215 protein-coding genes, 2 tRNA genes and 3 pseudogenes (2 of these 220 only partly in view) are annotated in these 229,808 nt (G+C 50.4%); 110 read left to right on the top strand and 110 right to left on the bottom strand.

The window, feature by feature from the left end; genetic code table 11:
• On the top strand, positions 1-626 hold the end of the coding sequence (locus HJG54_RS15195; RefSeq protein ID WP_316429671.1) for a GAF domain-containing protein. The gene continues 3,520 nt to the left of window position 1, outside the view; the window shows 626 of its 4,146 coding nt (coding positions 3,521-4,146); its start codon lies off the left edge, out of view; its stop codon occupies positions 624-626.
• Positions 623-1,813 (top strand): hybrid sensor histidine kinase/response regulator, encoded by a 1,191-nt coding sequence (locus HJG54_RS15200; protein ID WP_316429672.1) that lies wholly within the window; start codon positions 623-625, stop codon positions 1,811-1,813. Before HJG54_RS15195 ends, HJG54_RS15200 begins: the two co-directional genes overlap by 4 nt.
• Before the next feature lie 19 nt (positions 1,814-1,832).
• Here HJG54_RS15200 and HJG54_RS15205 read toward each other — a convergent pair whose 3' ends face one another.
• The 6 genes from HJG54_RS15205 to HJG54_RS15230 all read right to left on the bottom strand — a co-directional run bounded on the left by HJG54_RS15205 (position 1,833) and on the right by HJG54_RS15230 (position 8,504).
• Entirely contained in the window at positions 1,833-3,041 is a 1,209-nt protein-coding gene (locus HJG54_RS15205; protein ID WP_316429673.1) for an NAD(P)/FAD-dependent oxidoreductase, read from the bottom strand.
• Positions 3,042-3,086: 45 nt separating this feature from the next.
• Positions 3,087-4,595 carry a glutamine synthetase family protein gene (locus HJG54_RS15210; RefSeq protein WP_316429674.1) on the bottom strand — a complete coding sequence of 503 codons (1,509 nt, stop codon included), beginning with the start codon at positions 4,593-4,595 and terminating at the stop codon, positions 3,087-3,089.
• Between the two features lie 41 nt (positions 4,596-4,636).
• Complete coding sequence (locus tag HJG54_RS15215) at positions 4,637-5,362, bottom strand: substrate-binding periplasmic protein (protein ID WP_316429675.1); 726 nt, start codon at positions 5,360-5,362, stop codon at positions 4,637-4,639.
• 42 nt (positions 5,363-5,404) lie between these two features.
• Positions 5,405-6,316, bottom strand: a complete 912-nt coding sequence (locus HJG54_RS15220; RefSeq protein ID WP_316429676.1) for a phytanoyl-CoA dioxygenase family protein — start codon at positions 6,314-6,316, stop codon at positions 5,405-5,407.
• Positions 6,317-6,681: 365 nt separating this feature from the next.
• On the bottom strand, positions 6,682-7,086 hold the full coding sequence (locus HJG54_RS15225) for a hypothetical protein (RefSeq protein WP_316429677.1): 405 nt from the start codon (positions 7,084-7,086) through the stop codon (positions 6,682-6,684).
• Positions 7,087-7,097: 11 nt separating this feature from the next.
• Entirely contained in the window at positions 7,098-8,504 is a 1,407-nt protein-coding gene (locus tag HJG54_RS15230; protein WP_316429678.1) for an ammonium transporter, read from the bottom strand.
• A gap of 752 nt (positions 8,505-9,256) precedes the next feature.
• Between HJG54_RS15230 and HJG54_RS15235 the strand changes: the two genes are divergently transcribed.
• The 7 genes from HJG54_RS15235 to HJG54_RS15265 all read left to right on the top strand — a co-directional run bounded on the left by HJG54_RS15235 (position 9,257) and on the right by HJG54_RS15265 (position 17,133).
• On the top strand, positions 9,257-10,684 hold the full coding sequence (locus HJG54_RS15235) for an acyl-CoA dehydrogenase family protein (RefSeq protein ID WP_316429679.1): 1,428 nt from the start codon (positions 9,257-9,259) through the stop codon (positions 10,682-10,684).
• A 36-nt stretch (positions 10,685-10,720) separates the two neighbouring features.
• The gene (locus HJG54_RS15240) at positions 10,721-12,580 is read left to right on the top strand and encodes a DUF1989 domain-containing protein (RefSeq protein ID WP_316429681.1); all 1,860 of its coding nucleotides are present in this window, start codon (positions 10,721-10,723) and stop codon (positions 12,578-12,580) included.
• 24 nt (positions 12,581-12,604) lie between these two features.
• Positions 12,605-13,111, top strand: coding sequence for a hypothetical protein (locus HJG54_RS15245; RefSeq protein WP_316429682.1), 507 nt, complete (start codon positions 12,605-12,607; stop codon positions 13,109-13,111).
• Between the two features lie 139 nt (positions 13,112-13,250).
• The gene (locus HJG54_RS15250) at positions 13,251-13,997 is read left to right on the top strand and encodes a GntR family transcriptional regulator (RefSeq protein ID WP_316429683.1); all 747 of its coding nucleotides are present in this window, start codon (positions 13,251-13,253) and stop codon (positions 13,995-13,997) included.
• Between the two features lie 89 nt (positions 13,998-14,086).
• Positions 14,087-15,052: a hypothetical protein gene (locus HJG54_RS15255; RefSeq protein ID WP_316429685.1), complete on the top strand. Its 966-nt coding sequence runs from the start codon at positions 14,087-14,089 to the stop codon at positions 15,050-15,052.
• Positions 15,053-15,099: 47 nt separating this feature from the next.
• Positions 15,100-15,816 (top strand): hypothetical protein, encoded by a 717-nt coding sequence (locus HJG54_RS15260; RefSeq protein ID WP_316429686.1) that lies wholly within the window; start codon positions 15,100-15,102, stop codon positions 15,814-15,816.
• A gap of 9 nt (positions 15,817-15,825) precedes the next feature.
• Positions 15,826-17,133, top strand: coding sequence for an FMN-binding glutamate synthase family protein (locus HJG54_RS15265; RefSeq protein WP_316429688.1), 1,308 nt, complete (start codon positions 15,826-15,828; stop codon positions 17,131-17,133).
• On the opposite strand, the gene pta is transcribed toward HJG54_RS15265, so the two are convergent.
• From pta to HJG54_RS15285, 4 genes are all read right to left on the bottom strand, one after another.
• Complete coding sequence (gene pta / locus HJG54_RS15270; protein WP_316429689.1) at positions 17,120-19,225, bottom strand: phosphate acetyltransferase; 2,106 nt, start codon at positions 19,223-19,225, stop codon at positions 17,120-17,122. The genes HJG54_RS15265 and pta overlap by 14 nt on opposite strands.
• A 120-nt stretch (positions 19,226-19,345) precedes the next feature.
• Positions 19,346-19,813, bottom strand: a complete 468-nt coding sequence (locus tag HJG54_RS15275; protein ID WP_316429690.1) for a rhodanese-like domain-containing protein — start codon at positions 19,811-19,813, stop codon at positions 19,346-19,348.
• Positions 19,814-20,038: 225 nt separating this feature from the next.
• Positions 20,039-20,560: a type IV pilin-like G/H family protein gene (locus HJG54_RS15280; RefSeq protein ID WP_316429691.1), complete on the bottom strand. Its 522-nt coding sequence runs from the start codon at positions 20,558-20,560 to the stop codon at positions 20,039-20,041.
• A 102-nt stretch (positions 20,561-20,662) separates the two neighbouring features.
• Positions 20,663-22,006, bottom strand: coding sequence for a class I SAM-dependent methyltransferase (locus HJG54_RS15285; RefSeq protein ID WP_316429692.1), 1,344 nt, complete (start codon positions 22,004-22,006; stop codon positions 20,663-20,665).
• 234 nt (positions 22,007-22,240) lie between these two features.
• On the opposite strand from HJG54_RS15285, the gene HJG54_RS15290 reads away from it, so the two are divergent.
• Positions 22,241-23,521, top strand: a complete 1,281-nt coding sequence (locus tag HJG54_RS15290) for a pitrilysin family protein (RefSeq protein ID WP_316429694.1) — start codon at positions 22,241-22,243, stop codon at positions 23,519-23,521.
• A 597-nt stretch (positions 23,522-24,118) separates the two neighbouring features.
• Positions 24,119-25,420 (top strand): M16 family metallopeptidase, encoded by a 1,302-nt coding sequence (locus HJG54_RS15295; RefSeq protein WP_316429696.1) that lies wholly within the window; start codon positions 24,119-24,121, stop codon positions 25,418-25,420.
• Between the two features lie 98 nt (positions 25,421-25,518).
• Here the strand turns inward: HJG54_RS15295 and HJG54_RS15300 are convergent, their stop codons facing one another.
• Positions 25,519-27,009, bottom strand: coding sequence for an alpha-amylase (locus tag HJG54_RS15300; protein ID WP_316429698.1), 1,491 nt, complete (start codon positions 27,007-27,009; stop codon positions 25,519-25,521).
• A 298-nt stretch (positions 27,010-27,307) separates the two neighbouring features.
• Between HJG54_RS15300 and HJG54_RS15305 the strand changes: the two genes are divergently transcribed.
• On the top strand, positions 27,308-28,264 hold the full coding sequence (locus HJG54_RS15305; protein ID WP_316429699.1) for a hypothetical protein: 957 nt from the start codon (positions 27,308-27,310) through the stop codon (positions 28,262-28,264).
• Between the two features lie 418 nt (positions 28,265-28,682).
• Positions 28,683-29,279, top strand: a complete 597-nt coding sequence (locus tag HJG54_RS15310) for an HD domain-containing protein (protein ID WP_316429700.1) — start codon at positions 28,683-28,685, stop codon at positions 29,277-29,279.
• A 43-nt stretch (positions 29,280-29,322) separates the two neighbouring features.
• On the opposite strand, the gene HJG54_RS15315 is transcribed toward HJG54_RS15310, so the two are convergent.
• The 5 genes from HJG54_RS15315 to HJG54_RS15335 form a co-directional block, all read right to left on the bottom strand.
• On the bottom strand, positions 29,323-30,558 hold the full coding sequence (locus tag HJG54_RS15315; protein ID WP_316429702.1) for an LL-diaminopimelate aminotransferase: 1,236 nt from the start codon (positions 30,556-30,558) through the stop codon (positions 29,323-29,325).
• 73 nt (positions 30,559-30,631) lie between these two features.
• Positions 30,632-31,483, bottom strand: a complete 852-nt coding sequence (locus tag HJG54_RS15320) for a metal ABC transporter permease (RefSeq protein WP_316429704.1) — start codon at positions 31,481-31,483, stop codon at positions 30,632-30,634.
• Positions 31,483-32,373 (bottom strand): metal ABC transporter ATP-binding protein, encoded by an 891-nt coding sequence (locus tag HJG54_RS15325; RefSeq protein ID WP_316429706.1) that lies wholly within the window; start codon positions 32,371-32,373, stop codon positions 31,483-31,485. Before HJG54_RS15325 ends, HJG54_RS15320 begins: the two co-directional genes overlap by 1 nt.
• A gap of 1 nt (position 32,374) precedes the next feature.
• The gene (locus tag HJG54_RS15330; protein ID WP_316429707.1) at positions 32,375-33,412 is read right to left on the bottom strand and encodes a metal ABC transporter substrate-binding protein; all 1,038 of its coding nucleotides are present in this window, start codon (positions 33,410-33,412) and stop codon (positions 32,375-32,377) included.
• 136 nt (positions 33,413-33,548) lie between these two features.
• Positions 33,549-33,971, bottom strand: coding sequence for a VOC family protein (locus HJG54_RS15335; protein WP_316429708.1), 423 nt, complete (start codon positions 33,969-33,971; stop codon positions 33,549-33,551).
• Positions 33,972-34,131: 160 nt separating this feature from the next.
• Here HJG54_RS15335 and HJG54_RS15340 point away from each other — a divergent pair, with 160 nt between their 5' ends.
• From HJG54_RS15340 to hslO, 6 genes are all read left to right on the top strand, one after another.
• Positions 34,132-35,247, top strand: a complete 1,116-nt coding sequence (locus tag HJG54_RS15340; RefSeq protein WP_316429710.1) for a putative 2-aminoethylphosphonate ABC transporter substrate-binding protein — start codon at positions 34,132-34,134, stop codon at positions 35,245-35,247.
• Between the two features lie 55 nt (positions 35,248-35,302).
• Positions 35,303-36,487, top strand: coding sequence for a putative 2-aminoethylphosphonate ABC transporter ATP-binding protein (locus HJG54_RS15345; RefSeq protein WP_316429712.1), 1,185 nt, complete (start codon positions 35,303-35,305; stop codon positions 36,485-36,487).
• Between the two features lie 23 nt (positions 36,488-36,510).
• A complete protein-coding gene (locus HJG54_RS15350) occupies positions 36,511-38,286 on the top strand; it encodes a putative 2-aminoethylphosphonate ABC transporter permease subunit (RefSeq protein WP_316429713.1) in 1,776 nt (591 codons plus the stop codon).
• A 53-nt stretch (positions 38,287-38,339) separates the two neighbouring features.
• Positions 38,340-39,065, top strand: coding sequence for an HAD hydrolase-like protein (locus HJG54_RS15355; RefSeq protein WP_316429714.1), 726 nt, complete (start codon positions 38,340-38,342; stop codon positions 39,063-39,065).
• An 8-nt stretch (positions 39,066-39,073) separates the two neighbouring features.
• Positions 39,074-40,195 (top strand): TIGR03364 family FAD-dependent oxidoreductase, encoded by a 1,122-nt coding sequence (locus HJG54_RS15360; protein WP_316429715.1) that lies wholly within the window; start codon positions 39,074-39,076, stop codon positions 40,193-40,195.
• 391 nt (positions 40,196-40,586) lie between these two features.
• Complete coding sequence (gene hslO, locus HJG54_RS15365) at positions 40,587-41,498, top strand: Hsp33 family molecular chaperone HslO (RefSeq protein ID WP_316429716.1); 912 nt, start codon at positions 40,587-40,589, stop codon at positions 41,496-41,498.
• Between the two features lie 20 nt (positions 41,499-41,518).
• Here the strand turns inward: hslO and HJG54_RS15370 are convergent, their stop codons facing one another.
• Positions 41,519-42,838, bottom strand: coding sequence for an AAA family ATPase (locus HJG54_RS15370; protein WP_316429717.1), 1,320 nt, complete (start codon positions 42,836-42,838; stop codon positions 41,519-41,521).
• Positions 42,839-42,985: 147 nt separating this feature from the next.
• Between HJG54_RS15370 and HJG54_RS15375 the strand changes: the two genes are divergently transcribed.
• Both HJG54_RS15375 and HJG54_RS15380 read left to right on the top strand, forming a co-directional pair.
• The gene (locus tag HJG54_RS15375) at positions 42,986-43,288 is read left to right on the top strand and encodes a hypothetical protein (RefSeq protein ID WP_316429718.1); all 303 of its coding nucleotides are present in this window, start codon (positions 42,986-42,988) and stop codon (positions 43,286-43,288) included.
• A gap of 174 nt (positions 43,289-43,462) precedes the next feature.
• On the top strand, positions 43,463-43,762 hold the full coding sequence (locus tag HJG54_RS15380) for a hypothetical protein (protein WP_211620272.1): 300 nt from the start codon (positions 43,463-43,465) through the stop codon (positions 43,760-43,762).
• 320 nt (positions 43,763-44,082) lie between these two features.
• On the opposite strand, the gene HJG54_RS15385 is transcribed toward HJG54_RS15380, so the two are convergent.
• From HJG54_RS15385 to HJG54_RS15395, 3 genes are all read right to left on the bottom strand, one after another.
• Positions 44,083-44,424 carry a ribulose bisphosphate carboxylase small subunit gene (locus tag HJG54_RS15385; protein ID WP_035996322.1) on the bottom strand — a complete coding sequence of 114 codons (342 nt, stop codon included), beginning with the start codon at positions 44,422-44,424 and terminating at the stop codon, positions 44,083-44,085.
• 24 nt (positions 44,425-44,448) lie between these two features.
• Positions 44,449-44,844 carry a RuBisCO chaperone RbcX gene (gene rcbX / locus HJG54_RS15390; RefSeq protein WP_035996323.1) on the bottom strand — a complete coding sequence of 132 codons (396 nt, stop codon included), beginning with the start codon at positions 44,842-44,844 and terminating at the stop codon, positions 44,449-44,451.
• Positions 44,845-44,922: 78 nt separating this feature from the next.
• A complete protein-coding gene (locus tag HJG54_RS15395) occupies positions 44,923-46,353 on the bottom strand; it encodes a form I ribulose bisphosphate carboxylase large subunit (protein WP_035996324.1) in 1,431 nt (476 codons plus the stop codon).
• Positions 46,354-47,171: 818 nt separating this feature from the next.
• Here HJG54_RS15395 and HJG54_RS15400 point away from each other — a divergent pair.
• Together HJG54_RS15400 and HJG54_RS15405 are read left to right on the top strand one after the other, a co-directional pair.
• Positions 47,172-47,816 carry a DUF1361 domain-containing protein gene (locus tag HJG54_RS15400; RefSeq protein WP_316429722.1) on the top strand — a complete coding sequence of 215 codons (645 nt, stop codon included), beginning with the start codon at positions 47,172-47,174 and terminating at the stop codon, positions 47,814-47,816.
• A gap of 7 nt (positions 47,817-47,823) precedes the next feature.
• Positions 47,824-48,492, top strand: a complete 669-nt coding sequence (locus tag HJG54_RS15405) for a DUF1294 domain-containing protein (RefSeq protein WP_316429724.1) — start codon at positions 47,824-47,826, stop codon at positions 48,490-48,492.
• 166 nt (positions 48,493-48,658) lie between these two features.
• On the opposite strand, the gene HJG54_RS15410 is transcribed toward HJG54_RS15405, so the two are convergent.
• The 3 genes from HJG54_RS15410 to HJG54_RS15420 form a co-directional block, all read right to left on the bottom strand.
• Positions 48,659-48,994: a hypothetical protein gene (locus HJG54_RS15410; protein WP_316429726.1), complete on the bottom strand. Its 336-nt coding sequence runs from the start codon at positions 48,992-48,994 to the stop codon at positions 48,659-48,661.
• A 112-nt stretch (positions 48,995-49,106) separates the two neighbouring features.
• Positions 49,107-49,385 (bottom strand): hypothetical protein, encoded by a 279-nt coding sequence (locus HJG54_RS15415; protein WP_316429728.1) that lies wholly within the window; start codon positions 49,383-49,385, stop codon positions 49,107-49,109.
• A 63-nt stretch (positions 49,386-49,448) separates the two neighbouring features.
• Positions 49,449-49,667, bottom strand: a complete 219-nt coding sequence (locus tag HJG54_RS15420; RefSeq protein ID WP_316429730.1) for a hypothetical protein — start codon at positions 49,665-49,667, stop codon at positions 49,449-49,451.
• Between the two features lie 109 nt (positions 49,668-49,776).
• Between HJG54_RS15420 and HJG54_RS15425 the strand changes: the two genes are divergently transcribed.
• Positions 49,777-50,079, top strand: coding sequence for a hypothetical protein (locus tag HJG54_RS15425; protein ID WP_316429733.1), 303 nt, complete (start codon positions 49,777-49,779; stop codon positions 50,077-50,079).
• A 16-nt stretch (positions 50,080-50,095) separates the two neighbouring features.
• Here HJG54_RS15425 and HJG54_RS15430 read toward each other — a convergent pair whose 3' ends face one another.
• Positions 50,096-50,275 (bottom strand): hypothetical protein, encoded by a 180-nt coding sequence (locus HJG54_RS15430; protein ID WP_316429735.1) that lies wholly within the window; start codon positions 50,273-50,275, stop codon positions 50,096-50,098.
• 440 nt (positions 50,276-50,715) lie between these two features.
• Here HJG54_RS15430 and HJG54_RS15435 point away from each other — a divergent pair, with 440 nt between their 5' ends.
• From HJG54_RS15435 to HJG54_RS15450, 4 genes are all read left to right on the top strand, one after another.
• Complete coding sequence (locus tag HJG54_RS15435; RefSeq protein WP_316429736.1) at positions 50,716-50,889, top strand: hypothetical protein; 174 nt, start codon at positions 50,716-50,718, stop codon at positions 50,887-50,889.
• Between the two features lie 67 nt (positions 50,890-50,956).
• Positions 50,957-51,313, top strand: a complete 357-nt coding sequence (locus HJG54_RS15440) for a hypothetical protein (protein ID WP_316429738.1) — start codon at positions 50,957-50,959, stop codon at positions 51,311-51,313.
• Positions 51,313-51,504, top strand: a complete 192-nt coding sequence (locus HJG54_RS15445; RefSeq protein ID WP_316429740.1) for a hypothetical protein — start codon at positions 51,313-51,315, stop codon at positions 51,502-51,504. The genes HJG54_RS15440 and HJG54_RS15445 overlap by 1 nt, the downstream gene beginning before the upstream one ends.
• A 705-nt stretch (positions 51,505-52,209) precedes the next feature.
• Positions 52,210-52,407 (top strand): hypothetical protein, encoded by a 198-nt coding sequence (locus tag HJG54_RS15450; RefSeq protein WP_316429742.1) that lies wholly within the window; start codon positions 52,210-52,212, stop codon positions 52,405-52,407.
• 127 nt (positions 52,408-52,534) lie between these two features.
• Here HJG54_RS15450 and HJG54_RS15455 read toward each other — a convergent pair whose 3' ends face one another.
• The 10 genes and pseudogenes from HJG54_RS15455 to HJG54_RS15500 all read right to left on the bottom strand — a co-directional run bounded on the left by HJG54_RS15455 (position 52,535) and on the right by HJG54_RS15500 (position 58,506).
• The gene (locus HJG54_RS15455; RefSeq protein WP_316429744.1) at positions 52,535-53,590 is read right to left on the bottom strand and encodes a gluconolaconase; all 1,056 of its coding nucleotides are present in this window, start codon (positions 53,588-53,590) and stop codon (positions 52,535-52,537) included.
• A 26-nt stretch (positions 53,591-53,616) separates the two neighbouring features.
• Positions 53,617-53,853: pseudogene (locus HJG54_RS15460) on the bottom strand (carboxymuconolactone decarboxylase family protein); the annotation flags it as partial.
• Positions 53,854-53,871: 18 nt separating this feature from the next.
• Positions 53,872-54,147: a hypothetical protein gene (locus tag HJG54_RS15465; RefSeq protein ID WP_316429746.1), complete on the bottom strand. Its 276-nt coding sequence runs from the start codon at positions 54,145-54,147 to the stop codon at positions 53,872-53,874.
• A 35-nt stretch (positions 54,148-54,182) separates the two neighbouring features.
• On the bottom strand, positions 54,183-55,244 hold the full coding sequence (locus HJG54_RS15470; protein ID WP_316429748.1) for an aldo/keto reductase: 1,062 nt from the start codon (positions 55,242-55,244) through the stop codon (positions 54,183-54,185).
• A 26-nt stretch (positions 55,245-55,270) separates the two neighbouring features.
• Positions 55,271-55,588, bottom strand: coding sequence for a putative quinol monooxygenase (locus HJG54_RS15475; RefSeq protein WP_316429750.1), 318 nt, complete (start codon positions 55,586-55,588; stop codon positions 55,271-55,273).
• Positions 55,589-55,611: 23 nt separating this feature from the next.
• Positions 55,612-56,397, bottom strand: coding sequence for a glucose 1-dehydrogenase (locus tag HJG54_RS15480; protein WP_316429751.1), 786 nt, complete (start codon positions 56,395-56,397; stop codon positions 55,612-55,614).
• Positions 56,398-56,493: 96 nt separating this feature from the next.
• Positions 56,494-57,009 carry a MerR family transcriptional regulator gene (locus HJG54_RS15485; RefSeq protein WP_316429754.1) on the bottom strand — a complete coding sequence of 172 codons (516 nt, stop codon included), beginning with the start codon at positions 57,007-57,009 and terminating at the stop codon, positions 56,494-56,496.
• A 229-nt stretch (positions 57,010-57,238) separates the two neighbouring features.
• Entirely contained in the window at positions 57,239-57,661 is a 423-nt protein-coding gene (locus HJG54_RS15490; RefSeq protein WP_316429756.1) for a hypothetical protein, read from the bottom strand.
• 50 nt (positions 57,662-57,711) lie between these two features.
• On the bottom strand, positions 57,712-58,284 hold the full coding sequence (locus tag HJG54_RS15495) for a hypothetical protein (RefSeq protein ID WP_316429759.1): 573 nt from the start codon (positions 58,282-58,284) through the stop codon (positions 57,712-57,714).
• Positions 58,285-58,302: 18 nt separating this feature from the next.
• Positions 58,303-58,506, bottom strand: coding sequence for a hypothetical protein (locus tag HJG54_RS15500; RefSeq protein ID WP_316429761.1), 204 nt, complete (start codon positions 58,504-58,506; stop codon positions 58,303-58,305).
• Between the two features lies 1 nt (position 58,507).
• On the opposite strand from HJG54_RS15500, the gene HJG54_RS15505 reads away from it, so the two are divergent.
• Together HJG54_RS15505 and HJG54_RS15510 are read left to right on the top strand one after the other, a co-directional pair.
• Positions 58,508-58,771, top strand: coding sequence for a hypothetical protein (locus tag HJG54_RS15505; RefSeq protein ID WP_316429763.1), 264 nt, complete (start codon positions 58,508-58,510; stop codon positions 58,769-58,771).
• Between the two features lie 109 nt (positions 58,772-58,880).
• Positions 58,881-59,153, top strand: coding sequence for a hypothetical protein (locus HJG54_RS15510; RefSeq protein WP_316429765.1), 273 nt, complete (start codon positions 58,881-58,883; stop codon positions 59,151-59,153).
• A gap of 18 nt (positions 59,154-59,171) precedes the next feature.
• Here the strand turns inward: HJG54_RS15510 and HJG54_RS15515 are convergent, their stop codons facing one another.
• Genes HJG54_RS15515 through HJG54_RS15530 form a run of 4 tightly spaced genes read right to left on the bottom strand, consistent with a single transcriptional unit; the run spans position 59,172 to position 63,176 of the window.
• Positions 59,172-60,029 (bottom strand): ABC transporter permease, encoded by an 858-nt coding sequence (locus tag HJG54_RS15515; RefSeq protein ID WP_316429767.1) that lies wholly within the window; start codon positions 60,027-60,029, stop codon positions 59,172-59,174.
• A complete protein-coding gene (locus tag HJG54_RS15520; protein ID WP_316429768.1) occupies positions 60,016-60,891 on the bottom strand; it encodes an ABC transporter permease in 876 nt (291 codons plus the stop codon). The genes HJG54_RS15515 and HJG54_RS15520 overlap by 14 nt, the downstream gene beginning before the upstream one ends.
• Positions 60,891-61,994, bottom strand: coding sequence for an ABC transporter substrate-binding protein (locus HJG54_RS15525; protein ID WP_316429769.1), 1,104 nt, complete (start codon positions 61,992-61,994; stop codon positions 60,891-60,893). Before HJG54_RS15525 ends, HJG54_RS15520 begins: the two co-directional genes overlap by 1 nt.
• 36 nt (positions 61,995-62,030) lie before the next feature.
• Positions 62,031-63,176 (bottom strand): ABC transporter ATP-binding protein, encoded by a 1,146-nt coding sequence (locus HJG54_RS15530; protein WP_316429771.1) that lies wholly within the window; start codon positions 63,174-63,176, stop codon positions 62,031-62,033.
• A gap of 315 nt (positions 63,177-63,491) precedes the next feature.
• Between HJG54_RS15530 and HJG54_RS15535 the strand changes: the two genes are divergently transcribed.
• Complete coding sequence (locus HJG54_RS15535) at positions 63,492-64,976, top strand: pyridoxal-dependent decarboxylase (protein ID WP_316429773.1); 1,485 nt, start codon at positions 63,492-63,494, stop codon at positions 64,974-64,976.
• Positions 64,973-65,425, top strand: coding sequence for an NUDIX hydrolase (locus HJG54_RS15540; protein ID WP_316429774.1), 453 nt, complete (start codon positions 64,973-64,975; stop codon positions 65,423-65,425). The genes HJG54_RS15535 and HJG54_RS15540 overlap by 4 nt, the downstream gene beginning before the upstream one ends.
• 31 nt (positions 65,426-65,456) lie before the next feature.
• On the opposite strand, the gene HJG54_RS15545 is transcribed toward HJG54_RS15540, so the two are convergent.
• Entirely contained in the window at positions 65,457-67,619 is a 2,163-nt protein-coding gene (locus HJG54_RS15545) for a molybdopterin-containing oxidoreductase family protein (RefSeq protein WP_316429776.1), read from the bottom strand.
• Positions 67,620-68,111: 492 nt separating this feature from the next.
• Between HJG54_RS15545 and HJG54_RS15550 the strand changes: the two genes are divergently transcribed.
• The 7 genes from HJG54_RS15550 (at position 68,112) to HJG54_RS15580 (ending at position 72,989) form a co-directional block, all read left to right on the top strand.
• Positions 68,112-68,315, top strand: a complete 204-nt coding sequence (locus HJG54_RS15550) for a hypothetical protein (RefSeq protein ID WP_316429778.1) — start codon at positions 68,112-68,114, stop codon at positions 68,313-68,315.
• Complete coding sequence (locus HJG54_RS15555; protein ID WP_316429780.1) at positions 68,312-69,748, top strand: amidase; 1,437 nt, start codon at positions 68,312-68,314, stop codon at positions 69,746-69,748. Before HJG54_RS15550 ends, HJG54_RS15555 begins: the two co-directional genes overlap by 4 nt.
• A 52-nt stretch (positions 69,749-69,800) precedes the next feature.
• The gene (gene nthB, locus HJG54_RS15560; RefSeq protein ID WP_316429781.1) at positions 69,801-70,499 is read left to right on the top strand and encodes a nitrile hydratase subunit beta; all 699 of its coding nucleotides are present in this window, start codon (positions 69,801-69,803) and stop codon (positions 70,497-70,499) included.
• Between the two features lie 69 nt (positions 70,500-70,568).
• Positions 70,569-71,195 (top strand): nitrile hydratase subunit alpha, encoded by a 627-nt coding sequence (gene nthA / locus HJG54_RS15565; protein WP_316429782.1) that lies wholly within the window; start codon positions 70,569-70,571, stop codon positions 71,193-71,195.
• Positions 71,196-71,205: 10 nt separating this feature from the next.
• Positions 71,206-71,559, top strand: a complete 354-nt coding sequence (locus HJG54_RS15570) for a nitrile hydratase accessory protein (RefSeq protein ID WP_316429784.1) — start codon at positions 71,206-71,208, stop codon at positions 71,557-71,559.
• Between the two features lie 149 nt (positions 71,560-71,708).
• A complete protein-coding gene (locus tag HJG54_RS15575; protein ID WP_316429785.1) occupies positions 71,709-72,323 on the top strand; it encodes a HupE/UreJ family protein in 615 nt (204 codons plus the stop codon).
• A gap of 273 nt (positions 72,324-72,596) precedes the next feature.
• Positions 72,597-72,989, top strand: coding sequence for a RidA family protein (locus HJG54_RS15580; RefSeq protein WP_316429787.1), 393 nt, complete (start codon positions 72,597-72,599; stop codon positions 72,987-72,989).
• A gap of 109 nt (positions 72,990-73,098) precedes the next feature.
• On the opposite strand, the gene HJG54_RS15585 is transcribed toward HJG54_RS15580, so the two are convergent.
• The 6 genes from HJG54_RS15585 to HJG54_RS15610 all read right to left on the bottom strand — a co-directional run bounded on the left by HJG54_RS15585 (position 73,099) and on the right by HJG54_RS15610 (position 79,180).
• Complete coding sequence (locus tag HJG54_RS15585) at positions 73,099-74,214, bottom strand: phenylacetaldoxime dehydratase family protein (protein WP_316429790.1); 1,116 nt, start codon at positions 74,212-74,214, stop codon at positions 73,099-73,101.
• A 239-nt stretch (positions 74,215-74,453) separates the two neighbouring features.
• Complete coding sequence (locus HJG54_RS15590) at positions 74,454-75,161, bottom strand: ABC transporter ATP-binding protein (protein WP_316429791.1); 708 nt, start codon at positions 75,159-75,161, stop codon at positions 74,454-74,456.
• A 5-nt stretch (positions 75,162-75,166) separates the two neighbouring features.
• Positions 75,167-75,868 carry an ABC transporter ATP-binding protein gene (locus tag HJG54_RS15595; RefSeq protein WP_316429792.1) on the bottom strand — a complete coding sequence of 234 codons (702 nt, stop codon included), beginning with the start codon at positions 75,866-75,868 and terminating at the stop codon, positions 75,167-75,169.
• A 91-nt stretch (positions 75,869-75,959) separates the two neighbouring features.
• Positions 75,960-77,018: an ABC transporter permease subunit gene (locus tag HJG54_RS15600; RefSeq protein WP_316429793.1), complete on the bottom strand. Its 1,059-nt coding sequence runs from the start codon at positions 77,016-77,018 to the stop codon at positions 75,960-75,962.
• Positions 77,015-77,893: an ABC transporter permease subunit gene (locus tag HJG54_RS15605; RefSeq protein WP_316429795.1), complete on the bottom strand. Its 879-nt coding sequence runs from the start codon at positions 77,891-77,893 to the stop codon at positions 77,015-77,017. Before HJG54_RS15605 ends, HJG54_RS15600 begins: the two co-directional genes overlap by 4 nt.
• Before the next feature lie 39 nt (positions 77,894-77,932).
• Positions 77,933-79,180, bottom strand: coding sequence for an urea ABC transporter substrate-binding protein (locus tag HJG54_RS15610; RefSeq protein ID WP_316429796.1), 1,248 nt, complete (start codon positions 79,178-79,180; stop codon positions 77,933-77,935).
• Between the two features lie 445 nt (positions 79,181-79,625).
• Between HJG54_RS15610 and HJG54_RS15615 the strand changes: the two genes are divergently transcribed.
• From HJG54_RS15615 to HJG54_RS15630, 4 genes are read left to right on the top strand one after another with little or no spacing between them, the layout of a single operon-like run.
• The gene (locus HJG54_RS15615; RefSeq protein ID WP_316429797.1) at positions 79,626-80,033 is read left to right on the top strand and encodes a VOC family protein; all 408 of its coding nucleotides are present in this window, start codon (positions 79,626-79,628) and stop codon (positions 80,031-80,033) included.
• A gap of 23 nt (positions 80,034-80,056) precedes the next feature.
• A complete protein-coding gene (locus HJG54_RS15620; protein WP_316429798.1) occupies positions 80,057-80,575 on the top strand; it encodes an SRPBCC family protein in 519 nt (172 codons plus the stop codon).
• 29 nt (positions 80,576-80,604) lie between these two features.
• The gene (locus HJG54_RS15625) at positions 80,605-81,204 is read left to right on the top strand and encodes a glutathione S-transferase family protein (protein WP_316429800.1); all 600 of its coding nucleotides are present in this window, start codon (positions 80,605-80,607) and stop codon (positions 81,202-81,204) included.
• 41 nt (positions 81,205-81,245) lie between these two features.
• Entirely contained in the window at positions 81,246-81,818 is a 573-nt protein-coding gene (locus HJG54_RS15630) for a TetR/AcrR family transcriptional regulator (protein WP_316429801.1), read from the top strand.
• Positions 81,819-81,821: 3 nt separating this feature from the next.
• Here the strand turns inward: HJG54_RS15630 and HJG54_RS15635 are convergent, their stop codons facing one another.
• Both HJG54_RS15635 and HJG54_RS15640 read right to left on the bottom strand, forming a co-directional pair.
• Positions 81,822-82,376: an XRE family transcriptional regulator gene (locus HJG54_RS15635; protein ID WP_316429803.1), complete on the bottom strand. Its 555-nt coding sequence runs from the start codon at positions 82,374-82,376 to the stop codon at positions 81,822-81,824.
• 184 nt (positions 82,377-82,560) lie between these two features.
• Entirely contained in the window at positions 82,561-83,517 is a 957-nt protein-coding gene (locus tag HJG54_RS15640) for a heterodisulfide reductase-related iron-sulfur binding cluster (protein ID WP_316429804.1), read from the bottom strand.
• A gap of 343 nt (positions 83,518-83,860) precedes the next feature.
• On the opposite strand from HJG54_RS15640, the gene HJG54_RS15645 reads away from it, so the two are divergent.
• From HJG54_RS15645 to HJG54_RS15660, 4 genes are all read left to right on the top strand, one after another.
• Positions 83,861-84,853 carry an ABC transporter substrate-binding protein gene (locus HJG54_RS15645; protein ID WP_316429805.1) on the top strand — a complete coding sequence of 331 codons (993 nt, stop codon included), beginning with the start codon at positions 83,861-83,863 and terminating at the stop codon, positions 84,851-84,853.
• Positions 84,854-84,928: 75 nt separating this feature from the next.
• Positions 84,929-85,729 (top strand): ABC transporter ATP-binding protein, encoded by an 801-nt coding sequence (locus HJG54_RS15650; protein ID WP_316429806.1) that lies wholly within the window; start codon positions 84,929-84,931, stop codon positions 85,727-85,729.
• Positions 85,726-86,544: an ABC transporter permease gene (locus HJG54_RS15655; RefSeq protein WP_316429807.1), complete on the top strand. Its 819-nt coding sequence runs from the start codon at positions 85,726-85,728 to the stop codon at positions 86,542-86,544. The genes HJG54_RS15650 and HJG54_RS15655 overlap by 4 nt, the downstream gene beginning before the upstream one ends.
• Before the next feature lie 38 nt (positions 86,545-86,582).
• Positions 86,583-87,356, top strand: coding sequence for an MOSC domain-containing protein (locus tag HJG54_RS15660; protein ID WP_316429809.1), 774 nt, complete (start codon positions 86,583-86,585; stop codon positions 87,354-87,356).
• Positions 87,357-87,748: 392 nt separating this feature from the next.
• On the opposite strand, the gene HJG54_RS15665 is transcribed toward HJG54_RS15660, so the two are convergent.
• Positions 87,749-88,798, bottom strand: coding sequence for a metal-dependent hydrolase (locus HJG54_RS15665; RefSeq protein WP_316429812.1), 1,050 nt, complete (start codon positions 88,796-88,798; stop codon positions 87,749-87,751).
• Positions 88,799-89,023: 225 nt separating this feature from the next.
• Between HJG54_RS15665 and HJG54_RS15670 the strand changes: the two genes are divergently transcribed.
• On the top strand, positions 89,024-89,152 hold the full coding sequence (locus tag HJG54_RS15670; RefSeq protein ID WP_316429814.1) for an uL30 family ribosomal protein: 129 nt from the start codon (positions 89,024-89,026) through the stop codon (positions 89,150-89,152).
• A 94-nt stretch (positions 89,153-89,246) separates the two neighbouring features.
• Here the strand turns inward: HJG54_RS15670 and HJG54_RS15675 are convergent, their stop codons facing one another.
• From HJG54_RS15675 to HJG54_RS15685, 3 genes are all read right to left on the bottom strand, one after another.
• Complete coding sequence (locus HJG54_RS15675) at positions 89,247-89,795, bottom strand: Uma2 family endonuclease (protein WP_316429816.1); 549 nt, start codon at positions 89,793-89,795, stop codon at positions 89,247-89,249.
• Positions 89,796-89,864: 69 nt separating this feature from the next.
• Positions 89,865-90,695, bottom strand: a complete 831-nt coding sequence (locus HJG54_RS15680; protein WP_316429818.1) for a hypothetical protein — start codon at positions 90,693-90,695, stop codon at positions 89,865-89,867.
• Positions 90,662-91,219 (bottom strand): hypothetical protein, encoded by a 558-nt coding sequence (locus HJG54_RS15685; protein ID WP_316429820.1) that lies wholly within the window; start codon positions 91,217-91,219, stop codon positions 90,662-90,664. Before HJG54_RS15685 ends, HJG54_RS15680 begins: the two co-directional genes overlap by 34 nt.
• Before the next feature lie 448 nt (positions 91,220-91,667).
• Here HJG54_RS15685 and HJG54_RS15690 point away from each other — a divergent pair, with 448 nt between their 5' ends.
• Positions 91,668-92,003 (top strand): TRADD-N-associated membrane domain-containing protein, encoded by a 336-nt coding sequence (locus tag HJG54_RS15690; RefSeq protein ID WP_316429822.1) that lies wholly within the window; start codon positions 91,668-91,670, stop codon positions 92,001-92,003.
• Here the strand turns inward: HJG54_RS15690 and HJG54_RS15695 are convergent.
• A complete protein-coding gene (locus HJG54_RS15695; protein WP_316429824.1) occupies positions 92,000-92,245 on the bottom strand; it encodes a hypothetical protein in 246 nt (81 codons plus the stop codon). The genes HJG54_RS15690 and HJG54_RS15695 overlap by 4 nt on opposite strands.
• A 167-nt stretch (positions 92,246-92,412) precedes the next feature.
• Here HJG54_RS15695 and HJG54_RS15700 point away from each other — a divergent pair, with 167 nt between their 5' ends.
• Complete coding sequence (locus HJG54_RS15700; RefSeq protein ID WP_316429825.1) at positions 92,413-93,141, top strand: hypothetical protein; 729 nt, start codon at positions 92,413-92,415, stop codon at positions 93,139-93,141.
• Here the strand turns inward: HJG54_RS15700 and HJG54_RS15705 are convergent.
• From HJG54_RS15705 to HJG54_RS15720, 4 genes are read right to left on the bottom strand one after another with little or no spacing between them, the layout of a single operon-like run.
• Positions 93,121-93,252 carry a hypothetical protein gene (locus HJG54_RS15705; protein ID WP_316429826.1) on the bottom strand — a complete coding sequence of 44 codons (132 nt, stop codon included), beginning with the start codon at positions 93,250-93,252 and terminating at the stop codon, positions 93,121-93,123. The two genes, HJG54_RS15700 and HJG54_RS15705, sit on opposite strands and share 21 nt — an antisense overlap.
• 54 nt (positions 93,253-93,306) lie before the next feature.
• A complete protein-coding gene (locus tag HJG54_RS15710) occupies positions 93,307-93,552 on the bottom strand; it encodes a hypothetical protein (protein ID WP_316429828.1) in 246 nt (81 codons plus the stop codon).
• A 54-nt stretch (positions 93,553-93,606) separates the two neighbouring features.
• Positions 93,607-94,095 (bottom strand): hypothetical protein, encoded by a 489-nt coding sequence (locus tag HJG54_RS15715; protein ID WP_316429830.1) that lies wholly within the window; start codon positions 94,093-94,095, stop codon positions 93,607-93,609.
• Positions 94,085-95,770, bottom strand: a complete 1,686-nt coding sequence (locus tag HJG54_RS15720; RefSeq protein ID WP_316429832.1) for a hypothetical protein — start codon at positions 95,768-95,770, stop codon at positions 94,085-94,087. Before HJG54_RS15720 ends, HJG54_RS15715 begins: the two co-directional genes overlap by 11 nt.
• Positions 95,771-95,955: 185 nt before the next feature.
• Here HJG54_RS15720 and HJG54_RS15725 point away from each other — a divergent pair.
• From HJG54_RS15725 to HJG54_RS15745, 5 genes and pseudogenes are all read left to right on the top strand, one after another.
• Positions 95,956-96,330: pseudogene (locus HJG54_RS15725) on the top strand (ISNCY family transposase); the annotation flags it as partial.
• A gap of 217 nt (positions 96,331-96,547) precedes the next feature.
• Positions 96,548-97,021 carry a hypothetical protein gene (locus HJG54_RS15730; protein ID WP_316429833.1) on the top strand — a complete coding sequence of 158 codons (474 nt, stop codon included), beginning with the start codon at positions 96,548-96,550 and terminating at the stop codon, positions 97,019-97,021.
• Positions 97,018-97,353, top strand: coding sequence for a hypothetical protein (locus HJG54_RS15735; RefSeq protein WP_316429835.1), 336 nt, complete (start codon positions 97,018-97,020; stop codon positions 97,351-97,353). Before HJG54_RS15730 ends, HJG54_RS15735 begins: the two co-directional genes overlap by 4 nt.
• 82 nt (positions 97,354-97,435) lie before the next feature.
• Positions 97,436-97,672 carry a hypothetical protein gene (locus HJG54_RS15740; protein ID WP_316429836.1) on the top strand — a complete coding sequence of 79 codons (237 nt, stop codon included), beginning with the start codon at positions 97,436-97,438 and terminating at the stop codon, positions 97,670-97,672.
• A gap of 17 nt (positions 97,673-97,689) precedes the next feature.
• Entirely contained in the window at positions 97,690-97,998 is a 309-nt protein-coding gene (locus tag HJG54_RS15745) for a hypothetical protein (protein ID WP_316429838.1), read from the top strand.
• 10 nt (positions 97,999-98,008) lie between these two features.
• On the opposite strand, the gene HJG54_RS15750 is transcribed toward HJG54_RS15745, so the two are convergent.
• The 4 genes from HJG54_RS15750 to HJG54_RS15765 all read right to left on the bottom strand — a co-directional run bounded on the left by HJG54_RS15750 (position 98,009) and on the right by HJG54_RS15765 (position 103,571).
• Positions 98,009-99,034: a tyrosine-type recombinase/integrase gene (locus HJG54_RS15750; RefSeq protein WP_316429840.1), complete on the bottom strand. Its 1,026-nt coding sequence runs from the start codon at positions 99,032-99,034 to the stop codon at positions 98,009-98,011.
• 356 nt (positions 99,035-99,390) lie between these two features.
• Positions 99,391-99,463: transfer RNA gene (locus HJG54_RS15755), tRNA-Met, on the bottom strand.
• Positions 99,464-99,729: 266 nt separating this feature from the next.
• Positions 99,730-101,982 carry a peptidoglycan DD-metalloendopeptidase family protein gene (locus HJG54_RS15760; RefSeq protein WP_316429842.1) on the bottom strand — a complete coding sequence of 751 codons (2,253 nt, stop codon included), beginning with the start codon at positions 101,980-101,982 and terminating at the stop codon, positions 99,730-99,732.
• 1,100 nt (positions 101,983-103,082) lie between these two features.
• Complete coding sequence (locus tag HJG54_RS15765) at positions 103,083-103,571, bottom strand: tRNA (cytidine(34)-2'-O)-methyltransferase (RefSeq protein WP_316429844.1); 489 nt, start codon at positions 103,569-103,571, stop codon at positions 103,083-103,085.
• A gap of 257 nt (positions 103,572-103,828) precedes the next feature.
• Between HJG54_RS15765 and HJG54_RS15770 the strand changes: the two genes are divergently transcribed.
• Positions 103,829-104,017, top strand: coding sequence for a hypothetical protein (locus tag HJG54_RS15770; protein ID WP_316429845.1), 189 nt, complete (start codon positions 103,829-103,831; stop codon positions 104,015-104,017).
• Positions 104,018-104,030: 13 nt separating this feature from the next.
• On the opposite strand, the gene HJG54_RS15775 is transcribed toward HJG54_RS15770, so the two are convergent.
• A complete protein-coding gene (locus HJG54_RS15775; protein WP_035997076.1) occupies positions 104,031-104,378 on the bottom strand; it encodes a DUF1830 domain-containing protein in 348 nt (115 codons plus the stop codon).
• Between the two features lie 339 nt (positions 104,379-104,717).
• On the opposite strand from HJG54_RS15775, the gene HJG54_RS15780 reads away from it, so the two are divergent.
• Positions 104,718-106,292, top strand: coding sequence for a photosystem II high light acclimation radical SAM protein (locus HJG54_RS15780; RefSeq protein ID WP_316429846.1), 1,575 nt, complete (start codon positions 104,718-104,720; stop codon positions 106,290-106,292).
• A 50-nt stretch (positions 106,293-106,342) separates the two neighbouring features.
• On the opposite strand, the gene HJG54_RS15785 is transcribed toward HJG54_RS15780, so the two are convergent.
• The gene (locus HJG54_RS15785) at positions 106,343-107,443 is read right to left on the bottom strand and encodes a calcium-binding protein (RefSeq protein WP_316429847.1); all 1,101 of its coding nucleotides are present in this window, start codon (positions 107,441-107,443) and stop codon (positions 106,343-106,345) included.
• 419 nt (positions 107,444-107,862) lie between these two features.
• Here HJG54_RS15785 and HJG54_RS15790 point away from each other — a divergent pair, with 419 nt between their 5' ends.
• The 5 genes from HJG54_RS15790 (at position 107,863) to HJG54_RS15810 (ending at position 112,356) form a co-directional block, all read left to right on the top strand.
• Positions 107,863-109,329, top strand: a complete 1,467-nt coding sequence (locus HJG54_RS15790) for a DICT sensory domain-containing protein (protein WP_316429849.1) — start codon at positions 107,863-107,865, stop codon at positions 109,327-109,329.
• Positions 109,330-109,365: 36 nt separating this feature from the next.
• Positions 109,366-110,025: a pentapeptide repeat-containing protein gene (locus HJG54_RS15795; protein WP_316429850.1), complete on the top strand. Its 660-nt coding sequence runs from the start codon at positions 109,366-109,368 to the stop codon at positions 110,023-110,025.
• A gap of 91 nt (positions 110,026-110,116) precedes the next feature.
• A complete protein-coding gene (locus HJG54_RS15800; RefSeq protein WP_316429852.1) occupies positions 110,117-110,965 on the top strand; it encodes an alpha/beta fold hydrolase in 849 nt (282 codons plus the stop codon).
• A gap of 216 nt (positions 110,966-111,181) precedes the next feature.
• The gene (coaD, locus tag HJG54_RS15805) at positions 111,182-111,748 is read left to right on the top strand and encodes a pantetheine-phosphate adenylyltransferase (protein ID WP_316429853.1); all 567 of its coding nucleotides are present in this window, start codon (positions 111,182-111,184) and stop codon (positions 111,746-111,748) included.
• The gene (locus tag HJG54_RS15810; RefSeq protein ID WP_316429854.1) at positions 111,643-112,356 is read left to right on the top strand and encodes a hypothetical protein; all 714 of its coding nucleotides are present in this window, start codon (positions 111,643-111,645) and stop codon (positions 112,354-112,356) included. The genes coaD and HJG54_RS15810 overlap by 106 nt, the downstream gene beginning before the upstream one ends.
• 77 nt (positions 112,357-112,433) lie before the next feature.
• On the opposite strand, the gene HJG54_RS15815 is transcribed toward HJG54_RS15810, so the two are convergent.
• From HJG54_RS15815 to HJG54_RS15840, 6 genes are all read right to left on the bottom strand, one after another.
• Positions 112,434-112,796, bottom strand: coding sequence for a type II toxin-antitoxin system RelE/ParE family toxin (locus HJG54_RS15815; protein ID WP_316429856.1), 363 nt, complete (start codon positions 112,794-112,796; stop codon positions 112,434-112,436).
• Positions 112,786-113,025: a hypothetical protein gene (locus HJG54_RS15820; protein ID WP_316429858.1), complete on the bottom strand. Its 240-nt coding sequence runs from the start codon at positions 113,023-113,025 to the stop codon at positions 112,786-112,788. Before HJG54_RS15820 ends, HJG54_RS15815 begins: the two co-directional genes overlap by 11 nt.
• Before the next feature lie 165 nt (positions 113,026-113,190).
• Positions 113,191-113,275 (bottom strand) — tRNA-Ser (locus tag HJG54_RS15825).
• Between the two features lie 59 nt (positions 113,276-113,334).
• Complete coding sequence (locus HJG54_RS15830) at positions 113,335-114,327, bottom strand: TIGR04168 family protein (RefSeq protein WP_316429859.1); 993 nt, start codon at positions 114,325-114,327, stop codon at positions 113,335-113,337.
• Positions 114,328-114,357: 30 nt separating this feature from the next.
• On the bottom strand, positions 114,358-114,861 hold the full coding sequence (locus HJG54_RS15835) for an NYN domain-containing protein (protein ID WP_316429860.1): 504 nt from the start codon (positions 114,859-114,861) through the stop codon (positions 114,358-114,360).
• Positions 114,862-115,672: 811 nt separating this feature from the next.
• Positions 115,673-116,590, bottom strand: a complete 918-nt coding sequence (locus tag HJG54_RS15840) for a sulfurtransferase (RefSeq protein ID WP_316429862.1) — start codon at positions 116,588-116,590, stop codon at positions 115,673-115,675.
• A gap of 457 nt (positions 116,591-117,047) precedes the next feature.
• Between HJG54_RS15840 and HJG54_RS15845 the strand changes: the two genes are divergently transcribed.
• Positions 117,048-118,025: a response regulator gene (locus tag HJG54_RS15845; protein WP_316429863.1), complete on the top strand. Its 978-nt coding sequence runs from the start codon at positions 117,048-117,050 to the stop codon at positions 118,023-118,025.
• 41 nt (positions 118,026-118,066) lie between these two features.
• Positions 118,067-119,464 (top strand): bifunctional UDP-N-acetylglucosamine diphosphorylase/glucosamine-1-phosphate N-acetyltransferase GlmU, encoded by a 1,398-nt coding sequence (gene glmU, locus HJG54_RS15850; protein WP_316429865.1) that lies wholly within the window; start codon positions 118,067-118,069, stop codon positions 119,462-119,464.
• A 75-nt stretch (positions 119,465-119,539) separates the two neighbouring features.
• Here glmU and HJG54_RS15855 read toward each other — a convergent pair whose 3' ends face one another.
• Both HJG54_RS15855 and HJG54_RS15860 read right to left on the bottom strand, forming a co-directional pair.
• A complete protein-coding gene (locus HJG54_RS15855; protein WP_316429866.1) occupies positions 119,540-121,633 on the bottom strand; it encodes a peptidoglycan D,D-transpeptidase FtsI family protein in 2,094 nt (697 codons plus the stop codon).
• 38 nt (positions 121,634-121,671) lie between these two features.
• Positions 121,672-122,262 carry a hypothetical protein gene (locus HJG54_RS15860; RefSeq protein ID WP_316429867.1) on the bottom strand — a complete coding sequence of 197 codons (591 nt, stop codon included), beginning with the start codon at positions 122,260-122,262 and terminating at the stop codon, positions 121,672-121,674.
• 262 nt (positions 122,263-122,524) lie between these two features.
• Here HJG54_RS15860 and cofH point away from each other — a divergent pair, with 262 nt between their 5' ends.
• Complete coding sequence (cofH, locus tag HJG54_RS15865; RefSeq protein WP_316429868.1) at positions 122,525-123,679, top strand: 7,8-didemethyl-8-hydroxy-5-deazariboflavin synthase subunit CofH; 1,155 nt, start codon at positions 122,525-122,527, stop codon at positions 123,677-123,679.
• 640 nt (positions 123,680-124,319) lie between these two features.
• On the opposite strand, the gene HJG54_RS15870 is transcribed toward cofH, so the two are convergent.
• The 6 genes from HJG54_RS15870 to HJG54_RS15895 all read right to left on the bottom strand — a co-directional run bounded on the left by HJG54_RS15870 (position 124,320) and on the right by HJG54_RS15895 (position 132,206).
• Positions 124,320-124,766: a GNAT family N-acetyltransferase gene (locus HJG54_RS15870; protein ID WP_316429869.1), complete on the bottom strand. Its 447-nt coding sequence runs from the start codon at positions 124,764-124,766 to the stop codon at positions 124,320-124,322.
• Between the two features lie 299 nt (positions 124,767-125,065).
• Positions 125,066-125,584, bottom strand: coding sequence for a hypothetical protein (locus HJG54_RS15875; protein ID WP_316429870.1), 519 nt, complete (start codon positions 125,582-125,584; stop codon positions 125,066-125,068).
• 558 nt (positions 125,585-126,142) lie between these two features.
• The gene (locus tag HJG54_RS15880) at positions 126,143-127,147 is read right to left on the bottom strand and encodes an RNA polymerase sigma factor, RpoD/SigA family (protein ID WP_316429872.1); all 1,005 of its coding nucleotides are present in this window, start codon (positions 127,145-127,147) and stop codon (positions 126,143-126,145) included.
• 801 nt (positions 127,148-127,948) lie between these two features.
• Positions 127,949-129,685, bottom strand: a complete 1,737-nt coding sequence (locus tag HJG54_RS15885; RefSeq protein WP_316429873.1) for an ATP-binding protein — start codon at positions 129,683-129,685, stop codon at positions 127,949-127,951.
• A gap of 255 nt (positions 129,686-129,940) precedes the next feature.
• Positions 129,941-130,129, bottom strand: coding sequence for a hypothetical protein (locus HJG54_RS15890; RefSeq protein WP_316429875.1), 189 nt, complete (start codon positions 130,127-130,129; stop codon positions 129,941-129,943).
• A 490-nt stretch (positions 130,130-130,619) separates the two neighbouring features.
• Positions 130,620-132,206 carry a B12-binding domain-containing radical SAM protein gene (locus HJG54_RS15895; protein WP_316429878.1) on the bottom strand — a complete coding sequence of 529 codons (1,587 nt, stop codon included), beginning with the start codon at positions 132,204-132,206 and terminating at the stop codon, positions 130,620-130,622.
• 134 nt (positions 132,207-132,340) lie between these two features.
• Between HJG54_RS15895 and HJG54_RS15900 the strand changes: the two genes are divergently transcribed.
• Together HJG54_RS15900 and psbA are read left to right on the top strand one after the other, a co-directional pair.
• Positions 132,341-133,120: an ABC transporter permease gene (locus HJG54_RS15900; protein WP_316429879.1), complete on the top strand. Its 780-nt coding sequence runs from the start codon at positions 132,341-132,343 to the stop codon at positions 133,118-133,120.
• A gap of 461 nt (positions 133,121-133,581) precedes the next feature.
• A complete protein-coding gene (gene psbA / locus HJG54_RS15905; RefSeq protein ID WP_316429880.1) occupies positions 133,582-134,664 on the top strand; it encodes a photosystem II q(b) protein in 1,083 nt (360 codons plus the stop codon).
• Positions 134,665-134,812: 148 nt separating this feature from the next.
• Here the strand turns inward: psbA and recR are convergent.
• Positions 134,813-135,403, bottom strand: a pseudogene (recR, locus tag HJG54_RS15910) (recombination mediator RecR); the annotation flags it as partial.
• A 292-nt stretch (positions 135,404-135,695) separates the two neighbouring features.
• Between recR and HJG54_RS15915 the strand changes: the two are divergent.
• Together HJG54_RS15915 and HJG54_RS15920 are read left to right on the top strand one after the other, a co-directional pair.
• Positions 135,696-137,801, top strand: coding sequence for a glycosyltransferase family 2 protein (locus HJG54_RS15915; RefSeq protein ID WP_316429881.1), 2,106 nt, complete (start codon positions 135,696-135,698; stop codon positions 137,799-137,801).
• Between the two features lie 49 nt (positions 137,802-137,850).
• Positions 137,851-138,711: a DUF547 domain-containing protein gene (locus HJG54_RS15920; RefSeq protein ID WP_316429882.1), complete on the top strand. Its 861-nt coding sequence runs from the start codon at positions 137,851-137,853 to the stop codon at positions 138,709-138,711.
• 369 nt (positions 138,712-139,080) lie between these two features.
• On the opposite strand, the gene HJG54_RS15925 is transcribed toward HJG54_RS15920, so the two are convergent.
• Positions 139,081-140,331, bottom strand: a complete 1,251-nt coding sequence (locus HJG54_RS15925; protein ID WP_316429883.1) for a caspase family protein — start codon at positions 140,329-140,331, stop codon at positions 139,081-139,083.
• 333 nt (positions 140,332-140,664) lie between these two features.
• Between HJG54_RS15925 and HJG54_RS15930 the strand changes: the two genes are divergently transcribed.
• Positions 140,665-141,102, top strand: a complete 438-nt coding sequence (locus HJG54_RS15930; protein ID WP_316429885.1) for a hypothetical protein — start codon at positions 140,665-140,667, stop codon at positions 141,100-141,102.
• 159 nt (positions 141,103-141,261) lie between these two features.
• Here HJG54_RS15930 and HJG54_RS15935 read toward each other — a convergent pair whose 3' ends face one another.
• The 3 genes from HJG54_RS15935 to HJG54_RS15945 all read right to left on the bottom strand — a co-directional run bounded on the left by HJG54_RS15935 (position 141,262) and on the right by HJG54_RS15945 (position 144,806).
• Positions 141,262-143,652: a calcium-binding protein gene (locus tag HJG54_RS15935; protein ID WP_316429887.1), complete on the bottom strand. Its 2,391-nt coding sequence runs from the start codon at positions 143,650-143,652 to the stop codon at positions 141,262-141,264.
• 111 nt (positions 143,653-143,763) lie between these two features.
• Positions 143,764-144,519, bottom strand: a complete 756-nt coding sequence (locus tag HJG54_RS15940; RefSeq protein WP_316429889.1) for a type II toxin-antitoxin system HicB family antitoxin — start codon at positions 144,517-144,519, stop codon at positions 143,764-143,766.
• Between the two features lie 2 nt (positions 144,520-144,521).
• The gene (locus HJG54_RS15945) at positions 144,522-144,806 is read right to left on the bottom strand and encodes a hypothetical protein (RefSeq protein ID WP_035997030.1); all 285 of its coding nucleotides are present in this window, start codon (positions 144,804-144,806) and stop codon (positions 144,522-144,524) included.
• Between the two features lie 1,261 nt (positions 144,807-146,067).
• Between HJG54_RS15945 and HJG54_RS15950 the strand changes: the two genes are divergently transcribed.
• Positions 146,068-146,301, top strand: a complete 234-nt coding sequence (locus HJG54_RS15950; protein ID WP_035997028.1) for an NfeD family protein — start codon at positions 146,068-146,070, stop codon at positions 146,299-146,301.
• 47 nt (positions 146,302-146,348) lie between these two features.
• Positions 146,349-147,233 carry a hypothetical protein gene (locus HJG54_RS15955; RefSeq protein WP_316429892.1) on the top strand — a complete coding sequence of 295 codons (885 nt, stop codon included), beginning with the start codon at positions 146,349-146,351 and terminating at the stop codon, positions 147,231-147,233.
• 244 nt (positions 147,234-147,477) lie between these two features.
• Here the strand turns inward: HJG54_RS15955 and HJG54_RS15960 are convergent, their stop codons facing one another.
• The 4 genes from HJG54_RS15960 to HJG54_RS15975 form a co-directional block, all read right to left on the bottom strand.
• Positions 147,478-147,648 (bottom strand): chlorophyll a/b-binding protein, encoded by a 171-nt coding sequence (locus HJG54_RS15960; RefSeq protein ID WP_035997024.1) that lies wholly within the window; start codon positions 147,646-147,648, stop codon positions 147,478-147,480.
• Positions 147,649-147,832: 184 nt separating this feature from the next.
• Positions 147,833-148,177 carry a hypothetical protein gene (locus HJG54_RS15965; RefSeq protein WP_316429893.1) on the bottom strand — a complete coding sequence of 115 codons (345 nt, stop codon included), beginning with the start codon at positions 148,175-148,177 and terminating at the stop codon, positions 147,833-147,835.
• Between the two features lie 178 nt (positions 148,178-148,355).
• On the bottom strand, positions 148,356-148,610 hold the full coding sequence (locus tag HJG54_RS15970) for a hypothetical protein (RefSeq protein ID WP_316429894.1): 255 nt from the start codon (positions 148,608-148,610) through the stop codon (positions 148,356-148,358).
• 238 nt (positions 148,611-148,848) lie between these two features.
• Positions 148,849-150,027, bottom strand: coding sequence for a M20 family metallopeptidase (locus tag HJG54_RS15975; RefSeq protein WP_316429895.1), 1,179 nt, complete (start codon positions 150,025-150,027; stop codon positions 148,849-148,851).
• 701 nt (positions 150,028-150,728) lie between these two features.
• Here HJG54_RS15975 and HJG54_RS15980 point away from each other — a divergent pair.
• The 6 genes from HJG54_RS15980 to HJG54_RS16005 all read left to right on the top strand — a co-directional run bounded on the left by HJG54_RS15980 (position 150,729) and on the right by HJG54_RS16005 (position 155,860).
• Positions 150,729-151,526, top strand: coding sequence for a RecB family exonuclease (locus HJG54_RS15980; RefSeq protein WP_316429897.1), 798 nt, complete (start codon positions 150,729-150,731; stop codon positions 151,524-151,526).
• A 165-nt stretch (positions 151,527-151,691) separates the two neighbouring features.
• Positions 151,692-153,050, top strand: coding sequence for a YcbK family protein (locus HJG54_RS15985; protein ID WP_316429899.1), 1,359 nt, complete (start codon positions 151,692-151,694; stop codon positions 153,048-153,050).
• A 10-nt stretch (positions 153,051-153,060) separates the two neighbouring features.
• On the top strand, positions 153,061-153,390 hold the full coding sequence (locus tag HJG54_RS15990) for a hypothetical protein (protein WP_316429901.1): 330 nt from the start codon (positions 153,061-153,063) through the stop codon (positions 153,388-153,390).
• A 33-nt stretch (positions 153,391-153,423) separates the two neighbouring features.
• Positions 153,424-154,341, top strand: coding sequence for a M28 family peptidase (locus tag HJG54_RS15995; RefSeq protein ID WP_316429903.1), 918 nt, complete (start codon positions 153,424-153,426; stop codon positions 154,339-154,341).
• Between the two features lie 28 nt (positions 154,342-154,369).
• The gene (locus HJG54_RS16000; RefSeq protein WP_051924754.1) at positions 154,370-154,663 is read left to right on the top strand and encodes a hypothetical protein; all 294 of its coding nucleotides are present in this window, start codon (positions 154,370-154,372) and stop codon (positions 154,661-154,663) included.
• A gap of 885 nt (positions 154,664-155,548) precedes the next feature.
• Positions 155,549-155,860: a hypothetical protein gene (locus HJG54_RS16005; RefSeq protein WP_316429905.1), complete on the top strand. Its 312-nt coding sequence runs from the start codon at positions 155,549-155,551 to the stop codon at positions 155,858-155,860.
• Here HJG54_RS16005 and HJG54_RS16010 read toward each other — a convergent pair.
• A complete protein-coding gene (locus HJG54_RS16010; RefSeq protein WP_316429907.1) occupies positions 155,771-157,114 on the bottom strand; it encodes an SLC13 family permease in 1,344 nt (447 codons plus the stop codon). The genes HJG54_RS16005 and HJG54_RS16010 overlap by 90 nt on opposite strands.
• 495 nt (positions 157,115-157,609) lie before the next feature.
• On the bottom strand, positions 157,610-158,230 hold the full coding sequence (locus HJG54_RS16015; RefSeq protein WP_316429909.1) for a hypothetical protein: 621 nt from the start codon (positions 158,228-158,230) through the stop codon (positions 157,610-157,612).
• A gap of 473 nt (positions 158,231-158,703) precedes the next feature.
• Here HJG54_RS16015 and uvrB point away from each other — a divergent pair, with 473 nt between their 5' ends.
• Positions 158,704-160,764 carry an excinuclease ABC subunit UvrB gene (gene uvrB / locus HJG54_RS16020; RefSeq protein ID WP_316429910.1) on the top strand — a complete coding sequence of 687 codons (2,061 nt, stop codon included), beginning with the start codon at positions 158,704-158,706 and terminating at the stop codon, positions 160,762-160,764.
• 4 nt (positions 160,765-160,768) lie between these two features.
• On the opposite strand, the gene xth is transcribed toward uvrB, so the two are convergent.
• On the bottom strand, positions 160,769-161,572 hold the full coding sequence (gene xth, locus HJG54_RS16025; RefSeq protein WP_316429912.1) for an exodeoxyribonuclease III: 804 nt from the start codon (positions 161,570-161,572) through the stop codon (positions 160,769-160,771).
• A 758-nt stretch (positions 161,573-162,330) separates the two neighbouring features.
• On the opposite strand from xth, the gene HJG54_RS16030 reads away from it, so the two are divergent.
• Both HJG54_RS16030 and HJG54_RS16035 read left to right on the top strand, forming a co-directional pair.
• Positions 162,331-164,895 (top strand): filamentous hemagglutinin N-terminal domain-containing protein, encoded by a 2,565-nt coding sequence (locus HJG54_RS16030; protein WP_316429914.1) that lies wholly within the window; start codon positions 162,331-162,333, stop codon positions 164,893-164,895.
• 246 nt (positions 164,896-165,141) lie between these two features.
• On the top strand, positions 165,142-166,047 hold the full coding sequence (locus HJG54_RS16035) for a phosphodiester glycosidase family protein (protein WP_316429916.1): 906 nt from the start codon (positions 165,142-165,144) through the stop codon (positions 166,045-166,047).
• Positions 166,048-166,055: 8 nt separating this feature from the next.
• Here the strand turns inward: HJG54_RS16035 and HJG54_RS16040 are convergent, their stop codons facing one another.
• Complete coding sequence (locus HJG54_RS16040) at positions 166,056-174,362, bottom strand: cadherin domain-containing protein (RefSeq protein ID WP_316429918.1); 8,307 nt, start codon at positions 174,360-174,362, stop codon at positions 166,056-166,058.
• 608 nt (positions 174,363-174,970) lie between these two features.
• Here HJG54_RS16040 and ilvN point away from each other — a divergent pair.
• The 6 genes from ilvN to HJG54_RS16070 all read left to right on the top strand — a co-directional run bounded on the left by ilvN (position 174,971) and on the right by HJG54_RS16070 (position 180,047).
• Positions 174,971-175,489, top strand: coding sequence for an acetolactate synthase small subunit (gene ilvN / locus HJG54_RS16045; RefSeq protein WP_035996987.1), 519 nt, complete (start codon positions 174,971-174,973; stop codon positions 175,487-175,489).
• 24 nt (positions 175,490-175,513) lie between these two features.
• Positions 175,514-176,344, top strand: a complete 831-nt coding sequence (gene thiD / locus HJG54_RS16050) for a bifunctional hydroxymethylpyrimidine kinase/phosphomethylpyrimidine kinase (protein WP_316429920.1) — start codon at positions 175,514-175,516, stop codon at positions 176,342-176,344.
• A 9-nt stretch (positions 176,345-176,353) separates the two neighbouring features.
• On the top strand, positions 176,354-177,220 hold the full coding sequence (locus HJG54_RS16055; protein WP_316429921.1) for a shikimate dehydrogenase: 867 nt from the start codon (positions 176,354-176,356) through the stop codon (positions 177,218-177,220).
• Positions 177,221-177,334: 114 nt separating this feature from the next.
• Positions 177,335-177,811: a DUF4079 domain-containing protein gene (locus HJG54_RS16060; protein WP_316429922.1), complete on the top strand. Its 477-nt coding sequence runs from the start codon at positions 177,335-177,337 to the stop codon at positions 177,809-177,811.
• A 175-nt stretch (positions 177,812-177,986) separates the two neighbouring features.
• Complete coding sequence (locus HJG54_RS16065) at positions 177,987-178,787, top strand: class I SAM-dependent methyltransferase (protein WP_316429924.1); 801 nt, start codon at positions 177,987-177,989, stop codon at positions 178,785-178,787.
• 243 nt (positions 178,788-179,030) lie between these two features.
• Positions 179,031-180,047 carry a glycosyltransferase family 2 protein gene (locus tag HJG54_RS16070; protein ID WP_316429925.1) on the top strand — a complete coding sequence of 339 codons (1,017 nt, stop codon included), beginning with the start codon at positions 179,031-179,033 and terminating at the stop codon, positions 180,045-180,047.
• 46 nt (positions 180,048-180,093) lie between these two features.
• Here the strand turns inward: HJG54_RS16070 and HJG54_RS16075 are convergent, their stop codons facing one another.
• Positions 180,094-180,888: a YebC/PmpR family DNA-binding transcriptional regulator gene (locus tag HJG54_RS16075; protein WP_316429927.1), complete on the bottom strand. Its 795-nt coding sequence runs from the start codon at positions 180,886-180,888 to the stop codon at positions 180,094-180,096.
• Positions 180,889-181,042: 154 nt separating this feature from the next.
• Here HJG54_RS16075 and HJG54_RS16080 point away from each other — a divergent pair, with 154 nt between their 5' ends.
• The 3 genes from HJG54_RS16080 to HJG54_RS16090 all read left to right on the top strand — a co-directional run bounded on the left by HJG54_RS16080 (position 181,043) and on the right by HJG54_RS16090 (position 184,022).
• Complete coding sequence (locus HJG54_RS16080) at positions 181,043-182,776, top strand: patatin-like phospholipase family protein (protein WP_316429928.1); 1,734 nt, start codon at positions 181,043-181,045, stop codon at positions 182,774-182,776.
• Positions 182,777-182,779: 3 nt separating this feature from the next.
• Positions 182,780-183,442 (top strand): tetratricopeptide repeat protein, encoded by a 663-nt coding sequence (locus tag HJG54_RS16085; protein ID WP_316429929.1) that lies wholly within the window; start codon positions 182,780-182,782, stop codon positions 183,440-183,442.
• Between the two features lie 70 nt (positions 183,443-183,512).
• Entirely contained in the window at positions 183,513-184,022 is a 510-nt protein-coding gene (locus HJG54_RS16090; protein ID WP_316429931.1) for a hypothetical protein, read from the top strand.
• 10 nt (positions 184,023-184,032) lie between these two features.
• On the opposite strand, the gene HJG54_RS16095 is transcribed toward HJG54_RS16090, so the two are convergent.
• Positions 184,033-185,256, bottom strand: coding sequence for a glycosyl hydrolase family 8 (locus HJG54_RS16095; protein WP_316429932.1), 1,224 nt, complete (start codon positions 185,254-185,256; stop codon positions 184,033-184,035).
• Positions 185,257-185,617: 361 nt separating this feature from the next.
• On the opposite strand from HJG54_RS16095, the gene HJG54_RS16100 reads away from it, so the two are divergent.
• Positions 185,618-186,481, top strand: a complete 864-nt coding sequence (locus HJG54_RS16100; RefSeq protein WP_316429933.1) for a cell division protein FtsQ/DivIB — start codon at positions 185,618-185,620, stop codon at positions 186,479-186,481.
• A gap of 885 nt (positions 186,482-187,366) precedes the next feature.
• On the top strand, positions 187,367-188,530 hold the full coding sequence (gene ftsZ / locus HJG54_RS16105) for a cell division protein FtsZ (protein WP_420717395.1): 1,164 nt from the start codon (positions 187,367-187,369) through the stop codon (positions 188,528-188,530).
• A gap of 8 nt (positions 188,531-188,538) precedes the next feature.
• On the opposite strand, the gene galE is transcribed toward ftsZ, so the two are convergent.
• Positions 188,539-189,552 carry a UDP-glucose 4-epimerase GalE gene (gene galE / locus HJG54_RS16110; protein WP_316429934.1) on the bottom strand — a complete coding sequence of 338 codons (1,014 nt, stop codon included), beginning with the start codon at positions 189,550-189,552 and terminating at the stop codon, positions 188,539-188,541.
• A gap of 165 nt (positions 189,553-189,717) precedes the next feature.
• Here galE and HJG54_RS16115 point away from each other — a divergent pair, with 165 nt between their 5' ends.
• Positions 189,718-191,091 (top strand): cobyrinate a,c-diamide synthase, encoded by a 1,374-nt coding sequence (locus tag HJG54_RS16115; protein ID WP_316429935.1) that lies wholly within the window; start codon positions 189,718-189,720, stop codon positions 191,089-191,091.
• Between the two features lie 53 nt (positions 191,092-191,144).
• Complete coding sequence (locus HJG54_RS16120) at positions 191,145-192,797, top strand: cation:proton antiporter (RefSeq protein ID WP_316429937.1); 1,653 nt, start codon at positions 191,145-191,147, stop codon at positions 192,795-192,797.
• A gap of 25 nt (positions 192,798-192,822) precedes the next feature.
• On the opposite strand, the gene HJG54_RS16125 is transcribed toward HJG54_RS16120, so the two are convergent.
• Both HJG54_RS16125 and HJG54_RS16130 read right to left on the bottom strand, forming a co-directional pair.
• The gene (locus HJG54_RS16125) at positions 192,823-193,272 is read right to left on the bottom strand and encodes a DUF4347 domain-containing protein (RefSeq protein WP_316429938.1); all 450 of its coding nucleotides are present in this window, start codon (positions 193,270-193,272) and stop codon (positions 192,823-192,825) included.
• 333 nt (positions 193,273-193,605) lie between these two features.
• A complete protein-coding gene (locus HJG54_RS16130) occupies positions 193,606-194,286 on the bottom strand; it encodes a potassium channel family protein (RefSeq protein WP_035996949.1) in 681 nt (226 codons plus the stop codon).
• Between the two features lie 118 nt (positions 194,287-194,404).
• Here HJG54_RS16130 and HJG54_RS16135 point away from each other — a divergent pair, with 118 nt between their 5' ends.
• A complete protein-coding gene (locus tag HJG54_RS16135; RefSeq protein WP_316429940.1) occupies positions 194,405-195,466 on the top strand; it encodes a zinc-dependent dehydrogenase in 1,062 nt (353 codons plus the stop codon).
• On the opposite strand, the gene HJG54_RS16140 is transcribed toward HJG54_RS16135, so the two are convergent.
• Positions 195,463-196,128, bottom strand: coding sequence for a Mo-dependent nitrogenase C-terminal domain-containing protein (locus HJG54_RS16140; RefSeq protein ID WP_316429942.1), 666 nt, complete (start codon positions 196,126-196,128; stop codon positions 195,463-195,465). The genes HJG54_RS16135 and HJG54_RS16140 overlap by 4 nt on opposite strands.
• Before the next feature lie 155 nt (positions 196,129-196,283).
• On the opposite strand from HJG54_RS16140, the gene HJG54_RS16145 reads away from it, so the two are divergent.
• On the top strand, positions 196,284-196,655 hold the full coding sequence (locus HJG54_RS16145) for an EamA family transporter (RefSeq protein ID WP_035996941.1): 372 nt from the start codon (positions 196,284-196,286) through the stop codon (positions 196,653-196,655).
• Between the two features lie 40 nt (positions 196,656-196,695).
• Here HJG54_RS16145 and HJG54_RS16150 read toward each other — a convergent pair whose 3' ends face one another.
• Together HJG54_RS16150 and HJG54_RS16155 are read right to left on the bottom strand one after the other, a co-directional pair.
• On the bottom strand, positions 196,696-197,874 hold the full coding sequence (locus HJG54_RS16150; RefSeq protein WP_316429944.1) for a bifunctional oligoribonuclease/PAP phosphatase NrnA: 1,179 nt from the start codon (positions 197,872-197,874) through the stop codon (positions 196,696-196,698).
• Positions 197,875-198,396: 522 nt separating this feature from the next.
• Positions 198,397-198,894: an HNH endonuclease gene (locus tag HJG54_RS16155; protein WP_035996938.1), complete on the bottom strand. Its 498-nt coding sequence runs from the start codon at positions 198,892-198,894 to the stop codon at positions 198,397-198,399.
• Between the two features lie 125 nt (positions 198,895-199,019).
• Here HJG54_RS16155 and HJG54_RS16160 point away from each other — a divergent pair, with 125 nt between their 5' ends.
• On the top strand, positions 199,020-200,186 hold the full coding sequence (locus tag HJG54_RS16160; RefSeq protein WP_316429945.1) for a patatin-like phospholipase family protein: 1,167 nt from the start codon (positions 199,020-199,022) through the stop codon (positions 200,184-200,186).
• Between the two features lie 236 nt (positions 200,187-200,422).
• Here the strand turns inward: HJG54_RS16160 and HJG54_RS16165 are convergent, their stop codons facing one another.
• The 4 genes from HJG54_RS16165 to HJG54_RS16180 form a co-directional block, all read right to left on the bottom strand.
• Positions 200,423-201,568, bottom strand: coding sequence for a hypothetical protein (locus HJG54_RS16165; protein ID WP_316429946.1), 1,146 nt, complete (start codon positions 201,566-201,568; stop codon positions 200,423-200,425).
• A complete protein-coding gene (locus HJG54_RS16170; protein WP_316429948.1) occupies positions 201,556-202,545 on the bottom strand; it encodes a CobW family GTP-binding protein in 990 nt (329 codons plus the stop codon). The genes HJG54_RS16165 and HJG54_RS16170 overlap by 13 nt, the downstream gene beginning before the upstream one ends.
• A gap of 64 nt (positions 202,546-202,609) precedes the next feature.
• The gene (locus HJG54_RS16175) at positions 202,610-203,047 is read right to left on the bottom strand and encodes a SufE family protein (protein WP_316429949.1); all 438 of its coding nucleotides are present in this window, start codon (positions 203,045-203,047) and stop codon (positions 202,610-202,612) included.
• A gap of 113 nt (positions 203,048-203,160) precedes the next feature.
• On the bottom strand, positions 203,161-205,167 hold the full coding sequence (locus HJG54_RS16180) for a DNA polymerase III subunit gamma/tau (RefSeq protein WP_316429951.1): 2,007 nt from the start codon (positions 205,165-205,167) through the stop codon (positions 203,161-203,163).
• Between the two features lie 148 nt (positions 205,168-205,315).
• On the opposite strand from HJG54_RS16180, the gene psb29 reads away from it, so the two are divergent.
• On the top strand, positions 205,316-206,029 hold the full coding sequence (gene psb29 / locus HJG54_RS16185; protein ID WP_316429952.1) for a photosystem II biogenesis protein Psp29: 714 nt from the start codon (positions 205,316-205,318) through the stop codon (positions 206,027-206,029).
• Here psb29 and HJG54_RS16190 read toward each other — a convergent pair.
• The 4 genes from HJG54_RS16190 to HJG54_RS16205 all read right to left on the bottom strand — a co-directional run bounded on the left by HJG54_RS16190 (position 206,014) and on the right by HJG54_RS16205 (position 210,678).
• Complete coding sequence (locus tag HJG54_RS16190) at positions 206,014-206,826, bottom strand: hypothetical protein (RefSeq protein ID WP_316429954.1); 813 nt, start codon at positions 206,824-206,826, stop codon at positions 206,014-206,016. The genes psb29 and HJG54_RS16190 overlap by 16 nt on opposite strands.
• Before the next feature lie 316 nt (positions 206,827-207,142).
• Positions 207,143-209,821 carry a DUF3769 domain-containing protein gene (locus HJG54_RS16195; protein WP_316429956.1) on the bottom strand — a complete coding sequence of 893 codons (2,679 nt, stop codon included), beginning with the start codon at positions 209,819-209,821 and terminating at the stop codon, positions 207,143-207,145.
• 138 nt (positions 209,822-209,959) lie between these two features.
• Entirely contained in the window at positions 209,960-210,076 is a 117-nt protein-coding gene (locus tag HJG54_RS16200; RefSeq protein WP_035996916.1) for a photosystem II reaction center protein I, read from the bottom strand.
• Between the two features lie 170 nt (positions 210,077-210,246).
• The gene (locus tag HJG54_RS16205) at positions 210,247-210,678 is read right to left on the bottom strand and encodes a thiol-disulfide oxidoreductase DCC family protein (RefSeq protein WP_316429959.1); all 432 of its coding nucleotides are present in this window, start codon (positions 210,676-210,678) and stop codon (positions 210,247-210,249) included.
• A gap of 462 nt (positions 210,679-211,140) precedes the next feature.
• On the opposite strand from HJG54_RS16205, the gene pstS reads away from it, so the two are divergent.
• From pstS to pstB, 5 genes are all read left to right on the top strand, one after another.
• The gene (pstS, locus tag HJG54_RS16210; RefSeq protein ID WP_316429960.1) at positions 211,141-212,241 is read left to right on the top strand and encodes a phosphate ABC transporter substrate-binding protein PstS; all 1,101 of its coding nucleotides are present in this window, start codon (positions 211,141-211,143) and stop codon (positions 212,239-212,241) included.
• A gap of 545 nt (positions 212,242-212,786) precedes the next feature.
• Positions 212,787-213,188, top strand: coding sequence for a cyclic nucleotide-binding domain-containing protein (locus tag HJG54_RS16215; protein WP_316429962.1), 402 nt, complete (start codon positions 212,787-212,789; stop codon positions 213,186-213,188).
• A gap of 59 nt (positions 213,189-213,247) precedes the next feature.
• A complete protein-coding gene (gene pstC / locus HJG54_RS16220) occupies positions 213,248-214,210 on the top strand; it encodes a phosphate ABC transporter permease subunit PstC (protein WP_316429964.1) in 963 nt (320 codons plus the stop codon).
• Between the two features lie 71 nt (positions 214,211-214,281).
• Entirely contained in the window at positions 214,282-215,202 is a 921-nt protein-coding gene (gene pstA, locus HJG54_RS16225; RefSeq protein ID WP_316429965.1) for a phosphate ABC transporter permease PstA, read from the top strand.
• Between the two features lie 184 nt (positions 215,203-215,386).
• Positions 215,387-216,211: a phosphate ABC transporter ATP-binding protein PstB gene (gene pstB, locus HJG54_RS16230; protein ID WP_035996902.1), complete on the top strand. Its 825-nt coding sequence runs from the start codon at positions 215,387-215,389 to the stop codon at positions 216,209-216,211.
• A 93-nt stretch (positions 216,212-216,304) separates the two neighbouring features.
• Here the strand turns inward: pstB and HJG54_RS16235 are convergent, their stop codons facing one another.
• Positions 216,305-217,795 carry a cryptochrome/photolyase family protein gene (locus HJG54_RS16235; RefSeq protein ID WP_316429967.1) on the bottom strand — a complete coding sequence of 497 codons (1,491 nt, stop codon included), beginning with the start codon at positions 217,793-217,795 and terminating at the stop codon, positions 216,305-216,307.
• Between the two features lie 1,058 nt (positions 217,796-218,853).
• Here HJG54_RS16235 and HJG54_RS16240 point away from each other — a divergent pair.
• The gene (locus HJG54_RS16240) at positions 218,854-219,024 is read left to right on the top strand and encodes a hypothetical protein (RefSeq protein ID WP_316429968.1); all 171 of its coding nucleotides are present in this window, start codon (positions 218,854-218,856) and stop codon (positions 219,022-219,024) included.
• A 5-nt stretch (positions 219,025-219,029) separates the two neighbouring features.
• On the opposite strand, the gene hpnI is transcribed toward HJG54_RS16240, so the two are convergent.
• A complete protein-coding gene (gene hpnI / locus HJG54_RS16245) occupies positions 219,030-220,361 on the bottom strand; it encodes a bacteriohopanetetrol glucosamine biosynthesis glycosyltransferase HpnI (protein ID WP_316429969.1) in 1,332 nt (443 codons plus the stop codon).
• Positions 220,362-221,145: 784 nt separating this feature from the next.
• Between hpnI and HJG54_RS16250 the strand changes: the two genes are divergently transcribed.
• Positions 221,146-221,445 carry a hypothetical protein gene (locus tag HJG54_RS16250; protein ID WP_316429971.1) on the top strand — a complete coding sequence of 100 codons (300 nt, stop codon included), beginning with the start codon at positions 221,146-221,148 and terminating at the stop codon, positions 221,443-221,445.
• A 98-nt stretch (positions 221,446-221,543) separates the two neighbouring features.
• Complete coding sequence (leuB, locus tag HJG54_RS16255) at positions 221,544-222,626, top strand: 3-isopropylmalate dehydrogenase (protein ID WP_316429972.1); 1,083 nt, start codon at positions 221,544-221,546, stop codon at positions 222,624-222,626.
• Here the strand turns inward: leuB and HJG54_RS16260 are convergent.
• A complete protein-coding gene (locus HJG54_RS16260; RefSeq protein WP_316429973.1) occupies positions 222,623-222,823 on the bottom strand; it encodes a hypothetical protein in 201 nt (66 codons plus the stop codon). The two genes, leuB and HJG54_RS16260, sit on opposite strands and share 4 nt — an antisense overlap.
• A 632-nt stretch (positions 222,824-223,455) precedes the next feature.
• Between HJG54_RS16260 and HJG54_RS16265 the strand changes: the two genes are divergently transcribed.
• The 3 genes from HJG54_RS16265 (at position 223,456) to HJG54_RS16275 (ending at position 226,668) form a co-directional block, all read left to right on the top strand.
• Positions 223,456-224,976, top strand: coding sequence for a NarK family nitrate/nitrite MFS transporter (locus tag HJG54_RS16265; protein ID WP_316429975.1), 1,521 nt, complete (start codon positions 223,456-223,458; stop codon positions 224,974-224,976).
• 328 nt (positions 224,977-225,304) lie between these two features.
• Positions 225,305-225,574 (top strand): hypothetical protein, encoded by a 270-nt coding sequence (locus HJG54_RS16270; protein WP_316429977.1) that lies wholly within the window; start codon positions 225,305-225,307, stop codon positions 225,572-225,574.
• Positions 225,575-225,666: 92 nt separating this feature from the next.
• Positions 225,667-226,668 (top strand): threo-3-hydroxy-L-aspartate ammonia-lyase, encoded by a 1,002-nt coding sequence (locus tag HJG54_RS16275; protein WP_316429979.1) that lies wholly within the window; start codon positions 225,667-225,669, stop codon positions 226,666-226,668.
• A 56-nt stretch (positions 226,669-226,724) separates the two neighbouring features.
• Here the strand turns inward: HJG54_RS16275 and HJG54_RS16280 are convergent, their stop codons facing one another.
• Positions 226,725-227,309, bottom strand: coding sequence for an SRPBCC family protein (locus HJG54_RS16280; RefSeq protein WP_316429981.1), 585 nt, complete (start codon positions 227,307-227,309; stop codon positions 226,725-226,727).
• 87 nt (positions 227,310-227,396) lie between these two features.
• Entirely contained in the window at positions 227,397-228,977 is a 1,581-nt protein-coding gene (locus HJG54_RS16285; protein ID WP_316429982.1) for a GAF domain-containing sensor histidine kinase, read from the bottom strand.
• A gap of 808 nt (positions 228,978-229,785) precedes the next feature.
• Between HJG54_RS16285 and HJG54_RS16290 the strand changes: the two genes are divergently transcribed.
• Positions 229,786-229,808, top strand: partial view of an ATP-binding protein gene (locus tag HJG54_RS16290; protein ID WP_316429983.1) — the start only. 1,681 nt of this gene lie beyond the right edge of the window; 23 of the gene's 1,704 nt are visible here — the first part of the coding sequence; it begins with the start codon at positions 229,786-229,788; its stop codon lies off the right edge, out of view.

Raw genomic sequence — 229,808 nt, forward strand, 5'->3', positions numbered from 1 at the left:
GTAGCTCAACGGCATCCTCGGCGTTGCACGGGCCAAATCATGAGCCAACTTCACCTAGACAGTGGTTGCACTTCGCAGTGGCAGACACGGGGTTTGGCATTGCAGCCGAAGAGATGGACTGTTTGTTTGAAGCGTTTGTACAGACCGAAGCTGGACGACAATCGAACCAGGGAACCGGTTTGGGACTGGTGATCAGCCGTCGCTTTGTCGATTTAATGGGGGGCAAGCTTCAGGTTCAGAGTATACTTGGGGCAGGATCTGTGTTTGAATTTACGATTCCGGTGCATTTGAAAACTCAAGATTTGTCGCTGCCGACCCGATTGCGGGCAGGCGATCCGTCTATAGACGTTGAGCCAAGCGGGGTAGACTACTTATATGAAGGCTTATATGAAGGAACCAATCAATCTCTGGTCTATCAGGTGTCTGCTTCCGATCTGGAAGTGATGCCTCCAGAGTGGATTGCTAGTCTTTGTCAAGCAGCTAGCGGCTGTAGCGATCGGCAAGTCCTTCAATTGATTGAGCAAATTCCGGCAGCTCATTCTAATTTGGCTAGAGGTTTAAAAGAATTGGTTTATCACTTTCAGTTTGAAGAAATTGTTGAATTAATAAAATTTAAGCCCCAATGAGTTCAGTTCCCACAAGTCATACTGATTCCCCTGGAGTCAGAGGCACAATTCTGATTGTTGACGATACGCCTAACAATTTGCGCTTGCTTTCTTCGATGCTGACCAAACAGGGTTATGAGGTCCGCAGCGCGATCAGTGGCTCGGTTGCATTGATGGCCGTCCGCACCGTACCACTCGATTTGATTTTGTTGGATATCAACATGCCGAAAATGAACGGCTACGAGGTTTGTCAACAGCTCAAAGCCGACGAACAAACTCGCGATATTCCAGTCATTTTTTTGAGTGCGTTGGGTGAACCATTGGATAAAGTGCAAGCCTTTCAGGTCGGCGGCGTAGATTACATCACTAAACCGTTTCAGGTCGAGGAGGTGTTGGCTCGCGTCGAAAACCATTTAATGTTGCGCCGGATGCAGATTGAATTGCAGCAAGCGAAGGCCGATGCATTGAGAGCACTCGCCCAAGAGCAGGAGCTGAATCGTCTCAAGTCAGAATTTGTGGCAATGATTTCCCACGACTTTCGCACGCCTTTGACGAGCATCCAAGGCTTTGCCGAACTCTTGCACTACGGAGGGGACACTCTAACGACTGAGATGCAGGAGCGCTATTTCGACAAAATCAACGCTGCTGTTGAGCATATGCTGTATTTGCTAGATGAGGTGCTGATGATTGGCCGGATCGAGTCTGGAACTACCCAGTGCCAGCCGGTCCTGTTGGATCTAGAGAAATTCTGTCGGGAGATCTACGAGTCCTTAGAATTAAGTGCCCACCATCGGTACAAAATTCAATTTAGCTATACAGGTGATTGTAAGCAGGTGAATATCGATCAAGTATTGCTAAATCGAATTTTAACGAACCTATTGTCAAACGCGATCAAGTATTCTCCGGAGCATAGTCAAATCGACTTCAATGTTTATTGTGACACCAGAAATGCCGTATTTGAAATTAAGGATGAAGGAATTGGCATTCCTTTAGAGAACCAACAGCAGTTGTTCAAAACATTTTATCGCTGCAATAATGTTGGACAAATTAAAGGAACAGGCTTAGGATTGGCAGTTGTAAAACGCTGTGTGGATGCCCATCAAGGCCAGATTCAGCTAGAAAGCCAAGAAGGGGTGGGAACCACAGTTAGGGTACAGCTGCCCATAGAAATGAACAATGCCGTATATGAATTGCAAAACGTGACGTAATCACCTGCGATTGCGCCTGCTATCGCAATCCCTGTGCCTGAGCATAGCTAAACGGTGACTTAATCCAGTCATTTTCTTGAAAGCGGCTGTAGCGGAACAGGTTGAGCATTTCCACCTGGTCATTCACGCGTCCCAGAATCAAGCGGCTAACCAGATCGCCGATGATAGGACTGAGTTTATAGCCGTGACCGCTAAAACCAACCGCACAGTAAAGTCCGGGTGCATAGTTCAAGCGATCGATGATTGGCTGATAGTCGGGAGTGACGCCCCAAATGCCGGAATAGGTCTCCACCACGGGTACAGTAGCTAGTCCCGGACAACGGCGAATCAACTTGCGATGCAATTCTTCGCAGATGTGGGGAAAAAGCTGCCCATGAAACTCATCGGCCTTCTGAAGCGCAAACTGAGCGTGGTACTTGGGATCCGAGTTACCGATGCGGGTATAGGCTTGCTCGCCATCCGAGCGCAAGTAACAGAGATTAATTAGATCGGAAATCACCGGATGAAAGGCCGCCCGTTCCGTGGGCCGCTCTACCACCACCACATGTTCCACAATCGGCGTCACTGGAAACTCTAACCCCAGATGTTCGGCAAATTGACGTGCCCAGGGGCCAACACAATCCACTACCGTGCGGGTTTTGATTTCGCCGTTTGGCGTTACTACCGCCTCGACTCGGCCTTCTACATCCAGCTTGATTTCTAGCACCGGCGTTTGGGTCCGCACCTCAGCGCCCAGATCCATCGCACGCTTTGCCAAAGCTACTGTCGTTTTGGGCGGGCTGCCATAGCCAGAATTGGGTTCGTAGGCCACGGCTGCCACATCGCTTAAATCCAGCAACTCACCACAAACCGCCTTAACCTGCTGAGCATCGGTAAGCTGCACCTCGATGCCCATTTGCTGATGCATTTGCACCACCTGGGTCAGGGTTGCCACATCGGCTTCACCCACCAAAACAAAATAGCCACACGGATTAAAGCCAGCGTCGTAACCGCCAAACCGTTCAGCAAACTGGTGAAACAACTGTTGGGACTGCTGCGCTAGCTTAGCCAAAACCGGATGGGTATAGTGGGTCCGAATAATGCCGATTCCTTTCCCCGAAGCACCATGTGCTAGCTCTTTTTGCTCTAGCAAGATAACTTTTCCCACTCCCTTCTCTGCCAAATGTAGGGCAATCGATGCCCCAATGCACCCGCCACCCACAACGACAATATCTGCTGTTTCTGTCATTGATCAATATCACGCTACTGAACGGTATTCATATCATCTCTAATATTACGGTAGACAATCTAGATACATCTCCACATCCCAATTGCTGGTAGTTGACAAAAACTTTTCCCATTCGTCTCGTTTGTACCAGTGATAAAGCGGATACATTTCTCCCGGCATCGCTAAGCGAATTACTTCATCTTCCGCTAGTCGTTCTAGTGCTTCTCCCAGCGACATCGGTAATTTCTTCACCTGTTTACCGGCTTCCATCGCTTCATAGAGATTACGATGTTCGGGTTCACCCGGATCGAGAGTGCGTTTAATGCCGTCATCAAACGCTTTCAGCAGCGCAGCGGCCATCAGGTAGGGATTCACCATCGAGTCTACAGCCCGATATTCGAACCGTCCTGGTGCCGAAACCCGCAGACCGCAAGTGCGATTTTGGAAGCCCCAGTCGGCATACACCGGTGCCCAGAGGCCCGTATCCCAGAGGCGACGGTAGGAATTCACCGTAGAAGCGCCGATCGCCGTCAGTGCCGGCAAATGTTCAATCACGCCGCCGATGCACTGCAACCCAATTGGGCCAGGTTTGGTTTTATGCTGTTCCGGCACCGGCAGAAATGTATTTTCGCCACCTTTGTTGTAGGTAAACACTCCAGCCAAACCGGGCAATGAATCAAACCCAAAGGACTTGATCGTTTCGTCGCCACCCCGCCAAAGCGACAGATTATGGTGACAGCCCGACGCGGACACACCCATAAACGGCTTCGACATAAAGCAGGCAATCAGATTAAACTCCCGCGCCACTTGGGCACAAATTTGCCGATAGGTAGTCAGGCGATCGCAAGTGCGCAGAGCATCATCGAAGCTGAAATTCAGCTCTAGCTGACCGGGGGCATCTTCGTGATCGCCTTGAATCATGTCCAGACCCATTGCCTTCGAGTATTCGATGACCCGCAAGAAGACAGGACGTAGTTCCTCAAATTGGTCAATGTGGTAGCAGTTGGGTTTAGTGACACCTCCAGCGGGCTGACCGTCTGGGCCTTTTTTCAGCCACATCATTTCCGGTTCGCAGCCATGCCGCAGTTGCAGACCATGTTCCTGTTGAAACTGGGCGTGGATGCGTCTCAGGTTACCGCGACAGTCTGCTGTCAGGTAGGACCCCGGTTCGGTCGGCTCTTCTCGGTTGCGAAAACAGGTACAAAACACCCGCGCCACGCGCCGATCCCAAGGCAGTTGGCAGAAGGTTTCTGGATCGGGAATCGCAACTAGTTCTGACGCTTCGGGACCATAGCCAATGTAGTTGCGGTAGCGGTCAACATACAGATTCGCCATCGAACCATAGACAAGCTGAATACCCCGATCAGCAATGGTTTCCCAGTGATCTGACGGTACGCCTTTGCCGACAATCCGACCCGTAACCGAAACAAACTGATAGTAAATATATTGAATGCCTAATTCATCGATTTTTTCGCGTACCTGTTTGACCAAATCAGCCCGATGCTCTGCCGCAACATAGGCTTCCAAATCAGTCAGAGCTTGAGCTGCGTCAGCTTTCACTAGAACTTCAGTCACTGTGCTCCTCCAGTATTAATAATTTGCAATTTTGAATTTAGCTATCGCAGGGGGAATGGTTTCCAGGGAATCCAGTGGGACCAGAGTTGCAGTAACGTACCATCCGCGATCAAATCCGATAAAGTGGCGTTGAGGGCATCAACTAACTCAGGCTGACCTGGACAAACCGCAATGCCAAAGGGAACTTGGGTTGGAACGCTGAAGGCAATTTTTAAGCGGGGGTCTTCCTCAGCAGCAACCAATAGCACTAGTTCATCGTCAACTAGGGCATCAATTTCGCCGGTTCGCAGTGCCTGCAACATCTCTGGCAGCACGTTGTCGCTGCCTGGAAACGGCACAATTTGGGCATCAGCAAAACTGGCTGCCAACGCTAAGTTCGTACTGTCGGCTAGTCCCCCCACGCGCAGTCCGGCTAATTCGGCTGGTGAACTGGCGGTACTCTCGACCCTAACTAACACCGCTTCATCAAAATAGCCATAGGGACGAGTAAAATTGGCCCAGGCTTGGCGTTCTGGTGTGATCGCTTGGTTGAACCAGACGAGATCGTATTTCCCGGTTTGCAGACTGGGGTAAAACTTTGCCATTGGCAAATTATGCCAAACGGGGTTCAATCCCAACCGTTGACAAACTGCCCTTGCCACATCCGGCTCATAGCCCAGGTGCAGCCCATCAACCACATAGCTCATGGGACGGGCATCAAAATCACTGGCAACAATATTTAGGGTGCCGGGTATGACAGTTTTAAGGGGAGGAGAGAGGAGATCCATGATTAAGTTTGTACAGATTCTATTGGCACATTGCTCTATCGCTTATACACTTACTGTTTCTCTACTCGTATCCATGTTTGCATCAACCAAAGCGTCCTGACAATAGTCACTTAGAAACGGGGTGCGATATCCGTCTTGTGTCCAGAGAATAGGGAAAAAGCTTTCATCCATTGTAGTTTCACCAATGCGCTTGTAGCGTCCGTAGATGTATCCTACGTTGGTGGAGCAAAACTGGGCATCGGCAGACAGGGTGTGAATGCCAATACTGCGGCGAACTTTATCGGAGCAGGTATTTTTGCCGGAGCCGTGCCACATCCAGCCGTGATGAAACACGCAGCCGCCGGCTGGAATCTCGACTTGCACAATTTCTGGTGCCTCAATGCCCGCCTGTTGCGCGGCTTGTCGCATGGTAGAGCGATAGTCTTGAGCAGGGGCATGAAACTCACCGATCTCTGTTACTAATCCCCAGCGATGGGAACCGCGCACATACTCGATCGTACCCGCATTGGCACTCGTATCGTCTAAGGCAAGCCAACAGGTAACCATTTCGGGCGGGTCGATGTAGCTAATATAGGTGGCATCTTGATGCAGCGCTACTTCTTTGCCGCCGGGAGGTTTGAACCAAAGGCTGTCCTGGCCAATTCTGGCTCCCCGCCATCCGCCTAACAAGGCGCTAATCCGGCCAATTTCAGCTGAAAGTACCACGCTCGCCATCCGGCGGTCGCTTTTCCAGACGTTGCACATTTCTCGCGTCACGTCCAACAAGCTCAAACCCGGTCGCCAATACCATTCATCGGGATAGATGCCCGTCTCGAACTGGCCAGCAAACAGGGGATCAATCCTGTCTACCAACCGAGCCACCAAAGCAGCATCAATCAATTTTTCAAAGACTAAAAATCCGTCCTGACGAAATTGCTCGATCTGAGCATCTGTGAGTTGAATTGGCGACATCATAGTTCGGCTGAAGCACTATATTTAAACGTTTAACTTCCCTGCCAATCTTCTTAAAAGAATGCTTAAATCTAGCGGTTTTAGAGGCGTTGAGATAGCCTGCCGTCAGGCATAGCGGCTTCTCATCGAGCAACCACAATGCAGAGACAGGATTCACCTAGTAGTAATTCTATTGTGTATACAAACGTCTCAACTGCAGCAGACAAGCTAATTCTGAATCTGTTCTGACTTGTTATAATAACTCGAGCTAAAGCAGAAAAATGTATCTGGAACTACGGAGACATTACCAATAAAAATACCAATAGAAATACCAATAAAAAAGGGAAAGCAATTGCTTTCCCCAGTGGACGTTTAGCTGTCAAGGAGATTCACCTAGAACGATAGCGACTGGAAAACCGAGATGAACGTTTTGCAGAACGATGGCGCGATTTGAATGCTTTAGCTCCAACGCCAATCATGCCGAGTAAGGCCAAAGGTCGCAGTGATAGCTCCGATGTGGGTTGCCGTCGAGCGGTCTCGGGCGTTTGCTTTGGGGACTGAGAATGGGACAAGCCAGCTAGGGAAAGGGCACCGGCCAGAATAAATGCCCCTAATGCTGCTGGGCTTTTTGCCGCCGAATCTTGCTTCATCGCATAGGACATGTAAATGAAGTACAGCAAGATCAGTGCAGTCAAGCTAATTAAGAACCCAATCATGGTCGAATTATTAGCAAAGGTGTAAATTGGACCTTCCGCTTCGCTAAATTCTTGAAAGGTTTTAAACGGACTGGACATATCCTATCTCCCTATTCAGTTGCTAGTTCAGTCGAACTCATTGGTGTAGTTGCGGTCGCTGGCCTCGTCGTTTGGGTCACAAACGTCATCGTGGCGTATTCGGGATAGCCTTCCACCCCTAAATCAGCAAGATCCAGCCCTTCGATCTCTTCCTGACGCGACACTCGTAGCAGGTTCAGCTTCTTCAGCACCCAGCTCGTGCCATAGCCCGGAATGAATCCCAGCAGCACAATGCAGACCAACGCTCCCAGAATTTGACCAAACAGATTGATCGAGGGAACGCTTTCGCCCTGGGGGAACCCAGCCGCTGCAATTCCGACCACCACACAGCCAAACAACCCACAGAATCCATGCACCCCGACAGCCCCCACCGCATCATCAATACCCATTCGCTCGATCATTAGAGCAACTTTGGGCATGAGATAGGCACCAATAAAGGCGATCACAATCGCGAGAGCTGGATGGTAGACATCCATGCCACCGCCCGCAGAAATGATTCCGGCCAGACCACCAGAAATGGTGAAGAACGGATCGGCCTTTGAGGAAATGTAGGCAGCAACTAATCCAGATGCTAATGCTAGCGTAGTCGTTACCCCAATCGAAGCGAGAGTCATGGGAGTACCGTAAATAGTTGTCTCTTTCTCATAGCCGGGTAGAAAGATCATGCAGGCGGCCAAGAACGCATAGAAGCCAACAAAGATCAGCATCAGCCCTACCATTGTCAATGGTAGATTATGGGGTAGGATTGGCCTCGGCTTGCCGTTTTCGTCAAACTTACCAATGCGGGGACCTAAGTTCAGCAGCACTCCTAGTGTAAAAAATCCTGACACGCCATGCACCACAGCCGCACAGCCAAAATCGTGATAGCCAAACTGCGTAAACAGCCAACCAAACGCACTCCATCCCCAAGCGGCAGCGACCACCCAGGTGAAACTACCCAACACAATCGACATGATCAGGTAAGCGCCGATCTTGACCCGCTCGATCAAGGCCCCGGAAAGAATGGAAGCCGTTGTCATGGCGAATAGGGCAAAGGCAAACCAAAACACACCCGTCAAGTGATCAGCCGTGTTGGGGCCAAGCGCTGGCGACCATGGGTAGGACGCCTCTACATAGGGCATGGCCGCCTTGACGGTTTCATTCACCTCAGGATTGGTCCAGGGTCCTAGAATGCCGCCTGTGAGGGGAAATAGCGGGAAGGCATTGTAGACCCACCAGCCGAAGAGGAAAAAGGCCAACCCCACGCTAGCAAGCGTCATCAGGTTTTTGACCATCGTAGCGAGGACATTTTTGGTCCGAGAAGCACCGCCTTCGTATGCGAGGAAGCCGGCATGAATCAGCAGCATGAATACAGCAGCCCAATAGTAAAAGGACTCTGATGCAAACGTTCCAAGGAATTCTTGCGCTTCAGGAGACATAATTTACGGCGATAAAACGGTAGTTAAATGGCGCTGAAAGGGCCGAAAGATAGGTGAGAAGAGGGAAAGTACGCCAAAGGGGAGATGAGAGGAAGATCAACAACGTACCCGCTCCCTGTTCGTCAACCTGTTCGTCAACCTGTTCGTCAACTGGATAGGGATACAATAATCGACCTCCACTGCATAAAGCTTTCAAGAAGAAGCAATAATAGGAAAGCAATAGTTTAGAAAGCGATAATTAAACAACAGTAAAGACGACTTGTTATAACAAATTTGTATTCAAATTGACCGTCAGCTAGTTTTCTCTTTTTCATCGGTACAGGTCTAGTCGATGCTTGAATCGTTCGCTCCAACCGCGTATCATCTCGCCCGCTGAGTCTGTCCAGAATTTTGTGTCAATCCGACTGTCTCGGCTTCGTCACTGCTCACCCGCACATCATCATGTGACGAAACGCTGTGATTCAAATCGCTTGCATCGAAATTGAAACCGCTAGATTAGCTCTATCGCTTTTGCCTTTTCCCAGCAGTTCAGAAGGTAATCTTCGATACATTCAGCCTGTCCAATTGCCGATTGAGTTTGTTTCCCTCTGTCTCTTGTGGTGTGTCTTACGACTTTTCTTAGGTTGTGATTCAAGGGGTTGCTTCCTGTTTGAATCTCTGATATTGGATCTTTGAGCACAGATATTGAATCTTTGATCACAAATGGCAATCTTGCCGCCTCTTTCCCACTTCCCCCTATCATTTACCCCTCTATGACTGGAACAAAAACTTGGCATTCTGACGAATTTTGGGGACTCGGTTATGATTTCGATCCCCAATGGTTACTGACCGACGCTCAGCGGCAACTGCAAGCCCAATTGATTGAGCTTTGCGCTACTGTGCTGCGGCCCAACGCCATCGACGCGGATCGGAATTTGACCTATCCCCGCAAAAATTTCGAGGCCCTGGCATCGCTGGGACTGCTGGGTCTGTTCGTCCCAAAGGAATGGGGTGGTCTAGGCGAAAACCATGTCTGTGCGGCGATGGTGGTGGAAACGATTGCCCGCTACGGCTGTCCCAGTACGGCCATGTGCTACACGATGCATCTGGGAGCAGTGGCAGCGCTGCTATTTCGGGCACACAATCAGCCAGAGTTTCAAGATTTGTTGCGGCGGCTAGACCGGGATGTACTGATCGGCTCGCTGTCCTATTCCGATCCGGAGACGGGGTCTCACTTCTGGTATCCAGTGTCTTCTAGCGCTACCCAAGTCAATGGCGGTTGGCAGGTGCACAAAAAAGCCTCTTGGACTACTTCTGCCGGTTTCGCCGACTGGTATATCGTGCAGACCACTAGCCCCGACTTTGACGGCAACTATGCCGATCTGTCCTGCTTCTTGATTATGGGGGATGAAGTCAAGGCCGAACCCCACAGGTGGGATGCGCTGGGACTGCGCGGGAATCAGTCCGGCACACTGCTGGTGGATGGCGTCACCGTACCTCTGAACCGCATGGTCGGCCCTAAGGGAGACGGCACCGCATCCAACGATGAAATTGTCGATCCGTTTTTCCTGCTGTGTTCGTCCGCCTGCTGGAACGGGATTGCCATGGGCGCAATCGATCTGGCCAAACGCCATGTTACCCGCAAAAAGCACGTGGATGTGGGGATGCGCGTGGCCGATTATCCGACGATTCAGGATTACTTTGGCGAGGCGATCATCGACACCAACGCCTGCCGCTGCTTTACCTTCTCGATGGGCAAGCTGATGGACGACCTGACCGACAACTGCGACTGGTCGCTCCATGCCGATCTGACCGCCCTGCCCCGCTCGGCCTATCTGCCCTGGTACTGGCAAATCAAATTCGCAGCGGCTAAAAATGTGGCCCATGTGGGTGACAAAATGCTGCACGCCTGCGGTGGCTCTGGCTTCAAAAAAGATATGGAAATCGAACGCTATCTGCGCGACGGCAAAGCCGGCTGGGTCATGGGTCCGACGAACGAGGTGCTGCGTCAATTTGTTGGCAAGCTGGCGCTGCTGGGATTTGAGTCGCTCGACTACTGGAACCAAACTGTCAACGAACGGGTGCTGCAAAATGAAGTCAAGAAGCTCGACGCCGAAGGTAAACGCAAGTTAGCCGAACAGTTGCTGCGCGAGGCTGAGGCGATGCCGTCCTCGAAGGTCTTAACGAGTAGTGGAGTGTAAATCGCTGCTTGGCATGGGAGGTGAAATGCAATGCCGATGACAACTCCTGCAGTTGCTGAGTCTGACGCTGGTGATTCTGATCTACCGGCTCCGTTGGGGCGCGTGGTGGCCGAGTACCGGGTCGAGGCGGCAACAGCAATGGCCTATCGGGTGCAGGCGGGGCAGTATATCCAAATTATTGATGTGGAGGGTAGTCAGTGCTCGGATTTTTTGGCCTTTGCCGGCGAACAGTTCGAGCAGGAACTCGATGCCACCGTTACCCGCACGCTGAATGGCTTGGCAATGCCCAGAGCCGGACTGCACGGCAAATACTTCTCCCAAACCATGCAGCCTTTGTTCGAGGTGATTCAAGACACCTGCGGACGGCACGATAATTTTTTGTTGGCCTGCACCACCCGCTACTACGAAGATGTCGGTTATCCCGGCCATCCGAGCTGTAGCGAAAACTTTAATCAAGTCTTGCAGCCCTACGGCATTCAGCCCCGACCCGGCTGGAGCGCGGTCAATTTTTTCTATAACACTGCGGTGGACGGCGAGGGCGCCATTGTGGGCGGCGAATCTTGGTCGCGTCCGGGCGATTATGTGCTGCTGCGGGCAAGCTGCGATCTGCTGTGCGCTAGCTCCTCCTGTGCCGATGATGTAGACCCAACCAACGCTTGGAATCCGACTGCCATCCATGTGCGGATCTACGCCGCCAGCGAGGAATTTCCTCAAGCCATTGGTCGCCGAGTTGCGCCTACGGCTCCGGTGCGCCTGACTCGCGACAGTGCTTTCACTCCTCGCATTCGTGAGCTGACCAACCATCTGGTGGAGTACAACGGCTTCTGGGTGCCCAACAGCTTTGCCAACCATGGTCCTCAGGCCGAGTACTGGGCGCTACGAGAACGGGCGGTGCTGCTGGATCTATCTGCTCTGCGCAAATTTGAAATTCAAGGTCCAGATGCCTGCGCTTTGCTGCAAATGGCCTTTTCACGAAATGTGGCGAAACTGGCAACCGGACAGTCGGCCTATGGCTGTTTGCTCAACCCCCACGGCGGCATCATCGATGACGGGATTGTGTTTTGCTGCGGGGATGCCTACCGCTATGTGGGCAACTGCGATACCGACGCGGATTGGTTGCAGCGGGTGGCCAATCAGTATGGCTTTACGGTCAGCATCGAACCATCCAGCGAGCGACTGCACAATCTGGCTCTGCAAGGCCCTTGGTCGCGCGACATTCTGCGCCCGCTGGTCAAGTTTGATGCGCCGTTCAACCTCGACGAATTGGGCTATTTTCGCTTTGCTACGGGGACCGTATCGGGTAATGGCACGATGATTCCGGTTCTGGTTTCTCGCACCGGCTACACTGGCGAGTTGGGCTACGAGCTGTTCGTTCATCCGGATCGAGGTGCTGAACTGTGGGATCTGCTGATGCAGGCTGGTCAGCCCTACAACCTGCTGCCGATGGGCATGCTCGCCCTCGATTGTGCCCGCATCGAAGCTGGATTGCTAGCCGTAGGCCGAGAATTTGACGATCTCACATCTCCCTATCAGGCCGGAATCGGCTGGGCTGTGGCGCTAAAGAAGCCAGATTTTATCGGTAAGGCCGCCTTGGAACAGATCAAGCCCCATCCGCCCAAAGTTGCAGTTGGCCTCGTGTTGGCCGGGAATGAAGTGGCTGCTCACGGGCAATCGGTCTATCCAGTCGGGGAACGCTGGCGAGTCGGGATGATTACCAGCGCTACATTTTCCCCGATTCTGCATCAAAGCATTGCCCTCGCCCAGGTTGCGCCTGAATATGGGGCGATCGGCACCGAGTTGGAAGTAGGGTTCGTGGATGGCATGAAACGACGGGTGCGGGCGATTGTCGGATCGCTAGCAGCCTATGACCCAAGCAAATCCCGTGTGAAAGCATGAGTATGAAAGCATGAGTATGAAAGCATGAGTGAACCACCTACAGTTCTGGTAGACTTGGCTGGATTTGACGGCTTGCCCGTGGCACGGGCGCTGTTCGGTTCTGCGATTGATCGAATTGCTCCGTTGCAATCACTGGAGAGTTTGGTTGGCGAAACGATTCCCGTCTCGGTGCTGCGGCTATGCGAAAATAACTTTCGCGTTCGTTTAGCAGAGTCTGACCTGGCAGCGTTCACGACAGCGTTTCAGATGCATCAGCAGCAGCGAGTTTGGCTAAAGCAATTCGATTGGTTGGGCAGCCTATTGCTTCCAGACCAGATGCATCTCCTAGCGCCCCTGATCACCCCCAAACCGCCCCATCGCATCGCTGGACTTCAGCCCAACTGTGCCGCACCTGGCAGAATCAACAATATCTCTGTGCTAGTTTGGCGGCATGCCATTCAGGCAAAGCCAGCGGTAGAACTCCATTTAGCCAGCGAAGATAGGTCCACCGTCGAGACCCTACTGCCGTTGACCGTTGGGAATCTCCCCTAGCCCTCCTTGCAGAAAGCTACTATGTACACACAAATCGAGTCGGTTAGGATTCGAGGCTTTTCAGCCCCCTAAATCCCCAATTTTGGGGGACTTCCGAACCTAATTTGGTCTGAATTATGGGAAAAATTGGCTAAAAGCTATGTCTAGACCGATCGCGGCTCAGCCGCAGTTGCCGCTCCATTTGATCATTTCCGAAAAATTGCGGGAACAGATTGCTAGCGGCGAATTTTTACCCGGCGAACAGCTTCCCAGCGAACATCAACTGATGCTGCATTACCACGTCAGCCGCATCACGGTGCGGCGAGCGATTGCCAATCTGGTCAGTCAGGGGCTGGTGGTATCGCATCGCGGCAAAGGGGTGTTTGTGAAAGAGCGCCGCAAAATGACCCGCTCGCTGTCCAATCCATTGATCTTCTTTGACGAAGACATAGCCCAGCAGAATGCCTCCGCCTCGATTCGCAGCCTTTCGTTTGAAGTCTTGCCGGCTGCGCCCACAGTGGTGGCCAACTTGCAGCTTCCGCCGCATCAGTCAGAGGTGTACTGTCAGAAAAAAGTAATTTTAGTAGATGAAATTCCGGTCGCCATCGATATCACCTACATTCTGCTGGAACTGGGTCAAACCTTCGCCACCGAATTGCAATCAAGTCTGATCTATCCCACTCTCGACAAAAACGGCGTCCTAATCGAACGGGTAGAAGCGCTATTGGAATGCACCCATGCCAGCCACGAAATCAGCGAACATCTGGAAACCACGCTGGGCGCGCCGCTGTTGGTGAATCGCTATGTCGCCTACACTACCGGAAACCAACCGGTAATTTGCGGAGAGACTCTGTCGCGGGCCGATCGTCTTTCCTATTCGGTGGTATTGAAGAAGTCGTCGATGTAGACTGCAATCTGGATTCAAAGCGTAACTCGTGACACAATTCCGCGATTCTCTACTTGTTATAACTAGTTGCATCTTTAAGATTAATCATCATGTGCGGTATTGCAGGGCTGATTTACTACAACTCAGCACTCTACGATAGTCTGGGTTCAACGTTGCTTTCCCTGATTCAACCTCTGGAAACTCGCGGGCCTGATTCGTGCGGTGTGGCGCTCTACAGCGGGCAGGTTACGGCAGCGCAGATCAAACTCTTACTGCATGGCAATTCCCCAACCCCGTGGCCGCAGGTGCAGCAGTGGTTAGAGCAGCAGTTGGCGGCAATGAATTCTCCGGTAAATTGTCAACCGATTCCCGAAGGGTTGCGGCTCGTGGTCGATTTAGCCAACGGCAACTTTGATCCAGTTCAGTGCAAGCAAGCGTTGCACAACCAGTTCCCGATGCTGCATGTCGTCGGTATGGGACAGGCGATGGAAATTTACAAAGAAACCGGCGCGATCGAACTTCTCAACCGCAAATATGGCCTGAACCATTTCTCTGGCACGCACGGCATCGGCCATACCCGCATGGCGACTGAATCGGTCGTTGATACGCACCACTCCCATCCCTTTACTAGCAGTTACGATCTGGCGCTTGTGCATAACGGTCAGGTGTCCAATTACTATAAATTACGGTTTCAGCTAGAGCGAATGGGAGCTGTATTTGAAACCCAAAATGATTCAGAAGCGATTGCCCATTATATCCACTATCAATTACTGCAAGGCAAATCCCTAGAAGCCGGACTGTATCAGCTTTTGGATGACATCGACGGCACCTACACATTCCTGGTTGCCACCCGCGATAAAGTGGCTCTAGTGCGCGACAAATTCGCCGCCAAACCCGCCGTGGTCTACGAAACTGAGGATATGGTTGCGATTGCTTCTGAATACCGGGCGTTGCTCAATCTACCTAACTTTGACTCTAACGCTACAATCCGCGAGCCGAGTGCGGGTGAGATCAACATCTGGACAGTGCTACCTACAGTCAAGGAAACAGCAGGACGAACGCTAGTTAACCGCTAGTGAGCAAGTAAATGTGAATATTTCAATCACCTCATTAGATAAGAACTATGACCGAACAGGGCATGCTAACTGGTACTGTGGTTGACTGTAGCGAGTTAACCACCAGAGAAATCAACCAACAGTTGCGCACATGGGCGGCTGAAGGATTAGAGCAAGTGACGCTAACTAACCCAGCCGGACGCCACAACCTCGCTGTGGGAATGGATAGCAGCATGAAAATCCAGATTGCTGGTCCAGTTGGCTACTACTGTGGTGGCTTAAGCGAGCAGATTCATCTCGCAATCGACGGCAACTGCGGTTGGTCGGTGGGGGAAAACCTGATGGCAGGGCAAATCCTGATTCGAGGCAGTGCTTCGGCTAATGCAGCAGCCACCGCTAGAGGCGGCACAATTTGCATTTTGGGCCATGCTGGTCCCAGAGCCGGCATTTCCCTCAAAGGCGCAACTGTGATTGTCAAGGGCAATGTCGGTCCCAGCAGTGCCTTTATGATGCAGCAAGGCCGGATGATTATCTGCGGCGATGCGGGGGCTAACCTAGCCGATTCGATCTACCAAGGCGAGATTTTCGTCGGTGGCAGAGTCGCATCCCTGGGAGCCGATGCTCGCTACGAACCGATCAGCGACCAAGACTGGCAGATGCTTGCTCAGGAACTCCGCCCATTCGGCCTCGATGCCCATGCCTACGATTTCAAAAAAATTGTCTGCGCCCAGCAGCTCTACCACTTCAAACCACGCGACTTTAGCAAATGGAAAGACGCCTATTAACGAGGTTTTATGCAAGAAAACATTCTCTACACTAGCAGTACCTTTACGCCTCAAGTAATCGATGCAATTCAGCAGCGGGCGGAACTAGGGCGTTATCATATCCGTGGCTTTGGGGCGTTGCGTAATGTTCCTCGGCTCGATGATTTAATTTTCCTAACCGCATCCCTGACTCGGTTTCCGCTGGAGGGTTACCGAGAAAAATGCGAAACCAAAACGCTGTTGGGAACTCGTTACGCTAAGCGACCAATGGAGTTGGACATTCCAATTACGATTGCAGGCATGAGCTTTGGAGCACTCTCAAAAAATGCCAAAGTAGCGTTGGGGCAAGCGGCGACTTGGTTGGGCACCTCTACCACAACGGGTGACGGCGGTATGTTGCCCGCAGAACGAGACGCGTCTGCCAAGCTGGTGTATCAGTGTTTGCCATCGCGCTATGGCTTTGATCCAAGGGATTTGAGAAAAGCCGATGCGGTCGAGATTGTAGTCGGGCAAGGGGCAAAACCAGGCGGCGGTGGGTTGTTGCTGGGTCAGAAAGTGAACCAAGTGGTGGCCGGAATGCGGACGCTACCCGAAGGCGTGGATCAACGCTCACCTTGTCGCCATCCGGATTGGATTGGTCCCGATGATTTGAAAATCAAAATCGAAGAGCTGCGCGAAGCCACCAACTGGGAAATTCCAATCTATGTCAAGATGGGAGCCACGCGCGTCAAGGACGATGTCAAGCTGGCGGTGAAGGCCGGAGCGGATGTGATTGTGCTCGATGGCATGGAAGGCGGTACGGCAGCCACGCAAAGCATTTTTCAGGAACATGTGGGCATTCCCACCCTACCGGCGATTGTACAGGCCGTTGAAGCGCTCAAGGAAATCGGCGTGTATGGCGAAGTGCAGCTTTTAGTTTCCGGCGGCATTCGTTCGGGTCCCGATGTGGCGAAGGCGTTAGCCCTGGGAGCCGATGCGGTCAGTATTGGTACAGCTAGTCTGATTGCTATGGGCTGCAACAAGCCAATTTACGTCGAAGACTATCAGGCGCTGGGAACGGCTCCTTACCATTGCCACCATTGCCATACAGGTCGTTGTCCGGTCGGCATTGCCACCCAGGATGACGAGTTGATGGCGCGTCTACCCATCGAAGAGGCCGCTACCCATGTTGCCAATTACCTACAGGCCATGGTGATGGAAACCCAATCGATTGCTCGCGCCTGCGGTAAGTCGAACGTCCATAATTTAGAGCGCGAAGATTTAGTAGCATTGACGCTAGAAGCATCTGCGATGGCAAAGGTACCGTTAGCGGGAACGGATTTTGTTATGGGTCAGTGATGGCATGATTGATCGACTGGGCCTGAATCGCCGTAATTGCGACCGTGTTGACAATATCTGGAATTGTGCAGCCGCGGCTGAGGTCGTTAACCGGCTTTTTGAGTCCTTGCAGTACCGGACCGATAGCAACCGCATTCGCAGACCGCTGAACGGCTTTGTAGGTGTTGTTGCCCGTATTCAAATCCGGAAAAATGAAAACCGTAGCATGTCCGGCTACTTCGCTGCCAGGCAGTTTGGTTTTGGCGACGCTTTCGTCAATCGCGGCATCGTACTGAATCGGCCCTTCGATTTTGAGGTCGGGACGCTGTTGACGCGCAATTCGAGTTGCTTCCTTCACTTTCTCTACTTCTGCCCCTTGCCCCGATGTGCCGGTAGAATAGGACAGCATCGCCACCAACGGCTCCACGCCAAACTGCTGCGCAGTCATGGCCGAACTGATGGCAATGTCAGCCAACTGCTGCGGATTGGGATCGGGATTCACGGCACAATCACCGTAGACCAGCACCCGGTCTTCTAAGCACATGAAGAATACGCTAGAGACAATCGATACACCGGGTTGGGTACGAATGAATTCCAATGCCGGTCGGATTGTATGAGCTGTAGTATGAACTGAACCGGACACCATTCCATCCGCAATACCTTTATAAACCATCATCGTGCCGAAGTAACTAACGTCTTTCATCATGTCATGGGCATAGTCTTCTGTAATTCCTTTGTGTTTGCGTAATTCATAATAGGTATTACCATATTCTTCTTGCCATTCCGATGTCAGCGGATTGATAATATTCGCCTGCTCCAGCTTCAGCCCTAAAGCATCGATGCGAGTGCGAATTTCCTGTTCATCGCCCAGTAAGGTAATATCCACCACGCCGCGCCGCAGCAGGATCTCACTGGCTCGCAAAATCCGCTCCTCGTTGCCCTCAGGTAAAACAATGTGCTGCCGCGATGCCTTCGCCCGTTCTACCAGCTCATACTCAAACATGATTGGTGTCATGCGGGTTGAGCGGGAGACGGCGATGCGCTCGGCTAATTTTGCCGTATCCACATGGGCCTCAAACAGTCCCAAAGCAGAAGCAATCTTACGGGCATTGTGGGGCGTAATCTCGGCACGCACTTCGTTAATTTGGGTGGCAGTTTGGTAGGTATCGCTGGTGACGCTAAGAATCGGAGCGGTCCACCGTGCTCCCTGAATCAATTGCTGAATTCGCGGGTCAAGGTCCAGTCCACCCGTCAGCACCATGCCTGCCACATTGGGAGATTGACTCGAAAGCGTAGAAGCCAAGCAGCCTAGAATCACATCCGAGCGGTCGCCAGGAGTAATCACTAGGCTACCCTCCTGAAGCCGTCCCAGAAAATTGGGCAGCTGCATAGCGGCAGCTTTGACAGTCATGACTTCGTGATTCAGTCGTTCCGCATCTCCGTGGATCAACTTGGCGTCTATCGCTTTGGCAATTTCGGCAATCGTTGGCTTGGACAGCATTGCGTCATCGGGCAGCACAAAGATGGGATCGGCAAAGGTCCAGTTGACCTGCAAGGCTGCTTTCACCTGTTCTAACTGATCGGGCGCAACTCGGTTGATGATCGTAGCCACCATCGCACACCCTTCTTGAAGAAAGGCTTCTCGTTCGGTGAGTACGGTGTTGACGACTTGAGTAGGCGTTTTGTTGGCACCATTGGCAACCAGCAGAATTGGTGCAGCTAGGTGGTTGGCGACTCGGCTGTCAAAATTATCGACAAAGGCCGAATCAATATAGCTGGAGTCAATCCCTTCGCAAACCACAAAATCACACTGCTGTTCCAGATGTTTATACGCCGAGATTATTTGTTGTAGAAGTTGACCATACTGACCAGCCGCAATTAACTGCCGCACTTCCTCATCCATCAATGCATAATGAGCTTCGTAGGAACAATTTTGCGGATAGCGACTACGCACCAATTCAATATCATTGTCGCGCTCTGTACCGCTATGGATCACCGGACGAAAAAATCCCAGGTGATGTACCCGTTTCGATAGCAGTTCCATAATGCCGAGCGCCACTAACGCCTTACCGCTGCCAGGTTCCAGTCCTACGATATACAGATTTTTGAGCATGCTGTTTTCCCGTTTTGCTAGATTCTAGCCGTGCATAGATATCGGCCTTTCCGGACACTCTACGTCTACGTCAGTACCCTAGCGCAGAATCGATCATCCTGAGTGTATAGAGTAACGCAATCAACTACTGCAACTCATGCAGTGTAATTCCGGCTTCAGCAGCATTCCCCAGCGGGCGTTATAGGGATGCACCTGCTGCACAACTTCTCCATCGCGATACACCGGATAGCCCGCATTTGCCCAGGCAAAAATCGAGCCGTCCAGGTTCCACACCGGACGGTAGCCCATCTGCTGCAGTTGGTCTGCGACTTTGGCCGAGCGATAGCCCACCGAACAGTAGGTGACAATCGGCGTGTCCTGCAACCATCCCCGGCTGGGCAATTCCCCCAGGTTCTCTGGAGCTAGAATCGCGTTAGGCAAGTGGCTGATACCGTACTCTTCTGGGGTTCGGGTATCGAGGAGGAGCGGCTGGGGCGATTGCTGTAACCAGTTAGCCAATTCAGCGATCGAGATCTGCTGCACTTGGGGGAACTGAGCCGAGATCAGGGCTTTAACTGCTCTCCAGCTAATGGTTTGGAGTAATCCCATCCTTGCTGCTCCTAGCTTGGCATTGAATTGAGCGAACGAGCCAGCGGAACGATTAACCAAGCATGGACCTCAGACCACAGCTCAGGATTTCGAGATAGGAATTCATACCTGGGAAACAAGGTTTCATTACTGAATTCTATCAAAGCAAAAGACTATCAGATGCCTATTGCTGATCTGATAGCCTCGATTGAAGTAAATCTAGGTATTGCCGTCACAAGCCCAAATCTATTTGGGGCAGTTGGTTACAGAAGTTACGGCAGCAACGTTGGGGTAGTTCCCATCGCCCTTGGGATTGACACAGAGAATCGCAATGGTTGTGGAATTACCAGCGGAGTCTTTGCTTGTAAACACCCGACCAGCAACCCCTTTCAGCGTATTACCTTTGGTAGTGTTAGGATCACCAATTGCTTCAGCAGAAGCATTCGCGCCAGTGGTCACGGTACCTACTTTGTAGTCATAAAATTCGGTGTTTTTGGGAATACCCAACTCAAGCTGCTCGGTGGTGGTGGCGAACTGGCCCTTTTCTAGGAAGTAAGCTTGCTGACCCCGGTTCATCGAACCCACATAGGTAGTTGCTTCAGACTGACGGGCTTTGTTGGCTTGGTTGAGGAAAGAAGGCAGAGCAATAGCAGCCAGAATACCAATGATGATGATAACAACCAGCAGCTCAATCAGAGTAAAACCTTCGTTTTCTTTTTTCTTGCTGAGCAGGTGCTGCAGAAACTTGGCTTTTAGTTCGGATTTCATAGGTGGAAATGTCTCCTTGAGTTGCGGGATACTGATTTCTAACTCCTGGGTATAACTTGCCCATCTTGGTTTCGTTTCATATCACCAGGGAAGAAATTTTTTCTAACGGCGTTCTAGCAGCACATACAGGAATGCATCCAAGCGATTCAGTAACTCTCTCACAGCTTGAAATGCCGTTGTAGCGGTGGTGGGTTCCAGCGTCACCGGGTTGACCGGACGGATCTGGCGATAGCGCTCGACAAGGGCTTGGATCGGTTGGGGACCCTCCCACAGGGGCAGCAGACAAGCCGCCGTGCTGGCTTCTAGCAGCACCGGAGTCAGGGCAGGCAACTTCACGTCACGGCTAATTTCAAACGGCTTGCCAGCTTGAACTGCTTGAATCAACTCAGTTTTTAGCGCAGGGGTTTGCAGTTGGGGATGCAGATGCACCATCGCGCTATGCCAGTCGGCCTCGCTCCATTCGTCAACAGAAGTACCAACTGGGCCTGGATGGGTACACCAGAAATCCATCAGACGGTGAACCGAATGCAACAGCTCAAACACATGCAGCTTGTCCTGAACGGTGGCCTCGGCTAGACTGACACTCCAGAAGAAGGGTAAATTCTCCGGCTCGTTGAATAGTTCTGTGACATCCCAGTGCCGCCAGTTCACCATGCTGACAAACTCCAGGTCGCTAGCAGCAAGCAGGTTGAACAGGTCTGAGACGGTAAACCCCTTGTCGCCAGCCAGCAACTGATTGGCATGAAGCCGCTCCTTGAGATCTTCGGAGTCTACTGGTTTGCCTCTAAAACTCGGTCCCCAAGACTCAAACTTCAGCCGCGTCTCGTCCTTCAGGGCTTCCATTGTTTCGATCACAATCTTCTCGGCTAGTTCGGTTTCTTCATGCATGACGCCCATTAACCGAAATAGAGCTTGGGCTTGAAAGTAGGGAGCACGTTGGTACATATGGTGCAGGTTAGCCCGGAGCAGACCGTCTGGTTTAAGGACGGATTTCATTGCTTTTAACCCTGCTAAGGGATTGGGCAGCAAATACAGCACCTCATCGCAGTTGATGTAGTCAAACTCCAGCCCTAACTGAGGTACTTCTTCAATCGGTAGAGCATGAAATTCAACGTTGGTGAAGCCGTGATATTTCAAACGCTCGCTTGCCAGGTTAATCGACTCCTTAGACAGGTCAATTCCAATAATCCTGGCTCCAGGATTGGCTTTTGCTAGAACTAGCGACTTGAACCCAGTGCCGCATCCCGCATCCAGAATTAATTTATCCTCAGTGTTCGTGACTCGGCGATGGCGTAGATAGTATGGCGTAACCAGGTTGAGGATAAACAGGGCTTCAGGATTTCCATCGGGTGCTGCTTCTAACGGCTTACGCGGGAATGGAGCCTGATCAAACTGACGACGCAATTGTTCTAGCTCCTCGGTGTTCTCGGTGTTCTTGGGGTTCATGGTGAGTCTCCTCAGTCGAATCAATCAGCTTAGAGGGGGATGACAGCGGTTTCAGTGAAGCTTCGTAGTTAGCTTGCCCATTCCCCAGTAGAATCCGAACGATTGGAATAAAAATTGGCTAAATAGTTGGTCAAAGCAACCCTAGAGTTCCGTAGTTTTTACTAAGTCGGTCAAAAGCGTTAACATAATTAGATTAAGTAAATTTGCACTTACTGAAGGTTAAAACGAGGTCGCTTGGTTGCACTTCTAAAGATTCCGTTTGCTGACATCGCCTCCTTTCCGGCAAAGCGCTACAGGCTGGATAACGGCCTTTTGCTGATTCATCAACGAGTCACAGCGGCTCCGGTTGTGACAGTAGATGTGTGGGTCAAAGCAGGGGCCGCGACTGAACCGGAACCCTGGTCGGGGATGGCCCACTTCCTAGAGCACATGATCTTCAAAGGCACAAATCGTCTGCTGCCTGGACAATTTGATCAGATTATTGAGAATCGCGGTGGTGTAACCAATGCCGCGACAAGCCACGACTACGCCCACTTCTTTGTCAGTACGGCTGCGATCGATTTGCCCGATACCCTGCCCCATCTGGCTGACCTACTGCTCCATGCGGCCATTCCCGATGCCGAGTTTGAGCTAGAACGGGATGTGGTATTGGAAGAAATCCGCCAGTCATTTGATGATCCTGATGGCTTGGGCTTTCAGGTGCTGTTGGAAACGCTGTATCAATCTCACCCTTACGGGCGTCCGGTCTTGGGAGATGCGGCCCGATTGGTTGAACGCTCGCCTCAGGAAATGCGCTGGTTCCATTCAGCTCACTATCAGCCAGAAAACATGACGGTCGTGGTCGTGGGGGATGTGGAGTGGGAGACCACACTAGATCTAGTTAGCCGTGCCTTTACCGAGTTTCCTAGCCGCGCCGACTGCCCCCGTCCGGCGGTGAAACCCGAACCACCTCTGACCGGAATTCGCCGCCAAGTGCTGGAGTTGCCCCGGCTGGGGTTAGCTCGCTTGATGCTGGGGTGGGCCACACCGGGCATTGAATCCTTGCGCTCTGCTTACGGGATGGATTTGCTTTCGGCACTGTTGGCGAGTGGACGGACTTCCCGTTTGGTGCGAGAACTGCGGGAAGAGCGATATCTGGTACAAGATATCAGCAGTGGCTTTTCGCTTCAGCGCGATTCTAGTCTGTTTACACTCACAGCCTGGGTCGATCCGGCCCACCTCGATCAGGTGGAGGCGATCATTGGCGATCGATTGTCTGAATTGGCAACGGCCCCGGTGGGTGAGGTGGAATTGAAGCGCTGTCAGCGGCTGTTATGTAATGATTATGCCTTTTCGACAGAAACGGCGAGCCAACTGGCCGGTCTGTATGGCTACTATAGTGTGATTGCCCAGCCTGAACTGGCAGTGGCCTATCCCCAGGTGATCTCGTCTTTCCAACCCGAAGAGTTGCAGCAGCTGGCCAATCAGTATCTCTCACCGTTGCGCTATGCTGCCGTTGTCTTGCAGCCAGCCTGAGCAGCAAGCAGTCTGACCCCGGAGGCAGTGAGACTGAATGGGCTTGCCATATTGGCCTGCAGTAAGTTGCCAATGATTGTTAAGATTAGTTCATGAATTGGGGCCTGAGTTTCTCAACCCCAGTTAGAAGATGTCTGAGAAGTCTTGAAGATGCTCTATTGGCCTCCTTTTCTGAGCTGTCCACAGGGCTGTGATTGCCCAACTGATGGTCCTGGTGGATATTTCAAACAGGAAGCTTCCATTTCCATCCCTCATCATGGGGAGCGGTTTGGGTTATCATTTCCGTCTTTTCACACATCCTTAATTAACTTGGCAGCTAATTCTACATGGTGCGATTTAGCTGAATTCGCTGAGTGAATCAAAACCTGCATCAATCCCCGGATTGATCCCTGGACCAATCCTCGCATCTACCATCTCTGCACCATCCCGTAGGCATCCAACCGTGTATCTGATTGGGCATTTGGCAATTAGGTTTAAATGCAATTGTGTTCAAATACTGTGTACAGATATTGATTTAGCCCTTGAAACTACGCGCTTGCTGCGTCTAAACTTCACCCACTAATTTTATTCAAATCTCAAAACTCATCCCTTTAGCCAATGACCATTCACCAAACGATTGAGCATTCGTTGCAAGATAGAACGATTCACCGTGCAGTATTGCATAACGGCATGGTGGTTTTAGCGGCGGCAAATCCAGCGGCAGATATTGTAGCAGCGCGGTTATATGTGCGGGCAGGTGGCCGCTACGAACCCCTACATCAGGCCGGATTGTCCCATCTGCTGGCATCGGTGATTACCAAAGGCACCGAGCGGCTCTCGTCTCAGCAAATTGCCGAACATGTGGAGTCAGTGGGTGCCAGTCTGGGAGCCGATGCTGCGGCAGATTATTGCCTGATGAGCTTGAAGACAGTTTCTGGCGATTTTGCGGGAATGCTGGAACTGTTGGCCGAACTGGTGCGGTCTCCCTCCTTTCCGGAAGACGAGGTGGAATTAGAGCGTAAGCTGACGCTGCAAGGAATTCGCTCGATGCAGGAACAGCCCTTTGCCGTTGCCAATAGTCAATTGCGACAAGCCCTCTACGGTCAGCATCCTTATGCCATGTCTAGCCTGGGAACTGAGGAAACCGTCGCTCAGATTGACCGAGCCGCGCTCCAACACTATCACCAAACCTATTTTCACCCCGGCAATATGGTGATTAGCATTGTGGGACGGATTGACCCCGACGCTGCAACCGCATTGGTGAGTCGATGCTTTGGCGACTGGCAAGCTCCACAGGTGCCGCTCCCAACATTGAATTTACCGCTTCTGAGCGCGCAGCCCCAACGAGTGATAACCGAGCAAGATACTCAGCAGGCGATTGTGATGTTGGGGTATCTGGCGGCATCGGTGCAGGATGCGGATCACATTGCCCTGAAGCTGCTCAATACCTATTTAGGCAATGGCTTATCGAGCCGGCTGTTTGTGGAACTGCGAGAAAAGCGGGGTTTAGCCTATGATGTGTCGGCATTCTACCCCACTCGGGTGGACACGTCCTACTTTGTCACCTACATCGGCACGGCTCCCGACAATGCGGCAATTGCTCTAGAAGGTCTGTATCACGAGGTGGAGCGCCTCCATAAAACGCTGCTGACCCCGGAGGAACTAGAGGCGGCTAAGAATAAACTGCTGGGTCAGTATGCGCTCGGCAAACAGACAAACGCCCAGATTGCGCAGATTTTCGGCTGGTACGAGATTCTGAATCTCGGCATTGAGTTTGACCAAAAATTTCAGCAAGCAGTGGCGGCGGTCACAGCTGAAGAAATTCAGCAGGCGGTACGGCGTTACTTAAATCAGCCCTATGTGTCAATTGTGGGACCATCAACGGCGATTGAGCTAGCGACAACGGCTGCGGTTGGGTAGGTCCACGGCTGCTTTCATGCATTGCTGCTTGCTGGGCCGAGGTTTGGCTGAAGCCGGTGATATAGCCGAAGTGAGTCGCTGGGGTATGAAGTTGCTTGTCAACCCTCAACACTTCCCTCCAGCCAAACCGATACCGATCCGCCTTTGCAGTGAAACTGGCCCCAGCCATACTCGTTGGTGTAGACCGGCTCCCTGATGTGCTCGGTTAGATCATAAAATTCAGCGTTGGGTTTGCCGACCTCCATCCATTTGCTGCCTCCCCAGCCGTCGCTCATGAGCACAGCCATCGCCTGCGGGTGCTCCTGATTGCCCAGCCGGGTCCAGCCGACTACGCTGGAGTGATCAAAATAGTCGTATTGGTCGCCGTGGGCGTGGTGCTTGCGAGCATAAAGGAATTTGTCGAGCAGCCAGCGATGGGAGTCGAGCCAAATTTCATGCTCTTGCCCATCTCGGCCTTGGTCGCGGTAGTGGGCACCATAGTAATCAGCAGAGAAAATGCAGGGATAGCCCTCTCGGCGTAACAGGATAATGGCATAGGCCAACGGTTTGAACCAAGATTCCACTACGGATTCCATGGCCTGTAGGGGTTGGGAGTCGTGGTTTTCCACAAAGGTGACGGCTAACGCCGGCTGTTGCTGCATCAGGCTACCGTCGAGAATCTTGCTCATGTCGTAGTAGCCTCCAGCTCGGCTGGCTCGGTGAAAGTTATAGTGCAGCGGCACATCAAACACCGCCATCCGCCCTCCAGTTGCGTTGATGTACCAGTGCAGTGTTTCTGTATATTCGGTCCAGTATTCACCCACCATGAATAAAGGCCGCTGGACATGCTGCCGCATCTCATCCAGCCATTGGGCAAAGAACCAAGAGGCAATATGCTTAACGGCATCAAGCCGAAAACCGTTGACCCCGGTAGTGTCGAGATACCATTTTCCCCAGCGGATAATTTCTTGCCGCACGGCTTCGTTATCGTAGTCAAGGTCGCAGCCCAGCAGAAAAGCATAGTTGCCCTTTTCTAAGCTGACAAAGTTATCGAAGCTTTTGCCTTCTAGTAAATAGACAATATCCTGCTGATCGGGTTTGTGATTGTTGTAGTTCACAGCATCAAAATGCTGCCAGTTCCACTCCATCGCCGAATATTTACCCTGCCGTCCGGGAAAGAAAAAGCGGGAATAGATTTCAATTTCTTGAAGTGGGCCGATGGGCTGCATGCGGTTGTCGCGCGAAAAGGGTAAGCCCCGCACTTTTTCGGTGGCGTCGCCGCCATCTTTGTGGTTGAGCACCACATCGGCATACACCTCAATTCCAGCGGACTGCAAAGCTTTAATGGCACTCAGATATTGCTCTCGCGTACCGTACTTGGTCCGCACCGAGCCTTTCTGGTCAAATTCTCCTAAATCAAATAAATCGTAGAGGCCATAGCCCACGTCGAAACTTCCCGCACTTCCTTTGCAGGCCGGCGGCAGCCATACTGCAGTAATTCCAGTTTCGGCCAGTTCTTTGGCTCGGTCCTTGACGGTTTGCCAGTGGGTACCGTCATTGGAACTGTACCAATGAAAATCCTGCATGATGGTGCCGTTAAGGTCTGACATGGCGGCTTCCCTACCTAGTTGAGTACTATTCTTTCCTCACTATAAAACTGTTTAAACCGAACGAATGTAGCTTTTTGCGACGGTCAAGCACCAGTAGTTTTCCTTAAACAGTCTCAGAAGTTAAATCTAAAAAATTGAGTATAAATAATTACTTAATAATATATCTAGTAAGTAATTAAGCGTAGAAAATGTTTCAAAGCTAAAACTCTGTAAAACATTCGTCATCTTGGCTGAAAAGGAACCATCGTGATGGGAATGTTAGTTGGATGACGTATGTTTCTTAACCGAGGCAATCAGGATGAAAACTTCTTTATTGACGGGGCTGCTATCCCTTTCCCTTTCGGTGATTGGAAGCACTGTGCTAGCTTCAATCTCACCTGCACAAGCAGCCTCTCTGAGCTTTGATCAATCAAAATTAAAACTCTTTGATGATTCAACGCCAGTTAATTTCAACATCACCCTAGATGACCTGGATAGTTCAGGTAAGGTTCAATTTAAGGTAGATGTGGCAGAGGGCTTTTTTGCCGACATTCGGGGCATCTTCTTCAATATCAAAGACGAATCTCTGCTAGACGGGTTGACCATTACGGGAGGATCCTACATCACCCAGGTGGTCAAGCAGGCCAACTCAGTCCTGGACTTAGGCGGTGGCGGTAACCTGAACGGTGGCGGCAGTGGTAGCAGTGGCGGCAAAGGCGGTGGTGATAAGGGCGGTAAGGGCGGTGGCAAACCCCAATCGAATTCGGATGGTCAATCGGCTGGCCTAACGTCTGGCGCAAATGGATTTGACGTTGGCATAGAGATTGGCACTCAGGGAACCGGTAAGGACGATATTCGTTCGGCTATTTTTACCATCTCTCACGCCACGCAAAAGTTGAGTCTGAGCGATTTTGCTGAGCAGGGATTTGGTATCCGCATGATGAGTGTGGGCACTAGCGCCAACAACCGAGAAGGCAGCAGCAAATTTACAGGTATTGCCCCATCCATCACCATGCCCAAACCAGCAGAGCCAGAGCCTACACCAGCCGCAGACAATCCCGAGCCTACCCCAGAACAACCCACTCCTCCCATGGCAGACAATCCCGAGCCAGCGCCCCAAGAGCCTGATATCAAGCTTCCCCCGGTTGCCGTCACGCCCCCAGTAGAAAAGCCAGTTGAGGAGCCGGTCGAAGTTCCAGAGCCAAGCACTGCTTTGCTCGCCTTGGGTGGCGTGGCGACATTGAAGTTGCTGAAGCGTAAGCAGGCCAATCAGTAGCCTGATTTGTCAGGTCTAGAGGAAAATTCAGAATCACGGGTGCAAAGGAGCCAGAATTCAGGAATCGACCTACGATTGCCTGTTTCTGGCTCCTAATTGTTTTAGAAGGAGGAAGTATAGCCGTCGCCACGACAGTTAGGACAGAGATATTGTTATGGGCATCTTGCCTACCGCCAGCGAGACGCTTGCACTGCATATCGTTCAGAGCATTAGATTGACTTATAGCTTTTTCCACTCTGGTAAGGTACGAGGGGTGTGGGGGCACGGCTCCTGCACCCCATTTTTTGTACTTCATTAGCCTGGAAAAGGCTGTAGTTCTAGATAAGAGTTCTAGATAAGACATGAACTCTAACTATCACGCTACAACTTCACTACAATCTCGCTACAATGGCGATGGCGTTCACCCAACTCTCTGTTTATGCAGTCTACTCGCCTGACCCAGCAAGTTCAGTTTGTTTTAGAAATTGACCGTCTGAAACAAATTCTGCGGCAAACGCTGCTCACCGATGGTTCCCGACGGGAGAATAGCGCTGAGCATTCTTGGCATATTGCGATCATGGCATTTGTGTTGGCAGAGTACGCACCAACCGGAACAGATCTGCTCAAGGCAATCAAAATGCTGCTGATCCATGACTTGGTCGAAATCGATGCGGGTGATACCTTTTGCTATGACGTGCAGGGGCATTTAGACAAAACCGAACGGGAAAATCAAGCAGCCGAGCGCATTTTTGGCTTACTGCCACCCGATCAGGCCAAGGAATTGCATCAACTCTGGCAAGAATTTGAAGCGCAACAGACTGCCACTGCCAAATTTGCTGCTGCTCTGGATCGCCTCCAACCTGTACTACACAATCAACAAACGCAAGGCGGCACCTGGAGACTACACCAAATTACCCGCGACCAAGTGATGACGCGGATTGCTCCAATCGAAACAGGTGCTCCCCAGATCTGGACATTTATCCAGCAGGTAATCGAGGACTGTGTGGCGGCTGGGTATCTGAGTTGTCCTGGATAGTCAGGGGATGGGAAATCCCCACCCCAGTCGGTAACAAACTCAGCTATAGCTTGAACTTTTCGGTGATCCGGCGCATCGCTTCGTTCACATTTTCGCGACTGTTGAAGGCTGAGATACGAAAATAGCCTTCTCCGGCAGCTCCAAATCCGGCACCGGGCGTGCCCACTACATGCACCGTATGCAGCAGTTTATCAAAGAACTCCCAGCTTGATAGGCCGTTGGGCGTTTTCACCCAAACATAAGGAGCATTGGTGCCGCCATAGACCTGAATCCCTGCCGCGGTTAGCTGTTCGCGAATGATTCTGGCATTTTCCATGTAGAAGTCAATCAACGCCTTGGTTTGGGCTTGACCGGCCTCCGAGTAAACCGCCTCGGCTCCGCGCTGCACGATGTAGGAGACGCCGTTGAATTTGGTGGATTGCCGCCGGTTCCACAGTGACCAGAGCTGGACTTCGGAGCCATCTTTGGCCTTAGCGGTCAGGGTTTTGGGCACCACGGTAAAGGCACAGCGGGTGCCGGTAAATCCAGCATTTTTCGAGAAAGAGCGAAACTCAATCGCGCAATCCCGCGCTCCTTCGATCTCATAGATCGAGTGGGGCAGGCTGGGATCGGTAATAAAGGCTTCGTAGGCGGCATCAAAGAAAATAATCGAACCATTCGCTTGAGCGTAATCAACCCATGCCTTTAGATGTTCTTTTGTAGCCGTTGCGCCGGTGGGATTATTGGGGAAACAGAGATAGATTAAATCCACTCGTTGGCTGGGAATTGCGGCTGTGAAATTATTGTCAGCCGTGATTGGCAGATAGGTTAATCCTGCGTATTCTCCTCGGTCGTTGACTTCGCCGGTATGACCCGCCATCACGTTCGTATCGACATAAACCGGATAAACCGGATCGGTGACGGCAATCGAATTATCATCGCCAAAAATATCGAGAATGTTACCGCAGTCACACTTGGAGCCATCTGAAATAAAAATTTCTGAAGCATCCACATCGCAGCCCCGTGCTTGGAAATCATGGGCGGCAATTTTCTCCCGCAGCCAAGCATACCCCTGCTCTGGACCATAGCCCTTGAAGCTAGCGCGGTCTCCCATTTCTTCTACCGCTTTGATCATGGCACTGCGGCAGGCTTCGGGTAAGGGTTCGGTGACATCGCCAATGCCCAACCGAATGATTTGAGCCTCTGGGTTGGCCTCGGCAAAGGCATTCACCCGACGGGCGATTTCTGGAAACAGGTAGCCAGCCTTGAGTTTGAGATAGTTGTCGTTAACGGTTGCCATACTGGATTGCTGCCAATTAATAGAACATCGGCAAAGAACGCCGTTACCCAGTGTACCGCTAACGACCTAACCATTACGCAATTCTATTTTGCCTCGCCCGTACTAGTAACCCATGCTTGGGGGCAAAAATCATCGCTAGGACAAATAACAGAGTCTGTACCACGACAATACAGCCACCCGTTGCTCCGTCGATGTGATAGCTGATGTAGGTGCCAATCACACTCGAAAAAACGCCTGATAGCATTGCCAGAATCATCATGCGGTCAAACCGATCCGTGAGCAGATAGGCGGTTGCACCCGGCGTTACCAGCATTGCCACGACCAGGATAATCCCGACGGTTTGCAGTCCGGCTACAGCAGTGAGGGAAAGCAGGGAGAGCAGCGTGTAATGCAGTGCACCTGTGTTTAAGCCAATCGAGCGGGCGTGAGTTGGGTCAAAACAAAATAGCAGTAAATCTTTGCGAAACAGAGCGATGGTTACTAGCGTGATAGCGCTGATAATAACAGTCTGAATAATGTCGGCATTAGAAATACCCAGGACATTGCCAAACAGAATATGAGTTAAATCAACGCTACTGGGTGTTTTAGAAACCAGCACCAAACCCAACGCGAAGAAACCCGTGAAGACTAAACCGATGACCGTGTCTTCCTTGATGCGGGTTTGGGCTTTAATAAAGCCGATGGCTATCACCGAACCGACACCAAAGATAAAAGCGCCAATCGCTAAGGGAATTTTCAGAACATAGGCAATGACCACACCGGGCATCACCGCATGGGAAACCGCATCCCCCATCAGCGCCCAGCTTTTTAGCGTCATGTAGCAGGACAGAACCGAACAAACCAGCCCCACCAAGGCACTGACCAAAATCGCCTTGACCATGAATTCATGCTGGAGGGGTGCGGTGAACCAGTGCAGTAGATCCATTAGCGTTCCTCCTGACTGCCTCGCGCTAGGCGGCTTTTTGTGAAGGGCAAATCGGCTAAGCCGCCACCAAAGGTGCGGGAAAGATTCTCCTGGGTAAACACCTCCGAGGTATCGCCATAGGCCAGAATGGTGCGATTGATCAATACCACCTGATCGCAGAAAGTGGTAATCGAAGCTAAATCATGAGTCGAGATCAAAATCGTGTGGCCCTGCTGACGCAGTTCCAGCAGCAGGTCGATCATCGCCTTCTCGGTTTTGACATCAACGCCGGTAAAGGGTTCATCGAGCAGCAAGACTGTTCCCTGTTGAGCCAGAGCGCGAGCAAAGAAGGTGCGTTTCTTCTGACCGCCAGAAAGTTCACCGATCTGCCGGTCTCGCAGTTCCCAGATTTGCAGCTTTTCCAGGCTTTCACGAACTATCTGCTTGTCGCGAGCGCTGGGAATCCGCAGAAAATTCATATAGCCATAGCGGCCCATCATCACGACATCGTAGACGCTGACCGGGAAGTTCCAGTCTACTTCTTCGGCTTGAGGTACATAGGCAACCACGTTCTGTTTCTGGACGCGACGGACCGGCAAGCCATTGATTAACACCCGTCCTGTAACTGGCTTGACGAAGCCCATGATTGCTTTGAATAGCGTCGATTTTCCAGCTCCATTCATACCAACCAAACCGCAGATCGAACCCGCCTTGAGCTGCAAGTTGGCTCCATGCAAAGCCACCTTCCCGTGATAGGCAATCGTCAAATTTTCGACATCAATGCTGGCCGCAGGAGCATGGGCTGCGGATGCCGCCGAGGAGGAATGAGCGGAAGCATGGGCCGGGTAGGAATTGGCTGGTGAGGAATGAACCAGATAGGAATGGGTTGGATAGCGGTTGGCTGAGTGCATATCAACTTCCTTGCAGTCCTTGAATGAGCGTGGTGACGTTATGTTCTAGCAGTTTGAGATAGGTCGGGGCCGTTCCATCAGGCGAGAGCGAATCGACGTAAAACACACCGCCAAATTTAGCCCCCGTTGCTTGAGCTACCTGCTTTTGGGCTTCATTGTTGACCGTACTCTCGCAAAATACCGCCGGGATCTGATTGGTTTTTACTGTGTTGATCACCCGTTCGACTTGCCTGGGAGTTGCCTGCTGCTCGGAATTTACCGCCCAGAGGTAGACCTCCTTGAGGCCATAGTCCCGCGCCAGATAGGAGAATGCCCCCTCACAGCTCACCATATAGCGCTTCTCAGGCGGCACGGCAGCGATGGCGTTGCGCAATTTCTGATCGATAGCTTTGATCTGCTGGCTGTAGGTTTCAGCATTGGCCTGATAGGTTTCGGCATTGGCCGGATCTAGCTCAGTCAGCGCCTTGCGAATATTTTCGACATAGATCAGCGCGTTTTGAGGCGACATCCAGGCATGGGGATTGGGCTTGCCCTGATAGGCATCTTCGCTAATCGCTACCGGCTGCACGCCCTCACTCAAGGTGACTCGCGGCACTCTGGGCAGACTGTTGTAGAAACGATCGGCCCAACGCTCCAAGTTCAAGCCATTATCGAGAATCAGGTCAGCTTGTTGCGCTGTCGCTAAATCGCTGGGAGTCGGCTCATAGCCATGAATTTCAAAGCCCGGTTTAACAATCGATCTCACGACAGCCTTGTCACCAGCCACATTCTGGGCCATGTCGGCAATCACCGTAAAAGTCGTCAGGATCAGTGGCTGCTCGTCTTGCTGTTCGTCTACGGGCTGATTGGCTGCCGTCGCCTCTGCCTCAGACCCTGAATTGGCCTGCGGTTGAGTAGCATTCAGCGTGCATCCACCTGCCCATAGCCCCAGCATCAGCACCAGCGAAACGGACGCATGCTTGCCGAAGCGACGACTGGAATGATTGTGAAGCAAGTTACACCAATCGTTGAGTCGAGTTCCCATCCCAACGCCTTTCATAATCCTTTCATTTTCTACTGTACTACGGACCTGGCAAAAGTGAAAGAAAAATGAAATCGCCGTTCCGCTCTCTGCCAGCTTGGCTTATTCTGGCGTTGGTGCGGCAGAGTTGTAACCCTTCTCAAGGCTCATCTGTTCACAATTCGTATAACTCTAAAGGCAGGCCATCTGGGTCTTGAAAGAACAGAAAGCGCTTGCCGGTCAGTTGATCGAATCGAATTGGCTCTAGTTCGACACCTTTGGCCTGCAAATCGGCAGCCACCGACTCTAAATCATCAACTGCGAAGGCTAGATGGCGTAATCCGCAAGCTTCTGGCCGACTGACTCTAGGCGGCGGATCAGGAAAGGAAAATAATTCAATGGCGGTGTGGTCGTTTATCTGCAAATCCAGCTTGTAGGAGTGGCGCTCGGCCCGGTAAGTCTCGCGGATGATCGGGAAGCCGAGAATCTCTACATAAAATCGCTTTGACGTTTCGTAGTCAGAACAAATAATCGCCACATGATGGATATGGAGCAACACCGTCTCATCCTCACTCAAAGTATTTAGAGTTGCAGTCATCGCCGATCATGACACATTTGTTGCCTGCATCACGGGAGTAAAAGAACTTGTGAATAAATCCTTAAAGTTGCGCTGTTTAGGGAAGCGTTAATAGACGATTATTTTTCTCTTAATGTTAGTTCGATATGCTCCGAGGCAGAGTCATCCTGTCATTACTATTATGATTACTCGCCGATTTCTCAATGGCTTCAACCGCAAGTGGAAGAATTTTATTTCCCTATTTATCTCTAGCTTTACAATTGTAGTTTTATTTACCGCCTGTGTAGCCGATCCCAGCCAGGTGCAGAATAACGCTTCAGGTAACGCAACTGGCACCGATAGTGCAGAAACCCTCACGGTTTACACAGCTTTAGAAGACGACCAGATCAAAGAGTATTTGGCCTCGTTCCAGGAGCAAAATCCCAACATCAAAGTTAACATTGTCCGCGATTCAACAGGAGTCATTACCGCCAAGCTGTTGGCCGAGAAGGACAATCCCCAGGCCGATGTGGTTTGGGGCACAGCAGCCTCTAGCCTCCTCGTTGCAGATCAGCAAGGCATGTTGGAACCCTACGCACCTGCCGGCCTAGACAAGGTGACTTCGCAATTGCGCGATCCGCGTAACCCACCCCACTGGGTAGGCATTGATGCCTGGATGTCTGCCTTTTGCGTCAACACGGTTGAGCTAAAGGAAAAGAATCTGCCGATGCCCAAATCCTGGGCTGACCTAACCAAACCGGAATACAAAAATCAGATCGTGATGTCGAATCCGGCGTCTTCCGGAACTGGATTTCTGTCGGTTTCGGCAATGCTGCAAATGAAGGGCGAGGAAGAGGGCTGGAAGTATCTGGATAGCCTACACCAAAATGTAGCTCAGTATATGCACTCCGGTTCTCGCCCCTGTAAAGCTGCGGGTGCAGGTGAATACCCCATCGGGATTTCTTTTGATTACCGAGCTGTGAAACAAAAGAACGATGGCGAACCGATTGAGCCGGTATTCCCTGCCGAAGGTTCAGGGTGGGACATTGAAGCGAATGCGCTAATTAAGAAAGCAAATATCAAACCGGCAGCAAAAACATTTTTAGATTGGGCCATCTCAGAAGATGTTTCTAAGAAATATGCTGAGAACTTTGCCATTACTGCTGTCAAGACTGACGTGCCCATTCCTCAAGGCTATCCGGCTGATCCCCTCAAGCAGCTCGCCAAAAATGATTTTAACTGGGCTGCAACCAATCGCGACCGGATTTTAGAAGAGTGGACAAAGCGCTTCGATGCCAAGTCAGAACCAAAGACTTAGAAATCGGAGATGACAGTGCTTTCCCATTCACTACTCCCCTGACTAGGAGAATCTGATGAACCCCTCTGAGCAACCTGTGGCAACGACTAGCAGTCCAGCCTCTGTTTCGGTTCCGGTTTCGCAAAGTGTATCGGGATATCGAGTAGATGGACAATCTGCCGCTCAACCTGCCTATTTGCAGCTAGAAGACATCAACAAAAGCTTCGGCAATTTTGTGGCGCTGAAAAACATCTACCTGGATGTCTATCCTGGCGAGTTTGTTTGTCTACTCGGTCCGAGTGGTTGTGGCAAAACGACTCTGCTGCGAATCATTGCTGGGTTAGAGGAACAGACGAGTGGGCGGGTGATCCAGGGGGGCAAGAACGTTTCCTATCTATCGCCTGCTAAACGCGATTTCGGGATTGTGTTCCAATCCTACGCCCTGTTTCCCAATCTGACGACGACCCAAAATATTGCCTATGGGTTGCAAAACGCCAAGTTACCCAAACCCCAAATCGAACGGCGGGTGGCAGAATTGCTAGAAACCGTGGGTTTGTCGGGCATGGGTCATAAGTATCCCTCCCAACTGTCGGGCGGGCAGCAGCAGCGGGTGGCGCTGGCACGGGCCTTGGCTCTCTCACCGGGACTGTTGTTGCTGGATGAACCGCTGTCGGCTTTGGATGCGCAGGTGCGGGTGAAACTGCGGACAGAAATTGCCCAGCTTCAAAAGCGGCTGGGAATCACAACCGTGATGGTGACTCACGATCAGGCAGAAGCATTGGCAATGGCGGATCGGATCGTGGTGATGGATAAGGGCTACATTGCGCAGGTGGGCGCACCCTATGCGGTGTATCAGCGTCCGAGCAATCCGTTTGTGGCCAATTTTATTGGCGTGATGAATTTCCTGCAAGGAACTGTGATTGCTCCCGATCGGGTCCGCTGCGGCAATCTTGTCCTTCAAGCAACTCAGAATGGAGCGGAAGTGAATCAGTCTGTCAAGGTAGCGATTCGGCCAGAAGAGATTCGCGTTCTCACCGATACGGAAGCTCAAGCCAATCCACAAAACCTGTTGAGCGCCGAGGTGCAGAGCATGGAATATCTGGGCACGGGCTATCTCGTTACCTGTGTGCCGGATGGTGATGCTAAAGAAACGCTGCTGATCGATGTTTCTACGTTTGAAGCTAGAGGCTTAGGACTGAGCCAAGGGTCCAAACTCAAGCTCTATTTGCCGCCAGATCATGTGCAGGTGTTTGCCGTTTAATTTGCAGTTTGAAGAGGCTCGCTATGACTTCCACTACGCCGCGTCGGTTTCGTCTGCCGTCTCTGATTGCCTTGCCCAAACGCCAGCAGATTGTCACAGGCGAAGACTGGCTGATGCGGTTACTGTTGGCGCTAGGGACACTCTGGCTGCTGGTGGGCGTGGTGCTGCCGCTGTTTCCGATGATCGGGCGCAGCTTCCGCGACACAAACGGTAACTGGATTGGCTTAGCCAATTACGTCAAGTACTTGACCACACCGGCACTGGCGGCCTCGTTCACCAATAGTTTGTTCGTTGCCCTTGCCAGCACGTTCTTTTCGGTGCTGCTGGCGTTTGTCTATGCCTATGCCCTCACCCGCACCCAAATGCCCGCCAAACCTGTCTTTCGAGTGCTGGGCATGCTGCCGCTGTATATTCCGCCGCTGGCTCACGCGATTGGCCTGATTTACCTGTTTGGCAACAAAGGTTTAGTCACCACCGGCTTCTTTGGACTGCTACCGCAATGGGATATCAATCTCTATGGACCAGTCGGGATCATCATCGGTGAAGTGCTGTACTGTTTTCCGCAGGCGCTGGTAATTTTGATTACGGCCCTTAGTCTTACGGATGCCCGCCTCTACGAAGCGGCTGAGGTGCTGGGCAGTTCATCATTGAAGACATTTCTGACCGTTACATTACCCAGCATTAAGTATGGTTTAATTAGCGCTGTTTTCGTTTGTTTCACACTGGCGTTCACAGATTTTGGAGTTCCCAAAGTCGTGGGCGGTAACTACAACGTACTCGCAACGGACATTTACAAGCAGGTGATTGGTCAGCAAAATTTCTCGATGGGGGCGACCATTAGCGTTTTTCTGTTGGTTCCTACCGTGATTGCCTTTATCGTAGATCGGATCATTCAGCGGCGTCAGACTGCTCTAGTGAGTGCTAAGGCAGTACCACTTCAGCCCAAACCCAATTTGCTCCTAGATAGAGCCATGTTTGTGTTTTGCAGTTTGCTGGCCGGATTCGCGCTGGCTGTGCTGCTGGTGATCATCTTGGCGTCGTTGGTGCAGGTTTGGCCCTACAATCTATCCCTGAGCTTGCAGAACTACAACTTCAGTACTGTTGGTGGCGGCGGCTATGGTGCATTCTGGAACAGCATTCGCATGTCGGTGTATACGGCAATTTTTGGGACAGCCGCTGTGTTTACAGGTGCCTATTTGGTTGAGAAAGGCAAAGGCGTCAGGTGGCTGCGGTCCATCAACTACTTTTTGTCTACGATTCCGCTGGCATTGCCTGGGTTAGTGTTGGGTCTGGCTTACGTATTTTTCTTCAACAACCGCATCTGGTGGATTCCTTTCACCCAAGTAGCTATCTACAACCCGCTCAGCTTCATCTACGGCACGATGGCGATTCTCGTACTCTGCAACATCATTCACTTTTACACCGTTTGTTTCCTGACAGCCAATACGGCCCTGAAGCAAATCGATCCAGAGTTCGAGGCTGTGTCGGCCTCTATGCGCGTCCCTTTCTACAAAACTTTCTGGCGGGTAACGGTGCCGCTGTCGCTGCCGGCAATTCTAGAAATCGGCATTTACTTTTTCGTGAATGCCATGATTACTATCTCAGCGATTGTCTTTCTCTATCCAGCAAACCTACCCTTGGCCGCTGTGGCAATTGTGAATATGGATGATGCTGGAGATACGGCTGCTGCCGCCGCCATGTCTACGCTCGTGGTTCTGACCAGTATCGGCGTGCGAATTCTCTACTGGTTTTTCACCAAAGGATTACAGCAACGAGCACAGGCGTGGTTACAGCGGTGACATTAATTTACGACGCCATTTTGAGTATTTAAGGTAAATTTTGAGGAATGCCAATGGCTAAGATTGAACTAGTAGTTTGCGACATGGCCGGTACAACCGTGCAGGACAACGGTGAAGTACAGCGCTGTTTCTTGGAAGCGGCAGCAGCAACTGGCCTACAGGCCGATCCAGACAAGATACGGTTCATGATGGGCTGGTCGAAGAAGCTGGTGTTTCAGACCCTATGGCAAGCGCAAATAGGAGTTGAGCATCCCAATTATGAAACTAGGGTAAATGCATCCTTTAACCAGTTCAAATTGATTTTGGAAGACTACTATCGCACTCAAGCAGTTCAGCCAGCGGAAGGGTGTTTAGAACTGTTTGCCTGGTTGAAATCGCAGCATATCAAAATTGCCCTGACCACAGGCTTCTATCGAGAAGTGACTAACATTATTCTCGAACGGCTAGGCTGGAATCAGGGATTGGCTGCGAATTATGTGGGATCAGCCGAGTCTATGATTCAGGTTTCGGTGACGCCTTCTGAAATTTACGCCAACGAAGGCCGTCCAGCGCCGTTCATGATCCAGAAAGCGATGTACTATTTGAAAATACGAGATCCCAAAGCCGTAGTTAATATTGGTGATACACCTTCGGACATCGAATCAGGATACAATGCCAACTGCCTGCTTTCCTTCGGTATTACCAATGGCAGCCACACGAAAGAACAGTTGGAGGCTTATCCGAACGACGGCTTACTAGCATCACTGCATGAACTGAAAGATCGAATTGCGAGTTTATAGGTTTGAACATGACCAATCACACAGAAGTAGCGATTATTGGAGCAGGCATTGTGGGCTTGGCGCATGCGCTGGCTGCCGCGAAACGAGGGTTACAGGTGACGGTATTTGAGCGCAATCCGCAGGCAGTTGGGGCATCAATTCGCAACTTTGGCATGATCTGGCCGATTGGTCAGCCTACCGGAATGCTGTATCAACGAGCGCTGCAATCACGGCAAATCTGGACTGAACTTGCACCCCAAGCTGGATTTGCCCTAGAGGAATGTGGCTCGCTCCATCTCGCCTATCGCCGGGATGAATTGGCCGTATTGGAGGAGTTTGTGGCAACGCTGCCAGCAGACCATCAGGCCAAGCTTCTATCTGCCTCGGAAGTGGCCGCCCAAAGCCCAGCCGCTATTACCGCCAACCTACTTGCGGCCCTCTGGAGTCCCACCGAATGCACCGTCGATCCGAGAGAAGCGATTGGAAAACTGCCGGTATACCTGACCACGCAATTCAAGGTTGACTTCCAGTTCGGCAAGGTTGTTAACCAGATTACCTATCCTCAGTTGATCGCAGGCGGCGAATCCTGGACCGCCGACCGAATTTTTGTGTGCAGCGGTGCCGATTTTGAGACGCTTTACCCAGTGCTTTACGCGACCAGCGGCCTGACTAAAGTAAAACTGCAAATGATGCGCACCGTGCCCCAACCCAACACCTGGCGCATTGGTCCTTCTCTCTGTGGTGGTCTCACCCTCACTCACTACAGTGCCTTTGCCCATTGCCAATCCCTAGCCGCTTTGAAAACCCGCATCGAAACGGAGACGCCGCACTTCCCTAAGTGGGGTATTCATGTGATGATGTCGCAAAATGCTAGCGGAGAACTCGTTCTAGGAGATTCCCACGAGTACGGCTTAAATCCCGATCCATTTGACCGGACCGAGATTAATCAGTATGTGTTGGACTACCTGAAGCAATTTGCCCAAGCCCCAACCTTTGAAATTGCCGAAACCTGGCATGGGGTTTACGCCAAACTACCCGGTAAGACCGAATTTATCGCCCAGCCGGAACCGGGAGTCACAATTGTGAATGCCCTGAGTGGTGCGGGGATGACGCTTTCGTTTGGGTTGGCGGAGATGGGGATGGGAGGATGAGGGAGATGCGGCTCGTGAGCCTCGCCGAACGAGGGGAGATGGGGCTGTTCAGAATTTTGGGTCAATCCATTTGACTTCCACTTCTCCCAATCGCGAATCCATTGGATTTATCTGCGGGCAGGGCAGGCAACGAAACGACACAGAACCATTTACAGATCCGAAAGACGGCGTATTGGTTGAGTGCTCAAACGTTCGAGGGTCTGCCGGTCTTCGCTGCTAATCTCCTTAAGCGTTCAGGATAGGCGTTTAGGCTAGTTTTAGGTGATTGTAGAAGTGCTGCCCGCAGGGCGATTGTTTAGGTTGAGGGAGGTAAAATGCTCGCTCCCCAGCTACTGAAACAATCGTTCTAGAATAGAAGCAGTGACACTGTTAAGAACTGTATAGGATTTTCATGGTAGATCAATTAGTGCGAGCCACCGCAGCCGATAATGGCATCCGCCTTGTGGGCGTCATCACCACCCGGCTCACCGAAATTGCCCGACAACAGCATCAACTTTCCTATGTAGCAACGGCAGCGTTGGGCCGCACAATGGCCGCCGGGTTACTGTTGGCTTCCAGCATGAAGCGGGCCGAGGCGCGGATCAATATTCGCGTCAAGGGCAATGGTCCCCTAGGCGGCATTCTGGTAGATGCGGGCGTCGATGGTACGGTGCGGGGCTATGTGGACTATCCTGAGGTCGAGCTGCCCCCCAATGCCAAAGGCAAGCTGGATGTGGGCGGAGCCGTTGGGCATGAAGGTTATCTCTATGTGGTGCGGGATGTGGGCTATGGCTATCCCTATTCCAGCACGGTGGAACTGGTGTCGGGTGAGATCGGCGATGACCTGACTCATTATTTGGTGAATTCCGAGCAGACTCCCTCCGCTCTGATTCTGGGCGTGTTTGTGGGAGCCGCGGGCGTGACGGCAGCAGGCGGTCTGTTAGTGCAGGTTTTACCAAAGGCAGCACGAGACGAAGCCTTGGTTAGGACCCTAGAATCACGGCTCTCGACCCTGACTGGATTCACGCCTTTGCTGCAAGCAGGCAAATCGCTGCCGCAAATCTTTGAGGACTTGGTAGGCGATATGGATCTGCAAATTCTGCCCGAAACCCAACTGGTGCAATTTCAATGCGGCTGCACCTATGAGCGCGTTTTGGGAGCCTTAAAGATCCTGGGCGAGGAGGAACTCAACGACATGATCGAAAAAGAAGGCGGAGCTGAAGCCACCTGCCATTTTTGCAATACGGTCTATCGGGCCGGACGCTCTGAACTCGAACAGTTGATCGAAGAGCTGCGGGTAGAACGAGCCGAGGCTTCACCCTAAATTGGCCAGACTCTCAGCCGCTAGCTAGGACGATGCACAATCGTCTCTACCGTTCTGCGGCGATCGCGTGGGTCAATCCCAACTAGGCGAATATAGTCGCGCGCGTGATCGGCAAAGCAAGCTTCGAGGGCAGCCTTAGCTGCGGCTAAATTGCGCTCTGAAATCACGTTATAGCACTGCCAGGAATTGGTCCGAAACCGACGAGCATCCACGGTTTCGATGCCCAAGCGCTGTCCCCGATCTAGAATCTCTTGCAGAACTTGCAGGGCATCCGGCGGTAGGCCACCGTTAGTTTGAGAGGCATTCGCTTGCGGTGGCTGGCTCTGGACTGCATCGCTATGACCATTACTGGGGCCGCTACTGGGTGAATAGCTAGACGCAGCAGGAGTGGCAAAACTGGGTTGAGCTGACGGATAGCCGGACTCTATCGGCTGCTCTGAACGGCTTTGAGGCGAGTAGTGAAGGTTATGATGATAAGTCTGCACCAAGCGCAGTTCCTGAATTCGCTGCTGCTCTCTCACCAGTAGTTCACCCAGCTCGATCAAATGGGCGAGGCTAAAGTCGGGTGGACGAAATTCAGGCAGTCTTTCGGTACTGTTAACCACTCGCAGCGAGACGCGCTCAATCCCAATCTGTTGAATGAAATTGCGCACCTGTTCGTCATACAAGCGGGAATGAAGCGCGCTATAGAAATCGATTGCCTGATTGGGAAAGGTGTCGACAAGTTTTTCAATATCGCTACGAGACACACCATCGCCGGCAAAGATACCGCTGACAATACCAATTCGATCAGCCCGGTCCGGCTCCCAGTAAAACTTTTCCATACGGCCATCACGGATTAGAGGCGCATACAGGGTTGAGAAATCATTGCCGGTGACGATAATTGGAATACGCTGAATCGGTTCAGCATCGTAGCTGCCCGGTAGCTGCACGTTAGTGGGATTGTCGGCAATGTTCATCAAGGTTCCGGCCACAAGCTGGGTGTTGACCGTATATTGCGTGAACTGATCTACGCGACCCATTCCCGCATCAATATCATTAATCATCAACACGGCCATTTTGCCGTTCACTTTAACGGCCTCTGCTGCTTCTCGATAGCGTAACCGAATCAGCCGTGCCGGATCGCCTGCATCGGGGCTTTCCAACTCTCCTGCCGACATATGCACCGGAATCACGCCCATGCGCTCAAACACTAACTCACACTGAAACGATTTGCCTTCACCTTTGCGGCCATGAATGCCTAAAATCAGGGGAACTTTCACACCAGGCAAATCCAAGTAGTTCTTGGTGATGTGAATTGAAAGCTTATCGAGAAATCGAGGGGCAAGGTAGTAACTCATAGGGAAGCTAGCTCACGGTAAAGAAATTACCCGTCCGGGTACTGTCAGTCACTCAGGCTATCGCCCAGAATGAGGATGCGATGGGTGAGATGAGGCGAATTCCTCAACCAACCCAAACAGTGATTAAAAGTGTCTCAAGGAGAAATTATGCAACTCGTCATCTCGTTGAACAACCTGCAAAAGGTAGAATTCAAATCCGATCCGAATAAGTGCAATGTTTCATTCAAGAACTACAGATCTGGATCAAGCAATGCACTGCTGATTACCGATGTCCCCGCAGGTGCTGGAACCATGCTGGGTGCCGTTCAAAACTCTAATCTCCAGATTCAACCTCCCTTCAATCAGAATCCACCGGTTGTCATGATTGAGCATAGTGCCATCTCTGCTGGTGCTAGCGGAGTGGATCAGGCGCAATACGCGGGAAGAATCGAACTGCGTGAATTTGTCTAGAATCTTTGAAAACTAAGCCGAAAACTAAGCCTGAGAGCCAGAATTGCATTGGGATAAGTATTGCTATAGCAACTAATAGAAATTAACAGTATTTATCTCATTGTAAATTCTGAGCGCAAATCCATAATCACCGTTCAGTGATAATTCAACACACACAACACACAGGAAGAAGTGATGCCTAACCTAACATTTGATTACGAAAAGATCCAAAAGGTTGAGTTTAAAGGTAGCCAGTGTAACATTGGAGTAACAAACTTTGACGGAACTGGAACCGCATTGTTAATTACCGATGTACCTGCCGCGGCTGGTTCAATGATTGGTGCGCTAAGCTCATTCCAATATTTTGTTGAAACTCCAGCAGGCGGTGGATTAAAACCTCGCGTGTATGTCGAACTGACTACTCCGGTTGCGGGTGGAACAGGCTTCAAGCAGGCCAAATGCACCGGCAGAATCGAATTACGCGAATTTAATTAGAAATAGTCTGGTATTGCTTTTACGGTAACAAGCAAGAACAAATAGGAATCAAGCAGTAATGCATGGGAGGTAGATCGAATTTACCTCCTTTTATACTGAACGAATATCAGGGAACCACAGAGGCACAGAGATGTACCACGGAGGGCGCTAAGAGTCGAGGAAAAAGCCAAGATGAAAGGAGGCAGAATATCCCACCTCCTGTTCTCAATTGGGGTTAGTTCGGATCACCTAATAACCGCACTGACTTTGAATTCAACCTTGAGCTTGAGCTTAAATTGTTTTGTCAACTCAAAACTCAAAACTTACAACTCAAAACTCTATTAGTAGCGGTATCCGCCTGCATTAGGCTTGTGCACAATAAAGCTCATCACCTGGCACTGCTTCACGTTGTCGAAGGCAACAACACGGATGTAACAGTTGTTGTATTCAGAGCGGCACTGCTGCACCTCGTTGAGGACTTCTTGCGGCGATCTAGCGTTGAACAACGGCAGCTTCCACATCGTCCAGTAGTGAGTTTCAGCGGCGGAATCTTCGTTGAACTCAACGCAAGGAATATAGCCTTGATCGATCGTGTATTGAATTTGACGAGCAATTTGGGCATCGCTGAGCGGAGGCAAATAGGAAAAAGTTTCGTACCGACGCTCTTTGGGTAAAGTTTTCATGACTTCCTCAAGTAAAGAATGACATCAAGAATTGTCAGGTTCGGTTCCGGATTGCTCTGGGTGAGTTTCCGAAGAAGCTGGATCGAACTGCGTCATGCGTTCTAGCTGCTGACGGCGCTGCTGCATATTGGCTTGCTGAATTCCAGTCCGCACCATCTCTGGCAGAAATTCACACACCTCATTGGCTAGATGCTCTCGAACCGTGAGAATGCGAAACGCCAAACTCTGCTCCTCCCGAAACAGATCTTGAATGTATGCCTCGCCATCCTGAATTCGCTCTTTAGTCGAAAATGTGTGCAACCAGAGCGCTCTTGGAGGATCGGTTTCATTCAGTTGAGCAATCACCGTCCGTACAGCTTGATACGTCAGGTAACTAATAATTACCTTGGTTGTATCCTTAGCAATCTGCTTCAAATCCATAAAGAAAGTAAAAAATAAAAAGGTAAAAGCCAAAAAGTAATCAATTTTTCCCTTTTACTTTTACCCTTTTACTTTCCATTAAATGGTGTCTTGCGCCTCGAATTCGAACTTGATTTCCTTCCACAATTCGCAAGCAGTTGCCAGTTCAGGGCTCCAGCGGCAAGCCTCACGGATGATGTCGCCACCCTCACGCATCAGGTCTCGACCTTCGTTCCGAGCTTGAACGCAGGCTTCTAGCGCTACCCGGTTTGCGGTTGCACCCGGAGCATTACCCCAGGGGTGACCCAGCGTACCACCACCGAATTGCAGCACCGCATCATCACCAAAGATTTCTACCAGAGCAGGCATGTGCCATACGTGGATACCGCCCGACGCAACGGCCATCACACCCGGCATCGAAGCCCAGTCTTGGGTGAAGTAAATCCCCTTGGAGCGGTCTTGCTCAACATAGTTTTCCCGCAGCAGATCTACGAAACCGAGGGTAACGGCCTTGTCACCTTCCAGCTTACCCACAACGGTGCCGGTGTGGATGTGGTCGCCGCCGGACATCCGCAGACATTTTGCCAAGACGCGGAAGTGCATGCCGTGGTTCTTCTGACGGTCGATCACAGCATGCATGGCGCGGTGAATGTGGAGTAATATACCGTTGTCACGGCACCACTTAGACAAAGTTGTATTCGCGGTGAAACCGGCAGTCAAAAAGTCGTGCATGATGATAGGCATGTTCAACTCTTTGGCATATTCCGCCCGCTTGATCATTTCTTCGCAGGTGGGAGCCGTCACATTGAGGTAGTGCCCTTTGATTTCACCTGTCTCTGCCTGAGCTTTGTGAATCGCTTCAGCCACAAAGGTGAAACGGTCACGCCAGCGCTGGAACGGCTGCGAGTTGATGTTTTCGTCATCTTTGGTGAAGTCCAAACCGCCGCGCAGACATTCGTAAACAGCCCGACCGTAGTTCTTTGCCGACAGGCCCAGCTTCGGCTTGATCGTGCAACCCAGCAGCGGACGGCCATACTTGTTGATCTTGTCGCGCTCAACCTGGATACCGTGCGGCGGACCTTGGAAGGTCTTGAGGTAGGCAACTGGGATGCGCAGGTCTTCCAGACGCAGAGCTTTCAGCGCTTTGAAGCCAAACACGTTGCCCACAATCGAGGTCAACATGTTGGTGACAGAGCCTTCCTCGAACAGATCCAGCGGATAGGCAATGTAGGCGATAAACTGATTGTCTTCACCGGGAACCGGCTCGATGTCATAGCAACGACCCTTGTAGCGATCCAAATCGGTCAACAGGTCAGTCCATACGGTCGTCCAGGTTCCGGTAGACGATTCAGCCGCAACTGCTGCTCCCGCCTCTTCATAGGGAACTCCAGGCTGAGGAGTCACCCGGAATGCGGCCAAAATATCGGTGTCTTTGGGGGTGTAATCAGGCGTGTAGTACGTCAGGCGATAATCTTTAACCCCTGCCTGGTACCCAGCTTTGGTCTGGGTTTTGGTTTGAGAATAAGACATGTTTCCCTTCCTATGAATCACTTCGATCCGAACTTGTTCAATCGACTGGTTTAATCGAACAGTCGTTCAACCCGAACGTAAGAACCCTGCCCTGCCCCCTTCACTGCAGGAGCAAGGAAGCTGGCGCAGCCTCAAGCAACAGCAAATACTGGTGATCAAGTCCGTGCGAATTAGGGCAAGAATTTACCCGGCATTCTTTAGGTTATCTTAATTTTTTGCCCTGTTCGTGGGTTCAATCAAAAATATATCAGGAATGTAATAAGCCCATCTTTGAATCTTCTTAGCAGATGAATAAAAATAATTTATGTTTGTTAAATTAAGTAACGATATGCACAGACATGCCAAGAACCTGTAAAATCTCAGCACAAAACTTCATAGGTTTTTAGTCTGTCTAGAGCAGCCACTCACTGGTTGATGAAGCTAGGTTATGAGCTTGAGTGGAAGCTAAGAGGCTGATTGGAGATTGGCGAGCGCATCTCACTTGGCATCTCACTTGGCAGGGATAGGAAGTACCCCATACAGCAGAATCACCATAATCTAATCACCAACCTCACTGCTTGCTTCCATAATTTGCTTCCATAATTTGCTTCCATAATTTGCTTCCATAATTTGCTTCCATAATTTGCTTCCATAACTTTATGAACAGATGTTAAAGCAAATAGGATCGGCTTCCATAGGACTATAGAGGTGAATTCACGCAAATTGGTCTTTTCCTCAAAAAGTTTTAATTTTTGGAGATGAATTCTACTGACCCCTGCCATCTCCTCCTAACCGGAGGTTAATCTAGGTTAGGGTCAACCAAAGCAACGGGGCATGCTATGAGAGAAAGGCTGTATGAAGTTTTCCTCGCGTTTTCAAATGTTTATAGCGGCTGGATTCTCTGGAATCTTTTTCTTGCGGTTATCCCATTGGTGCTGAGCTTCTGGCTGTTCCGCCGACCAAAAATCTCTCGCACCTTTGTTTGGTGGCTCGTTTGGGTCGTTTTTTTAGCGTTTTTGCCCAACGCTCCCTACCTGCTGACCGATATTATTCACCTGATTCGCGGTACCCGGGCGGGAATCTCGATGTGGGTGGTCGGCCTGATCCTGATTCCGCTCCATATCACGGCAATTTTAGGCGGTTTTGCAGCCTATGTGGTGTCCCTGATCAATCAGGGCTACTATCTCCGCAAGCAGGGCGCGAGCCGAACGATCATCTGGGCAGTAGAACTCTTAATGCACCTGCTCTGCGCAATTGGGGTCTATATCGGGCGGTTTCGCCGCTTCAATAGCTGGGATCTCGTTACCGAGCCAGGTAACGTCTTGATTACAACCTTGGATGATCTGACCAGCAAACAGCCGGTAGCAGTGATGGCGATTACTTTTGTGATTCTAACGGTGTTCTATTGGATCATGAAACAAGTGACGCTAGGGCTGTACTTACGCTATCGCTACTGGCGCATGGGTAAAGAAGTACTGGAGTAATTCAGAGTTGGCTAAGGACCCCAAAGCAAACTCTCGCCAATCCGTTCTGCACCGAGGTCAGCTGATCGAGTGGCAAGACAAGCGCGGCTTTGGCTTTATTAAACCGGATGACGGCAGCCGCCGCGTGTTTCTACATATTTGTGATCTGAAAGAGTCCACCCGTCGGCCTCAGGTTGGGGATGTGATTTACTACCAGCTCGGACAAGATCGGGATGGCAAACAGCGAGCTTGTCATGCCTTTATTGAAGGAGCCAGGGTCAAGCCTTGGTTGCGAGTTTCGGAGTTGGAAAGGCATTTATCGCAATCGCTGCCTCGACCTGCTTTAGCGTTGGAACTGGTGCTATTATCCTGCTTGCCAGTTTTAGGATCCGCGCATTTTTGGTGGGTAACGGCCAATCCGATACCGCTAGTGCTCTACCCGCTAATGAGTGGGTTGACCTTTGCCCTTTACGCCCATGACAAATCGCGGGCACGACAGGGCAAGTGGCGAGTCTCAGAAAATACGCTGCATTTGTGTGAGCTGCTGGGCGGCTGGCTGGGGGCCTTGATTGCTCAACGACGCTTGCACCATAAGAGCCGTAAGCGGTCGTACCAGCTTATTTTCTGGACGATTGTTATTTTCCATCTAGCGTTCTGGTGTCATTGGCTGTTTCTGAGGAAAGTTCCGATGCGGTAGGTTGGCTTAAGCTTTGTCCTGCTTGATGCTGAATAAATGGCAGTTAAATAGTTGTACCGCAAGGCGAAGCACTTCAAATTCCCATTGCTCGCCTGTTCTAACTAACACCTGCCAGCTTTGGTCCTTTCGGTGACAGCGGTATTTGCCGGTTTATCTGTAAAGATGTTCAGTCCTGACTATCTGATTGCGGATCAATCGCCTCAATCCGCCGCCGAAACAGTTCATGGTCAAGACGATTCTGCTGATTCGCTTCAATCAATTCCAGAACCGCAACCTGAAGCCGCGAGCGCTCTTCTTCTGCCTCGACTCGATTTTGCTCAATTAAGGCTTCCCAGGCTTGAATTGATCGGGCATTACTATCAACAATGGCGCGAGTTTCCTGAAGCTGTCGAGCCAAGATTTCCTGTTGCTGAAAGATGAAGTCCTGTCTCAATGCCATGCTCTCTAGGATGCGCTCAATCCGGTCGAGCCGTGATTCACTGCTGCCATTACCGTTTGTCATAGTTTCTCCACTTTCCAAGCGCTCTCAACACCGTTTTTGCCGACTTTCACAAACTTAAACCCAAATCGCTCAAACTCCCTACCATGAAGGGTTTTTAGCCCAACGAGAGGCGCTAACTGACTGCTAGAGAGGAGCCAGCCCTGATCACAGGCTTTCTGTAGGGTCTTGAGGTTAGCGAGTGGATCAGCCGGTGGTGGTTGAGTACTGAATCAAGGGAGTCCATCAGGGAGATTTGATCGGCGTTGAAAACAGACTTGCCATTCTGCTTCTCTGGCTCCATCGGGTAGCCTTTCTTTTTGAGACCATCGATGCGGTTGTAGATATTTGAGCGGGTAACACCGTAGCGAGACTCGAAATCCTTGATGGTGAGGGAGTCGATTTGTGTCGTCATTGTCTTGCCCTGTGTCCTACTGTCCTATCAAACAAACATAGGATAGCCAGAATCCTAATAAGATCAACGACTTTCATCTACCTGATCATCCTGCTGTGCGGCTTGCGAGAACTCATAGCCCCTTGCCTTCAAAGCTTCCTCTAGCAGTAGCTCTACCATCTGAGACTTAGATCGCCGCTCCTTTGCCATTTCAACTTCAATGGCTTTGTTGATCTCCTCACTGACGTAGGCATTGATTTTGGGCTTACTTGTCGCCACAGACTCATTAGTAGACATCGCCATTATGGTAGCTTCCTCCGCGTTGATTTACTCTATTTCTCTCTAAGGTAACGCACTGTAGAGAAAAGTGCGTTACTCTCAGTTAAGAACTTCAGCATGAGGAATATGAGAAATGACAATCAAGACGAACGTGGATCAGGTCGAGCAAATCATTTACCCCCGCCTAAGTGCGCTTGGCTACCACCTGCGACAGGCAATGGACCGAGAGGCGTGGTACATCACCAATCGAGAAACCGGAACCCTCTATGTGCTGCTCAATAATGGTCTTGAGTGGCATGTAAATGAGATGTCGGGCAGTGGCAGTGAACGCGAGATGCTGGAGAAAGAGATTCGGGCATCCGCCCCACTTCGTGAACGGGATGCAATTTTCTTGAATGAAGCCGCACATGAGGAGGCCAGCGATGAGCAGCAGTAAAGGCGAGGGCAATTGGCTAGTGATCATGAAAATGCCGGATATGCGCAGCCGACTCATGGGCCGCTACAGAACCCGTGGTGAAGCTGAGCATACAAAACAGAGGCTGATTCGCTTCACTGGCAATCGCTGCCCACTCGTTGTAATGTTTGAGCAGCCGGAGCCAGATCTCGAAGCGGAACTGGCGAGAGTCACTCATCTGCATCCACGGCTACATTCCTGATTTTGCTCTATGAGTTTGACGGCATAAAACCAATTTTTTTGTCCCCATAGGGGCAGTACTCAACCAACAGACCTGTGCCGTTCAGGTCTTTTTTTTTTTGCATCTATTTTCATTAATGGCTCAGGCGGGATTTGAACCTGCGACCTTGGGCTTATGAGTCCCCGTACAGATGTAGAATTCATAAGGCTTTCAAGCCTTAAAAAATGTCTTCCACCATTTCTCCACCATCTGCTTTAACTAAACCTTCATGTCGAAGGAAGCCCTAGAACAGTACTTTGAATTGATGACATCCAGAGGAACTCTACATCTATTTCTATTTATAAATTTTAATCTGGTGGAATTGAAATAATTATATTCATTGCTCAGTGTATAGTGTCATCTTATGGCTACTCAAATTCCGTCACCTGAAGGTGAGCATGACAAATCCCCAAGCCGATTACGATAATCCGTGGAAGGAAGCCCTGGAACAATACTTTGAGGCGTTGATCGCTTTTTTCTTTCCCCAAGCTCATGCTGAAATTGATTGGCAACGACAGTATGAGTCTCTGGATCAGGAACTGCGGCAAGTCGTGAGAGAGTCAAAACCTTGAGGATCGCTTAGGGTGGAAGCTCCGCCTCGTTACGGGTCTGCTGGAGGCAGGGTATAGTGAAGACAAGGTGCTTGAGCTAAGGCGGCTCATCGACTGGATGATGGCATTGCCGAAGGAGCTAGAGCTAGTGTTCAACAGTGAAATTCAGCGGTATCAGGAGCAGAGAGCTATACCCTACGTCACCTCATTTGAACGCTTTGCCATTGCTAAGACGCAACGGGAAAATATCATCGAAATCTTAGAGACCCGATTTGGAGCCGTACCACCTGCATTGGTTGAAGATTTGAACCAGATTTACAACATCGAGATCTTAAAACGGTTGTTCAAACAGGTCATTACAATCGAATCGATTGAGGAATTTCAGCAAGCGGTGGCACAAGGTAAAGCAGAAGATGCCGAGGAGGAATTCAGGGAGTCCTACTGATGGCTTGGGATATTCAGCTAGGGGTGCGAGTATTGGAGGGAGTAGAAGCAAAGTTCTACCTCAATGCCATGCGATTTGTGGTGGAGTATCTTGAGGAAGTAGAGGAACTGGGAGATGAATTGGATGCCGAGACGGGCGATTCTCGTACCGAGAGGCTAACGCCAACGCATCTTCGACGGAGCCAGTTTTGATCAGAAAATCGCTCTTTTGCATTATTGCCTATCCGCTTTACTCAAAATAGAATAATAGAATAGATAAGTTAGCCAGTCGCATCTTTTATGACCGAGACTGGCAAATAACATCTTTCCATCCCCAGTTTTGGATGGACTAAGTGAGAGCTTTAGCGAACAAACTGGAATTGACGAAGAGTACGTTACTAACCGGCTGCCAAAGGTTACTACGGAACAAACTGTAATGGTACTGTCAGCTATCAAGAGCTGGAAGCATTATGGATAAAATTGGTTAGCATAATCCTGTAAATCTTGTATGCCTGATTTAGAGCAACCATTGCAGCTATTGCATCTTATTCTGAACGTGTTTGCACGTTCTCCAAAGATTAACCCTTAATGAATTGACGACATTTTAATAACTTTGTTATTATCCTTATATCACCAATTTGATCAATTTATAACCAGTTTTCGCCAATTCTTAAAGAGAAGATGCTCTTGAGAGTATGGAATGTTCCTGCATTAAAAGATGGGAGAGAGCAGGGGCTACGCATCAAGCGGATGTCAAAGAATAATCGGGTTGCATTTTATCAGTTCACATCAAGGCAACAGAGGTAAATCATTCAGTCTCAATGTTTAGGGCTGCTCGGGCTAGTTGCAGGCTCTTTGAACCCATTAGGCTTCTGCTGCTTTTGACTAACGAGAATTAAGCAACTTCATGGAGGCTCTATGAGTCCATCTGATCGCGCGGCGAGCATATCCCTGCATGACCATGAGCCATTTCGCTTTGTCAAGAAGCGAGAGATTTCAAAATTGATGGGTCTCTCCGGCGATACCCTCAAGAAGTATCGCCTTTCAGGATTGCTGTGTGAAGATATTTACTGGATTCGCATTAATTCCAAAGTCGTGCTTACAATCTGCCTCTGATGCTCGATTGGCTGCAAAACATTCATGATCCACAGGCGGATCAACGCGCTATCGAAGCCTACATGACATCTCTGCTCTCTAACCAAAAGAAGCGGCAGCGGTAGCTTTGCTGGAATTGGCAAGGCTTCTACAATCCAAATCGCCGAATGAAAAAGCGATCGGGAATGTTGCCTTCTTCTTCGGGGATGAGGCGATGACGAATCTGGGATTCAGTCACCCAAATTTCTGTCCCAACCAGCGTCAGATTGACCGGTGATTTGAGTTCAGAGGCTAATGTTTCGATCGATTTGGGATGCGTTCCAGGCGCAAAGACATTGATGCGTAGAAGCTGACCCTTGCCGCTGGTCATTGCCCCTTCGGTCAGGATTAGAGAACCATCGGGGGCAAACTGCATGCCATCTGGGTTTTCAAGCGGACGTTCTAGCGGAATCGCTGTTACCATTGGCTGTCCCTGCGGCTGCGGCGTAACCTGAAATAGACTGCCGTTAGAATAGTGCCCGACAATCAAGACCCCATCCGATCGCCGTGCAATGCCACCCAGTCCAATCCGATCGTCTTGAAATCGTTCATCGGCTGCCCAGGTTTGCAATTGAGTTGCTCCTGGCGCTAAGTAGTGAATGCAAGCCAGGGTACTATCGGTGATGTAAACTCCACCCTCTGGATCAACGGCAAGATCATTGCTGAATCCCCCTTCTGGCATGGAAACTAAGCGCAGCACTTCGCCAGAGCGAATATCGATCGCAAAGACACGCGGGGCACGACGCACCGTTTCACCATTGGGGGTACGAGTTCCCAGGAAATCAGGCGAACTGCCCCAGAGGATGCCGCGTGGCTCATCTAATCGCAAACTGGTAGCAGCAAACACCTCGTCGTTACCAGGGAACAAGGTTTCAATGTCACCGTTGGGAGAAATTCGCAGGATGCGACCACTGGTGATCGACCCGACATAGACCGTGCCGTCGCTGGCATGGGCAATGCCGTTGGGGTATTGAAAGTTTGCAGGTAGCTCAATGGCAGTGAGGATGTTTGCAGGAGTATTTTGAGAAATTGCGTTTACACTCTGAGATGCATTTGATGTCTCGATCGTGAATGCTTGAGAGAATGCTAAGGCTGATTGAGGTAGATTGATAACTGATAGGATTGGCAATAACAATGCAGATGCGGCAAAAGATAGTTTTCTCATCAACTTTGTCCTTTTTATGAGACGAATTACTGGCTTTGCGCGTCTAATTCTTGAAAAACTTCCCTGGCAATAACCATCGCATTCGCAGCTTTGGGAAATCCTGCATACACTGACATTTGGGTGATCAGTTCAACAATCTCTTCACGGGTGCAACCGACATTTAATGCCCCTTCAATGTGAAATCTGAGTTGGGGCTGGGCATTGCCCAAGGCAGTCAGGGCTGCAACCGTGGCGATTTGTCTCGATTTCAGATCAAGTTCTGGGCGCGATAAAACATCACCCTAGGGAAACTCGATGCCCAGTCGAATAAAATCTGGTGCAATGTCTACTAGACTATCGCGAGAGCGTTCGTATCCAACCTGGTTCACTTGATTGATCAACAACAAACCAGTTTGAAATCGATCGGGGGTTGTGATCGAGTTCTCCTGAGTCAAGTTTTCTTGAGCCACTGCGATTGTAGAACCAATACTCGGAATAGATCGGAAGAAATCCCCAATCCAGACGATCGTGATTAAAGTCGCACCAATCAAGACCAGCAAAACCCGTTTGAGTTTCATTGGCATCTCCTTTGGAATCAGAATCAAATGACCCGTTATTTTCGATCGAGTACCCATCGTGAGACAGGATGCAGACTCAAATCCAACGTTTCATTTGCCGCACCTAGAAACAGGTTCTGTAATCGACGCAGAAACGTCAAGGCAAAGCCTGGATCAACTTCGCTAGCGGCATTGAGACGAATGAATTGTTCCTCGCTTAACGCAACCTGCAAACAACCCAAATTATCTTTGAGATGCTCCAGGGTTCTCGCTCCGATGATGGGGATATGCCGAGGGGACTGCTGCCGAATCCAGGCAAGGGCAACCTGGGCGGCACTACAGCCAATCTCATGGGCAACATCAACCACCGTTTGAGCAATTTGCATGGCGCGATCGACTTTGTAGTGTTGAAAGTATTCTGCTTTATTGAGCCGATCCTGATCAGAATCCTGGTGCAAATATTTCCCAGTCAACACGCCGCCACCAAGAGGCGACCAATTGAGAATGCTCAAATTCAAGTCTTCTGCCATTGGCAGCAAATCTCGCTCGACCGTGCGCTCCACCAGATTGTATTCAAGCTGAATTGCGGCAAATGGAGTCATGTTTCTCAGGTCAGCGATCGTCTGAGCACGGCTAACAATCCAGGCAGGCGCATCAGAGATCCCAACATACATCACCTTACCCGTCCGCACCACATCATCGAGTGCCCGCATCATCTCTTCCACAGGCGTCACCGTATCCCACATGTGAACCCAGTAGAGATCGATGTAATCGGTGTTCAATCGCTTCAGACTCGCATCGAGCGATCGCATCAGATTCTTGCGCTGATTACCGCTGGAGTTGGGATCAGTGGGATTCATCATCACCGTATATTTAGTTGCAATCACGAAGCGATCGCGCTCTGCACCCACAAATTCACCCAGGAGTTTCTCACTGGTTCCATTGGTGTAAACATTAGCGGTATCGATGAAATTCCCGCCTGCTTCTGCAAAAGCGTCAAAAATGGCTTGGCTAGTTTCTCGATTTGCGCCCCAATCCCAATCCTCACCAAAGGTCATCGCGCCTAAACACAGTTCAGAAACTCTCAATCCGGTGTTGCCCAAAAGTTTGTATTGCATAGTGATCCTCCAATGTTCGATCGCAACTATGAGGGTTCAATTTTTGCCAGAGAGAGAACCTCGATCGGTTCTGCTAAAGTCTCTTCGTAAGCTTGCAAAACTCGTTTGACATAGGGTTGCTGAAAGTGAGCGTCCAGTGCTGCTTGGTCTTTCCAGTTTTCGTATAGGACAAACACCGTTGGATCATTGGTGTCTTTCAACAAGTCAAATGTGATGCAGCCAGATTCGGCACGAGTGGGAGCAAGTAGACTGACTAAATCCTGCTGCATTCGTGCTTCTAACCCAGGTTTTGCCTTGATGTGGGCAAGAATTGTGAATGGTGATGTCAGTGGTGAATTTGACATGAAAACCTCTTGAAATTATTGGGTTAATTCCGAAAACCGGGAATGGCAAAGCCGCCATCAATTAGAATGGTTTGTCCCGTGATGTAAGTGGCTGCATCAGAGCATAGCCAGACGACCGCTTCTGCAACTTCTTCGGAACTGCCTAATCGCTTCAGCGGAATATGATGAGTGAATGCTGGAACGACTGGATCGTTTGGATCATCGGGATTGCCAAAGCGACGAAACATTTCCGTGTCAATGATGCCAGGATTAACATTGTTGACTCGAATTCCATGCTGGGCACACTCTAATGCTGCTGCCCGTACCATGCCATCCAAACCGCTTTTACTGGCAGAGTAGATCGTGGAACCGATCAGTGCGCCTTTTGCCAGCCAGGATGATGCATTGACGATCGCACCTCCCGTTCCCTGTTTGATCAGTTGCTCGATTTCGTACTTCAGGCAGAGCCAAACTGCTTTCAAGTTAGTGTTAATCGTATGATCCCAATTGGCTTCAGTTAGCTGCGTCATGGGGGCAAACACCCCTTCCGTTCCGGCATTATTGAAGGCGTAATCGAGCCGACCGTAAAGCGCGATCGCTTTCTGAATCAACGCCTCAATTTCTGCGGGTTGAGAGACATCTGTTTTGACAAAGCTGGCTTCTCCGCCCAACTGCCGGATCTGCTCGACGGTCTGATTGCCTGCGGTTTCTCGCCGCGCCGCTACCACGACTTTTGCTCCCTGCTTGGCAAATTGCAGGGCAGCGGCTCGACCCATGCCAGAACTTCCCCCAGTGACGAGGGCAACTTTATCGCGTTGCAAATTCATCATGTTTTTCCTCTTCAAATTGTTGAAACAGCACGATCGCTTAGACTGACCCAGTGTGGGGCAGCCTAGTGATCAAACTTGTGTTGAGTGAAGTTGTGATTATTTCACCCGATGCGGAACGTCATCGATTTGAGGCTCCGATTCAGGGACTTCTGACTGTTTTAGCGTCTGCTCTAGTAAGAATGCCTGCCCTGCCGCAATGCAGCTCTGCCGTTGCTGGTGTTGAGTGCCTGCGGTTCTATCTAGTTGCTGCTGAGCTTCGAGCTGCTTGTAGTAGCCAATCTTCCACTGAATTGCTTCCAGGTTGCGCTGAAGTTCCTGGATATGGGCCTGAACCTCGCGTTCATGGCTCTCCAGAATGGCACGACGATCGGCAAGGGCTTGCGGACGTTCCCGAAACAAGCGAGCGAACTCCTGCATTTGCCGAATTGGCATTCCGGTTAGGCGTAACCGAGTCAGAAATTCAATGCGGGCAATATCCTCCTCAGAGTAGCGCCGATGCCCGCTGCTGGCGCGATCGACAGGTTCCAACAGTCCATTGCGCTCGTAGTATCGCAGGGTGTGGACACTTAATCCCGTTTGTTGAGCCACTTGCTGAATCGTTAAGGCAGACATCAGACTCACCTCCAGACGCTTGTCTCTACCTTAAAACTTAGAGCGCACTCTAAGTCAAGCCTGCCTGGGCATTTTTAGAGCAGTCGCGTCGCTAATAGCTAGAACGCTTATAGACAGGTACATCTCATTAACACTTATTGCACCAATGACCTGTCGAAGTTCTGGCAAAGTAGTTTCCTGACAGAAGACAACCTCATAACGACAATTGATAGGCCTTGTCAGCCACAATTTATTCAAATTCCATTCCAGACTTCCGCTGAACCGATTTCCCATCGGAAACACTGCGTGAACGCCCCTGAGTCTTCTGCGTTCCCTGAGCTTTCTCTAATCGCTGTACTGCCTTCATCACGGTCGATCGCACATACTGGCTCATGGGCGCTAACGGCACTTTGTTGACATGCACCTGATGCTGTAAATAGGGACTCTGATGCAGGATACCCACTACTTCTTTCGGTGAGTATCCTGCCTTCAGTGCTGCCAGTGCCACAGTGTCATCTAGTTTGAGTGCTGCCCAATCATTTTGAGCGAAGCGTTGGTAAAGGGCAGAGTAATCAAGATTGGCTTCGCCGATGACGCGCCGTGCCTGTTCCAGGTATTGCTGTCGCGCTTGCTTGCCCGCCTCGTTTTCCGGTTCTTTCGGTTTTGCTGCCATAGGAAGTTCATTTAACAGGAATAATGAGAGGAATTAATTGAAGAACGGAATTAAGCGGCGATCGTGGCATCATCCAGCAAAGTTCCCAACAGAGCATCCTCATCAAAATCCACCCCTTCAGATTCCTCAAACCCATCGTCAGAAGGACGTTGCATACTTGGCTTTTGCAATGAAGGAGCAAGTGGGAGATTCCCAGTCGCCATCGGCATTCCTCCAGTGATTATCATCTGCTGAAACGCCTCTGCCACAGCTTGGCGAATCTCTTGCCTTAAATCCACGGTTGACGTAGCTGCGGTTGGCGGTGCCACACCAAAGGTGTCACAAATCAGCGTCATCTGTCGGTTTAACTGTTCGATGCATTCACGGGCGATCGCCTTCAATTCTTCCTCACTCAGGTTCTCTTGCTCCTGGTAAGCAAAGGGTTTCCAGAAGGCACTCATGGCATCAATGCCTTTGTGCTTCCCCTCTCGACTGCGAGCGCGTTCGTTCTTGATTAAGTATTGGAACAGGACACCCGTGGGAGAATCAACATCGGCATTGTAGGCAAACTGGAGGCGTTGACGATGGTGCTCCGCACCGTCCGGAGGACGATCCCCCTTGGGTGGTTCGCTTTTACGAGGCATGATATGAATCTCCCGGTGCTAAACGGCTATCTTGCTGGACTTGGCAATCAATCCTTGGAATAATCCGTAGCAGTCTGCCATTCGCAAGGGTAAAGAGGGATTGACAGCGGCTTCGGGAAGCTGACTCACCACTTCTGTGAGCCGTTCTTGCATTCCATCAGCAAAGAGAAGTTGCTGGCTCAGTCCGAGTTGTTCAAAATACTGGGTGATGGTTGGACGCAAGATGCAGTCCATTACCATTGCAGCAGGCGATCACCTCCGTTGGACGAAAAACGATCGAGATGCTGGAATTCGCAACGGGCAAACCTTCACTGTGAATCACATTGCTCCAGATGGTTTAGCTCAGATTACCATCGCTGTTGGTAAGGCGATCGAGGTCAATCTCAGTGGTAGGCAGTACCTTGACTATGCCTGGGTCAGCACCACCTACAGCAGCCAAGGGAAGACCGCTGATCTGTACCAGAATAGCCAAATCGAGCATAACTAGAGGGCGAGAGTTGATCTCTACTGATCAATCGCCTCAGCCTCTTCTGAACCCGTCATCTTCTGGACTCTCTGATACAGCCCAGCTAAGTTCTAAGAAGCGTTATCAGCAAATGTGGCAAAAGTTCAGCCAAGATGTAGGCACTGGCACTCCAATCAAATTAGACTACTTAGCTGGCAAGAAAGCATTTGAAGCAGGTTACAGTCAAAAGGAAATTGCGCTAATGCTGACATTAAGTAGCCCTTACGTAGCAGAGATTGATGAGACACAGGGAAAACAGAAAGCCTTGGCTTATGTAAATCAGACTGTTAGAGCCGTTTGCCGGAAGGTACATGAGCAGGAGATTGCCAAGGGAAAACAGAGGCAAAAGGAATTAGAATTATGAATGTCTATCTGAACATGACTACCGCCTGCTCATGAAGAATTGCGATAGTCCAGATGCTTGCTCCATCGCAGTCATCAGCACCGCCGTCAAAATGACTACAATTCCTGCGATTGCTGCTACTCGAATGTCCAGATTGTTCTCAATCATTGACCACATTTGAATAGGTAACACTTGATTTCTAGCGTCCGACAAAAATAAAGAAACAGTCAAATTGTCAAACGAACTCAAAAATGTAATAAATGCTCCTGTAATCACACCGCGCTGAATTAGAGGGAGAGTCACATGGAAAAACGTGTAGATTTGGGTTGCCCCTAGGCTTGTAGACGCATCCTTTAATGAAGAGCTCAATTGCGACAGACTTGCTAATGTGGTTCTGACAATAAATGGAACGCAAATTACAACATGGCTAATAAGCAGGACGTTGAAATTAATGCCATAACCAATCAAGTTGAAGAAAATTAGGATTCCTAAGCCTACTGCCAGCCCAGGTAGCGCTAGTGGTGACATCACTAAAGTATCCATCGCCTGCACCCACCCAGTTTGACTACTCGCTAGGGCCAAAGCTGCACAGACTCCCAAAACTACGCAGATGACGGTCGTGAGGAATGCTAACTTGAGGCTAGTCAGCGCTGTTTCGTGAATTTCAGGCAAATCTAGCAGAGAAATGTACCACTTCAGCGACAAATCCGATGGCGGAAATCTCAGTGTTTCACCTGCGCCAAAGGATGTAATCAAAACGATTACTGTTGGCAGAGTCAAGAATAATAAACTTGACACAGTAACGCTCCACATCACGCCTGTGAATGACCACTGATCCAACTGCCTCAGATAATCGGGTTTTAGAGGCGATGAATCTGAAAGATTAGGAATGTACATAGGAGCGAGATATCCTATTTAAAACACTCAAACCAATCACAACCGCAATCACTGTAACTAAAAGAACAACCGAGATGGCAGCAGCAAAGTTCCAATCTAGTAAGAGAATTGATTGCTGGTAAATAATATTAGGCATGTACAATACCCGTCCACCACCGATGATTGACGGAGTGACAAAGGCGCTGATAGAAATAGCGAACACCAACAAGCAGCCGGAGATAATACCTGGTAGGGTTAATGGAACAAACACCCAAAGGAAAGTGCGCCACGCTCCCGCTCCCAGACTGATCGAAGCATCCATCAGCCGCATATCAACTCTTATCATGGCAGCCGTCAACGGTAACACCATAAATGGCAGCATAATTTGTGAGAGAGCAATCACAACACCAGTGTGGGTAAATAAAAGGCTCAAAGGCTGATCAATCATGCCTATTGCTCTCAGAAATGAATTGATTAACCCTTCGCGACCCAGAATTACTATCCAGGCAAACGTCCTCACAACGATACTTGTGAGCAGCGGCAACATAATTAGAAACGTGAGAATTGTCTGCCAACGGTTCTCAGCTCGGATGTAGATATATGCTAGTGGATAGCCTAACAGTAGGCAAATCAAGGTACACCAGAATCCTAGGCTGAGGCTGTATCGCCAGATATCCAAGTTGACTGGATCTTGGAAAAATCGTAAATACTGCTCGACGCTAAAGCTGGCTGTATTTGGCTGAGCTTGAAAACTGCGAGCTAGTAGAACAATCAATGGCATGATATAGAACGCAATTAGGAAACCTGCTAGCGGCAAAATTAATTGCTCTTCTGTGAATTTGAGGCTAAAACGCCTTGGGTTGCTCAAATTAACGGTTGTCATTAACCTTTTGTCTCCTTGTTGAAGCGCTCAATCCAAGCATTCTTGTTGGGATTGATCTGTGTCCAGTCGAGGATTTTGATTTCTGCCATTAATTCATCGGCTGATCTCACATTCAGTCGCTCTGCTATTTCTCCGGTGATTTCCACGTCTTTGATTGCTGGACCGAAGAAGTACGGAGCGCTAGAAATCGATTTTTGTACCTCTGGACTCACAGAGGCATTGACCAGCGCAGCAGCCAGCTCAAGTGGAGCAACAGGCTTACTGACAATATTTAGCCCAAACCGAACGCCTGCCAAGCTAGATTCTGGAACCGCCCAATCAATTGATACGCCTTTGCTTTTCAAACGCAGCACATCACTCAAAAACATTGGCCCGATGTCTGCTTCTCCTTGCTGATACAGTGCTGCTAGTGAACCCAGATTGGACGCTACGGCTGCTAGCTTATTCTTGTTCTTACTAATAATCTCGAAAGCCGGATCAATGTTGGACTCACTGCCACCTAGCAAGCGAGCTTGTTCCACCATATACACCATACCAATCACAGCACCAATATTGATTAGTCCTACGCGAGCATCACTATTCGCATCCCACAAATTATTCCAGGATGTTGGTGGTGTTTTGACTCGCTGAGGATTGTAGGCAATCACAATTGGCCAGGCAAACATCATTGGAGCTAACCCGTCTTTGCCTATCATCTCAGGAACTACATTTGCAGAATTCTGGCTTAAGTTCTCTGGAAACTTTTGGATCAGCCCTTCCTGAACTGCAATTTCGTTGTTGCCGTCGTCTAGCAGCACCAAATCGAACGGCGGGTTATTGGGTGATGATCGCAGGCGGGCTAACTGTTCTGATGTCAGTCCAGGCACTAGCTTGAGATCGGCTCCGGTTTGCTGCTTCAATGCAGGAGCCAGAATCTCTTTGTAAATCGTTTCCATTGTGCCCTGGAAACAAGCTGCAACCAGAGTTTGTCCCTGATAAGCCGCTGCCTGAGGAGCAGATGCACTTCCTTGAGACGACTGACGACCATTTGTGCAGGCGGCAAGAATACCCGTTGCTAAACCTGCTGTCAGCACAGTGCGACGCTTAAACAACCGATTACTCATTTGATTTCTCGCAAAATTAAAAAACAACTGACATCACTACGATGCTTCAAAAACAGAGCAAGCTTGAGGGGAGATTAGTTCAAGATATGTTGTCTCACCTGGTTCCAGCAGGCTGACTCCTTTGGTTCTGGGTTGCGTTACCTTAATTTCTGTTCCTGTGGGTGTGTGAAGCTCGTAAACTACGGTTGCTCCTAAAGAAAGCGCCAATTCAACCTTCACTGGCAGCCGACCTCGACCTGGCTCAGTTTGGAATCTCCAACTTTCAGGTCGCACAGCTATTTCTATAGGGCTACCGAGTGCCACCTGCACGTCCGTTTCTACATCAAATATTTGGTCTTCTATGGCAACCAAGCATTCTGAACCAGCGCGTTCTAGTAGTTGTCCTTGCAGTACATTACAAGTGCCGACAAAAGTGCTGACAAAGCGGGTTTCGGGCGAATCGTAGATTTGACTGGGCGTATCAAATTGATGCACAATGCCTTGAGATATGACTGCAATTCGATCCGATAAACTCAAAGCCTCCTCTTGATCGTGCGTGACTAGAACCGTTGTGATACCCCGTTCAACCAGCAGTCGCTTCATCTCGATCTGCATATCGAGCCGCAAGTTTTTATCTAATGCGCTAAATGGCTCATCCAGCAAAAGTAGCTTTGGCTCTACTGCCATTGCTCTAGCTAAAGCAACCCGCTGCTGTTGCCCTCCAGAGAGCTGGCTGGGATAGCGATCGCGAAAATCACTAAGTTTAACTAGATCTAGCATCTCTCCTACCTTGGTTCTGATCTGAGCTTTAGAAGTCTGCTTTGCTCGTAGTCCGTAGGCAACGTTATTCCACACTGTCATATGAGGAAACAGCGCATAATTTTGAAAGACAATTCCAACGCCTCGTTGATTGGGTAGAACTGCCTCAACGTTCTGCCCGTCAATCAGGATTTGCCCAGATGTCGGTGTGTAGAATCCTGAAATTAGACGCAACAATGTTGTCTTACCGCAACCACTTGGCCCTAATAGCGAGATGAACTCTCCTGGATTCACACCTAGATTGACATCTCGCAGGGCAACAGTAGCCCCAAAGTGATGAGAAATTTGTTTGAGCGTTAAGCTATGCCCACAAGACCGCTCTATACCAGAAGGATTCAAATTTGATTTTGCCTGAGGCTCAAACACTAAACGATTAGAAGCCATACCTCCCTTTCTCCAGCAAATTAGAGTGAGCGAGTATTTGAAAAGTGACTGCGTTTTTCCGATGCAATGCCCGTAAGCGCCATGGCAAGCTAGCTCAACGCCTGCCCTTCAAAGCAGCGCACGTAGAAACTGAATAAATAGGCTACGTCTCGACGAACTGCAATTTCCGCTATAGTAGACAAAATGCGTGATTTAAATTGTAATTTTCATCACGAAAGCGAGTTTTTCTTTTATAGTGAAATTGCTTGATTAAGAAGAATATTACGAGAAACTAATTAACGAAAAACAGTCAGCCAATGATTATGAGGATTTTCAATGATGGAGCGTTTGCAACTTCCGATTACTGCCTTTATTGATCCGATTGGAACTAACCGTCACGAGATTGAGGCACTCGCTCAGCAAGTCTTGACACGGTTACTGACTCACTTGAGCTATGCAGGCGATCGTTCCGCTTTACCGTCTTGGAAAGAATCGCCTCTTCCGGCTGAAATTGAGATTGCAAATTTTGCAAGTATTCCTGACCTACCAGTTGAGGCGGCGCTGCTGCTTGATCAGCTTGATCAGATCTTGGCAGCTTCTATGAACGCCGCTAACCCCAGATACATCGGGCATATGGACTCTATGCCCACGACATTCTCGATGTTCGGCGATTTAATTGCTTCTGCAATCAACAACAATATGCTCAGTGTGGAAATGTCTCCCGTCTTCTCACGTTTGGAGCCGCTGCTGCTTAAACAGTTTGCCGCTATTTTTGGCTTGGGTGAGTCAGCAGGCGGCGTTCTTCTAAGCGGCGGCACATTAGCAAACCTGCAAGCTTTAGCAGTGGCAAGAAATATCAAATTTCAGGCACTTCAAAAAGGTATTGTTGGGCTGGATAAACAACCTGTTCTATTTGCCTCTGAGGTGGCGCATACTTCATTGCAAAAGGCAGCCATGCTGCTGGGCTTGGGGACGGATGCGGTGATTCGTGTACCAATCAATCAAAACTCTCAGATGTCGATTGCTGCATTGCAGGAACAAATTGAGCGAGCAATCGACGCAGGTCAAGAACCTTTTTGCGTAGTTGCAACAGCGGGAACAACTACCACCGGAAATATTGATCCGATCAATGAGATTTATCAAATAGCTCAAGCTCATCAGCTTTGGTTCCATGTTGATGCTGCTTACGGCGGCGCTTTGATGTTTTCTCCTCAATACTGCCAGAAGCTCACAGGGATCGAGAACGCAGACTCAATTACATTCAATCCACAGAAGTGGCTTTATGTTGCAAAGACCTGTGTAATGATTCTGTTCAAACATTTCAGCTCTCTTAAAACAGCTTTTCAGATTCAGGCTCCCTATATGAAGAGTGCAGCAGATTTAACAAATCTAGGTGAGATTAGCGTTCAGGGTACCCGTCATGCGGATGTACTCAAGCTATGGCTGTCAATGCAGCATCTAGGAAGACATAGCTATGCTCAATTAATCAACGAAAGCTACAGGCTGACGCAATTTTTTGTGGAAGAGATTAGCAAGCGATCATTCTTGGAATTAGCTAGCTTACCTGAGATGAACATCATCTGCTTCCGAGGCGTTCCTGTTCATGTTGCGCCAGAGCATTGGGATAATTGGAATACTAAATTACAAACCTACTTGGGTCGAACCCAGAATACTTTTCTCTCTCTACCGCTCTATCAGGGACAACGTTGGCTGAGGGCGGTTTTGTTGAATCCTTATACCGATCAGACGCAGATTCTTGAGTTGTTTGAAGCAGTTGATACATTTTTTAGTTGTAATTACAAGTCGGGAGAGCATCCATGAGCTATGTGAAAGAACTTCGAGCAATTGTTGGGCATCGTCCGCTCATTTTAGCTGGAACCGTTATTCTAGCGGCTGATCAGTTTAATAAGCTCCTGCTACATCGAAGGAGTGATAACGGAACTTGGGGACTGCCAGGTGGCTTTCTAGAACTAGGTGAATCAATGGAAGCAGCAGCAAGACGCGAGTTCTGGGAGGAGACAGGGCTGGCTCTTGGGAAGCTAACGTTGTGGCGCGTGTTTTCAGGTGGGCAGTTCTTCCATCAGTATCCCAACGGCGATCAAGTATTCAATATTATCAATGCTTATACGGCGCAAGATTTTCAAGGTGAACTACGAATAGACCACACAGAAAGTCTAGAACTCTGTTTTTTCTCAGTGCATGGACTCCCTGATAACGTCAACCCGTTGATTCAACCAATCTTGAATATGTTCGTAGATGAGTTTTGTTAGAGTCTAATCGATGTAGATTAGATCCTTTGATTTAGCAATTTCTACGAGCTAAAATCACTTCAACTAGCGTGTCTGAGACGGCTGCGGCTCTGCCTAGATCGGCAAAAACTGACGAAGCAACTGCGTTGAGCGAGCTATTTGAGTGGCTGAGTTTACGCCAGTGCCCTAGTGATGCCACAACTACTCCAGGCTGTACCTCGTTACCGACATGGGCGATCACTTCAAACGCGCCACGATCGTTGAATACTTTCACCAGTTGCCCATGTTCAATACTACGATGAGCAGCATCTTCAGGATGGATAAACACTCGCGGCGCACCTTCCATGCGTTTGTGCTTGGGTAAATTACCATAGCAGGAATTGATAAAAGCGTGAGACTTTGCCGAGATTAGGTTGAGCGGATAACGACTGGCTCGCTCTGGATCAGATGGGCAGGATTCGCGTAGCGGGGTGTAGTTTGGTAGAGGATCAAGCGGCTCGCCAGACTGCATCTCGGTGTAGCCCTGCCGCAAGAATGGCATGACAAAATTACCCTGTAATGCCTTTGAGGAGAAGAACTCACATTTTCCAGAAGGTGTTGCAAAGTTACCTGCGGCATGGGGAGTTGGATCGATGTGCAGCTTCACAAATCCCTGTTGCTTAATCAACTCTAAATCAACCCCTTGCAGAGTTGGAGATGACCAGTCGATCGCTTTTTGAATCAGCTCTTCATCCGTCAGCTTGAAATGCTCTTCTTCAAATCCCATGCGAGCTGCCAGTTTTCTGAATAACTTAGCGTTAGGAATCGCTGCTCCGATAGGTGGGATAGCAGGCAGGTTAGCAGTGAGATAAAGCTGCCCCCAGGAGTACATCAAATCAAATTGTTCAATCTGAGTTGTGGCAGGCAGCACAATATCCGCAAAATCAGCCGTATCGGTCATAAACTGTTCGCTGACAATTGTAAATAAATCATCACGCTGTAATCCTGCAACGATTTTTTCCTGCTCTGCGATCATCACCAAAGGATTGCAATTGTAGACAAAGAGCGATTTGATTGGAGGATTCAGCTCTAGTTCTCCTGTAAGAGCAGCACCCAACTGCCAGAGATTGATCACTCTTGTGCCTGGTTTGATAAAATCGGGTCTTTGAATTGCATTCCACTGGATCGGAAAAGCCCAATTCGTCACCTGAAGAAATCCTCCTCCCAAGTGCCGCCATGCACCAACTAAAGCAGGCAAACAACAAATGGCTCGCACCGCCTGCCCGCCGCCTGCCTGACGCTCAAGCGCCACTCCAATTCGGATCACAGCAGGCTGAGCTGTTGCATATTCTTGCGCCAATCTGATGATATCTTCAACAGAAACTCCAGTAATTTTAGCAACTCGCTCTGGCGGAAACTCTCGCGCTCGCGCCTTTAACTGCTCGTAGCCAATTGTATATTTTTCAACATAATCAGTATCGATTAGATCCTGTTGAATTATCACATGCATCATGCCTAGCGCCAGTGCCCCATCGGTTCCAGGACGCACAGAGATATGCCAGTCTGCCTGTTTTGCGGTGCGCGTCTGAAACGGATCGATGACGACTAATTTCGCACCTTGTTTTCGGGCTTCAGAGATAATTGGCCAGAGATGTAGATTCGTACTGATCGCATTGCAGGCCCACAGAATGATATATTTGGCATGAATAAACTGCTCAGGATCAGTACCTGGAGTTGCGCCAAAGGTCATGAAGTAAGCGGTGCGAGTGCCAGAATTGCAGAGAGTTCGCTCGCTCACAGATGCACCTAGTCGATTGAAGAAAGCATCTCCAGAGGCAATACCGTTCAGGATGCCCTGCTGCCCCAGATAGTTACAGGAGAGAATTGCTTCTGAGCCGTAATCAGCGATGATTGACTCGAAACGCTCGGCAATTTCATCTAAAGCCTCATCCCAGCTAATCTGCTGAAATCGTCCGCAGCCTTTAGGTCCAACTTGCCGCAGCGGATAGAGAATTCGATCAGGGCTGTAGACTCGATGGAGGTACTTATCTACTTTGCCGCAGAGTGTGCCTTTTGTATAAGGATAGTCCGCATTGCCGCTCACGCTAATCGCTGAACCGTCTTGAACTGTCGTCAGCATTGCACAAGTATCGGGACAGTCATGCGGGCAAGCTCCTTTTATTACCGTTTTACCCGCAGAGATTGTGTTATCCAAAGTTTCAGCAGTTTCAGTCATGCTCTAACTAAACATTTTGCAGATGCGAATTATTCCACTATAAAGGAACGACTACACGGTGTCTATCAGCATTTTTGTGAAAGCGAGCCAGAGATTTTTCCTTTAGAAATAGCCGAGTGTCAATTCACAGTTACAACACAAAACGTTGTGAAACTACAATTTGCAGCTTTTTTAGGTTTGCTGAAGCCATCAACTCCCTGTTTAGGTTGCTTTAGATCAAAGCTCTCGCTTTGTACAGCGAGATTCTAGCTATCAATGGAAGCCAATTCAACACTTGGACTCGTTCGCTATAGAGGAAAAAATTGATGATTCTGTATTAAGAAACACATTTTTAAAATGGCGCTACCTTTACTCTAATGCTCAGGAATATGTCGGCTGCAATTAAATATGCTGATGAATTTGGAAGATGCCAGGATCAGGGTAGCGTTATGGTTTCATGGCTACCTTACAGCGATTTAGCAGTGCCTATTTCGAGAAATTGGGAGGTGAAAATTGTTAGAGCGTGTACCCGTTCAGGCGAACACTCTTCAAAGCATCGCATCTGAGTTGATCGGGGTGCCGATTAGCGCAGATCTAGCAACAGAGCATGTAGCGGTAATTGAGAACTTCATGCGCGATGTCGAGAAACTACGAGCGTTGCCGATCAAAGAGATTGTGCCGCCGCTTGTCTTCATCCCTGAGGAGGACAAACGATGACCAACATCACTGATATTAGTATTGCTGAACTAGGAGAATTGCTCAGAGAACGTAAAGTCTCTCCGGTTGAATTAACACAAGAATACTTCAAAAATATTCACCGACTCAACAGCACAGTCAATGCATTCGTAACGTTAACTGAGGAGTCTGCACTCGCAGAAGCCAGACAAGCTGAAGTAGAGATTGCCAGAGGACAATATCGCGGGCCGCTGCACGGCATTCCGATTGCCCACAAAGATATCTATTGCACGGATGGTGTACTGACGACCTGTTGCTCTAGCGTTCTAGCGGATTATGTGCCAGACTACAATGCCACAGTTGTGCAGCAGTGGAAACAAGCTGGGGTAATCATGCTAGGCAAGCTGAACACCCATGAGTTTGCTTACGGTACTCGCAACACCAGTTCTAGCTATGGGCCGGTACGCAACCCTTGGGATATTTCGAGGCACACTGGTGGCTCAAGCGGTGGCTCAGCGGCAGCCGTGCTGTTGGCGATGTGTGCTGGAGCAACGGGATCTGATTCTGGTGGCTCAATTCGGATGCCTGCTGCTGCCTGTGGCATCACTGGATTAAAGCCGACGTTTGGGCTGGGTAGCCGTCATGGGGTGTTCCCGCTCATGTGGACGATGGATCATCCTGGCCCAATGGGGCGCACGGTACTTGATTGTGCCCTCATGCTTCAACCAATGGCGGGCCACGATGCGAATGATCCCACCACGGCGATTCGCAAATACCCCGACTTCACGGTTGGAATTAAGCATGGTGTTCAAGGATTACGAATTGGCGTTGCAAGACGCTATTTCTACGACTATGCTGATCCAGAGATTGAGGCAACCGTTCTTGATGCAGTTAAAGTGCTGGAGCGACTTGGCGCAATTGTTGTTGATGTAGATATTGAACATATCGAACATGCTGGAACTGCTTCAGGAGTGCTACATTTTGCTGAGGCTGCGGCGTACCATGACGACACCTATATGTCATCTCCAGAACTGTTTACGCCCGAAACTCGCCGCAATCTGGAACTCGGAAACTATATCCTGGCAAAAGACTATCTTCACGCCCAGCGCTATCGTCGTTTGCTGGGACTGAGCTTCCAAAAAGTGTTTCGAGAGGTTGATCTGATTGCAACCCCAACGATTCCCTTGGTCGCTTCAAAAATTGAGGAAGAGATTGTCAATCTGCGTGGTGTACCTCGCTCAGTACACCTTTCGATGTTGCATAATACAGAGCCTTGTGACTTAACTGGGCTACCAGCTCTATCGCTGCCTTGCGGCTTTTCTTCGCAGCGTCTGCCGATTGGATTGCAGTTGATCGGTCGTCCTTTTGAGGAATCTCTGATCCTTCGTGCAGGTTATGCGTTTGAGCAAGCAACTGATTGGCATCAGCAGCGCCCTGCAATCATGAGCGAAAAATTTGATGCCGTTGCTGTGTAATGGCAATGTAACGGGCTGAGTACATGAATTTAATTAGGCAAAGGAGAAATGTATGAATGGCCCACATGATGTTGGCGGACATCACGGATTAGGTGCAATTCCGCTTGAGGAAAACGAGCCAGTCTTTCACTATGCTTGGGAAGGTCGGATGTATGCCCTAGCGTTTGTGACAGCCATCAATGGTTTCCACACGATTGATGAAAAGCGGTATGCGATTGAACAGCTAGATCCTGCTTTTTATCTAGGCTCAGGATACTACGAGCGCTGGATGCAAGGAATCGAGAATATCTTGTACCAGAAAGGTATTTTAACGCAGGCAGAGATGGAGCAACGAACTCAAGAGATTAAAGCGGGCACTGCTGCCCCGTTGCCACCATCGCCTCCAGAGCGCAGCGCATTCGCTCAAAAAATGCTGGATCTGATCAAGAACGGCAACTCGACCAAGCGCGAATTAGCAACTCCTCCTCAATTCAAGATTGGTGACACGATTCTCACCAAAAATATTCATAGTCGTGGGCATATCCGTTTACCAAACTATGCTCGCGATAAGGTAGGAGTGATTGCAGGATATCACGGAGCTTTTGCTTTACCTGAGAAGCTAGCTCAAGGCGCAGGAGCAGCAGATGAAGCACCAACGCATCTATATCTTGTACAGTTCACGCAAGAGGAGCTTTGGGGAGAACAAGCCGAATCGCCTCAAGATAAGCTTTTCCTCGATCTGTTTGAGTGCTATATCAAGCCAGTCTCCTGAGATGCAGTGTTTGCAAAAGCATTCAAAAACTCTCCAAATCGGCAAAATTGAAGAAAAAAGAGGTATTGTATGAGTAACGATCACGATCATGATCATGGGCACTATTGGTCAGAGCCTTCAGAGAATGATGCGCGGGTCAGAGCGCTTGAATCATTGTTGATTGAAAAAGGCTTCCTCACTTCTGATGCCGTTGACGCAGTTGTATCAACATTTGAGCAAGACATTGGCCCAATGAACGGGGCCAAAGTGGTGGCGAAAGCTTGGGTTGATCCAGCATTTAAGCAATTCTTGCTACAGGATGCGACAGCAGCGCTAGCGACGATGGGCTATACGGGTTTGCAAGGTGAGCACATGGTAGCTGTGGAAAACACGCCTACAGTTCACCATGTGATTGTCTGTACCCTGTGTTCCTGCTATCCCTGGCCGCTGCTGGGCATTCCGCCAAATTGGTACAAGCAGCCCCAGTATCGGGCGCGGGTTGTGCTGGAACCTCGAAAAGTGCTGCAAGAGTTCGGATTAGAATTAGATGACTCTGTTGAGGTCAAAGTGTGGGATACTAGCGCTGAAATTCGCTACATGGTAGTTCCAGAGCGTCCGGTAGGCACAGAACATATGAGTGAAGCAGAGTTAGCGCAGCTTGTCACTCGCGATGCCATTATTGGCGTTGCTAAGGTCAAATCACCCACTCTAGCGTAAGGAGAACCTGATGACAGCGAAATTAGATGAATCAATTACGACCATGCAAGGCGTTGCTGCGATTCCACGTCAAAATGGTGAACCCGTCTTCACTGCGCCTTGGGAAAGTCGCGCTTTCGGCATGGTGGTGGCGCTTTGCAATCAGGGTAAATACCCTTGGGACGATTTTAAGGAACGATTGATTGCGGAAATTAAAGTGGCGGACTGCAAGCAGGAGCAGATCAGCGAAGCTGAGTTTCATTACTACGAATATTGGTCTACTGCCTTTGAGAAACTTTTGATCTCTAAAGGAATTTTGACTAAAGCGGAAATTCAAGCCCGAAAAGCAGAGTTTAGGGCGGGCGAGCGACAAGAGGTTTTTTAGACGCACAACATCATAAAGCATTTAGCTGAATTGAAAAACTATTCGCTGCTCATATATATTGAGCCAGCCGCAATCATCACTTCATCTTTTCTGTGAGATTTTCTATGTTGAATCTTTGGCGAGCTAATTCTCGTTGGAGTAGGCGATTTTTGACAATCGCTGCTCTAAGTTGTTTAGTGCTACTAGGCTTTAGCAAAGCAGCGCAAGCACATCACGCAATGGGAGGAAATCTTCCGTCTAATTTTTTGGAAGGGTTTCTATCTGGTCTAGCTCATCCAGTAATTGGATTAGATCATCTAGCATTTGTCGTGGCAATTGGCATACTTTCCGCTGGACGAGTACGTGCTTCTCTAATTCCGATCACCTTTGTTTTAACCGCAATGTTTGGAACAGGAATCCATTTGTTGAGCGTTGATCTTCCTGTTGTTGAACCAATAATTGCTCTTAGCATCTTAGTTATAGGAGCAATCTTAGCATTTAACTCAGAAATCAGATTCTTGGTTCTGCTATTGCTAGCTGGAGTGGCAGGTTTATTTCATGGCTATGCCTATGGTGAATCAATTATTGGCTCTGAGATGACTCCATTATTTGCCTATTTGACAGGTTTCACACTGATCCAATACGGAATCGCTCTGCTGTCCATGAAGCTCAGCAGTATCTTGGCTCAGCGCGACTCCAAAAGCCTGCCTCAGATTAAACGTTGGTGGGGATATGGGATTGCTATAGCTGGGCTATATTTCTTGACGATTGCACTGACTTCATAGATGCAGCGTTCTATCTGGACTTGTTCGAGTAAATAGCTCAATCAGCAGCTAGCTGGCTCCTCAACTACTAGGAGCCAATTTTCATTTGACTGCATAGACAACCGTAAGCGCTGAAGCTGAAATAGGCTTGCCGACCACTATCAGTGTAGGAAGCCGCATAAACCTCTCTATGAATAATTCCGCCATAGTGTAAGAATTCAAACTCTTGCTGAGCAATAAAAGCATTTTTCCACTATAGTAGACGAAGTTGATTTGCATTTAAGCGCATAATCTATGACTCGAACAATTATTCGCACCGATGCTGCTCCTGCCCCAGTCGGCCCTTACAACCAAGCAATTGCCATTAATGGAATGTTATTTGTTGCAGGACAATTCGCCCTTGATCCACAAACAGGTGATCTGGTAGGCGAAGAGAATGTTGGCAAACAAACAGAGCAGTCAATCTCCAATCTCAAAGCAATTCTGGCATCAGCAGGAGCAGGACTGGAGGATGTGGTCAAAACTACAGTTTTCCTAGCCAATATGGACGACTTTGCAGCGATGAACAAAGTTTACGCCCAGTATTTTGAGGAGGCTACTGCACCAGCTCGCATCTGCGTAGAAGTATCGCGACTGCCAAAAAACGCTTTGGTGGAAATTGACTGTATTGCTGTAGTATCAGCATAAATGCTTCATACTCTCATCTTTGATGTTTATATTCTTCTCCTAATAATGCAAATGCCCCGCTAATAGCAGCGGGGTTCTCTATTCAAACATGCCAATCACTCAGCGCTTTTTACCGTGAAGCAATAGGAACAGCGATGGATTGCTTGGTTTGCTCGTTAGTGAAATAGGGTAGGAAGCCAGTTGTGGGACTGCAATTCACATATTCTGCCTGCATGTGACCTTTAGGCAGCACTGAGGTTTCGTGCCACAGTGCTAGCTCCAGCTCCTCTTGGCTATGATGTTCAATCATTTGGTTAAACATGCCATAAATGGCTTGATGAGTCGGATGGGATTCTGCCCAATGCTCTAAGTGCGCTAGAGACAGAAAAAATAACGTACCGCAGGTTTTGTCTAATGGCTCTCCTGCTAACGTCACTTCGCGAATATAGCGACAGGAGATGCAGCCTGTCTCGACTGGGTTTGCCAAAATATATTCCATGCCTCGACGTAGGGAAGGTTCCACCTTTTGCAGATAGGTCTGTCGTTGCTCAGCTCCGGTCATGATCAAATCTTGAGCTGATCGCACATGGCAAACATTTGCTGGAGCAGTGAGTTTGATCTGGTAGCCTTTGGTTTCTTGTATCTTAGGACTAGGTAAAGTTTCGCCGAGTGAACTGCTAAAGTCATTTGTTGTCGAAGCTGGAATTCGATCGCGTGCCGCTCCCCAGTAATCATGAACTTCTGTCACCTCACGCTGAAGGAAATGCATACAGCCGTGATCGCGATCGGCTTGCTGAATTGTTTCAATATGGTTAGTTGGAATAATGGCAAGTTCACGCCAGTAGCCGAACGAATCGTCAGCTTGAGGGCTAGACCACCATTGATCGACTTCTGGCTGAGCAATCCAGCGTTGATAAGTGTCGTAATCGTCCCAATAGGCAAAAAAGACCCAGTTGCGATTTCCATCTAGATCGTCATAAACACCGCAGTCCAAATGGCGAGGTGCATTTGGTAAGCTAAACCAGGCTCGCATCTGGTCTAATTTGGCAGGGACACGACTGGTTGAGAAAGGATCAGTCCAACTGATTGGGTTCTGCTGTGGTTCTGCTGCTTGAACGACTTGAAAACCCAACTGTAAATAGATGAGATGGGTCATGCTTTTCGGAAACACTGCTGTCCAAGCTGCACAAGCAGGAACATGATTCACTGGATATTTTTGGGGCTGTAAGGATTCGCCTTCAATCATGTTGAATTCTCCAAATGCGATTGAGCTTTCGATCGTTGTTTGAGTGAAGCAATCATTTGTTGCTTGACCTGCTCTGCCCATGCTTCAAAATTGAGATTCTCAAAACGAGCAGAATTGGCTGATACGTTGTCCTTTGTGAAGAAGCTTTCAAACTGAATGTAATCTGCGCTCTCGATAGAACGCTTTTTAGATCTCAAATGTCTCTTCATGCAAGGTGTTGAATGCAAAGATGGTTACATCTAGATAGCTAAGAATTTAATCAGTTGCTGCTGATCAGCTAGCTCAGATCGCTCTAAACTAGCCACAATATTTCCCTTATCCATGACGTAGCAGCGATGAGCAATGTGCTGAATTAAATCAAGATTTTGTTCAACTAGAAGCACGGTCAGCTCGATCTCTCGATTGATTTGCTCAATGATACTGCCAATTTGAGCAACAACATTCGGCTGCACACCTTCTGAAGGTTCGTCTAGCAGCAGTAAATCTGGCTGACCAATTAAAGCTCTGGCAATTGCTAGCATAGATTGCTCTCCCCCACTCATTGTCTCCGCTTTTTGACTCTGCCGCTCCTGTAAGCGAGGGAAGTAGCTGTAAGCTGACTGAGGCGATTTGTTTTGATTGATGTTGGAATGACTATTGATCAGCTTTCCTATCAGCAAGTTTTCTTCAACTGATAGCTTAGGAAAAATCCCTCGCCCTTGAGGGACATAGCCAATTCCTAAACGCGCTCGCTTGTATGCCTCTAGAGAAGTGATCTTATGATCTTTAAAGTAAATATTGCCAATCAGAGGCTTGATCAAACCAATCACTGACTTAATTAGCGTTGTTTTACCAACTCCATTGCGACCAATAATAGCAACAATTTCGCCAGGATGGACTTCAATGTTGATATTGCGTAAAATGACAGTCTTGCCATATCCAGCCGATAAGTCTTTTGTAATCAGCATTGTATCTATCCTTTTCCCAGGTAGATCCGAATCACGTCCTCACGCTGCTCAATTTCCGCTAGTGTGCCTTCGGCAAATATTTCACCGTAGTGCAACACTGTTACCCGTTGAGCAATTTGGCGAACGAATTCCATATCATGTTCAACTACTAGAATCGTCATACCTTGTTCATGAAGTGCCTTAACGATTTCACCAGTGACCCGCGTTTCATCAGGTCCCATACCCGCTGTAGGTTCGTCTAATAGCAGCAGACTAGGCTGGGTCGAAAGCGCCATTCCCAACTCTAACCACTGTTGCTGACCGTGAGACAGGTTTTTCACTAAAACATTTGCTAAACCATCTAAGCAGACAAGTGAAAGCAGACGATTAATTTCTTCGTACTGATCTAATTCAAGATAATTCTGAGCTGCAATTCGCATATTAGTGCGAACTGTAAGATCGCTATACACACCAGGAATTTGCATCTTGATGCTCAAACCATGCCGCGCTCGTCGCCATATTGGCCATTGGGTGATATCCTGTCCTTTGAAGAGAACTTTGCCGCTTGTCACTGGATAAACGCCAGTCAACAACTTGAAGATTGTGCTTTTACCCGCTCCATTAGGACCAATCAAGCATCGTAACTCGTTGGGCTGCACCGTCAAATTGATAGTGTTAACTGCGTGAAAGCCGCCAAATCGTTTACATACAGACTGCAATTGCAGCATAGGTGAACGCTGATCTCTGGATGCTAAGTCAGAGCTGTGCTGTACTGTTTCCATAAAAGCTAGATCTGTGCAGATTGAGTCTGTCCGAAGCTCAGGAAGCGGATTTAGAGGAAAATAGCAGGTGATCAGCCCATTGAAATAATGAAGCCATGAATCCTTGAGGGCCGAATAAAGTCGCTAGAGTCAAGAGCAAACCTAGAATTAGCAGCGCATATTGATCACCATGAATTGCCAAAGTTTGAGAAAACCAGAGAATAATCAAACTGGCAATCATAGAAGCAGTCAGATTCTTTCGTCCTCCTGCTGCAACTAGAATGACTGGCAAAGCTGCATTATCAAGCCCCATTGATGAGGGCGTGATGTACCCTCCCCAGACAACATAGAGAACACCACTCAAAGCCGCCAAGCAGCCACCTAAAGCAAAGATCTGACATTGCATCAGACGAACGTTGTAGCCCAGCGTTTCAGTTCTGACTCTGTTTTCTCGCAGCGCCATCAGTCCGTAACCAAATCGAGATTGTAGCAGCCATCTGAGGAACAAATAAACAGACATTAGCAGCAGCAAAACAAGGTAGAACAGGCTTGCTCCAGTCAACGCAAATTTACCGATCGCTAGAGGCGGAATTGCATTCATTCCATTAAAGCCACCCAATGCAGCCTTGCCGACTCGCCATTCAGAACCAGCAGTTTGTGCCATGAATGTCTCTAAAACCAAAGTAAAGGCTAACATCAGCAGGCTCACAAAGTGGTCATTGACTCCACCGTAAAACATAAAATAGCCAAGAATGCCAGCGATTATACCGCCAGTCAGTATTGCAATTGCCGCAGCAGCGAATGTAAAGCTGGGCTGAGTGACGTTGAGTGTCAAAATTCCATAGAGGTAGCCTCCTATTCCGAAAAAGGCAGTTTGTCCGAAGCTGAGAATGCCGCCAAACCCCCAAATCAAGCAAAGACTGAGTGACAAGAAGATGAATGCATTGAAGTAGATGAAATTCAGAATCTGGTACTCAGATATGAACAAAGGTAAAAGAAGCAAAGCGACAAAGAAGATGAGTGCTGCTAAATTCTCAGCATTCCAACGAATTCGCCTTATTCTACAAAGAATGCTGCTTGCCTTATTCTTGATAGAGGTATTCTCAATGATCGTCATGCCTTGCTAGCCCTCCACCGTTCAACCAGCCCTGATAGACCGTAGGGCAGTATACGAATGACTACGATTGTTACTAAAAGCAAGCCTACACGAGCGACAAAGCTACCGTAAACACTTGATAAGATGGTGCTAATGCCACCCAAAGCAATAGCAGCAAGCGAAGTTCCAACCAGCAGATTTGCTCCACCGACAATCACCGTGACAAATGCTTCAACAACGAAGCCAGCACCAAACTTTGGAATGATTGAAGCTGTTGGTGCATAGAGTCCACCTGCGAATCCAGCAAGAGCTGATCCAATCGCAAAGATTGCTGTATATACTCGCGAAGTGTTAACTCCCATCGCTTGAGCGATTTCAGCATTCTGCGTTGTCGCTCTTGCCCACAAGCCAAACTGAGTGTGCATCAGCAGAAAGTAGAGTAGCCCAATCGCTGCAACCGCACATAGCCCCAGTACTAATCTGTACCAGGAGTAGGAGGACTGCCCTAAACTGAACGAACCAAGCGGTGTTTGTAAACCTGGAATCGATGAACCAAGTAGAATCAGCACTCCCTGACTCATAAGTAACCCAATTCCCCAAGTTGCAACAACAGAGTCTAAAACTCGCTCATACAAACGGCGGATAATTAACCGCTCGATTGCTGCGCCATATATTCCAACTACTAAAGCAGAAACTAAAATAGCCAGCGGCAGGGGTATATATTTGCCCGCTAATGTTGTGGTGTAAGCACCTAGCATAATGAACTCACCGTGAGCTAGATTGATCACACCTGTCATGCCAAAAATTACAGCAAGCCCTAAAGCAGAGAGAAGCAGAAAAGCAAAGCTTTCAATAAATTGATAGAAGCCGCTAAAAATACTGAATTCTAACTCCATTTGCTTCTCCTGAGTAGATACCTTGAATGCTATTGCCAATTAGCTTGGCTCATATTGAGTGCTTTCAGGTCTGTTGGGTAGATCGCATCCTTTTTCTTTGGAGAGCCAATCTGGAGCTACAGCATCAAAAACTTTGGGAAACGTAATGTTATGTTGAGCATCAGATTTGACTAGATGAATGGGCAAAATCGCATTGTGGGTTTTGGGATCGATCGTCACTTTCCCGCCTGGCCCGTCAAAACTAATACCAGTTTCTAAAGCCTTTCGTACTGCTGCCTTTTCGACTGTACCAGCCTTCTTTACTCCTTCCGCCCATAAATACACTCCTATATACTCATCTGCGGCTAGTGCACCAATATAAGGATCATCTGGAAACTTAGTACGCCATTTCTGCACGAAGGCTTTGCTAGCAGGGGTATCCAGTTCTTCCATATAGTTGGTTGTGACGTACATGTCTTCCATTGCCGGCGCTGGAATCCGTTTATGTTCGTAGGCGGCTGCCATCGTCACATTACTACCCATTGGTACTCTGAGTCCTGCGGCAACACGCTGTTGATAGAACGACGATTGCTTCGCTCCGATCAAAATAGTCATTAGAAAATTTGGCTTGGCTTTCTGGATGCGCTCGATTGTAGAGCTAAACTGAGAAACATCCAGCGGAATAAATTCCTCACCAATGATTTGTCCGCCATTTTTCTCGGCGGTTGCCCGTATCCATTTAGCTGTAATCTGTCCAAAATTATAGTCGGCTGCAATGGTATAAATTCTTGAACCGTACTGTTTGATCATCTCTGGAATCAGGGTGGTAATCTGCTGATCACCTCCTGGCCCAGTTATAAACGTATTAGCACTGCAAACACCTCCCTCGTATTCATTGTTGTAGAAGTAGAGCATTCCATACTGCTCCATAATTGGTCTAATCGCTTCTCGCGAGGCGCTGGTAAATGCACCATGAATTACATCAACTTTGTCCTCTAAGATGAGCTTACGCGCTAGTTCCTGATAACGGCGGTTGTCAGATTGAGTATCGTACGAGATTAGTTCAAGCTGCTTGTCTAACAAACCACCGTTTTTGTTGATTTCCTCGATTGCTAACTGGGCTGCGTGATATTTTTGAATCCCCAATACCGCAAAGTCACCAGTTTGGTCTTGTAGCTGACCAACTTTAATTGTAGTGCTATCAGACTGCTCTCTACCTGAGCGAGTACAAGACGGCAACAATCCGATTCCCAACCCCAAACCACCCAAGAGAATAGATAAACTTGCTCTGCGTGTGTAACGATCCACCTCAGCACTCCTTGAAGATTTAGCAGTTGAAGACCAGCAAGAAATCTGCCTACAAAAGTTCAAATAACAATCAATGCTGAAGATGATAAATCTCCGCCTGAATACACTTCCTCTCTACCAGGAAATTCTTAAGAACTACTCAAATCATTACTATGGCAGCAGATCTTTGAACCTTAGCAAATTTCAAGAATTGACTCAAATTTCACTATAGAGGAATTATTGCTTTGATTTGTATTAAAAAAAACATTTTTCACGAATTAATTTGCGAATTGCAGAGAAGATTCCTTTATAGAAGACAGAGAGCAAGGTGCAAAGCACCAACAGAATTTTAGTTTTTCACCAGATCTGTGAGAGCCGATTTTCACCTTCGGTAGCTTTAGCGACAGTTTAGCTGTACTTTTGCTATTATTGTATCGATCGTTCGGTACAGCCCACGAGAGGTTTTATGTTCTGTATCACTCATTACGACCATGTGGGAGTTCGTGTCACCAATCGCGAGCAAGCTATCGCGTTTTACCGCAAACTGGGGTTTGAAATTGAGCCAGAAGAAGATTCACCGCAGTTCAACGCTGTAGGGCTAATCAATGCTGAAGGGGTTCGGATCAATCTGATTTACAACGGTGAGACTCCTCCTGAGAACCGCAATGTCTTGATGGATATTTCGGAGAAGTATCCAGGATATACCCATTACGCGGTGATTGTTGATAGCTTACAAAAAGTTCTGGATTGGGCTGCACAAGAGGGAATCCCGATTACCGAAGGCCCGCTGGTAATTGGCGGTCGCCGCACGGTCTGCTTTATTCGCGACCCTGATGGGAATGTGGTCGAATTTGACGAGCTACTGCCCGCATAAATCGATAAAAAGGATTCTGAATCATGAGCATTGTTGCCGAGGAGCAAGACTACGCCATCAGCTATTCCCGTAGAATTGCCGCGCCGCATCAAAAGGTTTGGGAGGTAATTTCTGGTTCTGGCTCGCTGGCAACCTGCCATCCGTTTGTGCAGTCACAAACATCTCTTGATGGTCACGGTGTAGGAGCTGCTGATGCCATTACTTACAACAGTGGCTTGACTTTGAGCCGAAAATTTGTGCAGTGGTATGAAGGATCGGGGTTTGACCTCGATCTGATTTGGGAAAGTGGCGATGCTGCCTATGTATCCTGGCGTGTCAGTCCAGATGGCGAAGCTGGAACCTTGCTCACTGTTGTTTTCACGCCGCCGCATGTGCGTGATTCTATGTGTGACGAAGCGCGGGCGTTTATTCATGGATTGCGCCTAAAGCCGATGGTTGAACTCTACCTCACCTCAATGCTGAAAGGAATCCAGTACTTCTTGGAAACCGGGGAGCAGGTTCATCGCAATCAGTTTGGCTCACACCCCTGGTTTTCACCGTAACTTGTGACTATTTACTATCAGAGAGGAATATGAAAAGAATCCTGTTTGGACATCCGCTTTCAGGCAATACTCACCGCGTTCGCCTGCTGTTGGGAATGCTGAATCTACCTTATGAGGAGATCCCAGTTGATATTCCGGCTGGTGAGCAGAAGAAGCCAGAGTATGTTGCCATCAATCCGCTTGGCCTAGTGCCTGTATTGATAGAAGGCGATCAAAAGATTCGAGACAGTCATGCAATCTTGACTTACTTGGCTCGTGCCTACGGAGGTGAGCAATGGCTACCATCTAATCCATTTCAGCAAGCAACTGTAGCTCAATGGCTTTCGTTTTCTGCCAATGAAATTCACAATAGTGCTAATCTGGCGCGACTGCATTTTCTCCTCGGTGTTCCGGTGGATCTGCCAGTCGTGCAAGATCGCGCTCGCAGTGCCCTGCATGTGGTCAATCAGCATCTTGCCGACCGCGAGTGGCTAGAACTCGATCGACCAACGATTGCCGATCTAGCTTGCTTCCCCTACCTAGGATTGGTCGAAGAAGGCAAAGTTTCACGCGCTGCTTATCCTAATGTCAACCGCTGGATTGACCGAATCAAGGCACTGCCCGGATATGTCTCAATGCCAGGTTTGTAGCCCTATCAGAGCTAAAATGAACAATAAAACCAGCTTTCGCTATGCCAGCTCCATCGATTCCCAAATCAGAAGTCCTCGACCGTCTCACGAAGACCTTCCGCACCTACGGTTATGAAGGGGCTAGTCTTGCTAAGCTCTCAGAAGCAGCAGGACTTGGCAGATCGAGCCTCTATCACTACTTTCCTGGTGGTAAAGAGGAGATGGCTCAGGCAGTGCTTGCTCATGCCAACGCCTGGTTAGAAACTCACGTACTTACTCCGTTAGTTTCAGCAGATTCGCCAGAGAAACGGCTCCGGGCAATGGCAAACCAGCTCGAAAGCTTTTACGAAGGTGGTCAGGAGGCTTGCTTGCTTGGCATTATGGCGTTGGGCGATGCTCGCGATCTCTTTCAGCAGGAGATTAGTACGGCAATTACAAGCTGGGTGAACGCCATCGCTACTGTGTTTCGCGATGCAGGTTATCCTCCAACAAAGGCGACAAAATTAGCGAGCGAAGTTGTGCGAGACATTCAAGGGGCACTGGTGCTCTCGCGAGGGCTGAATGACACCAAGCTGTTTCGAGATCTGCTGCGTGAGCTACCCAATCGTGCCCGTACAGCGGCACAGAGCGGTTAGCAATTAGCCCACGGCAGTTGAATCAATCACCAAAAAGAAATGGCTTGATTCTGTGCCCGGATTGTAGAAATCATGCGTCACATCTGCTGCAAAGAAGATGCTGTCTCCCTCCTCCAGGATTCCTTCGATATCGCCCACAGCATATTTCAAGCAACCCTTGATCACGGTAATATGTTCCATCGTATTGTGACGGTGAGCCGGAAACGATCCGGTCTGACCGGGCGGAACCACATACCAGATCACCTCTAATCCCCGCTGCACAAAACCAGGTGAGAGCAAATGCCTTTCAACGCCGGTTTGTGGCTCAACCAGAACATGACGTTCTTCACGACGGATCACAACAACGGTTCTTTCGTCGCGGTCGTCTTCCCCTAGCAATTGGGAAACTGTGTATCCAAAAACTTCGGCAATTTGACAGACAACTTTAATAGTTGGATTTTTAGTGCCTCGCTCAATGTCAGAAAGCATAGCGCGGCTGACTCCGGTGCATTCTGCCAGATCATCCAAAGTCAATCCTCGTTGTAAGCGCAAAGCCCTGATGTTACTGCCTAAGTCCACAGCTCAACCTCCTGCCATCATCATAGCGGACACCAGCTCTTTCAAGCTGTTAAATTTAGGCGTATGTTAGGCTAGCTAAAACGATCCGCGAAGCAACCTTGAGCCAGTTGAAGCGGCATACTCTGACCAACGAGTCCATATCAGTGCATCTCGCCAGTTATATCTACGGCAGGAAATCCTTTTTTCAGTTTGCACCGCTCACTAAATATTCCCGGATCACCTGGCGAACAGTGGTTTCTTCCTTCGGATCAAAGCGATCTGCGACTTCCTCCCAAATCCTGTCTTCATCACCAAGTTCGACAAAGTAGCCGTAGCGATCGAGTGTCTGCAAGCCAACTCGCTCAGCGATTAAATCTACATAGTTCACACAGGATATTCCATATCGCTGCGCTGACCTGAATACGGCTCGATGGCAAGAATGATACAGAGTGACAATTGTATCAGCAGTTGCGCTGACCTGAGCAATCGACGCATCTAATGCTTTTGAGAACGGTTCACTTGGATGTTCAGCGTTCGTTGCACAATGGTAGCTAAACCCTGTGAGTTTGCCTCCTTCGACAATCCGGATACCCTGAAGCTGACTCAAAATCTGCTTCACAGCCGCAACATTTCTCAGATCTTGTTCATCATATCCATGCTGGTGCAGGGCGACGATTCGCGATTTACCGGGATAGGTTTGAGGAAATTTAGCAAGGTTTCTTACCAAAAAATCGGGAGCAGACATTACATCATACTTTCCTTTATGCCAATGCTCTCCAGATTTCTTTTGGAACTGTCTGGGGCAAGTTGGACACCAAAGAATAACCTGTTTTGGGTTGAACTGTTCAAATAAACTGATTGCTTGTATCCCTTGACGATCGCCAATTCTAGAATTTTCCCCAAGCACAGCATGAGGGAAACCGCAGCAGAAAGCTGGGCCGCCCAAAACAATAACATCTTCACAAATCAATTGGACAAGTTTGACAAATTGTGAGGCTAAATGAATCGTTCGTAATACGTTGCATCCTAGATAAATGATTGTTTGAGCGCGACCAGCTTTAGCGGCATTAATTCGAGTGTTTTGCCAAAACTGATCTTCAACACTCTCAAGCTGCATTCTGACCAAGACATTCACTCCACCGTAATACTGGGAAATATCCATTCTGGTTGGCCTTATTTTATAAAGTGATTTGCAGTAATCTGTCTATTATAGAGGAAATAAACTGAGAAAATTTCTAAAAATTAGCCGAGAATAGAAAATAAAAATCCACTAAAAAGGAATTTTCATCCAGAATGTATCTGATCAAACAGTATTCCAAGTCTGATGAGTTTAGGATTCTCAGCAATGATCCAAGATTAAATGCCCTGAATTCACATCTCATGAGGTGCCCTTCAGTCATGAAAGATGCCAGTGTTGGCGCATTGAGGTATCAGGCTGTTCCTTAAAGACCGCTCTAACAAATATTTGAAGTGAGGCTGCGATGAGTATTGATAGGCGTAGGTTCTTGCAAGCTGGCGTTGGAACTTCATTAGCAGCAGTGTTGCATAGCTGTACACAATCGTCTCAACCCTCAACGGGTGACTCGTTATCATCAGCAGAACCACCGATTAAGATCAGGGTTGGATTTTGGCCAATTACCGCAGGACTGCCCCTCTATTTTGGGGTAAACCAGGGGTTATTTAAGGCAGCAGGATTAGAGGTAGAAGCGGTCAAATTCGCTTCGGCACAGCAGGTTGCGGAAGCGGGAATTGCAGGGCGAATAGAAGGAACGGTTGCACTAGCGACAGGAGCATTAGGGCTTGCTGAAATTGCGTCACCAGGGTTGTTTAAGATCATTGCAACCAATGTTAGCAATGTAGATATGATCTTCGATGAGTTTATTGTTGAAAAAGATGCGCCATTTCAATCAATCGCAGATTTGAGGGGAAAACGAGTATCTTGCTCGCCAGGACCACAGAACGTGGCGATCGCCAAGGGAATTCTGAGAAAGAACGGCATTGAATATCCACAGGTTGAACCTTTGGATATTAAGCAACACATCGCTGCAATTGAGGCAAAGCAGGTGGATGCCATCTTCACATTAGAACCAACTGGAACGATTGGCCGACTGAAAGGGATCACGCGAGTTTTAGAATCTGGGGTAATCTCTAAATATCTCTTAGGAGATCCGAAAGCGCTTTGGCATGGTGGCTCTGTTTCTCTCACCAGCCAGTTTCTCAAGACTCACCCCCAAACTGCAAAAAAGTATATTGGAGTCGTAACTCAGGCAATTGAGACGGTTCGGAATCAGCCTGATGTTGTACGCCCTGCCTTGGAGGAATACACAGCCGTTAAAGGAGACCTGAGCCGGGAAGTTCCGCTGACTGGCTTTAAACTTTACAGCGAGTTTAGCGAGACTGACCTCAAGGATTTTCAAACCTACTTTGATTTCATTCATGCAGAAAAGATCCTATCGAAAAGAATAGAAGTTGCCCCCTTGATCTACAAGGATGCTTAGCCTTGCCTGATAACTTCATTCTTGCGGCTGCTTCAGTAGCCAAATGCTTTCTCTATAAAACTTGTCGAGGCTGTGATGGTTGAATTTGCTACAAGCGCTGCTCAAATGGATCAGGATCAGCAAGAAGCTTATCTTCATGTTGAGGGTCTGTGCAAGTCGTTCGCAGGGCAAGTTTTATATGATAATTTCCACCTCAGCTTAGCAAAGGGTAAGTTTATTTCGGTATTTGGCCCCAACGGCTGTGGAAAATCTACTCTGATCAATATGGTAAGTGGATTAATTCCTTGCGATCGCGGGCGAATCTCTGTTGCAGGGCTACCGATCAATCGTGCTCAGATTGGTTATGTCTTTCAAAATTATCGTGACTCCCTGTTTCCGTGGATCAGCGCGTTCGACAACATTGCTTATCCGCTGAAAGTGAATGGGCTATCAACTCGTGAATGCAAGCTAAAGGTAGAAGAATTACTAAATACTTTCGACATCAATCTTGATTTAAAGCGATACCCCTATCAGTTTTCTGGTGGGCAGCAGCAACTCATTGCGATTCTGCGGGCCATCGTTGCACAACCAGATATTCTGTTTCTTGATGAACCGTTTTCAGCATTGGATTTTGAAATGACTCTATATGTGAGAGAAAAGCTGCAAGCGGTTTTTTTAGAATCAGGATTAACAACAGTCATCGTGTCGCACGATTTGGAAGATGCTGTGTATTTAGCAGATCAGGTTTTGCTATTGAGTAAACGCCCAACTTATTTAGTAGAGAGCGTTACCTTCAATTCTCCCCGTCCACGTACACCCGATACGCTGTCAGATTCAGAATTTATTCGGGTCAAAAGTCATTGCCTAGATATCTTTCGCCAAGAAATGCGAAAATGAAGCACTTCCCCTCCCCCAAAGGTTCACCTCAAAATAGTCGTCGCAGCAAGGCGATCAATTTAGTTGAGCGATTACTGCCCTTCGTCGGTGTATTTCTATTGATATTTCTATGGACTGGAGTAGCCTCTTCAGGATGGATTAATCCAGTGCTATTGCCCACACCAATTGCTACTTTAGCTGAATTAGTCAAAGTTCTGTTTCAGAAAGAGCAGAATCTCTGGATAGACTTTGGGCTGACAGTGATGCGAACATTCCAAGCCTTCCTAATCGCAGCAGTGCTTGGCATTCCGCTTGGCATCGGTTTAGGAAGCTCTGAAAAGGTTTATCGCAGCGTGGAATTTTTAATTGATTTTTTCCGCTCCACACCTGCTAGCGCTCTAATTCCGCTGTTCATTCTTTTCTTTGGCACCAGCGATATCAATAAAGTCGCGATTTCTGCTTTCGCAGCTTTTCTAGTAATTGTGTTCAATAGTGCCTATGGAGTAATGAATGCGAGACGCTCGCGAATCTTAGCAGCAAAGGTGATGGGAGCTTCTCGGTGGGCAATCTTTCGGGATGTCTTATTTTGGGAAAGTCTCCCCCAGACTTTTATCGGACTGCGAACAGGGATCAGCGTTGCGCTAGTGATCGTAATCGTTGCTGAGATGTTTATTGGGACTCAGTATGGGTTGGGTCGCCGGATTATCGATTCCCAGCAGGTATTAAATGTCAAAGATATGTACGCTTCCATCTTGGTGACAGGGATTCTTGGCTATGTTCTGAATATGCTTTTCCTTGTGACTGAAAAGCGATTTGTCCACTGGAGCGGCAAGTAGGGCAGAAGGTCATTTACTGAATTTTAGGGAAAGATCAAATGGACAGTTTACAAGTCTCCAATCCAACTAGTAATTCAGGCAACAAGCAAGCAGATTCAACTTCTAAACCGCCCTACTTGGCTTCAATTCAAATTGGACTGCCCAAAAGCTACGGTGAAAAAGGAGCTGCTGATTGGATGGATCGCCCAGTTACGACTGCCATTGAGAAAAAATGCGTCAATCAGCCAATTTGGGTAGGAGTCAATGGGTTGGCTGGAGATGGTGTGGGGAATACAAAAATTCATGGCGGACCTGAAAGAGCTGTCTTGGTCTATGTTGCAGAGCATTACAAAGCTTGGCGCGAGGAATTGGATCGTCCTGATTTTCCCTACGGAGCTTGGGGCGAAAACTTTACGGTGACAGGGCAAACTGAAGAAACTGTTTGCATTGGTGATACCTATGCAGTTGGTAATAAAGTTCAGATTCAGGTTGGACACCCCCGTCAACCTTGCTGGGTACTTGCTCGCTATTGGCGCATCAAGAATTTGGGGCAGCGGCTACAGAAAAGTGGGCGCACAGGTTGGGCTTGTCGGGTTCTTAAAGAAGGTTATGTAGAACCCAATTTGCCTATCACCCTGCTTGAGCGTCCTTATCCACAGTGGACAATTACACGCGCCAATCAAATCATGTATCATCCACGCGGGAACGAGGCAGCAACGGCTGAATTAGCGACCTGCCCACTGCTGACTCCAGAATGGCAGCAAATTTTCTCTGATCGCGCTCATAGGGGCATTCATCCGGATCACCGCCCTCGACTACAAGGCCCTAACTGAACTTGAGAGATCAGCAGAAAATGCTTTCTGCCAGTAAATCTGATACGCTGCCATTATAACAATACTCCGGACATAATCAGGCAGCTAGAGAGCCGTAGGAGCAAAGGTCAGAGTAGTTGGGAAGATATAGGCAAGTGCTAGGGTTGCTAGTCCAGCCAATGCGAGTGTAGTACCAAGCCTCATTGCACCTGTCCTACGGCCAGAAAAATCAGCCGATTTTCTAATTCAATGACGGTTGCTATGAGAATGCCCAGATTTGTTATCCACCAACGAATATGGGTTCAATCCAGAGCCACCGATTCTTCTGGCCGCAGGACAGGTGCTCTGGATATCCCTCACCACAGGCTGGATTGCGCCAATAGCCTCTACGCCAATGCAGAGGTCTGCTATACCTACTGTCTTGCGGCCAGAACAATCGGCCTGGGCTGCACAATTTTCACCGTTAGCATTCCAACCGCATACTGGTCCTTCAGTTGCAATAAAGCCTGTTCAATCGGGTGGTGGGTGAGGCTGAGGGTGCTGCCAGTGAGTGAAGCAGTTTGGTATTGCCTGGGCTGGGGAATCAGAGTGATGGCTTCCGGCATGTCTACAACGAGGGAGCCAGTCAAGGACATCAAGGTACCTGGATATCGAGATACCAGCTCTTCGAGTTTGGCAGTAGCCTCCTCATCCGCAAAATTCAGCGTCACGCTCTGGGTAATAGCCGGTTCTCCCACCGAAGTAGACAAATGCTCCGCGATCAACTGCTGCCCTGTTTTGTAAATACCTTTGCCATCAGTCACCACAAACTCTGAACCTTCTGTGCCCAGGATGAAGTATCGCCCGTCGGCTCGGCTGCGGTCGCTGGCCCAGACGCCTTTGATTTCAGCATAGACATGATGGCTTGTGGCATGACGGTTATAGGACTGGAATATCCCCTCCTTGAGGCCCATCACCTGACTCACCTGCTGGGTAATGCCACCGCCCGTAGCAAAGTAGATCCCGACCATCAGGGTCACGATGGCACCCCCTAGCACCCAAAGCTCACCGGCTCCCCCAGTCTTGAGTCTGCGACGCGGATTACTGACGCTCACAGCCCAGGCAGGATAGGGATAAAAGAGCTGCACGCCCTGTTTGGTAAAAGTGTCTGAGAAGCAGGCCAATAGATGACCCAGTGGCAGAGCTAGTAAGGTCCAGACCTGATTGAGCAGGGAGCCGATGAACAAACTGGTCAGCGTTAGAACCAGGGTCGCCAGCAGGGAATGGGTAATGCTGCGATGGGGAAAGCGGGTCTCAATCCAACTGCTGATGGGATAGCAGATCTGGCCGATGGTGCTGGTAGTGGTGTCGAGGTCGGGGAGCTGCGAGCCGAGGATTGCCAAACCGAGCGCCAGGGGGTTGGCCGTGCCGAGGATCAGGGAGGCTCCGGCGGCGGCAATGGTGGCGTGGGTGAGGGACATCATGGGAAGTATAGGCTGAACAATATTTCCTCAAAATTCCCACAGTTGCAATCAGCTTGATTATTCTGGCCTAGGTGGTAAACCTAGCTGTTGCCGCAAGCCTTCATCATAGTCAGCCGTTTCCCAGTTTCGAGCAGTTCTAACTTGCTCCGGAACTACAAATACTCTAAAACCGAAGGCATTGACCCAATTGATCTGACACCCATACCCCTTTACAATCCACGGACCATGACCTGGAGCGAACATTTTGCCTGGAGTGAAGATACTACCCTGATCATCGGACTAACGCCTATCGGTCGAGCAACCGTGCAAACGCTCCGTCTGAATCGAGCCGGGGCAAGTGTTGTCAAGCCATAGCTACAGTCAGAGTGCGTGCTGGGGCAGTTTGATGACCCTCTAGACGTTTGGTACTTCACTGCCCCAGCTGCTTCAGCGCCCTATTGCCCCTAATCTAGGTAAATAGTCGTTGCACATCCACGACCACATCTTGAAACGCCAGCGGTGAAATCGTTCCCTCTGTCAGCGTCAGTTCCGTTTGATAGCTGCCCCGTTCTAAACCACGAAACACCTTCAACTGAGCATTCCTCAAGTCAGCAACCCAATATTCCCCAATTCCCGCTTCAGCATACACCTGCCGCTTCTTACCTAAATCCTTTGCCAAGGATGTATCCGAGTATTCAATTAACCAAAAGATTTCATCAGGATGGGGATGATGATCCAGATAGCGCCGCAGGGGAGGCTGCACAATCGCAATATCAGGCACCGGCTCCGAATCATCGGGCAGCGTCACCGGCTTGGTTTCACGCACCGACGCTCGCTCGCCCAACTGTCGCCGCAAGTATTCTGCCCCATCGCTGCTGTAACACGCATGAGGTTCCCGTTCTGGAGTCATAACCACCAGATCTCCTTGCAACAACTCCACCGGCTGATCCTCAAACAACCCAGCATCAAGCGCCGCATGGTAGCGATCTAGTGTCCACTTGTAGAGGGTAACAGTCATCGCGAAACCCCCAGGAAGTTGTTCATCGGACGATGCAATATGGCTCATTATGCCACAGACGAGCTGCCTTCACTGCCCCAACCGCTTCCTCGCGCCTCTGATGTAGCCCAACTGCTTCAACGCCATCGCCGCTACCAAGCAGACCCCACCGATGATGTAGAGCGCAGTATTGCCCGTCCCCACCCCAATGAAGCGCACCACCGCAAAGCTAAACAGCGCCGCCACAATCACCGGCATCACCACCACGTACTGGGTATGCTCCACCACATCTTGCTTCAGGCCCAGCTTCTCGCGCCGAATCACCTTACGAGCCAGCATCGGGTTGCGCCCTGCCAGTGGCTGCAATTCCGCTAGACGAGAGGAATCAAGATTTACCCCCTGCCGCTGGGCTTCGGTCTCCATCACCGCTCGAATATGGCGCTCACTCGGCAGCTCCAGTTCCACCTCGATCATCTCTAGAAAAATATCTTTGCCGGGATTAGCGGCGGCAAAGCAGACTACTCGCGCTCCAGCGGTAATCAGATCCTCTAGCCAGTAGCGAATGCCGGTGGTGAGGCGTTTGGCTTCCGGCAGAATCAGCAAGGTGTCCGGTGAGCAGTTGAGGGCAATCTCTTCCTTGAGCACCTCCATCGTCAGGGCCTTGCCGTCCCCAGTCTCGGTAGGAATATCGAGCTGCTCGGCTACGACCTTAAAGAACTGCTTGCCGCTGCCTTTGTAGATAGCAATTGCCACATCCAGCTCGCCAGCAAATCGACGATAGAGCGCCTGCGCCAATTCATCCACGCCACTGCCCGCCTCACCCAGCACCAGCACACTATAGCCAGAGCGAATCGCCGCGCTGATCTGCTCCAACTCCTTGGCGTAGATCAGGCTGCCTGAGTCTGGTGCTGACTGCGCCACCGCTCCAGAAGCTGCTCGGCTAGATGGGCGGGCTGGTATTTTGGGTTAGCCGCCTCCCGCACCCGGTCCACCTTTTGCTTCACGGCATCGGGCAGGTCCTCATAGGTAAGCCGGTTGGCTAACTCTAGCTTGATCAAGTCTCCCATCACCAACTGCTGCCCTTTCAACTCAGCCGCCTCATAAATCAAGTCCTCTAGATCCAGGCCGTCAGGATCAGGGCCGGTGTTTTGAGTGGCCTGAGCAACGGCTGCATCGAGCAAATCGGTGGATTGGGCACAGACCAGGCTGGACTCGTTGCTGTTAGGAAATCCCTCCATCTTTCCGGTTGTCTCAACATGAGACCGGAGAGCACGGATCTGATTAGCCTGCTCTTGAGTGAGGTAAGATTTGCCATCTGAATCTTTAGATGCCTTGATACCCAGATGCTTCAGATAGGCGTAGTAAGCGTCCTTTTTGATGCCTAATTCACGCATCAGCTCATCGGGGCGAATCGGGTTGAGGGTAGCAGAATTCGGGTCTGTCATTGCGAATTTTTTCCTAGCGTCATGCCCATATTATGAAAAGCCTGGGGAAAAAATCGTTCCGCGCTCCTACCCGAATTCGGGTAAAGAATCGGTAAAGCGCCTATTGATGAAGTTAAAGTTTGTGTTGTTATTTTTAGAAGGCAAGCAGTCAGTTAGTTCTGGGATTAATTGACCTTTAACGAATTACGCCAATTTACGGAATTCTTAACAGCAATCAGAACAAAGATTCAACTCAAACTGTAAATCACTTGAACATAGAGTAGAAAATTCAGGTCAAACTAGCCGCATTTTTCACGGTCATGTTGCGTGAGTGTAGCCCTTACCCGTCACTCCACCCCTGCTTCAGTCACTAATAAGTATCAACACACGAAGCCCGCCTGAGGTGAGAGTCAGACGGGCCTCAACGATTTTTCTAACCAACGGTCAGGACAAACTAGGAGTCAACATCATGTCTATTCGCTTCCCGTTCTTCAATCGTAAGCCATTTATCCAGAAACCAACACCCCCCATCCAGGGCCAGAGCAAGACGATTCAAGAGGAGGCATGGCGCGAAACCCTGCGTCAGGCTCGTCATAGTTATAATCTCTATGCGCTTGGGGTTGTCGCCACAACGATACTGAGCATCACAGCCAGCGCGTTGGTGCTGACAAATCGGCTCACCGAAGCAGGGCTAACAGCGGCGACTGGATTTGGTTTCATCACATACAGCGCCCAGATGAACAAAGAGTCTCAAGAGAAGCTACAAGAGCTACAAGAGCGCCTCCAGAAACCTCCCAAAGGTTAATCACCCCGCTCAATCTGCCCCGTTGGATCAATCCGGTGGCTGCCCCACTGCTGGGCTTGGTTCAACCCAAATCCCTGCTCCGACCTTAGCTCAAGTCCGATGCAGTGATTGTCCTCTAGCTTAGTCAAGATACCCTGATACGTTGTTTTCACTTCTGTATTCCAAGGCGGCAATTGGTGCATCGATATCAATAGACAATACTTGAGCCAGTGGATTTCATTGGCATCCAAATCAATTCTCATCAGTGGTGTACTCCAGCAACTGTTCTAGTGTGGACCACAACTTCTCAGGGTAGTGGAAAACCTACTTCTGAGGGAATTAATCAACATTTAATTCAAAGTATGGCAGGTTCAAGCAAAGTATAGATTCTGTTGACTTAAATGGATATAGAAGAGTTTGGATGACCGCAATGACTATCGGTACATTCAAAGAAGTAATTGGTACACCAAGTAACGACCGTCTAAAAGCAAAGTCTGGAGAACTTGCCTATGGGCTAGCAGGAAGGGATAGGCTACAAGCAACCATTGACCCATTACTAGGACAAGGTTCATTTCTTTTAGTAGGAGGATTCGACAACGATACCTACATTGCAGCAAGACGCGGCCTCACAGTTGTCATGGATTATGGAAACACAACTGGGCAAGATATCGGCGTTGCAAAAGGAATTGGGTTAGGACAAACCTCATTTGTATTAGACATCGAACGACGCCATCTATTAGCCGGTGATGTCAGGACCGGGCAGTTGGTCATCCTGATTGACTGGAAAAACCCTCGCAACCGCATCGAGACAATGGAACTAGCAAACCGGCGATACAGCTACTCGGAAATTGCAGGCTCCTACAAACGGTTTGCCAACTACCTGGGCAACTATTCCTGGGCAAAATTAGCCCGCCAAGGATTACTGGATTTCAGCCAAAGTGGACTTTCCCCAAGAACCGTGAACCGAGCCATTCGCACCGTCATCAAGCGAGTTGAGGAACTACAGGGAAACACTCGATTTCTAGGAAACAGAACCCCTAGCCTCGGCCACAACAGCGTGCAAAATCCCCTAGCACCACCAGACACACTATCCCTCAGCGAAATCCCCTTTCCGACGCAGAGCACAGCATTCCAAGGTTTAACTCTCTCCAGTCAATAGCCTTAAGCTATTTTGCTGCACCGCCTCAAACAAAGTTTGCCCATTAACAGCAACCGCATAAGGCAAAAACACTTCCGGCAAAAGCGCTAAACCCGATTCAACAATTGCCATCTGAGCGTCAACCCAATCCTTCGTGATTCGCCATGCTACGCGACGGGCCTGCTCCTAGGTTTTATAACGATTGGGAACCTTTGTGTCCTTTTTGGGCACCTGGTAAACTTCCTCAGCGTTACTAGGCAGTTTGAAGTTAAGTAGTTCACCGTTGAGGTCAATGGCAAAGTGAATACCAACAGGAGCACCATTACTAAACTCTGTGGAGACACTACAGGCACCATGCTTAGCCAGAATTGCCTGAATCTCTCCAATCGTCTTCAATGAATCAATAGTCGTGGTGTAGTTCAAAATCGCCATACAGAATAAGCATTTCCTTCAAAATAGCTTGCAACTATCCTCTAGCCAGAAAAATCAGTGCTTCTCCAACAGCTTCAAGGTCTCATAAATGGGTCGCCTCAGCTCATAAACCGACCGCTCCACCTCCGCAAGCTTCGCCTTGGGAATATAGCGCGACCGTTTCTTACCTCCTGGCTCCTCCCAGTAGAGCCACGCCTGCCGACAGATCCAAGGGGCCCGCTTTTTGCGCTCTCGCTTCGTCTGCTTCCAGCCAATCCAACCACAGGCTTTGGTTTCAAAGTTTGAATCAGAGGCACAGCCCATCTCCGCAGGACCCCCTAGCACTATTTTCAAGTTGCAGGTTGCACACTCCCGACCATGCGGCTGCTCAATACCACTGCCATAATCCGCCCAAACCAACAGCTCCAACCCAAGCAGCTCCAGCCTTGTTACAACTGCTTCTCCGCTTGAAGTAGCCAACAGATCGCCAGGTAAAGGAGGATTCCCAAACAAATAGGGTGAAACTTGACCGAGAAACGCAAGCTGCATACCCTTAAGGAGCATCACGGTTTACCTCCACGGGCCCACAGGCCCGCACCTCAAACTTCCAGTCAGAATGGCGCTTGCAAAGATCCCTAACCAAATCAGCGTGCCCCTCAGACCAAAGCGAAACTAATCGACGCAGCACAAAGTAACGATCACCCCAAACCATCGCCTCCAGACAATCAGTTTCAACTTCAGTAGGATCAAGAGAATTGAATAAAGCTAGCTGGGGAAAACAAAGCTGAATCACATTAGAAGCTTCAAATTCCTGAGCAGAAGAAGATTTAGGAAAGTTCTCCAAGCATTGCTCACTCATCGACGAGCGGCGGACAGATGAAGCAGATGGAAAGGGCACCAAGCCCGATTCAATTGCCCTACCCTTCATTAAGCTTTCCGAAGTGTAAAATTCCTTGCCATCAGAGGATTTTGATGATTCAGACAGCTCCTCCGAATTTTCTTCCTTAATCGCTAAATCCGGCTCCACATCTGGTGTTTTACACCATTGCTCTATAGCGATCCAGTGATCGGGATGCCACAGCTCTGGATGGCGGTATAGGGTCTTCAAACTGACGCCCTGCGCCGCGATCACCCTGGCTCTAGCGGTAGGGGTTTCTGGTAGAGTGCCCTCGGCTGTAAGTTGGCTCACGATGGTGCGAATCCGCTCCTGGGCCTCCTGAGAACGCTGCAAGTTTTTAGAAAAGGGAATGACGTTATCTGTCCCGCTGCCGTGAAAGATTCCTTCTCGCTGCCGTTCATCACCTAATCTCCAGTAATAGCCCTGCGCGGATCGCGCCCATACCGCCGCTTTGAGCTTGATCTCATGCTGGTGGCGGCACCATTGGAAGTAGCCAGGAGCCTGGATCGCGCTAGTGTGAATAAACTCAGTTAGCTCCTCATCCTGCAACCCTTCAAACACCACGCCATAACAGGCAATCGTCTTGAGCAGGTGGTTGGTCTGCCCGTAGCCGGTCCAGCCTTCGGCCATCTCGGTTCGCAGATCGCTTAGCCATGCTTCAATGTCATTCGTATAGCAGCGCCGTTTGCCTCGGCGATTGGTTCGAGCGGTGCTAATGGCTTCTCTCAGCTCCCGCATATCCTGAGCCGCTGCCGCCAAGTCCCATTGCTCAAAGAAGCGGCCTAGATCGCTAAAGGTAGGATTGAGGTCTGCATCGAGCAGGCAGGACCCGGAGTGGGGTTGCAGCGGTAGCCGGTGGGCATTGTATTCGCTGTAGGAGCCGTTGTAGGCATAGCTCTTGCAGTTGGGAAAGACCTCAAGCTGTGCCTGAGCGATGGAGAGGTCTTGTGCCTCTAGGCACTGCTGTAGGGCACTTGCTAGCCCAAAGGTGGGAACTGCCTCAGGCAGCGGTAAATAAAGGTGCAGGCCCCCAGACCAGCTAGAGCGGATTACTACCGTGCGATAGATCCCAATCGTCTCTAGAGCAGCTCGGAGTGTGGCTAGGGCATGAGGATTTTGGCTGGGGTAATAGGGGCTGCCCTGATCAATATCAATCACCCCATACCGCGTCTGGTCATCAAACCGCACGCCCACCAACTGAGAGGCATCCTGCCACAGCCGCCAGAGCACACGCGGACGCAGGGGGTACTTGGTGAGCGTTTGCCACTGGGGACTGGCTTCGTTTACTCCGACAATCGCCTGCCAGCGGTAGGGGAAAGTAAGGCAGAGGCGTTTGCCCAATGGATCTAAAGGCAGCGGCTCCGATTGTTCTAAGCTGTGGTCAGTGCGGGATTTTTCTTCTGGAAGAGCAGCAATTCTCAGTATGAGGAAACGCTGTCAAATCTCAGAAATATCGGTATTGTGAGGACATCTAAAATGAGCCAATAGAGCCAGAGCGGTTGAAAGAACGGGGTTTGTTCGATACCATCGTGGATTCTTTTCGCCAGGTGCTGTCATCGCTACCAGACAAACGCACGGGCAAGAATACTCGCTATGGCATGGAAGATGCTGCTTTAAGCGCGTTTAGCGTATTCTTCACCCAAACCCCGTCCTTTCTGGCGTACCAACGCATGATGCGAGGCAATAAGGGGCACAGCAACGCTCAGAGCCTATTTGGAGTGCATCAGATCCCGTGTGACAACCACATTCGGGACTTGCTCGATGGAGTGAACCCACAGCAGGTTTTTCCTGTATTTGAGGAAATCTTGCAAGTTTTGGATGAGCAAAAGCAGTTGAGCCAGTTTCGCTCGGTTGCAACCACCCTGTTAGTCGCGTTCGATGGCACTGAGTACTTTAGCAGCCGTAGTTCATCCCCAGGCTCTCCCGCTTGGGGTTTCGTTTTTCCAAGGAGCTTCATCCCATGAGTTCAGCCACAACAAACGTCTCTGCTGCGATGGAATCTGTTTTCTCTTGAGAGGCTTGACCCATGACATCCACGCCGCTTGTCAGCGATCGATCCGACCTACCCACGAGTTATCAGCAAGCCCTTTGTGATTTGGCATCACTGAGCTAATTGAGGTGCTGAGCAACTTCTGTGATCCAGACTTCGATGTCGCACGGATGCATTTGGAGGAGCAGGAACTAGAGCATCTTGCTACGCTCCTCATCCAACAACTCTGTGTCAGTCTCAACGGCAGAATGTTGGCTGGCTATCTCAACGTCGTGAGAAATGCTGATCTTTGGACGATCGCAGATCTCCCCAAGCTGGATCTAAAGCCACTGCAACATCCGTTTGTCCTCCCTGAAAGCTTTCCCCACCAAACCTCAGTCCCCCGATTTCTTGATGGCGAATTAGTGCGCTGGCTGCTTTTGTCCAACCATACCCAAACCGATAGCGGCATCGTCATTAGACGATTCTTTGCCTTTGCTTCCCATCGTGGGCAGTGGGAGTGGAAGTATCTGATCTGGCTCAAAGACACTTCCAGTGGAATCCATGCCGATACGGCTTGGGAGGAAGATTTGGAATCACTGAAGGAGGGAAAATACCCATGACTCGTCCTCGTCCCCTGAGCGATCGAGACCTGGCACTAATCAACCTCTATGCCAACTGCCAATTCGGACTTTCTCCTCGTCGCTTCTATGCCAAGTGGGAAGTGAGTCATGAGGCAATCGCCAGCATTTGTTCCCGTTCTCCCTCCACTGTACGCCGCTGGTTTGGCAAAGGCAAACACTACCGTGCCCCAAGCCTGGATGATTTACGACATTTGGCATTGATGGACTTTCTGTTGGAGCACTATGACGAAATTCCGCCAGATCTATTCGATCGGTTGTGTCCTGCATCTCAACAAGTTCAGCCACAGAATCCAGACTCTCTCAGCGCATAAATTCAAATTTTTCAATTGCCAGTGGCGCTTCTTTGACGGGTGCTCTACCAGTAGGCTGACAAGTTGTGTCTGCAATTGCACTATGTCCACTCAACCTGCCCCTTTCACTTGCGCGATGGTGCTCCGCACCGCCCGGAGGGCGACCGAGGCTCGTCCCTGGGTGATTGTCCTAATTCAGCCGAATGCCCAGCGCTCAGATCTAGTTCGTTTTCGCAATCGAAGCGATGGCGAAGATCACTTAAGAAAATTGCGGCGATTTATGCCCAAGACTCAATTTGAGCTAGTGTTTGATCCACCTGCTCAGTCACCGTTGGATTAACTTGAAGAGGTAAGCCAATGACTCCAGTTTTGATTCGGTTGTGTGCCGCCATGTGGGTCTGCCAAGAAGCGCAGCAGAAGCAGTCAGAGTTTGTAGATGATCTGAAGCGCTTACGAGAGTTGGATGGCACGATCACTGCCCTGTCGCATGTTCCCGCCCCAAACACCACGATGGTGCTCCGCACCGTCGGGAGGACGATCGTCTTAAAGAGCAACTACGGCGATATTCCCACCAGGGTCATCACGGTGCGAACAGAGGCAACTTCTAATGAGCTAACGGGTAGCGCCATGCCTGTTATCTTTGTTGTTCCTGAAGATCACCTTTAGAAATCTACCCCTAATCTTCCAGAGTTGTTTGATCGGTCAATCCAAAGGGAGGAACTTGGATATGCGCGATCGCTCCTGCATAATGCTCCTCAATCACCGCTACTGAAGTGCCGCACCAATCTGCCACTCGCCTGGATATAATCCCGCTCTCCAAACAGAGCGTAATAAATGTGTGCCGCCAGTTGTACTGGGGCAAATACTCCTTCACCTTGCCTGCTTCCACCAGTTTTTCCACCACGGGTCTCCATACCCGGTTGAGGAAATTATGAGTATCGATCTCCTTGCCCCCTCTAGCTGGAAATACGAGGGCATTTGGATCGAGATTCTCTGGTCTGACTGCATCAAAGACAGCTCTTAGCTCTTCATTGATGGGGAAGTAGCGAGGTGTGTCGGTTTTGGTTGTTTTCCGAATGCGAACATCAGTGGCGACAGCTTCGCAGATGTGGATCTGGTTCTTCTCAACATGCTTCCACTTGAGCGCGAGCGCTTCTTCGGGTCTGCAACCGGTATGAAACAGGAATTTGACATAGGGAGCATAGTAGGAATGGGGAATCGGAGAGTATTTCGAGCAGTAAGTGTTATGTTCAAACGCCGCAATAATTGCCGCTACACACTCTTTGGAAAACGGTTTGCGAGACACTTTGCTCGCCTTCTTCGTCTTAACCTCCTGAGCCAGTTCTTTGAATGGATTCTCGGAGATCAGTTTTTTTCGTATTGCCCAGTTGCAACAAGCACTAAGCTGTTTCAGGGTGCGCTTGGCTGTTTCTGCTGCAAACTCGGTCAGCAGGTGAGCTTGAATGGCAATGGTATCCTCTAGGTAGGGTTTGGGAAATTTCCGGATGCGTTTTTCGATCTTGCCGTAGTCCCTAATAATCGTTGTCTCTTCCAAATGCGCCTGCTGAAACTGGGTGTATTTCTCCCACAGGTCAAGCAGTGATGTTTTGGGGACGGGCAGTGGTGCAGCAGTGTTGGCAACACTCAAGGCATTTTGAGGCTTGTACTTCTCCAGGGTTGGGTCAAAGCGCTCATAAATCATGTCTGACTCAATAAGCTTGGCTTTTGCCTCTGCCACTTTCCGATTAACTTGAGTGTCTGCCAAAATGAAACCGAAGCTGCAACCGATCGTGGGTGGAAATGACAGAAACCATTCCCTTGCTTTGGCGTTTTCTGGGTTGCATAATAGCGCCTCCGAAGTAGTCGGGTTATTAGCAATCTACAGAGTTCATCTGCAATTTCAGGCTGAATTACCATCATAGTAGTTCATCTGCACTGATTTTTTCCACCAAACTTCCACCACTTTTTACCCCAAACTCCACCGTTTTACCCCAAAAAAAGTTTCGGGAGGTCTTGGAATGACCTCCCGAAACGCTTTCCAGAACTTGATTTGGTTGATGGCTCAGGCGGGATTTGAACCTGCGACCTTGGGCTTATGAGTCCCCTGCTCTAACCACTGAGCTACTGAGCCTTGTATTTTTTACTTCAAACTACTAATTTCGAACCGCTCTCGGATTATGCTACTGATGAGCACCAACCAGAGTTAAGGGCGTGCGAAATTTCCAGCTTTATTAAAGTAGCACAAAACGAGAGTTGTTGACCAGGTTTGGCGAATAGATTTCTCGAATTGAAGCTTGCGGTTGACTCAAGGTAGAGGCTGAAACGAATAAACAAAGAGGGCAGCGCTGCCCCCTAAATTTCTTCAAACTGAAATCGCGAATGCGGTTGAGCTGGGACCTACTCAGCCGGCAGGTAGGCCATTGGATTGACCGTTCCTTGGTCAGGCAGGTGAACTTCAAAGTGGAGGTGGGGGCCAGTGCTATAACCTGTACTGCCCATTTCACCAATCTGCTCTCCTTGGCCGAGTCGCTGGCCTTGCTGCACGTAAATGGCGTTTAGGTGAGCATAGCGAGTCATACTGCCATCAGCATGGCGGATTTCGATCATATTGCCGTAGCCACCAGAATTCCAGCCGGCGTATTCAACCACTCCTGTAGCGGCAGCATAGATTGGCGTGCCAATGTCAGAGGCAATATCGATACCGCGATGCATTCTGCCCCAGCGCCAGCCATATCCAGAGGTGAGAACGCCACGGGCAGGCCAAATGTAGCCCTTGAAAATGCCATCCGGCAGAAAACGGTCAGCATTCGGCAAGGAAGGCAAATCGGGAGAGACCATCCGGCCCGTAATCGGCTCTAGCAGAGGGGCGTAATTCTCAGACCCCATAGGAGCCGCAGCGACTACAGTTGGCGTAGTTTGGCGAGGAGCTACTCGTAGCGCCTGGGGCCGACGAGTGGTCCCTGGTTCCAATGAAGCAGCTCGTGAATCGACCCGCACTGGAACCTCAACTGCACTAACGTCTTGCAGGCTGGCAGCGGCTTCTGCTGTATCAGCGGCCGGAGTCGTCACAGCTGCAACCGTGGCAGGCGGCTGCGTCAACTTCTCGCGCATAGCCTTCACTTCCGAGAGCAAGGACTGCACGTAGGGATTCCGACCTGTGGCTGCTTCCGATGTATCAGGCAAAGCGTCAACCGGGGAAGTCAGCGAGGGCAATCCGCTAGGAGCAATGGTGGAAGGTACGACAGCCAGGGTGCGAGCCTCGGTCGAGTCAGCTTGAGAAACAGACGGCACTACGCTGGGTAGCTTTTCGGCCTGCTCAGATGCTGATACTGAAACGGTCGAAGCCGGTAGGACCGAGGGAACGGTTGGCCGGTCTACAGAACGGCTAGATGCTTCCTGCTGGGATTCTGGCAATCGCAAGACCTGACCCACAAAAATCACATTCGGATTGCTGAGGCGATTCGCAGAGATGAGAGTAGCCTGAGTAATGTTGTGAGCACGAGCGATTTGAGCTACCGTATCACCTGGATTTACCCGATATGAAACCTGCTGCTCAAGGCTGGGGGTTGAAGCTGCTATCTGGACAGGCGGCACCGCAGGCAGGGTTGCAGTTGGTCGCGCTGATGCTCTGCTGGGCTGAGCCGGATTTACCTGAGAACTCGCTTCAGGCTGCTCTGACGGCTGCACAGAGGGCACAGTGGCTGTGGCAGCTTCGGGAGCCAGAATTAGTGAGCGGCTCACCCGCATCCAGTCCAGATCAGGACTAGGTGCTGGGGCAACCTGATTGTCCAGAACCGATGGGCTAGCCACCGGGCTGGGTAGAATCGCAATGGGAGATGGGCTAGGCTCCGAGTCGCCAGGCATTTCAGTGATAACTGGACGCTGGTTTTGCTGAGGCTGATCTGGGCCTTTTGCCGGCTCAGCTACCACTCCCTCTACACCTGCAACTAAAGTACCAGACTCCTCACGCCGCAACTCCGCCAGACTAGTTTTGAGCTTATTGCGCTCCTGCTGCAGACGGCCTAACGCTCTATCCCGCTCAGCTCGTACTTGATTGGCTCTGCTGTCGGCACCGCTAACAGAACTATCTGTAGGGCTAGGCAGGCGGTTCAAATCAGCTAATGCCGTCAACTGAGGAGAACGAGATGCATCTGGCTCAGTTACACCTGCAGAACTAACCGGAATCTTGAGAACTTGACCTGCTTTCAAACTCGCATGGGTGGTGAGGCCATTCGCAGCCGCGAGCGATTCAATATCTACCCTGTAGCGTTCAGCGACCTGCCGTAGAGTTTGGCCCTGACGCACAATATGCTCAATGGTTTCACCCGCCGCTGGAGAGACAGTTAGTCCAGTATCCAACGCAGGGGCAGCTGCCATCTGGGAGACTGAAGAAGGAGTCGCCTCCGGAATCTTGGACTCGGCCGCCTGTGCACTATCCCCTTGGCGAGGAACCAGCAGACTGGTTGCACCCATCGACAATGCCAGACCAACCATGGCAGCAGAGGTACGTGCTCGACGTTTCACCCCTGATGGAGCCTCCTCAGAATCTCCTGCTTGAACGTGGCTTGCACCGGCATGATTGACATCAGCGTGAGTGACACAGAGTGAGCAGGAAACGGGCTTAACCTTCCGCAGAAATGCTCGCTTCAAAAGAATAACCTCCTAAAGAGCAGCGCTTAACTATCCTGGAACCAAATCGAACTTTAGAGTTTGCTTGAGCCCAGTCAGTGACTCGAGTCACTAGGAACAGAGATCAAGATCACAATCATTAAGGTCGGACTAGGTAAGATTACCCTGCTTTTTTGACTTAAACAAGCTTACACCAGTTGTCAGAAAATTCAAGACTTGACCTTTAAAGAATCGAAAAAGATTGCACCCACTTGATCCCAGCCTTGGGATTAGCTGTTTTTCTAACCCCATAGAAATCTAGCAAATCAACCTGTAGCAGGATGATAGCTGCAACAAAAACAATCGAGATTAATGTTTAACTGATCCTTGGATTGTCGTCAAGTCAGTTAACTGGAAAGGCAATTGATTAGAGGAGGCTCAAGAGCTGCTGCAATCCTTGATTTATAAGGCTTTGACGCCGTTCAATTTACTAAAAACTCGCTCAGAATTTTCTGCCAAGATTGCTTTGATAATTTGTATAGCTTTCCTCGAAAACGAACCTGGTTATCACAGATCTTGCGGTTGACAGACCTGACAATCTAGTGGCTTGAAGCGGCCTAGTTCCGATATCTTTCGAATTTGCTAGCGGTTTAACAAAATATGACTTGAAGTTAGTGATTTCTAGTTTTGCGTTATACAAATTTTTTATAAGAGATTGCGAGAATTAGTAATCTAGAAGACGGAATTGAGATAAGGCTTGCCTGAACCAGTTTAGCGAGTTGATTTGATTCATTAACGCGAGCAATTTGTTATTCTAATCAGTTGCTTCTTATAGTTGGTCGCCTTTGCAATTACTCAACTCAATCAGCAAATTTGCATATACGAATATAGTGAAAATAACCAGCGAGACTAAACAAGCCTGCTGCCGACCAGTAGAGCAATGTAGCTACCTATAAATCCACCCGTATTACGGCAATCTTGGACAATTGGGATCTTGTCGCTGGATCCACCCCCTTTACTGGATGCCCGCAGGGCTATAATTCTCCACCGGTGGGAAATTTTGAACAGCAGCGGTTTGGGAAAATTCCCCAGAATGAGAAGTTTAGGGGGCGTTTCAAACAGATTCTTAGAATAATGCTGGGCTATCGAGGTGGTTTGGGGGCACTTGCTTCCAAGAAATAACCGAGCTGCCTTTTTGCTTCAAACAGACCAATGGCCACACTCACCGATAGGTTCAGACTCCTGACCTGGGGTTGACTCATGGGAATGAAAATCGTCGCATCACAGGCTTGCAAAACGTCAGACGGCAGACCAGCAGTTTCACAACCAAACAGTAACCAATCGTCGTCTCGATATTCGAAGTCGGTATAGCTATATGCGCCTGAAGTGCTAAAGCCAAGACAGCGTCCGCCCTTCTGTTGGCAATAGCTGTGAAAGTCGGTTAGCGACTCGTGATAAGTCAGATTGACATAGGGCCAGTAGTCTAATCCGGCTCGCTTTAGATAACGATCGCTAATCTCAAATCCTAATGGCCCTACCAAATGCAGCGGAGTTTGGGTTGCGGCACAGGTACGAGCAATATTGCCTGTATTGGGTGGAATTTGGGGATGAACTAAGACAACTTGAGGCATACTGCCACTCGAATCGCAGCTCAAATGAGAGGATTGGCCAAAGACTGGCCGCCTTTCAGAATACCTTCAAGGTAGCGGATTGGGAACCGCTTTAGAGAGGCCAAGGGATGAACAGGCAAATCAACTGTGGAGTCTTGTGGAGTTCTGTGGAGTTCTGTGGAGTTTGACCTGAGCCGTCGTTAACTTCCGACAGGGCTTTACCAGCCAAATTCAGCTCAAATTCAGCAATGGACCCTATGGGCCGTAGGTTTCTATAGGTGGCTGAAAAAGCAATTAATCAAACAATCAATAAAACAATTAAGAGTTCCTCCAACTTAAATAGAGAAACTCTTGCAGACAGGTATGAAACAGGGAAAATTTGGAATAAAAACAGTTTTCTCAAACAATTGCCATCAAAACGAGCAAGCTGCCCGGGGGCGGTGAACTTAACGGGGCATATCAACTAGATACAATTCAAATTCAATCGGCTGACACAACGGCAGCAAGTGACTCCGCAGGACTATCGTGCTCAGCACCGAGCACAGGTTCCATCTCAAAGTCAGCTTCTAGTTCGGCTTCAATCCGCAACCGCTCACAGGGAATGGTGTCGGCTAAAATCGCACTAGCCATCATACCAGAGTGAATTTCTAGGTGGGCACTGGGAAGGGCTTCAAAGACAAGGCGCTGGCCTGGAAACACAACCCGCTCGAAATACCAGTTGGGAATGTTGGTAATGCGGACAACTTGGATTTTGCTGGTGGCATTGACGTAGCAACACAGCATGTAAGCGTGGCTATTCGGTGGAATAGGATCAAAGATCTGGGCCATAGGAGAGGAGCCGTAATTACGGAACAAAAACTACTTCTAGACCTTAACACTGCCTGATCCCCGCTCGCTGTAAATCCGACTACCAACCTTAGTTTGCACTCCATGCGCTGTGGATCAGAGGCACTTCAACACTGTACTACAAGGTGTCTTGGTGTGGTCTAGCTAAAGCTCGATGCAGCCAGCAGAAGTCAATGGTATCGTAAAGTTATATGAAAAAAATAAGCGCTTGCTTAAGACGTTGCTTCAAGTCTGCCTATCGATGTCAATGATGTTGATGGCATCGCTGGAGCTACAAGGGGCTGCCATTCTTCGCTTTACAACTACGCCATACCAACCGCGATGGAAGACCGAATTCTCTACGTTCGCCTGCCTTGCAACCCGATTTTTCCAATTGGTGTTGTCTACCTGGCCGATCATATTCACAAGCAGTTTCCTGCGCTTGAGCAGCGAATTTTTGATCTGGGCACGATTCCGCCTTTGGACTATGCTCCTGCCCTAGATCGCTGCATCGATGAGTTCCGCCCTACTTTGCTCGTGTTTTCCTGGCGCGACATTCAAATTTACGCTCCTGTGGGAGGACGAGGCGGCAATCCGCTGCAGTATACCTTTGAGTTTTTCTATGCTGGCAATCCGTTGACCAAACTGAGGGGCGCTCTTGGTTTGCTGGGAATTGCTCAGGGCTACTACGGCGAACTATGGCGCAATTTAGGTCTGATTCGGCGCGGCCTGAAGCGGGCAAAACGCTACTGCTCGACGGTGCAATTGGTAGTGGGCGGTGGCGCAGTCAGCGTGTTTTATGAACAGTTGGCGAACTCCTTGCCAGCCGGGTCCATTGTCTCGGTTGGGGAAGGGGAAATTTTGCTGGAGCGGTTGATTCAGGGCCAAGACTTTTCTGATCAGCGCTGTTATGTCGTAGGAGCGACCCAGCCGCGTTCGCGCATGATCCACGAGCAGCCGACGCCTCTAGAAAAAACTGCCTGCAACTACGACTACATTGCCAGCATCTGGTCTGATTTTGACTATTACCTGAAGGAAAACGACTTTTATATTGGAGTACAGACCAAGCGCGGCTGTCCCCACAACTGTTGCTACTGCGTCTATACAGTGGTGGAAGGCAAACAGGTGCGGATCAACCCAACTGAGGAAGTGGTGAAGGAAATGCAGCAGCTCTATGACCGGGGCGTGCGCAATTTCTGGTTCACGGATGCTCAGTTCATTCCGGCCCGCCGCTTTATTGACGATGCGGTGGAGTTACTGCAAAAAATCTTGGCTGCGGGAATGACCGATATCCACTGGGCTGCCTACATTCGGGCTGATAACTTGACGCCAGAGCTGTGCGACTTGATGGTCAAAACTGGCATGAATTACTTTGAAATTGGCATCACCAGCGGTTCCCAAGAATTGGTCCGCAAAATGCGGATGGGGTACAACCTGCGCACGGTGCTGCAAAACTGTCGCGACCTCAAAGCTGCTGGATTTAATGATCTAGTATCGGTCAACTACTCGTTCAACGTAATCGACGAAACCTACGATACGATTCGCCAAACTCTGGCCTATCACCGGGAGCTGGAACGCATTTTTGGAGCCGATAAGGTCGAGCCAGCCATTTTCTTTATTGGGCTGCAACCCCACACGCATCTAGAGCAGTATGCCTTTCAGCAGGAGATTCTCAAACCCGGCTACGATCCGATGAACCTGACGCCCTGGACGGTGCGCAAGATGCTGTGGAATCCGGAACCGCTGGGGTCGTTCTTTGGCGAAGTTTGCTTAGAGGCATGGCAGCGCAATCCAGATGACTTTGGCCGCGAAGTGATGCAGATCCTAGAAGAACGGCTGGGAGTTGCTGCTTTGGAGGAGGCGCTAACCGCACCGATTGAAGCCAAATCAGCCCAGCTTGTACTGTCAGGTTCCTAATAGGTTGCAACTGAGGCTTGCCTCTGGGTACAGCGCTGCTCCCTAACTGACTAGGCCGTTGTGAAATCAGCAGCGGTCAGGCTTGTGGCTCTGATATTGAGCACAACAGCAAGTGGATTCTCAGCCACGCTAATCACCGCATTGCGCCCCTGCTGACCAATGGTCAAATCGGCAAAGCCCAGAGTTGCAGGTAGGGCTATCTGATCGCGCGATTCCTGAAAATCTTGAATTGTTGCTGTTCCACCGATCTGAAGCACAAAGACATCAGGATTGTTGCCGCCGATCAGTTCGTTCCGGCCCAGGCCGCCGGCCAGCCGATCCCGTCCGTTGCCGCCATTTAGGCTATCGCTGCCGCTATTACCCAGCAAACTGTCGTCGCCAGCCTCACCCAAGAGCTGGTCGCGCCCTGCTTCTCCGCTGAGGCGATCGTCACCCGCTCCACCGACCAAAATATCGTTGCTGCCACCGCCCGTAATCCGATCATCGCCACCCAAGCCCCGGATCAGATCGCTACCCCGTCCACCCCGCAGCCGATTGTTGCGATTGTTGCCGTTGCGCTGATTAATTGCCAAATTGCCGCTGCTGCCAGACCCGGTTCCAACATTTCCACCGAATCCAGCATTGCCTGTATTGGCATTGGTGAGGTCAGTATCAAAATCATTGTTGAAGCCACCGTTAAAGCCACCATTAAAGCCGCTGTTGAAGCCACCAAAACTGCCGCCGCCACTGCTGTTACGGTCGAATCCAGCCCCCCTGTTGGTGAACGAACTACTGCCGCTGAACAGAGTCGATTGGCCACTGGTGAACTGGCTATTGGTGAACAGCGAAGTACTGGGGTTGCTGAAGTTGAACTGGGGAAAGTTACTGCTGCTGGTAGTGCCCAGGTTTGTACCCAAGCGGCCACCACTCACGCTGCTAAATTGAGACGAATTGGCGCCAAAAACTGAGCTGGTGTTGTTAAAACTGTTGCTGCCGGTATTGGTGAAATTAGAATTCAGCCCACTGTTGCTAGAGGTGTTGGAGTTGGTCGGGCCGGAGCTAGAACTGCTAGAAAAGGCGCTATTGCTGTTGCTGGAAAAGCCACCTGAAACCACACTCGTACTGCCACTGCCGGTTTGTGTACCAATACCTAATAGATCGTCGTCTTCCATAGCGTCATCCCTCCTGATCCCCTTGGTGCGTTTTTATGCTAGCGACTGGGCAACCTGCTGGTTTCCTTCCCTAGTTGGAATTTGAATAGCTAGCTGGTAGACCTAAAGAGAATTAAAGCGGCTTTAGCTTGGAGGGCGATGAGGAGTGTTTGAGGAATCGATGAACAAATTGCCGAGTGCTTTGTTAGACCGGATGCAGCGCTTGGTGAGGCTCTGGTGGCAGTTCAATTTGGATCGGATCGTCAGGACGGATTTCACCTCCTGACTGAAATGACAGCGAAATTACAGCAATTATTTCTGCTCTCGCTCATCGTTCACTCTCTGTTACCAAATGTTAATTCTGTTAAACTCCTATCTAAGGTGTAATGACCACTCTGCTTTCACTGCCCGTTCAGTCCCGCACGTATCAACACGTCTAAATGTTACCAGGCTCGATTCTGCAACAACTCAGCGATGCTCATCGCCTGCCCAGCGCCTCTGCCGCAGATTCATCTCCATCAGGCAGGCAGCCCCTTAGTTTTGGGGTGTACTACAAAAATACCTTGGTGGCGCTCTGCCACGCCCTAGAGGATGCGATTCTTCAGGCCGACTATCAGCCGCTGATGATTACAGCCTTTCAGCGCGGCAAATGGTATCTAGAAGAAGCCGAGCGATATGGAGAGATTGCCGATCGCGCCCGGCAGGTGGTAATTATGGCCGCTGCAGAAGCTGGGTTTGCTGAGCACCCCACCAGCCAAAAAGCGAATGTAGATTTGGTCAGCCTTGCCGCTACGGATCCGGTAGCGCAGGAATGGCACTTGATTATTCTGTCGCCCAACTACACGGCAATGGTGCTGTGCCAGGAGCTATCCGCAGCCGACTACGGGGCAGTGGGCCAACCCAAAGCCGACCTAGAGCGCAAGTTTTATGGATTTTGGACATTTGAGCCAGGTCTGGTGCTGGAAACTGCCAAACTAGCTGCGGCCCATGTGGGACAGTACAATCCTGAACTGCAGCAGCAACTCACGACCCAGGTGCAGGAAATCGCCGCCCACATTGAGCGCGAAGAAGCCCTCTGCGGCTTGCCGACCACTGAACACCTGGGGGAAGTAGTGTCGCGGGTGGTGGACTATCTGCAAACCCGGCATCAGGGAATGACTCCTGTTTATCCGGTAGCCACCAATCCACTCGACAGCAACCTGATTTCCAACGAACTGCAGGCCTTTTTGCGGGTAGCCCAATTGATGGATCAGGCTGACTTGAGTAACCCAATGGCGGCGGCTGAAGTCGCGAACTTAGCTGAAGCAATGGGACAACTGCTCGATCTACCCGCCTGGCAAGTGCATCGGCTGCGGCTGGCTGGAATGCTGCATCGAATTGCTTTTCTGAGTAGCAGTAGTCTGCTCAGCTCTGGTACCTCGGTTCAGGAACACGCGGAGTCTCCTGATAAGCCCCTGGCCTGTCCTCTGGTTCCTGGTATTCAAGTTCTGCGCCGTATGCAGCGTCTACGAGCCATTGCCACTATCTTGACGCACCAGACCGAATGGTGGAACGGGTCGGGTCAACCTGCTGGCCTTGCTGGAGACGAAATTCCGCTCGAATCACGGATTCTAGCTTTATTGATTTCCTTTCAGCAGCGGTTGGCAGCTCTACGCCGCGCCAATTCTGCCCAGCCGTTGGAAGACATGCTCACCCAAGCCCTGGAAGATTGCCGCACTCAGCAAGGCGAACGCTGGGATCCCAAACTGATTGAAGCCTTGAGTCTCTTAGTCAGCGCCTTTCAGCAAGGCTTCAACCTGCCCGAATCCTTTCCCAAAATTGCCTCTGGCCTGTGGTTAATGGACTCCCACGCCCAAGAGGCCCTGCCGCTGATCTACACTTCCGAACAGCTTAATCTCAAAGGCTGAGCAGCTTTGCCAATCAGGCAAATCACAAATATCCCCATGACAAATGACAACGTGCCCATGACTATCAGCATCGAATCTGTGCGGGCTGGTCAAACCAAGCAGCTTGCTGGCATCAATCTTGAAGACGAAGACCTAGCTGGACTCGACCTGAATCGGGCTAATCTGGCCGGAGCCAAGTTGACTGGAGCCAAGTTGACCGGAGCCAAGTTGACCGGAGCCAACCTGGATGGAGCCAACCTCTTGGGCTGTCAGTTGGTGGGAGCCGACCTGCGGGCCAACCTTCTGGGCGCAAACCTGATGCAGGCCGACCTGACCGAAGCCGATTTGCGCGGGGCCAACCTGCGCGGGGCCAATCTGATGCAGGCGCGACTGGTGCAAACCTCCTTAGCGGGTGCTTTCCTGAGCGGTGCCAATCTGATGGGCGTTAGTCTGCAGGGCTGTGACCTACGGGGCGCCGATTTGCGGGGCGCTAACCTGAATGGCACCAATCTGCGCGGGGCCAACTTGGCTCAGGCCGATCTGCAAGGAGCCATCTTGACCGAAGCTAACCTAGAGGAATCGGACCTGCGCGACGCCAACCTGGCCGGAGCCAACCTGGCCGGAGCCAATCTGCTCTGTGCCGAGCTGACCGGTGCGAATCTGCAAGGCACCAATCTCACTGCCGCCTGCCTCAAAGGAACTGTGCTGGAATCCTAATCTTCTCTCTTGTCCAACGATCCCCAACAGCAGTAAGCTCATCCCAAATGCGCAAACCATCACACTGCTGATTGATAAGTTGGATAAAACTGTGGCAATAAAAGAAAATTCGATCACAATCAATGAACTGGAGTGGTTCTATCGGGAAGCGGAACCCTTAAATCCTTCGGCAAAACCACCAGTGCTGCTGCTGCATGGGCTACCGTCCCAAAGCTATGGCTGGCGCAATGTGATGCCCGCCCTGGCTGAACAAGGGTTTCGCTCGATTGCCCCGGACTGGATTGGCTTTGGGTTTTCGGGGAAGCCAGATAAGCGTAGCTTTGCCTACACCTCGGATGCCTATGTGCAAGCCTTGGCCGATTTTCTGCAGGCTTTAGAGATTCCGCGCCTGTTTCTGGTGGTGCAAGGATTTCTGGGGTCAGTAGGGTTACAGTACGCTCTCCGCCATCCTGACGCGATTGAGCGGTTGGCTATCTTGAATGCGCCGATTACCACCGCAGCTAAACTGCCCTGGAAGATGAAGCAGCTTGGCTTGCCGTTGGTAGGAGAAATGCTGACGCAGGACCCGCTCTTGGTGGATCGAACCCTGGAAGGTGGCGGCGGCTATCGCGTCGAAGATGCCGACCTGGATGTGTATCGCCGTCCGTTTCTCAAGAGTTCGGCAGCGGGACGGTCACTGTTTACGGTGGTGCAAAAGCTCAAACTCGCTCAGGCCACAGCGGAAATTGAAGCGGGATTTGCCAACTGGCAGCAGCCGACCCTGGTGGCGTGGGGCATGCGCGACCCCTGGTTGCCGTTTAGCATCGCTGAAGCCTTTAGCAAAATTGTGCCCCAGGCAGAACTGGCCCAACTCGAAGAAGTCGGCCATTACCCTCAAGAAGACTGGCATGAAAAGGTCAACGCCGTGCTGCTTAACTTTTTGCGCCGTCAGTTGCTCTAGGGGAGCAAGTTTAGGAACTACAGTTTGGAGGCAAATCAGGGAGCAAGTCAATGCTTAGCGGCCAACCGAAGACTCAGGTATAATCGCTAGACATTCCCTGTCATTCACCCCGGCCCTGTAATTCACCCTGAACTGTCCGATATAATCGCCTCAGCGAAGGGTGTTTGCCTTTATGTTTTTATCTCGTTCAAGCTAAATCAACCACCGGAAGCGGCTGTGATTGCTATTTATCCTGGTAGTTTTGATCCCATTACCCTCGGTCACCTCGATGTGATCGAGCGTGGCTGTCGCCTGTTTGAGCAGGTGATCGTAGTAGTGTTTCAAAACCCCAATAAAAAGCCTCTGTTTCCGGTTCAGCAACGTATAGAGCAGATTCGTCGCTCGACGCAGCATTTATCAAACCTGGAAGTAGACAGCTTCGATGGTCTCACGGTCACCTATGCCCGTATGCGGCAAGCCAACGTGCTACTGCGGGGGTTAAGAGTAGTTTCAGATTTTGAAATGGAGCTACAAATGGCCCACACCAATAAGACTCTCGCAGAAGATATCGAAACTATTTTTTTAGCCACTTCGACTGAGCATAGTTTTTTGAGCAGTAGCGTGGTGAAAGAAATTGCCAGGTTTGGTGGTCCTGTTGATCATCTCGTTCCTCAAGCTGTTGCTATAGATATTTGCCAATGTTACGCCAAGACCCCGATCGCATCAGCCCCGACCGCCGCAGAGCTGCCCTCCCCAATGGAGGTGCCTCGAATCGATCACCCCAAAGAGACACCACCCGCATAGGGGGCGTGGACATTCAGCGGGAGTTGAACAAGCTCGAGGAAATGATTTTAGACAGTCCGCGGATTCCGCTCAGCCGACGCACGGTGGTGGATGAGGAGCAATTGCTGGACCAGCTCGATCTGGTGCGGTTGAATTTGCCAACGGCGTTTCAAGAAGCGACAGAAATTCTGCTGCACAAAGAAGAAGTGATCCTGGAAGCCGAACAGATCGCCCAGCAGATCATTGCCACGGCAGAGCAACGGGCCGCCCAGATCCTAGACGAGATGGATATTGTCCGGATGGCGGAACGGGAAGCCCAGCAGATCCGGCAGCAGGTGCAGCAAGATTGTGAGCTGATGCAGCAGCAGGTGATGGCCGATATCGACCAAATGCGCCGTCGCGCCCAGCAAGAGCTAGAAGACATGCAGCGGTCGATGATTGCCGAGTGCGAAGATATTCAGCGCGGAGCTGATGACTATGCCGATCGGGTGCTTAGCGATCTAGAAGCCCAATTTACCGAGATGATGCGCGTAATTCGCAACGGTCGTCAGCAAATTCAATCCGATTCTGCCGCTAAACAAGCCGAAATGAACTCCTTTAGTCGCCGGTTGCAGGACCGACTGCGGTAGGACTTGACTAGCGATACTCCTTTGCCTAATTCTCTGGAATTCCCAATTCTTTGCTGCTGAAGGAAATTGCTTCAGCCTCACAGCTCACGATTTCGTGCAAACTCAGCGATGATTTCCTGAATTTCGGTTGCAGTAATATCGCCTTGGTCTGATTTGGAGTAGATCGTGATCAACACAATTTGATCAGCCAATTTGACATAGTAAATCAACCGATATCCGCCACTTTTTCCCTTCTGCACATCACGGTTCTTGAGCCGAACTTTGAAAATGGTGCAGCCTAAACCAGGAATTTGATCACCAGGCAGTTCTCCAGATTGAAGTTGTTCAATCACTGGCTGAACATCTAATCGAACATTGCGATAGCGCTTAGCAAGCAAACGAAGATCACGCTGAAATCTGGCGGAAGCAATGACTTGAACAGTAGGTGGATCAGTCTGCATCAATCCCGTCCCAGAGCTGTTCTACAGGGATGGTATTACCAGTCATCGCATCACGCCATCCCTGACGAAACCCTTCAATTGCAGGTTCTAATTTTTCATTATCTGGATCAAAGTCTTCTTCTGAAATCAACACAATCACTCGCACTCGCTGATTGTGAACCGCCAATGGTTGATCCAACGCCAGATTCCCACAACTATCAACTGTTCCCAAAACTTCGATTGCTTTCATAACCGTCTAGGGCTGAGAGGTTGGTGCTTTCACTATCGTAAACCTGGGTTTGAAAGACTGATCATCCCGGCACCCTCACTGCAACCTCAAAAACTCCTCAGTCTAGTTCTCTGGAATCCCCGACTCTTTGCACTGAGCAAATTGCTGTTGCAAACTTCGATTCAACGGAGAGGGAGGGATTCGAACCCTCGGTACCTTGCGGTACACTCGATTTCAAGTCGAGCGCATTCGACCACTCTGCCACCTCTCCAGGCGCTAAGCTGAAGCCGCCCGTAAACGAACCGGCCCTCGGCTTCAGAACCTAGATGCTTATCTTAACAGCTTGGTTTCCTCTGATGCCAGCACTGGGCCAGCTAGTTGATACAAAATCTGCTCGCTCTGGATCGTCAAATCGTCGTGAATCCAGACGAGTGCTGCTTTGGTGACGACCCCAGCCGTTAAGGTAACCAGCGAAAAATTGCGCACCTGCCCAGTGGGAGTGGATCGAATCCGAGGCACGCTAGCCGCATTCAGATAGACGGTGCCATTGCTATCCACATCGAGCATTTTGCGCTGGCGGGTTTTGGTATGGCGGAGGCTGTGATGCATATGCCCAAAGGCCACCAAGGAAATCTGTTTGCCTAGGGCACGGGTCTGCTCAATTGCGGCGGTAAAATCCGGGTCACCATAGTCGCCGCCAATCGGGTTCCAGTCTTTACCGCAGGGGTCTTCGGCCTGCTCTCCCAAACCCTTTGGACCGCAGTGGCCAATGAAAATAATCGTTTGGTGCAACGCGCCTGCTGCTGCTGCCACGATCTTGGCAGTTGATGCCTCGAATCCATCCACTCCGAAGCGCTGCTGATAAAACGAGCGATTTTTCCAGGTAGAACCACCCCAGCTAAATGGACGACTGCCTACCACCGTAAGGCCAAACTGGGGAAAGTCAAGTTTACCAAAGCCGATATGGGTATCTCCTAGCAAATCAAGCTGTTGCTGTACTCGGTCAATTGGGTCGAGGCCGCGCAGTTTTCGTCCCCAAGCGGTGGCTGTAAACCAAGCATCATGATTACCCAAGATAACTGCCTTTGGTAAAGAGAGTTGGGCCACAGTCCGGACCACATCAACCGCTTCGTTACCAAAGTCTCCTACCAGCAGGACTAGATCAACGCCTAAATGCTGGAGTGCTGTTTCGTCACCACTATCCCAGAGATCGTGTACATCTCCCACCACAGCAATCGTGCAGCTCGCTGGTTCGCTGGTTGGTGTGCTGGTTGGTGAAATTTGGGCTGGTGAAACTTGAGCTTGAGAATTGTCGAACGTCATTATATTGGCAAGCTTGAACAGGATTAACAGCTAAAAATCAGTTTTTTCGATCTGAGGGCGGATATCGTTGAGATCAATATACCGATCTGTAGCATTACGCAGTTCTCTCGCAATCATGCCTTCGGTGGAAACAACCGTGATATGCGTATTTTTGGAGCGCAAGAGTTCAATCGCTCGTTCAAAGTCGCCATCGCCACTGAATAAAATCACCCGGTCATACTGATCCACCGTGTTGAACATATCGACAACAATCTCGATATCTAAATTCGCCTTTTGCGAAATTCTACCGGTTTCGTCAGTGTACTCTTTTAGCGTTTTTGTGCGGACGGTATATCCCAAGCTGATCAACGCATCTCTAAATCCTCGCTGGTCCTGCGGATCTTTGATCCCGGTGTACCAAAACGCATTCACTAACGTCACTTCTGGATCGTTGGTAAAGTACTCCAACACCCGCCTTGGATCAAAAAACCAACCATTTTTCTGTTGCGCGTAGAACATATTGTTCCCGTCTACAAAAATCGAAAGACGGTTCATAGTAATAACACCAAAAATTTAGACTTAATATTTTTAGCAGTAACTCAATTAAATGATTTTAGTTTGACTGTGTTTGATGATTTATCCTGAATAGACGACTCATCAAAACGGTCTTCCTGATTGCTTTATCTACCCTCAAAATCACAACCTCGCCATTCTAACTTAGGGAGGCTTAAAGAGAACGAAATTACGATATTGTGCGCTTAAGCTGGGATTTTCAGTTTAATTTCTCCAGTGGGAGGAATTAGCTCAGAACTAGCCCAATTTAATCTCAATCCAGCCTCGATTCAGTCATCTTTGGCTGCTTTCTTTCTCTAAAAATCTGGCTCCGAAGCCTACTAAAAATTAATTTAGAGTTAGGTTAAGCGAGTGAGACGCACCGATGGGAAAGAGCCGATGTTGGGTTGGGTTTAGCCGCTATCGACTTACTGTGCTGGTTACTGGCTCTGTTGAACAACAGGTTGACAAGAGACTGGACAATAGGCTGAACAATAGCAAATTCAGATATTTCGGTCTGCCAATTTTCATGCTGCAATACATAACAATATAGAAACATTAGAAGCATATTTGGAAAATCTAATTACTTAAGATTGTCCAGAACATAGAGCGATCTCTAAATATTATAGAATTATAAACTTCATTGAGTGACCTCTATAAGTATCTTGGATTGAGTGGCTGTACGAAGTGGTAAGTCGGTCAACCGAATTAGACAGGCCCGATAGTGGCAGCAACAGTGGCAGCAACAGTGGCAGCAACAGTGGCAGCAACAGTGACAGTAACCTAATTTGCAGACCGGGCATTTCACTGCTGTTTACAGATAGGAACACCAATCACTCCAGCTCCCTGGATAAAGCTTGGCATGGGATATTCCCGCTATCTCCAGAGCAAGTAAGTTGACACAAGCCGTTACTCCAGAGCCACAGTAGACAATCAGCTCTGCGGGCGTAGGGGCCTCTGCTACAGATACCTCAGCTTCTACTTCAGCTCCCAAATTAGCCCAACGCTGCTGCTGCTGAGCCAGAGGCCGGATAAACCCTTGCTCATCGGTCACCTCTGGCCAGGGATAATTAACTGCACCTGGAATGTGTCCCGCTACTGGATCGATGGGTTCGCGTTCACCTCGATAGCGCTCTGCCTCACGAGAATCGATTAGTACCACATTGGGCAAATCCTTGTAGGTTTTTACGGTTTCGATGTCGACCGTCCAATCGGCCTGAATTTGCGGTGCGAAGTGACCAGGTTGGGGCTGAGGCAAATCCGCCGTCACTGGGTAGCCAGCCGCCTGCCAACCGCTAAAGCCCCCATCTAAAACAGCCACCCGATCATGTCCTAAATAGCGCAGTAGCCACCAGAGCCGAGCTGCAAAAGCCAAGCGCGAATCGTCGTAGGCAACAACTAAGGTAGGTTCTGGCCCCGAGCGAACTCCGATCGCACTCAACTTATCCGCTAGCTGCACTGGATCAGGCAAGGGATGCCGCCCACCATGTTGCTGCACTGGACTCGACAAATCCTGATTCAAATCGAGATAATAGGCACCTGGAATATGGCTCAGTTCGTACTGTTGCCGTCCCAGGTCTGGGTCAGCAAGGGAAAAGCGACAGTCCACAACTACAACCGATGCCGCATCCTGGCCTTGAGCGACTTGCTGATAAAGCCACTCGCGAGTGACGACAGGCGAGCTGTTTGCCTCTCGATTCTGGTTGGTCTTTGTTTCTTCCGTATCTGCCATCACGGTTTCTGTCCCTGGAAATTTCCTGTAAATATCCTCTACGTCAATAGCTTTGATCTCTCAGTGCCGGACTGAATGCTTTACTGCAAACCAAGCTGATTTTTCAACTCTAATTCTTCAACTTCTAAGGGTAGATGATTGGCTAACGTTCAATACAAATTGCAATGCAAACTGCATTTGAGCAGTTCAGTTGGCTCATTATGCAGAAAAATGTGGAACCATGCATGGAAACTTGTTTATTCTGTCTCTAAAATTGAACATACTCTGAAGAAATACCCCTGTCTGTCTCCTCTTCAGACAATTTTTAATCGAAGGCAAAGATGTCAACCTGGATATCTGATTGCTGCCTTGGTTACAAAGCTTGATGACAGGCTGATTGTTAAACTCTGTTGGTAGTTCTATTCAAGGCGGAAATTTAGGTTCGGGTGTTAATCGAGCGCGAAGTGGGAAGTTTTCTGTGAATTGTCTTGTTTGCGAGCGACCTAAAGTTTTGATCGTAGATGACCATCCTTCCAGTCGGATGACGGCAGCTTCTCTGCTGGCAATGGAGGGCTATGAGGTCTTGGAGGCTGAAAATGGATATGCGGCTTTAGAGCAAGTGCGGTTAGCTGCTCCTGACCTGATCTTGCTAGATGTGATGATGCCGGGCATGGACGGTTACGAGGTGTGCCGTCGTCTCAAACAAGATGAGCAAACCCGGCTGACGCCGATTGTTTTTGTCACGGCTTTGAACGACCGGCGGGCGCGGCTGAAGGGAATTGAAGCAGGCGGTGATGATTTTCTCTCTAAGCCATTTGATCAGCTCGAACTGTCGGCGCGGGTGCGATCGCTGGTGCGGCAAAAACAGCTCAACGAAGACCTAGATCATGCCGGACAGGTGCTGTTTTCCATCGCCCGGACCATTGAACGCCGCGATCCAAACACGGGTGACCACTGCGAACGGTTGGTTGATTGGGGTCGGCGGTTTGGCGAGTTTTTGCAGCTCCCTCGCTATGCCCTACGCGATTTAATGTGGGCTGGCTATCTGCACGATATTGGCAAAATTGGCATTCCAGACGAAATTTTGCTCAAAACAGGCACTCTCACCCCTGCCGAGCAGCTTGTGATGCAGCAGCATGTGCTGATTGGAGAACAAATTTGTCAGCCGTTGCGGACGATGCGGGGCGTTTTGCCGATTATTCGGCATCACCACGAGCGCTGGGATGGTTCTGGCTATCCCGATCGTTTAGTCGGCGACCAGATTCCGTTTTTGGTGCAGGTATTTCAGCTCCTCGATATCTATGATGCCTTGACCCACGAGCGTCCCTACAAACCGGCCCTCAGCTCGCAAGAGGCCATCACCATCATGCGAAAAGAGGTAGAGAAGGGCTGGCGCAATCCGGCTTTGATGCAACAGTTTGTTGATTTCGTTTCCTCGCAGCAGATTGCCGCCTAAAAAGTCAACCAGACGCGCTATACTCCGTACCTGGAGAGTGGATGAAGACAAACATGGTTGCGGTGGCAATTCTGGCGGCAGGACGGGGAACGCGGATGAAGTCTCGTTTGCCCAAGGTACTCCATGATCTGGGCGGGCGGTCGCTGGTTCAACGAGTGTTAGATTGTGCGGCTGTGGTTCAGCCTAAGCGCCAGTTGGTGATTGTCGGCTATGAGGGCGAGCAGGTGCGGCAGTCTTTCGCCCAACGACTCGACGTAGAATTTGTCGAACAAACTGAGCAATTGGGAACAGGTCATGCTGTGCAGCAGGTATTGCCTTACTTACAAGGCTTTGAAGGTAGCCTGCTGGTGTTGAATGGAGATGTGCCGTTGCTGCGGCCTCAAACCTTGATGACTCTCCTGCATACCCATCAAACTCACCAAAATGCAGCGACGATTCTGACGGCCCAAATGCCGGATGCGAAGGGTTACGGTCGGGTGTTTTGCGATGGTAACAATCTGGTGACGCAGATTGTGGAAGACCGGGACTGCACCCCAGCTCAGCGGCAAAATCGGCGGGTGAATGCTGGCATCTACTGCTTTAACTGGAGCCAGCTCGCGACAATCCTGCCCAAATTGCAGAGCAATAACGATCAAAAAGAATACTACCTGACCGATGCGGTCAATTTTTTATCGCCGGTAATGGCGGTTGATGTGGATGATTATCAGGAAATTCTGGGGATTAACGACCGCAAGCAGCTAGCCACAGCCTACGAAATCTTGCAAACCCGCATCAAGGATGATTGGATGGCGGCAGGCGTCACCCTGATTAACCCCGATACGATCACGATTGATGACACGGTGCAGCTTGGTAATGATGTGGTGATTGAACCCCAAACCCACCTGCGCGGTCAAACGGTGATTGGATCGGGCAGCCGGATTGGACCGGGTTGTTTGATTGAAGACAGCCAAATTGGTGAGAACGTCACTGTGCTCTATTCGGTGATTAGCGACAGCGTAATTCAGGCCAATAACCGCATTGGTCCCTATGCCCATCTGCGCGGCCATGCCGAGGTGGGGCCAAACTGCCGGATTGGTAACTTTGTGGAGCTGAAGAATGCTCGGTTGGGAACCCGTACCAATGTGGCTCACCTTTCTTACTTGGGAGATGCGACGCTGGGAAATCAGGTGAATGTGGGAGCTGGTACCATCACCGCCAACTACGACGGCGTCAAGAAACACCGGACTCAGATCGGCGACCGGACCAAAACCGGATCGAATAGTGTACTGGTGGCTCCAATCACCATCGGCGAGGATGTCACCATTGCAGCTGGCTCTACCGTCACCCAAAATGTACCAAATGACGCTCTGGTGATTGCTCGTGCTCATCAGGTGATTAAACCGGGTTGGCGACTGAAGGAGCAAGCAGAGAATCAGGAGACGGATAGAGCATCTCAGTAAATCTCAGTAAAGAAGTTAGGTGGCTAGCAGTGTCAAAGCCTATAGCGTCAAAGCAGTAGGAGTTGCCTAGTTAATTTATTCGCTCTCACCTTGGATGTCGTCAGCGACCTGGCTCGGGTCTATACCCTCCTCCTCTGCCCCATCTGTAGCAGCCCAATCTGTAGCAGGAGTGGGTTCCTCGGCTAGCGGGTTGATCGGATGGTGGAAGTCGATAGAATCCTGGATGTCTTCAGGCAAAACGCTCTCTAGCCCCACATCATCCGGTTTGGTGGGTGGAATCCGTTCGCTGGCGATCAACGCTTCCATCACTTCCTTCACAATCGGGGCAGCAACGGTAGAACCGTAGGCATCGTCACCCTGAGGTTCGTCCACCACGGCCAAGACGGCATAGCGGGGAGCCTCAACCGGGAGAATGCCAATAAAGCTGGTGATGCGAGCGCGGCTATATCCTCCATATTGGCTGGCTTTCTGAGCAGTTCCGGTTTTACCAGCAATCCGGAAGCCGGGAATTTGAGCCACCTGTCCCGTGCCGTTCAGTACGGCCTGCTCCATCATTTTGAGGACTGCTTCTGTAGTTTTGGGCGTAAACACGGGTTGCGGCTTGGGATGTTCAGGCTGCCACTTCAGCTTGCCTTGAGTATCCACCATCCCTTTGACTACATGGGGGGTGACCAGTTTGCCGCCATTGGCGATGGTGCTATGAAGCTGGATGAGCTTGATCGGCGTTAGGGAAAAGCCCTGGCCAAAGGCAGTGGTGGCAGGTTCCACCCGCACAGTTGTGAACTGAGAATAGGGTTTGACCTGGCCGGACGACTCGAAGGGTAAATCGATCCCGGTGGGTTCTCCTAGCTTCAGCCGTTCCAGCCAGCCATAAAATACCCCTGGCTTCAGGCGTTGCATCACATGCACCATGCCCACGTTGCTAGAGTTTTGCAGAATTTCGGTAACAGTAACTGGGCCGCGTGCCCCCACCGAGTCGTAGTCGCTATTTTGGATTGGCCACTCTCCGATGCGGATGGCCCCTTCATCGATAAAAACATCGTTAGGTTTCACCGCACCCGATTCTAAAGCAATGGCTAGGTTAATCGGTTTAAAGGTCGAACCCGGTTCATAGACATCGGTGACGACCCAGTCCCGCAGGGTCTCCTGATCGGTGTTGTAGTACTGGTTGGCATCAAAGGTTGGCTCCGAGGCCAGGGCCAAAATCGAGCCGTCCTGCACATCCATTACAATCACCACACCCCGCTTGGCGCTGTATTTCTGCATTTGCTGTTTCAGGGCATAGCGGGTGGCTCGCTGCAAGCGGCTGTCTAGAGTTAACTGAAGCTGTAATTCGTCGTATTGCACCAAATTCTTGGGCAGCCCCAGCGGAATCACCGAGCCATCTCCAGAGCGGCGAATTCGCATTTCTGGTGCCGAGCGGATCAACTGTTCATCCTGGCTGTACTCGACGCCGGCCTGGGCTTGGCGGTCAGCATTGACGTAACCCACAATATTGGCGAACAACTCCTGCTGAGGATAAAGGCGCTCTTGCTGCTGGAGCAGTTCCAATCCATCCAGGTGGAGCTGACGAATTTGCTTGGCCTTATCCTCAGGTAATGCCTCCGCCAACCGGATACCGCTTTCGGTTTCGCTGATCTGGGTCAGCAGTTGCTCCATCGGCTTGTTTAAAATTGGTGCTAAGGCTACCGCAATCGTTTCGCGCTGTTGCTCGAACAGAATCGGGTGGGCATAGAGGGTATAGATCGGCTTGTCGATTGCCAGCACATTGCCTTCCCGATCCACAATCGGCCGACGTGGCAGGGCTGCACTCAGGGCAATGGTTTGCTGGGCCTTCGCCCGCTCTTGCAAAATGTCTCCTTGTAGCACCTGGAGGCGGAAGAGGTTCAGCGACAGCCCCACCATGCCAATCATTAGAATTACCCACACCAGGAGCAACCGAGGTTTGGGCGCTATAGCGGTTTCCAGGCGCAGCCGCCGTTGGGAACGCGAGCCTTTATACAGGAATTCTGGATTTGGTTCCTGCCCATCTGAAGTCAAGGACTCAGAGCTGGAGCGAAGTCTGGGGGAACGCAGATGCTGGGATGGGGGATGGAGCGACGAGCGGCGAGCGTGCCGTCGAGACCGCCGAAAACGCTGCTGTCGAAAGGGACGAAACGATATAGCCATAGGCCAACCTCCAGACAATGCTGCACCTCATCTCATGCCTAATATCCCAAAGGACGGTTTGGGCTTCCTTCTACAGAAGGAGCGCTAAGCTCCGGTTTTACCTCCGGACGAGGAGGGGCAGGAGTCAAAAAGATAGCATTGCTGGGGTCAGGGAGCAACAGTCCAGCCGTCGGTTTTTCTGCCTGCTCGGCCATCTGATTTTTCAGCACTTCATTGGCCGAAGTGAGCTGCCGCTCTCGTTTTTTCAGGGTTTCCAGCTTATCGTATTGCTGCCCCCAGCGCTGTTGTAAATACACCGTCCAGCCATAGACCGACAGAATTGCAATCATCAACAGCAGTGTGACAATTGATGAACCTTGCTGAAGTTTTATCAGCAGAACCAACCAGAGCGGCTTTTGTTTAGGGCGGAAGGCATGCACGATTGTGTCGGCTGGTGTGCCAGCTCGTCGAGCCACTAAGCGGTTGCGATATGGCTCCGCTGGCAGTCGTTCTAGACCGTACATCTGGCGGACGGATTTGACTGGACGACTAACTGGCTGGTTGATTGGTTGGTTCACGGAATGCCCAGTCGGAAACGTGGGTTTGGATGAAGCAGGTCGGTTCGGATCGCCAAATCGGGGGGCAGCCATAGATTGGGACTCTCACAAAGTCTGTTGTTCGTTTGGTAGTCTTGCCGCTAGGGGCCGCTAGGGATAGTACCCACGCAAATCTTACTGCTTTTTTGAAATTGCAGCTTCAATCCTTCCGCAGGAGTATAAGCAGTATAAAGGGGATGCACCGAATTGGCACAGCTACCACCAAAAAGTTCTTGTCGAATTCATGCGCTGAGTTTTCTATCAGCCCATGGAATTCGCGTCATCATAATGAGAGACACCAAGTGAGGCTGGGGCTGTGATTCAATCAACCATTCGTTCGCTGGCTTCTGTCGATGGGGCACTCAAGCGTGCCCTAGCTGGAGAGGACTTGTCTGAGGCCGAAGGAGAGCTACTGCTTCAGCAACAGGATCCAGGCGCGATTGCTGCCATTCGAGCTGTCGCAGACCAACTACGCCAACGACAAGTCGGTGAGGTCGTCACCTATGTGATCAACCGCAACATCAATTTCACCAACATTTGCGAACAGCATTGCAGCTTTTGTGCCTTTCGGCGGGATGCAGCACAAACAGGTGCTTACTGGCTCGATGAGCCTACGATTTTGGCAAAAACAGCTGAAGCGGTCCAGCAAGGAGCCACAGAAATTTGTATGCAGGGTGGTTTGAACCCGCAAGCCAAGCAGAATGGCAGTGCGTTAGCCTATTATGTTCGGCTCGTGCAAACGATCAAAGCTGCCTTTCCTCAGCTTCATCTCCATGCCTTTTCGCCCCAGGAAGTACAGTTTATTGCTAGAGAAGATCAGCTTAGCTATGCCGAAGTGATTGCGGCGTTACAACAGGCGGGGGTCGGGTCAATGCCAGGAACGGCTGCCGAGGTGCTAGATGATCAGGTGCGCAAAATTCTTTGCCCTGAAAAAATTAACACGGCAACCTGGCTAGAGATTGTCAGCACAGCCCACCGGTTGGGCATGCCCAGCACTAGCACAATCCTCTCTGGTCACATTGAAACACCAGCCCAGCAGATGCGGCACCTTGGTTGGTTGCGCACGCTTCAACAGCAGGCGATCGAGCAGCAATATCCGGCTCGCTTCACCGAATTTATTGTCTTGCCGTTTGTGGGGCAGGAAGCTCCTAAACCGCTGCGGCATCGGGTGGGCAGAGACCAGCCGGTGTTGGCAGATGCCCTACTGCTGATGGCTGTCGCCCGCATTTTTCTGGGCAATTGGATTGTCAACCATCAGCCTAGCTGGGTGAAGTTGGGCTTAGCAGGAGCAACCACGGCGCTGACCTGGGGCTGTAATGACATTGGCGGCACCTTAATGGAAGAACACATTACAACGATGGCCGGGGCGCAGGGGGGAACCTGTCGTACAGTTGGTGAACTCCGATCTGCGATTCAGTCTCTAGGACGACCAGCTCAGCAGCGAGATACGCTTTATCAATGGGTTGGATAGGCAGTATTACCCAGACGCTACACCAAACCTACTTCACCAGACATTCGAGTGAGTGGGACGCCCTTCGGTCTGCTAATTCGGAAAGCAGGTTGGGCATTTCCTGCCAGCAATGCGGACAAAACCAGTAGATAGACCCACCGTGCCTGGTATGACGCAACATCGGCTCGGAACAGCAGGGGCAACAATTGTCAATGTTCATACGGGTTTTAAAGGTAAATTTCTCGAAATCGTTCTCAAGCGAATTTCTCAAGCAATCTGTTCCTATTTCGATTAAGTATCGAGTATTGAACTGCCGCTTCTCGTGATTCTAGGAATCTCCCGTATTCCTAAGCCGTGATCCTGAACTATGAAAAACTTTAATAAAAGTTGAGTTTCTAATAAACAGAATACAAAAATAATTATTAAAATCAATCCGCACTGATACCTATCTCTAAAGGTGTAGATGAGGCCAAACAACGTAAGGGAAAGGGCGAAAATCTTGGCAGAAGGGAATTTTGAATCGCCTTTATTGGCTTTAACTGCTTGCATTGGTTAGCTTTAAAGCCAATCGCCTTATTCTTTTTAAGGTAGCCAGCAGAAAGTAGTCTAGACAACAGCAACAACGCCGTGAATCAGGTGCGGTTGACTATTCTTTGTAAACTCATTGCAACGCAGGATGGGATCTTCTCATTTCAATGTGCAAAATGCCGGCTTCATGAAAAGCTTCACCCTGCTGCTGAAAGCCTAGCTTTTGATAAAACGCGGCTGCATGGCTTTGGGCATGAACTTTACTCTCTGGCATATTCTGCCGATCTAGAAAATCAATGGCAGCTGCCATGATCTGCTTGCCGATTCCCTGCCCCCGATGGGCCGATAACACCGCAACTCGTTCGATCTTGGCAAGCTGGTCTGTCAAGTAGCGAATCCGAGCGGTCCCGATTGGCTTTTGATCAAGATAGGCAACAATATGCTGGGACGTTTCATCGAGTCCATCAAAGTCAAGAGTTGGATCAACGTCCTGCTCAACCTGAAACACGACTTGACGAATGGCTTTAATATCAGCTGCTGCTTCAGAGTAGGATAGTACTTTGAGAACAATTGAAGACATTAATGGAATAAGAATCAGAAATAGATCAAATAAGAGCTAGAAATAAATTGTGGCAAATGGAAGAGCAAGCCGATTTACGCAACGCAAATCTAAACATGAAACTCTAAGCGCTGGTGGCTCGCAAAGCAGCGACTGCTTGAACAATAGCCGCGTTCCCATAGATAAAACCCGCCTGAACGGGCTACTCAACCAACATGATAGTGGACGAAGCTCGACTGGATTGCGGTGTGGTGATTATTTCAGAAATATAGCCTCGCGTCTATAATCACCATGAACAAATAGTTCGTCAGACAGTCTCACTAGCGACCGTGATCAGCCTTACAGGTAGAGAGCACACGCTGATCAATTTCGCTGAGTTGAGGTAACCGCTGATAGCCTTCCAAACCGACTGGTGCAGCAGTTTCGTTGCCGGCAGACGCCACATTGCCTGTAGATGCTAGTGCCACAGCGTAGGGATGGCGAGTTTGCTCGTAGCTGTCGATCACGGTCAGCGCCAGTTGGTCAGCCTGTACGGTGCCATAGAAACAATCAAACGAGGAGTTGGGCATATAAAAGCCACCTACGACTTCGCCTTGGTTTACCTCAAACACAATATACTCAGAGCCAACTGTGTTAGGTTCGGCAGATTGCCCATACAGATAAACACCGTCTGCCATACTGGGGCGCTCGGTCGAATTGGCGGCTTCTGAACTTTGAACAGGGGCAGGAACGCCAACGGCAACCAAACCTGCGGCGACAAATAGCCCTGCAATTGGTTTGTGAAGCTGCTTGACTAGAGTACGCCACGGCAGGAATGCACGCTGATTAGATTTCAACACCGTAGTTTCCTCCTATTTCTAGTAATTTTGCTAAAAATTAATTGATTAAACCGTTAAACAAACAAAAACTGCTGATATCTACTTTCACTCTACCGGAGAGGTTGTTTCCACCTATCCACTTGCAGGAAAGAATTTACACTACCGTGTAATATATCGTTGCAATCATGCTTGCTGTCTCGGTATTGCTGGTACTTGGTCGGGAACTGGTCGGGAACCACAGGGCGACTATCTAGGGCTACAAAAGCAATTCACCTGATTCCAGAAAAGTTGTTGATTTTTTGCAACTCTTCGAGAAAAGAAACTTGCTCAAACTAGAGTACCGTCCATACTTCGCTCAGAGTACTGGATTCAGCCATTAATGCGCATCACCCCTTAGTCTCACCCAATCGGTTGACCCTCAGACAGATACCAGCCTCGGCAAACGAGGAGAACTTTCTATCAAAAAGGGGGTGACAGAGCAATACGAAACCTAAAAAAGCGGGGCATGGTCTTCCACACCCCACCCATCGTGCTGTCAGTTAATCAGCAGAATTTGCCTACTCGGCATCAATCAATCAGCTAACTGGCAAGATAGCCACGCACGTTGGCCTTACGGCGACGCAGATGATCTAATGCTTGCCGTTCGAGCTGCCGTACCCGCTCCCGGCTAATGTTCATCCGTTGACCCACCTTGGCGAGGGATAGCTCATTGCCATCTTGTAGGCCAAATCGCAGAACGATCACCTCTCGCTGCTGCGGCGTCAGTTCCGACAGCATCCCTTCCAGGTCGCGGCGGAGGGATTCTTGGGTTGCGTAGGTTTCTGGCGAAGCGCTTTCGCTCTCATCTTCCAGCAGGTCTTGCAGTTCGGTATCTTGGTTATCACCTACTCGCAGGTCTAACGAGACCGGCTGACGGGCCATCATCAAGAACTCACGAATTTCGCTGGTTTCCAGATCCAGCGCTTCCGCAATCTCTGCCGGATTGGGGCTGCGGCCCAGCTTTTGCGTCAGCTCTCGCTGCACTTTCTTGATCTTGTTGAGCTTTTCGGTAATGTGAATCGGCAAGCGAATCGTGCGGGCCTGCTGAGCAATAGCGCGGGTAATTGCCTGACGAATCCACCAGTAGGCATAGGTCGAGAACTTGTAGCCGCGCGTCGGATCAAATTTCTCAACGCCGCGCTCCAGTCCCAGCGTGCCTTCTTGAATCAAATCGAGGAATTCTAGGTTACGCTTCTGATACTTCTTGGCAATGGCGACTACCAAGCGCAGGTTTGCTTCCACCATTTTTTGCTTAGCGCGTTGCCCCAACCGCATGGCTTTTTCTAGTTCAGCTTCGCTCAGGTTGGCGGCTGTGGCCCATTCTGCTTGAGTGGGTTCCCGATCCAGTTTGGCAGTCAGCGCCTCTTTGGTTTCTAGCAATGCCATCATTTGTTGCACTTGCTTACCATAGACAATCTCCTGCTCATGGGTCAGCAGGGGTACCCGTCCAATCTCATGTAGGTAGGTACGCACCATGTCTGCGGTGAAGAGCGGCTTGGTGGCTTTAGTCTTATTGGTTTTGGCTTCGGTATTGGCGGTTGACATGAGGATTGATTAATCTCCTTCGGACAGGGCTAATAGAAGTACGGTGTGTGGGAAACAGAAGTTTCCAGGGCAAATACAGCAAGATAAATACAAGGGGTTGAAAGAAGGCGTGCTGACTACCTCAGAGAATGCTGCTGAAGCGAAGGAATAGGATTCGGTTGGGTGGCAGTCGAAGCAGGTGAATAATGAAGTCAGAAATGAGTCGAATTGGATCGCAATCTTCTAGCGCTTATATCTTTCAGAGGCTAGGATGTCATACTGAAGAGGAAAATCGGGATCAGTTTTGAGATCACTAGGGTTCAAGATGAGAATTCAGGCTCCACTCTCAGCGCGATAAGTTCTTAAATCTAGCTACCAACCTCTTCACAACCCACTAAATCTGGCACTAAGCCTGACAAGGCGCTATCGGAACAAATACCGTCTGGGTAAATGCCGAATCAAAAATCATCTGGCAAGACACGATCTGGCAAAGCATTGTTGCTGTTGAAATCTCAGTGGAAGGGCGTAAAACGAAATCGTTATGAGTTTGCTTATCTATAATGGTAATACAACTTTAATCTCCAGTAAAGTGTCGTGAATTCATCCGATCGGATGAACTTGCTTGACAAAATCCGGTGATTCCGGAATGGATGATCTTGCATTCTGCAGCTACGCCTCAAAGCCTGACCAGGGCTGGTTCTCACCAAATTTGAGTAAAACTCTTAGAGCTTTGATTATGATCTCGTCTTTCTAGGGATATGGGGGTACGGGAAACCCCGCCAGATTACCGTACCTCGCCATTCGAGGTGATTGGGGAGACGGCTAAAACCCTAAATCGGCTTTGGCGGACTCAGCCGCTCGGAAAATCGCTTCAGTCGGCAGGTCTTCCCAAGGGGTTTCGCCAATTTCGGCGTAGAAAGATTCATCGTAGGGCCGGGTACGGACCACAACCGGCATCGGTACCGCGTGACCCAGAATCAAGGCCTGCTGCTTAGAGTCGAGCTTAGCCAGCACCGAGCGCAACGCTTGCCCACCAGAAACGCCGGTAAAAATTGCGTCAATGTCCTTTTCGTCATTCAATAAAGCGGTGATGCGCGTGCCGACCTGAGACATCACTTCGTTGTCAATTCCAGACGGCCGCTGATCCACCACCAGCAGGGTGACAAAATACTTGCGCATCTCGCGGGCGATCGTGCCGAAAATGGTTTGCCGCACTGTGGCCGGATCCAAAAACCGATGGGCCTCTTCGATGGTGACAACGAGCTGCTGCGGCCGGTCGCTGGGGTTTTTCGTCTGCAAAAATCGTTCAGCTTTGTGGACATAGCTGGCGTGGATGCGGCGGGCAATGATATTTGTCGCCAGCATGTAGGAGAGCATATTGGACTGGGAGCCAAACTCGACCACCACATGCTTCCCGGCTTCGAGCGATTCCAACACCTGCGCCACATAGTTGCGCGGACAGGTAGGACGCAGATACTTCAAGTCATCCAATCGGGTCAATTTGCGCTGCAACGCCATAATCGACGACTTGCTGCCCATCTTGACTTCGCAAAACTCCTGAATTTCTTCATTGCTCATCGACAACAGCCGCGAGATCCAGGCTTTGCCAAATTCGTTGCGCAGAATAATCGCGTTTTCCAAACTGGCTTCAGACAAATTCAGCTCACCCCGCACCAGCATCAGATCTTCGACTTCAATCTGGTCGTAGCTGATGTAGAGTTCCTGTGCATCCCGCACACCGCGCCGTCGGGTCGATTCTGGGTCGAGGGTGTAGATCTGCACCTGACTGGGAAACAGCTGCCGCAGCCCCTTTACCGTACTAAACTGCTTGCCCTCGCGGGTGGCTTCCCAGCCATACTCGGAATGCATATCGAAAATTAAATTGACGGCGGCCCGTTTGCGAATAATCCCCGACAGCAGCAGCCGCGTCAGAAACGACTTTCCTGTCCCTGATTTGCCAAACACGCCGTTACTGCGCTCCACGAACCGATCCAAATCCAAACAAATTGGCACATCCATATCAATGGGCTGTCCAATCGCAAAATTGCGCCGCTGCGGATCATCCTCCCAGCCAAACACCGCCCGAAAGTCTCGCTCCGAGGCATCATACACCTGGCTAAAATGGCTGGGAATGGTTTTAACCGGCAGCAGCTCAACCGCGTTGGTATTCGCTTCAAAGGACGCCAGCTGCGAATTTTGCCCTTTGCCTTTTGCTTTTTGCCGTTTCCCTGCCTCGGCTCCCCGCTGCATTGGCGGCTCTGCCTTAGGCGTAAACATCAGCATTGGCGAGAGGTTAATCGTGCCAAAGGTGCCGGTACCAGCTAGCACTTCCTGCAAAAAGGTGTTGCTCGGCTCCGGTGGGTTAGCCAGAATTCGGGAGCTAGCTGTGCCCAAGGTGACATCTGTGAGCATACAAAAGAAGCGGGAGCGCACCCCCTGCACCACCAGAAATTTGCCGACGCGCATATCTTCAACCGAAACGTCGGCATGCAGGCGCACTTCTAAGCCCTGACTGAGCGAGCCTTGAATAACGGAACCGAGTGGGGTGTCTGGATTCATGGGACGGAACGAGTGGAGGTGGGGAAGATACGGCTCGTGAGCGTTGCCGAACGAGGGAGATGGGGAGGGTTTGCTTGATTAATACGTTCGTTCTATTGATCACTAGGGTATAGCAATCATGGTTTTTCTACAAATTGAGAATTTAAATTTGGATGGAAATGGGAGGGGATCAGGAGTGGTTGGGGGGAGGCAGACAGGAATAGGATCAAAGGAATTCGAATCTCAGGAGTGCTAAAAAAAGATGCAGAATCGCTTCTACATCTTGACTTGAACGTAATAGCGGCAGTCCCCATGCACCCTGCGGGAAGCAAGCAACAGCGTAGTGGCTTTGGGAAGGATAGCGCGTGTTAAGTCCTGCGGACTGGCGTTGCCACCGCGAAGCGTGTGCGTAGCACAAACCGTAGGCGAACAGCTACTAACAACGGCATCTACTAACAACGGCATCAATGGTCAATTGGAGTTGCGAACCTTGGGGCTGAAGATGCAGATGCGTGGCAAAGCTCGCACTTGGGGCACTCCAACTACCTGCACTATCTGCTTTGACTAAGGCAAGTGGTATGCATCCATCACGGTGCAATGTCAGCCTGAGAGAGAGTTAGGCACTGGTGTGATTGGGGCTATCGACTTCACATCTGATCCTCCCTAACCCGCCATAAGGAGGGAACCGAGTCAAATCTCTGAAGCCCCCCTTTTTAAGGGGGATTTAGGGGGATCTCAATCTTGGTTTACAAACAAGCTCTTAATCGCAGAGTCGGCAAGCTCTACTTCCTACGGAAGCATGAAGCAACTTGCGGCAACGAAGCGACAGAAACCCTCAGCTCAGCAAAGCGGCTGAGAGTAGTTCATAGGTGTCAACTGCTGCATGCTTGGGCAAGTGCTGTAGTCAGTATAGGCTGCCCACTCATTTACCCATTTTCCTATCTCTGATCCACCATCAGGTTTTCACATACAGGTCTTCTGAAGTTTCTGCGGGTTGTAGAACGGGGATGGTTCTGAGCGCAGGCAGTTTTTCTTCTAGGTTGGCTTTGACTTCGTGCCGGAAGCTGAAGAAATGCTCACCAAAGCCCAGCGCGGCTAGATAGTCATAACATAGGTGCGGTTTGCGCAGAGCCATGATCAGAAGTTGATACCAGAAGCGCCAGCGAGTCGAGCGCAAAATGCCTTGCCGCCAGCAGACTGCTGTAAACAAGTTGAATTCATGCCAGCCGATGGGTCGGTTGCCGCGAGGCCGCTTGCCTTCCATCATGCAGAAATGGCGGAAGGTGCGTTTGAGGTAGGCGTCCGGTTCGTACAGATTCCAGAAAGCGTGAATGAATTCCCGGACGATGTCTTCTAGGGGGCGAGTCGGCACAAAGTTCATCAGCGATTTTTGTGAACCAGCGGCGGCAAAGTCGTCCAAGGTTTCGATTAAGCGCCCTTCTTGCTTCAGCCGTTGCCACATGGCCGTGTTGTGCAGGGCTTGCAGCAGGTTGAGGTGAGCTTGGGGAATGCCTGTTTCTTCCACAAATGCCTGAATCCGCTGTCCGGCTCCCGGATTCTCACCATCAAACCCTAGGATGAAGCCAGACATGATCTGCAATCCGGCTTTAGTGATTTTGTGACACGATTCCATCAGTGAACTGCGGGTATTCTGCTCTTTGTGAATGCCCTTGAGGCTATCGACATCGGGCGTTTCGATGCCCATGAACACCATCGTGAATCCGGCCTGCACTAGCAAATCAATCATCTCATCGTCTTCGGCCAGGTTCAGCGAGGCTTCGGTAACTAACATAAATGGATAGTTGTGCGCCTGCATCCAGGGAATCAGCTCGCGCAGGAACACCTTAGCGTTGCGCTTGTTGCCAATGAAGTTGTCGTCTACTACAAATACAATGCGCCGCCAGCCCATGTTGTAGAGCACATCAAACTCCTTCAGCATTTGCTCTGGGGTTTTGGTGCGGGGTTTGCGGCCATAGAGGGTGATAATGTCACAGAACTCACATTGAAACGGGCAGCCGCGCGAGAACTGAAGCGTAATCGCTAGATAGGCATCGAGGTTGAGTAAATCAAAGCGGGGAATCGGGGTTTGGGTGACATCGGGTTTTTCCAATGTCCGGAATACGCCCTGTTCTTCGCCGTTTGCCAATGCTTCGACAAACATGGGAATCGTGATTTCCCCCTCGTCTAGAATCAGGTAGTGCGCTCCGGCTTCTAGCGCCACGTCTGGTACCGAGGTCGGAAACGGGCCGCCTACCGCGACTTTCTTACCCAGCGCTACACCTTTGCGGATCAGGTCTTGAAAGTCCTGTTTCTGGATCACCATTGCCGAGATGATCACCAGATCGCACCATTCCCAATCCGCGTCGGCTTCGAGCTGGACGTTGCGGTCAATTAAGCGAAACTCCCAGTCTTGGGGCAGTAGGGCAGCAACCGTAAGCAATCCCAGCGGTGGATTGGTAGCTCGCAGCCCAGCCAAGTCGAGGGTGGCTTGATAGGACCAGAAGGAATTCGGCAGAATAGGCCAGATTAGTAGGGTTCTCATAGGCACTCCAGGGGGCAGAAGAATGCATGAATTCTTCAAATTTACTGCTAAGTTTTAACCAGACCGGAAAATCCTCCACTTATCTTCAAGTTTTGTGATTTTTCGTTGTTTATCGTAATCTCCTCTTGAAAAGAATGAACAATCTGATTGAGCTGGATTTGGTAAGTATGGGGTTTGCCTTGGGGCTAATGGTCCTGGCAATGGCTCTATCGGCGTGGCAGCACTTGGGCTTGACTGGCAGCTTGCTCATGGCGACCGGGCGGACGATTGTGCAGCTTTTGGTGGTGGGCTACCTGCTGGCGCTGGTGTTTGCTCTGCGGAACCCCTGGGCTGTACTCGCGATTGTGCTGACGATGACTATCATTGCAACCGTCGTGGCTCGCAACCGGATCAGCCGCAAACTACCTCAGCTTGTACCAATCCTGGGCAGCTCGCTGGTCCTCAGCACGGGATTCACCCTAGCCTACGTCAACCTCCTAGTGCTGCGCCTCGAACCTTGGTATGAACCGCAGTACCTTGTGCCGTTGGCTGGGATTGTGTTAGGTAACAGCATGAACGCTGCTGCCTTGGCCGGAGAGCGATTTGTCAGCACCCTCAACAACAGCCAACTCGACATTGAAACCCACCTCAGTTTAGGAGCTACCCCTCGCCAAGCCACCCAGCTATATCGCCGTGAAGCAATCAAAGCAGGACTGATCCCGACCCTGAATTCCATGCTGGTTGTCGGCATCGTCACCCTGCCCGGAATTATCACCGGCCAAATTTTGAGCGGCGTTGATCCGCTGAATGCATCTCTCTATCAAATGCTGATTATGTTTATGCTGGCATTTACGACGCTGCTCACGGCAATCATCCTAATCAACGGCATTGATCGGCAATATTTCAATCAAGCCGCGCAGTTAAGGAAGTTTTGAGTTTTAAGTTTTGAGTTTTGAGTTTTAAGTTTTGAGTTTTGAGATTGGAATCGCTTGTAATGCCGAGTTTCGGCTACGCTCAACCCGCTTCCTTCTAGTCAGGTCATTGAGCATTGAGCATTGAGCATTGAGCATTGAGCATTGAGCATTGAGCATTGAGCATTGAGCATTGAGCATTGAGCGGAGTCGAAATGCGCCTTCTAATTTATTCCACCGACCTACTTATTGACCTACTTGTTAAGTAGAAGCACAAGCCAAACAGTTTTTTAACACAACTTTACATATTTTGTCGTACACTTTTAGGTACTGTGATTAAGATAAGAATTAAGTAACGCTTTGTTACTTCGCTGCAATATGTTCGGTAGTTAATTAAATAACCAAGCAACTGAACAACTGAATCAAGGTAATTGACCAAAGTTTAGGGATGTCCTGACTTGTCGTGATTCAAGTGAGGATTGCTTATGACTACAACCTTACAGAGACGAACAAGTTCCGACCTGTGGGGACGCTTTTGTGATTGGGTGACTAGTACCAACAATCGCCTCTATGTGGGTTGGTTCGGTGTCCTGATGATCCCCACACTACTGACTGCAACCATTTGCTTTATCATTGCTTTTATTGCCGCTCCACCCGTTGATATGGACGGCATCCGCGAGCCAATTGCCGGATCGCTGCTCGATGGTAACAACATTATTACAGGTGCGGTAGTTCCAACCTCTAACGCAATTGGGCTGCACTTCTACCCGATTTGGGAAGCCGCTTCGATGGATGAGTGGCTCTACAACGGCGGTCCCTACGAACTGATTGTCTTTCATTTCTTAATTGGCATCTTTTGTTGGATGGGACGCCAATGGGAGTTGAGCTATCGACTAGGCATGCGGCCCTGGATCTGCGTAGCCTATAGTGCACCAGTGGCTGCCGCCACCTCGGTTTTCCTAATCTACCCAATTGGTCAAGGGTCCTTCTCGGATGGTATGCCTTTAGGCATCAGCGGAACGTTTAACTTTATGTTTGTATTCCAGGCGGAGCACAATATCCTGATGCATCCCTTCCACATGTTAGGTGTGATTGGGGTGTTTGGTGGTGCCTTGTTCTGTGCGATGCACGGATCGCTAGTTACCTCTAGCCTGATTCGTGAAACCACCGAATTCGAGTCCGCCAATGCTGGATACCATTTTGGACAGGAACACGAAACCTACAATATTGTTGCGGCACATGGATATTTTGGTCGCTTGATTTGGCAGTATGCCAGCTTCAACAACTCCCGTTCGCTGCACTTCTTCCTGGGAGCTTGGCCGGTGGTGGGTATTTGGTTCACGGCTTTGGGAATCAGCACAATGGCGTTTAACCTGAATGGGTTCAACTTCAATAACTCGCTTTTAGACTCCCAAGGCCACGTCATTAATACCTGGGCCGACATCCTCAACCGCGCCAATCTAGGTATTGAAGTGATGCACGAACGCAATGCACACAACTTCCCGCTGGATCTGGCAATGGGTGAACCAACGCCGGTTGCCATGACTGCGCCTAGCTTGGTGGGTTGATAACTTGGTAATAAGACGCTACTTAATTTGTGCTAAGAAATTCGTGTGAAAGCGTCCTCTCCAGAGGGCGTTTTTTATAGCTTGAATCTTTGTACCCAATAGGTCAACCGACAATCAAGTGAATTTGATATCAACTCAACCCTCAACCCTAATCCAACTCTCGCCGCCCTTCTAAGGCTCTGGCTAACGTCACTTCATCGGCATATTCCAGGTCGCCGCCCATCGGTAGACCAAAGGCAATTCGGGTAACTTTCGTAAATGGTTTAAGGAGCTGACCGATATACAAAGTCGTAGTTTCTCCTTCGACGCTAGGGTTGATCGCTAAAATCACTTCTTTGATATCTTGCTTACTAACGCGGCGAACAAGCTGGGTGATGTAAAGCTGATCGGGGCCGACACCTTCCATAGGGGAAATCAATCCGCCCAAGACGTGGTATTTGCCTTTGTACTCGCGAGTTCGTTCCAGGGCAATCACATCTCTAGAGTCAGACACAACACAAATTGTCTGCTGCTCGCGGTTAGGGTCGCGGCAAATTTCGCAGACGGGTTCAGCCGACAGGTGAAAGCACACCGAACAGAGACCAACCTGCTGTTTTGCTTCTAAAAGCGCTTGGGCCAGGGCTTGAACATCGGCTTCTGGACGTTTGAGGATATGGAGCGCTAGACGTTGAGCCGTTTTGGGTCCAACTCCGGGCAGGCGCTGCAATTGCTCGATTAAGCGAGCTAGGGGACGTGTGTAAACCGTTGGAGTGCCTCCGAATTAATGCAAATCAAATGCAACCAAATGCAAATTAAGAGCAAATCAATCACTTCTCCTTGATCATAGCGATTTTACCCAATCTCCGGCGGCTTGCCACCAGATTTTGCTATAGCAGGGGAAAAGCGAATGACTGATTGGCCTTCTGCCCCTTTTCTCAGGGTTTTCTCAGCCGCATCTCATCCCGATGTTGGTTAATCGGGACAGCCAATCGATTGCCTAGGCAAGCTGAGTGATTGCGGGTTAATCTAAGGCGTTCACCTGGGGTTGAAGTATGATTAGCTGCCAAGACTTACCCGTACTCGTGTTGATTCCTGTTCGCAATGAAGCCGAGACAATTGCTGCTGTAATTCAAGCCCTCCAGTCCTATGGACTAACTCAGATTCGCGTTGTGGATAATGGCAGCACCGATGGCAGTGGAGCCATTGCCGAGCAGGCCGGTGCAGAAGTGGTCACCGAACCCATACCTGGCTATGGCCAATCCTGCTGGCGCGGACTCCAGCACCTGCCGGCCCAGGTTGAATGGATTTTGTTTTGCGATGGAGACGGCAGCGATGACCTATCCCAGTTGCCCTTGTTTCTGGCTACCGCAGCCGAGTATGACCTGATTTTAGGCAACCGGCGAGCTACTGCGGCAGGACGCGCTGTTCTGACTCCGGCGCAGAACTTTGGCAGCCAATTGGCTGGCTTTCTGATCCAATTGGGCTGGGGGCAGTCTTACCGAGATCTTGGCCCGCTGCGGCTAATTCGGCGTTCGGCCTTGGAGCAGTTCGAGATGCAGGATCGGGGTTTTGGTTGGACAGTGGAAATGCAGGTGCGGGCGGTTGAGGCAGGACTGCGCATTTGCGAACTGCCGGTTGGATATCGGCCTCGTCAGGGTGGGCGCTCGAAGATCTCCGGCACGCTGGTGGGTAGCCTGCAGGCCGGTCTGGTAATTCTGAGTACGCTAGCAGTTCTCTACGCCCAAAAGCTGAGGCGGCTCTGCTGTACTCGTTCGTTAGGGCTAGGACTGAGTTCCCTGCTGCTCCTGGCAGGTTGCCTCTGGTTGATGCCAGCTGGCAATTTTCAGCAGACGGAAATGATGCCCCAATTTTGGCTGGGCGTTAGCTTATTGGGGCTAGGATTTGCTTGCAGTTGGGGTGTGCGGGCAATTAGCGCTAGCTGGTTTTGGGCCGTAGTCCTGATATCCCGCCTGCTGCTGCTGCCCATGTATCCTGGCGACGATGTGTGGCGCTATCTCTGGGAAGGCTACCTCCAAACCTTGGGATTCAGCCCCTATGAGTTGGCTCCCAATGCACCAGAGTTGGCGGCCTACCGCACCGACTGGTGGCCGCTGATCAACCACCCCGATGTCACCAGCATTTACCCACCTGTTGCCCAACTCGGTTTCTGGATGCTGGCCTCAATCACTCCCAGTGTCCTGGTTTTCAAACTGGCGTTTGTTGGTGTGGATCTGCTGATTTGCTGGCTGCTCAGTCGTCGTTTTGGCTATGCCGCTACACTGCTCTATGCCTGGAACCCCCTGGTGATCTACTCCTTTGCCGGAGCGGCCCATTACGATAGCTGGTTTCTGCTGCCCATCGTGGTGGCTTGGCTGATGTTCGACTCTGCCATACAGCCACAAAGCAGTCAGCCACAAAGCAGTCAGCGCAGCTGGAGCATGACTCCTCTGATGAGCAAACTCACGAGCGCTGGCTGGATTGGCCTCAGCATTGCAATTAAGTGGATGTCACTGCCGCTTTTGGGCTTTGTGATCTGGCAAACCCTGAAGCAAACCCTGCGGCAGCCAGTGCTGAAGTATCCCCGCTTCAGATACGCACAGATTAAATCAGTTGGGTGGGTGATGCTTTGCGGCAGTTTGCCCCTACTGCTGGCGGCTGTTCCATTCTGTCAGGGTGGAGCTTGTACGCTGGTGCCAACGGGCTCTGTGTTTGTGTCGCATGGGCGCAGTGCTGAGCTAATTCCCTACGGGGTTAGTCTAATTTGGCAGCCGGCCCGCTGGGAAAATTGGCTTTATGCGATTCCTCTTGGTTTGGTGATTGGCTGGTTGCTACTGCGGACCAAGTACTTTTTGGTATTCACAGAATGGTATTTCTTTGCGTTGTTAATTCTATCTCCGATTGTTCATGCCTGGTATTTTACCTGGCTAATACCGTTTGGAGTCGCTAGCCGTAACTGGGGTACTCGTTTAGTCAGCCTATCTGCATTTATTTACTTTGTCTTGCCGCATCGTCAGGCATTGGGAAATCGGGATTGGCTACTGCTGCCGCTAGAACGCGGCATACTTTGGGCACCGTTGCTTCTAGGCTGGCTGTGGATGGTAATTCAGCCAATGCTCAGGTCAAGCTCAGGCACAATTCAGGAAGTTGAACCTCAATAGAGATATGCAGAGATATGCAGAATTCACCCTATCCAACAAACTACTAGCTATGACTTTAGACAAAGCCCTGCTGATTTTTCTGCCCATCATTACTGCTCTGGTTGGGTGTTCTGCCAATTTACCGTCCTTGTTGCCTGCATCCCAACCGCAGTCCGCGCCAGCCAATCGGCAAACGAGTCGTTCTGTCACCGCTATACCCTTAAATTACGACGCCTATGACACCATTTTGCAACGCTATGTGAATGAACAGGGATTTGTGGATTATCGTGGCCTCCAGGTTAATCCTGAACCACTGAAAGCCTTTAATCGCTCTCTTGGTGAAGTCGATCCAGATACTTTTACTGCCTGGGGCGAGGCCGACCAGATTGCGTTCCTGATCAATGCCTACAATGCCTTTACGCTGGAATCGATTATTGATCAGCGGCCACTCAAAGCCAGTATTCGCGATATTCCAGGTGTCTGGCGGATTCGCAAGTTTCAGGTAGCAGGCCAATCTAAAACCCTGGACGCGATTGAGCACCAAACGCTGCGCAAAAACTATCAGGAACCTCGAATTCACGCAGCGCTAAATTGCACAGCCATTAGTTGCCCGCCGTTACGCACCGAACCCTACAGAGGCGAAACTCTGGATGCCCAACTCGAAGACCAGGTGCGCCGCTGGCTGAATAGTCCTGAAGGGCTGCAAATCAACCGTGAGGCCAATCAGGTTTCCATTTCTGCGATCTTTGATTGGTTTGGAGAGGATTGGATTGCTGAATACGCAACAGATGGTTTCTCTGGTAATGAAAAACAGCAAGCCGCGCTGAATTTTATTAGCAGCTACATCAGCCCCGCCGATCGCCATTACTTGCAGCAAGGTAACTATCGGGTGAGCTATCTAGATTACAACTGGGAGTTGAACAGCCAATAGTTGAACAGCCAATAGTTGAATGCAGTAGTTGGATGAAGTCAGCACTAAACGATATTTACTGGCTTCTCACCTACTAGCCCTACTAAACTGATACGAAATTTATACGAACGCAAAACAACTTTCCGTGTGTATCTTGTCTCTTCAATAATGATTTCCTCTGAGTGTAGCTAGCGCTTTTGTGGGATTCTACGAAAAATCTATGTTGAGTTTCCTCTTGTTTCATCTTTTACTGATTGCCTATCTGTTTAATTACCTATGCTACTGTTAGCTTGATCCAATATCTCTAAGCTAATTATTCAACTCTCATTTCTAGACACTAAATTTTGTCTAAATTTTGTCTAAATTTTGTCTATCTCTATTTGTCTAGCTTTACCAAGAACGACTTTCACAAGCTATTAATCGATCAATTGTGGCAATTTGCATAGTATTACCTTGTTCCCGTAGCTGTTTCTCCATGCCAATGTTGATTAATTCTATACCCAATCGAGTTAAATAGGCTTGTTGTTCAGATGACAGCGGCATCCGGCTCGCTACAGCTTGACCTGTTTCTAAAAAGGATTGGTTCTTGTTCATGCCAAACCGCTGCATGAGGGACTCAACTACATACCGTTGTTCTGGACGGGCCGTTGCCAGAAGTGTCACCATTGGCTGCGCTAAAATTTGCTGGTGGCTGCGGCCAGCCTGCTCCTGGAGCCACACTTCTAGGGTTGAAACAGGTAGGTCGGTAGACTGCTCATCTACCTTGGCAAAGGCATGAGCCTCAGCATAGGAAACCCGCCCATCGCGGTTGTAATCGGCAGAAGCAACTCGCTGCCCGGTGCGGTCCTGACCGCTCAGTCCGGCAAAAAAGCTAGAACTGTAGTCACGGTAATCGGCTTCGTTCACTTCTGGGGTGCAGCCCACCGAGGGACGAGACTTAATCGTGGCGAAAAAGCCGCAGCGAGTCTGGAGCGCTACAGGCCGCCGGGGATCACCTCCCTGGTAGATAAAATTAGCAAAGGAACCGGAATAGCACTGGGACATCATGGCTACGACTGGAACAGTTTGGGGCAACTGGTCTAGTGATGTGGCAAACTGCTGAACTGAGAGTAATTCTTCCTGCCAGAGAATCATGGCATTGTTGTCCAAATTGCGCGGATTGCGGTAGCCATGCCCAGTGAAATAGAAGAAAATGGGCCGCTGATCGTTGGTTTGCAGTGTCCGCTGCATCCAGCTCTGAAAATTGCTCAAGGTGGACGCACCAGTCAAATAGGGAATCTCGGGGACTTTGAACAGATCCTTTTGCCCATTTCGATAGCGAACGGTAGCCTGTCCATCGGTGCCATTGGCAAAAAACAGGCTGACTGCTGCCGGATTGAATCCTAGAGCTTGCAGGGTGCGCTGAAAGTACAGAACATTCTTTTCCAACGCAATTTCGTTATAGGAGGGAGCACCGCCACCCCCCATGACCAAAAAATTGGGATTTGCGGAATTCCTGACATTGCTCACATTGGTCTGATCGGAGTTGGCCTCTAATCGGTTCTGACAGGATGGCTCAACTGCAGAAGCAGACCCTAGACCCGCAACCACCAAACTTGTCAAAATGCTAATGCCGCCATGCAGGGCAAGTCGTCTAACCATACGCGCTTCTCTGTTAGAAATACCTTGGGAACACCTACAGCGTTTTCACTCATGTGAGGTACAGGGGGTGTGGGGGCTTCGCCCCCACGCAGGGGCACTGCCCCTGCACCCCGGTTTTTGTACTTCACTAGCCTGAAAAAGGCTGTAGTTCGGAACACCCGGTCGGAAGACTCAAAAACCTTCAGTCGTAAGGTATCACATTCTTTCCCAATCTCTGCCAATCTCCGCCAAACGAAACAGGTGGCTTGTCCCATCGATTGTGTAAGCTGGAACAGATAGGAACTGTCCAGAAGTTATCTCACACCTAATCAGGACCAATCAGGAGGTACAGTAATGAAATCGCTCATTTTTGCTGGTCTTTCTGCGTTTGTGCTCGCGGGGGTGATTGCTCCAGCCGCCAAGGCAAATTTGTTCGAAAACATTGGTAATTCAGTGGATAATGCGGCTGACGCGACTGGCAATGCTGTGGATGATGCTGTAGATGCAACCGGTAACGCAATCGATGATGCAGCAGATGCAACGGGCAACGCTGTAGATGATGCTGTAGATGCAACCGGTAACGCCGTGGACGATGCCGCTAATACTGTGGATGATACAGCCGATGATGTAGGCAATGATGTAGGCCATACAGTGGATGAGGCGGCTGATGACACTGGTAATGCTGTAGACGATGCGGCCAATGCGGTCGATGAGGCGGCTGATGACACTGGTAGAGCAGTTGGTAATACTGCCGATGATGTAGGCGATGCGATCGAAGAGGCAGTGCAATAGATTCTAATCGACTTCTAATCGACTTCTAATCGACGGCAGGAGAGTGCGGGCAGATGCCCGCTGCCAGCAAAATGGTTGCACTAGTTGCACTATCGGACCTATCGGACTGTAGCATTCGCTCAGTGGTTAGGTTGGCTTGCTGGATTAATTCATCTACCCTCAGCCAAATAAAAGCCCAGGGTTGCTAATCTGTACGCCTAGCAGGGTAATGAGCGGTTGATCGTTAACCAGGAGCAGTGTGTTATTGCCGTCGATTTGGGTTGTGACTTGGCTAGAGGTTATACCACCGGTCAACTGAATCCGATCTGTGCCGAGTTGGAAATCTTCAATAACGCTGTTAGGATCAAGGTCGGGAGACAGCAAGAATCGATCGCGCCCTGCTCCGCCATTCAGCACGTTTCTGCCGCTGCCGCCATCGAGCAAATCGTCGCCGGTTCCACCCAGCAAGTAGTCATTGCCACTGCCGCCATAGAGTTCGTCATTGCCACTGCTCCCCCGCAGTTTATCATCACCGCTTAGCCCAAAGAGACGATCGTTACCTTCCAGACCGTCGATCACATCGTTAGAATTTTCCCGGCCTTGAGTTTGGTTGTCGAGAGGATTGAGGAATGTAACCGTATCTGGTCGCAGTACCTGCTCGATAGATCGCTCGGCATCAATGACATCAAAACTATCTTCGATGCGGTCTTGAGCCTCAAATAGAATATTACCAATCGTAATTGAGGCCCAGGTGGCGGTTGTCAGATTATCTAAATTGTCTATTCTAAAGTCTTTTAGCGTTATCTCTAATTTTGATACTGACTCAAATGTGATGACTAAGTCATTCCCACGCTGATTCAGCAATAGATTCTCAGGCGTGAGACCAGAACCGCTAAATTTGAGTGTGTCTAGGTTGCGCACTACATCGGCAGACGGTGTGACACCCCGCCCCACGCCGCCAAAGTTTCGGATTGTAAACTTGCCGGCTTCGATCGTAATGCTCGTGTTACCTACAGGATTTGCTAGCTCGGTCGGAGCGTCTGGAGGTTGAGCAGGTGCCTTACCGGGGTCTGTCCCATCTGGGGATTTTGGTTCGCTGGGAGGGTTGCCTTGATCTGGATCGCTCGGCTCCACACCACCATTAGTTGGCGGAATTGGCAGTCCATTCGGCGTTTCCTCGATGGGATTGCCCGGAACCGATGGCGGACCGGAGGGTGGTTGGTTGGGCACAAATGGCACACTGGGAACGGGTGTGGGTGGGCGCAACGGTTGAGATGGCTGAGGTGGTGGCGTCGGCTCAAGCAAACCCCTCCTAAGTGGAGGCCGTAACGGGCGCGCTGGATCAACTCCTCTGGCATCCGGTATTCGAGATGATTCACCAGGACCATTGATTTCACGATTGTCAGCAGGGCCTTGATTTTGGTTTGGTAACCGATTGGGCTGCAATCGCTGCACTTCCGAGAGTTGGGCCACTTGATCAATCGGGTTCTCAGTCGCAACCAAATCTACATCCGCATCGAGCCAGCCAGTATTGTCAAGCACCTGAACATCTGGCCCCTCTGGATCGGAATCAACCGAGCTGGTATTTGCAATTTCAGCCGCTAATGGGCTAACCTGTTGCTCTAGCGATGGTTCTACTGGAGTACTAGCTGCTGTAATTGGCACGTTGGTTGGGCCATTACTAACAGTGGCTGCCGCAACAGGCTGGAGAACCAAACTGGGTTGCAGTAACTCCAGAACGCCTACTCCCACTTGATTAACGATTGCTGCTAGATCAACTGACAAGATTTGGGATAGAGATTCTATGTTCTGTTTAGCCAGATTATCTAAATAAGAGTCGTGGGTTAGACGATGGGGTAAGAGCTTAGCCAGTAGGAAAAAAATCAGCAGCGGTAGGGTATCAGCCGGAGGGATAGAACGATTAAGGGTAGGTCTTACCCTACCCTCCGAATCCAACTGGTAAATTGGTTGTTCTTCAACCTGAAGATTGGTTTCGGTTTGGGGACTTCGCAATCGTGGAGTTGGATCCGCGCCGTTAACAGCCACTTCTTCTTCAAACTCAAGCGTAGAAGTGGGCGCATCAATTATGGGTAGTTCTATGGGTAGTTCGTTCTCTACAGTCGGCACCGGCAAATTCTCCACCGGATCCGGGTGGTGTGGCGTTGTGGTTGGCGAGAACGAGGAGTGACTACTGAATTGAAGCTGATGGTGTAGAGCTAGCAGCGGCAAATTGTCAATATCGACCACATAAACTCTGCTGCCGAGTTGGCGACAAAGCGCTTCATACTTTTCAGCCTCGAAACATACGAGCGGAACCTGTAATCGCTCAGCTTCCTGCACCTCCAATCTCAGCAAATCCTGTTCGCTAAAATCAATCTGGCGAGGCGTGAATTGGGTTGGATACTTGGCCGGGAACTGAATAAAGCTCTTTAGCCAAATCAGCTTTGCCGTGGTTGCTTCGGCATCTCGCAAGATATCAAACCATTCTTGCCCGATAAAGTCTAACGTTTGCGATAGGGCTTGGGGCCGCAGTTCTCCCTGCCATTGCTGAACTATGCCAGAAATAGCCAAAGTGTATGCTTCCAAATCAGGAAGCAGAAGATCGCAGCTGACCAAAATAACTCGCGACATTCGTTCGGGCCACAACTCCAGTTATTAATATTCGGGAAACAGAGAGCTGTGTCAACCATTTCCCGACTGCACTGACAGTGTTTTCACATCTTTTTCCGTGTTTCTCTCTGCATCCTCTAAGTCAATCCCTCCATCCAAATCAACCGTAGTCAAACTAGATGCTGGATTTACCGATTGTTCTGTTAGAGCAAATAAAGCGGCCTGTTGTGACTGAACCGACTTCAAGTATTCTTGAGCTGTTTCTACTTTTTCTAGTAAGTCTGCTAATTCTTTGTCCTTTAAAACCGGCTTCAGTTCTCCATACAGGCGAGCAAATGTACTGGTGGTTTTCTCTTGCAGGTAAGGCTCAATAATAGTTTTAAGACGCATAATCTTATTTCGCAGGTCGGTTAGTAGCCGTCCGTACTCTGCGAAAGAAATTTCAAACTCTTGTTGCCGTTCAGTAGAGGAATGGATTGGGTTTTCGGCCTGCTTAGCTGCTTGACTGAGGGTCTCCTCCATCCAGGCGTTAATACTTTTGTTCGCTCGTGTAGCAGCAATATAGATATCTCGATGAATTTCCGGTGTTGTTCTAAAGGGCAGCTTCCCTGAAAATGGCTTGTTGGGTTCTATGCCTTGAGTCTTGCAGAACTCTATATATGTATCAACGGCTCTTTGGAATTTCTGCTCGGCCTCTCGTACCGTTCTGCCTTCAAACGTAATGATATCACGAGCCGTTTCATCGCCAATATTGAGGACTCGTCCATAGAGCATGTCTGACTCTGTATCCACTTCTACTTTGGCGATATAGTTTTTATACTTGAACATAGCTAATTGGGTTCAACTCCTACCCCACGCAAATAGTTCCGCAATTCATTGACAGTATGGCGACTGATACACCCTTGTTGACCAGAGTATGGGAAGATTCCCCGCCTCATTTCTTGATGCAAGTTTAGCGCAACACACAAAAAACCATTACTGACATGGCTTTCGCTATGCAGTACATCAAACAAAATCAGGACATTTAACCAGAGAATATCCGGTGGTGGATCGGCAAAGATAGCTCTAACGGTATTTTGCTGTTCATCTGGTAACTCATTAAAAAAGATGCACATTCGTTGGTAGATGCTGAAGGCTAGACAGGTTTGGCACGTCGTCTGACCAAGAAGCCTGACTCGACTGACAGGGAGAGAACACGAAGCTGAATAGCGAACTCCAAAGCAACGCTAAAACGCTGTGCCAAAGGTAGTTCAAATGCAAACTATCTAAAAACCTTGCTAGAAGGCACCCCACTAGCAAACATCTCCCTATCCTACCGCGATGTTCTGCGGGAATAGCGGTAGAGAGGCATCAAACGCTTTCCCCAATCACGACGTACCGTGCACCTAAGATATAACCTGCCTCTAGGCTTTAGATATGCAATCTAAGACCTGCAACTCATGAGAGTAGACAAAAGACACATCTATACTTCAGCTAGTCCATTAAGATATCAACTTAAGATATCAATGTCAATCCCGCAATGGCAAGGGTATTGTCTAATTTTCTCCAGCCGCTGCTTTGACCTGAGCTTCCACGCCAGTCTTCGATCGTGGAGTTGCCTGAGTTTGCAGATGCAAGCCCTTGCCTGATTCAGGCTAGCTACAAAGCCAGCAGGATGTTTTAAAAGTATCAAACGTGTTGCATTGCCCCCCAACCCCCACCAGTCGGGGACTTCCGATCTCGTATTTCTGGTTCAAAGTCCCCCCTCGCGCTTCGAGCGCGGCAACGAACAGAATGGGGGATGTAGGGGGCGGTTCGGGTTGCATCGGCGACTTTTCAAACACCCTCTAACAGGGGTGAGCAGTCTCTGAACACAGAAGCCTATTTTCGACGCAAGATATGATTTTTGATATCAGCTCCCTTCAGAACCTTGGGCTAGAGGCAATTTGAACACCTATAAATCCCTCCGGGCTGTTCTGCCTTCTGATGTTTTCAAGCAAGATTACATAACTATTGAGCTGCTTGATGCACTGACTTTACCTGAAGCGAGCGGCGACAGGCTCAGCCTCCTCATCCACTGGCACTTCCTCTGTAACAAGCCTACTGCTGCAAGAAATCCAGCAACAAGAATGTCAATTTGATATTAAAAATAGTATCAAACTGATATCTTGACAGAAATCACAAAAGTAGTCAAAATTGATTTACTGAATTTTTAGGAGGTCTGATCGGCCAGAACCCAATTCGGAAGACAACAGCAACTCAGCGGAATAACTCAGTCGATGTGCGGCCCCCCTAGGGTTGTCTAAGAGAATGGGGCGAAATCCGCAATTTCCCATCTGCTAATTTCCGGTCCAAATCAGTCCCCCTTAGTTTGTGAAAGGTAATGCAGTTATGGCTATGTCGAAGACCTCAGAGCGAATCGAACTATTTGCCCAACCTGGTATTGGTGAAGTGGTCCAGATGATTGCGCCTAATCGCCGGGGGCGCGTGAAATATCGAGCTAGTTTTTGGCCAGCTCGACTCTATTCAGATGCGTATGTCCAGGCAGAACCTTCAGAACAGGTAGTTGTGGTTGGTCGAGATGGAATTACGCTGCTGGTCACTCCTGTCACTTCTGCTCAGCTTGCCTAGGGATTGGTCCAGAGCAGGAGAACAAGCTTAGAGAGAGGTAGAACACTATGCGTACCCCGATGCCGCCTCCTTCTGATCATTTGCGATCTGTTCGAATTGGTTTGGCTATGGTTTTGACGGGTTCGGTCTTCCTGGCTACTGGTTCACTCGCAGTTCGCTTCTACTGGCTAGTCAAAGTGGATCAGCAGCAGCGGGTCGAGCAGCATCATCAAGCTATTTTGGCTCGAGTTGAGTACCTCAAGGCGGCAGGAGACCACCAGCGCTGCATCCGGGAAACTCAGCAAATCCCAGTTGAGTCCTTGTTTCATAGCCGAGCCATCGTTTTACAGGACCAGTGTCAACGCGCCTTAACTACGGCTGTGATCAACCGAGCACAAGGTCAAGCCAATGCCGGTCAATTGAAGGATGCTATTAGCGAGGTGCAGACTATCTCAGATAGTGCTGTCGCTGCCCAAGTCCAGCAGTTGGTTTGGCAATGGTCAAATCAAATTCTGCAAGTTGCTGAAGGATATTACCGCGATTCCAACGGCAGATTCGAGGACGCCCTTAAAACGGCCGGCGCAATCACACCCGATAACCCGCTTTATAGCGAAGCTCAGAACAAAATTCGCGGTTGGCAACAAGAGTGGTTGAACAACCAGAGCCGTCAGCAAATTGTCGAAGCCGCCTTCAAAGCTCACCAATATGAAACGGCGCTGCTACAAGCCCAGCAGATTAGCCATCCCTACTGGAGTCGGCAAGTTGCTCCAATTGTGCAGGCAATCTATCGTGAGCAGGCTGCCCCGCAGCCATCGCCCCCAAGCCGCTCCGAGTCTGACTCAATAGACACAATTCCAGCAGGAGGCATGGATGATGTTCGCCTACCTATCTACCTGCTGTTGCCGCTGATGGCCGGGGCAATGGTGCTTTTAGCTGGTGCCAGACGCGACTAAAGATTCATTTGGGGAACTGATAGCAACGCACGGAGAAAACGGCACGGAGGAAACGGCACGGGGAAAACACCATTAGCAAGACCATCCTCTCGTGCAATCCAGTCATGCCTGTTGATCAAGCGAGTTTCCCAGAGAAAGAGAGAGCGCCCAAACTGTTGACAATTCTTGCGGAAAGTCAGGCAGCTTGGGGCGCTTTGTCTTTGAATACCTGAACCCACACAAAATGGAGCAATTTGATTCAAATTTAGTAGAGTCCTAACCAGGATAGTAATCCCTGTCCCGTGAAATATTCAATTGCCAGAGTAATCACAAAACCAAGCATGGCAGCCCGACCATTCAGGCGCTCAGCATAGGAATTGAACCCAAATTTAGGTTCTTCAAACTTAGGAGTTGCAGAAGGCTGAGGTTGAGTCATGGCTTTCTTTACAAAACTTAACTCTACACCCCCATTGTTAAGGATTACCGGTCGATCGTCAACCGCTGGCTGGTTGGGCAGTCGTAAACGCCAGTTGAATAGTTGATATCAGTTGAATGCTAATGAATAGGAATTGAATGCTTGACGACGCTAAGCAACTGACCTGCAAGTTAGTTGAATCAAGTCAGGTTGAGTTGAAGCGAGGGTCATCGGCTAGCAAAGCTGGATCAAAGCTGACAGCCCATTGGATCCAATCCTCCGATACCGGTGTCTCACCTTGCCGAATCAGCAGAGCTAGGTAACAGTTGGCTTGTCGGATCACAATCGCATGACAGTGGGCACCGTGGATCACGGCATGGCGAAATTCCTTTAGCTGAAACGAGGAGGTCAGCAGCGCCTGTAGCCCCAATGCTTGAAAAATTGACTGAACCCAGCTAATATCAGCACTTTCAGCAGAAATGTAATAATCCTTCGGCAAACCCGTTAAATCAAAAACAGCAGCGCCAAGGATTCGGTCTAAGTAGGACACACTCAACGCCCTTGCAATGCCTTTGCAATCGTTAAACTTCGCCTAACCGGACGAATTCCTGTTCTTTCCCAAATTAATCAATCTAGTGTCGGATCGCTATGCGGCTGATCACCAACGTAATTCAATCTGGTGCTTGTGGAATTCTCGCGCTCAAGGTCACTTTTACACAAGGCTACATTTACAGTTCAGAAGCCGTATCGGGAGCGATTTCAATGCCGCCCGTTTGCAGAACAGTTTGCTGCTCGGTGATCAGATCGCTCAGTTCTGTCATTTCTACACCGATCTGCTGACAAGCCTGATGAAGCTGTTGGCGAAATTCGGTCAAATCGTCTCCATAGCCACAGAGGTTAGCGGCTACCTCTATACCCTGCTTTGCATTAGCCTTAGCGCAATCAATCAGTTCAATTCCCTTTAGCGGTTCTGATGCTGCCATAACCCATTTGTCTCCCTGTGTGTGGTTGTGCCTGATGTGTCAACGAGGTTCGAGAGGTTTGAGCTTTGAGAGATTTGAACAGAATAATGCTCAGAATTGCGCTCAAAGCCACGCTCAGAAGCTGTTTGCAAAGCCCTGTGCAAACAGCTCCTCAAACCAATGCTACTTGCTGTGCTGTTAGGTTCTCAGTTGACAGGTATTCCCAGCCTATAGAAACTGACTGTCAAGACGGATCTGCCTAACGATGGAACCAGTATTTGTAGGCCGAATAGGCCATCGTCACCACTCCAGTCACAATCGCAGCTTCGTTGACATGGAATTGGGGATGGTGCAGCGGGTAATTGGGTTGGTCAGGAAAGGCCACACCTAGTCGAAACATGGTGCCAGGTGCATGTTCTAGGTAAAGGGAAAAGTCTTCAGCTCCCAACGAAGGTTCTAGCAGAATTTCGACCCGCTCGCTGCCCCAAGCTTCTTCGGCGGCGGCTTCGGTGATCTGAGTCAGAACCGGATCGTTTTGCACCGACGGCACTCCTCGACGGTAGTTCATGACATACTTCGCACCATAGGTTTGGCAAACATTTGCGACGATGCCTTCGATCCAAGCTGGCAAAGCAGCACTTGTTTCAGGATGGAGCGAACGCACGGTGCCCAGCATCCGCACTTGGTCTGCAATTACATTGGGTGCTCGCCCGCCTTGAATCTGACCAATCGTCAGCACAACCGGGCGTAGTGGGTTATGGGTACGGCTAATTGCCTGTTGTAGCGTAGTGATCACCTGTGCTCCGATCCAAATAGCGTCAATCGCTTCATGGGGACGCGCTCCATGTCCCGATTCGCCGGTAATGATTAGCTCCAGGTCATCGGCGGCAGCTGTTAACGCGCCATAGCGAATGCCGATCGACCCACCTGGAATAGTTGGAAACACATGCACGCCAAATACGGCACTGACGTTGGTCATGGCCCCATCCCGAATCATCCAGCTTGCGCCTTGGGCCGTTTCTTCTGCGGGCTGAAACAAAAATCGCACGGTTCCTGGCAAGGCTTCTCCCAACTGAGACAATATCATCGCGGTTCCCAGCCCAACTGTCGTATGCACATCATGACCGCAGGCATGCATAATACCAGGCTGCTGAGAGGCAAAATCCAATCCTGAGCGTTCTTGAATCGGCAGGGCATCCATATCAGTGCGAATCGCCAGCATCCGAACATCGTCACCGGCTCCTGCTAGGTCGGCTATAACGCCTGTTTTCCCCATCATTTCTTGAACATGCAAGCCACAGGACGACAATACGCCAGCCACATAGGCGGCAGTTTTATATTCCTGCCCGCTCAGCTCAGGATTGCTATGCAAATGACGACGAATTTCAATCAGACGAGGCGCAAGGTTAGACGCAATATCTTTAATTCGGCTCAGCATGGAAGAATCAGGTGATGGTTTAACCCATGATACTCTTCGGTTAATCTTTCTTAAGGTTATCGCGTAGGGCAGCAAGCAGAAGACTTAAGTTTGCCAGTTTCTGTGTGAAGCCCTAATTGAGAAACAAAGCTGAGCCAAATGAATGGTTCGCATCAAGCCTTTTGTGCGATGCCCTTAACCGAGTAAGCAGGAATCCCCCACAGTTGCTCAATCAAAGTTTCTAATTTGATGTCTAGACCACTTCGCGCGAACAGACTATTGATATGATTTGCCCGACCATGAATGATTTTTGTTTTTGCTAAAGCTTCCCTATTAAACCATAGATAAATTTCAACCTTTTCATGCCATTTTGCATGCCACTATCTCAGCTTGCGATACACTAATTCGATTTGCAGGGGTGCCTAGGCTAACGCAAAATTCTCTCTTAGCAGAATTTCAGCCGCTTTACGCTATATATAGGAAGAACTAATGAAAAATATGTGGTCGAATTCCATATCTAGTGCCATTATAGTAGCGTCATGCCCGACAGACCGCACCCGTAGACAGTAATCTCGCTGTTTGCGGGTGCTACCTACCTCTTCTGGGTTGATCAGCGCTGAGAACGGAGGGCGGACTTTTTCTGAAATAAATTCTAAAGCTCAGATTTGCCAAGCGTGCCAAGCGTTGGCTCTTTATAAGCAATTAAAGCTATTGAGAGGTTTATGTCTTATACCCTATCCGCAGCTAAGTTGCAGACCTATCATCGCTGCCCCCGCGCCTACTATTTCCGCTACGAACGCCGATTAGATGGGTCTGGTTTTTATGGTTCAACAGCCTTGGGAACTTCGCTGCACCAAGCGTTGGCCCAGATCTACCAAGATTGGCACTATCAGGATCCAGTGCCTCGGCTCGATTGGATCGAATATTGTTGGAATCAGCAAATTGGTGACCTGACTTCCAATCAAATTGCGGAAGGGCGAGCAATTCTGCGGCGTTATTACTATTCTTTTATTGCTAGCCAGTCAGCTATGCGGCGTCCATTGGCCGTAGAAGGACGGATTCAGGGCTGTTTACAGGTGGAAAACCTGGAGTTTGTTTTGTCCGGTCGGTATGACCGGTTGGATTACTGCGGCGATGGATTGGAGCTGATCGACTATAAATCAGCCAAAGAGATTGAAACCATTGAGCCAGACGAAATTGATTTGCAGATCGGACTGTATTATCTCGCTCTGGAGCAGCGCTATCAGCGCAGTCTAAAACAGCTGAGTTTGCTGTACCTGCGCACCGGTGAGAAATTTAGCTACACAGCGACCCCAGGCCATCGACAGCGCGTTGAGCAGGTGATCAGCGAGTTGGCGGTTGAATTACGACGTGACCGCCGCTGGCTGCCTGTCCCCGGAACCCAATGTGACCGCTGTGCCTATGCTCGCTACTGCCCTGCGATGCGACAGGAGCCAGAGCCATTACCTGAAGCTGCTCGTCCAGAACCAGGATTGCAGCTTGTACTCAGCCTTAACTAATCTTGCTCAACGAGTCTTGAGTGCTCTTGAGAGGGAGTTTGGCACCCTGGCGACTGGCAGCTAGGTCGTGCCATACTCGGGGCAATCCCCCGCTCGCGCAGGTGTAATTCCAGCGCATCTAAATAGCGGCATAGATTCTTCGAGAGCTTTTTCGAGATTGGCTGCATGGCTGAGCAGATACTGAGAGTCAATAAAGATACATTCTTTAAGCTTCGTCCAGAGCAGGCGTCTACCCTGACGGCCCAGGAGCTACATGCGGTGACAGCCGGAAGCACGTTCCCAATTCAGTCCTATGCCTACGCTGATGTGAACGGAACCTTCCAAGGTCATATCAAGTTTGCGCTCAAGAACAGCTTCATTCGTGGGTTAAACACCTGGTTCGTCTACAGCCTCCACGCTCAGGTGGAGCAGGATGGCGAAATAGTCTATCCCATCGAGGATCAGATGTCTCTGCCGATTCTGCGCATCACTCGCGACACGGTACTAAAGCGGCGTCCGGTGCAGTCATCATCGCTCTCACCAGCAGAAATTTATCCAATTGAAGCAGGGCGAAGCATCGAGCTACAGTCCTATGCCTATGCTGACAGTCAGGGAGATTTTAGTAGCCACATTAAATTTGCGATTCGTTCGCGAGAGGATTTTATTCGTGGCTTCAGCACCTGGTTTGTCTATGACCAGCACGCCTATGTTGAGTTTGATGACAAAATCGTTTACCCACCAGAAGATCCCAATACACCTTTGATGCAGGTGATTGTCCCTACCCTATTCAAGCGACGCCCAGTACCATCAGAGCAGCTCAGCGAGGCCGAAAAGCATCCAGTGGCTAGGGGAACAGTCTGGCGGCTGCATTCCTACGCCTATGCGGATGCCCAGGGAAGTTTCAACGGCCATCTCAGATTTGCACTGAAGTACGAAAAAGACTACATTCAGCGGCTCAGCACTTGGTACGTTTTTGGCAGGCATGTTCAGGTGATCCGCAATGGCGCTATTGTCTATCCACCTGCAAGCCCAATTCCGTCTCCTCGCCCCACACCGACGCCCAGACCCACGCCGACTCCAACCCCAACACCGCCACCAGCGCCAACCCCCCCACGCTATCAAGGCATTCCGTTTAAACTCCCCGGCAATCGCGGCACTTTCTACACCGATCAGCCCATCATTCCCGGCGGCAGCTTTACCTGGGGCGAGGCCACCAAAGATGCCACCCGCATTCCCGAAAATGTGACGATTGTTAACAATATCATTGCCTTAGCACGAGAGCTGCAAAAAGCGCGAGACCAGATTGGTAGGCCGTTTATTGTTACTTCCTGGTACCGTCCGCCTGCGATTAACGAAGCCGTTGGTGGAGTGCCAAACAGCCAACATCTCTATGGCAAAGCTGTGGATGTACAGGTACCAGGTCTCAGCGGCAGACGGGTTGCCAACGCGCTGATGCTGTGGTGGAGTGGAGGCATGGGCATCTATAGCGCGATGCCAAATCTTATTCATTTAGATATTGGTCCGAAACGAACCTGGGGATTTTGAGGGGGTAAGCGTGCAGCATCGAGCAAGGTGGCAACAGGACGGGATTTATTTACTGCTAGGGTTAACGCTGGCTTTGGCCTTCTTAGGAGCGGTAGTGGCGGTCGGGGGACTACTGTTGTTGCTACTCAGCGTGATTGCACCCGCCAGTCTCCAAGCTGCGATTCAGTCGATCAGTCAACCGCTGCAAATCGGAGTTTTAGTGATTGCCTTGCTGGAAGTGATTAGCTGGAATTTGCTGCCTTTAATCGGCTTTGCTCCCCAGCGGCTGGCTCGACGCATGGCAGTCGGAATGGCGGCAATTATGCTGTTCATGGCTGTATCGCTGTTATTTTCACTCTAGGTTGCCCAACGACTGGAACGACCAGCAGGCACAATGGCTCAGACTCCAGCTCACCCTGCCGATAATCGGCCAAACAACCAGCCAGATAACCAGCTACAAATTGCGGCGCTCAAGCAACGATTGACTCAGCACCTGCAACAGGTGGCCCGTGAGCGCGATCCCTACTTGGCAACGGCCGGCCATTTCTACGTGCAGCACTATATCCAGCAGCAGTTGAGCCAATGGGGAACGGTTGAACAGCACAGCTTCGAGTTTCAGGGGCAACAGCACCAGAATCTAATCCTCAACCTGCCGCCTGCTTCGCCCGCTTCATCTTCAGCAGTGGCTCCAATACTGGTTGGCGCCCATTATGATGCGGTTCCTGGCTGCCCTGGTGCCGATGATAATGCGACAGGAATCGCCGTGCTTTTGGAGTTGGCCCACTACTTTGCTCATCAACCGGCTCGTTATCCGCTGCGCTTGGTTGCGTTTGATTTGGAAGAATTTGGTCTAGTTGGTAGTACTGCCTATGCTGTCGATCTGCATCAGCAAAAACAGCCCCTGCGCCTAATGATTTCTCTGGAGATGTTGGGCTATTGCAGCCATCTGCCAGGTTCCCAGTCTTACCCGCCTGGATTGCAGTACTTCTATCCGAATCGCGGTAATTTTGTCGGTTTGATTGGCAACTGGCGAACCATTCCAGATTTACTACGCCTCAACCGGGCTATTCGTCGCACTGGGCAGCCCTGCGAATGGCTACCGGCTGGAGCTAGGGGCAAAATCGTTCCCGATACTCGCCGCAGCGATCACGCCCCCTTTTGGGACCGGGGTTACCGTGCGATTATGGTGACCGACACCGCCAATCTGCGCAATCCTCACTATCACCGCGGTAGTGATCGGCTGGAGACATTAGATTTAGATTTCCTAACAAACCTGTGCTGGGGGTTAATTGGAGGACTCAGCTCACTATAATGGAACTTTGTTTGCTGCCGCTGCGTCTATGCGTTTTGAAACCGGCGATCCGCTCCATCTACCTCCCCTGCCCCTATACGAAAGTGCTCTGCTCTCATCCTTGGCCTTTTTTCGCCAGCAGGAACGCACAACTCAAGCCTTGAACTGTCTGGCAATGTATCTGCGGCAGAGCGAGGCACGAGTGTTAGGAGAAATCCGCTTTTATGCCAAATTGGTCAATTTAGAATCTGATGAGTTGCTAATGTTAATCCATCAGCATCCTGACCAGGCCGAAGCCCTGTTGAAAAATCATCTAAAGCAGAGATTAAATTTACCCGAATAGGGGATGTTATTGTTCGGGCAATTTTAGTTAGAATGCACTCTCCAGAGCAAGATGGCGCTAATCAACGCTCCTTACTTTTGCTTAATCAATTGTCCGAAACTTTTGATGTAGCTTTAACAACTAGCCGAACTAATAGGAATAGAATCGGTTAGACTGCTAGCTATCTGAAGACAAATTAGGTTTGCGGAAAGCTAGCAAGAAATGGGCAAGCAATCCTCAGATTTCCATTTTTTAGGTTTTCAACGGTTGCAATCTATTCCGAGATCTTGCTCTCCACTGGCTTGCTGATTTCAAGTTGGACTAATCTCAACTTGGACTAATCTGCGTTTCACCGTTTCGTATTAAACTTATCTCTAATCAATCTGTTTTTTGTCTGATTTGCCTTGCTTATTTAACGATCTTATTCAACAATTAGTCATTGATAGTAGCAGGCAATCCTATAAGCAAAACTTACAGCTTTGCAGTTGAAAAATTTATTTATTCGGTGCAGCAAATAGAACTAAATAATTGGTCGGTTGTCAGGTATAGAAACTACTATTAAGCCTACACTTTGTAAGAGATTTGTCACTCTATTCAGTTTGTAATGTTATGAGGAGGAGTTCACAAGAAGTGTCAGCTGAACTAGTCCGGTAGTCTGTGCAGTTTACAGTGCAGTTTATAGTGCAGTTTACTAAGTCAATCGGGGTAGGCAATTGGAGTAAGCAATTGGACTTGCAAACTAGCAGTTGAATTTTTGCGGCATTGGTCAAAGTCTGTCTGTTGAAACAGGGTTTCATTTCTCTGATGCCCTAGGATCTCTGCCATTAGCTGCTTCTGCCAGTCAAGGTCCCAACAATAGATCTCAAGATCCCAATCATCAAATTCCCAACAATTCCGGTGAGTGCAATGAATCTGAGCTACAAAGGATACACAACCATTCTCAACCGAGATCCCAATTCCCAGGTTTGGTATGGCCGGGTTTCCAGCATCCAGGACATAGTGACCTTTGAAGCCACAAGCGAGACAGCGGCAGAAGCAGAGTTTCATAAGGCGGTAGATACCTATCTCAGCTTCTGCCAGATTCTTAATCAAGCGCCTAACACACCGTTAGGCCGTCCATCGCTGAAGTCATTGCCAGACGAAAAACCGGGCTACCACATAGAAGGCGGCGGCGAGAAGCTGCATCAAAGCCACCGGCGGCCCATAGCGAAGAAATAGCTTAAAGGGAATGGGGCGTCCGTGCATTTCTGAAATTCCAGCCGCCACGATATTAGACGAAGCACCCACTAGAGTGCCATTTCCTCCCAGCGTCGCTCCAAACATCATGGCATAGAACAACGGTAAAACAGTTGGCGGTAAATCACCTGCAAAACCAGTTTGCAAAATCTCTGGACCCGCTAACCCAGCGTTGACAACGTACTGCTTTAGCAGCGGCACCATTGCCACCACTAGTGGAATATTGGGTACCACACTGGAAACAATCCCGACAAAGAACAAGAGCACCAGAGCAGCCAGCAAAATGTTTTGCCCCAATAAAACTCCGAGGATGGCTGACAAACTGCTGATTACGCCCGTTTTTTCCAGTCCGCCAATCAGCACGAAAATGCACATGAAAAACAGCAGAGTGCTCCAGTCCACATCGCGCAGAATGTTGTTGACGGTATCAATTTTGCTCTGGTGAGCTAATAGTAACGCTAAAGCCGCTCCCATCAAGGCCGCCGCCGCTGGCGACACAGGCACGGGCATAAATTCGCCGATTACAAAAAACAGCAGCACGAGTGCCACAATAATCATCCCAACGGTGAGCACACGGGGATGGTTAATCTCTGGATGGGGCAAATGGTCCAAATCTCCCAGCCGTCGTCGCCAAATGTCAGGAAACAAAAACGGCAGCATGAGCACAATGGTGATAATTGCCAGAACCCCCCCCAAGCTTAAGCGCTGTAGATATTCCACAAAGCCGACATTCACGGCCTCGCCCACGATATAGGTTGCTGGATCGCCCACCACAGTTAATAAGCCAGCGCTATTGGCAACAAACACCATTAGAATCAATAACGGCACAAAGTCCACCCCAATCTCCTCAGCCATTGGCGGAATCAGAGGGGCTAGCAGCATTACCGTTGTGGCATTGGGCAGAATTGCACAGATGGGTGTGGTAATCGCGACAATTGCCAAAAGCAGCCGTTTGCCTTGCCCCTTGGCCGAAATGACGATTTGAGTAGCCAGGTAGTCAAAGATTTTTGTCGGCTCAAAGGCTCGCACCAACACCATGACGCCAAAAAACAGGGCCAACGTTGGATAGCTGTTGCCGATGTAGCCAATGGCCTCATTCAAGCTCATTACGTTTGTAAAAACGAGCAGCATTGCTCCCAGAAATGCTGCAATCGTCAAGTGAACCCACTCGGTCATCAACAACAGGATCACCCCTAGAAAGGTGACCGTCGCCATGATTGCTTGCCAATTTTCCACCGCACCCCCTCCAGTAAATTGAGCTTAAGGCTGCGGGAGAAGCTAGGTTGAATCGCTCTCAGCGTTAACGCTTACCAATGCTGCCTTTCACTTATACCATTTCCCTTTGATTGGGCTACAGATCACCAAGCTCAACCGGCTAGATTGGGCAGGGTCCGTAACTCAAAACTCAAAACTCAAAACTAAGAACTGGTATTACTTAAGCAGACAGCAATACCCTACTGTCAAGAGGTCGAGCAAGCAGGGAACCAAGAGGCAGTAGATCAGATGGATTGTGAAATGATTGAGGAGTCAGGAACCAGAAGTCAGGCTTCGTTCGTGGAACGCGCTCCGCGAGCGACGGTGAGCTCAGCCGAACCGGAGTCAAGAGCGAGAAGCTAGGAAATACACGAGCGTCTGGCCGCCGTTTTTACAACCAATTTGGGCTTGCTCTATGACGCTTTGAGCGCTAGGCGCACTGGATGTGACCTGTTTGGATGTGGTGTGGGCGGTTGCCTAGGCGATTTTCTTGAGTATCGGGGCGTTCTGTTTGAATAGGGTGTGGTAGGACGGTGCGCGCAGGCTGACCCAGATGCGGTGGCGAAATTCAGATACAGTCAAGATGAAGGGAATGCTTTGATCGGTGAGTTCAAGCAGCAACCGATAAGCTTCTAAATTTTGTGAAGATTCCGTCTCACTAAGACGAACAGCACCAAATTCCAGCACCATACCATAGAGTTCATCGGCGTGACGAATGCCCTGATGAAGTTGGTCATTCAATACGAAATGGAACAGGGCTGTGGAGGCTTCTGACACAACGGTCAGCGGCATTGAGGGTAAAATAGCCAAAAACTTGAGGCCGAGGATCCAAAAAATCTTCTGCTCGATCTCGGAAAGGGTTTCGTAAGGATAAATCTTCTGTGGTTCGCTGGCTTGATGCAGATGAATCAGGGTTTCCAACTCCTGAATTTTGATGCCATACTCGAACCCTTTTGAATAAAGCTGCTTCAGCAATTGATTTAGGTCCGTCTGAAAAAAATTGCAAACTCCAACGCCGGTTAGAGGATAGTGAATGTAGCTAAGGTACTGACGCAGCAGCTTGCGAATGTAGTATTGCGTGTAGGGAGATAGTTGCATAGCGAGTAGATGCAGCGAAAGTCGCCGACGGATAGGGAACAGGAACCGATTCTTCTGGCCTGAGGTCAGTAGGAGTGGCGAATTTTCAGATAGCTGACGTAGAGAATCACATATTATGGAACTCATGTCTATAGCTGTCTGTGGCTAGCGCTACGATATGGCGTTCCTGAGAGCTAGTTGATGTAAAAAACGTAACTTACTGCTCCATTGCCGCAGTCTGATCCAAAGTTGGCTCGAAATCCTGCGAGACTGGCTTGTGTAGATACTCCAGGGCTGCCATTGTTGATTGCTGTAGTCCATTGAAACAAGATTCATTGGATACAATTCAAGGATTTTTATTAACGAGGCGATTGATATAAGGGAAGCTAATCCGCGTTACTCTTGAGTTTAGAGTTCCCAGCGACCAATTGCTGCTCCAGCTTTGATTACAATTCGTCATCATAGAAGAGGCGTAATGTCATCCAGAAGGCAGCATGGCAGAATTTAACATTCAGGCACCGTTTGAGCCAAAGGGAGACCAGCCCAAGGCAATCAAGCAGCTAACTAAACATGTGCAGGCAGGGCATCGCTTCCAAACCTTGCTGGGGGCAACGGGAACTGGAAAAACCCACTCAGTTGCCCGGGTGATTCAAAATGTCGGTAAACCAACGCTAGTTTTGGCCCATAACAAAACCCTGGCAGCACAGTTGTGCAATGAGCTGCGGGAATTTTTTCCAGATAACGCGGTTGAGTACTTTATCAGCTATTACGACTATTACCAGCCAGAAGCTTATATTCCAGTCACCGATACCTACATCGCCAAAACCGCTTCAATTAACGATGAGATTGACATGCTGCGGCACTCGGCTACGCGGTCACTGTTTGAGCGGCGGGATGTGATTGTGGTGGCATCGATTAGCTGCATTTATGGTTTAGGGATTCCCTCGGAGTACCTGCGGGCTTCGATTCCGTTTCGGGTTGGGATGGAAATAGACCAGCGGCAGGTGTTGCGCGATTTGGCCGCCGTGCAATACGAACGTAATGACCTGGATGTGGGGCGAGGCAAGTTTCGGGTGAAGGGCGATGTGCTAGAAATTGGTCCGGCCTACGAAGATCGCCTGATTCGGATCGAGTTTTTTGGCGATGAAATTGATGCAATTCGTTACATTGATCCGATCACCGGCGAAACGCTGCAAAGCATGGATGCTCTGAATGTCTATCCGGCTCGCCACTTTGTTACGCCCGATGAGCGGCTAGAGGAAGCCTGCAACGCCATCGAGCAAGAGCTGAAGGATCGGCTGATTGAGTTAGAAAAAGACAATAAGCTGCTGGAAGCCCAACGGCTTGACCAGCGCACCCGCTATGACCTGGAAATGCTGCGGGAAGTGGGCTATTGCAACGGCGTGGAAAACTATGCCCGTCACTTGGCCGGTCGTCCTGCCGGTTCACCGCCTGAATGCTTGCTCGATTATTTCCCAGACGATTGGCTGCTGGTGATCGACGAGTCCCACGTCACGGTGCCGCAGATTCGCGGCATGTACAACGGCGACCGCTCGCGCAAACTGACGCTGATCGAGCATGGCTTTCGCTTGCCCAGCGCCGCAGATAACCGTCCCCTCAAGGCCGAAGAATTTTGGCAGAAGGTGAAGCAGTGTATTTTTGTCTCGGCTACGCCGGGAGACTGGGAGCTAGAGGTCTCGGACGCTCGGTTTGAAGTGAAGACCGAAGGCAAGCTCGAAAGTAAACTGTATATTCCCGGAACGGGGCGAGTCGTCGAACAGGTGATTCGTCCCACGGGTGTGGTCGATCCAGAAATTTCGGTGCGGCCTACCGATGGTCAAATAGACGATTTACTGCATGAAATTCAACAGCGGGTGCAGCTCAACGAACGAACGTTGGTGACCACGCTGACCAAACGCATGGCTGAAGATTTGACCGAATACCTACAAGAAAGAGCAATTCGGGTCCGCTATCTGCATTCCGAGATCAACTCGATTGAGCGCATCGAGATTCTTCAGGATCTGCGCAACGGCGATTTTGATGTGTTGATCGGGGTAAACCTACTGCGGGAAGGATTGGACTTGCCGGAGGTGTCGCTGGTGGCAATTCTGGATGCCGACAAAGAAGGCTTTTTGCGAGCCGAACGATCGCTGATTCAGACGATCGGACGAGCCGCTCGCCATGTGCGCGGACAGGCAATTCTCTATGCCGACAACCTCACCGACAGTATGGAACGAGCGATCAGCGAAACCGAACGTCGTCGCAAAATTCAGCTCGAGTACAACCAAAAGCACGGCATTACCCCCAAATCGATCATCAAACGCTCCAGTAATGCAATTCTGCAATTTTTGGAGGTGTCGCGTCGGCTGACGGCGCAAGAGCTAGACCAAGCCTACGAACAGGCCGATGATCTACCGCTAGAAAACATTCCCGACCTGATTGTCCGACTCGAAGCAGAAATGAAAGAAGCCGCCAAAAAACTCGAATTTGAAGAAGCGGCCAAGCTGCGCGATCGAATCAAGCATCTGCGCGATCGGCTGTTGGGCAAGCATTGATAAACTAGACCTCCAATTCCACAATTACTGGGACATGGTCGCTGGGTTTTTCCCAACCGCGCGGGGCTTTGTCGATCGTGCAGCGTTTGGCTTTTGGACTGAGCTGGGGAGATAGATAGTGGTGATCAATGCGCCAACCCATGTTGCGGCGAAAGGCAGCGGCTCGGTAATCCCACCAGGTAAACTCGGAGGCTTGACTAAACTGGCGAAAGGCATCGACGAATCCCAGGTCGAATATGGCGTGCTGTAAGGCCAGTCGTTCGGCATCGGAGGCCATGACTCTGGTTTCTCGTCCGGTGGGGTCGTGAATATCCCGGTCCTCTGGTGCAATATTGAAATCGCCGCAAACGAGGATGTGGGGCTGTTGCGGCAGCAGGTTTTTTAAATAGTCTCGCAAGGTCGCTAGCCAGCGCAGTTTGTACTGGTATTTGTCACTGCCAATTTCGGAACCGTTGGGTACATACAGGTTGAGAATATAAACCCCCGACACCACGCCGCTAATCACCCGCTTTTGCTCGTCGAGATCGGCTACTGTGTCGCCCAATAGGGGGGCAAATCCGGCGGTGACGGTTTCTACTGGAGCACGGCTGAGCAGAGCCACCCCGTTGTAGGATTTTTGCCCAGAGATGTACACTTGATAGCCAAGGGCTTCGATTGCCGCTCTGGGAAATTCTGCATCGGTGACTTTGGTTTCTTGCAAGCACAGCACATCGACCGGATTATTTTCTAACCGATTATTTTCCAACCAACGAACCAAATGGTCTAAGCGCGTCCGAATTGAATTGACATTCCAGGTTGCAACGTTCATTCGTTTCCCTTGCCACAAAAAAATGACCCACGCGGGTACTGACACAGCCCCTCTGCATCAGCCTTACTAGAGATAGTTAACCTTAGCATCAAAGGGATCGGGTATGTCATCTGCTAGAAATAACAGACCAAAGAAACCCAAGCCGGGTACGGGTAGACCGCAGTCCGGGCCAAAACCACCCAAGCCCAAACCGCCGGGAACGAGTCCTAGTAATAAAGGCTAAGCAGTTTCACTGGGCTGGTTAAAGTCCTGCAACTTCCGCTTGTTTCTACTGTTCTATTGAATGCTGCTCATAGGGTCAGGCGGAAGTATCGAACTAATGCCCTACACCGGGATTGACAGGACTATTTTCGGCAGCTTATGTAGACGTAAAGTGGTGTCTTGAAAAAGGAGCCAACGTCTCAATGCTGAAGAAAACTAGTTTGCGATTTAGCTCTCACTGTTCTGGAGCGGAAAGGAAACGCGTCAACATCAAACTTCTCTTGCCTTTGGTTTGTGGAAGTGTCCTATTCAGTTCTAGCTGGCTCAGTCCAACTAGTGCAGAAACAGTTCCTGATACCCTTCCGTCACCTACTGGTACTCTTTCTTCAGATGGAGAGTTCAAAGCGGTGGAAATGGTATCTGAAAAACGGCGCAGGCCCAAACCAAAGCCGAAGCCACCGGGAAGTGGTCCTGCAAATAAAGGCTAATTAACCTTGCCGGTTGAATGCGACCTTCTGATCAGAGAATTGAGCTAGATTGCTCGTTCTCGTAACGCCATGAAACAATTTTCCCTGTTGGGTGGCTTGGTCGGAAGTGTCATGATTGGGGCTGGGTGGGTCAGTCCAACAGTCGCGGAAATTGTTCCAGACTCGACCCTATCCCAGCCTTCTAGAGTCACTCGCTCTGGCAACCGCACTGTGATTACCGAAGGCACAAGGCGCGGTAGCAACCTATTTCATAGCTTTCGAGAATTTTCGGTAGCACCGGGTGAAGCAGCATCGTTTCAAGGCATTGATGCGTCGATTACAAATATTTTTACTCGCGTCACGGGCCGGAATCTTTCCCGGATTAATGGATTAGTCGAAGTCCTCCAGCCCAACAATCGCATTAGTCCGGCCAATTTATTTTTGCTGAATCCTAACGGGATTATTTTCGGCAAAAATGCTTCGCTGCAAGTCGGCGGATCGTTTATCGCCACAACCGCCGACAGCATCAATTTTGCCGATGGCACTCAATTTAGCGCCGTCCGTCCCCAAACCAATCCGTTGCTGACCGTGAGTGTTCCGGTGGGCTTGCAGTTTGGCCCTAATCCTGGTGGAATTGTGAATCGTTCGATTGCTCCCCAGACCGATGCAGCGGGTAATCCCCTCGAAGACTCGTTTGGTTTTCCAGTTGCAGGTTTAATTGTCGATCCTGATCAAACGTTTGCGCTGGTTGGAGGTGACGTAACGCTAACAGGACGCAGCAGTATTAGGACAAATGGGGGCCGAATTGAGATAGGGAGTGTAGCCGGTAGGGGTCAAGTTTCACTCACACCGATTTCTCAAGGCTGGGATTTGAGATACGAAGCAGTCGATCAGTTTGGTGATGTGCGTTTGCTTGATATCATTCAACTTAATGCAAGTGGTGCTCCTGGAGGAACAATTCAAATCCAAGGTGAGCGTGTCATACTACGCCAGTCTTTGGTATTTTCTGCTTCTGATAATTCTACTCAACCATCTGGGGCATTGGAGATTAGAGCCACAGGTTTGATTGTGATTGGGCAAGATAGTTTTTTGAGTACATCAACTCGTGGTGATGGACGAGCAGGGAATATTATTCTTTTAACTCAGCAACTTAGAATTCGAGCAGGAGGCCAAGTTGGATCTACAACTTCAGGCCGTGGAAAGGGTGGAAATGTTAGGGTCAATGCTTCTGAGGCTGTGACGGTGGCAGGTATTTCCCCAACAGTACCCTTTGACTCTCCATTAAGTCTGCTCTATGCAAATTCTCAAGGAGCTAGTGCATCCGGAAACTTGAGTATTGAGACCAATCGCTTACAGGTCCGTTCAGGTGGACAGATCGGAATAAGTGCCTTTGGTAGAGGAAGGGCCGGAAATCTCACAATTCGAGCCAACACAATCGAATTAATTGGTACTCCAGTCGATGCGAATGGTCGTCCCCTTTTAGACGAAGGGCTTCCAATATCAGGCGGTTTGTTTGTCGGTACGGATATTGGCTCTAGCGGCAATGGCGGTACACTTCGGATTCAAACTCAGCGGCTGCGGATTCGGGATGGCGCAATTTTGCAAGCCACAACCTATGGATCGGGTCGAGCGGGTAACATCGATGTGCGAGCCAGCGAAGCGATTGAAGTCAGTGGAGTTTCGGAACAAGGTGGATTCCCGGCCAGAATTGCGGCTACTTCCGGCGGCGTGCGGGAATTTAGTACGCCCCAATCTCGACGGGCAACTGGCAGCGGCGGCAACTTACGGCTCAGCACGGCCAATCTCACCGTTCGCGATCAGGGGTTGATTACGGTCAGCAGTCTTAACCCTGAATCCCCTGGCGCTGGCAGTATTCGTATCGGGGCGAATCGCATGTTGCTAGACAATCAGGGACGCTTGAGGGCGCAAACCGAGTCAGGTAGTCGAGCCAGAATAGAGTTAGATGACGTAGATTTGCTAGTGCTGCGGCGTGGCAGCGAAATTTCGACGACAGCCGGATTGAGAAGTGGTCGTGGCGATGGTGGCAATATTAATATCAACGCGAATTTTATTCTGAATGCTCCGGCTGAAAATAGCGACATTGACGCAGATGCTAGCAGAGATAATGGTGGTAATATCAACATTAACGCTCAAGGGATTCTTGGCGTCACTGCACGCGATCAGCGCACCGATCAAAGCGATATTACGGCTACTTCCGATACTGGCGTAGATGGTGAAATTAGCATCAATACACCCACGGTTGATCCGACTAGGGGCATCGTTGAGTTACCCAGCACGCTGGTCGATGCGTCCCAACTGATCGCTCAGGGCTGTCGAGCCGGAGGTCCAGTTGCCGATCGGCTAGGTGAGTTTGTCGTGACCGGACGCGGTGGCTTACCCCCAAACCCAACCGATTTGCGCGGCAGTGGAGCTGTAATTACCGATTGGGCGATTGCGCCCCAAAGTAGTGGCTCAGCAATCAACCAAGAGCCTGCTATTTCTAGAGCCACTGCAACCGCCGCTACTTCACCGGTGATTGAAGCACAAGGCTGGGTCAGAGATAAAGATGGCAAAGTTATGCTAGTGGCGGATGCAGCAACAGCGACGCCCGATGCAACCTGGACCTCTCTCAATTGTCTTGGCCAAATCCCTTAGATTAGCAAGGCAAATCGTGAAATTATCCCATCTCGTTGAAATCTCTACCGTTGCAATTGCCAACCTCCGGCTGGATTAGAATTTATAGTGTTTGCCATGACAGATAGGACAGCAATATCTCTGTCCTATCTGTCATGGCAACGGCTATACCTTTGAGGTTTTGGATGCTGGTATGACGATCAAAGAAATCCTGGCTGGCTACGATGACCTAGAATTCAGACGATATTTCTGCCGTTTCCAAATTTCATGAGTAAAACAGTATTGTTAGGTCTAATTGGGGCTGGCGTAGTTGGTTTGGCAGGCTGTGCGGTGCAGTCATCCCCCTCGCCATTGATGGCCTCCAGTCCGGTGGTTAACCGCTCTGCTGAATTGCACTATACAGTAACCTCATTGCCAACCAGTGAAGTGCATGTCCTGCGGATTCCGGCCAGTGCCTATCAGGTTGTACCTGCTGTGGCTCCAGAAATCGCCGATCTAGCAACCTTTGCTCAACAGTACGATGCGATTGCTGTGCTCAACGGTGGCTTTTTTGATCCGCAGAACCAGAAATCGACTTCCTATGTCACGATTCAGGGACAACAGGTGGCCGATCCGAGCCAAAACGAGCGATTGGTCAACAATCCCGATTTGATTCCTTACATGGATCAGATTCTCAACCGCAGCGAGTTGCGGCGCTATCGGTGTACCCAGAACTTGCGCTATGCGATTGCCTTGCATCGCGATCCGATCCCGACAAACTGTGAACTGCTCGATGCCTTGGGGGCCGGTCCTCAGTTACTGCCTGAGTTAACCTCTGAGTTGGAAGGCTTCACTGCAACTGATGCCACAGGTACTGTCATCCGAGATGCACTGGGCAGCCGCCAACCAAACGCCAGAACCGCAGTTGGTTTGACTCCAGACGGAGATATGCTCTGGGTGATGGCGGCACAGAAACCAGGGGTTAACCCATCGGGCCTGTCATTGTCGGAAATGGCCGAATTCCTCAAAAGCCTAGGAGTTACTGCTGCCCTAAATTTAGATGGAGGCAGTTCCTCGGCTTTGTTCTATGAGGGAACCACCGTGCACGGCAAGCTCGATGCTGAAGGCAATCCAGTGCGGCGTCCGGTGAAGTCGGTGCTGGTGCTGCGATCTGCTCAGAATGGTCAAAATTAAAATCAGGACTAGAGATCGACCACAATCAAATCTGTGCGGTTGAGGGTGGCTTTGTTAGTAAGGCGAGCAATCTGCACTTGGCCAACACCGCCGACACCGTCCGCGTCAAAGAACAACATGCCGCTTCTGCGGTTATAGATAAATCGATCGCTGCTGTCCTCAGCGCTAGTACCCAGGCGGAACTGACTGGCGCGGACCCGGCCCAACTTGAGCGAGTCGCTAAACCCACTGCGAACAATCTCGATCGTGTCATCCACCGAACGGAAATCACGGATCGTTTCGCGACTGCTGCGGCGTGCTTTGGTCAGCACAAAGGTGTCTTTGCCTCTGCCGCCTATCATCCGGTCTCGCCCCTGCTCACCAATCAGCCGATCGTTGCCATCGCCCCCGATCAGTACATCCTTGCCATCACCCCCGACCAACCGATCGTTACCTGCCTCACCGCTGAGTCGATTGCCTAAACTGTTGCCAGTCAGTTGGTTATCCAGGTCATTGCCAATACCAACTGTAGCCGTACCCGTTAGCGTCAGTGCCTCCAGGTGATTGCCAAGCGTCAAACTTACTCCGGACTCTACCGTGTCATATCCCTCGTTAAGCCGCTCGATCACAAAATCATTGGGACTGTCCACAATGTACAGGTCATCACCGAGGCCGCCCTCTAGCTGATCGTCACCAAGACCACCGTCCAGACGATCGTTGCCCGCATTGCCCCCCAGCACATCGTTACCAGCTTTGCCAAAGATGACATCATTGCCGACACCCCCGGACAAACTATCGTCTTGCAAATCGCTGCCCATCAGGGTGGCCGTACCCGCAAACCCTGTGAGGCGGAACACCTCGAAGCCGTTGATTACGGTATTGCCCGTCAGGATGCCGCCGACTTGATTTATCGGGTTATCAACATCGATGATGGCTGTGCCGCTACCGTCGAGCAGGGTGAAGGTATCGCGTCCTAAGCCGCCCTTAATCGAGTCGTTTTGCTGCAAGTTCGCCAGAATTGAAACCACCGAATCGTCGCTGGCGAAGGCATCGATCAAGTCCGTGGCCGGAGTAGTAAACAGCGAGCCATCGGGACCGAGGGTGCCATTGCTGAGCTTGATCGAACTGATCTGGACGCGGGTTTGGGCCGGTTCGCTGATGCTGTTGCCGTTGCGGAGTCGGAACAGGATAGTGCGGGTGGTGGTGTCGATTGCCGGGTCGGTGTTTTCGTATTTCACCGTGCGCAGAACCTGCAAATAGTCTCCTAGTGAGCCGCGTCCGCTCAGAGTCAAAACGCTGCGGTTAGCATCATAGCTGGCAACAATATTGGTTCCCGTCGTCACTGCCGAGAGTTTTTCATTGATGCCATCCAGCGGATTGGCAAGCGTCACCTCAGCCGAGGTCAAAACCGGGTAGTTCTGACTGGTGAAGCGGGCATCCGTTGCCACAATATTTACAGGCGGACCGCCAATCACAAACGTACTGCCATAGTCCACCCCAACCGCTGTGCCGTTCAAGTCAATCGTCGGAACATTGCCCGTGGGAGCAAATTGAATCTGAACTCGGCCTGGATTGCTGTTAGATACGCCGTCCGTGGCCTGAAACTCCAACGTGCGAGGTGTTCCTGTGGGAATGGGTCGGTTATTGGCAAACCGAATCGACCGCAGTGCCGAACGATAAGAGACGACTGGTGCTGAACCGGACAGGCGCAGCACACCCGCTACCGGGTCGAAACTACCTGTGATGCCGTTCTGGTCCTTGAACAACAGGTTGTCTTCTCCGGCAATGTAGTCCCGGATGCGCACCGTTGCACCAGATAAAACTGAACTATCTGCATCGTTCAGGTTCAATTTTGGATCGATCAAAATTGAACCTCTGGTGAAGGTAAGTTGCTGAACCGACGGTTGCAGGACAGGCGCGTCATTGACAGGAAGGATTTGAATCGAACGGGCAGCCAAATTGCTGGTGGTGCTATTGTCTTTGACGCTGAACTGAACGGTGCGCAGTCCCAAATTGGGATTATTGCTGCTGTTGCTGTAGGTAACGGAACGCAATACTGACTGATAGACTGCCACCGAAGCTGTGCCGTTGAGGGTTAAAATGCCAGTAGCCGCATTGAAACTACTCGTGATGCCCGCTTGACTAGTGGTACTGAGGCGGTCCTGTCCGGCCCGGTAGCCTTGCAGCTTCACGGTCGCGCCCGTCAGGGTTTGGCTATCGGCATCGACCACCCGAATTTGCGGATCGATCACCTGCTGACCTGCGTTTTCCCGATAGGACAGATTGCCACTAGAGACCGTCACGACTGGAGCCGAGTTAACTGGAACCACCTGAATCGAGCGCGAGGCCAAATTGCTGGTGGCTGACCCATCTCGGACGCTGAACTGAACGGTGCGCAGTGCGGTGTTGGGATTGCTGCTGGTATTCAGGTAGGAGACAGCCCGGAGGGCAGCTTGGTAACTGGCAATGGGAGCTTCTCCAGTCAGGGTCAGGGTGCCGGTATTGACATCAAAATTACTGAAAATGCCGGCAGGGGCATTGACACTGAGGCGGTCTTGATTGCGGACATAGCCAATAATCTTCACCGTAGCACTCGTTAAATTCAAGCTATCGACATCGCTGATGGTAAGGTTTGCGTCAACTCTGACATCACCCGAATTTTCCAAATAAGATAGTCGCCCACCAGAACTAGTGACGGTAGGAGCCGTGTCCACTGGCACAATCTGAATTGTGCGGGTAGCAGGCCGACTAGTGGCTAAACCATCGCGGGCGGTAAATTCGATTGTGCGAGGGGCGGGGGTGGGATTCTGGCTGTTGTTGAGATAGGTCACTGACCGCAGTGCCTGTTGGTAGCTCGCGAGAGCAGCCGAACCGGACAAGGTCAGCACACCGCTGGCGGCATCGAAATTAGCGGTGATGCCATTTTGAGCGACGAGTTCCAGGCTATCTTGTCCCGGTACATAGCCCAGAATCCGCACGGTTGCGCCCTCTAGGTTGGGACTATCGATATCGGTGAGGCTAACGCCCGGATCGATCGCGACCTTACCGCTGTTTTCTCGGTAGGAGAGGCTGCCTACCGAAGGAGTGACAATCGGAGCATCGTTCTGGTTGATGACGTTGATCGTCAAGGTTTTGACAAAGGTGCGGCCGCCGGAATCAGTCGTCACGACCCGGATCGAATAGGAGGGCTTAGTTTCAAAATCGGGTGAGGTTGTGATCCGCAGTTCATCCCCGACAATGCGGAAGGCAGAGTTGTCGCCAAAACCGGGTACGAGCGCGTAGGTAAACCTATCTCCTCGGTCAGGGTCAACCGTACTCAGCTTACCAATGACTGTATCTACCGGAGCATTCTCGTTGATGGTATTAGCACTGAGCAGCAGATCGGTAGGAGCTGTATCGCCTGGATTCTCAGGTAAGTCAATCACGTTAATCGTGAAGACTTTCTCAAACGAGAGGTTGCCTCTGTCAGTGGTTCGAACTCGAATCGAATAGCTGGGTTTAGTTTCAAAGTCGGGGCTAGCTTTCAGACGCAGTTCGTTGTTGACGATAGTAAAGGCGCTATTGTCCGCATCACCAGTGCCAGTCACCAGCGCGTAGGTAAAGCTGTCACCTGTATCTGGATCGACAGTGCTGAAATTGCCTACTAGCGAGTTGACCGGAACGTTCTCATTGATCCGATTGTTGGATAGCCGGATATCTTGTGGTACCGAAGTTCCAGGTGTTTCCGGCAGGTCTCTGACCGTGATGGTAAACACCTTTTCCAAGGTCAGATTGCCTTTATCACGGGTTCGGACTCGAATCGAATAGCTGGGTTTGACCTCGAAGTCGGGAACCCCCTTGAGGCGCAGCTCATTATTAATCAGGGTGAAGGCGTTGTTGTCGGTGCTGCCCTGTCCAGAAACCAACTCGTAGGTAAAGCTATCACCAATGTCGGGATCGACCGTACTGAATCGGCCTACTAGCGAATTAGCTGGAATGTTCTCGTCGATTTGACTATTGCTGAGCAGCAGATCGCGGGGCGGATTGGTTCCCGGCAGTTCGGGTAGGTCGTTGACGTTGATCGTAAACACCTTCTCGAACGGAAGGTTGCCCTTGTCTGTGGTTCGGACTCGAATCGAGTAGCTGGGTTTGGTTTCAAAGTCGGGGATGTTCCGGATCCGCAGCTGGTTGTTGACAATTGTGAAAGCATTATTATCAGCACTACCTGTTCCATTTACCAGCGTGTAGGTAAAGGTTTCATTTTGATCAGGGTCAATCGTACTGAAGTTGCCAACAACGGAATTCGCCGGAATATTTTCGTTGATGCGGTTATTGCTAAGCAGAATGTCCTGCGGTGGATTTGTACCTGGGTCATCATTTATGTCCCTGACCCTGATGGCAAATGTTTTTTCAAGGCTGAGACCTTTGGAATCGGTGGTGCGGACCCGAATTGAGTAGGAAGGCTTGGTCTCAAAGTCGGGACGATTCCTGAGAATCAGCTCGCCATTTACAATCGTAAAAGCACTGTTATCGGCGCTGCCTTGCCCTGCAACAAGCTGATAGGTAAAAGAATCATTTTTGTCAGAATCGATGGTTGTGAATTTACCGACTACTGAGTTCGCTGGTTTGTTTTCGTCAATAATGGTGGAGCTGAGGGTCAGGTCAATTGGTCGTTCGTTAACGTCAGTAACATTGATGATGAACGTCTTTTCAAACGTCAGTTTGTCTTTGTCGGTGGTGCGGACCCGAATCGAGTAGGAAGGCTTGGTCTCAAAATTGGCTGGATTGCGCAGCCGCAGTTCGTTGTTGACAATTCGGAAGGCAGCATTATCGCTACTGCCCGTACCCGTAACCAGCTCGTAGGTAAAGGTTTCATTCGGGTCGGGGTCAACTGTACTGAAGCGGCCCACAATGGCATCTGCCGGATTATTCTCCTGGATACTGGTAGCACTGAGCCGGATATCGGTTGGCCTTTCTCCCACATCTCGGACATTGATCGTGAAGGGCTTCTCAAACACCAAGCCGCCCTTGTCTTTCACCTGCACTCGAATTAAATAGCTGGGTTTAGTTTCAAAGTTTGGTGAATTGATCAGGCGCAGTTCTCGACCGATGATACGGAAAGCGCTGTTGTCGGCACTGCCGGGACCGGCTACCAATGAGTAGGTGAAGGTTTCGTTGGCGTCGGGATCAGTCGGTGTGAAGGTACCTACAACCGAATCTGCCGGTTTATTTTCGTCGATGGTGCTGGCACTGAGAGTCAGATTCGTAGGGGCTTCGTTGATATCCTTGACGGTGACGGTTAACAGCTTGGTGAGGCTGCGGCCATCGGGGTCGGTAGTTCTGACTCGGATCGTGTACTGCGGTTTGGTTTCAAAATCGGGAACGGGTTTGAGGATCAGCCGGTCGTTATTGACTGTGAACTTATCACCATCGCCAAAGCTCGTATCCAAGGTGTAGGTGAAAGGGCCATTGCTGTCGTCGGTGGTGATTAGGGTGCCAATAACGGAATTGGCTGGTGAATTTTCGACAATTTCGCTATTGGTGAGGGTGAGATTGGTGGGGGTGCCATCAATATCGGGTAGGTCTTTGACATTGACAACAAACTGTTTCTCCAGAGTAGCTCCGCCCTTATCGGTCACCCGGACGCGAATTGCATAGGAGGATTTCAGCTCAAAGTCGGGCGATGCTTTAATGCTGAGCTTTCCGTCGGCTGTCAGGGTAAATGCTCCATTGTCGGCACTGCCCGGACCGGCTACGAGTTGGTAGGTAAAGGTTTCGTTTCTATCCGGATCTAAGGTGGTGAGATTGCCGACCAACGAACCGGCAGGCACGTTCTCATCTACCGTATCCGGATTAAGCAGAATATCGGTGGGTGCCTCATTCAAGTCATTGATATTAATCGTCAGTGCTCTCTCAAAATTGAGGCCACCCTGGTCGGTAGTTCTGACTCGGATTGAATAGGTGCTCTTTTGCTCAAAATTTGGCGATATCTTGATTCGAAGCTGATTGCCAGAAATTGTGAAGGTATTGTTATCTGTATCACCCGCCCCAGCTACTAGGGTATAGGTGAAGGTATTACCAGGATTAGGATCAACTGTAGATAGAGTACCGACCAGCGCATTAGGATCAACGTTTTCGTTGATATTGGCAGGCGTTAGATTCAGATTAGTTGGCGCTGCGTTGGACGGCGGATCGTTAAGATCATTGATGTTGATTGTGAAGATCTTCTCAGTTGCGAGGCCACCTTTGTCTCTGGAGCGGACTCGAATTGAGTAGCTAGGCTTGGTTTCAAAGTCAGGAGAGTTCTTGATTCGCAGCTCATTGCCAACAATCGTAAAGGCATTATTGTCAGCGCCACCTTGTCCCGTTACTAGCTCGTAGGTAAAGGTATCATTAGCGTCTGGATCAGTTGTAGAGAAAGTGCCAACGACTGAGTTAGCTGGAACATTCTCATTGATATTATTCCTGCTAATCGAAATATTGGTGGGTGCTTCGTTCAGATCTCGAACATTGATAGTGAACTGTCTCTGAACCGTGAGGCCATTTTGGTCTGAAGATTGAATCCGAATCGAGTAAGTAGGTTTGACTTCAAAATTAGGAACGGCTTTGATCCGCAGCTCATTGCCTGAGATTTCAAACAGAGCGTTGTCGGTGCTGCCCACCCCTGAGACTAAGCGATAGGAGAAAGTATTATTGGCATCTGGATCAGTAGTTGAGAATCTACCGACCAGGGTGTTCACAGGTACATTCTCATTGACGGTATTGCTGTCGATTGAAATGCCCGTCGGTGCCTCGTTCAGGTTCCTGATTGTGATGGTTAGGGGTTTCTCGAAGCTAAGACCGCCCGGATCAGTAGTTTTGACCCGAATCGAGTAGCTGGATTTGGTTTCAAAATCGGGAGAGTTTTTGATGCGCAGTTCGTTACCAACAATGGTAAAGGCATTATTATCAGCGCTGCCCGTTCCCGCAATCAGCTCATAGGAAAAGGACGTATCACCATCCGGATCAACCGAAGCGAAGGTGCCAACCAAACTGTTATCAGCAACGTTTTCGTCAATGGCGCTGTTGCTGAGGGTGATATTAGTAGGAGGATTGTTGGGTAAGGGAGTAACCGAATAGGGGCGAATATAAACATCTTCGCTTCCGCCGTGATCGCTCGTCCAAGCTACTGCAAAGTTACCACCACTATCTGCTGCAACTGCCGCAAAGTTTTGCAGACCTGTCTGGGTCGCATTGACCCGAAATTGATTCCCATCTGCTCCCGAGAGCGGTTGCCCATTGGCCCCGTATCGCCGCGCAAAGATGCCGGTCCCCCCAGAGTCTTCCCCAGTCCAGGTGATGATGAACCCACCTGTTTTTAGCATCTTGACCTGGGAGAATCGCTGGGTGCCCGCAGTGGTTTGATTGACTAAAAACTCCGCACCTTGGGCTGCACCGCTACTGTTATAGCGACGGGCGTAGATATCTTCTCCGCCATTAGACGCACCGCTGTTGTTGGTCCAGGTGACGACAAAATTGCCGGTAGCATCCATCGACACGCTAGGATAGCGCTGGAAGTTAGTAGTAATGGTATTGACGCGGAACTCAGCTCCGTTTTTAGTGCCGTCGGCATTGAAGCGTTGGGCAAAAATGCCCCAAGAATCACCATCCTGACCGTCGCTAGCCCAAACCACCACAAAATTGCCATTGGCATCCATGGCCACTGACGAATGAATTTGATCGTTTGTGGTGTAGGTATTGACCTGAATTTCGCCGGTCAGCGGGGTTCCCGTTTTGCTGTAGCGTCGAGCATAAATGCCGCGACTACCGGGACTATCCTGGTTGCGGCTCGTCCAGGTGACGACAAAATCGCCATCTGCGTCCGTTGCGATTGCCGTATCAAACTGATCCGAGTTTGTTGTGGTATTGATCTGAAATTGGCTGCCTAGCGGATTGCCAGATTTGTCATAGCGCTGGGCATAGATGCCGTAGCCACTCACATCGTCTTGATAGAAACTATTACTAGACCAGGCAATGACAAAATCCCCTTCATCATCCATCGCCACTGCTGGAGCAAGCTGGCTGCCACTGCGTTGGTCGCCCTCAGCAGGTGTATCGCGGTTCACCAGAAACTCGTTGCTCCACTGGCCGGTTACTACGTCATAGCGCCGAGCGTAAACTCCCCAAAAATCTGCTTCATCCGGAGTTGGCAAATCTTGCCCCAAGCTCGACCAAACGACGACAATGTTGCCATTAGCATCCATGCCAATGGTCTGCATGGGCCGCTCGGCATTCTCAAAAATGTTGGTCGATGACGTAGTTTGCTCAAGATCTGTGATTTGGTTGACCCTGAATTCATTCCCAGCGGTAAACGGCATCCGAGGCGTCTCCTTTCTCCTTACATTCCTGAAGTTCCTGTGAGGACTAGCTACCCATAATGGAACATACCCGTTTCTTGTAAAAGAATTACAAGGAGGGCCAGCTCAGAGCTAGAAACCGGTCGAGCAGCAAGGGGACTGAAAGATAGATACGATTGGACCAGTTCCATCCAGAGTTTATTCGATGACTGTCTAGGTCTAGAGTGTTCATATATCTAGTGACGCTAAATATGGAAGATTCAGCACTAGCCCCTGATCATAACCTGCCTCGACTAGAGTGAATCGCAGTTATAGCTCAAGCTAGAGAATAAATTCAGCTCAGTATAAATACTGGTATTATTTGTGATATTTAATTTGAGTCGCGCAGTGCTTCCACGGTTTTTGCATTTGCGGTAGATAGAGCCGCAACTAACCGAGACATCGCAGAGACAGCAAGTCAGGCTATGATAGAGAACTACTATTGGCTCGTAGCTTGGATTTATGGCTTGTGATTGGCCGCTGAGTTATTGGCTGAAATAGCCTGATCGGGTTTGAAATCTGGTCTCGGCCGTTGTCTCACTTCTGGTTTGTCAGTCGTCCTCTAATCTTTTGCTGTTCTACCTGCATCCATGAAGCACACTCTTTCCGTTTTGGTTGAAGATGAGGCGGGCGTGTTATCCCGCATTTCTGGGCTATTTGCGCGTCGTGGTTTCAATATTGAGAGTTTGGCGGTGGGTCCGGCTGAGCAGGTCGGCATTTCTCGGATCACGATGGTGGTGCCGGGTGATGATCGCGCCATTGAGCAAGTCACAAAACAGCTCTATAAATTGATCAACGTCTTGAAGGTGCAAGATATCACTGAAGTGCCCTGTGTCGAGCGGGAGCTGATGTTAATGAAGGTCAATGCCACCAGCTCGAATCGCTCCGAAATTCTGGAGTTGGTCAACATCTTTCGGGCGCGGGTCGTGGATGTGGCCGAAGATTCCCTCACCATTGAAGTAGTGGGCGATCCGGGCAAGATGGTAGCGATTGTGCAGGTCCTGAACCGATTTGGAATTCGCGAAATTGCTCGTACCGGTAAAATTGCGCTGATTCGCGAGTCGGGCGTAAATACCGAATATCTGAAACTGCTGGAAGCGAGAGTTTAATCAGGCAATTTTTAGCTAGCAGTCATGACTATTTCCTTTTCGGCTGCAGTTCCTGTAGCCCTGACGATTGCGGGTTCTGACAGTGGGGGTGGTGCGGGCATTCAGGCCGATCTGCGCACGTTTGCCTTTCATCAGGTACATGGAACCAGTGCCCTTACTTGCATTACCGCCCAAAACACATTAGGCGTGACCCGCGTAGATGCCCTACCGCCCGAAGCTGTGATTGCTCAAATCACTGCCGTGATTGAAGATATTGGTGTACAGGCGGCCAAGACCGGCATGTTGCTGAATCAGGGCATTATTACGGCAGTCGCCAATCAGATTGCGCATCAGCCTGACTTGATGCGCAATTTAGTCGTTGATCCGGTGATGGTGTCCCGCACAGGTGCCCAGTTGATCGACGATGATGCTGTCACCGCCCTGCGGCAGCAGTTAATTCCCTTAGCTCGGATTCTCACTCCCAACCGCTATGAGGCCCAGATGCTGAGCGGGCTAGAAATTACGACGCTAAATGAGATGCAGGCCGCCGCCGAGAAAATTGTCCGCTTAGGAGCCAAGGCGGTACTGGTGAAGGGCGGCGGGATGACCGGAGAATGGCGCGGTGTCGATGTCTGGTTTGATGGTGAACGGCTCGAAGTGCTGCGAACCGAAACTGTGGATACACGCGATACCCACGGTACAGGCTGCACCCTTTCGGCGGCAATTGCAGCTAATTTGGCGCGGGGCGAGGACCTGTTTGCGGCGGTTCAGCAGGCCAAGCAGTATGTCACCACAGCCCTGCACTATGCCCTCCGCATCGGTCAAGGTCAGGGACCCGTCGGCCACTTTTTTCCACTCTTTACTAATGCTGATTAGTTCAACTGCATGATTACTGGCACTACCCAACTGCTGGGCGTAATTGGCTATCCGATTGCCCACTCGCTTTCACCTGTGATGCACAATGCCGCGATTGCGGAACTCGGCGTCGATTTTGTCTATTTGCCGTTCGCGATTGTACCAGAGCATCTCAAGCAGGCCATTCAGGGTTTCGAGGCGATTGGGCTGCGGGGCTTCAGCGTCACGATTCCCCACAAACAGGCGATTATGCCGCTCCTGAGCGAAGTATCACCCGTGGCCCAGGCCATTGGAGCGGTGAATACCGTTTGGCGAACTGAACAAGGCTGGTTTGGTACCAATACGGACGTAGAAGGATTTTTGGCTCCCCTACGGCGAATGCAGCGCGACTGGAGTCAATCCACGGCAGTGATTCTGGGCAATGGCGGCGCAGCACGGGCAGTAGTTGCGGGTTGTGCGGATTTGGGCTGTCGGCAGATCCAGGTAGTGGGACGCAATTCTGAGAAATTACAGGGATTTCTGCAAAGCTGGCAAACCTCTCCGATAGCCGATCTCCTTTCAGTTCACGCTTGGGAAGGCTTACCCAAACTGCTGCCAGAAGCGTCGCTGCTGGTGAATACTACCCCTATCGGCATGCATCCTCAGGACCAGGCAACTCCCCTAACAGCGTCAGAAATCCAGGCTCTAGCAGCCGGAACGATTGCCTACGATTTGATCTACACACCGCGCCCAACCCTTTTTCTTCAGCAGGCTCAGCAGCAGGGAGCGGTAGCACTGGATGGCCTGGAAATGCTAGTGCAGCAGGGAGCCGCCGCTCTCCAACTTTGGCTACAGCAGCCAGCTCCGGTGGATGTGATGCGTCAGTCTTTATGGAATTATTTGGATCGCAAATTTTAAGCAATATAACTTAATATTTATTTAAGACTGGTAGTCAGCCCAACTGAACTGGGCAAATGGCTATGGTAATTTTTTGAAGATTTGAAGATCCTCACCCTAGAGACGCAGAACACCATGAACCCTGAGATTCTAGAGACCATTAAGGTTTGGAGCCAATTTGCTCACCCAATTCTGATGTGGGTCCTGTTGATTATGACCCTCTACGCTGGCTATTTAGGTTTTCAAATTCGCCGCACCCGCGATGCCCAAGGAGAGCAAAAGAAAGCGCTGATCAAAGGTCGGTTTAACATCCGCCATTATCAGCTTGGCTCGATTCTGCTGGCCTTGATGGTCGTGGGATCGATCGGCGCAATGGGAGCAACCTACATCAACAGCGGCAAGCTGTTTGTTAATCCTCACCTGCTGACAGGTCTGAGTATGACCGGGTTGATTGCCACCTCTGCGGCCTTGTCACCCTATATGCAAAAGGGGCACGAGTGGGCACGCTACAGCCACATTACACTCAATCTCGTGTTAGTGCTCCTGTTCGCTTGGCAGGCAGTTACCGGCATGCAGATTGTGCAGAACATCATCAACCGGATGGGAGCCTAGGATCTCGTTGTGGTGCTTGTTTCACTGGCTTGATTTACGTCGAATCTGAGAGCGGGGGCATGGCGGTGCTGTGTCCCTTTTGATTTTGCAGTTCAGGCAGCGTTTTGCTCAGCCGTCATCGTACAGAGTCGGATGGGGTGCGATATTCTGTTATGGAACTGAATTGAGTCGGGTTATGCAAGACGAAATTCTCCGCAAAGAGCAGGACTTTCACGATCGCTGGGCCGCTGCCATCGATGTAGAAGGGATTCGGGTCCGCGATTATTTTGAAGCCTGTACCGCGCCGGAAAATCGGTTTATTTTGCAGCATTTGGGTGATGTGCGCGGCAAATACCTGCTGGATTTGGGCTGTGGGGCCGGTGAAAATAGCGTTTATTTTGCCAGCAAGGGTGCTCGTTGCATGGCGGCAGACTATTCTCCTGGCATGGTGGAGGTGGCATTAAAGCTGGCGGAAGCCAACGGGGTGCAGGTGGAAGGGCAGGTTACGAACGCGATGGCGCTCAACTTTCCCGACAATACGTTCGACATTGTCTATGCTTCGAATCTGCTGCACCACATCCCCGATCCCAAACTGACGATTCAGGAAGCCTATCGGGTACTCAAACCGGGCGGGCAGCTCTGCTTTTGGGACCCGCTCAAGCATAACCCGGTGATCAACGTCTATCGTCGCATTGCTACCAAAGTCCGTACCGAAGACGAAACACCGCTCGATATCAACCTCGTTCGCTATGTCAAATCCCTGTTCACCCAAACTCACTACGACACTTTCTGGCTCGCCACGCTTTGGATTTTTTTGCAGTTTTACCTGATCGAGCGCGTCAATCCCAACGAAGAGCGGTATTGGAAAAAAATCATTCTGGAACATGATCGCCTCCAGCCCACCTACCTGCGGCTAGAAAAGCTCGACGCCTTGTTGAAGCAATTTCCCTGGCTGAAACGCTACGCCTGGAATCTGGCCGTAGTTGCGACTAAATAGACAGGTCAACCAAATTATTTTTAGCCTGTAGTGGGGGTATCTTGCCCGCCGCGAGCGGGACACTCGCACGCTGTGTTGTTTAATTTGGTTGAATTACTTAAGCTTTTCAAACATCCTTTAAGCCACATTCCCCAAACTCAAAACTACGTGCTACGCCTACGGCAGCTATCGTCAAACGCACAGGCTACGCCACCAAAACTTAAAACTTAAAACTCAAAACTTAAAACTCAAAACTTTTCCTCTATGCCCCGCTACTCGATCGTTGTCCCCATCTTCAACGAAGAAGCCACCATTCCCGAACTCTATCGGCGGCTATGCTCAGTGTTGGACTGCCTCGACGGTGAAACGGAACTGATTTTAGTGGACGATGGCAGTCGCGACCAATCGCTGCTGTTGATTCGGGAATTGCATGAACGAGATGAGCGGGTCTGCTATCTCAGCTTTGCGCGCAACTTTGGGCATCAGGTGGCTGTTACAGCTGGGCTAAATTTTGCGCGGGGCGAAGCGGTGATTGTGATGGATGCAGATTTACAAGATCCGCCAGAGCTGATTCCGCGGCTCGTTAATCAATGGCAGCGCGGTTATCAAGTCGTTTATGCTCAGCGTACTCAACGATTGCGAGAACCTTGGTTCAAACGCTTGATGGCCCATTGCTTCTATCGTGTTCTGTATCATCTAGCCGATGTCGAGATTCCCATCGATACGGGCGACTTTTGCCTGATGGATCGGCGAGTGGTGGATTTACTCAACGCCATGCCGGAACGCAATCGCTATATCCGAGGACTGCGGGCTTGGGTTGGGTTTCGGCAGACTGCTGTTTTGTTTGACCGTGCACCTCGCCATGCTGGCAACGTCAAATATACCTTCGGCAAATCTCTGGCCCTGGCGATCAACAGCCTAGTCGGATTTTCTAAAGTACCTCTGCGACTCTCCACCTACCTCGGTCTAGCCGCCGCTGCCGTCTCTTTACTGATGGGGCTACTGGTAATGTATTGGCGATTGTTTGCCCCGAACTCGCCCCTGACCGGCTACACGATTATCACGGTCGTGGTGTTTTTCTTAGGAGCGGTGCAACTGATTAGCATCGGCATTTTGGGCGAATATGTAGGCCGCATCTACGAAGAAATCAAAGGTAGACCGCTCTATACCTTATCAGAAGTGGGCGGCTTCCAAACTCACACAGCCCGCCGTACTGTCTTCCGCCCAGAAAAATCGCCTCACTCCACCCAGGTCACAAGCGAGCGAGATGGCAACGGATGAAATAGGGAGGATAAGCTGAGGCGCTAGGGCAGTGTTCCGATTCGCTTTAGACCAAACTCACCGCCATCAAATCATCCGCCATCTCAAAATTGGCCGTTACGCTCTGGACATCGTCGAGGTCTTCCAGGGCATCCATTAATCGCAGCAGGGCACGGGCTTGGTCTGGATCGGTGACTTCCACACTGTTTTGGGGAATCCAGCGCAGCTCGGACTGGGTTACGGTGTAGCCTTTGGCTTGTAGAGCCTGACCTAAGGCTTCGAGGTCGGCAGGGTCGGTGAATACTTCGGCTCCAGGAAGGTCGTCCTCAATTTCGGTCAGTTCGTAGGTTTCGGCACCGGCGTCTAGCAAGTCTTCTAGCAGTATTTCCTCGTCGATGGCAGCGGCTTTAATTTTGCCGGTTCCGGATCGATAGATGGTGACGACGCCCTTCTGCTCAAACATCCAGCCGACGCAGCCCGTTTCTCCCAGATTGCCGCCTCGTTTGTTGAAGGCAGCTCGCAGATCGGCGGCGGTGCGGTTGCGGTTGTCGGTGAGGGCTTCGATCAGAATTGCCACTCCGCCCGGACCATAGCCCTCATAGCGAATCGCTTCAATTTCACCGTCTGCACCTAGCTTACCGGCTCCTTTGGCGATGGCCCGCTCGATATTGTCGTTGGGAATCCCGGCGGCTTTGGCTTTGTCGATGGCTGTGCGCAACTGAAAATTGCCTGCCGGGTCGGGAATGCCGTTGCGAGCGGCAATAATGATGGCTCTAGAAATTTTGGCAAAGGTTTTGCCTTTAACAGCATCGACTCGTGCCTTTTGCCGCTTGATGTTGGCCCATTTACTATGTCCTGCCATATTGCGTGCGATATTGCGTGCGATCGGATCCCTCAAAAAACTAGGATAGTGCAACCCAGCCCGAGTCGGGGAGAGGTGCATATGATCCAGATCTTCTCAGGCGGTCCCCCTTGGAGGCATATTGGGAAAGTAGGGCGGGGTAGGAACTGGAGTCATGCCGCAAAAACTTGCAGTCGCAATTAGTGGAGCCGTATCGTTGGGCAGCTATGAAGCTGGGGTGATGTACGAAATTATCGAAGCGATCGCGCAGCACAATAGCCATCCGGATACCACCGAAGCGCAGCGGATCGAAATCGACGTGATCACCGGAGCCTCAGCCGGAGCTATGACCGCCTGTATTTTGGCCCAGAAACTGATGTTTGAGGCCGAAGCCTTGCGCCAACCCTATGCCAACGCTCTCTATGGCCCTTGGGTTGAGGATATCGACATCAGCGGTTTGCTCAACCTGCGCCCCTCCGAAGATCCCAATCTCTCGATTCTGTCGTCGGATCAAATTGCTGAGATCGGCTACAAATACGTGATGCAACGTTATGCCTCCGGCCAACCCACCCCTCGACAGCGGCATCCGGCAGCCGCCGCTAGTATCCGTTTAGGGCTAGCCATGTCGAACCTGAAGGGGATTGACTATGCCGTAGAAGTCACCGATTTCCCCGATGTGACTAATCCCAACAATCGCAGCCGCCGCATGTTCACCTATACCCGCCACAAGGATTACTTTACCTACGCACTCAAAGATGGCGACCAGGATGATAATCCCAGGCTTTGGCGACAGCTAGAGCAAATTGCCCGGTCGTCGGGGGCGTTTCCGTTCGCGTTTCGGCTAATGGAAATCGAGCGGCAGGGCAGCGATCCCAGCTTCGCCCGTTCTACTCTAGCGCCGGATCACCTCTACTCGTTTGTTTATACCGATGGCGGCGTATTTGAAAACGAACCGCTCGGCCTCGCCAAAGATTTAGTTGACCAAATCGATCAGCAACATCTCGATCACGACAATCGTTTTTATCTCTATATTTCGCCCGGAGCCAAAAGCTCGACTGTAAATCTCAACATCAAAGCTGACAATGCCACCTACCTGAATACTGGCGCAGCTCTAGCCGGTGCCATCTTTACCCAAGCTCGCTTCCAGAACTGGATTGCCACCAGCAAAATCAACGAAGCCATCCGCCAGTTTGAACGCCAAGCCAAGGAACTCAGCGATGTGCTGCTAAAATCACCCCAGTTGCGGACCGCGTTTAGCAGCGTGGCCGATAATTTGCTGGAAGTGCTCTACACCCAAGGCACACCTGAGGAACAGCAACAGCAGATCGTGAATGACCGGGACCGGCTGCGGCAGCAGTTTACCGAAGAATACGACCGCTTGGTATATGCGTCGGACAAAAACGGTATTGATGGAAAGGACGTGGCCGAAAGCTGGCTGAAGCTAGTGCAAGCGCTGGAAAAGGTGCAAGATTTGGGCAGTAGGGATGTGATGACGGTCTACGCCATTACTTCCGGCGATGTGGAACTAGCGGGTGAGCAACTGTTTGCCTTTGGAGGATTTCTGGATCAGCGGTTCCGCGAGTTTGACTACAATGTGGGCCGCCGCAAAGCTGCCTTTTTCCTGCAGAAGCTGCAAGAACTGCATCAGCAGGCCAAAGGCGAGGGACAGCTTTATTTGACAAACTTTGTTGCCGGACAAACGATTAACCCAACACCTGCCGATCTGGGACAAGTCAATTTAACCGAGGTCTCACCCGTCACCCGCCGCGCTGTAAAAGCCCAACTGCTGGATCGGGGCCAGCGGATTATCGAATCGATTGAAACGCGGTTTTGGGTACGATGGCTGCTCAAGTTCAGCCTCTGGATTTTCCTATCGAAAAAGTTGAATCAGCTCTTGAAGCTGGAATAGGACATGATTTCACCAACTCTTTTACACGCATTACAGGATTGGGATCAGTGGATTCGAACTAATCCCAGCCAGCCGAAAGCCTACATTCAGCGGGGGATGACTCACTTTAAGCTGGGGCAGATTGCCGAGTCGATTCAGGATTTCGACCAAGCTGAGCGCCTTGATCCCCGGCTCACGCCCTACCTATGGCAGCGGGGATTGTCCTATTACTATGCCAATTGCTTTGCCGAAGGAGCGAAGCAGTTTGAAATTGACCTGACAGTGAATGCTCAAGATGTGGAAGAAACAGTATGGCGGTATTTGTGCATGGCGCAGTTGGAGGGAGCCGAGGCTGCCAAGAGAGCGTTGCTGCCCGTGCGCAATGATCCCCGGCGGATTATGGGATTGATTTATGAACTGTTTGCAGGTGTAGTTGATCCGGATTCAGTTCTTCGTGAAGGAACCAGTGAAGGAACCAGCGAAGAAACCAGCGAAGGAACTACAGAAGCACCGAGCAAATTCTACAGTCAGCTCTATGTGGGGTTATACTACGAGGCGGTTGGTGCTGTGGAGCTAGCCAAAACTTATATCGGTGAAGCCGTGCATACGTTTGAAACCCAGTACCAGAGCGACGACTATATGGGATACTTGGCGATCGTGCATCAAACTCAACGCGGCTGGGGATGAGTTAATTTGGCGAAGCCGCGCCGGTCGGTTGAGCCGCAGGTTCATTTTTGAGAGAGTCTGAGAAAAGTCAATGGCACAGCAAAAGCAAAGTTTACAAGCTCTAGGCAGTATTTCGGCCCTTGAGACAGTGAAGCAGCCCAATTTGAGGCAGCAGAATGCTATGGCGACGCGAACCAGAGCCAGCAACGGTACTCTGGCAACCGCAACCCTGTTGGGCGACTTTCCAGGCCGCAAACGAACCGTGAAAGACTCGGTCGGGCGAGGCAACCCCAATGATTTCTTCCGCATCAATGTCAGCCAAACCAGCCGCATCAAAGTAAATTTTTTCAACCGTTCGGATGTGAATCTCAAACTGGCACTATTCGACAGCACGGGTAAAGCGATTTCCGCCAACGGACGCAGACAGCTCACAACCATTGGAGCCGGTAAGACAGCCACAACGCTGGTGCGAGGTGCGGCACCTGGAACTTATTATCTCAAAGCTCAAGGCCCCACCAACGGCAGTCATCGCTATGAAATGAACCTGTTTGTCAACCGCAGTGGGGGTCCTGCTCCCTTACCCTGTGGCTGTGGGGTTTAGTGAGTCTGCATTATTCGGCTTGTAGCCAATCTTCATCAACTTCAGCGGCAGGAAACAGCCCCAACCAAGCAAGGTTCTGCACATAGTAGGCCGAGTCATTGTCCCAGATGCCATTGTTGTAGGTGGTTAACAGCTTCTGCTGCCGAATCTCTTCAGCGATTTCAGCATCCACAATCCGAAAGGCGGGATAGAGCATGGCATATTGGCTGGTGGCTTCGTAACGAGCGGTGGCGGCTCCCCGTAAATTGATGCGGGCCGGGATGCGTTGATTCGTCTGCCAGAGCTGCTGCAAATGCTGCAAATGCTCTTCCAAGAAAGCTTTGGCCCTAGGTTCGTCAAACCATTCGGCATCGAGCGCCACTCGCCACCAGACGCGGTAGGCATCGAAGCTATAGGTACTGCGCAACCGAGCCGTGACCGGAGCTGTGCTAAACCGCCCAGTTTCTAGATTCAAAGCCACCCAATCACTCGGTAGACCTACTTTCGAGAGTTGGGTCGAGTCTTGCAGCACCTGGTAACTACTGTCTACTAAGCTGAGCCAGTCACGTTCGGGGTCTACCTGGGCAAACAGCCGAAATGCATAGGGCGCTAGGTAAGACGGATTCAGATAAATTACATCAGGCTTGGGCTGGAACGACGACACAGGGCCAGGTAAGAAGTAGCGCTGACGGCGGCGTCCCGATTCTGTTGTCAGGGTTGCCAGTGTCCACAGATCTTGGAGTTTGGTGCGGGCTAACTCTAGATAGTCCGGTCGATTCCAGCGGCGGCTCGCCAAGATCAAGGCGGTGATCGCATCGAGATCGGCATCGCTGGCAAAGTTTTGGTCCAAAATGCCCCATTCACCTTGATCGTTTTGGCCCCACTTCCAGGCCCAGAGCGAATCGGTTGGCTGACCATTAGATTGATCCACTCGACGCAGGTTGTCTTCGGCCCATTTGAGAGTCAGTGCAAACGTATTGGGATCATTAGCAAACACGGCCCGCAGCATCGCATAGGCTTGCCCTTCCGATACGGTTCGAGCATCCCGCTCCCAGTCGATCACCCGCCCATCGGCCTGAATAAAGCGCTGGCGATAGGCACTCCAGCTCTGCTCCAGCAGTTCCGGTATGGCAACAGGGGCAGAGCTAGCAACTATCGCCGATCCCAGTGGTTCAGCAACGTAACTAGCCGCGAGCAAGCCCGCCAATCCTGGCAGGAGAAAGGGAATCATTAAATAAACGATTGGTTTCACCATGCGAATTGGTTCAATCTCGTCTCAGTTACTTGTCTCAGCAATGCCATCCACCCCTACATCCACTATTCATGCTGGACTAGCCGAATGTAGAAATGTTTCGTAGGCTTGGGTGAAGTTTCGGTAAAATCTGGCAATGACGCCAACGCTAGCAAGCAGCTCAGAAGGGATCAATGCTGGATCGATAGCGTTTTCAGTTTTTTGCGATGGCAGTAGCGAAAACCATATTTTGTGTTAGTTTGAGAGACATTCTCACCGAACCCCCCAAACTTGGATTGGCACTCGGAACAGCGAAAGGCTGAGCAAGGAGCGCGGGAATACGGTTTAATGCAGTTAACCTGAACGAGAGTGATCGAAAGCGGTCATGACCGATACCGATATTTCATCTATTTCTTCCGAAGAGCTGACCGAACGGCGACGCCAGCTCCGTCGCAAACGCCGCTCCCGCTTTCTGCAAACAAGCTGGCAGATTTTATCGATGACGGGTTTAACGATTGGGGTGGTTTGGCTCGTTACCCTACCCGACTGGATGCTGCATGATTCCAGTCAAGTGATCATCGAAGGTAACAAGACCCTGGCTCCCGATGCTTTGCGGTCCAAACTGTCGATTAACTATCCCCAGTCTGTGCTGGCTGTGCAGCCGGAAAAAATCGCCCGTCAGCTTGAAGCCGAAGCACCAATCACAGATGCCACTGTATCTCGCCGCCTGTTTCCACCTGGTCTAATTGTGCAAATTCAGGAAAGGCAGCCGGTGGCCACGGTCTATAGCAGTCCGAATAGTTTGGCAACGCTGCCCCAAAGCAAAACCTTTGATAATCTGTTTGCAATTGCGCTGCTCGATCAGGCAGGCACGTGGATTCCCTATGAGAAATACGCCACCTTCAATCAGTCTCCTAAATTACCCACCCTGAAGGTGATAGGTATGCAGGAACAGTTCGCCGATCAGTGGCCCAGTCTGTACGAGAGAGTTAGCCGGAGTCCTGTAAAAATCTCCATGATTGACTGGCGGGAACCGAGTAACTTAATTCTGCACACCGAACTTGGCATCGTTCACTGTGGTCCGCTCAGCTCTCGCTTTGCAGAACAGCTAAAAGTACTCGACCGGATGCGGAAGTTACCAGACAACATGGATGTAGACGAAGTTGCCTACATTGATCTAAGCAACCCGGATACACCCATGCTGGAACTCGTACCCAGCGCGATTAGGGCAAAGCAGAAAGAAAACTGATCTCACTCCTGATTTCGGCTGCGATAGCAGAATAGAATCATAACTAAGAATCATTACCAAAGTGGAAGAAACCCTAGAATCCCGTTGCGTAACAGCGCTCTTCTGCTACGATGAGTGCCTAATCTAGCGCAAGCCAGATTTATCCAGTTCCCTAGCTTAAATCCGACAGGACAAATGTTCTACCTCGAGATTGGCTAATTGTTGAGCCAGAAGTTTATCAAGAAGATGTCAAAGGAGGATGCCAAACCGTTTCTGCTAACTTGAATGACTCAAAAGAATTGGGGCTAAACCATCAGTAAAATGATCTCTCCAGAAATTAGTTCAAGAAATACTTCAGCATAAGTGTTCAAGAAAAAATTGTGATGGAGTAGGGTTGTTTTAAGGCTGTTCAGATTCATTGAAAGAATCAGCTTAAAAAAGGTTTTGAAAGACCAAAGTAGGACAATAGAAGATCGCCGTCAACGAAACGGCTGACGGAAGCGATTAATCAGTACCAATCCTTGATTAGCTATCGGTTTGGTGCAGCGGCTGCTCTTCTAGTTTTTAATTGCTTAATCCATTTTTATTGACAAGGCAGAGACTTTGCTTGCTTTCATAAAAATTAACTGCCAGTGCTTTGCTAAGTAAGGTGTCAAACCCCAAGAAACTGTAAAATCCAGTTTGGTTTTTTTAGCAACATAGCCTATAGTTATCTAGAGTTAAAAAGTCTTTGTATCAGTCGTCTCCCCCTATCCAATGACGTTTAATAGCGAATTGATGGCTAACCACGCAGATCAACCCGACGCCGATCAAGATCAAGTCAATTTCTCACTACCGATGAATGCTACAAATCCTTTTACAAACTCTGGAATACACTTGGGTCAAGTTCGTGACCCAAGAGGCTCTTTGGCCGAGGAAACGAGGAGTGATGAAATTGTGCCGAGCAGCGTAGCCAAAATCAAAGTCATTGGAGTTGGTGGTGGCGGATGTAATGCCGTGAACCGCATGATTATGAGCGGAGTGGCAGGCGTTGAGTTTTGGTCGGTCAATACCGATGCGCAAGCTTTAACCCTGGCTTCGGCCCATAATCGCTTGCAGGTGGGTCAAAAATTGACTCGTGGGTTAGGTGCGGGCGGCAATCCAGCAATTGGCCAAAAGGCGGCGGAAGAATCGCGGGATGAAATTGGAGCAGCCTTGGAAAATGCTGATTTAGTATTCATTACGGCTGGGATGGGAGGAGGCACCGGAACGGGTGCGGCCCCAGTCGTGGCAGAGGTGGCAAAAGAAGTCGGAGCCTTGACTGTGGGTGTGGTGACTCGACCGTTTACCTTTGAGGGTAAGCGGCGTACCAGTCAGGCCGATGAAGGCATCGCAGCGTTACAAAGCCGAGTCGATACTCTGATTATTATTCCAAACGATAAGTTGCTCTCCGTGATCTCGGAACAAACGCCGGTTCAGGAAGCTTTTCGAGTCGCAGATGATATCTTGCGGCAAGGGGTGCAGGGCATTTCCGATATTATTACCATTCCTGGTCTAGTCAACGTAGACTTTGCCGATGTGCGGGCTGTAATGGCTGATGCAGGTTCGGCGCTGATGGGCATTGGTATTGGGTCTGGCAAGTCAAGAGCGCGAGAAGCAGCTACGGCGGCGATTTCGTCACCACTGCTAGAGTCATCAATTGATGGCGCTAAAGGCGTTGTCTTCAACATCACCGGCGGCAGTGATCTGACCCTACATGAAGTCAACTCAGCGGCTGAAATCATCTATGAAGCGGTTGATCCCAACGCCAACATCATCTTTGGAGCGGTTTTGGATGATCGCTTGCAGGGAGAGGTGCGCATCACGGTAATCGCGACGGGATTCTCGACTGAAGTGCAGGCTCCGCCGGTGCAGCAGGCCACTCGCGTTTCACCGATGAAACGACCTGCTATCTCTTCACCGCCAGTGAATCCGCCATCGCCACCGGCTATGCCGCCCGCGGCTCCTCCACCAACGCAACAGCCGCCCGGTACTACAAAACCTGGCTTGGATATTCCACCCTTCCTGCAGCGTCGTCGTCCTCCTCGCTAAGGTGTAGACTAGCCATGCCGTTTTTGATGCCAATTCCAGGCGTGGCGAATGATTTCGTGGAGATCAGCATACTGGGGGTGCCAGCCTAAGACATCTCTGGCTTTGGTGCTGCTGCCAATCAGGGCCGGTGGATCTCCAGGCCGGCGCTCTAATTCAACGGCTTTAATCTCGCGGCCAGTGACCTGTCTGGCCGCCTCGATTACTTGTTTTACTGAAAAACCACTGCCGTTGCCCAGGTTAAAGGCATCGCTGTTGCCGCCTTCGAGCAGATATTCCAACCCCAGCACATGAGCCGTTGCCAAATCGGTGACGTGAATATAATCCCGGATACAGGTACCGTCCTCGGTAGGATAGTCAGTGCCGAAGATAGCGATGGATTCGCGTTTGCCTAAGGCCGTTTGCAGCACCAGCGGGATCAGGTGGGTTTCGGGATCATGATCTTCTCCTAGGCGAGCTTCGGGATCGGCTCCTGCTGCATTGAAGTAGCGAAAGCAAACCGACTTGAGGCCATAAGCATGGTCAAAATCTGCCAAAATCCGCTCCACCATCAGTTTAGTCATACCATAGGGGTTGATCGGCGACTGGGGATGATCTTCAGGAATCGGGACGATTTGGGGCACCCCATAGGTGGCACAGGTTGAAGAGAAAACGAAGGTCTTGATATCAGCCGCCAGCATGGCTTCGAGTAGCGTCAGCGTTGCCACCACATTATTGCGATAGTATTTAGCCGGATCGGTCACCGACTCCCCCACATAGGCGTAGGCAGCAAAATGCATCACAGCAGTAATCTTGTGGGCGGTAAACAGCCAATCTAGCAGAGGCCGATCGTCCATGTCTCCTTCGATCAGCTTGACCTGCAGTGGTTCTAGCAAATCTCGATGCCCATAGACCAAATTGTCCAGGACCATCACGTTGTATCCGGACTGCTGAAGCGACAACACCGCATGAGAACCGATGTAACCCGCTCCCCCAACCACCAAAATTGTGGGCTTTTCCTCTGGATGGTTCAATGCGCTGTTCAATGTTCGTTTCCTCGCTAACCGTATGCTTGACTTCTGTTGTTTCTCCTGAGTTATAGCAAGTTCTACGGAACACCACCCAGGTAGAATCTTCTAACTTCAGTAGAACTTTGCCAATCTTTAAATCTAAGTTCAACTCTGGAAAACCTTAGGATAATTGCCTGCTTTATGGCTCTACTGATTGCCGGAGAACGAAGCGGTGTTGGTAAAACCACCGTCACCCTCGCCCTATTAGCCGCCCTGCAGCGCTGGCAATTGTCGGTGCAATCCTTCAAGGTGGGGCCAGACTATATTGATCCCATGTTCCATCAGGCTGTAACCGGGCGCCCCTGCCGCAATCTTGATCCCGTCCTTACCTCTGAAGCCTACATCCAGCAATGCTTCAGTAACCACAGCCGAAAGGTAGACTATGCCCTAGTCGAAGGCGTGATGGGATTGTTTGATGGAGCGAGCGGTGCCGATGACTGGGCTAGCACTGCCCATATTGCCCGCTTGCTCAATCTACCGATTCTGCTGGTTCTCGATTGCAGTCGCCTCTCCCGCTCAGTGGCAGCCGTAGCGCATGGCTACCGCTCGTTTGATCCCCAGCTTCAGATTGCTGGTTTAGTCCTGAACCGAGTAGGCAGCGAACGACATCTCGATCTGCTCAAAACGGCCCTCGCACCGCTCAACCTTCCCATTCTGGGCATCCTGCATCGCCATGATGCGATCACAATTCCCGACCGCCACCTCGGTCTAGTTCCCACCGCCGAACTTCCAGAACTCCAGCACCTGATCGACCAGCTAGCCAGCTTAGGACAACAATCCTTCAACTGGCCCCACCTCCTGCCCCTCCTTACCACTGCGTCCTCCCCCACCCCCTACCCCCCACCCCCTATCCCCCACCCCCCACCCCCCCACCCTCTCCGCCTCGCCATCGCTCACGACCGAGCCTTCAGTTTCTACTATCCCGATAACTTAGATTTCCTGAACCAACTGGGTGCAGAGCTGCTATTCTGGAGTCCTTTGACCGATCCGGATTTACCACCTGGAGCCAGCGGGCTTTACTTTGGAGGCGGCTTTCCCGAACTGTTTGCAGCTGAGTTATCCGAGAATTGGGCGGCGCAACAGGCGGTAAAAGCAGCAATTCTGGCCGGTATGCCGACCTATGCCGAGTGTGGTGGCCTGATGTATCTAGCCGAATCCCTGATTGATTTCGAGGGCCAGAACTGGAAGATGGTTGGCGTACTACCCACAACTGCGGTCATGGGCAAACGGCTCACCTTAGGCTACCGCCGCGCCCTGGCTCAGCAAGATAGCCCCCTGATGCCAATCGGCACTACTGTTTGGGGCCATGAGTTTCACCGCTCTAGTTTGACTCTGCTGCCGCAGCCAGCTCTATATCAGATTCAGGGATACGATCCCGCCAGTGCCGTGAGCCAGGAAGGGTGGTGCCAGTATCAGCTTCATGCGTCCTACGTGCATTTGCATTGGGGCGGGCGGCCCGAAATTCCAGCTCGATTTTTAGATTACTGCGCCCGTTTTGCTCAGACTCAGCCATGATCAATCATGATCACTGGATGTTTATGAACGTCGTTCTTCATTCCTGATGCCTCATGCCGAGCTGTTATCTAATCTCCTATCCCACGGTATCTCCGCTGCTAGCCGGCCCTCTCCTGACCGTCGATGCGGCTGAGTTAGGTTTACAGGCTGAGAGCAGCATTGCTGCCTATGTCAGCAGCGGGATTGTATTGCTGTTGGTAGCTACGGCGGTAGCGCTGTTGTCGCGACGCCTGGGAGTGCCATATGTCACCGGGCTAGTGTTGGCCGGATTAGCAATCACCGATTTTCTGCCTCAGAGCATTGGCCTCGATTCGTCGCTGATCTTGAACCTGTTCCTACCGATTTTGCTATTTGAGGCGGCGATCAACACCGATATTAGCCGGCTGCGTAGTACGGTTAAACCGATTGTGCTGTTGGCGGGTCCGGGTGTGCTGGTCGCTGCTGGGGTGACTGCAACAATCCTCAGATTTGGTCTGCGACTGGATTGGATTCCAGCCCTGCTGCTGGGCACGATTTTGGCGATTACGGATACCGTATCGGTGATTGCGGTATTCAAAGAAATTACTGTGCCGTCGCGGTTAATCACGATTGTGGAAGGAGAAAGCCTGTTTAACGACGGCGTGGCGCTGGTGCTGTTCAATTTGATTTTGCTCAGCCACCTGACGGGCAGTGTCTCGTTCCCAGAGGGGCTGCAACAGATGGTCGTGGTGATTGCTGGCGGCACTCTAGTGGGGTTAGCGCTCGGCTATCTCAGTGCTGGCCTGTTGGCCCGTTCAGACGATAACCTCAGCAGCATCTTGCTGACTGTGGCGCTGGCGCTAGGTGCCTATCAAGTAGGGCATTGGCTAGAAGTCTCAGGTGTTGTAGCGGTGGTGGTGGCAGGCTTGATGGTGGGCAATGTGGGGCTGTCGCGACGGGTCTCGGCCTCGAATCGGGTAACGCTCTACAGCTTCTGGGAATATGCCGGGTTTGGTGTGAATACTTTTATTTTTTTGCTGGTGGGATTAGAACTCAAAGCCGTTGCTTTTTGGCAAACTTTACCAGCGGTGCTGCTGGCTGTGCTGGCCTATCAGGTGGGACGCCTACTTGCCGTTTACCCGCTGCTAGCGCTGGTGCGTCGGGTGGATCGCCCAGTACCGCTCAGGTGGCAGCATGTGCTGTTTCTTGGCAACATCAAGGGATCGCTGTCAATGGCACTGGCGCTGAGTTTGCCTTTAACGATCAGCGGACGCAGCAATTTAATTGCGATTGTGTTTGGCACCGTATTGTTTTCTCTGGTAGTACAAGGACTCAGCCTACCCTGGATTGTCAAACGCATGCGCTTGGGAGTAGCCTCTCCAGCCCGGCAGCAAACCGAAACCCTGAGAGCACAATTGATCGCCGCTAAAGCCGCCCAGGATGAACTGGAAAGTATGTTAAGAACTGGCGTGTTACCCAAATCGATCTACGAAGAAATGCGATCAATGTATCAAGTTCAGGTAGCAAGAGCAGAACGAGCACTGCGCGATCTGTATGACCGCTGGGCCGTGGAAGTCACGACTGGACAACGCGATCCTGCTGGACTAGATGCCATCCGCAAACGCCTGCTGCTGGTCGAAAAAGGAGCGCTGAGTGAAGCCCTGCGGCGAGGCATTGTCTCAGAAACGGGTGCGAAAGAGCGCTTGCAACAAATCGATGAGAAGATCCTGCTGCTTGAGGAAGATTGACCCCTCGCCGCGTCCCTTCCCCACCTCACCCCAACCCAACCGAATGGTCACAAGGCTCAAACACAGCAGGTTCAAATACAGTAATGTCGGCTCCGGTTAAAAGGCGAAGGCGATTCAGAAACCCAGCAGAAAAAGAAGCAACCTGAATTTCCCCATAGGCATAAACCAAAATTCGGGCATTGGTTGCTAACGCATCGCCCCATTGTTGCAATTGCCAACCATAGCGATCCAAATTAAACAGTGTCAAATAGCCGGAACCGAGCTGGAGGCCGTTGGCATGGGTAGCTGCCACAATATGCAACTGTTTGATGCCAGTGTAGTTTGCCAAGGCTGCCGTAATTTGGGCTACGCCATCGCTATGGGCATGCAGAAGCAGTGCTTCAGTATCAGGGAGGACACCCTGGAGCAGAGTGTGATAGTCGTCAACCGCAGAATCGATTACAACCAAAGCGGTGCGCATAGAAGGACAGGCCATAGGTCTATTGCAAGCAAGCGCAAGAAATTTCAACACCATCGGGGCAAGGAGCTAGGCAAACAAAGGTTCATTGAATCTCGATCAATGGCGATCCATCTGAAGGGGCAAAAAGCGCCATCTACCTGAGGCCAGAGTGCCCTAGGATGTTTTGCGGTCAAGCTACAGCCGTGCAATCGGAACAAAATCTTCAACTAAGGGCAAACCGTGGCGTAAATTCACGGAGAAAATTTGATGCCTGGAAATAGCAGCCTTTCAGGAATTTCGGAAATATTCTGCAGAAAACCCTCCAAAAAAAGAAGCTGTCTAGGTCTTATAGGCTAGATCTTCTAATTCCTACGGATTACATCCCTGAACAAAATTGATCACCTCATGCAGGGCACCAGGTTTTGTCACCATCAGCACGGTGGAATCAGCTTCTAGTACCGTATTGCCATTGGGGATTACCAAATCTTCATGGGCCTGGGCCTGATAGCCAATAATTAGCGAGCCTTTGGGAAAACAGGGATCTTGAGCAATTTGGGCTAGGCTTTGTCCGGCAATTCGCGATCCCGTTGGAATTGGCAGCTTCAGGACTTCAATTTGATCCTGCTCGAAGTGCATGATCGATTCCACCTCTGGGTATTCGATTGCATTCACCATCGTCGATACAGCCAAATCGATTGTGCTAATCACCGACGTGGCCCCCGCGATCCGATAGGGTTCAGCAAAGTCGCGATGCCGCATCCGCACTAAAATTCGCGAGACACCGTAGTGTTTCGCCAAGGCTACCATTGCCAGGTTTAAAGCGTCATTGCGCAGCACGGCTGCCACCGCATCGGCTTTGCGAATGCCTGCTTCTAGCAGCGTTTCAGTACTGACGGCACTGCCTTCGAAGGCCATCACGCCCATCTGCTCACGGGCATAGCGGCAGGCGGTTGGATCAATGTCAATCAGCGCCACGGTATGGCCTAAGTCCACCAATTTCTGCGCCAAATTCAGCCCAATCAATCCGGCTCCGCCAATCAGAATATACATGCCCAACCTCAGTAACGCTCAGTATCTCCTTTGGTTCACTGTATCGTCGTATCTGGCTTCTGCGCATCCCGTCACCAATCCCTGATACAGTTAAACCCAGGGATTGTTAAACAGAGTTATGAAAGCACAAGTTTTTCGCGGCGTTAAGCAGCTCAAATACGAAGAAATTCCGGTTCCAGACATTGCTGACGATGAAGTACTGGTTCAGGTTCAGGTGGTGGGCCTGTGTCAGTCAGACATTAAGAAAATTCTCTATCCGCTCTATGAGCCACCACGAATTTTTGGTCACGAAACGGCTGGTACGATTGCTGCCGTGGGTTCAGCGGTGAAGAACTGGCAAGTCGGACAACGGGTAGTAGTGTTGCATCACATTCCCTGCATGCATTGCGCCTATTGCCTGAACGAAAACTACTCGATGTGCGACACCTACAAAAACATCACCACGACTGCTGGCTTTACACCTAGCGGTGGCGGTTTTGCTGAGTACGTCAAGGTGCCCGGCCATATTGTGCGGCACGGCGGTTTAATCGAAATCCCGCAGCACATTACCTTTGAGCAGGCCAGCTTTGTAGAACCAACCAACTGCTGCCTCAAGGCGGTGAAAAAGGCTCAGATTGCTCCCGGCCAAACGGTGCTAATCACAGGAGCCGGCCCAATTGGGTTAATGTTCATCATGCTGGTCAAGTATTTTGGTGCTCGCGCCATCGCTACCGATTTGATTCAAAGCCGCATCGATAAGGCCTTGAGTGTGGGTGCAGAGGCCGCCTTTGATGCCCGCGATGCAGACCTGCCGGCCAAAATTCAGCAGTTGACGAACGGCATGGGCGTGGATGTGACGCTGCTGGCGGTGCCGAGCGAGAAGGCTTTTTCCCAAGCGCTGGACTGCACCCGCAAGGGCGGCAAGATCCTGTTTTTCGCTGAGTTTCCCGATGAGGTCGAAATTCCAATCAATCCCAACGTCCTTTACCGGCGAGAGATCGATCTAATTGGCAGCTACAGTTCTTCTTACCGGCTGCAAGCCCTCTCAGCAGATATCGTCTTCAACAAGCGCATCGATGTAGATGCCTTGGTGAGCGATCGATATCCTTTGAAAGATCTGGCTGCTGCGGTCGAAAAAGCAGTTTCTCCGACGCCGGAAACATTCAAAATCCTGATCTACCCCGAAGCAGCGAGCCACTAGCAGTACTTTGACACATCCTCCTTGCACTCATCGGCCAGGTAGGAAAGCGCCCGGAAGCGTAATCCCACGAGCTGGTCGTAGAGCGGATTCAGTTTGCACATCGGCGGAATGTGGACCACCTTGCGCCCAAACAGCTTCACATCTCGTTCAAATGGACACTGAGGCGGAATCATTTTGCAGAGAAAGCGGGCCAAGCGTGGATCATGAACTTCGAGATGATCCAACCATTCCTGGAGAGGTCTGAGCGGGGCGAGATGGGCGTCTTCGGAGAGAGCAGTATCGTCTGCGGTAGGCCGATAGTTAAGGGTCAATCGCAGTGATTCTAAAATCTTGGGCTGCAACCCCAGTTCTACACAAAACTGATGCAGAATGTCGTCTTCTGAGTCGGAGTAGGTGCCATCGGCAATGGCAACCATCACCGCCGTGCGCATGAAGTTTTCAGCAGTTCTAGCATCTTTGCCCAAAATGACTGCCAACTCTTGGGGCTGAATCGGTTCCACAGTGCCTAGATCAGTTGCAGGCGCTAATTCTTGCGTCAAGTCTGCTATTAGGGTTTGTTCTTGAGGATCAAAATCGCCATCGGCCCATGCGATGGTCAACAATCCCCTGAGCCAAATGGCAATCTGTTCGTCACTGTAGGGAGATTGAACGGTGCTCACCATAGCTGTATTTAGATTTAACGATGCGACCTTTTACACCCAATCTACTCTACTCTCACGGGTTTACAAACTGCTAGCGATTTAACGCAACAGATCTCAAGCGAATCTAAAAACCTGTAAACTACTGAAGAATTGGCGCAGAAACGAGGAAATTAATTGTGACGCTGCAAGAGTTTGGATTGCTGCTGATTTCGATTCTGGCTAGCGTGGCCGGACAATTCCTGTTAAAAACGGGCGCTCTAAAACTCGGCAAAGTCAGTGCCGAAAACGCGATCAGTCACATTCTCGGTATCCTCACTGTCCCTGAGCTAATCGGCGGCTTGATGTGCTACGGGTTAGGAGCCATTGCCTATATTCTGCTGCTGACGCGAGTGAATCTCAGCATCGCCGGACCGGCCATCGCCCTCAGCTATGTCTTCTCGGTGCTGTTGGGCTATTTCATGTTTCGCGAAACCATCCCAGTTGAGCGGGTAGTTGGTTTAGGCTTTATTGTCTGTGGCGTGCTGCTGGTGGTATGGCAGAAACCGTAGCATGTCTGCTGGCTCCATCGGCCAGACTGCACGAACTGCGTCACACGGTTGAAATCACTCCGTTCTCCGGGTTGATCAAGCGAAACAGCTTTTGCTTAATCTGAGCATCAAAGACTTCCCATTTCATGCGAGTGTATTCCGAATTTTCGTTGAAGCCCGACAAAAAGCCCATCGGAATCTCGAAGCCGCCCGCCATCGAGCGTCCGCCACCGAAAAAGCGGCCCTGCGAGTCTTGTCCAAATGCTTCTTTGATGAATTCATCGGGATCGAGCGTGATCTTGGAGGTGCGCAGCGAGCCAATCACCACCTCTAGCTCTTCATCCTCATCGTGGACAATCCCATAAACCACCGCCGTATGCACGTTTTCTTCGGTAACGAGGAAATCCGCGGCTTGGGGAATGGCATCCCGGTCGTCGTAGCGCAAGTAGCCCACGCCTGCAATCGAGAAGTTGTTTTGCAGAACCCGATTCCGCAACGATCGCTCAATCACGTCCATCACTCGCTTCGAGCGAGACGCTTGCAGCACCGAGTTTAACAGCTGGACATCGCAAAACCGACTCAGGTAAGCTGCCGCCAAGAAGTCTTCTTCCTGGGCCTGCATCAGCCGATTTGTATCTGACCGGAGGCCATGCATCAGAGCCGTAGCGCACTTGATGTGTTCGCTGTTGCTGGTGTCGAGCCGGAGCAGTCCCGCCTGCAAATATTGGGTCAAGATGGTGGAGGTAGCGCGGACCTGAGGACGTAGATCGATGAATTTTGCATTCAACTCTCCCTGAGCTGTGTGGTGATCGATCACGACCACGATGGGAATGCCTGCTTGCTGCACCAGCGGTAAGAGTTGGGTTGTTGTGCCCTGGTTATCAATAAAGACACAGCCTTGATAGGGCGACAGATCTTTTTCTTTCGAGTTTTGTGGTGTCCAACGCTGAGCGGGTAACCCAGTTAAGCGGACAAGCGCAATGTTTTCCTGGTGGCTCAGCGCCCCAGCATAGACAATATCACTGCGGATGTCATACTGCTGGGCAATCAGCTTGTAAGCCCAGGCGCAAGAGAGGGCATCCGGATCGGGAAAATCTTGCAGGGCTACCAAATGGCGCTCTCCCCGATGCTGATCCAGCACTCGCCGAATTTCTTCTACCTTCTGCTCGGTGATTGTTTGGGATTGGGATGTCATCCAACCCTGCATACTGGCTTTGGGTACAGCAGGCTCTCGGTCCATGCTGATTGATCGATTAGGAGACTCAATGTGTACGTCAAGATCGGAAGTGACAGCAGACTCCATGATTAATGCCAAATTATTAAATGATTGTGGAGAATCCAATTGCATATGCTCGATTGTACGAACTGTGTGAGATGCAAGCAGCAGGATTTGCAACAACGGTTCCACCTGATTCAGAAGTGAAGTATTGCCCCAGTCCGTCGTGATCGATGCTGATTTGATCGATACGTACTCTGTCTTGCTCTATGCCTACCCTTACGATCTTTGCAAAAAATTGCAGCAGTCGTCCGGACTGAGTTGAGATTCCCGTCTTTAGATAGATCTGGAGATAGATCTGGCGAGCAAGAAGCATGATTGAGCCAGATCTGCCACGGGCTTGAAATGAATCAGGAATAGACCAGTAGTAAACCAGGATTATCAAGCTACCTAATCAACTTTCGTAGAATAAACTTTTACAGAAAACACTCAGACAGGCTCAGTCAAACAATCAAAACCCCCAGATTGGATTGACAATCTGGGGGTTTAGGAACCAATAACATATTTCTGCCATTCTTGATGTACGCCGCTTTTGACGTGTTTCGTCACCTCAAAGTAAAGACCACTGTAAGGTTTATGGGGCGGTTGCCGCAGGATCATGTTGGCTTCCTTGGGGGTGCGGTTGCCCTTCTTGACGTTGCAGCGCACACAGGCCGTCACCATATTTTCCCAAGTATCTTCGCCGCCGCGTGATCGGGGCACTACGTGATCGAGCGTCAGGTCATCGCCAGTGTAGCCGCAATATTGGCAGGAGTGGCTATCCCGGTGCAGGATGTTGCGGCGCGTTAGGGGAATTTCCTTGTAGGGAACCCTGACATAGTGACGCAGACGGATTACGCTGGGTAAGGGTGTCTCCCGATACACGTACTTTCCATTGTGTTCAACCTGCTCTGCCTTTCCCTTAATTAGCAAGACAACGGCGCGCCTCCAACTGGTAATGTTCAGCGGCTCGTAGGAGGCGTTCAAAACTAGAACCTTGCCCATCGGTGATTCAGTTCAGTGAAAGTTTTTACAGATGGTAACACAATTGGCTCAAGTCAGGAGGGCGTTTGTAACTAAGCTGCAATTTTTTGTAGGAGATTGAAGAATACTCAAATTGGAGGAGCGCAATGGCGGGTTGGAATCCGGCTGAGATTTTGCAAGAACCGAACCTGCGGCTGACCGAGGCTGAAGTTACTGACATTCGCCGCCGGTTGCCGCCACCGCAAGACGGTCAGCTTTATATTGATGGCGTGTTTGAGGGTGGGGGCGTGCGTGGGATTGCCTTTTTGGGCGCACTACGCTGCTTCGCGGATGTAGGTGTGCGCTGGCGCAAGGTAGCAGGTACGTCTGCTGGAGCCATTACGGCTGCCCTAGTCGCGGCTGATTTTCCGATCGAGGAACTAGAGCAAATTATCGGCAACCTCAACTATGTGGATTTTCTCACTCAGAAAACGAGTCGGCTGATTTGGAACGGTGACCCCGCCAACGATTTGGGCCAACCAATCCGAATGATTTTGCTGCTGCTGCTCTCGCGGCAGTTAGGACAATATTCCTCTGCACCGTTTCGCAACTGGATCGCCCAGACTTTAGCCCGACGCAACTTGAAAACTTTTGCTGATGTGAAGGCAGACAGCGAGCGCGATCTGAAAGTGGTAGCTTCGGATATCAGCCGCGGTGAAATGCTGGTATTGCCTGACGACCTGGATCGCGCAGATGTAGCCGATCCCCAATACCGGGCACTCAAACAGCTGCTTGCAACTCCCTTGTCCGATTGCAACCAGTTTGAAGTGGCAGAAGCGGTGCGTCTGTCGATGAGCATTCCCTTTTTCTTTGAGCCGGGAATTCTAGGAAGCCCCAAAGATCCAAACGCTCGCCGGATTGTGGACGGAGGCATTCTCAGTAACTTCCCTCTCTGGATCTACGATTTCAAACCCAATCCAACCGAACCGACCAAACGATGCCCACGTTGGCCTACCTTTGGTTTGCGCTTGGTTGAGCAGGATAATCGCAGTGAAAAACCAATCACGGGTCCGTTTGATATGCTGGGCGCGATGTTTAGAACCATGATGGTGGCACGGGACCAGTATCACCTCAATCAAGCCAGCCGCGACCGGGTGATTGAAATTGATGTCACTGAGGCCAACGTCACGGCCACAGAATTCAACTTGACCGATGAGAAAAAGCGCATCCTCTACCGACTGGGCTATCTACACGCCAAAAACTTTTTGCTCTATGCCTGGGACTGGGAAAAACACTTGCGGCGGCGAGGCTTTGAACCACAGGACTGCGATTAATTTGTTGGCGTATTACTTGCGCTGGTTCATGGCCGAAACGCCGCTAAACAGCATGACTAACCCCCCCAGTAAGATAACTGCTGCTAGGCCACCTGCCAACCAATCCATCCAAGCCGTACTTTCCATAGACAAAACCAGAATAAAAAACCAGAAACCGGGAGAATGGCATCGCGATTCAGTTCGAGGGCACTTCTAATGGCACTTCTAATGGCACTTCTAATGGCACTTCAACAGCATTACTTTTGCCCGAAGCCCTGTCCTCGTGTTCCTTTTGACCATACCACGAGTTCGCCTGCGGCACCGCCAGCCGCTAGTTGGTGTCCTTTAGCATGCCAGCAGAGGCTAGAGAACCCGTCAGGTGCTCCGTCAAGCATCTGCCCCAGCCGCCGCTTTTGCCATAGCACCACCCAGCCATCAGCTCCAGCCGTTGCTAAAGTCGATGTTCCCGGTTGAAATTGCATCGCCTCGATGCGAGCATCATGCTGTCCCAATACCTGCCCTTCCCAACCTACGCGCTCGTCGGGATGCTTTTCCCAAACGACGATGCTTTCAGAACTGGAGGAGGCTAGCAAGGGAGCGCCCCGTTTGAGGGCTATATCGGACCAGACCAACTGCCGAATCTTGCCCGGAAAGCCCCGCATCAACCAGGGCATGGCCGGATTCTCCCATTCCAACACGGAAATGGTGCGGTCGATGTTACCCGAAGCGATGTACTTACCATCGGGTGACCAGGCCACAATCGTGCTCGCTGAAGGAATTTCGACCAAGTAGGGGTCATCATCCCAATCGGCTGCCGACCAGACTTTGATGCCTTGGTAGCCTGCCACCGTTAGCCGATCGCCATCCGGATGCCAGGTAATATCAAGCACCGATGAGTTTTCAAAGTTGAGCGTCGTCACCACCTGATTAGCGGCAGCATCCCATACTTGCACATAGCGTCCCAAGCTAAACGCCAACAACTTCTGCTGCGGATTCCAGGCCATCCGATCTACCCACGCTGGCGCGTTTTCCAAACTGGCGATCAGCGTTAGTTTAGGGGAAGATAACTCAGCCAGTTCCACCTGCCAAATCTGGACTCGCCCATCTTGCCCACCCGCTGCCACAAACTGCCCATCCCTAGAGACAGCCAAACAATCCACGGACTGATCGGTCGCGCTCTGGAGCATGGTGCCATCGAGTTGGGTACCCACTTGGTAGAGTGCCACTTCTCCGGCTGCCGAGCTAGCGACCAGGTAGTTAGCCGCTGAGCCGACTGCTTCAGGAAACCAGGCAATCGCCGTAACGTAGTCGGATAGGCTGTGCTGCCCCAGCAGCGTAAAGACTTGGCTGTTCGCCGTTTGCTGTTTAGCTGTTTTGCTTCCCCCTTTGTTTACGCCAGGCACGCCCGAAAATCCTCTCTCAGTTGTGCTTCATCGAGATTACGTCCAATGAACACTAGCTCATTGCGGCGGGTTTCGTTGGGTTTCCAGGGCCGATCGGGTCTGCCATCAAAAAGCATGTGGACCCCCTGAAAGACAAAGCGCCGGTCTTCGCCATCGATATTCAAAATCCCTTTCATGCGGAAGATATCTGGACCTTGGGTTTGCAGCAGATAGCCCAACCACTGATTCAGCTTGGCTTCATCGACGGCACCCGCTTCCACAATCCCCACGGATTTCACAGTTTCGTCATGCTCATGCTCGTGGTGATGTCCCTGCTCTGCCTCTTCCAAAAATTCCGGGTCTAGCTCTAGTGCTCGGTCCAAGTCAAACGCACTGACGCCCAACAGCGCATTCATTTCCACTTCTGCATTGCGGGTGCGGTAGATTTTCGCAAGAGAATTCATCGAGCGGACGCGCTGTTCCAATTCATCGAGTTGGGCTGGCTCGACCAAATCAGTTTTGTTGAGCAGAATCACATCAGCAAAGGCAATTTGCTCCTGGGCTTCGTCGGCATCCCAATGCTGCCAGATATGCTTAGCATCTACGACGGTTACTACCGCATCCAACTCGGTTTGGGACTGGACATCTTCGTCCATGAAAAAGGTCTGGATCACTGGAGCGGGATCGGCCAAGCCGGTAGTTTCAATCACTAGATGGTCAAATTTGTCGCGCCGCCGCATTAATTTGCCGATGATCCGAATCAGGTCGCCTCGCACCGTGCAGCAGATGCAGCCGTTGTTCATTTCAAAAATTTCTTCATCGGTATCGACCACAAGCTGGTTATCAATCCCGATTTCACCAAATTCATTGACGATCACCGCTATCTTTTTGCCATGCTCGTGGGTCAGAATCCGATTCAGTAACGTTGTTTTACCAGCTCCCAGATACCCAGTCAAAACTGTGACGGGAACTGTATCTTTCGCTTCAACTGCAATCATAGCCAAACGCCCCTAATCCGAGAATGATTATCAGTTTAATTTGCATTCTATGGTAAACGAATCTCTACGAAGCCGCGCCCTGCAATTGGTAGGCTTTTTGCTGCATCATCCGGAAGATGTTGTAAAAACCATTGGCGCGGGACGGTGTAAGGCTGACATTCAGCCCAGTGGCTTGAATAAAGTCTGGCGTCACCTGCAAAATTTCTTCGGGTGGTAGGCCGTCTAAGCCTTTGATTAACAGCGCCACCAAGCCTTTGACGAGCTGTGAATCCGAATCGCCCTGATATTTCACCTTGCCATCTACCAGATCTGCTGTGATGTAGACCTGCGAGACACAGCCAGATACCTTGTTCTCTGGGATTTTGGCTGCTTCGGGCAGAGGGTCAAGCCGTTTCGCCAACGAGATCAACTGCTCATAGCGTTGCTTCGGATCTGAAACCCGCTGAAAACGCTGGACGATTTGGGCCAGAGCAGGGGGCAGTGGAGATGAGGTTCCAACCATCACAAATACCAGAAAGGCACAAGCTAGAGAAACACTCTAGTTAGACACCGCTATTTTAACGGTTATTTTGGCTCGTCGCGATTGAGGAGCATCCCTGCTGCTGAGCTGCCAGATTAGAATGGCACATCATCATCCGGATCCCCCACATCCGGTTGGAGAGCGGCCACTTGGCCCCGACTCAAGGTTTCAGGTGCCAACACTTCCAGCTCATCGGTTTCCTTGACAATCTGACCGTTAAACATTTGAGCCAAGCTTTTGGCTGCCCGGCTAACTTCATCCTCTTCTTGCCAAGCAGGGGGCTGGGAGGAAGTAACCAAGGTTGGATTGGCTGGATTGGCATTGTAGGAAAGCGGCGGATCTGTGACAGCACCGTAATCTGCGACAGTGCTGTGATCAGAATGATTGCCATTACTGGTCCCAGCATTGCGATTACGGCTGCCTGGATGGTGCGTTTCCCGCGCCATGGGTGTACTGATAGGTCTCGATTCTGGGGCAGCTAAATTACCCAACGAATGACTTGGTGGTACGGTAGCGGCTGGAGAGGAATTGGCAGAAGGAGACGCATCAGCAGACGGGCTAGAATGCACCACTTCTAAGCTCACCTTCACTGGATGGGCAACTTTGGCAAAGGCTGCTTCCAAATTAGCGACCCGCTGCTGCGCCATTTTGAATAACGGCTGGGAACTGATGCCGATCCGGGCCTTCTCAGCTTCTAGAGTCAGCAAACGCCCCTGCTGCCGAAACAAGGCCTGGGTACCCGGTGGTTGCAACACCTCAATGATCGACTGCCACATCTGCTCTAAATTGATCTCCGGCTGATCGGGCTGAGGCAACGACAGGATCGCGGGTACTGTTTCTGGTACGGCTGGCTCTTCGGAGGCAGGGGGAGAGGGGGATGGGAGAGGAGGAGATGAAGCTTCAACAGCGCTCAACCGAACGGGAGGTGGGGGAATGGGGGCTTCGACCGCGCTCAGCTGAACGGGAGGTGGGGGAGAGGGGAAGGGAGCGGGGGAAGTCGGGGATTGCTGGTGTTCGGTGGGCAGCAGGCCCATTAGGGTGACTTCGAGCCAGAGGCGTGGTTGGGTGGTGTTTTTGATCTGAATTTCACTTTCGCGCAGATGGGTTTGGCCCTTCAGCAACAGGCTGAGATCGATAGCTTGCACAAAGCGGCACATCTCAGCCCAGGTGGGTGGAGTAATGGCGACTAAATCGTTGCGGTTGGGGGTCGTTTTGGCGATCAGCAAGTCGCGGTAGAAGCTGGCTAGGTTTTGCAGCACAATCAAGGGTTCGCGACCCCGATCCAGCAACCGCCGTACCTGCTCGATCACGGCAGTGATATCAGATTGAGTCAGAGCTTGCACCAATGCCAGTAGGTCGCGTTCTGGCACTGCACCGACCAGATCCCAAACCCGCTCTACGGTAATCCGGCCTTCTAGCAAACTCAGCTGATCGAGCATGCTTTGAGCGTCGCGCAGACCGCCTTGGGCGATTTGGGCCACGAGCTGGATGGCATCTGGGCTAACGTCGATCGCTTCTTTGTCGGCAATCCGACTCAGGTGGTGCACCATCGCCTCTAGCTCAATCCGGCGAAAATCGAAGCGCTGGCAGCGAGAAATAATTGTGGGCAACACGCGCTGGGGGTCGGTGGTGGCTAACACGAATACGACTCGCTCGGGTGGCTCTTCCAGGGTTTTCAGCAGCGCATTGAAGGCTTGGTTGCTTAACATGTGACATTCGTCAATGCAGTACACCTTGTAGCGGCACTGCACTGGAGCGAACTGCGCCCGTTCAATCAACTCCCGAATGTTGTCTACGCCGGTATTGCTGGCGGCGTCGATTTCAATCACGTCTAGGGCGGAACCGTTGGCAATCGAACGGCAAACTTCGCAGACACCGCAGGGCGTTTCGGTTGGTACGGATGACTGGAGGCAGTTGAGTGACTTAGCCAAGATCCTGGCGCTGGATGTTTTGCCGGTACCGCGTGCTCCGGTGAACAGATAAGCCGGGGCAATCTTTTGCTGGCGCAGGGCATTGGTCAGGGTGGTGGCAATTGCTGCTTGTCCAACCAGTTCAGCAAAGGTTTGCGGACGGTACTTGTGGTGCAGGGGTTCGTAAGCCATAGCGGGTGCTGAAATTCTCTCCTCTAGGGTAAGCGAGGAATGCTCGAACAGACGTACCACTTTGGAAATTTCTGGGAATCGACAGCTTCTGCCCCATCCCCGCCGTCCTGTGGGATAATGGAGATCACATTGTGTTTAGATTTAGCCAGTGAGTAGTAACGTCCGCACAGTTTCCGAAACCAAGAGAGCCTTTTACACGCTTCATACCCGCCCGATTAACTCGATCTATCGGCGGGTTGTTGATGAATTGATGGTAGAGATGCACCTGCTCTCGGTCAATGCGGATTATCGCTATGACCCAATTTATGGTCTGGGCGTGGTCACTGCCTTTGATCGGTTTATGCAAGGCTATCGACCTGAGGCCGATAAAACTTCGATTTTTAATGCCCTGTGTCAAGCATTGCAGGATGATGCCCAGAAATATCGCCGCGATGCGGAGCAACTGCAATCTGAAGCCGCTGCCACTTCGGCAGATACCTTTTTGTCGCAAGTCAAGCAGCTGAATATGGCACCAGCAGGTGCTCTCTATGATGCATTGCGAGGAGTAGCAGGTAATTCTAGCTTCAAGTACAGTCGCCTGTTTGCAATTGGCCTATACACGCTGCTGGAGCTGATGGACCCCAGTTTGGTCAAGGATGAATCCAAGCGTAACCAAGCTCTGCAAACCCTGAGCGAGGCGCTGAACCTCTCCGGCGACAAGATGCAGAAAGACCTGGAGCTGTATCGCAGCAATCTGGATAAAATCGCCCAAGCTCAGATTGTGCTGGATGATATCCTCAAGGCCGATCGCAAAAAGAAAGAAGAGCGAGCCAAAGCTAAAGACACCGTAACGACACCGTCCGATTCTCAAGAGTCGAGCTGAGTATTGTCTTGGATTGATTGATCTGTTTCAGCCTCTTCAGCCTCTAGCGTTGTCTGAGCAACTGGCTCAACCGATGTAGGCGTGTCTTGGCTAGCTGCCAGAGCCGTCGAGTAGGCTTGAGCATTGGCAGCGACCAGCGCTTGGGCAATAGACCTCAACTTATCGTGTAATCGAGCGTCAATCTCCGGCGATTTTGGTACTGGCACAAATCGTTGAATTGGTGTACGAATTGGTGCTTTGACTAGCGGCTGGCGAATTTCGGGTGGCAAGCTTAACTGGAACTGCTGGGACGGCCGAAAAGGCTGGATTGCAGGTGGTCCTTCAGCTGAAGGGGAGGAGGCGCGGACCGGAAATACTAGCGCCGAGGCATCTACGTTCAGGTCTTGAGGTACGAGCTGCCTTGGTTCAACCGCCGAGCGGTATCTAGAATGGCTGCCGTTGGTTTCTGCACCTACTAAAACAGGTTGGGGAATCGTGAGGAGCGGTTCAGTGAACCTCGGTTCGGTAAACAAGAGCTGCAGCGAACGACCTGAAATCATCCGTTCAAACTCGCGGCTGAAGTGCTGAAGCGGTCTGCCACGCCGTCGCCATAGTTCCAAAATTTGCCAGACGGAAACAGCTTTATAGCGACCTTGATAAAGTGCCTCGATTACAGCCGGACTTAACCATTCTGCCGGGTATTGCCGCAACCATTGTTCGATCCACTGCTCTAACCCATAGCCTCCCGGATCAAAACTGTAGCGAGTCATTAACTCAGCCACATTTGCAGCAATTACATCTTTGGCTTGCTCAGTCATGCCACCCACAGGATAAAAAGGGTTCTTAACAAACTTTAATCGGGAAATTGGGGCAATGGATCGGAATTGCACGAAAATTCACTTTCATCCATGGCAGTGACAAGCTCAGTAGCTAGCTCAGGAACAGGATCAGTAACAGAGCCAGTAACAAGCTCAATGTTCTGCTCAATCAACGTCTGATTGAACCGATGTCTCACCTGTAATGGGCAAGCTGCTTACACTCCATTTCCTATTGCATAAGTCCTTACCACCCGGCCAACGTGTTCCCGTTCATTCAGCCAACGTCTATCCGCTAGTTCAAGAGGTTAATTGCAATCTAATTGACACCTTGAATTACGCTACTTTCAACCGTATTGCCGCCTGAGCCAGAAAAGGGACCCGGATCGCCAGTCCAATTAAAGTCGTTCAACTGAAAGCTGAGGGTTGCTTCTCGCCTGCCGCTGCTATAGGTGGCAATGATGGAATAAGTACGACGTCGGTATTCCAATCTGTATACTGTATCGATCTCATCCTGAGTATCGAGGTTATAGGCAATCTGTACCCCGGCTCGTAACGGTCCATAGATCTGCTGGGTCAGGCCAGCAATCACAAACTGTGAGTCACCGACTCGGTCAAACAAAAAGGGCGATTTGCCCTCTAGCAGCGTGTTGAAATAGCCAAAACTGAATTCCGTGGAATCCAAAAATGGTCGCGAAAACCGACCGATTTGTCCCAACAGAGTAACACTACCGCGCAAGCTGGCTTGAGTGTCGCCATTGCTATAGCCACTGTAGACCCCCTGCAATTGGGTAAACACACCCAGATAGGGCACAACCGGAGTTGGAGTATAGCGCAGCCCTTCGGTAGGGGTAGGAGGAAGCGGAGTCCCGTACCAGATCGGGAAAAATCGACTCAGGGTGGCTGCCACCTGATAGCGTGTTAGGTCTACACAGCCGTTACCAGTTGTATCTCGGTCATCTGGCTTGATGCAGCTCAAATCTCGATCCTGACGCAGCTGCGGATAGAGGTCTGACTGGTCGGTTTGGGCATTGACGTATTGAATACTGCCTTGATAGTTGAGGTTGATCAAGCTATCTCCCAGCACATAGCGAGGCGAATTTATCACCAGGCCAATGCTGCTTTGCACATCCTGAAAGCCTAACGAGCCGTTGAATAGCCGGTTGCGGTAGCTGTATTCTAGCGCCACAGTGTGGTTAAACACACGCTGCTGTGCTCGCACGCTGGCCCGCAGCCGATCTTCGATTTCACTCAAATCCAGGCTACTAAAGTTAGCAACGGCTTGGGCAGTGGTGTTGGGGCTAAAGCGAAAATCCAGATTGGCAATCAGTCCAAAGTGATCGGGATCGGGAAAGCTGCCCTGGTCAATCGCTCGCTGCACTAGAATTTGAGGCGTCAGGCTAAATGAGACCAGCGGAGTGGAGTAGACATCAAACGTGCGCTCAATAAAGAAACCGTCCCGGTCTCTCTCGTCGAATCCGAAGTTGAATAAACCAGAGCTGCGTCTGCGATTGTCGAGTACCAATCGATCTACCAACAGCGGCAGCTCAAAGCCCTGATCAAACACGAGGCGCGGATTGCGGGCACGAATTTCGGCAGTGGTTGGGGAAAGGCGGGTGTAGGTGGCTCGGCTGGATCGCAGCTCAAGTTCGGGGGGTGAGAAGGGGTCGTTTGTGATCCGAACATTTTGGGCTTCTAGATTCTCGCCAAAGAATTCCACCTGATCGGCTTCAAACCGGAGTCGGCTGATTTGTCCTTGCTGCTGCCTGGGAAGATTCAGCCCGAACGCTGGGCCGGGTATGCCGCCAAACACCTGCAACGGCTGAGTCGTAGAGAGCCGCTCAGTCGCAGGTTGCTCCGCAGCCGAACCAATAGCCGGCGGGGTCGGATCAAAATCCCGCTCTGCGGCCGGAATCAGTAGCTCGCCTCGGGCGGTTTGGATCGCGCCTTGATTGAGGCCAAAGTTGTAAGTAAAGAGGGCACCGCGCAGCACCTGATCGCCACGAGTTAAGACTGCATTACCTTCGGCTACCGCAACCCGGTTGGGAATATTGACCTGCACCCGATCCGCCGTCAATACGGCCTGGCGGAACCGGACCCTAACATTGCCATCGGCGATAAAAATCTGCTGTCGCTCGTCAAATTCTTGCCGGTCACTTTGCACCTCTAGCACTTCCCCAACCGCCTGTGGATCGATCGGTACGCTACCAGGACTCGCACCCGGTGTCGGCTGGCTAGGTTGGGCTTCTGGCGTGGGCTGGGGTGGCGTTGGAATTGTTAGCACCTCGCCATCAGAATCGGGTACTGGATTGGGTAAAGGTTCTGTTGTCGGCTGGTCAGGATCGACCTCTAACGGTGCAGGTGCAGGAATTGGCAGATCTAGCCGAAGTGTCTCAGGTTGCTGACTAGGCTGGGGAACGGCAGTAGGTTCTGGACGGAGTTGAGCGTCGAGGAGCTGAGCGTCGGGCAATGGTGCGCGCCCATCTGTTTCCTGAGGTGCTGAGGAAGAAGGCTCCGGTACCGTCCTCGCTAATTGGGAATCCGGTGAACCGATTGGAACGGCAGGCAGTGCATCAGGCGCTGTATACTGCTGCGTTCTGGGGATTGGAGCTGTGTTAGCCAGTACAAGCGCATCCAATTCGGGCAGCGGCAAAATCACTGTTTGAGCCGCACGGGTGGCCCTTGGCAGTGGTTCAGGCGCAACGCTAAACTGAACTGCCCTATCCGATTGGTTTATTGTCATGGGACCACCCAAACTTGCGGCTGGGGTCAGGCTAGGTGCAGTCGAAACCGGCTCTAGTACTGGCACCACCGAACCACAGTTCTCTACACAGGTAGCAGTATCTGCAGGTACAAAAGAACCTGTAGACGCTTCTGTAGGGCTATTTGAGGCAGCGGCTTCTGCAAAATCTTGATTGGACGAAGAATGGAAGGATTCCTCAGGCAGTACGACGTTGACGACCGGAGGTAGGGCAGGCGGCGAAACCGGATAGGGCATACTCTAATCGCAACAATGTAGACGGCAAGCCCAACAACAGGACTTTAACCGTCCCTGATACAGGCTCATCAGACTCCTTGTTCGCGTGTAGGTTCCAGAAGTCTATGGTCTGACAGGCGTACAGCCTGAAGTTTGAATTTATTCCAGATCGCGACGCTTGGGGTTGCGGGAGGGGTCATTCGACAAAAAGCCAAACACAAACAGCCCGACAAAGAAAAGTACTGTAATGTACACCACGATCTTGAGAGTCAACATAGCGGTATCTCCCAAACGAGTTTGTTTAAAAAATAAGCTTTATTATCATACAGAAACATTGCACCCTTTTGGACAAAGCCTAGTCGAGAAGTCGTGATCCAATTAGCGGCCGCCAATTGTAGCCGCCAATTATTGTTGGGTGAATTGTTCAGTCATGTCCAGTCAACGGTTCAATGGATTGGGTCAGCGCAACCTCCGTCTGCGCACAAGCCATCTGAAGCAATGGGATAGGGCGAGTGATAGGTAGGTCGCTGGCCGAACAGCATGTAGCGATGATCGCGGATTTGCTCGTAGAGCCGGTCACCAACCCATTTGGCACCGGGCAATTGCTGATAGGCCGTCACAAAAGCATCGCCCAGCGGCAAGAGGCAACCAATTTCCTCAATCGCAGCAGTCCCCTGCCAGCGTTGAAACGGTGGTTCTGATTGAATCAAAATGATGCCTAACTGACAATCCTCGGGCGTGATGCCAAATTGGGCTAAGGTCGTCTGGTCCTGCATGGGCGCATAGCGAAACTGCTTGCCCTGATCAAGTTGCTCCAGCAACTTAACCGAATTGACGCATAGGTTACAGTTTCCGTCGTAGATCACGTGATAGATCATCAAATCACTCCTAGATTAAGGTCTATCTTGAATGGTTTCCGTCCTGTTTGTGAGTTGACTAAGTTGGGTAAGTTTGGATTGGGTAAGTTTGGATTGGGTAAGTGAAGTTAGAGCTTATCTGCTTCTATTCTGGCTGTTTTATTCCGGCTATTTCATGGGCTGTTGACCGGTTTTGCCGATTCTGCCCACTTCTGATTAACTTAGTCAGTAGTGACTCGCATCGTAGAGTGATTATTAAGGATTGTTACGCTTCTTGATCTGAAATTTTTACTCTGTTTCAACTAAATTCTAGAAGTCTGCCAACCCTGAGTATAGACTCACCCTAATGGGTGAATTTATTTTTCTCTATCGAGAGATAACCTTCTCTTAACCGTTTACTGGATGTTCCCTTTATGATCAGGCAGTAGGATGCTTGCGACACGATCTGTAAAATTTAGAAGTTTTAATCACTAGGTAGATCGCATGACATCCCTAACACGCTTCAAACGTCGCGCTTTTATAGCAGCCATTGGCTGTGTCTCGATGGGGCTGGCCGTCTCCTGCGGTCCCTCCAATCCAGATGTATCTGCACCAACGGCTACGTCTCCAACGGCTGGTGGCGGTGGTGGCGGTGGCACTGTTAGCCTCAGTGGCGCAGGTGCTTCTTTCCCGGCTCCGCTCTATCAGCGCTGGTTTGCCGACTACAACAAGCAAAATCCCAACACCCAGATCAGCTATCAATCCGTGGGCAGCGGTGCTGGGGTTGAACAGTTTTTGGCCGGAACTGTAGACTTTGGAGCTACTGATGCTCCGCTGAAGGCAGAAGAACGTGAAAAATTCAAAGCCAAATTTGGGGCTGAGCCAATTCAGGTGCCAATGACGGGTGGTAGCGTGGTGTTCGCCTACAATCTGGATGGTGTGGATGGCCTGAAGCTTTCCCGCGATGCCTACTGCGGCATTGTCACTGGTGAAATTACCCGGTGGAACGATCCGGCGATTGCGGCTGAAAACTCCGGAGTCAACCTACCCGACTCCAACATTCAGTTTGTGCACCGTTCAGATGGTAGTGGCACCACGTTTGCCTTCACCAACCACTTGCAGGCCGCTTGCCCCAACTGGACGGCCGGTGCCAACAAAGCGGTAGAATGGCCGGTTGGAACGGGTGCTAAAGGCAACGAGGGTGTGACGGCACAAATCCAGCAGACTCCTGGTGCTATCGGCTACACCGAATTCTCTTACGCTAAGGAAAACGGCCTGCAGATGGCTGCGATCGAGAACAAGGCCGGCAATATTGTCGAACCAACTCCTGAAGCAGGCGCTTTGGCCTTCAAGGGTGAAACGGTGCCGGCAGATTTCGCGCTGTTGGTTCCCGATCCAGAAAATCCCGATGCTTACCCCATCTCAACGCTGACCTGGCTGTTGCTCTACCCTGAGTACCAGGATGCGGCCAAGAAAGAAGCGCTGAACAGTGTGGTTGGCTGGTCCCTCACAGACGGCAAGAGCGCTGCTAATGATCTAGGCTACATTCCTCTAGAAACCGAACTGGCTGACAAGGTCAAAACTGAAGTCGCCAAAATCCAGTAGGCAGATACAGAAACAAGTAGCTGATCATAGCTTGGGAAAGGTTAGTCGATGGCTGCCTTTCCCAGCTTCTAAAGAGGTGCTGCTGCCTGCATCTTTTCTGCAAGAATGCTGATAGACTGCTTCTATCTTCTTGATATCAGGGACCTCGTTTACATCGTTGTGTGTAGGGATCACTATATGTAGGAAAAAGGTCCAGAATCTTTATAAACCTCTTGATCTCCTGACCTATTGGTTCATTCTGGTAAGTCTTTGTTGGTTAAAGCATGCTCTTAAGGCTTATTTAAGACGTGCTGTAGGATAGGCGACGTGGAAATTCAAAGTAATATTGGTAGATTTTGCATAGCTTTTGCACAAAGAGTTGAATTCAGGGTTTTACGCTGCTGTTTCATTCAATTGTGGCTTTAGCTATTGACCTTTGGTCAATTTAGAGCGTCGGTATTGAGTATTCGAGAATCTCAGAATTCGTAGATTTCAAAATTGGCTTTAGTTTTTTAGTTTTTTGCACTCTATTATCCTGTCATTTTCCAGATTGAATCGAGGAAACGATGCCACTACACACACCGCTAGAACCTGCTATGACTGTTCAGATCTTTCAGCGTCAGCCTGATCCCAAAATCTTTACGGCTGGCGACGTGATTTTTGAAGCAGGTCAGAAAGGGGACTACATGTACGGCCTTTTGGAGGGGGAAGTTGAAGAATATGTCGATGGTCAGCTCAAAGAGACCATTAAGGCTGGAGACGTGTTCGGGGTAGGGGCACTCGTTCATCCTGATGGAGTTAGAGTTTCCACGGCAGTAGCTAAAACGCCCTGCAAAGTGGCGTATATGGATGAGCAGCGCTTTCTGTTTGCGGTTCAAGAAACGCCTATGTTTGCGCTAGAAGTGATTCGCAGCTACTCGGATCGCTTGATTCGATTTAAGAAGCATCCTGTAGAAGCTGCTCAGTAGAATGGCGCGCTGGGCCAATTTATGCTCCTTCGTTCTGTTGTCCTCCTGCAATCACCATCATGACTTCGCCCACCATTTCCAATCAAGAGACCCTGATTGAATCTTCGCAAAAATTCCATGCGCCGCGACTGATAGATCGCCTTTTCTACTGGCTGACATTGCTGCTGGCAGTTGGCATCGGGGCAGTGCTGGTGTGGATCACCTACTCGCTGTTGTCGATTGCTTTTCCGGCGATTGCTACCTTTAACCTAGGGTTTCTGTTCAGCCAAGTTTGGAACCCAGTCCAAGACCTCTACGGAGCGCTGCCCCAGATCTACGGCACCATCGTTAGCTCGATTATTGCGCTGCTGTTTGCTGTGCCGCTGGGAGTTGGGGTTGCTGTTTTCTTGAGCGAAGATTTTCTGCCCCGCCGCATCCTTACCCCGATTGCCTTTGTAATTGAGCTGCTCGCCGCCATTCCGAGTGTGGTCTACGGGATGTGGGGCATCTTCGTGTTCGTGCCCTTTATTCTGCCGTTGCTTCAGGGAATTCACAATGCTCTTGGCTGGATTCCTTTCTTTTCTACCCCGCCTTCAACCCGGCAGATGTTTGCTACGGCCTTAGTGCTGGCGATTATGATTTTGCCTACCATCATTGCCATCTCTCGTGATTCGCTGATTTCGCTGCCACCCCAGTTGCGTCAAGGGGCTTATGGGTTGGGAGCAACCCGCTGGGAGACAATCATGCAGGTTTTGCTACCCGCTGGACTATCGGGCATTATCGGCTCGGTGATGCTGGCGTTGGGTCGGGCGCTCGGTGAAACAATGGCCGCCGCTATGTTGATCGGCAATGCTAACCGGGTGAATGTGTCTTTGTTTGCCCCCGCTTCTACTATTTCGGCTTTGATTGCTAACCAATTTGGAGAAGCCAGCGGCCTTCAGCGGTCTGCGTTGTTTTATCAGGCTCTGATTTTGATGATTTTGACGCTGATCGTCAACATGCTGGCCGAAGTGATTGTTAGTCGCTTTCAGCAAGTGGAGTAGGCGGTTGAGCGATCAGTTGATTGTTCAACTGGCAGATTTATTGAACCTGAGTCCTGTACCTGTTTTACCCTATGAGTTCACCGAATCAGTCCAGTCGTCCTCAAAATGACAACCCCTACGACATTGCAACCGGCGAGTTTGACAAGGGAGTTACATCTGGGCGCAAGTTATTTGGCAAAGTCATGACGGGCTTGGTAATGCTGTGCGTTGCTATTGCCCTGTTACCGCTGGCTTCCATTTTGTTCATGCTGTTGAAGAATGGCCTCAGCCGCCTGCTGCAAGATTTTCCCTCTGTATTCACCGAACTGCCGCCGCCGCCGCTGGTCGATGGAGGAGGCTTTCGCAATGCCATTATGGGTACCTTGCTCACCTGCTTGATTGGTGCGTTGATCAGTGTCCCAGTTGGGGTGCTGACGGCAATCTACACGGTAGAGTTTGGCCAGGGCAACAGGTTATCCCAATTTGTGCGGTTCTGTACCAATGTGCTCAGCGGTGTGCCTTCGATTATTGCTGGCTTGTTTGCTTACGGGGTGGTAGTAGTGCTGATGGGCACTTTTTCGGCGATTGCCGGTGGTGTAGCGCTATCGGTACTGATGGCACCAATTATTATCCGCACGGCAGAAGAAGGGTTGAAGTCGATTCCGAGAGAAGTGCGGCAAGGACTGGTAGGCATTGGAGCAACCAACTTCCAGGGAGTTAGCAATGTGATCCTTCCCGCGGCTCTACCGTTTATTGCTACTGGAGTAACGCTAGCCTTGGCAAGGGCTGCTGGTGAAACAGCACCGCTCTTGTTTACGGCTCTGTTCAACCAGTTTGACGCTCGCAGTCTGCGCGAACCGATTGCGACGCTCTCGGTGCTGATCTACAACTACGCGATTGCCCCCTACAAAAATCAGAACGAACTGGCTTGGGCTGCTGCGCTGATCGTGGTTTTGCTGATTCTGACTGTCAGCATTTTGGCCCGCAGCCTGACTAGCCGCAAGGTTTACTAGGAGGTGCAACACTTCAGTGGCTTGCCTCATCCACTTGGTTTAGCTCACCTGTAGGAAGTTTCACTCAACTGAATCTGCTTACAATTCGATTGACAGCCACAGTGCGCCAAGCTCAATAGAACAGTCCTTTAACCTGTTCTGGATTCATCCCTCAAACCTATAGTCAAGTTACCCCTGATGCTTTATGACGAATCCCTCAATTCAACAAGATGCGATCAACAACTCTATTGCTGGCGACATTGTTATTCGCACTGAAAATGTTTCGATTTTCTACGGCTCCTTCCAGGCCGTCCGTAACGTTTTCCTAGACATTCCTAAACACAAGGTCGTTGCGTTCATTGGCCCTTCGGGCTGTGGTAAAAGTACGCTCTTGCGTTGCTACAACCGCTTGAATGATTTGATTCCGGGTGCCCGCGTTGAAGGAAAAATTACCTATCAGGGTGTGGATCTATATGACCCGAAGGTGGACCCTGTGGAAGTGCGGCGTCGGATTGGTATGGTGTTCCAGCGTCCTAACCCGTTCCCCAAATCCATCTACGACAACATTGCCTTTGGTGCTCGTATCAATGGTTATAAGGGCGATATGGATGAATTGGTGGAGCGTTCGCTGCGAGGTGCTGCGCTGTGGGACGAGGTCAAAGACAAGCTTAAGGAAAGCGGTTTGTCCCTATCCGGTGGTCAGCAACAGCGCTTGTGTATTGCTCGCACCATTGCCATTGAACCAGAAGTCATCCTGATGGACGAACCCTGTTCTGCGCTTGATCCAATTTCCACCTTGCGTATCGAAGACCTGATGCATGACCTCAAACAGCGGTTTACGATTGTGATTGTTACTCACAACATGCAGCAAGCATCCCGTGTGGCAGACTATACGGCCTTCTTCAACGCCGAGGCAGGTGACAGCGGCAGCCGATTCGGCTATTTGGTGGAATATGACCGCACCGAAAGTATCTTTAATGCTCCGAAACAGCAGGCTACTCAGGATTACGTCAGCGGTCGATTCGGTTAAAGCTTTTGCCCTACCTACCCATCTCAACTGACAACACGGAGAGCAATTCTTCGTGTTTTTTTGTTTTCGTTCTACATCACCCATTTAAGATTGCTAATGTTCATCCCCCCATTCCCTTGCCCGCAGCCGAATCTCCTCCAACTCCTCGCTCCGCATCTGATCGAGATTTTTGAGAATGAAGCTCATGCGGCCCTGAGATTGAAGTTTGTCTCGATGGCGGTCCAGAAAATCCCAGTAGAAGAAGTTGAACGGACAGGCCCTAGCTCCAGTGCGAGCCGTGGGACTGTAGGCACAGGTTTTGCAGTAGTCGCTCATTCTGTTAATGTAATTGGCTGAGGCAGCGTAGGGTTTAGAGGCCAAGATACCTCCATCTGCAAATAGCCCCATACCAATCACGTTGGTTTGCATCACCCAGTCATAGGCGTCGATAAAGGCGGCATGAAACCAGTTCTCAACCTGTTGAGGCGACAGTCCGGCGATTAGGGCAAAGTTGCTCAATACCATTAAGCGTTGGATGTGGTGACCGTAGGCAGTAGCTTCCACTTGCTGAAGCGTCTGGTGCAGACAGTTCATATCGGTTTGACTGGCATCCCAAAAAAAAGGCGGCAGTGGCTGGGTGTGGTTAAACCAGTTGCGCTGGGGATAGTCATCATCTACATAGTGGTACAGTCCATGCATGTATTCCCGCCAGCCTAGAATCTGCCGAATGAACCCTTCAACGCTGTTGAGGTCGAGTTGCTGGTCGTAGTAGGCTTGCTCAGCGGCCCGGATTACCTCCAGCGGATGCAGCAGTCCCAGATTCAAATAGGGCGAAAGCAACCCATGCCAAAGCGTTTCTTCGCCAGTTAGCATGGCATCCTGGTAGGGACCAAACATCGATAAACGGGTCGTCAAAAAATGCTCCAGCACCTGCAAGGCTTGCGAGCGAGTCACACCCCAACGAAACGGCTCCACGGTCCCGTAGCTGGAAAAATGGCCAGATTTCACCCAGTCTATGACGTCTTGGGTCATGGCATCTGGTTCAAACCAGAGGGGCTTGGGAGGATTCAGTTTGCCTTTAGGCGGCTTGCGGTTTTGCTTGTCTAGGTTCCAAACGCCGCCGACCGGATGCTTGCCCTGCATCAATATCTGATAGCGCTGTCGCCCTTCCCGGTAAAAATATTCCATCAGCAGGTTTTTGCAGCCTTTTGCCCAAGCCTGGAATTGATTTGCCGTCCACAGAAATAGATTGTTGGGGACGAGGGTGATTTTGCACGGCAGTTCGAGCGATGCAAGCCATTGGGCAAAGGGACGATCGTTGGGCTGCATCAACCGCAGCTCTGTAATTCCATACGTTTTGATCCAGTGGCGCAAAGGCGATTCGAAATTCTCGGCAATTTCATAGCTGACATCCCAGCCTGCCTGCCGCAGCTCCGCCGCAAAGTGGCGCATGGCTGACCACACTAAAACCAGTTTTTGCCGATGATAAGAACGTTCTTGAACATGCTGACTCGATTCAATCAAAATTACCGGTGCCCGTTCACCTTGTAATGCGGCCTGAGTCAACGAAAGCTGATCACCCAATACCCAAATGCCAATGGTCATAGCCGATTCAATCACTAATTTAGAGCCGCTATAGTAATCCTCTATCAGGAGCCAAGAAATAGGGGCTGTGGTTGTTCTGAGTTTACGGCCTTTTCGGGTTGCAATCAACCTGTCAATTGATTTATTATAAACGCTTGCATTTCCTTTCAGTGGTTGAAAGCATAGGCAGATTCAGTCATTCTAATAGCATTCTAATAGTGTCATCTATCTTTAACGATTCATTTAGATGAAAACCATCCAACCACTCAAAAAGTTAAGAAGAATTTTATGCGTTTCTTACAGCAGGCTATTGCAACAGGACAAACTGAGCAGTTAAGCGACCATCCACTGACACAGGCAGTGCTGGCAGATCTACAAACACAGAAGCAGTAAACTAGAGATAGCTACAAATCTTTTGCATCCCCCAAATAGCGATGGAAGCCAGCGAATTAAAACAGCTCGTTAAAGAGAGCCTGCGAGAAGTCCTGAAAGAAGAGTGATTAAGGCTCTGTCAAATTTTGATTCCCTATGTTAGCGACAAAGAAATGCAGGAGATCCAATCTAAACTAGGCAGCCCTGCTGATCCTGACCCCACCGAATTTGTCAGCCTCACCAATTGGGTCAGACGTGGAAATCCTCTTCAGTAAAGCAGCCGCTAAATTTCTGGCAAAGCTATCACCCCAAGAAGCCGAGAAGATTCGTGAAAAGTTGGCAGATCTGCTGCAATCGATTGAAACTGAAGGAATTATTCCGTTCAATGAGCTAGACATCAAGAACTTGAAAGGAGATTGGCAAGGATTCTTAAGGCTGCGAGTTGGCAGAATCAGAATTATCCTCAAGGTTAATGCAGAATCAGACAGTCGCAAGTCCATGATGTGGACTTTAGAGGAAATATCTACAAATCATTGAAGATGCACTCCGATATAGCATTTTCACTACAAAACCACTAACTTTGATAGGTTGGTCGAGGCAGGACAAACCGCACAGTTAAGCGATTATCCGGCGACACAGGCAGTGTTGGCGCAGCTGCAAGGAAACCAGACAGGCTACACTAAAGGCAAGCGTTGAACGCAGCACCCATGACTGAAATCATTTTTCTGGTTGAAGACGATCCAGAAGGCGGCTACACTGCACGAGCACTCGGAGAATCCATCTTCACTCAAGCTGACACCCTAAAAGACCTCAAAGAATACGTGCGGGATGCTGTGCGCTATTACCAGGCAGTGTTGGCGCAGCTGCAAGGAAACTAGACAGGCTAAATTTCCTTCAAAGTCGGTTCTTCTAAGGTCGGTAGCGCATAGGCTTTTTGCGAATTTTGTGGGTTCTGCTGTCGCCCAGTCAAGTCCGCGATAGCCTGTACTTTACCATCTGACAAGAACCGAAACCGCTGGCCGCGCCATGCAATTTGGCCCACCCCATGTCCCACCAGAGCACAGCCCCAGATGCTCAACCGGATGCTAAAACTAATCAGGTCGTAAATTGGCAGCAGCCACCAATACCGTTGAGTAGCGCGATCCTGCAAACAAAGGCTGCCAACCACCCAAGCGAGCGCCAAGCGAGCCAGCCAGACCAGAGCCAGTAATGTCCAACTCCAGATCGAGCTACCCAATAGCCCTAGCACGAGACTAGCCACCGTTCCCGAAGTGATGATCTGACCCATGTAACTACCGGGACGAGAAACGCACAGACCCCGTGCTTGACGAATTTGTCGTTGCAGCGCTTCCCAGGTTGAATGGGCTGTTAGTTCATGCTCAACCACATAGTTGGATAGCACCACCCGATAGCCTAGGGTCGCCGGCAGTCGCCCGAGCTGAAAATCATCAGCCAAATCATCGGCAATGATTTCAAAGCCCCCTAGCTGGGTCAGCAAATCTTGACGGATAGCAACCGTTGAACCTAGGGCAAAATGGACGCCTTCGATGCGGCGAGCCATCAAGATACCAGGATGTAGCTCAGTCGCAGCTCCTAATGCTTCTAGCGTTGCCACCCATCCCTTAGCCTGGGACCGATAGGGACAAGTTACGATACCTACCCCTGGATACCGAAACGGCTGGACAATCTGCTGCAAATAATCTGACCCAACCCGAATATCGCTGTCAGCTATCACCCAAAGGCTGTGTTTGGCAGAGCGGGCTGCGTTTACCAAATTATCAATCTTGGGATTAGGACCAACTGCCCCGTTACTGATGACGAGCTGGAGATCTCGTTCGGGAAACTGCCGGATCAGTCGCTGTACCACCTCAATACAGGGATCAGCAGCACTCAGAACCGCAAAGATAATTTGGTAATCCGGATAATCTTGCTGGCAAAACGAGAGCAAGTTGCTGTAGGTGGCGGTATCCGCACCACAGAGGGGCTTGAGAACCGTGAGCCTAGGAGAAAAGTCTGGCGCTTCCGGCGAGCTAAAATCGGCAGAACTAGCGTGGATCAAATAATCAATCGCAGCGTAGATCCCATAGCCGTAACACCAAAGCGCTCCTAGACTGAGCACTGTAAGGCTAAAAACTGCGAAACCTAGTACAATCAGTAGTACAGTAGGCGGTACAGCAGGTAGAATGCTGAGACTAAGAGAAAGCAAGGTATTCATTCAATTCAGTGCTCGCACAGGTGATAGTACAGCCCAGGACAGAACAGCACGCCAAAACCGCAGCCGCGTCCTTCAATCCCTTGGCCTGATGGATTCTGTGGTGAGGTCAGATGATTCCGATTAACCGCAATATGATACTCACAAAAGTGGATTGTGATCTCACCTTTAAGCAAAAAACAGCAAACTGCTTAATCGTTAAGCAGAAATTGTTATTAATATTTATTTAATTGCAATGAGATGATCATAAGCGACGTTAACCACAAACTGCGGTTTGCTTAAGGGAAGCTTTACAAAATTGATGCCAGTCATGATATTGGAAGCAGGGTAGAGTAGTCATTGACTGTGGTGACACTCTTGTCATCCTGACCAATTGCATCAGCCAATTGCATCAGCCAATTGCATCAGCCAATTGCATCGGTGATTTATTAAACTGAGGGCGATAGGTAGAACACGAAAGTCAACTCAACACGTATTGATAGAGTTATATAGAACCAACTAAAGTTTTAACAAATCAGTTAATATAAGAGCATAAACCTGGACGAGCTGCCGAGGTAGAACCCAATGAACTGGTTTATGCTATTTATAAATCTTGAGTCAGAGGTCAGAAATTTCGGATCTCCCTCAATATATCTTCTGATCAAATTAGCGTAATGAGTTATCAGATTCAGATACTGCGGATGACGATGCTGCAAGCCGGTAATACCAGCGCTTTCTAATCTAAAATTCAAAACCTAAACCTAAATCTAAAATCTAAAATCTAAAATCGGTATGAGACAATCAAATCATGCTGTCAGAAACCTTTTATCTCATCCGCTCAAAAATTGACGGTCAGTATCTAGTGGCGCGGCCTCGGGCTACCGATCCAGGTAAATTGCCCGATCCCGGCTTTCTGCTGATGTTCCGCGAATATGCCGATGCCCTCAGCTACCTCAACACCCACGGCTCCGGCGTCGCTGACCGGTTTGCCGTCGAGACAATTCCCGGAACCCAGCTCAAGAGTTTACTCAAGCGTTGGGGGTTTACCGGCGTGGGCGTAGTCCAAGACCCGCTGCTGCCACAGATTCAGTTTTTGCAGCAAGAGTAAGGCCAGTTTATTCAGTCAAGCGGGTTCACAATAGGGGGCTGAATTTGAGATAAAATACTCACCGCTATCTCGATTGTTCTTTTACTTTCTGCAATACCATGAGCAAACAGTATCGCATCACCCTACTGCCCGGCGACGGCATTGGCCCCGAAATTATGAGCGTAACGGTGGCGGTACTGAAGCAAGTGGGTGAGCAACTCGGCATTAAGTTCGAGTTTCAAGAAGCGCTGATGGGCGGCGCAGCGATTGACGCCACAGGTAATCCCCTGCCCGATGAAACGCTGACCGCCTGCAAAAATAGCGATGCTGTTCTACTAGCGGCGATTGGCGGCTACAAATGGGACAACCTACCGCGCCATCAGCGGCCTGAAACCGGATTGCTGGGGTTACGGGCTGGGTTGGGACTGTTTGCCAATCTGCGTCCAGCCAGCATTTTGCCTCAGTTGATTGACGCCTCTTCCCTGAAGCGGGAAGTTGTAGAAGGGGTCGATATTATGGTGGTGCGGGAACTGACGGGCGGTATCTACTTTGGCCAGCCCAAAGGCATTTTTGAAACCGAAACCGGCGAAAAGCGCGGCGTCAACACTATGGTGTATTCCGAAAGCGAAATTGACCGGATCGGGCGGGTAGCCTTCGAGACAGCTCGCAAACGCGGCGGCAAACTGTGTTCCGTAGATAAGGCCAATGTACTGGATGTCTCCCAACTCTGGCGCGACCGCATTACCCAGTTAGCTGCTGAGTATCCCGATGTCGAGCTGTCCCATCTCTATGTAGACAATGCCGCCATGCAGCTCATCCGGGCACCGAAGCAGTTTGACACGATTGTTACCGGCAATCTGTTTGGCGATATTTTGTCTGATGCGGCGGCGATGCTGACCGGCAGTATTGGCATGTTGCCTTCCGCCAGTCTGGGAGCTTCTGGTCCAGGAGTATTTGAACCCGTGCATGGCTCTGCCCCCGACATTGCCGGACAGGACAAGGCGAATCCGTTAGCTCAGGTTTTGAGTGCGGCAATGATGATGCGCTATGGGCTGAACGAACCCGAAGCCGCGACCCGCATGGAGCAAGCCGTTTTGAAGGTCTTGGATGCCGGCTACCGCACAGGCGACATCATGTCTGCTGAAATGAAGCTAGTCGGCTGTCAGGAGATGGGAGACGCGCTGCTGCAAGCGTTAGCCTAGTCTTTCGCACCTAGGGCGCTCCACAGTCCTGACTCACCAGCAAGGGCCGAATGATTGGCTGGCGAATTCGCGATCTCTGCATTCAGAACGAGAGGAATCAGACTAAACATTCCAGCCGTCGCCACCAGAAAAATCAGCATAATCCAACGATCCGGATGCACTTGCGCCTGTGCCAGCATCCGATTTTGCCATTTCATTGCCTTGCGTCCTTAACCGTAAATGAGCCATCCACTCTTTAGTTTATCGAAAAAATGTAGCCTTAGATACAGAAATTAGCCTCAACTTATTGATTCGCAAAAATTGCTGGTTTCAGTCAGCGAGCCTTTTTTGCAGAAACCGCATTTGGTCTATGCAGGTTATCAATCAACCTCAGTGATTTTGTACCAAAGAACACAAAGTGAAGCGAATGGCCTGACTAACCTAATGTCGTAGGCAGGAATTTTACATTCGTCTGGCTTCAGCGATCCGACCTGCTGGAGTCTAATCGAATTCACCACCCTTTCCCAATCTTGAACACTCTTGTCAATAGTTTACGGAATCAAATAGTTACAAATATCCAATACAGCCTTTTTCAGGCTAGTGAAGTACGAAAAACGGGGTGCAGGAGCACTGCTCCTGCATGGGGACTTCGCCCCCCACCCCCCATACCTCACATGGATGAAACACGCTGTAGTTACGGAATTACGATTGTTCCCTTTGCTGATTTGCTGATTGTATCAGTGGTATTCGCTGGTTAGTTACCACACTTACTCATCAGCCCTTGCCGAAGCTATATTTTTTCTCCCGCTCAGATAGCACGCTTGCTCATTACTAAATTTTTGACAGACCTATGCCTAAACTGTGGTCCTTTGATGGACGATACCGAATTCTACATTTGACTTGGTTTGCTTTCTTTCTAACGTTTGTCGTTTGGTTCAACTTTGCCCCACTGGCAACTGCTGCCAAAACCGAGCTTGGCTTGACCGAAGCGCAGTTGAGGACGATTGCGATCTGTAACGTCGCCTTGACAGTGCCAGCCCGGATCATTGTCGGCATGATCTTAGACCGATTTGGGCCACGGATTACCTATTCCTGTTTGTTGATCTATGCAGCCTTTCCCTGCCTCGCCTTTGCCTTAGCCCAAAACTTTGAACAGATGGTATACAGTCGCTTGGCACTCAGCATTGTGGGCTGTGGCTTTGTGGTCGGGATTCGAATGGTGGCGGAATGGTTCCCTGCTAAAGAGATCGGGTTGGCCGAAGGCATCTACGGCGGTTGGGGCAACTTTGGTTCGGCAGCGGCAGCCTTTACGCTACCCACCGTGGCGACAGCAACCGCATTTCTGGCCGCAGGGCAGGTGAACTGGCGCTTGGCAATTGCCCTAACCGGAATTGCTGCTGCTGTGTATGGCGTGATCTACTTCTTTAATGTGTCCGACACCCCGCCCGGAAAGGTTTACCAGCGTCCGCCTAGCAGTGCTGGCATGGAAGTAACGAGCAAGCGCGATTTTTGGTTTTTGCTGCTGATGAATATTCCACTGGTGGGTGCGTTGGGTTTGATCGCTTGGCGGCTAACCAAGGTGAATTTGATTAGCACGAATGCGCTAATTGGAATTGTCATTTTTCTGATTGGTCTCTATCTGTTCCAGTCCTACAACATTTGGAAAGCTAATCAACCTCTAATGACCGGGCGGTTGCGCTACCCAGCAGAAGAACGCTACAAGTTTTCCCAAGTGGCAAATCTAGAACTAGCCTATGTAGCCTGTTTTGGCTCAGAGCTAGCGGTAGTCTCGATGCTGCCCACCTATTTTCAGCGCGGCTTTGGCCTCACGGCGGCGGTGGCTGGAGGAGTAGCTGGCATGTATGCATTTATGAATCTGGTGGCGCGTCCGGGTGGTGGCTTGATTTCTGATAAGATTGGCAGCCGCAAATGGACGCTGGCCGCCACACTAGCCGGAACTGGCATCGGCTATTTGGTCTTCAGCAGCTTGGGCCAAGGCATTGCCCTCGTGGTAGTGGTGCTTGTGACCATGGCCGCTTCCTTTTTTGTCATGGCCGCTGAAGGCGCAACCTTTGCAATTGTGCCTCTAGTCAAGAAGCGCATCACTGGACAGATTGCCGGTAATGTAGGAGCCTACGGCAATGTAGGCGCAGTTGCCTATCTAACGCTGTATAGCCTGCTGCCTCAGGGTGTGGCTGGCGACCGGATTTTCTTTCAGGTGCTGGGCGTCACTGCCATAATTGTGGCCTGTCTAAATGCGTTCACTCTTAAGGAACCTGCTTCTCATGACGCTCATGAGGAGGTGTTGGAACCTGTCGCACTGGGTCAACTCAATGCAGCACCCGTCTACGAGCAATCATCGAATAATTGAATTAGAAGACAGGAGCCAGAAGTCAGAATTTTGCGGTCCCCTGATTTCTGTATGAGCAGGTTTAGCAAAGATCATGCTCTGTTGACAAACATGTCGGCAAACCCCACCCCTATGTCTGCCCCTAGCTCCTGACTCCTGACTCCTGACTCCCGTCGGCTGACGCTCTGGGAAGCCTGACTCCTGACTCCTGACTCCTGACCTTCTTTACCTGATTTTGTGGCACAGCTTCTGAAAACATGTAACAATTCATTGCCTACTATGCTGTAATGCTTAAAATCGTCTAGCGTTAAAGCGTCATGAAGTTTAGCCAATTTTAATTGGGGGATTCATGGTTCAAACCTCAAAGCCGGAGAGCCGGTTGCCGAATGCGGCTGAGTCCGTCAGCCTCTCGGCCTTGCTTGACCCGGCGCTTTTGCAAGCTGCGCGTTCCATCTACCGAACCTACTACGAAGTGCATCCAGACGAAATTCAGCGGCCCATTGGGGTAGCGCTGGATCGGTTTAGCCTGCGGGGCAAGCTAATCTTTGGAGCCAAGCCAATTCTGCTGCCTAGAGAATGCTTTGTGCCGCTGAATCAGATCGAGTCGGGAATTCGCTAAGGAGGAAACGACACGAAATAACTCAACCTACTTAGTTGATTGAGTTCATTGCAGGGCTACCTGATGAGGCTAGATTTTGTGAGGCTAAATTCGTGACGCACATAGATCCCTCTCCTCAAGCGCCGAGCACAACACCAGTCACCGACCCAGTCACCTACACAGACATTGCAGCAGCAGCTCAGCGCTTGGCTGGGCAGGCTCACCTCACACCCGTACTTACCTCTCGCACCGTCAATCAGCGCACCCAAAATCAGGTGTTCTTCAAGTGCGAAAACTTTCAGCGTACCGGCTCTTTTAAATTTCGAGGAGCCTACAACGCCCTAGCCCAACTTTCATCGGAACAGCGGCAGCGGGGCGTTTTAACCTATTCGTCTGGCAATCATGCCCAAGCGGTAGCGTTGGCCGGGACGTTGCTTGGCATCTCTACTACCATCATCATGCCGGAAGATGCTCCAGCCGTAAAACAAGCTGCAACTCTTGGCTATGGAGCAGAAGTGGTGCTCTATGACCGTTCGGAGGTGTCGCGTGAAGCCTTAGCCCGTCAGCTCGCAGCCGAACGAGGCGGAGTAGTATTGCCTCCTTTCGATCACCCCCATGTGGTGGCAGGGCAAGGAACTGCAGGAAAGGAATTATTTGAGCAGGTGGGTGAACTCGATCTGCTGCTAGTGTGCTGTGGCGGCGGTGGTTTGCTATCGGGATGCGCTATCTCGGCTGCAGCCCTGGCTCCTAACTGTCGGGTGGTTGGCGTTGAGCCAGAAAACGGCGATGATGTCACCCGCTCGTTCTACAGCAAAACGATCCAAACAGTTCACAACCCCGACACCATTGCTGACGGTGCCCGCACGCCTGCACCGGGCCAGGTGACGTTTCCACTAATTTTGCAGTACGTGCATGAGATGCTAACCGTTCCAGATGAGGCGCTACTGCGCACCATGTTTTTCCTCTGGGAACGGCTCAAAATTGTAGTGGAACCCACTGGCGCACTTGCCGCCACCACCCTGCTGGAAGGCATGGTTGATCAAACCAATGCTCGTATCGGCGTGATCATCAGCGGCGGCAATGTGGATCTAAAGCAGATCGCGAAATATTTATAGACTTCAGGTATAGGCTTCAGGGCCAATCCCCGAGTATTCCGAACATTATCCAAATATTATCCGAACAACTGATCGGCGCGGCAACGGATAGCCGATAGGTTAATTACTAGACCGCTCTTGAGGCGGCGTTCGATCAGACTAACGGGCATAGCACGAGGAGGCAGCACTGTCACTTGGTAGCAAAGCTCCGTGCCGGTGTCATCGGCTAGGGATTGTAAGATCCACCTACCGCTAAAGGCTTTGAAGTCACCTTCCACCATCTGAAAATCAAGCTGGTGGGGAAATTGTTCCACCATATCGAGCACCACACGGGCGCAAAATTTGAACCGTAGCAAAGCCTGAGTGCCAATCTGCTCGATCCGAATCCCGCCTTGAGGATGATCGATGCGGCGACTTTTGGCCAGATTGGGAATAAAGTCAGCTAGATGGTCATAATCAGTGAGAATCTGCCAAATTTGCTCCATCGAGTAGGGGAGGCAAATCCGCGCCGAAATCTGGCGCTCGCGCCCCTCCGCTCGGTCAGTCGTTACCTCTACATCCGACGACGACAGGTTTTCCTGCCAATCTGCTTCCACGGCTTCTTCTTGAGCCAGCAGGTTCAACTCCTCATTCATATTCATCGAGCCGGTCACTTCGGTCATGTGGCTTTTGCTTCTAGCTTAGTTCCTAGGCAGACGATTAGATGCGAATAAAATGCGCTTCGCCAAATCATATCAGACTCTACCCCTTCAGGCACTGGCATGAATACAACCATCCTTGGCCTGCGGCAGGGTAATTGTAAATGAGGTTTCCCAAATGGCGCTATGGTCTAACGGACGACTGGCAGCGGTAATCGTGCCCTCCATATGCTCTACCAGGCTTTTGACCAGGGCCAATCCTAATCCAGTGCCGGGAACCGCCTGTTGGGTCATGCCCTGACCGCGACGGAATTTGTCGAAAATGTGGGGCAATTCATCGGGCGGAATGCCAACTCCAATATTGCGGACCACCATCGTTACTTGTCGAGCCGTGATATCGCCTTCGTAGGTGAGTCTCAAGTGAATCGTACTGCCAGGTTCTGAGTATTTTTTGGCATTAGTGAGCAATTCCATCAAGATGCGATGCAGGTTGTCGCCATCGCTGTAGAAGATCAGCGGTCGGGGCGGTAAATCCAAATCTAGCTTCAGATCCTTGTCTTGCCAAGTGGATCCCATTGCCTCGGTTAGGGTCAGAATCAACTGACGCAGATCCAGCTTCTGGGCTTGGACGCTGGTGGGAACAGAATCCAGCTTCCGCAGAGCCAACAGATCGTTAATCAAGTGAGTTTCCTGAACGCACTGCTGCTCTAAGATATCGAGGTACTTCTGCCGACGGGCATCATCCAATTTGGCTTGACGCAACATCCGGATTGCTAAAGTCATGCTAGTTAAGGGCGTCAGCAGCTCGTGACTAATGGTGCTGAGAAATTCTTCTCGTTCCGCGTTCAGTTTCCGCAGTTGCTCCACCTGCTGTCGAGATTTTTCATAGAGTTTGGCCTGCACCTCTAGGCTACGCTGAAGTTGCGCCGTCCGCTCTTGCACCACAGCCTGTACCTGCTGAAAGCTGCGGGTTTGAAGGATTGCCGTACTGAGTTGCGCCGCGATCAAACGCACAAAATCAACCGTATCAATTGACCAGTCTTGGTGAGTTTCGTGTTGCAGCACCAAACAGCCTAAAATCGTGTTCTGGCTTTCTAGCGGCAACATCAGCAGCGTGGGCAGTGCGTTTAACCGGAACAGGGAAGCTGCTTGCTGGGCTAAGCCAGATCGTTCACCCGGCTGTTCGTTAAACAGAACTTGCGGCTGCCCAGTCAAAATAGCTTGGCAGAGGCTACAATCAGAGGCCCAGAAAGTGACAAGTTGCTCGGGATCGGAGTTGGCTGTCTCAAAATCTCTTTTATCAGAGCTACTGTCGCTTGAACTGCTGTCAATCGCGCAAAAATTTTCTGATAGCCAGGATTCTATAACCACACTCGCCTTTGTCCTGGCGACACTACCAACAGTGCTGTGGCGATAACGGGGATCGGCATACTTAAACAGAATCAGCAGTCCTCGACTGACTTGTAGCGTCTGCACCAAACCATGTACAGCCAACCGATAGACCTGCTCAAGACCCCGATTGTGGCGCATTGTTCGCACCATCTGGTCAATCAGCGCTTGGCGTTGTTGATGCTGTTGGAGTTGCTGTTGAAGCTGTGCAATCGATGGGCCACGTCCTTGCATTCCCTCTCGCTCCATTCGAGGGTCAATCTGAGGTTCATAATGCTGGGGAATAGGAGAATGAAAGGCCATATCTAACTCAGGAAAATTAGATAAACAGTTAGAGTGGACTGTTACTGATTTCAAGAATTCCCCTCGATGGCGACTGAACAGAGCTACAAATCTGCATCTTCACAAAACCTTGCTGAACACAAAACCTTGCTGAACGCTGCCAGCTATTTGCTATTCGCTTTGGGCTTTGGAACTTGGATGCTAGACCTTGAATTTCGGACATTGTTCTGGGCTTGTTTGCCTGAGCCTGACTAACCCCAAACGTGGCTAGTTCTCATTTCAACTCGAGCTTTTTCACTCAACGGCCCCCGATACACCTAATCACAGAGTTGAAGAATAGTGAAGGTCAACTCAGTCAGCAGGCTTGCCCCAATCGCTCACACCACTAAAGCGATGAACCTTGAAAACGTCAGGTATTTCAGTCGGGCGAGATGAAAAATCCAGAGTTCATGTGTATCATTAGTCAGTTTTCCGATTAATCTTTGATCAGACCCTAACTTAGTTGATTCACGGTTGATTCACTAAGTTCACCCCATAGCTTCCCAGTCATTTCACTGAAAAAGTTGGACTTGAAAGCGTGATTACCCCTGATGGATTTGAATCAATACCTCAAGATTACCTGCTTCCTCAGCAGAGGTTATCCGTGATTTCCCTACGTTTGGCTTCACCTTTTTGCCATCTTTGTAATGTCATGGGTGGTATTACGAGGGCAAGGAGGAATGGAAATGGGGGAGAACTTCTTCGTCATCTCTAACTTCCTCACCTTCCCCATCTGCCTCCCCTTTCCTACCTGCTCCATCTGATCCACTTCCTGTCGCTGCTAAACGCTATGACTTCAATTGCTGTTTCTTT

The organism is Leptolyngbya sp. NK1-12 (genome assembly GCF_032598965.1).
Lineage (GTDB): Bacteria > Cyanobacteriota > Cyanobacteriia > Elainellales > Elainellaceae > Elainella.

What these genes read in the sequence shown, in the direction of transcription:
- HJG54_RS15655 (WP_316429807.1), top strand. Translation starts at nt 85,726, where the DNA reads ATGAAGCACTTCCCCTCCCCCAAAGGTTCACCTCAAAATAGTCGTCGC.
- HJG54_RS15410 (WP_316429726.1), bottom strand. Translation starts at nt 48,994, where the DNA reads ATGACAAACGGTAATGGCAGCAGTGAATCACGGCTCGACCGGATTGAG.
- pstB (WP_035996902.1), top strand. Translation starts at nt 215,387, where the DNA reads ATGACGAATCCCTCAATTCAACAAGATGCGATCAACAACTCTATTGCT.
- HJG54_RS15765 (WP_316429844.1), bottom strand. Translation starts at nt 103,571, where the DNA reads ATGCCTCAAGTTGTCTTAGTTCATCCCCAAATTCCACCCAATACAGGC.
- pta (WP_316429689.1), bottom strand. Translation starts at nt 19,225, where the DNA reads ATGCTCAAAAATCTGTATATCGTAGGACTGGAACCTGGCAGCGGTAAG.
- HJG54_RS15525 (WP_316429769.1), bottom strand. Translation starts at nt 61,994, where the DNA reads ATGAGTAATCGGTTGTTTAAGCGTCGCACTGTGCTGACAGCAGGTTTA.
- HJG54_RS16190 (WP_316429954.1), bottom strand. Translation starts at nt 206,826, where the DNA reads ATGACTGAGCAAGCCAAAGATGTAATTGCTGCAAATGTGGCTGAGTTA.
- HJG54_RS15590 (WP_316429791.1), bottom strand. Translation starts at nt 75,161, where the DNA reads ATGCTGATTACAAAAGACTTATCGGCTGGATATGGCAAGACTGTCATT.
- HJG54_RS16030 (WP_316429914.1), top strand. Translation starts at nt 162,331, where the DNA reads ATGAAACAATTTTCCCTGTTGGGTGGCTTGGTCGGAAGTGTCATGATT.
- HJG54_RS15335 (WP_316429708.1), bottom strand. Translation starts at nt 33,971, where the DNA reads ATGACTGCAACTCTAAATACTTTGAGTGAGGATGAGACGGTGTTGCTC.
- HJG54_RS15885 (WP_316429873.1), bottom strand. Translation starts at nt 129,685, where the DNA reads ATGAATCCAGACACCCCACTCGGTTCCGTTATTCAAGGCTCGCTCAGT.
- HJG54_RS15530 (WP_316429771.1), bottom strand. Translation starts at nt 63,176, where the DNA reads ATGGCTTCTAATCGTTTAGTGTTTGAGCCTCAGGCAAAATCAAATTTG.
- HJG54_RS15710 (WP_316429828.1), bottom strand. Translation starts at nt 93,552, where the DNA reads ATGGCGATTTTGAACTACACCACGACTATTGATTCATTGAAGACGATT.
- HJG54_RS15490 (WP_316429756.1), bottom strand. Translation starts at nt 57,661, where the DNA reads ATGGCAGCAAAACCGAAAGAACCGGAAAACGAGGCGGGCAAGCAAGCG.
- HJG54_RS15895 (WP_316429878.1), bottom strand. Translation starts at nt 132,206, where the DNA reads ATGAGAACCCTACTAATCTGGCCTATTCTGCCGAATTCCTTCTGGTCC.
- HJG54_RS15670 (WP_316429814.1), top strand. Translation starts at nt 89,024, where the DNA reads ATGACCTGGAGCGAACATTTTGCCTGGAGTGAAGATACTACCCTGATC.
- HJG54_RS16195 (WP_316429956.1), bottom strand. Translation starts at nt 209,821, where the DNA reads ATGCCCTATCCGGTTTCGCCGCCTGCCCTACCTCCGGTCGTCAACGTC.
- HJG54_RS15255 (WP_316429685.1), top strand. Translation starts at nt 14,087, where the DNA reads ATGTGCGGTATTGCAGGGCTGATTTACTACAACTCAGCACTCTACGAT.
- HJG54_RS15320 (WP_316429704.1), bottom strand. Translation starts at nt 31,483, where the DNA reads ATGGATCTACTGCACTGGTTCACCGCACCCCTCCAGCATGAATTCATG.
- HJG54_RS16120 (WP_316429937.1), top strand. Translation starts at nt 191,145, where the DNA reads ATGCCGAGCTGTTATCTAATCTCCTATCCCACGGTATCTCCGCTGCTA.
- HJG54_RS15570 (WP_316429784.1), top strand. Translation starts at nt 71,206, where the DNA reads ATGACAGCGAAATTAGATGAATCAATTACGACCATGCAAGGCGTTGCT.
- HJG54_RS15245 (WP_316429682.1), top strand. Translation starts at nt 12,605, where the DNA reads ATGAGTGAACCACCTACAGTTCTGGTAGACTTGGCTGGATTTGACGGC.
- HJG54_RS15285 (WP_316429692.1), bottom strand. Translation starts at nt 22,006, where the DNA reads ATGAACCCCAAGAACACCGAGAACACCGAGGAGCTAGAACAATTGCGT.
- ilvN (WP_035996987.1), top strand. Translation starts at nt 174,971, where the DNA reads ATGAAGCACACTCTTTCCGTTTTGGTTGAAGATGAGGCGGGCGTGTTA.
- HJG54_RS15480 (WP_316429751.1), bottom strand. Translation starts at nt 56,397, where the DNA reads ATGATGAATTTGCAACGCGATAAAGTTGCCCTCGTCACTGGGGGAAGT.
- HJG54_RS16080 (WP_316429928.1), top strand. Translation starts at nt 181,043, where the DNA reads ATGCCGCAAAAACTTGCAGTCGCAATTAGTGGAGCCGTATCGTTGGGC.
- HJG54_RS15660 (WP_316429809.1), top strand. Translation starts at nt 86,583, where the DNA reads ATGGACAGTTTACAAGTCTCCAATCCAACTAGTAATTCAGGCAACAAG.
- rcbX (WP_035996323.1), bottom strand. Translation starts at nt 44,844, where the DNA reads ATGGATTTGAAGCAGATTGCTAAGGATACAACCAAGGTAATTATTAGT.
- HJG54_RS15980 (WP_316429897.1), top strand. Translation starts at nt 150,729, where the DNA reads ATGTCTTATACCCTATCCGCAGCTAAGTTGCAGACCTATCATCGCTGC.
- HJG54_RS15505 (WP_316429763.1), top strand. Translation starts at nt 58,508, where the DNA reads ATGCAGTCCATTACCATTGCAGCAGGCGATCACCTCCGTTGGACGAAA.
- pstA (WP_316429965.1), top strand. Translation starts at nt 214,282, where the DNA reads ATGAGTTCACCGAATCAGTCCAGTCGTCCTCAAAATGACAACCCCTAC.
- HJG54_RS16055 (WP_316429921.1), top strand. Translation starts at nt 176,354, where the DNA reads ATGATTACTGGCACTACCCAACTGCTGGGCGTAATTGGCTATCCGATT.
- HJG54_RS16150 (WP_316429944.1), bottom strand. Translation starts at nt 197,874, where the DNA reads ATGGACCGAGAGCCTGCTGTACCCAAAGCCAGTATGCAGGGTTGGATG.
- HJG54_RS15950 (WP_035997028.1), top strand. Translation starts at nt 146,068, where the DNA reads ATGTCGAAGACCTCAGAGCGAATCGAACTATTTGCCCAACCTGGTATT.
- HJG54_RS15745 (WP_316429838.1), top strand. Translation starts at nt 97,690, where the DNA reads ATGACTCCAGTTTTGATTCGGTTGTGTGCCGCCATGTGGGTCTGCCAA.
- HJG54_RS16285 (WP_316429982.1), bottom strand. Translation starts at nt 228,977, where the DNA reads ATGGCCTTTCATTCTCCTATTCCCCAGCATTATGAACCTCAGATTGAC.
- HJG54_RS15930 (WP_316429885.1), top strand. Translation starts at nt 140,665, where the DNA reads ATGAAATCGCTCATTTTTGCTGGTCTTTCTGCGTTTGTGCTCGCGGGG.
- HJG54_RS15295 (WP_316429696.1), top strand. Translation starts at nt 24,119, where the DNA reads ATGACCATTCACCAAACGATTGAGCATTCGTTGCAAGATAGAACGATT.
- HJG54_RS16235 (WP_316429967.1), bottom strand. Translation starts at nt 217,795, where the DNA reads ATGACCATTGGCATTTGGGTATTGGGTGATCAGCTTTCGTTGACTCAG.
- HJG54_RS15360 (WP_316429715.1), top strand. Translation starts at nt 39,074, where the DNA reads ATGACCAATCACACAGAAGTAGCGATTATTGGAGCAGGCATTGTGGGC.
- HJG54_RS15485 (WP_316429754.1), bottom strand. Translation starts at nt 57,009, where the DNA reads ATGTCTGCCTTAACGATTCAGCAAGTGGCTCAACAAACGGGATTAAGT.
- HJG54_RS16125 (WP_316429938.1), bottom strand. Translation starts at nt 193,272, where the DNA reads ATGGCCTGTCCTTCTATGCGCACCGCTTTGGTTGTAATCGATTCTGCG.
- HJG54_RS15925 (WP_316429883.1), bottom strand. Translation starts at nt 140,331, where the DNA reads ATGGTTAGACGACTTGCCCTGCATGGCGGCATTAGCATTTTGACAAGT.
- HJG54_RS15960 (WP_035997024.1), bottom strand. Translation starts at nt 147,648, where the DNA reads ATGACTCAACCTCAGCCTTCTGCAACTCCTAAGTTTGAAGAACCTAAA.
- HJG54_RS15315 (WP_316429702.1), bottom strand. Translation starts at nt 30,558, where the DNA reads ATGGCAACCGTTAACGACAACTATCTCAAACTCAAGGCTGGCTACCTG.
- HJG54_RS16065 (WP_316429924.1), top strand. Translation starts at nt 177,987, where the DNA reads ATGCAAGACGAAATTCTCCGCAAAGAGCAGGACTTTCACGATCGCTGG.
- HJG54_RS15435 (WP_316429736.1), top strand. Translation starts at nt 50,716, where the DNA reads ATGACAAATCCCCAAGCCGATTACGATAATCCGTGGAAGGAAGCCCTG.
- nthA (WP_316429782.1), top strand. Translation starts at nt 70,569, where the DNA reads ATGAGTAACGATCACGATCATGATCATGGGCACTATTGGTCAGAGCCT.
- HJG54_RS15215 (WP_316429675.1), bottom strand. Translation starts at nt 5,362, where the DNA reads ATGGATCTCCTCTCTCCTCCCCTTAAAACTGTCATACCCGGCACCCTA.
- HJG54_RS15900 (WP_316429879.1), top strand. Translation starts at nt 132,341, where the DNA reads ATGAACAATCTGATTGAGCTGGATTTGGTAAGTATGGGGTTTGCCTTG.
- HJG54_RS15395 (WP_035996324.1), bottom strand. Translation starts at nt 46,353, where the DNA reads ATGTCTTATTCTCAAACCAAAACCCAGACCAAAGCTGGGTACCAGGCA.
- HJG54_RS15450 (WP_316429742.1), top strand. Translation starts at nt 52,210, where the DNA reads ATGAGTCCATCTGATCGCGCGGCGAGCATATCCCTGCATGACCATGAG.
- HJG54_RS16175 (WP_316429949.1), bottom strand. Translation starts at nt 203,047, where the DNA reads ATGGTTGGAACCTCATCTCCACTGCCCCCTGCTCTGGCCCAAATCGTC.
- HJG54_RS15605 (WP_316429795.1), bottom strand. Translation starts at nt 77,893, where the DNA reads ATGGAGTTAGAATTCAGTATTTTTAGCGGCTTCTATCAATTTATTGAA.
- HJG54_RS16155 (WP_035996938.1), bottom strand. Translation starts at nt 198,894, where the DNA reads ATGGGCAAGGTTCTAGTTTTGAACGCCTCCTACGAGCCGCTGAACATT.
- HJG54_RS15265 (WP_316429688.1), top strand. Translation starts at nt 15,826, where the DNA reads ATGCAAGAAAACATTCTCTACACTAGCAGTACCTTTACGCCTCAAGTA.
- HJG54_RS15415 (WP_316429728.1), bottom strand. Translation starts at nt 49,385, where the DNA reads ATGACGACACAAATCGACTCCCTCACCATCAAGGATTTCGAGTCTCGC.
- HJG54_RS15470 (WP_316429748.1), bottom strand. Translation starts at nt 55,244, where the DNA reads ATGCAATACAAACTTTTGGGCAACACCGGATTGAGAGTTTCTGAACTG.
- HJG54_RS15535 (WP_316429773.1), top strand. Translation starts at nt 63,492, where the DNA reads ATGATGGAGCGTTTGCAACTTCCGATTACTGCCTTTATTGATCCGATT.
- HJG54_RS15700 (WP_316429825.1), top strand. Translation starts at nt 92,413, where the DNA reads ATGACTATCGGTACATTCAAAGAAGTAATTGGTACACCAAGTAACGAC.
- HJG54_RS15445 (WP_316429740.1), top strand. Translation starts at nt 51,313, where the DNA reads ATGGCTTGGGATATTCAGCTAGGGGTGCGAGTATTGGAGGGAGTAGAA.
- HJG54_RS15795 (WP_316429850.1), top strand. Translation starts at nt 109,366, where the DNA reads ATGACAAATGACAACGTGCCCATGACTATCAGCATCGAATCTGTGCGG.
- HJG54_RS16260 (WP_316429973.1), bottom strand. Translation starts at nt 222,823, where the DNA reads ATGAAATGGCAAAATCGGATGCTGGCACAGGCGCAAGTGCATCCGGAT.
- HJG54_RS15220 (WP_316429676.1), bottom strand. Translation starts at nt 6,316, where the DNA reads ATGATGTCGCCAATTCAACTCACAGATGCTCAGATCGAGCAATTTCGT.
- HJG54_RS16000 (WP_051924754.1), top strand. Translation starts at nt 154,370, where the DNA reads ATGCGTTTTGAAACCGGCGATCCGCTCCATCTACCTCCCCTGCCCCTA.
- HJG54_RS15510 (WP_316429765.1), top strand. Translation starts at nt 58,881, where the DNA reads ATGTGGCAAAAGTTCAGCCAAGATGTAGGCACTGGCACTCCAATCAAA.
- pstS (WP_316429960.1), top strand. Translation starts at nt 211,141, where the DNA reads ATGACATCCCTAACACGCTTCAAACGTCGCGCTTTTATAGCAGCCATT.
- HJG54_RS15890 (WP_316429875.1), bottom strand. Translation starts at nt 130,129, where the DNA reads ATGCCGTTGTTAGTAGATGCCGTTGTTAGTAGCTGTTCGCCTACGGTT.
- HJG54_RS16015 (WP_316429909.1), bottom strand. Translation starts at nt 158,230, where the DNA reads ATGCAACTATCTCCCTACACGCAATACTACATTCGCAAGCTGCTGCGT.
- HJG54_RS16170 (WP_316429948.1), bottom strand. Translation starts at nt 202,545, where the DNA reads ATGATTGCAGTTGAAGCGAAAGATACAGTTCCCGTCACAGTTTTGACT.
- HJG54_RS15205 (WP_316429673.1), bottom strand. Translation starts at nt 3,041, where the DNA reads ATGACAGAAACAGCAGATATTGTCGTTGTGGGTGGCGGGTGCATTGGG.
- HJG54_RS15695 (WP_316429824.1), bottom strand. Translation starts at nt 92,245, where the DNA reads ATGAGAATTGATTTGGATGCCAATGAAATCCACTGGCTCAAGTATTGT.
- HJG54_RS16090 (WP_316429931.1), top strand. Translation starts at nt 183,513, where the DNA reads ATGGCACAGCAAAAGCAAAGTTTACAAGCTCTAGGCAGTATTTCGGCC.
- HJG54_RS15280 (WP_316429691.1), bottom strand. Translation starts at nt 20,560, where the DNA reads ATGAAATCCGAACTAAAAGCCAAGTTTCTGCAGCACCTGCTCAGCAAG.
- HJG54_RS15625 (WP_316429800.1), top strand. Translation starts at nt 80,605, where the DNA reads ATGAAAAGAATCCTGTTTGGACATCCGCTTTCAGGCAATACTCACCGC.
- HJG54_RS15350 (WP_316429713.1), top strand. Translation starts at nt 36,511, where the DNA reads ATGACTTCCACTACGCCGCGTCGGTTTCGTCTGCCGTCTCTGATTGCC.
- HJG54_RS15690 (WP_316429822.1), top strand. Translation starts at nt 91,668, where the DNA reads ATGTCTATTCGCTTCCCGTTCTTCAATCGTAAGCCATTTATCCAGAAA.
- HJG54_RS16280 (WP_316429981.1), bottom strand. Translation starts at nt 227,309, where the DNA reads ATGACCGAAGTGACCGGCTCGATGAATATGAATGAGGAGTTGAACCTG.
- HJG54_RS16095 (WP_316429932.1), bottom strand. Translation starts at nt 185,256, where the DNA reads ATGGTGAAACCAATCGTTTATTTAATGATTCCCTTTCTCCTGCCAGGA.
- HJG54_RS15985 (WP_316429899.1), top strand. Translation starts at nt 151,692, where the DNA reads ATGGCTGAGCAGATACTGAGAGTCAATAAAGATACATTCTTTAAGCTT.
- HJG54_RS16035 (WP_316429916.1), top strand. Translation starts at nt 165,142, where the DNA reads ATGAGTAAAACAGTATTGTTAGGTCTAATTGGGGCTGGCGTAGTTGGT.
- HJG54_RS15665 (WP_316429812.1), bottom strand. Translation starts at nt 88,798, where the DNA reads ATGATGTCCCTCACCCACGCCACCATTGCCGCCGCCGGAGCCTCCCTG.
- HJG54_RS15715 (WP_316429830.1), bottom strand. Translation starts at nt 94,095, where the DNA reads ATGCTCCTTAAGGGTATGCAGCTTGCGTTTCTCGGTCAAGTTTCACCC.
- HJG54_RS16250 (WP_316429971.1), top strand. Translation starts at nt 221,146, where the DNA reads ATGCTGTCAGAAACCTTTTATCTCATCCGCTCAAAAATTGACGGTCAG.
- HJG54_RS15870 (WP_316429869.1), bottom strand. Translation starts at nt 124,766, where the DNA reads ATGTCTTCAATTGTTCTCAAAGTACTATCCTACTCTGAAGCAGCAGCT.
- HJG54_RS15810 (WP_316429854.1), top strand. Translation starts at nt 111,643, where the DNA reads ATGTTACGCCAAGACCCCGATCGCATCAGCCCCGACCGCCGCAGAGCT.
- HJG54_RS15585 (WP_316429790.1), bottom strand. Translation starts at nt 74,214, where the DNA reads ATGATTGAAGGCGAATCCTTACAGCCCCAAAAATATCCAGTGAATCAT.
- HJG54_RS15370 (WP_316429717.1), bottom strand. Translation starts at nt 42,838, where the DNA reads ATGAGTTACTACCTTGCCCCTCGATTTCTCGATAAGCTTTCAATTCAC.
- HJG54_RS15465 (WP_316429746.1), bottom strand. Translation starts at nt 54,147, where the DNA reads ATGAAACTCAAACGGGTTTTGCTGGTCTTGATTGGTGCGACTTTAATC.
- HJG54_RS15620 (WP_316429798.1), top strand. Translation starts at nt 80,057, where the DNA reads ATGAGCATTGTTGCCGAGGAGCAAGACTACGCCATCAGCTATTCCCGT.
- HJG54_RS15630 (WP_316429801.1), top strand. Translation starts at nt 81,246, where the DNA reads ATGCCAGCTCCATCGATTCCCAAATCAGAAGTCCTCGACCGTCTCACG.
- psbA (WP_316429880.1), top strand. Translation starts at nt 133,582, where the DNA reads ATGACTACAACCTTACAGAGACGAACAAGTTCCGACCTGTGGGGACGC.
- HJG54_RS15595 (WP_316429792.1), bottom strand. Translation starts at nt 75,868, where the DNA reads ATGCTGCAATTGCAGTCTGTATGTAAACGATTTGGCGGCTTTCACGCA.
- HJG54_RS15860 (WP_316429867.1), bottom strand. Translation starts at nt 122,262, where the DNA reads ATGGCTGCCCCCCGATTTGGCGATCCGAACCGACCTGCTTCATCCAAA.
- HJG54_RS15425 (WP_316429733.1), top strand. Translation starts at nt 49,777, where the DNA reads ATGACAATCAAGACGAACGTGGATCAGGTCGAGCAAATCATTTACCCC.
- HJG54_RS15200 (WP_316429672.1), top strand. Translation starts at nt 623, where the DNA reads ATGAGTTCAGTTCCCACAAGTCATACTGATTCCCCTGGAGTCAGAGGC.
- HJG54_RS16130 (WP_035996949.1), bottom strand. Translation starts at nt 194,286, where the DNA reads ATGTATATTCTGATTGGCGGAGCCGGATTGATTGGGCTGAATTTGGCG.
- pstC (WP_316429964.1), top strand. Translation starts at nt 213,248, where the DNA reads ATGACTTCGCCCACCATTTCCAATCAAGAGACCCTGATTGAATCTTCG.
- HJG54_RS15855 (WP_316429866.1), bottom strand. Translation starts at nt 121,633, where the DNA reads ATGGCTATATCGTTTCGTCCCTTTCGACAGCAGCGTTTTCGGCGGTCT.
- HJG54_RS15420 (WP_316429730.1), bottom strand. Translation starts at nt 49,667, where the DNA reads ATGGCGATGTCTACTAATGAGTCTGTGGCGACAAGTAAGCCCAAAATC.
- HJG54_RS15515 (WP_316429767.1), bottom strand. Translation starts at nt 60,029, where the DNA reads ATGTACATTCCTAATCTTTCAGATTCATCGCCTCTAAAACCCGATTAT.
- HJG54_RS16100 (WP_316429933.1), top strand. Translation starts at nt 185,618, where the DNA reads ATGACCGATACCGATATTTCATCTATTTCTTCCGAAGAGCTGACCGAA.
- HJG54_RS16200 (WP_035996916.1), bottom strand. Translation starts at nt 210,076, where the DNA reads ATGTTGACTCTCAAGATCGTGGTGTACATTACAGTACTTTTCTTTGTC.
- HJG54_RS16205 (WP_316429959.1), bottom strand. Translation starts at nt 210,678, where the DNA reads ATGATCTATCACGTGATCTACGACGGAAACTGTAACCTATGCGTCAAT.
- HJG54_RS16160 (WP_316429945.1), top strand. Translation starts at nt 199,020, where the DNA reads ATGGCGGGTTGGAATCCGGCTGAGATTTTGCAAGAACCGAACCTGCGG.
- HJG54_RS15555 (WP_316429780.1), top strand. Translation starts at nt 68,312, where the DNA reads ATGACCAACATCACTGATATTAGTATTGCTGAACTAGGAGAATTGCTC.
- HJG54_RS16140 (WP_316429942.1), bottom strand. Translation starts at nt 196,128, where the DNA reads ATGGTGAGCACCGTTCAATCTCCCTACAGTGACGAACAGATTGCCATT.
- HJG54_RS15790 (WP_316429849.1), top strand. Translation starts at nt 107,863, where the DNA reads ATGTTACCAGGCTCGATTCTGCAACAACTCAGCGATGCTCATCGCCTG.
- HJG54_RS15325 (WP_316429706.1), bottom strand. Translation starts at nt 32,373, where the DNA reads ATGCACTCAGCCAACCGCTATCCAACCCATTCCTATCTGGTTCATTCC.
- HJG54_RS15545 (WP_316429776.1), bottom strand. Translation starts at nt 67,619, where the DNA reads ATGACTGAAACTGCTGAAACTTTGGATAACACAATCTCTGCGGGTAAA.
- HJG54_RS15300 (WP_316429698.1), bottom strand. Translation starts at nt 27,009, where the DNA reads ATGTCAGACCTTAACGGCACCATCATGCAGGATTTTCATTGGTACAGT.
- nthB (WP_316429781.1), top strand. Translation starts at nt 69,801, where the DNA reads ATGAATGGCCCACATGATGTTGGCGGACATCACGGATTAGGTGCAATT.
- HJG54_RS15650 (WP_316429806.1), top strand. Translation starts at nt 84,929, where the DNA reads ATGGTTGAATTTGCTACAAGCGCTGCTCAAATGGATCAGGATCAGCAA.
- HJG54_RS15975 (WP_316429895.1), bottom strand. Translation starts at nt 150,027, where the DNA reads ATGCTGAGCCGAATTAAAGATATTGCGTCTAACCTTGCGCCTCGTCTG.
- HJG54_RS15225 (WP_316429677.1), bottom strand. Translation starts at nt 7,086, where the DNA reads ATGTCCAGTCCGTTTAAAACCTTTCAAGAATTTAGCGAAGCGGAAGGT.
- HJG54_RS15920 (WP_316429882.1), top strand. Translation starts at nt 137,851, where the DNA reads ATGACTTTAGACAAAGCCCTGCTGATTTTTCTGCCCATCATTACTGCT.
- HJG54_RS16060 (WP_316429922.1), top strand. Translation starts at nt 177,335, where the DNA reads ATGAACCCTGAGATTCTAGAGACCATTAAGGTTTGGAGCCAATTTGCT.
- HJG54_RS15840 (WP_316429862.1), bottom strand. Translation starts at nt 116,590, where the DNA reads ATGGCAGATACGGAAGAAACAAAGACCAACCAGAATCGAGAGGCAAAC.
- HJG54_RS15400 (WP_316429722.1), top strand. Translation starts at nt 47,172, where the DNA reads ATGAGAGAAAGGCTGTATGAAGTTTTCCTCGCGTTTTCAAATGTTTAT.
- HJG54_RS15615 (WP_316429797.1), top strand. Translation starts at nt 79,626, where the DNA reads ATGTTCTGTATCACTCATTACGACCATGTGGGAGTTCGTGTCACCAAT.
- HJG54_RS15580 (WP_316429787.1), top strand. Translation starts at nt 72,597, where the DNA reads ATGACTCGAACAATTATTCGCACCGATGCTGCTCCTGCCCCAGTCGGC.
- HJG54_RS15705 (WP_316429826.1), bottom strand. Translation starts at nt 93,252, where the DNA reads ATGGCAATTGTTGAATCGGGTTTAGCGCTTTTGCCGGAAGTGTTTTTG.
- HJG54_RS15915 (WP_316429881.1), top strand. Translation starts at nt 135,696, where the DNA reads ATGATTAGCTGCCAAGACTTACCCGTACTCGTGTTGATTCCTGTTCGC.
- HJG54_RS15740 (WP_316429836.1), top strand. Translation starts at nt 97,436, where the DNA reads ATGTCCACTCAACCTGCCCCTTTCACTTGCGCGATGGTGCTCCGCACC.
- HJG54_RS15430 (WP_316429735.1), bottom strand. Translation starts at nt 50,275, where the DNA reads ATGAGTGACTCTCGCCAGTTCCGCTTCGAGATCTGGCTCCGGCTGCTC.
- HJG54_RS15820 (WP_316429858.1), bottom strand. Translation starts at nt 113,025, where the DNA reads ATGAAAGCAATCGAAGTTTTGGGAACAGTTGATAGTTGTGGGAATCTG.
- HJG54_RS15775 (WP_035997076.1), bottom strand. Translation starts at nt 104,378, where the DNA reads ATGGCCCAGATCTTTGATCCTATTCCACCGAATAGCCACGCTTACATG.
- HJG54_RS15340 (WP_316429710.1), top strand. Translation starts at nt 34,132, where the DNA reads ATGATTACTCGCCGATTTCTCAATGGCTTCAACCGCAAGTGGAAGAAT.
- HJG54_RS15735 (WP_316429835.1), top strand. Translation starts at nt 97,018, where the DNA reads ATGACTCGTCCTCGTCCCCTGAGCGATCGAGACCTGGCACTAATCAAC.
- HJG54_RS16070 (WP_316429925.1), top strand. Translation starts at nt 179,031, where the DNA reads ATGCCCCGCTACTCGATCGTTGTCCCCATCTTCAACGAAGAAGCCACC.
- HJG54_RS15330 (WP_316429707.1), bottom strand. Translation starts at nt 33,412, where the DNA reads ATGAAAGGCGTTGGGATGGGAACTCGACTCAACGATTGGTGTAACTTG.
- HJG54_RS16135 (WP_316429940.1), top strand. Translation starts at nt 194,405, where the DNA reads ATGAAAGCACAAGTTTTTCGCGGCGTTAAGCAGCTCAAATACGAAGAA.
- HJG54_RS15345 (WP_316429712.1), top strand. Translation starts at nt 35,303, where the DNA reads ATGAACCCCTCTGAGCAACCTGTGGCAACGACTAGCAGTCCAGCCTCT.
- HJG54_RS15835 (WP_316429860.1), bottom strand. Translation starts at nt 114,861, where the DNA reads ATGAACCGTCTTTCGATTTTTGTAGACGGGAACAATATGTTCTACGCG.
- HJG54_RS16085 (WP_316429929.1), top strand. Translation starts at nt 182,780, where the DNA reads ATGATTTCACCAACTCTTTTACACGCATTACAGGATTGGGATCAGTGG.
- HJG54_RS15780 (WP_316429846.1), top strand. Translation starts at nt 104,718, where the DNA reads ATGGAAGACCGAATTCTCTACGTTCGCCTGCCTTGCAACCCGATTTTT.
- HJG54_RS15235 (WP_316429679.1), top strand. Translation starts at nt 9,257, where the DNA reads ATGACTGGAACAAAAACTTGGCATTCTGACGAATTTTGGGGACTCGGT.
- glmU (WP_316429865.1), top strand. Translation starts at nt 118,067, where the DNA reads ATGAAGACAAACATGGTTGCGGTGGCAATTCTGGCGGCAGGACGGGGA.
- HJG54_RS15310 (WP_316429700.1), top strand. Translation starts at nt 28,683, where the DNA reads ATGCAGTCTACTCGCCTGACCCAGCAAGTTCAGTTTGTTTTAGAAATT.
- HJG54_RS15995 (WP_316429903.1), top strand. Translation starts at nt 153,424, where the DNA reads ATGGCTCAGACTCCAGCTCACCCTGCCGATAATCGGCCAAACAACCAG.
- HJG54_RS15260 (WP_316429686.1), top strand. Translation starts at nt 15,100, where the DNA reads ATGACCGAACAGGGCATGCTAACTGGTACTGTGGTTGACTGTAGCGAG.
- HJG54_RS15305 (WP_316429699.1), top strand. Translation starts at nt 27,308, where the DNA reads ATGAAAACTTCTTTATTGACGGGGCTGCTATCCCTTTCCCTTTCGGTG.
- HJG54_RS15230 (WP_316429678.1), bottom strand. Translation starts at nt 8,504, where the DNA reads ATGTCTCCTGAAGCGCAAGAATTCCTTGGAACGTTTGCATCAGAGTCC.
- HJG54_RS15385 (WP_035996322.1), bottom strand. Translation starts at nt 44,424, where the DNA reads ATGAAAACTTTACCCAAAGAGCGTCGGTACGAAACTTTTTCCTATTTG.
- HJG54_RS15355 (WP_316429714.1), top strand. Translation starts at nt 38,340, where the DNA reads ATGGCTAAGATTGAACTAGTAGTTTGCGACATGGCCGGTACAACCGTG.
- HJG54_RS16040 (WP_316429918.1), bottom strand. Translation starts at nt 174,362, where the DNA reads ATGCCGTTTACCGCTGGGAATGAATTCAGGGTCAACCAAATCACAGAT.
- HJG54_RS15785 (WP_316429847.1), bottom strand. Translation starts at nt 107,443, where the DNA reads ATGGAAGACGACGATCTATTAGGTATTGGTACACAAACCGGCAGTGGC.
- HJG54_RS15455 (WP_316429744.1), bottom strand. Translation starts at nt 53,590, where the DNA reads ATGAGAAAACTATCTTTTGCCGCATCTGCATTGTTATTGCCAATCCTA.
- HJG54_RS16265 (WP_316429975.1), top strand. Translation starts at nt 223,456, where the DNA reads ATGCCTAAACTGTGGTCCTTTGATGGACGATACCGAATTCTACATTTG.
- HJG54_RS15750 (WP_316429840.1), bottom strand. Translation starts at nt 99,034, where the DNA reads ATGATTTATGAGCGCTTTGACCCAACCCTGGAGAAGTACAAGCCTCAA.
- HJG54_RS15475 (WP_316429750.1), bottom strand. Translation starts at nt 55,588, where the DNA reads ATGTCAAATTCACCACTGACATCACCATTCACAATTCTTGCCCACATC.
- HJG54_RS16240 (WP_316429968.1), top strand. Translation starts at nt 218,854, where the DNA reads ATGACTGAAATCATTTTTCTGGTTGAAGACGATCCAGAAGGCGGCTAC.
- HJG54_RS15495 (WP_316429759.1), bottom strand. Translation starts at nt 58,284, where the DNA reads ATGCCTCGTAAAAGCGAACCACCCAAGGGGGATCGTCCTCCGGACGGT.
- HJG54_RS16075 (WP_316429927.1), bottom strand. Translation starts at nt 180,888, where the DNA reads ATGGCAGGACATAGTAAATGGGCCAACATCAAGCGGCAAAAGGCACGA.
- HJG54_RS15830 (WP_316429859.1), bottom strand. Translation starts at nt 114,327, where the DNA reads ATGACGTTCGACAATTCTCAAGCTCAAGTTTCACCAGCCCAAATTTCA.
- HJG54_RS15640 (WP_316429804.1), bottom strand. Translation starts at nt 83,517, where the DNA reads ATGGATATTTCCCAGTATTACGGTGGAGTGAATGTCTTGGTCAGAATG.
- HJG54_RS15815 (WP_316429856.1), bottom strand. Translation starts at nt 112,796, where the DNA reads ATGCAGACTGATCCACCTACTGTTCAAGTCATTGCTTCCGCCAGATTT.
- uvrB (WP_316429910.1), top strand. Translation starts at nt 158,704, where the DNA reads ATGGCAGAATTTAACATTCAGGCACCGTTTGAGCCAAAGGGAGACCAG.
- xth (WP_316429912.1), bottom strand. Translation starts at nt 161,572, where the DNA reads ATGAACGTTGCAACCTGGAATGTCAATTCAATTCGGACGCGCTTAGAC.
- HJG54_RS16215 (WP_316429962.1), top strand. Translation starts at nt 212,787, where the DNA reads ATGCCACTACACACACCGCTAGAACCTGCTATGACTGTTCAGATCTTT.
- HJG54_RS15540 (WP_316429774.1), top strand. Translation starts at nt 64,973, where the DNA reads ATGAGCTATGTGAAAGAACTTCGAGCAATTGTTGGGCATCGTCCGCTC.
- HJG54_RS15970 (WP_316429894.1), bottom strand. Translation starts at nt 148,610, where the DNA reads ATGGCAGCATCAGAACCGCTAAAGGGAATTGAACTGATTGATTGCGCT.
- HJG54_RS15685 (WP_316429820.1), bottom strand. Translation starts at nt 91,219, where the DNA reads ATGACAGACCCGAATTCTGCTACCCTCAACCCGATTCGCCCCGATGAG.
- hslO (WP_316429716.1), top strand. Translation starts at nt 40,587, where the DNA reads ATGGTAGATCAATTAGTGCGAGCCACCGCAGCCGATAATGGCATCCGC.
- HJG54_RS15600 (WP_316429793.1), bottom strand. Translation starts at nt 77,018, where the DNA reads ATGACGATCATTGAGAATACCTCTATCAAGAATAAGGCAAGCAGCATT.
- leuB (WP_316429972.1), top strand. Translation starts at nt 221,544, where the DNA reads ATGAGCAAACAGTATCGCATCACCCTACTGCCCGGCGACGGCATTGGC.
- HJG54_RS16115 (WP_316429935.1), top strand. Translation starts at nt 189,718, where the DNA reads ATGGCTCTACTGATTGCCGGAGAACGAAGCGGTGTTGGTAAAACCACC.
- HJG54_RS15250 (WP_316429683.1), top strand. Translation starts at nt 13,251, where the DNA reads ATGTCTAGACCGATCGCGGCTCAGCCGCAGTTGCCGCTCCATTTGATC.
- HJG54_RS15275 (WP_316429690.1), bottom strand. Translation starts at nt 19,813, where the DNA reads ATGGGATTACTCCAAACCATTAGCTGGAGAGCAGTTAAAGCCCTGATC.
- HJG54_RS16005 (WP_316429905.1), top strand. Translation starts at nt 155,549, where the DNA reads ATGAATCTGAGCTACAAAGGATACACAACCATTCTCAACCGAGATCCC.
- HJG54_RS15945 (WP_035997030.1), bottom strand. Translation starts at nt 144,806, where the DNA reads ATGTGCATCTTTTTTAATGAGTTACCAGATGAACAGCAAAATACCGTT.
- HJG54_RS15940 (WP_316429889.1), bottom strand. Translation starts at nt 144,519, where the DNA reads ATGTTCAAGTATAAAAACTATATCGCCAAAGTAGAAGTGGATACAGAG.
- HJG54_RS15520 (WP_316429768.1), bottom strand. Translation starts at nt 60,891, where the DNA reads ATGACAACCGTTAATTTGAGCAACCCAAGGCGTTTTAGCCTCAAATTC.
- HJG54_RS15675 (WP_316429816.1), bottom strand. Translation starts at nt 89,795, where the DNA reads ATGACTGTTACCCTCTACAAGTGGACACTAGATCGCTACCATGCGGCG.
- HJG54_RS16180 (WP_316429951.1), bottom strand. Translation starts at nt 205,167, where the DNA reads ATGGCTTACGAACCCCTGCACCACAAGTACCGTCCGCAAACCTTTGCT.
- hpnI (WP_316429969.1), bottom strand. Translation starts at nt 220,361, where the DNA reads ATGAATACCTTGCTTTCTCTTAGTCTCAGCATTCTACCTGCTGTACCG.
- HJG54_RS15375 (WP_316429718.1), top strand. Translation starts at nt 42,986, where the DNA reads ATGCAACTCGTCATCTCGTTGAACAACCTGCAAAAGGTAGAATTCAAA.
- HJG54_RS16270 (WP_316429977.1), top strand. Translation starts at nt 225,305, where the DNA reads ATGGTTCAAACCTCAAAGCCGGAGAGCCGGTTGCCGAATGCGGCTGAG.
- HJG54_RS15955 (WP_316429892.1), top strand. Translation starts at nt 146,349, where the DNA reads ATGCGTACCCCGATGCCGCCTCCTTCTGATCATTTGCGATCTGTTCGA.
- HJG54_RS15880 (WP_316429872.1), bottom strand. Translation starts at nt 127,147, where the DNA reads ATGTCAACCGCCAATACCGAAGCCAAAACCAATAAGACTAAAGCCACC.
- HJG54_RS15380 (WP_211620272.1), top strand. Translation starts at nt 43,463, where the DNA reads ATGCCTAACCTAACATTTGATTACGAAAAGATCCAAAAGGTTGAGTTT.
- HJG54_RS15240 (WP_316429681.1), top strand. Translation starts at nt 10,721, where the DNA reads ATGACAACTCCTGCAGTTGCTGAGTCTGACGCTGGTGATTCTGATCTA.
- thiD (WP_316429920.1), top strand. Translation starts at nt 175,514, where the DNA reads ATGACTATTTCCTTTTCGGCTGCAGTTCCTGTAGCCCTGACGATTGCG.